195 protein-coding genes and 8 pseudogenes (2 of these 203 cut by a window edge) are annotated in these 230,686 nt (G+C 70.3%); 106 read left to right on the top strand and 97 right to left on the bottom strand.

The features are described 5' to 3' along the window. The 5 genes from AC5DRG_RS40885 to AC5DRG_RS40865 all read right to left on the bottom strand — a co-directional run. Positions 1–551, bottom strand: the 5' end (the start) of a protein-coding gene (locus AC5DRG_RS40885) for an alginate lyase family protein (RefSeq protein WP_491804903.1). 2,776 nt of this gene lie to the left of the window's left edge; the window shows 551 of its 3,327 coding nt (coding positions 1–551); it begins with the start codon at positions 549–551; its stop codon lies off the left edge, out of view. Continuing rightward, the gene (locus tag AC5DRG_RS40880; RefSeq protein WP_491804902.1) at positions 548–2,077 is read right to left on the bottom strand and encodes a glycosyl hydrolase family 28 protein; all 1,530 of its coding nucleotides are present in this window, start codon (positions 2,075–2,077) and stop codon (positions 548–550) included. The genes AC5DRG_RS40885 and AC5DRG_RS40880 overlap by 4 nt, the downstream gene beginning before the upstream one ends. 34 nt (positions 2,078–2,111) lie before the next feature. After that, positions 2,112–2,930, bottom strand: a complete 819-nt coding sequence (locus AC5DRG_RS40875) for a carbohydrate ABC transporter permease (protein WP_491813289.1) — start codon at positions 2,928–2,930, stop codon at positions 2,112–2,114. A gap of 86 nt (positions 2,931–3,016) precedes the next feature. Continuing rightward, positions 3,017–4,015, bottom strand: coding sequence for a carbohydrate ABC transporter permease (locus AC5DRG_RS40870; protein ID WP_491804901.1), 999 nt, complete (start codon positions 4,013–4,015; stop codon positions 3,017–3,019). After that, entirely contained in the window at positions 4,012–5,361 is a 1,350-nt protein-coding gene (locus tag AC5DRG_RS40865) for an extracellular solute-binding protein (protein WP_491804900.1), read from the bottom strand. The genes AC5DRG_RS40870 and AC5DRG_RS40865 overlap by 4 nt, the downstream gene beginning before the upstream one ends. 599 nt (positions 5,362–5,960) lie before the next feature. On the opposite strand from AC5DRG_RS40865, the gene AC5DRG_RS40860 reads away from it, so the two are divergent. From AC5DRG_RS40860 to AC5DRG_RS40830, 7 genes are all read left to right on the top strand, one after another. Further along, positions 5,961–6,974, top strand: a complete 1,014-nt coding sequence (locus AC5DRG_RS40860) for a hydroxyacid dehydrogenase (protein ID WP_491804899.1) — start codon at positions 5,961–5,963, stop codon at positions 6,972–6,974. 201 nt (positions 6,975–7,175) lie between these two features. Next, entirely contained in the window at positions 7,176–8,261 is a 1,086-nt protein-coding gene (locus tag AC5DRG_RS40855; protein WP_491804898.1) for a LacI family DNA-binding transcriptional regulator, read from the top strand. Between the two features lie 326 nt (positions 8,262–8,587). Further along, complete coding sequence (locus tag AC5DRG_RS40850) at positions 8,588–9,919, top strand: ABC transporter substrate-binding protein (RefSeq protein WP_491804897.1); 1,332 nt, start codon at positions 8,588–8,590, stop codon at positions 9,917–9,919. 10 nt (positions 9,920–9,929) lie between these two features. Continuing rightward, positions 9,930–10,814 carry a carbohydrate ABC transporter permease gene (locus AC5DRG_RS40845; protein WP_491804896.1) on the top strand — a complete coding sequence of 295 codons (885 nt, stop codon included), beginning with the start codon at positions 9,930–9,932 and terminating at the stop codon, positions 10,812–10,814. Then, the gene (locus AC5DRG_RS40840) at positions 10,814–11,728 is read left to right on the top strand and encodes a carbohydrate ABC transporter permease (RefSeq protein ID WP_491804895.1); all 915 of its coding nucleotides are present in this window, start codon (positions 10,814–10,816) and stop codon (positions 11,726–11,728) included. The genes AC5DRG_RS40845 and AC5DRG_RS40840 overlap by 1 nt, the downstream gene beginning before the upstream one ends. Beyond that, entirely contained in the window at positions 11,725–13,377 is a 1,653-nt protein-coding gene (locus AC5DRG_RS40835; protein WP_491804894.1) for a glycoside hydrolase family 43 protein, read from the top strand. Before AC5DRG_RS40840 ends, AC5DRG_RS40835 begins: the two co-directional genes overlap by 4 nt. Positions 13,378–13,564: 187 nt before the next feature. After that, positions 13,565–14,584, top strand: a complete 1,020-nt coding sequence (locus tag AC5DRG_RS40830; RefSeq protein ID WP_491813288.1) for a LacI family DNA-binding transcriptional regulator — start codon at positions 13,565–13,567, stop codon at positions 14,582–14,584. Positions 14,585–14,614: 30 nt separating this feature from the next. On the opposite strand, the gene AC5DRG_RS40825 is transcribed toward AC5DRG_RS40830, so the two are convergent. Further along, positions 14,615–15,265, bottom strand: a complete 651-nt coding sequence (locus tag AC5DRG_RS40825) for a ThuA domain-containing protein (protein WP_491804893.1) — start codon at positions 15,263–15,265, stop codon at positions 14,615–14,617. A 138-nt stretch (positions 15,266–15,403) separates the two neighbouring features. On the opposite strand from AC5DRG_RS40825, the gene AC5DRG_RS40820 reads away from it, so the two are divergent. Together AC5DRG_RS40820 and AC5DRG_RS40815 are read left to right on the top strand one after the other, a co-directional pair. Beyond that, positions 15,404–16,429 carry a DUF5954 family protein gene (locus tag AC5DRG_RS40820; protein WP_491804892.1) on the top strand — a complete coding sequence of 342 codons (1,026 nt, stop codon included), beginning with the start codon at positions 15,404–15,406 and terminating at the stop codon, positions 16,427–16,429. Positions 16,430–16,431: 2 nt separating this feature from the next. Further along, a pseudogene (locus tag AC5DRG_RS40815) lies at positions 16,432–16,575 on the top strand (VOC family protein); the annotation flags it as partial. A 95-nt stretch (positions 16,576–16,670) separates the two neighbouring features. Here the strand turns inward: AC5DRG_RS40815 and AC5DRG_RS40810 are convergent. Together AC5DRG_RS40810 and AC5DRG_RS40805 are read right to left on the bottom strand one after the other, a co-directional pair. After that, complete coding sequence (locus AC5DRG_RS40810) at positions 16,671–17,432, bottom strand: NUDIX hydrolase (protein ID WP_491804891.1); 762 nt, start codon at positions 17,430–17,432, stop codon at positions 16,671–16,673. Between the two features lie 31 nt (positions 17,433–17,463). After that, complete coding sequence (locus tag AC5DRG_RS40805) at positions 17,464–18,081, bottom strand: DUF4389 domain-containing protein (RefSeq protein WP_491813287.1); 618 nt, start codon at positions 18,079–18,081, stop codon at positions 17,464–17,466. Positions 18,082–18,247: 166 nt separating this feature from the next. On the opposite strand from AC5DRG_RS40805, the gene AC5DRG_RS40800 reads away from it, so the two are divergent. Then, the gene (locus tag AC5DRG_RS40800; RefSeq protein ID WP_491804890.1) at positions 18,248–18,649 is read left to right on the top strand and encodes a VOC family protein; all 402 of its coding nucleotides are present in this window, start codon (positions 18,248–18,250) and stop codon (positions 18,647–18,649) included. A gap of 67 nt (positions 18,650–18,716) precedes the next feature. Here AC5DRG_RS40800 and AC5DRG_RS40795 read toward each other — a convergent pair whose 3' ends face one another. Further along, positions 18,717–19,406, bottom strand: a complete 690-nt coding sequence (locus AC5DRG_RS40795) for a helix-turn-helix domain-containing protein (RefSeq protein ID WP_491813286.1) — start codon at positions 19,404–19,406, stop codon at positions 18,717–18,719. 106 nt (positions 19,407–19,512) lie between these two features. Further along, positions 19,513–20,487 carry an AraC family transcriptional regulator gene (locus AC5DRG_RS40790; protein WP_491804889.1) on the bottom strand — a complete coding sequence of 325 codons (975 nt, stop codon included), beginning with the start codon at positions 20,485–20,487 and terminating at the stop codon, positions 19,513–19,515. Between the two features lie 81 nt (positions 20,488–20,568). Between AC5DRG_RS40790 and AC5DRG_RS40785 the strand changes: the two genes are divergently transcribed. After that, positions 20,569–21,405 carry an NAD(P)H-binding protein gene (locus AC5DRG_RS40785; protein WP_491804888.1) on the top strand — a complete coding sequence of 279 codons (837 nt, stop codon included), beginning with the start codon at positions 20,569–20,571 and terminating at the stop codon, positions 21,403–21,405. 24 nt (positions 21,406–21,429) lie between these two features. Here the strand turns inward: AC5DRG_RS40785 and AC5DRG_RS40780 are convergent, their stop codons facing one another. Beyond that, positions 21,430–22,605 (bottom strand): YihY/virulence factor BrkB family protein, encoded by a 1,176-nt coding sequence (locus tag AC5DRG_RS40780; RefSeq protein ID WP_491804887.1) that lies wholly within the window; start codon positions 22,603–22,605, stop codon positions 21,430–21,432. A gap of 604 nt (positions 22,606–23,209) precedes the next feature. Here AC5DRG_RS40780 and AC5DRG_RS40775 point away from each other — a divergent pair. The 19 genes from AC5DRG_RS40775 to AC5DRG_RS40685 all read left to right on the top strand — a co-directional run bounded on the left by AC5DRG_RS40775 (position 23,210) and on the right by AC5DRG_RS40685 (position 46,345). Continuing rightward, positions 23,210–25,651 (top strand): Pls/PosA family non-ribosomal peptide synthetase, encoded by a 2,442-nt coding sequence (locus AC5DRG_RS40775; protein ID WP_491804886.1) that lies wholly within the window; start codon positions 23,210–23,212, stop codon positions 25,649–25,651. A 33-nt stretch (positions 25,652–25,684) separates the two neighbouring features. After that, complete coding sequence (locus AC5DRG_RS40770; protein WP_491804885.1) at positions 25,685–27,790, top strand: non-ribosomal peptide synthetase; 2,106 nt, start codon at positions 25,685–25,687, stop codon at positions 27,788–27,790. Between the two features lie 50 nt (positions 27,791–27,840). Further along, the gene (locus AC5DRG_RS40765; protein WP_491813285.1) at positions 27,841–28,845 is read left to right on the top strand and encodes a TauD/TfdA family dioxygenase; all 1,005 of its coding nucleotides are present in this window, start codon (positions 27,841–27,843) and stop codon (positions 28,843–28,845) included. Continuing rightward, positions 28,842–29,870, top strand: a complete 1,029-nt coding sequence (gene sbnB / locus AC5DRG_RS40760) for a 2,3-diaminopropionate biosynthesis protein SbnB (RefSeq protein WP_491804884.1) — start codon at positions 28,842–28,844, stop codon at positions 29,868–29,870. The genes AC5DRG_RS40765 and sbnB overlap by 4 nt, the downstream gene beginning before the upstream one ends. Positions 29,871–29,909: 39 nt before the next feature. Further along, positions 29,910–31,058 (top strand): 2,3-diaminopropionate biosynthesis protein SbnA, encoded by a 1,149-nt coding sequence (sbnA, locus tag AC5DRG_RS40755; RefSeq protein ID WP_491804883.1) that lies wholly within the window; start codon positions 29,910–29,912, stop codon positions 31,056–31,058. A 63-nt stretch (positions 31,059–31,121) separates the two neighbouring features. Further along, positions 31,122–32,756, top strand: coding sequence for an acyl-CoA dehydrogenase family protein (locus tag AC5DRG_RS40750; RefSeq protein ID WP_491804882.1), 1,635 nt, complete (start codon positions 31,122–31,124; stop codon positions 32,754–32,756). 373 nt (positions 32,757–33,129) lie between these two features. Next, a complete protein-coding gene (locus AC5DRG_RS40745) occupies positions 33,130–34,428 on the top strand; it encodes a GAF domain-containing protein (RefSeq protein ID WP_491804881.1) in 1,299 nt (432 codons plus the stop codon). Positions 34,429–34,616: 188 nt separating this feature from the next. After that, positions 34,617–35,927 (top strand): hypothetical protein, encoded by a 1,311-nt coding sequence (locus tag AC5DRG_RS40740; RefSeq protein WP_491804880.1) that lies wholly within the window; start codon positions 34,617–34,619, stop codon positions 35,925–35,927. A 68-nt stretch (positions 35,928–35,995) separates the two neighbouring features. Beyond that, positions 35,996–36,568, top strand: coding sequence for a GNAT family N-acetyltransferase (locus AC5DRG_RS40735; RefSeq protein WP_491804879.1), 573 nt, complete (start codon positions 35,996–35,998; stop codon positions 36,566–36,568). Between the two features lie 127 nt (positions 36,569–36,695). Continuing rightward, positions 36,696–36,779: a putative leader peptide gene (locus AC5DRG_RS40730; protein ID WP_309486338.1), complete on the top strand. Its 84-nt coding sequence runs from the start codon at positions 36,696–36,698 to the stop codon at positions 36,777–36,779. A 128-nt stretch (positions 36,780–36,907) separates the two neighbouring features. Then, positions 36,908–38,605, top strand: a complete 1,698-nt coding sequence (locus tag AC5DRG_RS40725) for a nitrite/sulfite reductase (RefSeq protein ID WP_491804878.1) — start codon at positions 36,908–36,910, stop codon at positions 38,603–38,605. 307 nt (positions 38,606–38,912) lie between these two features. After that, positions 38,913–39,623, top strand: a complete 711-nt coding sequence (locus AC5DRG_RS40720) for a phosphoadenylyl-sulfate reductase (RefSeq protein ID WP_491804877.1) — start codon at positions 38,913–38,915, stop codon at positions 39,621–39,623. Between the two features lie 2 nt (positions 39,624–39,625). After that, positions 39,626–40,213, top strand: coding sequence for an adenylyl-sulfate kinase (cysC, locus tag AC5DRG_RS40715; RefSeq protein WP_491804876.1), 588 nt, complete (start codon positions 39,626–39,628; stop codon positions 40,211–40,213). Then, on the top strand, positions 40,210–41,145 hold the full coding sequence (gene cysD, locus AC5DRG_RS40710; protein ID WP_491804875.1) for a sulfate adenylyltransferase subunit CysD: 936 nt from the start codon (positions 40,210–40,212) through the stop codon (positions 41,143–41,145). The genes cysC and cysD overlap by 4 nt, the downstream gene beginning before the upstream one ends. Before the next feature lie 2 nt (positions 41,146–41,147). Then, positions 41,148–42,503 (top strand): sulfate adenylyltransferase subunit 1, encoded by a 1,356-nt coding sequence (locus AC5DRG_RS40705; RefSeq protein ID WP_491804874.1) that lies wholly within the window; start codon positions 41,148–41,150, stop codon positions 42,501–42,503. Positions 42,504–42,735: 232 nt separating this feature from the next. Beyond that, positions 42,736–43,845: an aliphatic sulfonate ABC transporter substrate-binding protein gene (locus tag AC5DRG_RS40700; RefSeq protein ID WP_491804873.1), complete on the top strand. Its 1,110-nt coding sequence runs from the start codon at positions 42,736–42,738 to the stop codon at positions 43,843–43,845. A 63-nt stretch (positions 43,846–43,908) separates the two neighbouring features. Next, the gene (locus AC5DRG_RS40695; RefSeq protein WP_491813284.1) at positions 43,909–44,694 is read left to right on the top strand and encodes an ABC transporter ATP-binding protein; all 786 of its coding nucleotides are present in this window, start codon (positions 43,909–43,911) and stop codon (positions 44,692–44,694) included. Beyond that, the gene (locus tag AC5DRG_RS40690; RefSeq protein ID WP_491804872.1) at positions 44,681–45,601 is read left to right on the top strand and encodes an ABC transporter permease; all 921 of its coding nucleotides are present in this window, start codon (positions 44,681–44,683) and stop codon (positions 45,599–45,601) included. Before AC5DRG_RS40695 ends, AC5DRG_RS40690 begins: the two co-directional genes overlap by 14 nt. Positions 45,602–45,607: 6 nt before the next feature. Next, entirely contained in the window at positions 45,608–46,345 is a 738-nt protein-coding gene (locus AC5DRG_RS40685) for a sirohydrochlorin chelatase (RefSeq protein ID WP_491804871.1), read from the top strand. Positions 46,346–46,434: 89 nt separating this feature from the next. Here the strand turns inward: AC5DRG_RS40685 and AC5DRG_RS40680 are convergent, their stop codons facing one another. Further along, the gene (locus AC5DRG_RS40680) at positions 46,435–46,833 is read right to left on the bottom strand and encodes a hypothetical protein (protein WP_491804870.1); all 399 of its coding nucleotides are present in this window, start codon (positions 46,831–46,833) and stop codon (positions 46,435–46,437) included. A gap of 177 nt (positions 46,834–47,010) precedes the next feature. Here AC5DRG_RS40680 and AC5DRG_RS40675 point away from each other — a divergent pair, with 177 nt between their 5' ends. Continuing rightward, entirely contained in the window at positions 47,011–47,670 is a 660-nt protein-coding gene (locus tag AC5DRG_RS40675; protein ID WP_491804869.1) for a response regulator, read from the top strand. Next, the gene (locus tag AC5DRG_RS40670; protein ID WP_491804868.1) at positions 47,667–49,586 is read left to right on the top strand and encodes a sensor histidine kinase; all 1,920 of its coding nucleotides are present in this window, start codon (positions 47,667–47,669) and stop codon (positions 49,584–49,586) included. The genes AC5DRG_RS40675 and AC5DRG_RS40670 overlap by 4 nt, the downstream gene beginning before the upstream one ends. A 47-nt stretch (positions 49,587–49,633) precedes the next feature. On the opposite strand, the pseudogene AC5DRG_RS40665 reads toward AC5DRG_RS40670, so the two are convergent. Further along, positions 49,634–49,792, bottom strand: a pseudogene (locus tag AC5DRG_RS40665) (TIGR03086 family metal-binding protein); the annotation flags it as partial. 219 nt (positions 49,793–50,011) lie between these two features. Continuing rightward, on the bottom strand, positions 50,012–51,181 hold the full coding sequence (locus AC5DRG_RS40660) for an RNA-guided endonuclease InsQ/TnpB family protein (RefSeq protein ID WP_491804867.1): 1,170 nt from the start codon (positions 51,179–51,181) through the stop codon (positions 50,012–50,014). A gap of 198 nt (positions 51,182–51,379) precedes the next feature. Between AC5DRG_RS40660 and AC5DRG_RS40655 the strand changes: the two genes are divergently transcribed. Further along, entirely contained in the window at positions 51,380–51,649 is a 270-nt protein-coding gene (locus tag AC5DRG_RS40655; protein ID WP_491813283.1) for a transposase, read from the top strand. 13 nt (positions 51,650–51,662) lie between these two features. On the opposite strand, the gene AC5DRG_RS40650 is transcribed toward AC5DRG_RS40655, so the two are convergent. After that, positions 51,663–52,736, bottom strand: a complete 1,074-nt coding sequence (locus AC5DRG_RS40650) for a ketopantoate reductase family protein (protein WP_491804866.1) — start codon at positions 52,734–52,736, stop codon at positions 51,663–51,665. A gap of 69 nt (positions 52,737–52,805) precedes the next feature. Here AC5DRG_RS40650 and AC5DRG_RS40645 point away from each other — a divergent pair, with 69 nt between their 5' ends. Beyond that, positions 52,806–53,669 carry a transglutaminase-like domain-containing protein gene (locus tag AC5DRG_RS40645; protein WP_491804865.1) on the top strand — a complete coding sequence of 288 codons (864 nt, stop codon included), beginning with the start codon at positions 52,806–52,808 and terminating at the stop codon, positions 53,667–53,669. Here the strand turns inward: AC5DRG_RS40645 and AC5DRG_RS40640 are convergent. Continuing rightward, positions 53,650–54,024: a nuclear transport factor 2 family protein gene (locus tag AC5DRG_RS40640; protein ID WP_491804864.1), complete on the bottom strand. Its 375-nt coding sequence runs from the start codon at positions 54,022–54,024 to the stop codon at positions 53,650–53,652. The genes AC5DRG_RS40645 and AC5DRG_RS40640 overlap by 20 nt on opposite strands. Beyond that, positions 54,017–54,562 carry a DUF1697 domain-containing protein gene (locus AC5DRG_RS40635; protein ID WP_491804863.1) on the bottom strand — a complete coding sequence of 182 codons (546 nt, stop codon included), beginning with the start codon at positions 54,560–54,562 and terminating at the stop codon, positions 54,017–54,019. Before AC5DRG_RS40635 ends, AC5DRG_RS40640 begins: the two co-directional genes overlap by 8 nt. A gap of 240 nt (positions 54,563–54,802) precedes the next feature. Here AC5DRG_RS40635 and AC5DRG_RS40630 point away from each other — a divergent pair, with 240 nt between their 5' ends. After that, on the top strand, positions 54,803–57,055 hold the full coding sequence (locus AC5DRG_RS40630) for an MMPL family transporter (protein WP_491804862.1): 2,253 nt from the start codon (positions 54,803–54,805) through the stop codon (positions 57,053–57,055). An 82-nt stretch (positions 57,056–57,137) separates the two neighbouring features. On the opposite strand, the gene erm is transcribed toward AC5DRG_RS40630, so the two are convergent. After that, a complete protein-coding gene (gene erm, locus AC5DRG_RS40625) occupies positions 57,138–57,917 on the bottom strand; it encodes an ErmE/ErmH/ErmO/ErmR family 23S rRNA (adenine(2058)-N(6))-methyltransferase (protein WP_491804861.1) in 780 nt (259 codons plus the stop codon). A 664-nt stretch (positions 57,918–58,581) separates the two neighbouring features. On the opposite strand from erm, the gene AC5DRG_RS40620 reads away from it, so the two are divergent. Continuing rightward, entirely contained in the window at positions 58,582–59,454 is an 873-nt protein-coding gene (locus tag AC5DRG_RS40620; RefSeq protein ID WP_491804860.1) for a phosphotransferase enzyme family protein, read from the top strand. Positions 59,455–59,476: 22 nt separating this feature from the next. Here AC5DRG_RS40620 and AC5DRG_RS40615 read toward each other — a convergent pair whose 3' ends face one another. The 4 genes from AC5DRG_RS40615 to AC5DRG_RS40600 all read right to left on the bottom strand — a co-directional run bounded on the left by AC5DRG_RS40615 (position 59,477) and on the right by AC5DRG_RS40600 (position 63,868). Continuing rightward, positions 59,477–60,199, bottom strand: coding sequence for a 3'-5' exonuclease (locus tag AC5DRG_RS40615; protein ID WP_491804859.1), 723 nt, complete (start codon positions 60,197–60,199; stop codon positions 59,477–59,479). 118 nt (positions 60,200–60,317) lie between these two features. Then, on the bottom strand, positions 60,318–61,559 hold the full coding sequence (locus AC5DRG_RS40610; protein ID WP_491804858.1) for a DUF5919 domain-containing protein: 1,242 nt from the start codon (positions 61,557–61,559) through the stop codon (positions 60,318–60,320). Positions 61,560–61,662: 103 nt separating this feature from the next. Beyond that, positions 61,663–62,994 (bottom strand): copper amine oxidase, encoded by a 1,332-nt coding sequence (locus AC5DRG_RS40605; RefSeq protein WP_491804857.1) that lies wholly within the window; start codon positions 62,992–62,994, stop codon positions 61,663–61,665. 61 nt (positions 62,995–63,055) lie between these two features. Continuing rightward, positions 63,056–63,868: a Tat pathway signal sequence domain protein gene (locus AC5DRG_RS40600; protein WP_491804856.1), complete on the bottom strand. Its 813-nt coding sequence runs from the start codon at positions 63,866–63,868 to the stop codon at positions 63,056–63,058. Positions 63,869–64,050: 182 nt separating this feature from the next. Here AC5DRG_RS40600 and glgX point away from each other — a divergent pair, with 182 nt between their 5' ends. Further along, positions 64,051–66,177: a glycogen debranching protein GlgX gene (glgX, locus tag AC5DRG_RS40595; protein WP_491804855.1), complete on the top strand. Its 2,127-nt coding sequence runs from the start codon at positions 64,051–64,053 to the stop codon at positions 66,175–66,177. Here the strand turns inward: glgX and AC5DRG_RS40590 are convergent. Further along, entirely contained in the window at positions 66,174–67,403 is a 1,230-nt protein-coding gene (locus AC5DRG_RS40590; RefSeq protein ID WP_491804854.1) for an MFS transporter, read from the bottom strand. The genes glgX and AC5DRG_RS40590 overlap by 4 nt on opposite strands. An 81-nt stretch (positions 67,404–67,484) precedes the next feature. On the opposite strand from AC5DRG_RS40590, the gene treY reads away from it, so the two are divergent. Then, positions 67,485–69,845, top strand: a complete 2,361-nt coding sequence (gene treY / locus AC5DRG_RS40585; RefSeq protein ID WP_491804853.1) for a malto-oligosyltrehalose synthase — start codon at positions 67,485–67,487, stop codon at positions 69,843–69,845. 206 nt (positions 69,846–70,051) lie between these two features. Further along, a complete protein-coding gene (locus AC5DRG_RS40580) occupies positions 70,052–71,302 on the top strand; it encodes a M14 family zinc carboxypeptidase (protein ID WP_491804852.1) in 1,251 nt (416 codons plus the stop codon). Positions 71,303–71,333: 31 nt separating this feature from the next. Here AC5DRG_RS40580 and AC5DRG_RS40575 read toward each other — a convergent pair whose 3' ends face one another. From AC5DRG_RS40575 to AC5DRG_RS40565, 3 genes are all read right to left on the bottom strand, one after another. Next, on the bottom strand, positions 71,334–71,753 hold the full coding sequence (locus AC5DRG_RS40575; RefSeq protein WP_491804851.1) for an SSI family serine proteinase inhibitor: 420 nt from the start codon (positions 71,751–71,753) through the stop codon (positions 71,334–71,336). Beyond that, positions 71,750–73,072, bottom strand: coding sequence for a M14 family zinc carboxypeptidase (locus AC5DRG_RS40570; RefSeq protein ID WP_491804850.1), 1,323 nt, complete (start codon positions 73,070–73,072; stop codon positions 71,750–71,752). The genes AC5DRG_RS40575 and AC5DRG_RS40570 overlap by 4 nt, the downstream gene beginning before the upstream one ends. 203 nt (positions 73,073–73,275) lie before the next feature. Then, positions 73,276–73,827, bottom strand: a complete 552-nt coding sequence (locus AC5DRG_RS40565) for an FHA domain-containing protein (protein ID WP_491804849.1) — start codon at positions 73,825–73,827, stop codon at positions 73,276–73,278. Between the two features lie 194 nt (positions 73,828–74,021). On the opposite strand from AC5DRG_RS40565, the gene treZ reads away from it, so the two are divergent. After that, on the top strand, positions 74,022–75,767 hold the full coding sequence (gene treZ / locus AC5DRG_RS40560; RefSeq protein WP_491804848.1) for a malto-oligosyltrehalose trehalohydrolase: 1,746 nt from the start codon (positions 74,022–74,024) through the stop codon (positions 75,765–75,767). 36 nt (positions 75,768–75,803) lie between these two features. Here the strand turns inward: treZ and AC5DRG_RS40555 are convergent, their stop codons facing one another. From AC5DRG_RS40555 to AC5DRG_RS40535, 5 genes are all read right to left on the bottom strand, one after another. Continuing rightward, on the bottom strand, positions 75,804–76,775 hold the full coding sequence (locus tag AC5DRG_RS40555; RefSeq protein WP_491804847.1) for an aminoglycoside phosphotransferase family protein: 972 nt from the start codon (positions 76,773–76,775) through the stop codon (positions 75,804–75,806). A 72-nt stretch (positions 76,776–76,847) separates the two neighbouring features. Continuing rightward, positions 76,848–77,984, bottom strand: coding sequence for an aminopeptidase P family protein (locus AC5DRG_RS40550; protein WP_491804846.1), 1,137 nt, complete (start codon positions 77,982–77,984; stop codon positions 76,848–76,850). A gap of 108 nt (positions 77,985–78,092) precedes the next feature. Continuing rightward, positions 78,093–78,737 carry a LysE family translocator gene (locus tag AC5DRG_RS40545; protein ID WP_491804845.1) on the bottom strand — a complete coding sequence of 215 codons (645 nt, stop codon included), beginning with the start codon at positions 78,735–78,737 and terminating at the stop codon, positions 78,093–78,095. 63 nt (positions 78,738–78,800) lie between these two features. Next, entirely contained in the window at positions 78,801–79,385 is a 585-nt protein-coding gene (locus AC5DRG_RS40540) for a PDZ domain-containing protein (RefSeq protein ID WP_491804844.1), read from the bottom strand. 119 nt (positions 79,386–79,504) lie between these two features. Then, a complete protein-coding gene (locus tag AC5DRG_RS40535) occupies positions 79,505–80,371 on the bottom strand; it encodes a LysR family transcriptional regulator (protein WP_491804843.1) in 867 nt (288 codons plus the stop codon). Between the two features lie 95 nt (positions 80,372–80,466). On the opposite strand from AC5DRG_RS40535, the gene AC5DRG_RS40530 reads away from it, so the two are divergent. Continuing rightward, positions 80,467–81,243, top strand: coding sequence for a CTP synthase C-terminal region-related (seleno)protein (locus AC5DRG_RS40530; RefSeq protein ID WP_491804842.1), 777 nt, complete (start codon positions 80,467–80,469; stop codon positions 81,241–81,243). Here AC5DRG_RS40530 and cyc2 read toward each other — a convergent pair. Next, complete coding sequence (cyc2, locus tag AC5DRG_RS40525; protein WP_491804841.1) at positions 81,216–83,405, bottom strand: germacradienol/geosmin synthase Cyc2; 2,190 nt, start codon at positions 83,403–83,405, stop codon at positions 81,216–81,218. The two genes, AC5DRG_RS40530 and cyc2, sit on opposite strands and share 28 nt — an antisense overlap. A 166-nt stretch (positions 83,406–83,571) precedes the next feature. Between cyc2 and AC5DRG_RS40520 the strand changes: the two genes are divergently transcribed. After that, positions 83,572–84,810 carry an endonuclease/exonuclease/phosphatase family protein gene (locus AC5DRG_RS40520; protein WP_491804840.1) on the top strand — a complete coding sequence of 413 codons (1,239 nt, stop codon included), beginning with the start codon at positions 83,572–83,574 and terminating at the stop codon, positions 84,808–84,810. 4 nt (positions 84,811–84,814) lie between these two features. Here the strand turns inward: AC5DRG_RS40520 and AC5DRG_RS40515 are convergent, their stop codons facing one another. The 7 genes from AC5DRG_RS40515 to AC5DRG_RS40485 form a co-directional block, all read right to left on the bottom strand. Next, positions 84,815–85,573, bottom strand: a complete 759-nt coding sequence (locus AC5DRG_RS40515) for an ABC transporter ATP-binding protein (RefSeq protein WP_491804839.1) — start codon at positions 85,571–85,573, stop codon at positions 84,815–84,817. 56 nt (positions 85,574–85,629) lie between these two features. Then, a complete protein-coding gene (locus AC5DRG_RS40510) occupies positions 85,630–86,475 on the bottom strand; it encodes an ABC transporter permease (protein WP_491804838.1) in 846 nt (281 codons plus the stop codon). Then, positions 86,472–87,269: an ABC transporter permease gene (locus tag AC5DRG_RS40505; protein ID WP_491804837.1), complete on the bottom strand. Its 798-nt coding sequence runs from the start codon at positions 87,267–87,269 to the stop codon at positions 86,472–86,474. The genes AC5DRG_RS40510 and AC5DRG_RS40505 overlap by 4 nt, the downstream gene beginning before the upstream one ends. A 22-nt stretch (positions 87,270–87,291) precedes the next feature. Next, complete coding sequence (locus AC5DRG_RS40500; protein ID WP_491804836.1) at positions 87,292–88,263, bottom strand: ABC transporter substrate-binding protein; 972 nt, start codon at positions 88,261–88,263, stop codon at positions 87,292–87,294. Between the two features lie 133 nt (positions 88,264–88,396). Beyond that, positions 88,397–89,590 carry a damage-control phosphatase ARMT1 family protein gene (locus AC5DRG_RS40495; RefSeq protein ID WP_491804835.1) on the bottom strand — a complete coding sequence of 398 codons (1,194 nt, stop codon included), beginning with the start codon at positions 89,588–89,590 and terminating at the stop codon, positions 88,397–88,399. A 22-nt stretch (positions 89,591–89,612) separates the two neighbouring features. Beyond that, on the bottom strand, positions 89,613–90,260 hold the full coding sequence (locus AC5DRG_RS40490) for a ScbR family autoregulator-binding transcription factor (RefSeq protein WP_491804834.1): 648 nt from the start codon (positions 90,258–90,260) through the stop codon (positions 89,613–89,615). Between the two features lie 71 nt (positions 90,261–90,331). Beyond that, positions 90,332–91,246 carry a ScbA/BarX family gamma-butyrolactone biosynthesis protein gene (locus tag AC5DRG_RS40485; RefSeq protein WP_491804833.1) on the bottom strand — a complete coding sequence of 305 codons (915 nt, stop codon included), beginning with the start codon at positions 91,244–91,246 and terminating at the stop codon, positions 90,332–90,334. Between the two features lie 178 nt (positions 91,247–91,424). On the opposite strand from AC5DRG_RS40485, the gene AC5DRG_RS40480 reads away from it, so the two are divergent. Further along, positions 91,425–92,072: a ScbR family autoregulator-binding transcription factor gene (locus tag AC5DRG_RS40480; RefSeq protein WP_491804832.1), complete on the top strand. Its 648-nt coding sequence runs from the start codon at positions 91,425–91,427 to the stop codon at positions 92,070–92,072. A gap of 114 nt (positions 92,073–92,186) precedes the next feature. On the opposite strand, the gene AC5DRG_RS40475 is transcribed toward AC5DRG_RS40480, so the two are convergent. Beyond that, complete coding sequence (locus AC5DRG_RS40475) at positions 92,187–93,968, bottom strand: S8 family peptidase (RefSeq protein ID WP_491804831.1); 1,782 nt, start codon at positions 93,966–93,968, stop codon at positions 92,187–92,189. A 602-nt stretch (positions 93,969–94,570) separates the two neighbouring features. On the opposite strand from AC5DRG_RS40475, the gene AC5DRG_RS40470 reads away from it, so the two are divergent. Continuing rightward, positions 94,571–95,500, top strand: a complete 930-nt coding sequence (locus AC5DRG_RS40470) for a lytic polysaccharide monooxygenase auxiliary activity family 9 protein (protein ID WP_491804830.1) — start codon at positions 94,571–94,573, stop codon at positions 95,498–95,500. A gap of 18 nt (positions 95,501–95,518) precedes the next feature. Here AC5DRG_RS40470 and AC5DRG_RS40465 read toward each other — a convergent pair whose 3' ends face one another. After that, on the bottom strand, positions 95,519–96,175 hold the full coding sequence (locus AC5DRG_RS40465) for a Tat pathway signal sequence domain protein (protein WP_491804829.1): 657 nt from the start codon (positions 96,173–96,175) through the stop codon (positions 95,519–95,521). Between the two features lie 612 nt (positions 96,176–96,787). On the opposite strand from AC5DRG_RS40465, the gene AC5DRG_RS40460 reads away from it, so the two are divergent. The 9 genes and pseudogenes from AC5DRG_RS40460 to AC5DRG_RS40420 all read left to right on the top strand — a co-directional run bounded on the left by AC5DRG_RS40460 (position 96,788) and on the right by AC5DRG_RS40420 (position 104,760). Beyond that, a complete protein-coding gene (locus AC5DRG_RS40460; protein ID WP_491804828.1) occupies positions 96,788–97,453 on the top strand; it encodes a DUF6230 family protein in 666 nt (221 codons plus the stop codon). 23 nt (positions 97,454–97,476) lie between these two features. Then, positions 97,477–97,896, top strand: a complete 420-nt coding sequence (locus tag AC5DRG_RS40455; RefSeq protein ID WP_491804827.1) for a DUF6114 domain-containing protein — start codon at positions 97,477–97,479, stop codon at positions 97,894–97,896. Between the two features lie 179 nt (positions 97,897–98,075). Next, a pseudogene (locus tag AC5DRG_RS40450) lies at positions 98,076–98,563 on the top strand (tellurite resistance TerB family protein). Between the two features lie 119 nt (positions 98,564–98,682). After that, a complete protein-coding gene (locus AC5DRG_RS40445) occupies positions 98,683–99,528 on the top strand; it encodes an SAM-dependent methyltransferase (protein WP_491804826.1) in 846 nt (281 codons plus the stop codon). A 236-nt stretch (positions 99,529–99,764) separates the two neighbouring features. Beyond that, a complete protein-coding gene (locus AC5DRG_RS40440) occupies positions 99,765–100,778 on the top strand; it encodes a substrate-binding domain-containing protein (protein WP_491804825.1) in 1,014 nt (337 codons plus the stop codon). A gap of 57 nt (positions 100,779–100,835) precedes the next feature. Continuing rightward, positions 100,836–103,352, top strand: a complete 2,517-nt coding sequence (locus tag AC5DRG_RS40435) for a sensor histidine kinase (protein WP_491804824.1) — start codon at positions 100,836–100,838, stop codon at positions 103,350–103,352. 11 nt (positions 103,353–103,363) lie between these two features. Continuing rightward, the gene (locus tag AC5DRG_RS40430; RefSeq protein WP_491804823.1) at positions 103,364–103,795 is read left to right on the top strand and encodes a roadblock/LC7 domain-containing protein; all 432 of its coding nucleotides are present in this window, start codon (positions 103,364–103,366) and stop codon (positions 103,793–103,795) included. A gap of 1 nt (position 103,796) precedes the next feature. Beyond that, on the top strand, positions 103,797–104,156 hold the full coding sequence (locus tag AC5DRG_RS40425; protein WP_491804822.1) for a DUF742 domain-containing protein: 360 nt from the start codon (positions 103,797–103,799) through the stop codon (positions 104,154–104,156). Then, positions 104,143–104,760, top strand: coding sequence for a GTP-binding protein (locus AC5DRG_RS40420; RefSeq protein WP_491804821.1), 618 nt, complete (start codon positions 104,143–104,145; stop codon positions 104,758–104,760). The genes AC5DRG_RS40425 and AC5DRG_RS40420 overlap by 14 nt, the downstream gene beginning before the upstream one ends. Here AC5DRG_RS40420 and AC5DRG_RS40415 read toward each other — a convergent pair. Next, positions 104,741–106,249 (bottom strand): M81 family metallopeptidase, encoded by a 1,509-nt coding sequence (locus AC5DRG_RS40415; RefSeq protein ID WP_491804820.1) that lies wholly within the window; start codon positions 106,247–106,249, stop codon positions 104,741–104,743. The two genes, AC5DRG_RS40420 and AC5DRG_RS40415, sit on opposite strands and share 20 nt — an antisense overlap. Positions 106,250–106,274: 25 nt before the next feature. Beyond that, positions 106,275–107,471, bottom strand: a complete 1,197-nt coding sequence (locus AC5DRG_RS40410) for an ROK family transcriptional regulator (RefSeq protein WP_491804819.1) — start codon at positions 107,469–107,471, stop codon at positions 106,275–106,277. Positions 107,472–107,658: 187 nt separating this feature from the next. On the opposite strand from AC5DRG_RS40410, the gene AC5DRG_RS40405 reads away from it, so the two are divergent. The 6 genes from AC5DRG_RS40405 to AC5DRG_RS40380 all read left to right on the top strand — a co-directional run bounded on the left by AC5DRG_RS40405 (position 107,659) and on the right by AC5DRG_RS40380 (position 115,509). Continuing rightward, on the top strand, positions 107,659–109,413 hold the full coding sequence (locus AC5DRG_RS40405; RefSeq protein ID WP_491804818.1) for a peptide ABC transporter substrate-binding protein: 1,755 nt from the start codon (positions 107,659–107,661) through the stop codon (positions 109,411–109,413). Next, positions 109,414–110,373, top strand: a complete 960-nt coding sequence (locus tag AC5DRG_RS40400) for an ABC transporter permease (protein WP_491804817.1) — start codon at positions 109,414–109,416, stop codon at positions 110,371–110,373. Between the two features lie 26 nt (positions 110,374–110,399). Then, entirely contained in the window at positions 110,400–111,248 is an 849-nt protein-coding gene (locus tag AC5DRG_RS40395; protein WP_491813282.1) for an ABC transporter permease, read from the top strand. Then, the gene (locus AC5DRG_RS40390; protein ID WP_491804816.1) at positions 111,245–112,915 is read left to right on the top strand and encodes a dipeptide ABC transporter ATP-binding protein; all 1,671 of its coding nucleotides are present in this window, start codon (positions 111,245–111,247) and stop codon (positions 112,913–112,915) included. Before AC5DRG_RS40395 ends, AC5DRG_RS40390 begins: the two co-directional genes overlap by 4 nt. Continuing rightward, the gene (locus AC5DRG_RS40385; RefSeq protein WP_491804815.1) at positions 112,912–113,847 is read left to right on the top strand and encodes an ROK family protein; all 936 of its coding nucleotides are present in this window, start codon (positions 112,912–112,914) and stop codon (positions 113,845–113,847) included. The genes AC5DRG_RS40390 and AC5DRG_RS40385 overlap by 4 nt, the downstream gene beginning before the upstream one ends. 267 nt (positions 113,848–114,114) lie before the next feature. After that, positions 114,115–115,509 (top strand): glycoside hydrolase family 43 protein, encoded by a 1,395-nt coding sequence (locus tag AC5DRG_RS40380; protein WP_491804814.1) that lies wholly within the window; start codon positions 114,115–114,117, stop codon positions 115,507–115,509. A gap of 59 nt (positions 115,510–115,568) precedes the next feature. On the opposite strand, the gene AC5DRG_RS40375 is transcribed toward AC5DRG_RS40380, so the two are convergent. Continuing rightward, positions 115,569–116,528, bottom strand: coding sequence for an ABC transporter substrate-binding protein (locus AC5DRG_RS40375; RefSeq protein WP_491804813.1), 960 nt, complete (start codon positions 116,526–116,528; stop codon positions 115,569–115,571). Positions 116,529–116,832: 304 nt separating this feature from the next. On the opposite strand from AC5DRG_RS40375, the gene AC5DRG_RS40370 reads away from it, so the two are divergent. From AC5DRG_RS40370 to AC5DRG_RS40355, 4 genes are read left to right on the top strand one after another with little or no spacing between them, the layout of a single operon-like run. Then, the gene (locus tag AC5DRG_RS40370; RefSeq protein WP_491804812.1) at positions 116,833–119,259 is read left to right on the top strand and encodes a sensor histidine kinase; all 2,427 of its coding nucleotides are present in this window, start codon (positions 116,833–116,835) and stop codon (positions 119,257–119,259) included. Further along, on the top strand, positions 119,256–119,732 hold the full coding sequence (locus AC5DRG_RS40365) for a roadblock/LC7 domain-containing protein (RefSeq protein ID WP_491804811.1): 477 nt from the start codon (positions 119,256–119,258) through the stop codon (positions 119,730–119,732). Before AC5DRG_RS40370 ends, AC5DRG_RS40365 begins: the two co-directional genes overlap by 4 nt. 36 nt (positions 119,733–119,768) lie before the next feature. After that, positions 119,769–120,227 carry a DUF742 domain-containing protein gene (locus AC5DRG_RS40360; RefSeq protein WP_491804810.1) on the top strand — a complete coding sequence of 153 codons (459 nt, stop codon included), beginning with the start codon at positions 119,769–119,771 and terminating at the stop codon, positions 120,225–120,227. Continuing rightward, positions 120,214–120,813 (top strand): GTP-binding protein, encoded by a 600-nt coding sequence (locus AC5DRG_RS40355; RefSeq protein WP_491804809.1) that lies wholly within the window; start codon positions 120,214–120,216, stop codon positions 120,811–120,813. The genes AC5DRG_RS40360 and AC5DRG_RS40355 overlap by 14 nt, the downstream gene beginning before the upstream one ends. 107 nt (positions 120,814–120,920) lie before the next feature. Here AC5DRG_RS40355 and AC5DRG_RS40350 read toward each other — a convergent pair whose 3' ends face one another. Genes AC5DRG_RS40350 through AC5DRG_RS40340 form a run of 3 tightly spaced genes read right to left on the bottom strand, consistent with a single transcriptional unit; the run spans position 120,921 to position 123,405 of the window. After that, a complete protein-coding gene (locus tag AC5DRG_RS40350) occupies positions 120,921–121,595 on the bottom strand; it encodes an ABC transporter permease (protein ID WP_491804808.1) in 675 nt (224 codons plus the stop codon). After that, the gene (locus AC5DRG_RS40345) at positions 121,592–122,278 is read right to left on the bottom strand and encodes an ABC transporter permease (RefSeq protein WP_491804807.1); all 687 of its coding nucleotides are present in this window, start codon (positions 122,276–122,278) and stop codon (positions 121,592–121,594) included. Before AC5DRG_RS40345 ends, AC5DRG_RS40350 begins: the two co-directional genes overlap by 4 nt. After that, positions 122,275–123,405 carry an ABC transporter ATP-binding protein gene (locus tag AC5DRG_RS40340; RefSeq protein WP_491804806.1) on the bottom strand — a complete coding sequence of 377 codons (1,131 nt, stop codon included), beginning with the start codon at positions 123,403–123,405 and terminating at the stop codon, positions 122,275–122,277. Before AC5DRG_RS40340 ends, AC5DRG_RS40345 begins: the two co-directional genes overlap by 4 nt. A gap of 237 nt (positions 123,406–123,642) precedes the next feature. Here AC5DRG_RS40340 and AC5DRG_RS40335 point away from each other — a divergent pair, with 237 nt between their 5' ends. Both AC5DRG_RS40335 and AC5DRG_RS40330 read left to right on the top strand, forming a co-directional pair. Then, positions 123,643–124,524 (top strand): dolichyl-phosphate beta-glucosyltransferase, encoded by an 882-nt coding sequence (locus tag AC5DRG_RS40335; RefSeq protein ID WP_491804805.1) that lies wholly within the window; start codon positions 123,643–123,645, stop codon positions 124,522–124,524. Then, positions 124,521–126,632 carry an ArnT family glycosyltransferase gene (locus AC5DRG_RS40330; protein WP_491804804.1) on the top strand — a complete coding sequence of 704 codons (2,112 nt, stop codon included), beginning with the start codon at positions 124,521–124,523 and terminating at the stop codon, positions 126,630–126,632. The genes AC5DRG_RS40335 and AC5DRG_RS40330 overlap by 4 nt, the downstream gene beginning before the upstream one ends. Before the next feature lie 103 nt (positions 126,633–126,735). Here AC5DRG_RS40330 and AC5DRG_RS40325 read toward each other — a convergent pair whose 3' ends face one another. Genes AC5DRG_RS40325 through AC5DRG_RS40315 form a run of 3 tightly spaced genes read right to left on the bottom strand, consistent with a single transcriptional unit; the run spans position 126,736 to position 129,560 of the window. Beyond that, the gene (locus tag AC5DRG_RS40325; RefSeq protein WP_491804803.1) at positions 126,736–127,476 is read right to left on the bottom strand and encodes an FAD:protein FMN transferase; all 741 of its coding nucleotides are present in this window, start codon (positions 127,474–127,476) and stop codon (positions 126,736–126,738) included. 7 nt (positions 127,477–127,483) lie between these two features. Next, positions 127,484–128,212: an FMN-binding protein gene (locus AC5DRG_RS40320; protein ID WP_491804802.1), complete on the bottom strand. Its 729-nt coding sequence runs from the start codon at positions 128,210–128,212 to the stop codon at positions 127,484–127,486. Positions 128,213–128,222: 10 nt separating this feature from the next. After that, entirely contained in the window at positions 128,223–129,560 is a 1,338-nt protein-coding gene (locus AC5DRG_RS40315) for a ferredoxin reductase family protein (protein WP_491804801.1), read from the bottom strand. A gap of 152 nt (positions 129,561–129,712) precedes the next feature. Here AC5DRG_RS40315 and AC5DRG_RS40310 point away from each other — a divergent pair, with 152 nt between their 5' ends. From AC5DRG_RS40310 to AC5DRG_RS40300, 3 genes are all read left to right on the top strand, one after another. Then, on the top strand, positions 129,713–130,402 hold the full coding sequence (locus AC5DRG_RS40310) for a response regulator transcription factor (protein ID WP_491804800.1): 690 nt from the start codon (positions 129,713–129,715) through the stop codon (positions 130,400–130,402). Beyond that, entirely contained in the window at positions 130,399–131,835 is a 1,437-nt protein-coding gene (locus AC5DRG_RS40305) for a sensor histidine kinase (protein ID WP_491804799.1), read from the top strand. Before AC5DRG_RS40310 ends, AC5DRG_RS40305 begins: the two co-directional genes overlap by 4 nt. Before the next feature lie 81 nt (positions 131,836–131,916). Beyond that, on the top strand, positions 131,917–132,981 hold the full coding sequence (locus AC5DRG_RS40300; protein ID WP_491804798.1) for an NAD-dependent epimerase/dehydratase family protein: 1,065 nt from the start codon (positions 131,917–131,919) through the stop codon (positions 132,979–132,981). Between the two features lie 7 nt (positions 132,982–132,988). On the opposite strand, the gene AC5DRG_RS40295 is transcribed toward AC5DRG_RS40300, so the two are convergent. Continuing rightward, positions 132,989–134,101, bottom strand: a complete 1,113-nt coding sequence (locus AC5DRG_RS40295; RefSeq protein WP_491804797.1) for a sensor histidine kinase — start codon at positions 134,099–134,101, stop codon at positions 132,989–132,991. Positions 134,102–134,103: 2 nt separating this feature from the next. Then, complete coding sequence (locus AC5DRG_RS40290; RefSeq protein ID WP_491804796.1) at positions 134,104–134,856, bottom strand: response regulator transcription factor; 753 nt, start codon at positions 134,854–134,856, stop codon at positions 134,104–134,106. A 103-nt stretch (positions 134,857–134,959) separates the two neighbouring features. Between AC5DRG_RS40290 and AC5DRG_RS40285 the strand changes: the two genes are divergently transcribed. From AC5DRG_RS40285 to AC5DRG_RS40275, 3 genes are read left to right on the top strand one after another with little or no spacing between them, the layout of a single operon-like run. Beyond that, positions 134,960–135,673 carry a glycosyltransferase family 2 protein gene (locus AC5DRG_RS40285; RefSeq protein WP_491804795.1) on the top strand — a complete coding sequence of 238 codons (714 nt, stop codon included), beginning with the start codon at positions 134,960–134,962 and terminating at the stop codon, positions 135,671–135,673. Next, complete coding sequence (locus AC5DRG_RS40280; RefSeq protein ID WP_491804794.1) at positions 135,670–136,287, top strand: TIGR04282 family arsenosugar biosynthesis glycosyltransferase; 618 nt, start codon at positions 135,670–135,672, stop codon at positions 136,285–136,287. The genes AC5DRG_RS40285 and AC5DRG_RS40280 overlap by 4 nt, the downstream gene beginning before the upstream one ends. Continuing rightward, entirely contained in the window at positions 136,284–137,042 is a 759-nt protein-coding gene (locus AC5DRG_RS40275) for a class I SAM-dependent methyltransferase (RefSeq protein ID WP_491804793.1), read from the top strand. The genes AC5DRG_RS40280 and AC5DRG_RS40275 overlap by 4 nt, the downstream gene beginning before the upstream one ends. A gap of 319 nt (positions 137,043–137,361) precedes the next feature. Here AC5DRG_RS40275 and AC5DRG_RS40270 read toward each other — a convergent pair whose 3' ends face one another. Continuing rightward, on the bottom strand, positions 137,362–138,618 hold the full coding sequence (locus AC5DRG_RS40270) for a molybdopterin-dependent oxidoreductase (RefSeq protein ID WP_491804792.1): 1,257 nt from the start codon (positions 138,616–138,618) through the stop codon (positions 137,362–137,364). Between the two features lie 111 nt (positions 138,619–138,729). On the opposite strand from AC5DRG_RS40270, the gene AC5DRG_RS40265 reads away from it, so the two are divergent. Next, a complete protein-coding gene (locus AC5DRG_RS40265; RefSeq protein ID WP_491813281.1) occupies positions 138,730–140,067 on the top strand; it encodes a hypothetical protein in 1,338 nt (445 codons plus the stop codon). 166 nt (positions 140,068–140,233) lie between these two features. Beyond that, positions 140,234–141,262 carry a lysylphosphatidylglycerol synthase transmembrane domain-containing protein gene (locus tag AC5DRG_RS40260; RefSeq protein ID WP_491804791.1) on the top strand — a complete coding sequence of 343 codons (1,029 nt, stop codon included), beginning with the start codon at positions 140,234–140,236 and terminating at the stop codon, positions 141,260–141,262. A 16-nt stretch (positions 141,263–141,278) separates the two neighbouring features. Here the strand turns inward: AC5DRG_RS40260 and AC5DRG_RS40255 are convergent, their stop codons facing one another. From AC5DRG_RS40255 to AC5DRG_RS40225, 7 genes are all read right to left on the bottom strand, one after another. Continuing rightward, positions 141,279–142,619, bottom strand: a complete 1,341-nt coding sequence (locus tag AC5DRG_RS40255) for a hypothetical protein (protein WP_491804790.1) — start codon at positions 142,617–142,619, stop codon at positions 141,279–141,281. A gap of 119 nt (positions 142,620–142,738) precedes the next feature. Next, positions 142,739–143,830: a class I SAM-dependent methyltransferase gene (locus AC5DRG_RS40250; protein WP_491804789.1), complete on the bottom strand. Its 1,092-nt coding sequence runs from the start codon at positions 143,828–143,830 to the stop codon at positions 142,739–142,741. After that, positions 143,827–145,041 carry a glycosyltransferase gene (locus tag AC5DRG_RS40245; protein WP_491804788.1) on the bottom strand — a complete coding sequence of 405 codons (1,215 nt, stop codon included), beginning with the start codon at positions 145,039–145,041 and terminating at the stop codon, positions 143,827–143,829. Before AC5DRG_RS40245 ends, AC5DRG_RS40250 begins: the two co-directional genes overlap by 4 nt. Then, the gene (locus AC5DRG_RS40240) at positions 145,038–145,844 is read right to left on the bottom strand and encodes an alpha/beta fold hydrolase (RefSeq protein WP_491804787.1); all 807 of its coding nucleotides are present in this window, start codon (positions 145,842–145,844) and stop codon (positions 145,038–145,040) included. Before AC5DRG_RS40240 ends, AC5DRG_RS40245 begins: the two co-directional genes overlap by 4 nt. Before the next feature lie 2 nt (positions 145,845–145,846). Beyond that, positions 145,847–146,158 carry an acyl carrier protein gene (locus AC5DRG_RS40235; protein ID WP_491804786.1) on the bottom strand — a complete coding sequence of 104 codons (312 nt, stop codon included), beginning with the start codon at positions 146,156–146,158 and terminating at the stop codon, positions 145,847–145,849. Next, positions 146,155–151,086 carry a type I polyketide synthase gene (locus tag AC5DRG_RS40230; RefSeq protein WP_491804785.1) on the bottom strand — a complete coding sequence of 1,644 codons (4,932 nt, stop codon included), beginning with the start codon at positions 151,084–151,086 and terminating at the stop codon, positions 146,155–146,157. Before AC5DRG_RS40230 ends, AC5DRG_RS40235 begins: the two co-directional genes overlap by 4 nt. A gap of 1 nt (position 151,087) precedes the next feature. Beyond that, on the bottom strand, positions 151,088–158,227 hold the full coding sequence (locus AC5DRG_RS40225; RefSeq protein ID WP_491804784.1) for an SDR family NAD(P)-dependent oxidoreductase: 7,140 nt from the start codon (positions 158,225–158,227) through the stop codon (positions 151,088–151,090). Positions 158,228–158,686: 459 nt separating this feature from the next. On the opposite strand from AC5DRG_RS40225, the pseudogene AC5DRG_RS40220 reads away from it, so the two are divergent. Both AC5DRG_RS40220 and AC5DRG_RS40215 read left to right on the top strand, forming a co-directional pair. Continuing rightward, positions 158,687–158,824 (top strand): annotated as a pseudogene (locus tag AC5DRG_RS40220) (histidine kinase); the annotation flags it as partial. Between the two features lie 39 nt (positions 158,825–158,863). After that, a complete protein-coding gene (locus AC5DRG_RS40215) occupies positions 158,864–159,061 on the top strand; it encodes a response regulator transcription factor (RefSeq protein ID WP_491804783.1) in 198 nt (65 codons plus the stop codon). A 25-nt stretch (positions 159,062–159,086) separates the two neighbouring features. Here the strand turns inward: AC5DRG_RS40215 and AC5DRG_RS40210 are convergent, their stop codons facing one another. The 7 genes from AC5DRG_RS40210 to glnT form a co-directional block, all read right to left on the bottom strand. Continuing rightward, complete coding sequence (locus AC5DRG_RS40210; RefSeq protein WP_491804782.1) at positions 159,087–160,385, bottom strand: ammonium transporter; 1,299 nt, start codon at positions 160,383–160,385, stop codon at positions 159,087–159,089. 111 nt (positions 160,386–160,496) lie between these two features. Then, complete coding sequence (locus tag AC5DRG_RS40205; RefSeq protein ID WP_491804781.1) at positions 160,497–161,111, bottom strand: helix-turn-helix domain-containing protein; 615 nt, start codon at positions 161,109–161,111, stop codon at positions 160,497–160,499. A 9-nt stretch (positions 161,112–161,120) separates the two neighbouring features. Next, positions 161,121–162,212: an FAD-dependent oxidoreductase gene (locus AC5DRG_RS40200; RefSeq protein WP_491804780.1), complete on the bottom strand. Its 1,092-nt coding sequence runs from the start codon at positions 162,210–162,212 to the stop codon at positions 161,121–161,123. Continuing rightward, positions 162,209–163,528, bottom strand: a complete 1,320-nt coding sequence (locus AC5DRG_RS40195) for an FMN-binding glutamate synthase family protein (protein WP_491804779.1) — start codon at positions 163,526–163,528, stop codon at positions 162,209–162,211. Before AC5DRG_RS40195 ends, AC5DRG_RS40200 begins: the two co-directional genes overlap by 4 nt. Before the next feature lie 129 nt (positions 163,529–163,657). After that, a complete protein-coding gene (locus AC5DRG_RS40190) occupies positions 163,658–164,344 on the bottom strand; it encodes a glutamate synthase (RefSeq protein ID WP_491804778.1) in 687 nt (228 codons plus the stop codon). Next, positions 164,332–165,213, bottom strand: a complete 882-nt coding sequence (locus AC5DRG_RS40185) for a class II glutamine amidotransferase (protein ID WP_491804777.1) — start codon at positions 165,211–165,213, stop codon at positions 164,332–164,334. The genes AC5DRG_RS40190 and AC5DRG_RS40185 overlap by 13 nt, the downstream gene beginning before the upstream one ends. Positions 165,214–165,224: 11 nt before the next feature. After that, on the bottom strand, positions 165,225–166,592 hold the full coding sequence (gene glnT / locus AC5DRG_RS40180; RefSeq protein WP_491804776.1) for a type III glutamate--ammonia ligase: 1,368 nt from the start codon (positions 166,590–166,592) through the stop codon (positions 165,225–165,227). 399 nt (positions 166,593–166,991) lie between these two features. On the opposite strand from glnT, the gene AC5DRG_RS40175 reads away from it, so the two are divergent. From AC5DRG_RS40175 to AC5DRG_RS40165, 3 genes are all read left to right on the top strand, one after another. After that, positions 166,992–167,441, top strand: coding sequence for a hypothetical protein (locus tag AC5DRG_RS40175; protein WP_491804775.1), 450 nt, complete (start codon positions 166,992–166,994; stop codon positions 167,439–167,441). Between the two features lie 61 nt (positions 167,442–167,502). Continuing rightward, positions 167,503–167,910: a hypothetical protein gene (locus tag AC5DRG_RS40170; protein ID WP_491804774.1), complete on the top strand. Its 408-nt coding sequence runs from the start codon at positions 167,503–167,505 to the stop codon at positions 167,908–167,910. 133 nt (positions 167,911–168,043) lie between these two features. Further along, entirely contained in the window at positions 168,044–169,615 is a 1,572-nt protein-coding gene (locus AC5DRG_RS40165) for an oleate hydratase (RefSeq protein ID WP_491804773.1), read from the top strand. 14 nt (positions 169,616–169,629) lie between these two features. On the opposite strand, the pseudogene AC5DRG_RS40160 reads toward AC5DRG_RS40165, so the two are convergent. Then, positions 169,630–170,091 (bottom strand): annotated as a pseudogene (locus AC5DRG_RS40160) (phosphoketolase family protein); the annotation flags it as partial. Further along, entirely contained in the window at positions 170,022–170,246 is a 225-nt protein-coding gene (locus tag AC5DRG_RS40155; RefSeq protein ID WP_491813280.1) for a phosphoketolase family protein, read from the bottom strand. The pseudogene AC5DRG_RS40160 and the gene AC5DRG_RS40155, both read right to left, overlap by 70 nt. A 49-nt stretch (positions 170,247–170,295) precedes the next feature. Here AC5DRG_RS40155 and ppk2 point away from each other — a divergent pair, with 49 nt between their 5' ends. The 3 genes from ppk2 (at position 170,296) to AC5DRG_RS40140 (ending at position 172,830) form a co-directional block, all read left to right on the top strand. Beyond that, positions 170,296–171,099, top strand: a complete 804-nt coding sequence (gene ppk2 / locus AC5DRG_RS40150; protein ID WP_491804772.1) for a polyphosphate kinase 2 — start codon at positions 170,296–170,298, stop codon at positions 171,097–171,099. 263 nt (positions 171,100–171,362) lie between these two features. Next, complete coding sequence (locus tag AC5DRG_RS40145; protein ID WP_491804771.1) at positions 171,363–171,827, top strand: cyclic nucleotide-binding domain-containing protein; 465 nt, start codon at positions 171,363–171,365, stop codon at positions 171,825–171,827. A 22-nt stretch (positions 171,828–171,849) separates the two neighbouring features. Then, on the top strand, positions 171,850–172,830 hold the full coding sequence (locus tag AC5DRG_RS40140) for an Acg family FMN-binding oxidoreductase (RefSeq protein WP_491804770.1): 981 nt from the start codon (positions 171,850–171,852) through the stop codon (positions 172,828–172,830). A gap of 10 nt (positions 172,831–172,840) precedes the next feature. Here AC5DRG_RS40140 and AC5DRG_RS40135 read toward each other — a convergent pair whose 3' ends face one another. The 8 genes from AC5DRG_RS40135 to AC5DRG_RS40100 all read right to left on the bottom strand — a co-directional run bounded on the left by AC5DRG_RS40135 (position 172,841) and on the right by AC5DRG_RS40100 (position 182,221). Next, complete coding sequence (locus tag AC5DRG_RS40135) at positions 172,841–173,752, bottom strand: helix-turn-helix transcriptional regulator (RefSeq protein WP_491804769.1); 912 nt, start codon at positions 173,750–173,752, stop codon at positions 172,841–172,843. Positions 173,753–173,864: 112 nt separating this feature from the next. Next, the gene (locus tag AC5DRG_RS40130; protein ID WP_491804768.1) at positions 173,865–174,938 is read right to left on the bottom strand and encodes an NAD(+)/NADH kinase; all 1,074 of its coding nucleotides are present in this window, start codon (positions 174,936–174,938) and stop codon (positions 173,865–173,867) included. 87 nt (positions 174,939–175,025) lie between these two features. Continuing rightward, entirely contained in the window at positions 175,026–175,352 is a 327-nt protein-coding gene (locus tag AC5DRG_RS40125; RefSeq protein WP_491804767.1) for a LamG-like jellyroll fold domain-containing protein, read from the bottom strand. A gap of 138 nt (positions 175,353–175,490) precedes the next feature. Beyond that, complete coding sequence (locus tag AC5DRG_RS40120; protein ID WP_491804766.1) at positions 175,491–177,968, bottom strand: carbohydrate binding domain-containing protein; 2,478 nt, start codon at positions 177,966–177,968, stop codon at positions 175,491–175,493. A gap of 121 nt (positions 177,969–178,089) precedes the next feature. Further along, complete coding sequence (locus AC5DRG_RS40115) at positions 178,090–178,935, bottom strand: glycoside hydrolase family 43 protein (RefSeq protein ID WP_491804765.1); 846 nt, start codon at positions 178,933–178,935, stop codon at positions 178,090–178,092. A gap of 97 nt (positions 178,936–179,032) precedes the next feature. Further along, positions 179,033–179,959 carry a carbohydrate ABC transporter permease gene (locus AC5DRG_RS40110; RefSeq protein WP_491804764.1) on the bottom strand — a complete coding sequence of 309 codons (927 nt, stop codon included), beginning with the start codon at positions 179,957–179,959 and terminating at the stop codon, positions 179,033–179,035. A gap of 32 nt (positions 179,960–179,991) precedes the next feature. Continuing rightward, entirely contained in the window at positions 179,992–180,864 is an 873-nt protein-coding gene (locus AC5DRG_RS40105) for a carbohydrate ABC transporter permease (RefSeq protein WP_491804763.1), read from the bottom strand. A gap of 88 nt (positions 180,865–180,952) precedes the next feature. Continuing rightward, positions 180,953–182,221, bottom strand: a complete 1,269-nt coding sequence (locus AC5DRG_RS40100; protein WP_491804762.1) for an ABC transporter substrate-binding protein — start codon at positions 182,219–182,221, stop codon at positions 180,953–180,955. A gap of 417 nt (positions 182,222–182,638) precedes the next feature. Here AC5DRG_RS40100 and AC5DRG_RS40095 point away from each other — a divergent pair, with 417 nt between their 5' ends. After that, positions 182,639–183,661 (top strand): LacI family DNA-binding transcriptional regulator, encoded by a 1,023-nt coding sequence (locus tag AC5DRG_RS40095; protein WP_491804761.1) that lies wholly within the window; start codon positions 182,639–182,641, stop codon positions 183,659–183,661. A 46-nt stretch (positions 183,662–183,707) separates the two neighbouring features. Here the strand turns inward: AC5DRG_RS40095 and msrB are convergent, their stop codons facing one another. The 4 genes from msrB to AC5DRG_RS40075 form a co-directional block, all read right to left on the bottom strand. Next, the gene (gene msrB / locus AC5DRG_RS40090) at positions 183,708–184,115 is read right to left on the bottom strand and encodes a peptide-methionine (R)-S-oxide reductase MsrB (RefSeq protein WP_491804760.1); all 408 of its coding nucleotides are present in this window, start codon (positions 184,113–184,115) and stop codon (positions 183,708–183,710) included. Positions 184,116–184,127: 12 nt separating this feature from the next. Then, on the bottom strand, positions 184,128–185,513 hold the full coding sequence (gene murC, locus AC5DRG_RS40085) for a UDP-N-acetylmuramate--L-alanine ligase (RefSeq protein ID WP_491804759.1): 1,386 nt from the start codon (positions 185,511–185,513) through the stop codon (positions 184,128–184,130). Between the two features lie 183 nt (positions 185,514–185,696). Beyond that, positions 185,697–186,170, bottom strand: coding sequence for an indole-3-glycerol phosphate synthase (locus AC5DRG_RS40080; protein WP_491804758.1), 474 nt, complete (start codon positions 186,168–186,170; stop codon positions 185,697–185,699). Between the two features lie 131 nt (positions 186,171–186,301). After that, on the bottom strand, positions 186,302–187,141 hold the full coding sequence (locus tag AC5DRG_RS40075) for a pyrimidine reductase family protein (protein ID WP_491804757.1): 840 nt from the start codon (positions 187,139–187,141) through the stop codon (positions 186,302–186,304). 37 nt (positions 187,142–187,178) lie between these two features. On the opposite strand from AC5DRG_RS40075, the gene zapE reads away from it, so the two are divergent. The 7 genes and pseudogenes from zapE to AC5DRG_RS40040 all read left to right on the top strand — a co-directional run bounded on the left by zapE (position 187,179) and on the right by AC5DRG_RS40040 (position 193,033). Beyond that, positions 187,179–188,279: a cell division protein ZapE gene (gene zapE, locus AC5DRG_RS40070; protein WP_491804756.1), complete on the top strand. Its 1,101-nt coding sequence runs from the start codon at positions 187,179–187,181 to the stop codon at positions 188,277–188,279. A gap of 175 nt (positions 188,280–188,454) precedes the next feature. Beyond that, a complete protein-coding gene (locus AC5DRG_RS40065; protein WP_491804755.1) occupies positions 188,455–188,850 on the top strand; it encodes a hypothetical protein in 396 nt (131 codons plus the stop codon). Positions 188,851–188,956: 106 nt separating this feature from the next. After that, positions 188,957–189,535: a carbonic anhydrase gene (locus AC5DRG_RS40060; protein ID WP_491804754.1), complete on the top strand. Its 579-nt coding sequence runs from the start codon at positions 188,957–188,959 to the stop codon at positions 189,533–189,535. Positions 189,536–189,552: 17 nt separating this feature from the next. Beyond that, positions 189,553–191,062, top strand: a pseudogene (locus tag AC5DRG_RS40055) (SulP family inorganic anion transporter). A 102-nt stretch (positions 191,063–191,164) separates the two neighbouring features. Beyond that, positions 191,165–191,962 (top strand): slipin family protein, encoded by a 798-nt coding sequence (locus tag AC5DRG_RS40050; protein ID WP_491804753.1) that lies wholly within the window; start codon positions 191,165–191,167, stop codon positions 191,960–191,962. 63 nt (positions 191,963–192,025) lie between these two features. Then, positions 192,026–192,877 carry a polysaccharide deacetylase family protein gene (locus tag AC5DRG_RS40045; protein WP_491804752.1) on the top strand — a complete coding sequence of 284 codons (852 nt, stop codon included), beginning with the start codon at positions 192,026–192,028 and terminating at the stop codon, positions 192,875–192,877. Positions 192,878–192,895: 18 nt separating this feature from the next. Next, positions 192,896–193,033, top strand: coding sequence for a hypothetical protein (locus tag AC5DRG_RS40040; RefSeq protein WP_491804751.1), 138 nt, complete (start codon positions 192,896–192,898; stop codon positions 193,031–193,033). Here AC5DRG_RS40040 and AC5DRG_RS40035 read toward each other — a convergent pair. Continuing rightward, a pseudogene (locus tag AC5DRG_RS40035) lies at positions 193,025–193,474 on the bottom strand (ABC transporter); the annotation flags it as partial. The gene AC5DRG_RS40040 and the pseudogene AC5DRG_RS40035 sit on opposite strands and share 9 nt — an antisense overlap. A 286-nt stretch (positions 193,475–193,760) precedes the next feature. Further along, a pseudogene (locus tag AC5DRG_RS40030) lies at positions 193,761–193,915 on the bottom strand (ABC transporter ATP-binding protein); the annotation flags it as partial. A gap of 68 nt (positions 193,916–193,983) precedes the next feature. On the opposite strand from AC5DRG_RS40030, the gene AC5DRG_RS40025 reads away from it, so the two are divergent. The 6 genes from AC5DRG_RS40025 (at position 193,984) to AC5DRG_RS40000 (ending at position 200,801) form a co-directional block, all read left to right on the top strand. Further along, positions 193,984–194,703 carry a peptidyl-tRNA hydrolase gene (locus AC5DRG_RS40025; RefSeq protein WP_491804750.1) on the top strand — a complete coding sequence of 240 codons (720 nt, stop codon included), beginning with the start codon at positions 193,984–193,986 and terminating at the stop codon, positions 194,701–194,703. Between the two features lie 185 nt (positions 194,704–194,888). Then, positions 194,889–195,674: a DUF4142 domain-containing protein gene (locus AC5DRG_RS40020; RefSeq protein WP_491804749.1), complete on the top strand. Its 786-nt coding sequence runs from the start codon at positions 194,889–194,891 to the stop codon at positions 195,672–195,674. A gap of 126 nt (positions 195,675–195,800) precedes the next feature. Beyond that, entirely contained in the window at positions 195,801–197,120 is a 1,320-nt protein-coding gene (locus AC5DRG_RS40015; RefSeq protein ID WP_491804748.1) for an MbnB/TglH/ChrH family RiPP precursor modification enzyme, read from the top strand. Positions 197,121–197,413: 293 nt separating this feature from the next. Further along, positions 197,414–198,196, top strand: coding sequence for a DUF4142 domain-containing protein (locus AC5DRG_RS40010; protein WP_491804747.1), 783 nt, complete (start codon positions 197,414–197,416; stop codon positions 198,194–198,196). Between the two features lie 86 nt (positions 198,197–198,282). Further along, the gene (locus AC5DRG_RS40005) at positions 198,283–199,083 is read left to right on the top strand and encodes a TIGR04222 domain-containing membrane protein (RefSeq protein WP_491804746.1); all 801 of its coding nucleotides are present in this window, start codon (positions 198,283–198,285) and stop codon (positions 199,081–199,083) included. Positions 199,084–199,208: 125 nt separating this feature from the next. Further along, entirely contained in the window at positions 199,209–200,801 is a 1,593-nt protein-coding gene (locus AC5DRG_RS40000; RefSeq protein WP_491804745.1) for an alpha/beta hydrolase, read from the top strand. Between the two features lie 60 nt (positions 200,802–200,861). On the opposite strand, the gene hemQ is transcribed toward AC5DRG_RS40000, so the two are convergent. Next, complete coding sequence (gene hemQ / locus AC5DRG_RS39995; RefSeq protein WP_491804744.1) at positions 200,862–201,593, bottom strand: hydrogen peroxide-dependent heme synthase; 732 nt, start codon at positions 201,591–201,593, stop codon at positions 200,862–200,864. 4 nt (positions 201,594–201,597) lie between these two features. Then, positions 201,598–203,028: a protoporphyrinogen oxidase gene (gene hemG, locus AC5DRG_RS39990; protein ID WP_491804743.1), complete on the bottom strand. Its 1,431-nt coding sequence runs from the start codon at positions 203,026–203,028 to the stop codon at positions 201,598–201,600. A 161-nt stretch (positions 203,029–203,189) separates the two neighbouring features. Between hemG and AC5DRG_RS39985 the strand changes: the two genes are divergently transcribed. Together AC5DRG_RS39985 and AC5DRG_RS39980 are read left to right on the top strand one after the other, a co-directional pair. Continuing rightward, complete coding sequence (locus AC5DRG_RS39985) at positions 203,190–204,158, top strand: DUF4349 domain-containing protein (RefSeq protein ID WP_491804742.1); 969 nt, start codon at positions 203,190–203,192, stop codon at positions 204,156–204,158. 33 nt (positions 204,159–204,191) lie between these two features. Beyond that, positions 204,192–205,586 carry an FAD-dependent oxidoreductase gene (locus AC5DRG_RS39980; RefSeq protein WP_491804741.1) on the top strand — a complete coding sequence of 465 codons (1,395 nt, stop codon included), beginning with the start codon at positions 204,192–204,194 and terminating at the stop codon, positions 205,584–205,586. Positions 205,587–205,687: 101 nt separating this feature from the next. Here the strand turns inward: AC5DRG_RS39980 and AC5DRG_RS39975 are convergent, their stop codons facing one another. Next, on the bottom strand, positions 205,688–206,017 hold the full coding sequence (locus AC5DRG_RS39975) for a hypothetical protein (RefSeq protein ID WP_491804740.1): 330 nt from the start codon (positions 206,015–206,017) through the stop codon (positions 205,688–205,690). Between the two features lie 119 nt (positions 206,018–206,136). Here AC5DRG_RS39975 and AC5DRG_RS39970 point away from each other — a divergent pair, with 119 nt between their 5' ends. Then, the gene (locus AC5DRG_RS39970) at positions 206,137–206,961 is read left to right on the top strand and encodes a rhomboid family intramembrane serine protease (protein ID WP_491804739.1); all 825 of its coding nucleotides are present in this window, start codon (positions 206,137–206,139) and stop codon (positions 206,959–206,961) included. A gap of 7 nt (positions 206,962–206,968) precedes the next feature. Here the strand turns inward: AC5DRG_RS39970 and hemE are convergent, their stop codons facing one another. Next, complete coding sequence (gene hemE, locus AC5DRG_RS39965) at positions 206,969–208,036, bottom strand: uroporphyrinogen decarboxylase (RefSeq protein ID WP_491804738.1); 1,068 nt, start codon at positions 208,034–208,036, stop codon at positions 206,969–206,971. A 133-nt stretch (positions 208,037–208,169) separates the two neighbouring features. On the opposite strand from hemE, the gene AC5DRG_RS39960 reads away from it, so the two are divergent. Together AC5DRG_RS39960 and AC5DRG_RS39955 are read left to right on the top strand one after the other, a co-directional pair. After that, positions 208,170–208,838 carry a DUF3000 domain-containing protein gene (locus AC5DRG_RS39960; protein WP_491804737.1) on the top strand — a complete coding sequence of 223 codons (669 nt, stop codon included), beginning with the start codon at positions 208,170–208,172 and terminating at the stop codon, positions 208,836–208,838. Positions 208,839–209,068: 230 nt separating this feature from the next. Continuing rightward, on the top strand, positions 209,069–209,731 hold the full coding sequence (locus tag AC5DRG_RS39955; RefSeq protein ID WP_388395074.1) for a LuxR C-terminal-related transcriptional regulator: 663 nt from the start codon (positions 209,069–209,071) through the stop codon (positions 209,729–209,731). A 126-nt stretch (positions 209,732–209,857) separates the two neighbouring features. On the opposite strand, the gene AC5DRG_RS39950 is transcribed toward AC5DRG_RS39955, so the two are convergent. Beyond that, positions 209,858–211,027, bottom strand: a complete 1,170-nt coding sequence (locus tag AC5DRG_RS39950; RefSeq protein WP_491813279.1) for a sialidase family protein — start codon at positions 211,025–211,027, stop codon at positions 209,858–209,860. Between the two features lie 299 nt (positions 211,028–211,326). Here AC5DRG_RS39950 and AC5DRG_RS39945 point away from each other — a divergent pair, with 299 nt between their 5' ends. Next, positions 211,327–212,616, top strand: coding sequence for an HRDC domain-containing protein (locus AC5DRG_RS39945; RefSeq protein ID WP_491804736.1), 1,290 nt, complete (start codon positions 211,327–211,329; stop codon positions 212,614–212,616). A 69-nt stretch (positions 212,617–212,685) separates the two neighbouring features. On the opposite strand, the gene AC5DRG_RS39940 is transcribed toward AC5DRG_RS39945, so the two are convergent. The 3 genes from AC5DRG_RS39940 to AC5DRG_RS39930 are packed head-to-tail and all read right to left on the bottom strand — an operon-like array spanning position 212,686 to position 215,764. Further along, positions 212,686–213,516 carry a carbohydrate ABC transporter permease gene (locus tag AC5DRG_RS39940; RefSeq protein WP_491804735.1) on the bottom strand — a complete coding sequence of 277 codons (831 nt, stop codon included), beginning with the start codon at positions 213,514–213,516 and terminating at the stop codon, positions 212,686–212,688. After that, complete coding sequence (locus AC5DRG_RS39935) at positions 213,513–214,454, bottom strand: carbohydrate ABC transporter permease (RefSeq protein WP_491804734.1); 942 nt, start codon at positions 214,452–214,454, stop codon at positions 213,513–213,515. The genes AC5DRG_RS39940 and AC5DRG_RS39935 overlap by 4 nt, the downstream gene beginning before the upstream one ends. Beyond that, positions 214,454–215,764 (bottom strand): ABC transporter substrate-binding protein, encoded by a 1,311-nt coding sequence (locus tag AC5DRG_RS39930; protein ID WP_491804733.1) that lies wholly within the window; start codon positions 215,762–215,764, stop codon positions 214,454–214,456. The genes AC5DRG_RS39935 and AC5DRG_RS39930 overlap by 1 nt, the downstream gene beginning before the upstream one ends. A 152-nt stretch (positions 215,765–215,916) precedes the next feature. On the opposite strand from AC5DRG_RS39930, the gene AC5DRG_RS39925 reads away from it, so the two are divergent. The 5 genes from AC5DRG_RS39925 to AC5DRG_RS39905 all read left to right on the top strand — a co-directional run bounded on the left by AC5DRG_RS39925 (position 215,917) and on the right by AC5DRG_RS39905 (position 224,091). Continuing rightward, positions 215,917–218,274 (top strand): glycoside hydrolase family 2 protein, encoded by a 2,358-nt coding sequence (locus tag AC5DRG_RS39925; RefSeq protein ID WP_491804732.1) that lies wholly within the window; start codon positions 215,917–215,919, stop codon positions 218,272–218,274. Next, positions 218,271–219,308, top strand: a complete 1,038-nt coding sequence (locus AC5DRG_RS39920; RefSeq protein ID WP_491804731.1) for a LacI family DNA-binding transcriptional regulator — start codon at positions 218,271–218,273, stop codon at positions 219,306–219,308. Before AC5DRG_RS39925 ends, AC5DRG_RS39920 begins: the two co-directional genes overlap by 4 nt. Before the next feature lie 142 nt (positions 219,309–219,450). Further along, positions 219,451–220,677: a thiolase family protein gene (locus tag AC5DRG_RS39915; protein WP_491804730.1), complete on the top strand. Its 1,227-nt coding sequence runs from the start codon at positions 219,451–219,453 to the stop codon at positions 220,675–220,677. Further along, positions 220,674–222,800, top strand: coding sequence for a 3-hydroxyacyl-CoA dehydrogenase NAD-binding domain-containing protein (locus tag AC5DRG_RS39910; RefSeq protein WP_491804729.1), 2,127 nt, complete (start codon positions 220,674–220,676; stop codon positions 222,798–222,800). Before AC5DRG_RS39915 ends, AC5DRG_RS39910 begins: the two co-directional genes overlap by 4 nt. Before the next feature lie 169 nt (positions 222,801–222,969). After that, a complete protein-coding gene (locus tag AC5DRG_RS39905; protein ID WP_491804728.1) occupies positions 222,970–224,091 on the top strand; it encodes a PLL family lectin in 1,122 nt (373 codons plus the stop codon). Between the two features lie 30 nt (positions 224,092–224,121). On the opposite strand, the gene AC5DRG_RS39900 is transcribed toward AC5DRG_RS39905, so the two are convergent. The 6 genes from AC5DRG_RS39900 to AC5DRG_RS39875 all read right to left on the bottom strand — a co-directional run. Next, positions 224,122–225,147 carry a hypothetical protein gene (locus AC5DRG_RS39900; protein WP_491804727.1) on the bottom strand — a complete coding sequence of 342 codons (1,026 nt, stop codon included), beginning with the start codon at positions 225,145–225,147 and terminating at the stop codon, positions 224,122–224,124. Continuing rightward, entirely contained in the window at positions 225,144–226,058 is a 915-nt protein-coding gene (locus AC5DRG_RS39895) for an N-acetylneuraminate synthase family protein (protein WP_491804726.1), read from the bottom strand. The genes AC5DRG_RS39900 and AC5DRG_RS39895 overlap by 4 nt, the downstream gene beginning before the upstream one ends. Positions 226,059–226,062: 4 nt before the next feature. Next, entirely contained in the window at positions 226,063–227,265 is a 1,203-nt protein-coding gene (locus AC5DRG_RS39890) for a cytidylyltransferase domain-containing protein (RefSeq protein ID WP_491804725.1), read from the bottom strand. Between the two features lie 78 nt (positions 227,266–227,343). Then, the gene (locus tag AC5DRG_RS39885; RefSeq protein WP_491804724.1) at positions 227,344–228,627 is read right to left on the bottom strand and encodes a DUF6716 putative glycosyltransferase; all 1,284 of its coding nucleotides are present in this window, start codon (positions 228,625–228,627) and stop codon (positions 227,344–227,346) included. 159 nt (positions 228,628–228,786) lie between these two features. Continuing rightward, complete coding sequence (locus AC5DRG_RS39880) at positions 228,787–230,553, bottom strand: polysialyltransferase family glycosyltransferase (RefSeq protein ID WP_491804723.1); 1,767 nt, start codon at positions 230,551–230,553, stop codon at positions 228,787–228,789. Continuing rightward, positions 230,553–230,686, bottom strand: partial view of a glycosyltransferase family 2 protein gene (locus AC5DRG_RS39875; protein ID WP_491804722.1) — the final stretch only. It continues 949 nt past the right edge of the window; 134 of the gene's 1,083 nt are visible here — the last part of the coding sequence; its start codon lies beyond the right edge, outside the window; it ends in the stop codon at positions 230,553–230,555. The genes AC5DRG_RS39880 and AC5DRG_RS39875 overlap by 1 nt, the downstream gene beginning before the upstream one ends.

Raw genomic sequence — 230,686 nt, 5'->3', positions numbered from 1 at the left:
ATGTCCGCGTCCGACCAGCCCGCGTAACCGGTGTGGCGCAGCAGCTCGGCCGCGTTGACGAACTTGAAGCCCTGGAGGCCGGCGCCGAGTGGACCGTCGGCACCGGTGATCGTCGTGAGCGAGGCCGACCAGGCGTTGAGGATGTCGCGGGCCTTGTCCGCGTAAGCGGTGTCGCCGGTCACGCACCACATGAGGGCGTTCTGGTAGGCGGCGGCGGAGTCGGCGACGGCCTGGTTCGCGTAGTTGGTCGGGCCGCGGCCCCAGGAGGAGATCTGGCCGGTGTTCTGGACGGTGTACGTCGACTTGGAACGGGCGTGGGCCGCGAACGCGAGGTAACCGTCGTAGACCGGCGCTTCCTTGGCGGCGACCGCCGCCTTCATCCGGGCGAGGTCGGCGGCGCTGTGCAGCAACCCCGGGTGGGCGAAGGCCTGTTGGGTGCCTGTCGCCGCCCGCGCCGGGCCGGGCACGAGCAGTCCGCTCGCACCCGACGCAAGCAGCAGGGCCGCGGTGCCGCCGAGGAAACCCCGGCGACTCGGAGCTTGGGTCGTCATGACGCGGCGGCCGCCTCGGCTTCGGCGGTGGTGAGGAACTTGAGGTTCGTGACGTGCTCGTTGGCGTGCCACTGCACCACGTCGGTGGTCTTGTACCAGCGGGGCTTCTTCATCGAGTCGGCGATGACCGTGCCGTTGATGACGAGGTTCTCGAAGGTGACGTTCTTGATGCCGTGGTCGGCGTCGTAGCCGAGGAAGAGGCAGTTGTTGGAGTGGGTACCGGTGTAGGTGAGGTTCTTGATGTAGACGTCCTCGATACCCCGGCCGACCGAGGTGTTGTACGACGTGTTGTACGCGATCCGCATATGGATCAACTGGCCCCAGCGGAAGTCCTCGACGCGGATGTCCTCGGCGTGCACGTTCTTGATGAGGTTGGAGTCGCCGGGGTTGAGGGCGATGCAGCCCTGGTAGTTCATCTGCGGCTCGCGGTGGTCGCAGATGTCGATGTTCTTGAAGACCAGGTTCTCGATCACCTCGGGGCTGTCGGTGTTGCCGTGTGTGCCGACGTTGATCGGGTGCGCGACATCGGCCCAGAGGGTGGAGTTCTGGACGGTGACGTTTCTGCAGTCGCCGTAGTAGTTCCAGCGGTGGCCGTAGATGGCGATGCAGTCGTCGGAGTTGCGCATGAAGACGCCGTCGATGACGACGTCTTCGCTGCAGAAGACGTCGATGCCGTCGCCCCAGCCCTTGGAGCTGAACGAGCGCAGCCCCTTGATGTGCACGTTCTGGCTGTTGCCGAGTTGGGTCGCGTATCCGTTCGGGTTGAGCATGGTGACGTCGTTGATCCGGATGTTCTTGCTGTTCTCGACGAAACAGCCGCCGCCCTTCGAGGAGTTGATGAACCCGTGGCCGGTCAGGCGCGCGTTCTCCACCCCCTGGAAGAGCACCGTCGCGTTCAGGACCGCACCGCCGGCCAGATAAACGGTCTTGCCGCTCGGCACGGTCAGCGTGCCGTCCGCCGTGGTGTGCACACCGGGGCCGAAGTAGAGGACGTCGGGGTCGTCGGCGGAGCACGGGTTGTGGTCGACACGATTGGTGAACACGTGCAGGCAGTCGAAGACCTCGTCGTTGATCTGGACGACCAGGTCGCGCGGCTCGTCGAGCGTGAACACCAGGGTGTCACCGCCCAGTTCGGGCTTGATGCCGTACGAGTCCGGTCTCACCCGGGCCTTCGTGGTGCCGCCCTTGAGGTAGGTGACCTCGATCTCGACGGAGCCCTGGAAGTCGAAGTACACCAGCGAGGAGTTCAGGACCTTGCCGGACCCGGTGGTGGCGTTGATCTCCTCCAGCTGGGGCCGCCAGATGTCGAGGGTCTGCCAGTCGCCCTCGGGGACCCGGACCCGCACCTTGAAGCTGGTGTTGGTCGGCATGGCCGCCGGGCGGGGGTAAGTGACCAGCTGGGGCGCGGCGTTGACGTCCGCGTCCTCGGCCCGGGCCGCCGTGGCCGTCAGGTTGGTGAGGCCGGCTGCGAGCGCGGCGGCACCGGCCGCCTGGAGGACCGTACGGCGTGACAGGGGCGTGTTCATCTCAGAACTCCTTGCAACAGGTCAGTGGAATGGGCTACTTGAGTCCGGACGTCGACATCCCGGCCACGAAGCCACGCTGGGCGACCAGGAAGATCAGCAGGATCGGCACGACGTACATCACGGAGGCCGCGGCCTGGAGGTTGGCCAGCGGTGTTCCGGCGTCCGTGACGTAGTTGGACATGACGGCGACGGCGAGGGTGGAGCGCTCGTTGGACAGCAGGAGTTGCGGGGCGATGTAGTCGCCCCAGGTCCAGGTGAAGGCGATGACGAAACTCGCGGACAGGACGGGCCACGACTGCGGGAGGAAGATGCGCCAGAAGATCGTCGTGTAGCCGCAGCCGTCGACGATCGCGGCCTCCTCCAGCTCGCGGGGCAGGCCGGCGAAGAACTGCCGGAAGAGGAAGACCAGATAGGGCGCGGCGGCCAGGCCCCACAGGACCCACGGCCAGTAGGTGTCGACCATGCCGAGCTTGGCGAAGATCAGATAGGTCGGGAGGAGGGTGATCATCTGGGGCAGCATCATCGAGCCGATGAGGATGCCGAACAGCGTTTTCTTCCCGGGTGCGTCGAGGCGGGCGAAGCCGAAGCCGACCCAGGCCGAGCTGAGGGTGACGAGGGTGGCGTAGACGAAGGCGATGATCAGGGAGTTGCGGGCGTAGCCGAGGAAGTCGGTAAGCTGGTAGGCGTCGCTGAAGTTGCGCCACTGGACGTGCTCGGGCAGCCAGTGGACGGGCGAGGCGGCCAGTTCGGCCGGGGTCTTCAGCCCGGTGAGGACGAGCCAGCCGAAGGGGCCGACAAACAGCCCGGTAACGGCTACGAGAACGGTGTAGAGGATGAGGCGGTTGACGCGCACCCGCGTTCGGGGCGCGCCGCCGGCGGACCGGCTGGTCGCGGACGGAGTGGCCTCGGACGGGCCGGTCGCGGTCAGGCTGGTGGCGGTCACTTCTTCGCCTCCGGGTCGACGTTGTAGAACACCACGCCGGACGTGAACTTGAAGATGAGTCCGGTCGCGACGAGGATCAGGACGAAGAGCACCCACAGCAGTGCGGAGGCGTAGCCGTAGCGGCCGAGCGCGAAGTACTGCGCGAACACGTGCATCATGTAGAGGTAGTTGGACTGCGGCAGCGCGGTGACGCCGGCCGTGGTGCCGTCCGGGGACAGCAGCAGCGGCATGATGGTCTGCACCGAGGCGATCACTCCGGTCACCGTCTGGAAGAGCAGCACCGGTGAGAGCAGCGGCACCGTGATGCTGCGGAAGGTGCGCCAGGCGCTCGCTCCGTCGAGGCGGGCCGCCTCGTGGAGTTCGCGGGGTACGTCCTGGAGCCCGGCCAGCGAGATGATCATGATGTTTCCGGCGGCCCACAGCACGGTCATCAGCAGCACGTACCGCGCATAGGGGTCGGCGAGCCAGCCCAGGGCGTCGATGCCGAAGATGTTCAACACCCCGTTCGCGGCACCGGAGTTCTGGTCGAAGAGCGACTTGAAGGCGATACCGGCGCCCACCGGGGGCACCACGGCCGGCAGATAGAGCAGGGTGCGGAACAGCCCGCGTGCCCTGATCGGCCGGTTGATCAGGACCGCGAGTCCGAGCCCGGCGATGATCGACAGCGGCACCGAGGTCACCGCGAACAGGCCCGTGCGGCCCAGGGCGTTCCAGGTCGTCCCGTCGGCGAACAACTCCCGGTAGTTGCCGAGGCCGACGTAGTGCCAGTGGGGCGAGATGCCGTCGAACGTGGTGAAGCTCAGCCACAGCGCGTACGCCATCGGGACGACCGTCAGCAGCAGGAACCCGATGATCCAGGGCGAGACGAACAGGTAGAACGCCCGGTGCCTGCGCCCGGTCATGGAGACGCCCGGCCGATCGGCGCCCCGCGCCCGGTCGGCCTGCGTGGTCGAACCGGACCGGCCCGCGGCCGAGGTGATCTGATCGACCGTCATCCCACTTGCTCCTTACCGCGCTTGAGCTGGTCGTTCATGGCCGAGTTCAGCCGCCTGGCGAGGGTGTCGACGGACATCCCGCCGTTCATCGCGGCCGGGGCGATCTGGTTGAAGAGGGCGAAGAGCGAGTCCGCCGTCGCGTAGGGGGTGAAGGCGATCACCGAGAAGTGCTTCAGCTCGGCTTCCTGCACCTTCAACACCCGCTTCTGGTAGTCCTCCTGAGCGGGCATCAGTGAGCGCAGGGACTTGAGGGTGGGGATCCCCCAACCGCCGGAGGCGCGTTCCTTGGCGGGTCCCTCGCCGAAGAACCACTCGAAGACCCGCCAAGCGGCGTCCTTGTTCCGGGCCTTGCTCGGCATCCACAGGCCGGTGCCGGCCTGACAGGGGCTGACTCGCGCGCCGCCCTCGAAGACCGGGGCGGGGGCGAGGCGGGACAGTGGTGCGATCTTCTTGTCGGTGTTGATCATGCCGCCGAGCCAGTAGCCCGAGTTGGACATGGCCATCCGGTTCGCCAAGTAGGTGGGACCGTCCCAGGCGTTGGGGTCGGGCTGGATGATGCTGGGCCCGACCTTGGTCCGGGCGTAGTCGATGTACCAGCCCAGCGCCTTGCGGGCCGCGGGGGCGGTGAAGTCGACGCGGGAGAAGTCGTCGCTGAAGATACTCCCGCCCGCGGCCACCGCCAGGCTCGCCAGGAGGTTGGGGGTGAGCACGCCGTTGTAACTGCCGCCGAAGACCGTCGTCTGACCGTTCTTGCGCTGAGTGAGCCGCTTGGCGTCCTCCAGCCACTCCTCATAGGTGACCGGATCGGTCTCCGGCGGGTAGTCGACGCCCGCCTTGTCGAAGAGAGCGGTGTTGTACCAGAACATGGAGTCCTGGGAGAAGTCCTTCGCCATGCCGTAGCGCGGGCCCTTGCCCTGGGTTCGGCCGTCGTAGCGCCACAGGTCGTTGACGGGATCCAGGTCGTCGAGCTTGAGGACACCGCTCTTCGCGAAGTAGGGGTCCAGGTTCTCCATCACGTCCCGCGCCGCGAAGTACGGCGCGTCCACGGCACCGAGACCACGCACCAGATCGGGCGGGGCGCCATTGGTCATCATGCCGATCAGCTTGGTGATGTCGTACCTGACCGTGGCGATCTTGACGCCGATTTCCTTCTGGGCCTGCTTGATCTGATCGGCGGTGAGGTCGCCCGGCTTGACCATCACCGTGACGGTCTCACCGGCACCGCTGACCGCACTGGACACCTGGAGAGCGCAACCACTCAGCCCCACCGCACCGGCCGCCGCACCCCCTCCCGACAGGGCGAGAAATCGGCGGCGGCTCACGGGCGCACCGGCATGGGTGTGCATGAACGCACCACCTCCTGCTTGACGTTGAATCTTGGAAACCGGTTGCTACACGACGGGGCAGAGCTTCTTCCGCCACGGAAACGGCGTCAAGACTCATGACGAATTTTCGAAAGTCTGCGAGGGGCCGGCGGCTCGGGAGGGGGGCGTGACGAGCGGCCCGGACAAGGTGGCGGCGCGCGAGGAAGCGCTATGAAGCGCCAGGTCAGAGCCTTGTGTTGACGGGCCAAGAGCTTGGGCGGCGATGAGCCGGCAGGCCTGGCTGACCTGTCCCGGCCCTCGCGACCATCACCACGGGCAAGCTGGTGGGGACGGCTCGACAGGGGCCAAGGGGAGGCTTGATCGCGGTCTGGATGAGAGCTTGAGCGAGAAACCGGTTGCCGATAACCCCGGCGCCGGAGCGGTCACCGACGACCGCCCACGGCAGTAACCGGCTACCGGCCCCCCAGCCCCTCCCCCGACATGAGCTCTCGGCGAGCCCTCCCCTCCCCACCGATTGACCCACCCTTCAGGCCGGACCTACGGTAGAAGACGCTTTCTGAAACCGCTTTCTCAACCGTTTCATTTCTTCCCGTTTCATCTCTTCCCGCTTCAGGAGACACATGCCCAGCGCCCCCCTGCCCAGGGCCGTTTTCGCCATGGATCCGGTGCACCTCCCCCTGCTCTTCCCGCCCCCGCTCATGGCGCGGCTCCAGCAAGCGACCGACATCGACACCGGGCTCGTCGTACGGGACTTCGCCGACCCGGCGGCGGCCGACGCGCTGGCCGGGGCCGAGGTGTTGATCACCGGCTGGGGCTGCCCCCACCTCGACGCGGACGCCCTGGCCGCGGCACCCCGGCTGCGTACCGTCCTGCATGCCGCGGGCTCCGTCCGCTCGCTGGTCGGCGAGGCCCTGTGGGACCGGGGAATCACCGTGACCAGCGCCGTCACCGGCAATGCGCTGCCGGTCGCGGAGTACACGCTCGCCATGATCCTGCTCGCCGGAAAGGACACCTTCACGCACCGGGAGCGGTTCCGCGAGTCCCACGCCTACCCGACCACCGCCGAGACCCGCACCATCGGAAACCACCGCCGGCGGGTCGGCGTCATCGGCGCCTCGCGGGTGGGCCGCCGACTGCTCGACCTGCTGCGGCCCTTCGACTTCGAGGTCGCGCTCTACGACCCGTACGTCGACGCCGCCGAGGCAGCCCTCCTCGGCGCGGTGCCCCTCTCGCTGGAGGACCTGCTCCACCGCAGTGACATCGTCAGCCTGCACGCCCCCGACATCCCCGAGACCCACCGCATGCTCGACCGCGAGCGGCTGGCGCTCATCCGGGACGGCGGCGTACTGATCAACACCTCGCGCGGCGCGCTCGTCGACCCGGTGGCGCTGGCCGACGAGTTGCTGTCCGGGCGCCTGACCGCTGTCCTGGACGTGACGGAGCCGGAGCCGTTGCCCGCCGGATCCCCGCTGTACAGACTCCCGAACGTGTTCCTCACCCCACACATCGCCGGCTCCCTCGGCAACGAGCTGGAGCGCCTCGGCCGCATCGTGGTCGATGAACTGGAACGCCTGACCGCGGGCCTGCCCCTGGCCTTCGAGGTGCACCATGCGGACCTTGCCCACGTCGCCTGAGCCGGGCCCAAGGGCAGGCGCCCGCCTCGGCGAGGCAGTCGGTGAAGGAGTCTCAGTGACGGTCGGTGAAGCAGCCGTGGAGCCACCCGGCGAAACGCGGGGAGAAATCGCCCCGGAAACTTTGGGATACGGTTCCCGCACCGGCGCAGGGCGGGGCCCCGGATCGCCGGTCAGGGTCGCTACGGTGAAGGAGCCGAAACGGTGAGTCAGCGCAAGGCGTCGGGGGACTCCGGCCGGGCCACCATCCGGGATGTCGCGGAGCAGGCGGGCGTCTCGGTCGCCAGTGTGTCGCGCGTCCTGTCCGGCAACTACCCGGTGTCGGAGCCCTTGCGCCGCCGGGTGATGAAGGTGGTCCAGGACCTGGACTACGTCACCAACGCGCACGCCCGTTCCCTGGCCGGCGGCGGAACGCCGACCGTGGCCATCCTCCTCAACAACATCACCGGCGCCGCGTTCGCCCACGTGGCCAGGGGAGTCGAGGGCGCGGCCTCCCTGCGCGGCTGGCTCTCCCTCGTGGGCACCACCGGCGACGACCCGGAACGCGAGCTCGCGCTCGTCAACCTCATGCGTCAGCAGGGCGTCGCCGCCGTCGTCCTTCTCGGTGGAGCGTACGACTTCGACGAGTACCAGCTGCGCATGGCCCGCTTCGCCCGCTCCCTGGACGCCGCCGGCTCGCATCTGGTGCTCGTGGGCCGACCACCGCTGGAGGGCGATGTCCCGGCCACGACGGTCGACTACGACAACGAGGGCGGCGCCTATGCCATGGCCAGCCATCTCCTGTCGGCCGGCCATCGCCGCATCCTGGCTCTTCCCGGCCCCGCCGAACTCAGCACGGCCCAGGGCCGGTTGAGGGGAGTCGAGCGCGCTTTCCAAGCCTACGGCGTGCCCTTCGATCCGGGCCTGGTGCGGCACGGCAGCTACGACGACGAGCACGGCTACACCGCGGTCAAGCAGGCCCTGCACGACACCCCGGACTTCACCGCGGTGTTCGCCGGCACCGACGTGGTCGCCGCGGGCGCCATGCAGGCACTGCGCGCCGAGGGGCTCAGCGTCCCGGACGACGTGTCGATCGTCGGTTACGACGACATCCCGCTGGCCTCGCAACTCACCCCTCAACTGACCACCGTCCATGTGCCGTACGAGGAGATGGGCCGCGTCGCGCTGCGTGCCGTGGCCGACCGGCGTGACGTCGCGGCCGACCGCCGCAAGGGCGACGGCGAGCATCTGGTGCTGGGCACCCATGTCGTCGTACGCCGCTCGGTGCGGCCGCCTGTCAGGAGTTCCTGAGACACCTCCGAGCACCGCACGGAGAGATCGTTACGTAAGCGTTTACACGCGCTGCCCACAACTCCTCACCAGCCGCTTCCCACTGCGCAACGGTTGGCGCATCACGCCGTCGATATAGCCTTTGAGCTGCACATACGTGGCTCAGGGGCGTCACGCCCGGTGACCCGGGCCGCTAACGCGGCGGACAACCACCCGTAACAAATTTCCGCAGCCCTCTTGATAGTCGCGGCTCTCTGCACCTACCGTCCACGGCAACCGCTTTCTACTTCTTCCGCATGGCCGAGCCGGCAGAGCCGCCGCCATCCCTCTCGAAGGATCACGGTCAGATGAACATCACCAACCCCCGGAGAAGGTTCGCCCGCGCAGCCGTCGTGGGCCTCGCGCTGACGGGTCTGCTCTCCGCCTGCGGCGGATCCGACTCGAACGACTCCTCGTCCTCGGGTCCGGTCACCCTCCCCTTCTGGGGCTGGGCCAACGGCCAGGAGGCCGTCGTCAAGGCGTTCAACGCCGCTCACAAGGACATCCAGCTCAAGTACACCAAGGTCACCGACCAGCTGACGATGCAGAAGCAGCTGACCAACGCGGTCAAGGCCGGCAACGCGCCGTGTCTGGTGCAGAACACCGCCGAGTACGTGACCACCTGGGTCTCGCAGGGCGCGCTCGCCGACATCACCCAGTACGTCGGCTCCAGCGAGGACAAGTTCAACGCCGGCTCATGGGCGAGCGCCCAGGTGCAGGGCAAGGTGTACGGCGTCCCCACCAGCTCGGCGCCCGCCTTCACCATCTACCGCACCGACATATTCAAGAAGTACGGTCTCCAACCGCCCGCGACCTGGGACGACTTCATCGCCGCGGGCAAGGTGCTGAAGAAGCACGGCATCGAGATCACCAACTACGCCGGTGAGGACCCCAGCACCCTTGAGGTGCTCTCCATGCAGGCGGGCGCGCACTGGTACGCCATCGACGGCGACTCCTGGAAGGTCGACTTCCAGGACGAGGGCACGCTGAAGGCCGCGAAGGTGATCCAGGAGATCGTCGACAACGACCTCAACTCCAAGCTGTCGTTCGCCGATTACGCGGCCGTGCAGCGCAACTACGACACCGGCGGCACCGTGACCCGGCAGATCTCCACCTGGCAGATGGCCGGCATGGTGCAGAACTTCACCAAGTCCAACGGGGACTGGGCCCTGTCGCCGTGGCCGACGTTCGAGGGCGAGGCCGCCAAGACGCCCGCCGGGACGAACCAGAGCGGCGGTGTGACGCTGGTGACCAAACAGTGCGAGCACCCGGAGCAGGCCGCCGAGGCGGCGCTGTGGATGTCGACCGACACCGGCGCGGTCAAGACCATGGCGAGTCCCACCACCGGCAACGGCGTCATGCCCGCGCTGGCCGACAGCGACGCGTACGTCGGTGAGGCGATCTCCGACAAGCTGCTCGGGGAGAACTACGAGCCCGCGAAGAAGGTCGTGACCGACAGTCTGGGCACCGTCACCTCCGACTGGGTCTTCGGGCCCGACTGGACCGCGATGTTCACGGAGTTGCAGAGCGGTTGGGCGAAGGTGATCAACAAGGATCAGACGGTAACCGATCTGCTCGCGCACATGCAGGAGTGGACAGTCAACGACCTGAAGTCCCGCGGAATCAGCGTCAAGGGCTGAGGCACACCCGATGATTCGTTCTCTGCGCTGGAAGGGTGCCGCGTTCACGGTGCCCTTCCAGCTCGGTTTCGTGTTCCTGTATCTGCTCCCGATCGGCTACGCCGTCTACCAGTCGCTGTTCGTCGAGCAGCAGTCCGGCCTTGGACTCGGCGGCGCCACCGAGAGGTTCGCCGGCCTGGACAACTACCAACAGGGCCTGACGGACTCGGCGTTCACGAGCTCCGTCCTGCGGGTGGTGCTGTTCGCCTGTGTCCAGATCCCGGTGATGCTGCTCATCAGCCTGGTGCTCGCGCTGTTCCTGGACTCGCTCACCTCGAAGGTCGCCGGCCGGTTCCGGATCCTGCTGCTGGTGCCGTACATGATCCCCGGGGTGGTCGCGGCGATCGTGTGGATCAACCTCTACAGTCCGGCGGTCGGCCCGCTCACTCCGCTGGGCGAACTCCTCGGTTTCGACTGGAACTTCTTCGCCCCTTCGATGGTCTGGCCGTCCATCGGCAATCTGCTGACCTGGCACGGAGTCGGCTACAACATGGTGATCATCTACTCGGCGCTGCAGGGTGTGCCCCGCGAACTCTTCGAGGCGGCACGGCTCGACGGCGCCTCCGAGACCCGGGTCGCCCTCAGCATCAAAATCCCTTACGTACGGGGGGCGTTGGTGCTGACCGGCATGCTCTCGATCATCCAGATGCTCCAGATCTTCAACGAGCCCGCGCTGTTCAGGAACGTGACGCCGCAGACGGTCGACGACAGCTTCACGCCGATCATGGTCATCTACAACCAGGCGTTCAACGCGGGCAACTACCACTACGCCGCCGCCCTTTCGGTGCTGCTGGCCCTCATCCTCGGCATCGCCTCCTTCCTCTTCTACCGGCTCACTTCGAGGGAGGCCGACTGATGACGCTCACCGAAGACCGCGCCCAGCAGCCGCCGACGAACACCGTCCGGCGCGTCACCCACCCGGACCCCGCCTCGCGCACCCGCGGCGGTCAGCGTTTCCTGCTGATCGGGCTCGTCCTGGCCAGCGCCTACAGCGTGTTCCCGGTGTGGTGGCTGATCGTCGCCGCCACGAAGGACCGTACGGGGCTGTACCAGAGCAACGGCCTGTGGTTCTCCGGCATGCACCTGTGGGACAACCTGCATCAGCTCTTCACCTACGAGGACGGCATCTTCCTGCGCTGGACCGCCAACTCGTTCCTGTACGCCGGCGTCGGCTCCCTCGGCGGCACGCTGATCGCTCTCGCAACCGGTTACGGTCTGGCCCGCTTCGACTTCCCCGGCCGGGGCATCGTCTTCGCCTGTGTGGTGGGCTCGTTCCTCATCCCGATCGCGCTGCTCACCCTCCCGCTGTATCTGCTGTTCTCGGAGATCGGGCTTGTCGACACCCCCTGGGCGATGCTGATCCCCTGTCTGATCAACCCGTTCAGCGTCTATCTGGCCAAGGTGTACACCGAGGCCACGATCCCCTTCGAACTTCTGGAGGCGGCCCGTATCGACGGCGCCGGGGAGCTGCGGATCTTCTTCAGCATCGTGCTGCGGATGATGACGACGGGCGGCGCGACGGTGTTCCTGCTCGCCTTCGTGAACACCTGGAACGCCTTCTTCCTCCCGCTGACCGTGCTGCGCGGCGAGGAGAACTGGACCCTCAACATCGGCCTGTACAACTGGTCCGGCAAACGCCTGGAGTCCGGCGTCGACCTCACCAGCCTCGTCCTGACCGGCGCGCTGCTGTCCATCGTCCCGATGGCGATCATGATGGTCGCGATGCGCCGCTACTGGCGGACCGGCGTCACCCTGGGAGCCCTCAAGTGACCGAGCCCCAAACCGACACGCAGTCCAAGCCCCGATCCGCCCCTCGAACCGTGCTGCACAACCCGGTGATCCGCGGTTTCGCCCCAGACCCTTCCCTGGTCCGGGCCGGCGACTGGTACTACGTGGCCACCAGCTCCTTCGAATGGTTCCCGACGATCCCGATCCACCGCTCCCGGGACTTGGCGCACTGGGAGTACGCGGGCCACGTCCGGGGCGCGGTCCCCGGCGACTCCCTCGCTGGGGTCCCGGACTCGGGCGGCATCTGGGCCCCGTCGCTCAGCTGGGACGGCGAGCGATTCTGGATGGTCTACTCGATCGTCCGCTCGGTCGGCACGCCCTACTTCGACCTGGACACGTACGTCACCACGGCGACGGACGTGTCCGGCAAGTGGAGCGCCCCGCGCCGCGTCGCGAGCCACGGCTTCGACCCCGCGCTGTTCCACGAGGAGGGAAGGCTGTGGCTGCTGAACATGCAGAGCGACCACCGCCCCGGCGGAAAACGTTTCGCGGGCATCGTCCTCACCGAGCTCGACCGCGACAGTCTCGCCCCGACGGGCGCCACCCGTCTCCTCCTTCAGCACGAACGCCTCATCGAGGGGCCCAAGTTGCTGAAGCACGACGGCTGGTACGTCCTCGTCCTCGCGGAGGGCGGAACCGGTTTCGAGCACGGGGTGCGGGTGGCACGCAGCCGGGCCCTGACCGGTCCGTACGAGCTCGACAGCCGGCCCCTGCTGACGACGCGGGACGATCCGTCGGTGCCGTTGCAGAAGGCGGGACACGCGGAGTTCGTCGAGACGCCCGAAGGCGAGTGGCTGCTCAGTCATCTGACGGCCCGTCCGCTGCGAACGCCGGACGGCCCCCGCTGCACCCTCGGCCGCGAGACCGCGATCCAGGCCGTGACCTGGGACGCGGACGGCTGGCCCAGACTGAGACACGGGGGCTGGCACCCCGCGGTCGAGGTCGACGTACCGGCACACCCGCATCCCGAACGCGATCCCCAACCCGCCGATCCCGAAGACCCGTTGGGCTGGCCCTGGAGCACCCTGCGCGGTTACCCGGACCCGTCCTGGGCCGATGTGACCAGCCGACCGGGCTGGATCCGGCTGCGCGGCCGCCACGGGCCCGAGTCACGCTGGGCCAACAGCCTGCTGGCGCAACGCATCACCGAGCATCGCGCCGAGGCCGAAGTCACCCTCGACGCAAGGCCGTTGACGTTCACACAGGCCGCCGGTCTGATGCTCTGGTACGACACGGAGTGCTACCTCGGTCTCGACCTGACGTGGGCCGAACCCGAGGGCGAGGTGCAGCGCGGCCAGCAGTGGCAGGGCGGCGACGGCGGGCGCACCGTACTCCGTCTCGTGGAGCGCGACGAGGAGGGCACGAGGCAGGTGGCCGTCGTCGACGTCAAGGCGGGGGCGCCGATGACGCTGGGGGTGACGGTCGAGGGTGCCGACGCCCGTTTCTGGTATGTGCGGGAGGGGGTCCGTACACCGGTCGGGCCGGCGTTGGACTTCTCGCGCCTCTCCGACGACTACGGATCGCGGCTGCGCTTCACCGGCTCGATGGCCGGCATCCATGCCTCGGATCTCGTCGACGCGGCGTTCACGGCCGACTTCACCGGATTTCGGCTGACCTGCGCACCAGAATGACCTCCTCCCCTTGTTCGAGGTTTCGAAAGTTCCGACCTGGGCGATCCGGTGAATTCCCTTGTCTTCACGCCGTCCTGAGGCGCACCTAAAGTAGGAAGCGCTTACTATCCGCACTGGTCGAAACTTTCGCGGGCCCTCGGGCGGGCCGGAGAGGTGGTTCCCGATGGTCCGCACGGGAAATGCGAGTGTGACGGCCGGGCCGACCCTGGCGGTCGTGGCCCGGGAGGCGGGGGTGTCGGTGCCGACCGCCTCGAAGGTGGTCAACGGCCGTGAGGACGTGGCGCCGGAGACCCGGCGCCGGGTCACGGAGGCGCTGGACCGGCTCGGTTATGTGCGCAGACCCCGGTTCGACGTGGCGAAGGCGCCCGGCATGGTCGACCTCGTCGTGCACTCACTGGAGAGTTCCTGGTCGGGGGCGGTGCTGCACGGGGTGGAGGAGGCGGCGTACGGCGCGGGCCTGGAGGTGGTGGTCTCGGCGGGTCTGACCCGCACCCGGGGCGCCGGACCGGAGCAGGGCTGGCTGGACAAGCTGACGACGCGCGGCTCCTCCGGGGTGCTGTTCAACCTGGCCGAACTGTCCGTGGCCCAGTACTCCTGGCTCGACCAGCACCGCATCCCGTACGTGCTGATCGACCCGGTGGTCGAACCGCCGCCGGGCGTGGTGTCGGTCGGGGCGGCGAACTGGAACGGCGGGGTGACGGCGACCGAGCATCTGCTGTCGCTGGGCCATCAGCGCATCGCCGTCATCGCCGGCTACCGGCGCAAGATGTGCAGCAGCGCCCGGGTCGCCGGCTACCGCTCGGCGCTCACGTCGGCGGGGGTGCGCCAGCGCCCGGAGTACGTCCGCCACGGCGGCTTCGACGAGGCCGTCGCCCGCCACCGCATGCTGGAACTCCTCGACCTGCCCGAGCCGCCCACCGCCGTCTTCGTCTGCTCGGACCGTATGGCCCTCGGCGTCTACCAGGCCCTGGCGGAAAGGCAGTTGAGAGTCCCACACGACATCAGCGTGGTCGGCTTCGACGACCTCCCCGAGGCCCGCTGGGTCACCCCGGCCCTCACCACGGTCCGCCAGCCACTCTCGGAGATGGCGGCGACGGCCCTGCGCCTCCTGGTCCGCATGATGAACGGCGAACGCCCGGAGGGCACCCGGACGGAACTGTCGACGCGGCTGGTGGAGCGGTCGAGCACGGCTCCACCACGCACATGAGACACCCTCAACGCACAGCCCACCGGACGATCATGCGCCGAGCCGAGCCGCCCAGTTGATCCCGCCGAGCAGATGGGCTCGGAAGTCCGGATCGTCGAAGGCCTCCGAGGCATGCCCCAGTGCCGTGTAGAAGACCCGTCCGGCCCCCTGTTCCCGGCACCACACCAGCGGATGGTCGTCGCCCATCCGGCCGCCCTCGTACGAGGATTCGTCGGCGGAGGCGAGAACGCGCGCCGAACCGCGAGGGTTGGTGCGAAAGTCGTACCACTCGTCGGTGAACTCCCAGACGGGCGGCAGGTGTTGGGTGGCCGGATGGTCTCGGTCCTCGATCACGGCCTTGCCCGGCTGGTACGCGGGGTGTTGGTCGAACCACGCCCCCAACATCTCGCCGTAGTACGGCCATTCGTACTCCGTGCAGGCCGCCGCGTGGACCCCGACGAAACCGCCGCCCGACTCGATGTACGCGGCCAGCCGCTCCCGCCCGGGCGGGGTCAGCACCTCGCCGTTGGTGGAGAGGAACACCACGGCCGCGTACCGCTCCAGGGGTGCTTCGAAGACCTCCGGGTCCTCGGTCGCGTCCACCTCGAAACCGCCGAGTGTGCGTACGGCGGTGACGGCGGCCGGGATGGAGTCGTGGCGGTAGGCGGTGGTGCGGGTGTAGGCGAGGAGTCGAGGGGCCATGACGAAGAGTCTGCCGCACGCCTCCCCTGCCCGGCGCCTGCCCTGGCATCCGGACCGCCCTCCTGGGGCCGTCCAACAACTCGGGTTGTTGAGTTGATTCACCCCCGGCATGGGCACGTATCCCGCCACAATGCGTTCATGGCTGATGACTGGCAGCAACAGATCGACGCACTCCACCAGGAGTTGGTGCACCGCGACGACCCCGCCGCCTGGGTGCGGGAGGCCGACGCGGTGGAGGCGATGCGGCGGTATCCCCATATCGCGTTGCGTGGGCCCGTGTTCGGAGTGGCGGTGCAGGCTCCGGCGGTCGGGCCGCGGTGGCGGGTGCTGAAACCCGTGGTGGACGGGATGGCGCAGGTGGCCCGGGACGGACTGCAGTCGCACCTGTTCTTCACCGCGAAGGACGAGACCGACGACCCGGCCGTACGGCGGGAACTGCTCGCGGCCGTATCCGTGTTGGAGCGCGAGGCGGTGAACGAGGTCCAGGCGTGCGGGGTGCGCTACCGGGTGGTGCGCGGGGACGAGTTGGCGCGGGTGGGGGACGACGGTCTGGAGCGGCCCCGGCCCACCGATCCGGAGCCGGCGGAGCGGTCGTGGGACCGGCAGAAGCGTGACACGACGGCCCCGGACGTCGGTTTCGTCCTCGATCCGGAGCGCGTGGACGGCCCGTCCGCGGGGGCGATGAAACTGGGGCTGCGGGAGTTCACGTACACGGGCGCCCGTTTCCCCGCCGAAGTCCGCGCGGAGTCTGAGCGGGCGGTCACCACCCACCCGGAACTCGCGCTGCTGCCCACCGCCTTCCGTCTGATCGAGCGCGGCGAACGGGGCGGCTGGCAGCCGTGCGGTGCGCTCATGGCCGCCCCGCACTACGCCCGGCGGATGTTGTACGACGGCATGGCCGAACTGTGGGCCCTGCTGTACAAGTTCGACGATGCGACGAAGGCCAGGTACGCGAAGGCGGCCGAGGAGTACCGGGCCCTCGGCCGCGCCGACGAGTTCACGGTCGACGACGAGGTCTTCCGGATCTGCCGTGTCGAGCGTCTCGTACGCATGGGCCCCGAGGGTCCTGAGACCCCGCGTCCCTCGGACGTCGACGACTACGGGCCCATGAAGATGCACCCGACGATGAACCCCGAGGACGGCACCTTGACCTATGACTGCTGACCGCCGACTTCACTCGGCGTACCGGTGTGGCGCCGGCCGGTGGCGGTGTGCATGTCGGGCTCGGTACCCGGAACTACCTGGTCGCGTTGGGCGGAAACGGTTACCTGGAGATCATCGGTCCGGACCCGGGGCAGCCCGAGCCCGGGGTTACGACATCGACTGGTGTTCCTCTCCCCCACCGTCCGCCTCGGGCCTGTCGGCCACGCCGCTGCTTGAGCGTGGGACACGCCGCGCGGGCCGGTCACCTTCGGCTGAGGCCGAGGTCCTGGGCGTAACGGCTGAGGACCGGCTCCAGGTATTCCGCCTGGGTGCCGTCGAGGGCCTCCAGCTCGGCCCCGGAACCGATCAGGGCGATCCGGTCGAACTCCGGATCGCGGCCGAGAGCCGTTTCGGCGGAGACCAGGGCCGCGTAGCGTTCGGCCGGTTCCGACGCCGGTCTGGCGGGGGCCAGGTACAGGGCGCCGACATTCCCGTTCCCGCAGCGCACGACGCGCCACAGGGTCAGGTCGTCGGCCGGTGTGTCGATTCCCGTCTCCTCGGCCAGCTCCCGTGCGGCGTGCAGGCGCAGTGCGTCCGCGTCCAACTGCTCGTGATCCTCGGGTGGTTCGAGGGTGCCGCCCGGCAGCTGCCAGCGGCCGGGGGCGGAGGTCGACGCCGACATCCGGCCCACCAGCAGCCGTCCGTCGTCCGTCGGCTGCACGACGGAGACGAACAGCGACGGCAGCCATCCGGTGGCGCCCGGGATCCGGCGCAGGATGAACTGACGGTACGTCGTCCTCACCCAGGAGACGACCAGCCCGTACGGCCCCTCTCGCTCAAGCCCCGCGCACACCGCTGTCGGCCCGTCGAAGAGGCTCGGGTTGGCCCGGACCGCCTCGTCCCAGGCCTGGTCCATGGCCGCCCGGCAGGCGGGCGGCATCGCGGGTGCGGGCGCCTCCCGCAGCCGGATGCCGTGTACCTCCAGCAGTTCGGGCCCGGGCGGTCGCGTGAGTTGTTCGGTCATCCGATCATGCTGGCACATCGCTCACGGGGCGTCAGAGTTCGCTCTGTCCCTGGTCGAGGCGGTACGGCGGATAGACGTCGGTCATGAGCGCCATGTAGGCGATGACGCGGGCCACCCAGCGGTGCAGGCCGATGTTGAGGTCGTACATGCCGCGTGGATAGTGGCCGGTGAACAGCAGTGACACGCCCGCGTAGATCGCCAGCAGGCCCGCGAGGCCGCCCCGCATGCCGCCGGCGAGGATGCCCGCGACGAGGAGTTGCGGCAGCACCAGCAGCCACCACTTGACGAGGACGAGACCGCGGGAGAGCTCTTCGGGGCGGGCGATCTCCAGATGGGCGGGGTAGTCGGGCACGTCCTCCAGCGTGAAGGGCGGATAGCGGTCGGTACCGAGCGAGCCGTACGTGTAATACGCCACCCGCCAACTCCAGCGCAGCACACCGACGTTGAAGTCGAAGAGGGCGCGCGGGTAGCCGCCGGTGAACAGGATCGCGAAGAAGGCGATCACGGTGACGAGGAAGAAGGCGATCCAGAGGAGGGCGAGGACGAGGTAGTGCGGGATCGCCAGCACCCACTTGACCAGCCACAGCCAGCGGGACAGTCCTGGGTCGTACACGGATTCCAGGGTGACGGGGCTCTTGGGGTAGTCCATCAGCGCGGTGGTGACCTGGGCCATGACGATCGTCTCTCCCCCCGGGACACGGAACGGCCTCTCTCCCCGTGTACAGCCGGGGGCAGGGTCGTGCAAGGGGCCCCGGGACTTCACCGTGTCCGATTCCTTCAAGACCGGCGGCCCGGGCTCTGCCTACGGTGGCCCCATGACTCCACGATTCGATGCGATCGGCCTGGTCGTCTCCGACCTGGCCGCCTCAGTCGCCTTCTACCGCAGGCTCGGGTTCGCCTTCCCCGAGGGCGCCGCCGACGAGCCGCACGCCGAGGCCGAACTGCCGGGCGGGCTCCGCCTGATGCTGGACTCCGAGGACATGGTCCGCGGGATCCGTCCGGAGTGGCAGCGACCTTCTGGTGGCGGCCGGGCTTCGCTGGCTCTGCTCTGTGACGGACCTGGTGAAGTGGACTCGGTGTACGAGAAGTTGGTGGGTGCGGGGTGTCATGGCGAGTTGAAGCCATGGGATGCCGTGTGGGGGCAGCGGTATGCGGTTGTGCAGGACCCGGACGGCAACGGGGTTGACCTATTCGCTCCATTGGAAGCGCAGTCGTGAATCTGCGGGCCGGTGGGGGCTGGTCGCGCAGTTCCCCGCGCCCCTGCCTGAACTTCAGCGAGGCCGCTTAGCCGTCACCGGCGAGTAGCCGCCCTAGCGGCATCCCCGCCAACTCCCTCACATCCCTCGCCAGATGAGCCTGATCCGCAAACCCGGTCCGAGCCGCCGTCTCCGCGAACGGCACCCCGTCCCGGGCCAGCGTGAGGGCCCGCTGCAGTCGCAGCACCCGGGCCAGGGTCTTGGGGCCGTAGCCGAAGGCGGCCAGGGAACGGCGGTGCAACTGCCGGGCGCCGAGGCCGAGTTCGTCGGCAGCGGCACCGACCGGATGGCCCTGGTCGAGGGCGGCCACGAGGTGTCGTAGCAGCGGGTCGGGAGGGTTGGTGTCCGCGGCCAGCCGTAGGGCCAACTCCTCCAGCGCGCTTGCCGGTTCGGCGGATGCGTTCATGTGCGCGGTGAGCCGATCGACCCGCGAGGCCGGCCACAGTTCGGTGAGCGCGACGCGCCGGTCGCGCAGCTCGTGCGCGGGAACGCCGAGGAGGGCGGGGGCGGTCCCGGGGTAGAAGCGGACGCCCACCCATACGCCGGGCTCGCCCCCGGTGACGTACGCATGCGTGTCGGGCCCCGCGACCAGCAGCCGCCCCTCGTGCCACAGCAGATCCATGCACCCATCGGGCAGCACGCGTCCGACCCCGGCTTTGGACGGGGTGTTCGTCCACACGACCGCGCCCCTCAGCCGGGACGCCCGCTCCATGTACACATAGAACAGCTTAGACACGCCCCGCAGGGGCGCGGGGAACGGCGCGACCAGCCACCTACGACCCGCACCCCGCAGACATCCCCCACCCCAACGGCGAACCCCGCCCCTACGCCACCCGCATCCGATGCTCCTGCGGGCTGACCCCGTACACCCGCTTGAACGCGCTGGACAACGCGAACGAGCTCCCGTACCCAACCCGACGGGCGATCGACTCAAGCGTGTCCTCGCTGTCGCGGAGCCGATCCGCGGCGAGGGCAAGCCGCCAGCCGGTGAGGTACGACATCGGAGGCTCGCCCACCAGCTCCGTGAAGCGGCGCGCGAGGGCCGCACGGGAGACCCCCGCCTTGGCCGCCAGCGAGGCGACCGTCCACGGATGGGCCGGATCGTCCTGGACCAGGCGCAGAACCCGGCCCACAACCGGATCCGCGAGCGCCCGATACCAGGCCGGGGCCTCCCCCTCCGGACGGGAGAACCAGGCCCGCAGCGCGGCGATGACCAGCAGATCCAACAACCGGTCCAGGACGACCTCCTGCCCCGGTTCGTCCCGCACGATCTCCTCCATCAGGAGCGGGGTGAGCGGGCACTCCCACACGTCGGAGGTGAGGGTCAGCAGCGGGGGCAGCGCGTCCAGCAGGCGCCCGCTGATCTCGCCCTGCATCAGATACGTGCCGATCAGCATCACGGTGGAGCCGTCGAGCCGGTCGCCCCACGTGCGGACGCCCAGGTCCATGGAACCGTTGAGGGCGCGGCCGTCGGGATAGCGGCACTCGGCGCCCGGCAGGATCAGGGCCTGCGGGGGCGTGTCCGGGGCGTCGGCGCAGGTGTAGAAGTCCGGGCCGCGCGCGATGGCGAGGTCACCCGCCCGCAGCCGTACCCTCCCCCAGCCTTCGGCCGGGGGGACCCCCATCTCGCTTCGCTCGCCCGTGTCCGGCACGATCCAGGCGTGGCCGCGGACCATCAGCATCACTGTCAGCGGGGCACGGTCCTCGACGCGGATGCTCCACGGCGGTTCGAAGCACGCACGGATCATGAAGGCGCCACGCGCGCGTGGACCCTCCAGCAGGCCTGCGAGTGCGTCCATGGGGCCAGCGTAGACGCGCGCTTATGGGAATGAGCCGTTCAGCGATGGGCGCCTTGGGCGCGGGACAGTTCACTGGGTGACATGACACAGAGCGCACGGAACATGACGGTTTTGGTGACCGGTGCCACGGGTCGTACGGGGCGCCGGGTGGCGGAGGCCGCGCGGGCGGCGGGGCTGACGGTTCGGGCGGCTTCGCGGGCGCAGGGCTTCGACTGGGCGGACCGGTCGACGTGGGCCCCGGCGCTGCGGGGCGCGGACGCGGCGTATCTCGTCCATCCCTCGGACGTCGGGTCGCCGGAGGCCACCGAGGCGGTCGGGCTGCTCGCGGGCGAGGCGGTCGGGCTCGGGGTGCGGCGGCTGGTGCTGCTGTCGGCGCGGGGCGAGGAGCGGGCGCGGCCGACCGAGAAGGCGGTGCGGGAGTCGGGGGCGGACTGGACGGTCGTACAGGCGGCGTGGTTCGCGCAGAACTTCAGCGAGGGGCCGCTGGTGGAGGGGTTCCGGCTGAGCGGGGAGCTGGTGTTCCCGGGTGGTGAGGTGCGTGAGCCGTTCATCGACGCGCGGGACATCGGGGACGTGGTGGTGGCCGCGTTGACGGCGGGCGACCGGTATGTCGGGCAGGACCTCGAGATCACCGGGCCACGGCTGCTGACGTTCGGGGAGGGAGTCGCGGAGATCGCCGCGGCGACGGGCCGTGAGCTGACGTATCAGGCCGTGTCGCCGCGCGAGTACGGAGCGATCCTGGCCGGGTTCGGGGTGCCGACCGAGGAGGCCGAGTTCCTGGTCGAGGTGTTCGAGCAGCTGCTCGACGGCCGTAACGCGCACCTCACGGACGGCGTGCGGCAGGTGCTCGGCCGTGAGCCTCGGGACTTCACCGACTTCGCGCGGGAGGCGGCGGCAGCGGGCGCCTGGAAGCTGTGAGGCGAAACGGCCGGTAGCCCGGCGTCACTTGTCCGAGGGCGGAGGCGTGTCGCCGCCGCCCTTCGGTGATGTCTTCGCGTGCGTGCGCAGGCGTGAACTCACGTCCTCCGGGGGCAGGAAGCGGGACCAGCGCTCGGGGAACTCGGAGGGCATGTCGGGGTCGTCCGGGTCGTCGGACTCGGTGGTGTCCCGGTGGTCGTGGGCGTGCATCGCTGCCATGCGGGCGACGTACTCGGCAGCCTCGGACTCGTGTCGCCGCTCGTTGGCGGCGCGGGCCGCGGCGGTGGCGGCGGCCGGCCAGACACGGTCGATGGCGGCGTTGACGGCGGCGCCGACGAGGACGGCGAACGCGGACACGCCGATCCACAGCAGGACGGCGACGGCCGCGGCGAGCGAGCCGTAGATCGTGGCGCCCTCGATGGTGTTGGTCAGGTAGATGCGCAGCAGGAAGCTGCCGAGCACCCACATGGCGAGGGCGACGAGGGCGCCAGGCACGTCCTCGATCCACGGGGAGCGGACGGGGACGGACACGTGGTACAGCGTCGTCAGGAAGACGATGGACAGCACGATGACGACGGGCCAGTACAGGACCTGTACGACGGTCTCCGACCAGGGCACGACGTTCAGTACGGCGTCCGGTCCCGCGACCATCAGCGGCAGCGCGACCGAGCCGATCAGCAGGGCCACGACGAACAGCACGAAGGACACCAGCCGCGTCTTGACGATGCCGCGGACGCCGTCGAGGCCGTACATGACGGTGATGGTGTCGATGAAGACGTTCACCGCGCGGGAGCCCGACCACAGGGCGAACACGAAGCCGATGGAGATGACGTCGGGGCGGCCGCCCCCCATCACGTCGTCGAGGATCGGCTGGGCGATCTGCCGGACGCCCTTGTCCGACAGGACCGTGCGCGAGGCCTCCAGGAGGTTGGCCTCCAGGCTGCTGATGGTGTCGGTGCCGGTCCAGTCGTCGACGTAGCCGAGCAGTCCGATCAGGCTCAGCAGCAGCGGCGGTACGGACAGCAGCGTGAAGAACGCCGCCTCCGCCGCGAGCCCCAGGATCCGGTACTCGATGCACGAGTTCACCGTGTCCTTGAGCAGCAGCCAGGCGGTCCTGCGCTTGGAGACGTTCCGGTAGAGGGCACGCGCCCGGTGGAGACGGCCGGACGGCCTCTGCGGGGAGTTACTTGCTGGCTGCACGACCTAAAGGTATCCGGCGTGGGAGGTCTCACTCATCCCCCGTCCTGGCTTCCGGAGTGGTCGCACCGTGGTCACACCCGTGGACCGCAGGTTTCCCTCCGGTCGCGCAACGCGCCAGAAAACGAGAAGAAACTCACCAGAAACCGCTAGACAAAATCGAACCATTTTTCTGTCATGCCCGCGTTGGCCGAATTGTTCCGCCGGAAAAACCGGAACCCTTGACGACGTTTACACCGCCCCTTCGGTGAGTTCCCCGATGGGGCGGACACCCGCGATCACCGGGCGAAATCGTTGAGGAATACACGAACGCCGGTAAAGCGCCAATGACTGAAACGGCCTTGACCCGTTCACTAATGTCCCGAAACAATCCGAATTGCATTCGTTGCGCCCTCCGAGGACGGCTCAGGCGCACACGACACGGGGGACATAGCGGGCCACTGACCATGGCCCAATTCAGTCGCGTTACCCGTGATCCTCATGATTCCCGTGATTCCCATGGGAATCCTGCGGATCATACCGTGCTGCTCCGGAATTCCCGTCCCCATTCATCTGTATTCACCTGCATTCACATGTTCAACTGCTCGCCGCTCAAGGAGCGCACGTGGTGGGAAATCCCGACACCGTCACCGAAAATGTCCTGGCTCAGGTGCTGGCCGGTGTCGTACGCAAGGAGCACGTCCCCGTCGACAGCCACTTCTTCGACGATCTCGGCGCCAACTCGCTGGTCATGGCGCACTTCTGCGCCCGGGTCAGAAAACACGCGGACCTGCCCGCGGTGTCCATGCGGGACGTCTACGGGTATCCGACGATCCGCTCCCTGGCGGCGGCCCTCGCCGAGGCGCCGGAGACGGCGCCCGCCTCGGCCGAGCGCGAAACCCCCACGCCGCCGGGCAGCACCGCTCGCTACCTGCTCTGCGGCACCCTTCAGTTCCTCGTCTTCGCCGCCTACTGCCTGCTCGCCGGGCTCGTCACCACCCGCGGCTACGAGTGGGTGTGGGCCGGTGACGGCGTGGTCGACGTGTATCTGCGGTCGGCCGGCTTCGGCGGCGCGGTGTTCCTCGGGGTGTGCACGGTGCCGGTGGTGGCCAAGTGGCTGCTGGTCGGGCGCTGGAAGGAGACCGAGTTCCCGGTCTGGAGCCTCGCCTACGTCCGCTTCTGGACCGTTAAGTCGCTGCTGCACGCCAACCCGATGATCCTGTTCACCGGCAGCCCGCTGTACGTGCTCTACCTGCGGGCCCTGGGTGCGCGCATCGGCCCGGGCGTCACGATCCTGTCCCACTCCGTGCCGGTCTGCACCGACCTGCTGACCATCGGCGCCGGCACCGTCATCCGCAAGGACTCCTTCTTCCTCGGCTACCGGGCCCAGGCGGGCCGCATCCGCACCGGCCCGGTCACCCTCGGCCGCGAAGTCTTCGTGGGCGAGAAGACCGTCCTGGACATCGGCACGTCCATGGGCGACGGCGCCCAACTCGGCCACTCGTCCGCCCTGTACGGCACGGCGTCCGCGATCCCGGCCGGTCAGCGCTGGCACGGCTCCCCCGCGCAGCGCACGGACGTCGACTACATCCGGGTCCGCCCGACGGACTGCTCCACCCCGCGCCGCGCCGCGTACGGCCTGGCCGGTCTGCTCCAGATGCTCCTCATGTACGTCCCGCTCACGGTCGGGGGGACGTATCTGCTGCTGGCGGCCCTGCCCGCGCTGGACACACTCGTGAACCCGAGCTCCCAGGACCTGGCGTCCGCCCGCTTCTACGGCGAGGCGCTCGGCCTGTCCCTGGCCCTGTTCACGGGGTTCGTGGTCCTCGGCCTCGCCGCCGTCTGCCTGGTGCCGCGGCTGCTGCGCCCGCTGCTGGTGCCGGACCGGACCTATCCGCTGTACGGCTTCCACTACTCGGTACAGCGCGCGATCGCCCGCCTGACGAACATCAAGTTCTACAAGTGGCTGTGCGGAGACAGCTCATACATCGTCCCCTACCTGCGCGCCCTCGGCTACGACCTCTCGCACGTCGAGCAGACCGGCTCCAACTTCGGTACGGAGGTACAGCACGAGACCCCGTATCTGGCCACCGTGGGAAGCGGCACGATGGTCGCCGACGGGCTGTCGATCGTGAACGCCGAGTTCTCCGGTACGTCCTTCCGCGTCTCGCGCACCGCGATCGGGCCGCACAACTTCCTCGGCAACAACATCGCCTATCCCGCGGGCGGCCGCACCGGCGACAACTGTCTGCTCGCGACCAAGGTGATGGTCCCGCTCGACGGCGCGGTCCGCGAGGGGGTCGGTCTGCTCGGCTCGCCCAGTTTCGAGATCCCGCGGTCGGTGGAGCGCGACAGCCGCTTCGACCACCTCCGCGAGGGCGAGGAGTTCCACCGCAGGCTGGCCGCGAAGAACCGCTACAACCTCCGCTCGATGGGCCTGTTCCTGTTCGTGCGCTGGCTGCACTGGTTCGCCCTGACGGTCCTCGGCTTCGCCGCCTTCGACCTCTACGACGGCCACGGCCCCGTCGCCGGCCTGCTGATCGGTGCGTCCATGATCGTCGGCCTCGCGTTCACCGCCTGCTACTACGCGCTGGTCGAGCGGATCATCGGCCGGTTCCGTCCGCTGCGACCGCGGCTCTGCTCGATCTACGACCCGTATTTCTGGTGGCACGAGCGGCTGTGGAAGATACCGGACCACCATCTCCAGGTGTTCAACGGGACGCCGTTCAAGAACGTCATCTGGCGCATGCTCGGCGTCCGGATCGGCCGCCGGGTCTTCGACGACGGCGCCTACATCACCGAGCGCACGCTCACCGCGATCGGCGACGACTGCACGCTGGCCGCCCACTCCAAGGTGCAGGCCCACTCCCAGGAGGACGGCACCTTCAAGTCCGAACACATCACCATCGGCGCGGGCTGCACCGTCGGGGTCGCGGCGCTCGTCCACTACGGCGTGTCGATGGGCGACGGTGCCGTCCTCGCCACCGACTCCTTCCTGATGAAGGGCGAGGAAGTACCGCCGGGTGCGTACTGGGGCGGAAATCCGGCGGTCGCGCCGCGCCGCGCGTGAGCCAGAAAGCAAGAAAGCAGGGGGAGAACAATCATGGAGACGATTCCACGCTGGACGCTCGATCCGACACCGGGTGTCGCGCAGTACGAAGTGCCGCTGCCCGAGGGTGTGTCGGCCGACCCCGCCGCGCTGTCGGCGGCCCACACCCGGGTCCTCGCGGCGCTGTCGGGCGAGAGTGAAGTCACTCCCGGCGAGGATCTGCGCGTCGGCGTCACGGACCGCACGCTGCGTCTGCGGTACCGCACCGACGTCCTCGACGCCGAGGCCGCCGCCCGTATCGCCGGTTACCACCTCACCGCACTCGCCGACCCCGGGTGCCACAGCCTGCTGTCCGAGGACGAACTCCGCTTCCAGCTCCACGAGTTGGCGGGCCCGTACCGCGAACTCCCCGACCGGCGGGTGCATGAGCTGTTCGAGGAGCGGGTCGAGCAGCACCCGGACGCCGTGGCCGCGGTGCTGGGAGACACGGAGTGGACGTACCGGGAGCTCAACTCCCGTGCCAATCAGCTGGGTCGGGCACTGCTCGCCCGGGGTCTGGGCCGCGAGGGTGTCGTCGCCGTGGTGATGGAGCGGAACCTGGACTGGCTGGCCGCCGTCCTGGCCGTGTTCAAGGCGGGCGGGGTGTATCTGCCCGTCGAGCCGCACTTCCCCGCCGAGCGCATCGCGACCACGCTCGCGCGGGCGGACTGCGCCTTCGTACTCACCGAGCGCGGGAGCACCGCGACCCTCGACCGGGCCGCGCCGGACGCCGAGACGCTCTACGTCGACGCCGCCTACGCCGAGGGCCACGCCGCCGACGACCTCGGTATCCCCGTCTCCCCCGGTCAACTCGCCTACATCTACTTCACGTCCGGCTCCACCGGCGAGCCCAAGGGCGCGATGTGCGAGCACGCCGGCTTCGTCAACCACGTCCACGCCAAGCTCGACGACCTCGGGATCGGCGCCGGTCAGGTGGTCGCGCAGACCGCGCCCCAGTGCTTCGACATCTCCCTGTGGCAGCTGGTGTCCGCACTCCTGGTCGGCGGGCGGACCCTGCTCGTCGGACAGGACGTGATCCTGGACGTGCCGCGGTTCGTGGACACCGTCGTCCGGGGGCGGGTCAACGTGCTCCAGGTCGTGCCGTCGTATCTCGAAGCCGTGCTCGCCGAGTTGGAGCAGCGCCCGCGTGAACTGCCCGACCTGCGCTGTGTGTCGGTCACCGGGGAGGCGGTGAAGAAGGAGCTGGTGCAGCGCTGGTTCACTGCCATGCCCGGCATCCGGCTCGTCAACGCCTATGGACTGACCGAGACTTCGGACGACACCAACCACGAGGTGATGGACTGGGTCCCGGAGCAGGAGCGGGTGCCGCTCGGGCGGCCGGTCGCCAATGTGCGGGTGTACGTCGTCGACGAGCGGCTGACGCCGGTACCGCTGGGGGCTCCCGGCGAGATCGTCTTCTCCGGGGTGTGCGTCGGGCGCGGGTACGTCAACGATCCCGAGCGCACCGCTGCCGCCTTCGGGGAGGACCCGTACCGCCCCGGCGAGCGGCTGTACCGCAGCGGCGACCAGGGGCGCTGGCTGCCCGACGGCAGGCTGGAGTTCCTCGGCCGGCGGGACACCCAGGTCAAGCTGCGCGGCTTCCGGATCGAGATCGGCGAGATCGAGAACGCGCTGCTGCGGGCGCCCGGCGTCAGAGACGGCGCCGTGGTGGTCGTACGGGGCGCGCGGCTGGTGGCGTTCTGCACCGGCGCGCCGCCGGTCGACACCGACGCGGTGCGGGAGCGGCTGGCCGCGTCGCTGCCCGCGTACATGGTGCCGTCGGTCGTCCACTGGCGGGCGCGGCTGCCGTTGACCGGCAACGGCAAGACCGACCGCCGTACCCTCACCGCGCTCGCCGAGAAACTCGACGCGGCCGAGGACCACTCCGGGGCGCCCGGCACCCCGGACGAGCGGCGGATGGCCGCCGCCTGGGCCGAGGTGCTCGACATCCCGGCCGACCGGATCGGCCGCCTGGACCACTTCTTCGACCGCGGCGGCACCTCCCTGTCCGCCGTAAAGCTGGCGATCGCCCTGGACCGGGCGATCACCCTCAAGGACGTCATCCGCCAACCGGTCCTCGCGGACCTGGCCCTCCTGCTGTCACCACCCGTCTCCCCATGAGCGGCGCTCCCGCAGGACAGCTCAACCGCACCATCGAAAGGAACACCGAGATGTCGCCCTCATCTCCGACCCTGCTATCCGACCTCACCTCGACTTCCGGCAGCCCTCCTCTTCTCCATGCCGCGGCGGACGGCGACCCGGTGGGCTGGGCCGCCGCGCACCGTGACGCCCTGCGTACCGTCGTCGCCGGGCACGGCCGCGTGCTGGTCCGCGGTCTTGGCCTGGACGACCCCGCCGTGTGCGGCGCCGTCTTCGAGCGGCTGGCCACCGCCCTGATGCCGGACCGGGAGCCCTTCGCGCCCCGGCGGTCCTACGGGGACGGCCTGTACTCCTCCTCCAAGTGGCCGCCGAACCAGCAGATGTGCATGCACCACGAGTCGAGCTACGGGATGGAGTTCCCGGGCCTGCTGCTGTTCGCCTGTCTCGTGGCGCCCGCCGAGGGCGGCGCGACCGCGGTCGCCGACGCGCACGCCGTGCTGGAGGCGCTGCCCGCCCAGCTGACCGACCGCTTCGAGAGCGAGGGCTGGGTGCTGACACGGACGTACAACGACGAGATCGGGGCGTCGGTCGCCGAGGCGTTCGGCACCGAGGACCGGGTCGCCGTCGAGCGCTACTGCCGTACACACGCCATCGAGTTCGCCTGGCAGGACGACGGCTCGCTGCGCACCCGGCAGCACCGCAGCGCGGTGATCCGGCACCCGTTCACCGGCCGGCGCTGCTGGTTCAACCAGATCGCCTTCCTCAACGAGTGGACGATGGACCCCGAGGTCCGCGAGTACCTGGTGGACGTGTACGGACCCGACGCGCTGCCCTTCAACACCCTTTTCGGGAACGGCGATCCGATCGGCGAGGACACCGTGCGCACCATCAACGAGGTGTACGAGGCGCACACCCTGCGCGAGCCGTGGCGGTCCGGTGATCTGCTGCTCGTCGACAACGTCCGCACCGCGCACAGCAGGGAGCCCTTCGAGGGCCCGCGCGAGGTGCTGGCGGCGCTCGCCGACCCTGTACTGCTGGTGGACTGCGCGCCGACGGTCGAGGTGAGGGTCGCATGAGCGTCACCGTGCCCCCGTTCGCCGTCGTCTCCGGCGAGCAGGTCAAGGAGGTCCTGGACGGCCGCGAGCCGGAGATCGTCGACCTCGTCGAAACCGTTTACCGGCTGCAAGGGGCGGGCGACTCGGTCAACCCGCCCTCGTACTTCCTGCGTTTCCCGGACCGGCCGTCGTCCCGGATCATCGCGCTGCCGGCCTCGATCGGCGGGGCGCGGCGGGTGGACGGCCTGAAGTGGATCTCCAGTTTTCCGCAGAACACGGCGTCCGGGCTGCCGCGCGCCTCGGCCGTGCTGATCCTCAACGACCCCGAGACGGGCTATCCGTTCGCCTGTCTGGAGGGCTCCGTGATCAGCGCGACTCGCACGGCGGCCTCGGCGGCCCTGGCGGCCGACCGCCTCAGCCGAACCCGGAACCGGCCGGCCCGCGTCGGCTTCATCGGGACCGGCCTGATCGCCCGCTACATACACACCCATCTCACCGCCACCGGCTGGTCGTTCGAGGAGACGGGCGTGCACGACCTGTCCGCCGGGAGCGCGGCCGGCTTCCGCGGCTATCTGGAGCGCTCGGGCGCGAAGGGCCGGATCACGGTGCACGACAGCCCGGAGGATCTCGTCCGCTCAAGTGACCTGCTGGTCTTCGCGACCGTCGCGGCCTCGCCGCACATCCACGACCCGTCCTGGTTCGCGCACCACCCGGTGGTGCTGCATGTGTCGCTGCGGGATCTCGACCCCCGGATCCTGCTCGGCGCCGCCAACTTCGTCGACGACGTCGAGCACTGTCTGAAGGCCGAGACGTCACCGCACCTCGCCGAACGCCTCACCGGCGGCCGGGACTTCATCGACGGCACCCTCGACGACGTACTGACCGGGCGAGTGGCTGTCCCCGCCGACCGGACGGTGGTGTTCTCGCCCTTCGGTCTCGGCGTGCTGGACCTCGCGGTCGGCGGGTTCGTCCACGACGAGGTGGCCCGCAGGGGCGAGTTGCACATCGTCGACGGGTTCTTCCACGAACTGCGCCGGCACGGCTGACCCGCGGGCACCGCGCCGCATGAAGTAGGGGGGAACAAGATGCCCGTCATTTCCGATCCCACGGAGTTCAACGAGGAGGAGCTCTACGTCGACCTGCGGGCCGCGCTGGGGCTGCCGCTCTATCTGAAGTGCGAGGGGTTCAACTTCGCCGGTTCGATCAAGATGAAGGCCGCGGCCGAGATGGTGGCCGCCGCCGAGCGCGACGGCCGGCTCCGGCCCGGCTCGGTCCTGGTCGAGTCGTCGTCCGGGAACCTCGGAGTCGCGCTGAGCGTGATCGCCGCGAGCCGGGGCCACCGCGTCCTGTGCGTGACCGACGTGCGCTGCAACCTGCCCACGATCCATCTGATGGAGGCGCTGGGCAGCCGGGTCCACGTCATCGAGAAACCGGACGCGCACGGCGGTTTCCTGGGCGCCCGGATCGCCTACGTCCGTTCCCTGTGCGCCTCGGACGACCGGTACGTGTGGCTCAACCAGTACACCAACCAGGGCAACTGGAGGGCGCACTTCCATACGACCGCCCCGGCCATCGCCCGCCGCTTCCCGGACCTCGACGTGCTGTTCGTCGGGGTCGGCACCACCGGGACCCTGATGGGCTGTGCCCGCTGGTTCTGGCAGTGGCGGCGCCGGGTGCGGGTCGTCGCGGTGGACAGCGCCGGCTCGGTGACCTTCGGCGGACCGGCCGGGCCGCGGATGATCCCGGGGCTCGGCACCAGCGTGCCGCCGCCGCTGCTCGACGAGTCGTACGTGGACGACGTGGTGAAAGTCGAGGAGGCGGACACCGTGCTCGCCTGCCGCCGGCTGGCCGGGCGGGGCTTCCTGTTCGGCGGATCCACCGGCACCGTGGTCAGCGGGGCGGGGCAGTGGCTGGCCGCGTACGGCGGGCGTGATCTCACGTCGGTGGCGATCGCCCCGGACCTCGGCGAGCGCTACCTCGACACCGTCTACCGGGCAGGCTGGCCCGAGGACCTGGGGCCTGTGTCGGAAGTGGCGCCTGTCGGGCGACGCCTGGCACGCACTCTCGCCGCACCGGGCGAAAGCCCACGTACAACCAGTACGAGGACTTCCGCCCGGCACGCCGAGAGCACGCACCAGACGCCGCCCGACCCGCCCTCCGGGCGGACGACGCCACTTCCGACACAGGCCCCAGCGGATCCGCACGCTTTGCGGGCCGTTTCCGGGATCGCCTGAAGCGGGCGTCGGGCTGCCGTGTCACGGTGGCTCCCACCGCCGTACCGAGTTAGGTTCGCAGACATGGCAGCCAGCACCCACTCCGTGACCAATCAGGCTCCGCCGCTGGTCGGACACGACGTCTTCGCCACCGACCGGGCCCTGGACGAGGCCGTCGAGCGGCATCTCGCACCGGAGCTGCTGGGCGAGGCGCGGGAGGAGCTGACCCTGCTCGGCCGGGCCGCCGGCTCGGCGCAGGTGCAGGAGTGGGCCGTACAGGCCAACGAGAACCCGCCGAAGCTACGCACCCACGACCGCTACGGCCACCGCGTCGACGAGGTCGACTTCCACCCCTCCTGGCACCGGCTGCTCGGCAAGGGCGTCTCCTCCGGCCTCACCGCGGCCTGGAACCGCCCGGGCGGACATGTGCGGCGCGCGGCCGGCTTCCTGGTCTGGACCCAGGCCGAGGCGGGCAACGGCTGCCCCCTGTCGATGACCCACGCGGCGGTCCCCGCCCTGCGCACCGACCCCGACCTCGCCGCCGAGTGGGAGCCCCGGCTGACATCCATGGTCTACGACCGTGCCCTGCGGCCCGCCGAGCAGAAGGCCGGGGTGCTGTTCGGGATGGGCATGACGGAGAAGCAGGGCGGAAGCGACGTACGGGCCAACACGACGTCGGCGCGGCCGCTCGCCGAATCCGGGACGTACGAGCTGACCGGCCACAAGTGGTTCTGTTCGGCGCCGATGTCGGACGGTTTCCTGGTGCTGGCCCAGGCGCCCGACGGGCTCACCTGCTTCCTCGTCCCGCGTGTTCTGGCCGACGGCACCCGCAACGTGTTCCGCCTCCAACGGCTCAAGGACAAGCTGGGCAACCGGTCGAACGCGTCCGCCGAGGTCGAGTTCGACGGGACCTGGGCCCGCCGGGTCGGCGAGGAGGGGCGCGGGGTGCGCACCATCATCGGGATGGTCGCCGCGACCCGGCTCGACTGTGTGCTCGGCTCGGCCGGGCTGATGCGGCAGGCCGTCGCCCAGGCCGTCCACCACTGCACCTACCGCGAGGCGTTCGGCGGCAAGCTGATCGACAAGCCGCTGATGCGCAACGTACTGGCCGATCTGGCGCTGGAGTCGGAGGCGGCCACCACCCTCGCGCTGCGGCTCGGGGCCGCCTACGACGACGGGAGCGAACAGGAGCGGGCGTTCCTGCGCGTCGCGGTGCCGGCCGCCAAGTACTGGGTGACCAAGCGCTGTACGCCGGTGACCGTGGAGGCGGCCGAGTGCCTCGGCGGCAACGGGTACGTGGAGGAGTCCGGGATGCCCCGCCTGGTACGGGAGTCCCCGCTCAACTCGATCTGGGAGGGGGCCGGAAACGTCCAGGCGCTGGACGTCCTGCGGGCGCTGCGCCGAGAGCCACAGGCCCTCAACGCCTACCTCCAGGAGATCGGCCGGGCCCGCGGCGCCGACCACCGCCTGGACGGCGCGATCAAGAACCTCCTGACCGAACTCGCCGACCTGGAGGGCATCGAGGCACGGGCCAGACGTCTCGTCGAGCGGCTCGCGCTGGTGCTCCAGGGCGCCCTGCTGGTGCGCTTCGCGCCCCCGGAGGTGGCCGACGCGTTCTGCGCCTCCCGACTGGGCGGCGACTGGGGCTCGGCTTTCGGCACCCTGCCACACACCCTGAACCTGGCATCAATGGTGGAGAGAGCCCGCCCAACAAGCTAAGGACGCGCACACCCACCCCAGGGGCGCGGGGCTGTATCGATATGCGGCTCCGCCGCGTGGGCGCGACCAGCCACAACGAACCGCCGGACGGGAGTGGTGCTGCGCCGACACGGCACCACCCCCGCCTCACAGGCCCGTTCGGAGGCCGCGGACGCCGCTCGAAGCGGCGTGCCACAAGTTTCAATCAACATAGAGCCGTTCACCAGGGTTGCAGGGGGTTGCAACTTGTTGGCGTCTGTGAGCGGAGTGTGCCCATCCGTCACACAAGGACGGCACTATGAGACGCGCAGTCGGGACGAGACAAGAATTCGTCGGCCGAACCGCCCGACAACCGGTTGTCGAAACAGGCCCTTCCCGGAGCCAGGAGGACCCCGTGGCGCACACGCCGAAGTACGTGACGCAACTCGCCGCCGTCGACGCGACGCACGCGGCGCGGGTACTCAGCGCGATGCGCGACGCGGCCCTCGCCGGACAGCGCGCGCGGCTCGCGCCCCGTCCGGTGATCGAGCAGTCCTGGGGGCGCATGCTGCGCAGCGGCGTCGATCCCGACCACGACTTCAGGTCCGGGCTGCTCTCCCCCGACGAGGTGCGGCGGCGCCGGGAGGAGTCACCGTTGCGGCATGTGATGCCGGTGCTGCGCGAGGGGCTGCTGTCGGTCGCGGACGTCGCCCACCACATCATGGTGGTCGCCGACGCCGAGGCCCGGGTGCTGTGGCGCGAGGGGTCCTTGCCGGTGCTCCGCAAGGCGGACGGGCTCGGCTTTGAACTCGGCGCCGACTGGCGGGAGGACGTCGTCGGTACCAACGGTGTGGGCACCCCGGCGGTGGTGCGCCGCCCGGTGCAGGTCTTCGCCGCCGAGCACTTCGTCCGCACCCACGCCTCCTGGACCTGTACGGGCGCCCCGATCACCGACCCCCGGGACGGTCGGCTGATCGGCGTCGTGGACGTCAGCGGGCCGCTGGAGACGATGCATCCGGCCACGCTCGCCTGGGTCGACTCGGTGGCCAAGCTCGCCGAGGCCCGGCTGCGGGAACTGCACCTGACCTCGCTGGAGCGGCTGCGCGCGGTGGCGGCGCCGCTGCTGGCCCGGCTCACCGGGCGGGCCCTGGTGGTGGACCGGGACGGCTGGACGGCGGCGGTGACGGGAATGCCGTACACGAACCGGATCGGGCTGCCCAAGTCGCTGACGGCGGGCCGCCATCCGCTGCCGGCGCTCGGGCTGTGCTCGGTGGAGCCACTGGCCGGGGGCTGGCTGGTGCGGGTCGCCGACGAACCGCTGCCGGGCGGCGCCACCCAGCTGGTCCTCGACCTGTCCCAGCCGCGCCGCTGGTCGATGACGGTGTCGGGCGGCACCGGCTCCTGGACCCACGAACTGAGCCCTCGGCACGCCGAGTTGCTCTATCTGCTGGCCCTGCACCGCACCGGGCGGGGCGCGGCGGGCCTCGCCGAGGACGTGTTCGGCGACGCGGGCCGTACGGTGACGGTGCGCGCCGAGATGTCGCGTATGCGGCGGTATCTCGGGGGGCTTCTGGAGCACCGGCCGTACCGGTTCGGGGAGGACGTGGAGGTCGAGCTGGTCCTCCCGGACGACCCGAACGACCTGCTGCCGCACTCGACGGCGCCGGCGGTGCTGCGGGGCCGGACCCCGCCCGACCGGCCCCGAATGCCGTGAGTGATGCCCCAAGTGGCCGAAGACAGCTGCCTGAAGTGGCTCAAGAGTGGCATCTTCCGCATATTTGCAGGGTCTTCGTCACCGATCGTGGCCTACTGACGTAGCATCCCCCTACGGGCCGCCCCACCTGCTCCTTGGTCAACGCACGGACCATTGGCCGCAGTTGGCTCGCGTCAGGAGGATCTGTGATGAGTCGCGGTCGACACCGTCGTCGTAATCGGGGCCGGGCGCTACGCGCGGTCCTGGCAGGCACCGCCCTGGCGCTCACCGCGGCCGCCACGATGATCAGCGCCTCGCAGGCCACGGTCGGCGACGACCTCGGTGCCCTGCGGCCGCTCACCTCGTCCGGCGAGACCGGCAAGCTCCGGCTGACGGAACACCTGGAGCCGCAGCGGACGCTGGAGAGACTCTCCTCCTCGATGGGCAAGCCGATCGGTGTCGACGCCGTCCTCGACAGCACCGACCACACCCTGCGCGACGCATCCGGCTGCACGACCACCGAGAAGCAGGCGCTGCCCGTCGAACCGGCGGCCACGCGCGCGTACTGCTGGGACAGCGCCGACACCCACACCTGGCGGGCCGGTGCGGTCACCAGCTCCGGGGACGCGGACGACGACGGCTGGTGGGGCGCGAACCGCGTCCTCCTCTCCGGCTGGACCGGCGCCGACGGCACGGCGGAGCGGGGCCTGGCCAAGGTCGCCTTCGTCGACGCGAACGACCTCGACCACCTGACGTACACCTGGGTCCTGCTCACCGTGCCGGTCGACGGGGGCCGCGACTACCGGGGGCTCGTCTCCGGGATCTCCGGCATGGTCTGGTACCAGGGCCGGCTCCTGGTCGCCACGGGCAGCGCCCTGTACGTCTACGACATGGACCGCGTCCAGCGCACGAGCGTCAACAGCCCCGCGATCGGCCGGGTGCCCGGCGGCTGGTCGGCGCACGGCTACCGGTTCATGATGCCCGCCGTCGCCTCGTACACGATGGCCGCCGGGACGTGCGGATCCGCCAGCGGCGTCCCCCCTTGTCTGGACAGCCTCTCCCTGGACCGCAGCACGACGCCCGACAGCCTGGTCGCGAGCGAGTGGGTGCCCGCGGACAGCGACCGGGACACCCGGCTGTGGCGCTACTCCTTCAGCTCGGCCCCGGCCCGCGCCGGACTGCCGGCCGTCTCCGCCGCCGGGAACGCCGACCCGACCGAGGCCTACGAGACGAAGGCCACCGAGGTCCGGGGCGTCCTCTCCTACCGGCCCGCCGGGGCCGCACGGTCCCGGTGGTATCTGAGCCGGGCGGCCACCGCGCCGGACGGCCACGGGACGCTGTGGCGGCAGGACACCGGCGGCACCAGGGCCATGCAGTGCGGCTCGGGCGACACGGACCGCTGCTGGAGCCCGCGCACGGAGTCCCTCTCCTACTGGGAGGTGTCGGGCGAGCTCTGGTCACAGTCGGGGCGGACACTCTTCTCCCTGCCCCTGTCCTCGATCGACCGGTCCCTGGGCTGACCGGTTTCTTGGGCTGACCGGTTTCTTGGGCTGTGACAGAACTCCGTCCTGCATGATTCCCTGGCCGTATGACGAACATCCCCGTGACCACCTGGTCCCTGGAGCAGACCGCGCCGGCCGACGCCCTCCCTGCCGCCGCGCCGGACGGCGACGTCCGGATCGTCCGCTCCGAGGTCCCCTCACCCGAGTTCAGCCGCTTCCTGTACGCCTCCGTTGGCGGTGACATCCGCTGGATCGACCGGCTGGGCTGGAGCTACGCGCGGTGGCAGGAGCACCTGGACCGGCCGGGCGTGGAGACGTGGGTGGCCTACGACAAGGGGACGCCCGCGGGATACGTCGAACTGGGTCCGCAGGACGACGGGGCCGTGGAGATCGAGTACTTCGGCCTGATCCCCGCTTTCCGGGGCCGTCGCATCGGCGGACACCTGCTGTCGTACGGCGCCGCCCGCGCCTGGGATCTCGCGGACCGCTGGCCGGGGCTGGCGCATACGAAGCGGGTCTGGCTGCATACATGCAGCCTGGACGGCGAGCACGCCATGGACAACTATCTGCGCCGGGGCTTCAAGCTGTTCGACACCAAGGTCGAGGAGGCGAGGGAGGTGGCGGCACCTGGCCCCTGGCCTGGGGCTCACACCGTCTGACCTGCGCGGACGTGACGCCCCTCGGACGTTGTGACCGACGCCACCCTGGTCTCACTCTACGAGACAAGGGTGTCCACATGGCGGACGAAGCTGGACTGTGTCCAGATCTCCGTGACACGCTTCCGTCATGTCTGGAACTGGAATCGCCTTGGTGAGTCGGCGGCACGTCGATCTCGGCCGCATGTCCAGCGCCATCTGTCCGGCGAGCTGACGAGCCGCAGCACAGCCGGTTTTTCGTAATCTGCCTCATTCCTGCGCAAAGATGCGCACGTATGCCCCGATGCGCCCATACGCGCAGGTCAGAGCCGCTTCCCCGCCTGTCCCGAAGGACGTAGAACCATGGCCGCCAACCCGCAGAACCCTGCCGCCGCGACTCCCCGCCGCAAGGTGAGCCGTCACCGCGGTGAGGGTCAGTGGGCCGCCGGACACTTCACCCCGCTCAACGGCAACGAGCAGTTCAAGAAGGACGACGACGGTCTCAACGTGCGGACGCGCATTGAGACGATCTACTCCAAGCGCGGCTTCGACTCGATCGACCCCAACGACCTGCGCGGCCGTATGCGCTGGTGGGGCCTGTACACCCAGCGCAAGCCCGGGATCGACGGCGGCAAGACCGCGATCCTGGAGCCGGAGGAGCTGGACGACGAGTACTTCATGCTGCGCGTGCGGATCGACGGTGGCCGGCTGACCACCGCGCAGCTGCGCGTCATCGGCGAGATCTCGCAGGAGTTCGCGCGCGGCACGGCCGACCTCACCGACCGGCAGAACGTCCAGTACCACTGGATCCGGATCGAGGACGTGCCCGAGATCTGGAACCGCCTGGAGGCCGTCGGGCTGTCCACCACCGAGGCCTGCGGTGACACGCCCCGCGTCATCCTCGGCTCGCCCGTCGCCGGCATCGCCGAGGACGAGATCATCGACGGCACGCCGGCGATCGACGAGATCCACCGCCGGATCATCGGCAACAAGGACTTCTCGAACCTGCCCCGCAAGTTCAAGTCCGCGATCTCCGGCTCGCCGCTGCTGGATGTGGCGCACGAGATCAACGACATCGCGTTCGTCGGCGTCAACCACCCCGACCACGGCCCCGGCTTCGACGTCTGGGTCGGCGGCGGTCTGTCCACCAACCCCAAGATCGGCCAGCGCCTGGGCGCCTGGGTCCCGCTCGACGAGGTCCCGGACGTCTACGAGGGCGTCATCTCGATCTTCCGCGACCACGGCTACCGGCGCCTGCGCACCCGCGCCCGCCTGAAGTTCCTGGTCGCCGACTGGGGCGTGGAGAAGTTCCGCCAGGTCCTGGAGGACGACTACCTGGGGCGCAAGCTGACCGACGGCCCGGCGCCCGCGCAGCCCGTCGAGCGCTGGCGCGACCACGTCGGCGTGCACCGCCAGCAGGACGGCCGTTTCTACGTCGGTTTCGCCCCGCGCGTCGGCCGCGTGGACGGCACGACCCTCACCAAGATCGCCGAGCTGGCCGAGGCGCACGGCTCGGGCCGCCTGCGTACCACCGTCGAGCAGAAGATGATCGTGCTCGACGTCGACGAGGCGCGGATCGAGTCGCTGACCGAGGGCCTGGAGGCGCTCGGCCTCAGCACCAAGCCCTCCCCCTTCCGGCGCGGCACCATGGCCTGCACCGGCATCGAGTACTGCAAGCTCGCCATCGTCGAGACGAAGGCGCGCGGCATCTCCCTGATCGACGAACTCGAGCGCCGTATCCCCGAGTTCGACGAGCCCATCACCATCAACATCAACGGCTGTCCGAATGCCTGCGCCCGTATCCAGGTCGCGGACATCGGTCTCAAGGGCCAGCTCGTCCTCAACGACCAGGGCGAGCAGGTCGAGGGCTTCCAGGTGCACCTCGGTGGTGCGCTCGGCCTGGAGGCGGGCTTCGGACGCAAGGTCCGTGGCCTCAAGGTCACCTCCGAGGAGCTGCCCGACTACGTCGAGCGGGTCCTCAAGCGGTTCCAGGAGGAGCGCGAGGAAGGCGAGCGCTTCGCCACCTGGGCCACGCGTGCGTCCGAGGAGGCTCTCTCATGAGTGAGCGAGCCGCCCCTTTCTACTGTCCCTACTGCGGCGACGAGGACTTGCGTCCGAGTGAGCAGGGCCACGGCGCGTGGGAATGCGCGGCGTGCAACAGGGCTTTTCAGCTGAAGTTCCTCGGGCTGCTCGCCCAAGGCGTGAGCCGCAGGAGCGCGGCGGTGTCGAGCGGGCGAGCGCGCGGAGGCCCCGACGAAGGAGGGGCTGAGCACGGTCGGCCGCTCGACACCGGCTCTAGCGCTCCGGAGGCGAATGCCTCTCAAAAGAGGAGCCTGCAGCGTGCCGACAGTGGAGGGGACGACGAGATATGACCACGCTCCAGGAAGACCGCACGACCGAAGACCTCAAGGCCCTCGCCGAGCAGGCGGGCCGCGACCTGGAGGACGCCTCCGCGCTGGAGATCCTCCAGTGGGCCGCCAAGACCTTCGGCAAGAGCTTCTGCGTGACCTCGTCCATGGAGGACGCGGTCGTCGCCCATCTCGCCTCCCGCGCGATGCCCGGTGTATCCGTGGTGTTCCTCGACACCGGCTACCACTTTCCGGAGACGATCGGGACCCGGGACGCGGTGGAGGCGGTGATGGACGTCAACGTCATCACGCTCACCCCGCGCCGGACGGTCGCCGAGCAGGACGCGGAGTTCGGCCCCAAGCTGCACGACCGCGACCCCGACCTGTGCTGCAAGATGCGCAAGGTCCAGCCGCTGGAGGAGGGCCTCACGCGCTACGCGGCCTGGGCGACAGGCCTGCGCCGCGACGAGTCCGAGACCCGGGCGAACACCCCGGTCGTCGGCTGGGACGAGAAGCGGCAGAAGGTCAAGATCTCCCCGATCGCCCGCTGGACGCAGGACGACGTCGACGCGTATGTCGCGGAGCACGGCGTCCTGACCAACCCGCTGCTGATGGACGGCTACACCTCCGTCGGCTGCGCGCCCTGCACCCGCCGGGTGCTGGAGGGCGAGGACGCCCGCGCCGGCCGCTGGGCGGGCCGCGCCAAGACCGAGTGCGGGCTGCACGGCTGACGATGACCTCTGACTTCAACGACTCGACGTTTTCGACCACCCAGGAGATTCAAGTGACGACCGGAGCCACCGTTTGGCTCACGGGTCTGCCGAGTGCCGGCAAGACCACCATCGCGTACGAGCTGGCCGCCCGGCTGCGCGAGGACGGCCACCTCGTCGAGGTGCTCGACGGCGACGAGATCCGCGAGTTCATCTCGGCGGGCCTCGGCTTCAGCCGCGAGGACCGGCACACGAACGTGCAGCGCATCGGCTTCCTCGCCGAGCTGCTCGCCCGCAACGGCGTCAAGGCGCTCGTCCCGGTGATCGCGCCCTACGCCGACAGCCGCGAGGCCGTCCGCAAGCGCCACCAGGACAGCGGGGCCGCGTACCTCGAGGTGCACGTGGCGACCCCGGTCGAGGTCTGCTCCGTACGCGATGTGAAGGGTCTCTACGCCAAGCAGGCCGCCGGTGAGCTCTCCGGGCTGACCGGGGTCGACGACCCGTACGAGGCGCCCGAGGCGCCCGACCTGCGGATCGAGTCGCAGAACCAGACCGTGCGGGAGTCCGCGGCAGCGGTCCACGGCCTGCTCACCGAAAGGGGACTGGCATGACGACCGTCGCACAGGTCGAGGAGGGCACGGAGAACCCGTACGCCCTGAGCCACCTGGACGCGTTGGAGTCCGAAGCGGTGCACATCTTCCGCGAGGTGGCGGGTGAGTTCGAGCGGCCGGTGATCCTCTTCTCCGGCGGCAAGGACTCCATCGTCATGCTGCACCTGGCGCTGAAGGCGTTCGCCCCGGCGGCGATCCCCTTCTCCCTGCTGCACGTCGACACCGGGCACAACTTCCCCGAGGTCCTCGCCTACCGGGACCGTACGGTCGCACAGCATGGGCTGCGCCTCCATGTGGCCTCCGTACAGGACTACATCGACCGCGGTGTGCTGCGCGAACGCCCCGACGGCACCCGCAACCCGCTGCAGACCCTCCCCCTCACCGAGAAGATCCAGTCCGAGCGCTTCGACGCCGTCTTCGGCGGCGGACGCCGCGACGAGGAGAAGGCCCGCGCCAAGGAGCGCGTCTTCTCCCTGCGGGACGAGTTCTCCCAGTGGGACCCGCGCCGCCAGCGGCCCGAGCTGTGGAACCTCTACAACGGCCGGCACGCGCCCGGCGAGCACGTCCGCGTCTTCCCGCTGTCCAACTGGACCGAGCTGGACGTGTGGCAGTACATCGCCCGCGAGGGCATCGAGCTGCCCGACATCTACTTCGCCCACGAACGCGAGGTCTTCCAGCGCGCCGGCATGTGGCTGACCGCCGGCGAGTGGGGCGGCCCCAAGGCCGACGAGAGTGTCGAGAAGCGCCAGGTCCGCTACCGGACCGTCGGCGACATGTCCTGCACCGGCGCCGTCGACTCCGACGCCGAGACCCTGAATCAGGTCATCGCCGAGATCGCCGCGTCCCGGCTCACCGAGCGGGGCGCGACCCGCGCCGACGACAAGATGTCCGAGGCCGCGATGGAAGACCGTAAGCGCGAGGGGTACTTCTAAACATGTCCAGGACCATCGAACCTTTCGAGACGCTGTCGGTCGAGCAGTTGTCGGCGACGACCCTGCTGCGGTTCGCGACCGCCGGGTCCGTCGACGACGGCAAGTCCACCCTCGTCGGACGCCTCCTGCACGACTCCAAGTCGGTCCTCACCGACCAGCTGGAGGCCGTCGAGCGCGCCTCGGCCGACCGCGGCCAGGACGCCCCGGACCTCGCGCTGCTGACGGACGGTCTGCGCGCCGAGCGCGAGCAGGGCATCACCATCGACGTGGCCTACCGCTACTTCGCCACCGCCAAGCGCCGGTTCATCCTCGCCGACACGCCCGGCCACGTGCAGTACACCCGCAACATGGTGACGGGTGCCTCCACGGCCGAGCTGACGGTGATCCTGATCGACGCCCGCAACGGCGTCGTCGAGCAGACCCGGCGCCACGCCGCTCTGGCCGCCCTGCTCCGCGTCCCGCACGTGGTCCTCGCCGTCAACAAGATGGACCTCGTCGACTACCAGGAGTCCGTGTTCGCCGCGATCGCCGAGGAGTTCACGGCGTACGCGCTCGAACTGGGCGTCCCGGAGATCACCGCGATCCCGATCTCGGCGCTGGCCGGCGACAACGTCGTGGAGCCGTCCGCCAACATGGACTGGTACGGCGGGCCGACCTTCCTGGAGCACCTGGAGTCCGTCCCGGTCGCCCACGACCTGAGCCACTGCCACGCACGTCTGCCCGTGCAGTACGTGATCCGGCCGCAGACCGCCGAGCACCCCGACTACCGGGGCTACGCCGGCCAGATCGCCGCCGGGACGTTCTACGTCGGCGAGGAGGTCACCGTGCTGCCGTCGGGCCGCACCTCGAAGATCTCCGGCATCGACGTGCTGGGCAAGTCGGTAGACGCGGCCTGGACGACCCAGTCGGTGACCCTCCTGCTTGAGGACGACATCGACATCTCCCGCGGTGACCTGATCGTGCCGAGCAAGGACGCGCCGGCCACCACCCAGGACATCGAGGCGACCGTCTGCCATGTCGCCGACGCGCCCCTGACCGTCGGCCACCGGGTGCTGCTCAAGCACGGCACCCGCACGGTCAAGGCGATCGTCAAGGACATCCCGTCCCGTCTCACGCTCGCCGATCTGTCCCTGCACCCGCACCCGGGACAGCTCGTCGCCAACGACATCGGCCGGGTGAAGATCCGCGCGGCGGAGCCCCTGCCGGTGGACTCGTACGCCGACTCGCGGCGCACGGGCTCGTTCATCCTGATCGACCCGAACGACGGCACGACGCTCACCGCCGGCATGGTCGGCGAGTCGTTCGCCTCTCCGGAGCCGGTCAAGGACGAGGCCGAAGACGACGGTTGGGACTTCTGATCATGAACTCCTTCGACGTCTACTCCACGTTCGCGAAGGAGGGCGGCCGCGTCGGCAGCGGCGTCCTCGGCAGCGGGCAGGGCGGGGTCTCGCGATGTGCGGATTGACGTACGCGCACCGCTTGCGCGCCCCGGCCCCCCACCGGACGTCCCGACATCGACGAAGACCTGCCGACCTCCCGGCCACGACCTGAGAGACCGTGACCGCCGGGCCTCCGAGAGGAACACCTCCCGTGCCTGTCAACCGCTCGAACCTCCTCCGCCGCGGCATAGCCGTGGTCGCCGCTCTTCCCCTGCTCGCCCTCGCCGCCTGCGGTTACGGGTCCGAGTCCAAGGACGACGACACCTCCAAGGTCGCCGCCGGGGCCGAGAAGATCGACGGCCTGGACTCCGTGAGGATCGGCTACTTCGGCAACCTCACCCACGCCACCGCCCTCGTCGGCAACCAGAAGGGCTTCTTCCAGAAGGAGCTCGGCGCCACGACGGCCAAGTACCAGATCTTCAACGCCGGTCCCTCCGAGATCGAGGCGCTGAACTCGGACTCGATCGACATCGGCTGGATCGGCCCCTCCCCGGCGATCAACGGCTACACCGCGTCCAAGGGTTCCAACCTGCGCATCATCGGCGGTTCGGCGTCCGGCGGCGTGAAGCTCGTGGTCAACCCGGACAAGATCAAGTCCCTGAAGGACGTCAAGGGCAAGAAGATCGCGACGCCGCAGCTCGGCAACACGCAGGACGTCGCGTTCCTCAACTGGATCGCCGAGCAGGGCTGGAAGGTCGACGCGGAGAGCGGCAAGGGCGACGTCTCGGTCGTCCGCACCGACAACAAGGTGACCCCGGACGCCTACAAGGCCGGTTCCATCGACGGCGCCTGGGTGCCGGAGCCGACCGCGTCGAAGCTGGTCGCCGAGGGCGGCAAGGTGCTCCTGAACGAGGCCGACCTGTGGCCGGACAAGAAGTTCGTGATCACGAACATCATCGTGTCGCAGAAGTTCCTGAAGGCGCACCCCAAGGCCGTCGAGGCCGTGCTGAAGGCCTCCGTCGAGACCAACAAGTGGATCAACGCCAACCCGGACGAGGCGAAGGCCGCGGCGAACAAGCAGCTGGAGACCGACTCCGGCAAGGCCCTGCCCACCGATGTCCTCGACCCGGCCTGGGAGTCCATCCAGATCACCAACGACCCGCTGGCCTCCACCCTCAACACCGAGGCGGAGCACGCGGTCAAGGCCGGTCTGCTGGAGGACCCGCTGCTGGACGGCATCTACGACCTCACGCTCCTGAACAAGGTCCTCAAGGCCGCGGGCGAGAGCACGGTCGACGACGCCGGTCTCGGCGTCAAGTAACAGCGAACGCCGAGTAAGAGCGAAAGACACCGCATACCGATGAGTTCCCAGGAGGTGACGACCATGGCCACCACGCTCGCCAAGACCGAGACCGCCGAGGCGGTCGGGCACGCCGCCCGCATCGACCACGTCTCGAAGTCCTTCGCCGGGCCCGCCGGACAGCAGCTCGTCCTCGACGACATCACGCTGGATGTGGCGCCGGGCGAGTTCGTCACCCTCCTGGGGGCCTCGGGCTGCGGCAAGTCGACGCTGCTCAACCTGGTGGCGGGGCTGGATGCCCCGTCCTCGGGCAGCATCACGACGAACGGCCGCCCGGCCCTGATGTTCCAGGAGCACGCCCTCTTCCCGTGGCTGACCGCGGGCAAGAACATCGAACTCGCCCTGCGGCTGCGGGGAGTTCCGAAGAACGACCGGCGCGGCCGGGCCGAGGAACTGCTCGAACTGGTCCGGCTCAAGGGCTCGTACGGCAAGCGGGTGCACGAGCTGTCCGGCGGTATGCGCCAGCGCGTGGCCCTGGCCCGCGCGCTCGCGCAGGACAGTCAACTGCTGCTGATGGACGAGCCGTTCGCGGCGCTCGACGCGATCACGCGTGACGTGCTGCACGACGAGCTGACCCGCATCTGGGCGGAGACGAACGTCTCCGTCCTGTTCGTGACGCACAACGTGCGCGAGGCCGTCCGGCTCGCGCAGCGCGTGGTGCTGCTCTCCTCCCGGCCGGGGCGCGTGGCCCGGGAGTGGACGGTGGGCATTCCGCAGCCGCGCCGTATCGAGGACGCCCCCGTGGCGGAGCTGTCCCTTGAGATCACCGATGTACTGCGTGGGGAGATCCGCCGTCATGGCCAGCACTGAGACCACCGACACGACGGCGGACGCGCCCGTCGAAGACGTCAAGGACGGCAACGGCCTGGGCGGTCTTGAAGCGGGCCTCGACGCCCTGGAGACCTCGACGTCGAGCCGTACGCCCTTCCGGCAGACCTTCACCCAGAAGATCCTGCCGCCGATCATCGCCGCCGCCCTGGTCCTCGTGGTGTGGCAGGCACTGATCTCCTTCAAGATCGTCGACGATCCGACGAAGTTGCCGTCGCCCGGTGACGTGTGGAGCGAGGTCCAGGACGCGTGGCTGGAGGGCAAGCTCCTCGGCTACATCTGGACCAGCGTCTCGCGCGGTCTGCTCGGCTTCCTGCTGGCCCTCGCCATCGGTACGCCGCTGGGTCTCGTCGTGGCCCGGGTGAAGTTCATCCGTGCCGCCTTCGGTCCGATCCTGTCCGGCCTCCAGTCGCTGCCGTCGGTGGCGTGGGTGCCGCCGGCCGTGATCTGGCTGGGCCTGAACAACTCGATGATGTACGCGGTGATCCTGCTCGGCGCCGTCCCCTCCATCGCCAACGGTCTGGTGTCCGGCATCGACCAGGTGCCGCCGCTGTTCCTGCGGGCGGGCCGCACGATGGGCGCGACGGGCCTGAAGGGCGCCTGGCACATCGTGATGCCGGCCGCGCTGCCGGGCTATCTCGCCGGTCTGAAGCAGGGCTGGGCGTTCTCCTGGCGTTCGCTGATGGCGGCGGAGATCATCGCCTCCTCGCCCGACCTGGGCATCGGCCTGGGCGCGCTGCTGGAGAACGGCCGCAATGTCAGCTCCATGGCCATGGTGTTCGAGTCCATCTTCCTCATCCTGTTCGTCGGCATCGCCATCGACCTGCTGATCTTCAGCCCGCTGGAGCGGTGGGTCCTGCGCAGCCGCGGCCTGCTGGTCAAGAGCTGAAGTCCCGTGCGCCGTCCGGTCCTTCTCGTCATCGCCCACGGCAGCCGTGACCCACGGCACGCCGCGACCGTGCACGCCCTGGTGCGGCGCGTACGGTCGCTGCGGCCGGGGCTGCGCGTGGAGACCGGCTTCCTGGACTTCAACATCCCTTCGGTACAGGGCGTGTTGGAGTCCCTGGCGGCGGAGGGCGTCCGTGACGTCGTAGCCCTGCCGCTACTGCTGACCCGCGCCTTCCACGCGAAGGCGGACATCCCGGCGGTCCTGCGGGACGCGCCGCCGCAGCTGCGGATCCGCCAGGCGGAGGTACTGGGCCCCTCGCCGCTCCTGCTGCGGGCCCTCGAACGGCGTTTGTACGAGGCGGGGTTGACGCCCGCCGACAAGTCCTCGACCGGGGTCGTGCTGGCCTCGGCGGGGTCGACGGACCCGGAGGCGATCGCAGTGATCGCAGAAATCGCGCGGGAGTGGCGGCACACCGGTTGGTGCGCCGTGCGGCCTGCGTTCGCCTCCGCATCCCTTCCTCGCACCGAGGACGCGGTACGCCAACTCCGCGCCCTCGGCTGCGAACGGGTCGCCGTGGCGCCGTACGTCCTGGCCCCCGGCTTCCTGCCGGACCGCATAGCGCGGGGCGCCGCGGAGGCGGACGTACTGGCCGATGTACTGGGCCCGGCGCCGGAGGTGGCGCGGCTGCTGGTGGAGCGGTACGACGCGGCGCGGATGCCCGCGCTGGCGGCGGTCGGGGCCTGAACACACCGCGCTCTTCGTGCACGGCAGCCGCTTCCGGCACTCCCCTGTGGTGTCGGATGCGACTGCCGTGCGTCTTGGGGCCGGAGAGCTCACGGCGTGGCGAGTTCCGGGGCGGGCCTGGACAGTACGAGGGCGACGACCACGACCGTGATGATCACGAAGACCGAGACGAGCAACACGACTCCGGCTCCGACTCCGGTGACGAAGAACGCCGGGAGGGCCGTGATCACCGAGAGGATCCGGGAGCCCGCCACGAGCCGGGAGCCGGTCCGCCCGGCCGTGCGCCAGGTGTAGACGACCGCGACCACCGTGATCAGTCCGAGGACGGCGTCGGCGACGAGGACGCCGGTCGGCGGACCCGGGGAGTCCGATGTCTCCGCCGGGATCATGAAGACGTTGGTGAGGTCGAGCAGGCCGAGCGCTCCGGCGAGAGCGAGGCCGATCCGGTTCTTGCGGGTGAGCTGGACCACCGAATCCGACTGGCTCATGTCGGTCCCCCTGTCAGCGAGTTGGGCGCCGTCGTCGCGGCTGCCCGGTGAACCCAGCATCGGGGACAGGCCCGCTGGGACGCATCGGCCGACTGTCCCGAACCGCCGGGAGGATTTCCCGGGCTTTCCGGGAGGAAGGGCTCCCCGCCGGGAACCCGGGTCGTCCATCATCGGGGCATGACCTCCGCCACCCGCCCGATCCGGGTGCTCATCGCCGACGACCATCCCGTCGTACGGCGTGGGATGAGTGCCCTGCTCGCCTCGCTGGACGGCGTCGAGGTGGTCGCGGAGGCCGCCACCGGCGAAGAGGCGCTGCGTGAGGCGCAGTTGAGCAGGCCCGATGTCGTCGTGATGGACATCCAGATGCCCGCGATGGACGGGGTTGAGGCGACCCGGCGGCTGGCCGCGCTGCTGCCCGGTGTCGCGGTGCTCGTGGTCACGATGTTCGAGGACGACGAGACGGTGGTGTCCGCGATGCGCGCCGGCGCCCGCGGCTATCTCCTCAAGGGCGCCCAGCAGGAGGAGATCCTCACCACCATCCGCTCGGTCGCGGCCGGCCAGTTCGTCATCGCACCCGGCGTCGCGGCCCGACTGCTGGGGCATCTGGACCCACCGCCGCAACCGGCCCTGCCCTTCCCCAAGTTGACCGATCGCGAGCGCGCGGTCCTCGACCTCGTCGCCCGCGGACACAGCAACTCCCGGGTGGCGGCCGAACTTTCGCTGGCCGCCAAGACGGTCGCGAACCATCTGTCCGCCATTTTCACCAAGTTGGGGGTGAGCGGCCGCACGGAGGCCGTCATCGTGGCCCGTGAGCACGGGTTGGGCTCCGGCCCGTGACCGCGCGGCGCCGCCCCCTCCTGCCCTGGGCGGGTCTGACTCTGCTGGCCGGTACGTCGGCCGCCTCGCTGTGGTTCGCGCCGCCGCCCTCGTCCCGTCGGTGGGTGGTCTGGGCGTTGATGGCCGGCTGCTTCCTGACGGTGTCGTACGTCGTGGTCACCGCCCGGCGATCCGCTGCCGGCGGGGAACACCCGCACCCGGGTGCCTGCCCGACGCCCGTCGCGCCCCGGCTGCTCGGCGTGTCCGCGGCCGCCCTGCTGAGCGCCCCGCTCGCGCTCGCCGCGGGTGCCCCGGCCGTCGCCGTCGTCCTGTCCGTGCTCGCCGCGACGGTCACCGTGCCCCTGGCCGCGCTGCGGGTCGTCGAACCGCGTCCGGCCGTACGGCTGCTGCGCTGGGCGGACGTCCTGGTCGTCGCCACCGGCGTGAGCTGTGCGGCGGCCTCGGTGACGGGTGGTCAGGGTGTGCTGACGGCGGCGGCGATCGCTTCCGGCACCGCCATGTGCGCCGCCGCCTGGGTGCTCTTCGAGGTCACCTCCGGCGACGGCCGGCGCCGCGTCCTGTGGCTGGTGGTGGGCGCCGCCGCGACGTTGTTGGGCGGCATGCTGCTCTTCGCGGCCGGGAACTCGCTGCCCATGGGGCCGTTGGCCATCGTCGTCGTCCTGGGAGTCGTGTCGCTGCCGCTCCCGCTCGCGATCACCGTGGCGCTGATCGCGCCCCGGCGGGCCGATGTACGGGCCGTGACGCGCGGCGCGGCCGTCCTCATCGTCATGCTCGCGCTGAGCGCCGCGGTGTACGAAGGGATCGCGGCCGTATGGGAGTTGGCGGTGGGCACCCGGCCCGGCAAGGGGGTCCCGGCGCTGCTGGCAGCCGTGATCGCCGCCGGGTACCAGCCCGTACGGCTACGGGTCGAGGCGAGCATGGACGAGATGCTGTTCGGCAGGTCGGCCGACGCGGTCGAGACGCTCACCCGGCTCGGCACCGACCTGACAGCGGGCGCCCCGCCACCCCTGTGGCTGCACACCCTGCGGGCCACACTCGGCGTGCCCGGGATCGCCCTGCGCCAGGACGGCGCCACCATCGCGACGGCGGGCACGGTCGACGACGGCCACACCACGCTGACCGCGCTGCGGGCCGGCGGTGAGCGGGTGGGTGACCTCGTGGTCGGTCTCCCGCCGGGCCATCTGCGGCTGCCGCGCGCGGCGGGCGCGGTGCTCGAACTCGTCGCCGCGCCGCTCGCGCAGGCCCTGTACGCGGCCCGGCTGAGCGAGCAACTGCGGGTGTCCCGCGGCCGGTTGGTGACCGCGCTGGAGGAGGAGCGCCGCCGGATGCGCCGCGACCTGCACGACGGGCTGGGGCCGGCCCTGACCGGCATCGCCTACACCGCGGACGCGGCCGCCAACCTCGTCGCCACCGACCCCGAACGCGCGGTGGAGACACTGCGCGGGCTGCGCGCCGACGCGGGCGACGCGATCACCGAGATCCGCCGCATCGTCTACGGCCTGCGCCCCAGGGCCCTCGACGAACTGGGCCTGGTCGACGCCGTCCGCCAGCGCGTCGCCCCGCTGCGTGCCGCGGACGGCCGGCCCCTGACCGTCACGGTCCACGCTCCCCCACGGCTGCCCCCGCTGCCGGCGGCCGTGGAGGTCGCCGCGTACCGGGTGGCCGTGGAGGCGGTGACGAACATCGCCCGGCACGCCGGCGTCGCGTCGGCCACGCTCTCGCTGGAGCTGTCCGACACCGGGTCCCTGCACGTCACCGTGGCGGACAGCGGCCGCCGCACGGGGCCGTGGACCCACGGCGTGGGGATCCGGTCCATGCACGAACGGGTGGAGCAGATCGGCGGCACGCTCACGATCGACGTGACGCCGGAGGGCGCGACGGTCTCCGCCGAACTGCCGCTGTCCATCCCGGAGTAGCTGTTGAACCCGGGGTAACGGAGCAGAAGGTCTCTCTCAGCTCATCCTCAGCTCATCGCCGTCTGCCGCGGACTCCGTCCGCTCGACGCAAGGGCCCGGTCGAAAACGGGCGCGTCGTCCGGGACCGGCACCGGGTCGGCGAAGCCGTGGTACTGGCGATAGAGGTCGCCGTGCGTCTCGACCACCTCAAGGACGAGCTCGGCCGCCCGACCCAGTGGTTGACCAGTGCCCGGACGTCCCACGTGCGGGTGCAGGTCGTCCATCGTCAGGAACTGCTTCATGGACTCGATCACGGACTCATTCATGCACCCCACGCTAGGAAGGGCCCGCTCAGGACTCGTCAACTACTCGGGACTGAAGCTGAAGTCCCGGGCTTGCTGCTCGGGTCGTCGATGGCTTCGACGGATCCCGGCTGCGTCCAGCTCTCACGCGATGAGGGTGAGGGTAGGGGCCTGTGACTCGGCCCCGCGGACCCAGGCTGCCCAGCCGCGTTGGCTGATGACCTGGGACGAGTTCAGATCCGCGTGCTCAACGAAGCCGCAGGACCTGCACGCGAACCGGGCCTGTGCGGGCCGGTTGCGTCTATCGATGTGATGGCACTGGGAGCATTCCTGGCTGCTGTAGGCCGGGTTCACGTACACCAGCGGAACGCCGACGCGTTGCGCCTTGTATGCGATGAAGGTCCCGAGTTGGTGGAAGGCCCAAGAGTGCAGTGTGACGCGTTGGGGCTTGCGTAGCCGTGCCCGCTCGCGAATGCCGCCCAGGTCTTCCAGGGCGATTCCGCGTGCGGTGCGTTCAGCCTCCGCCACGATGCTCTTGCTGATCTTGTGGTTGATGTCCCGGGCCCGGCGGGCTTCCTTGCCCGCGTGCTTCCTGGCCCGCCGCTTGGCGGACTTGGTGTTCTTCTTCTGCAGCTTGGAGCGCAGCTTGCGGTCCGCCTCGCGGCGCCGGTTTAGTTGCCGCCCGCAGTGGCGCTTGCCGGTGGAGGTGGAGGCGATGTTCACGATCCCCAGGTCCACGCCGAGGAACCCCGCCGGGTGAGCGTTCAGCACGGCCTCGGGAATGTCGCAGGTCGCGATCAGATACCACTGGCCGCCTCGGCGCAGCAGGTCCGACTCGCCCTTGCGGTGCGCGGCCAGGACGGCGAGCTGGTCGTGTGGGCCGGTGAAGGCGAGGTTCTTCATGCGGCCGGCCGTGGTCCAGATCGATACCGTGCGCTCGGACGTCTGCCAGGACAGGCAGCGGTCGTCGTACGGCTGGGCCGCGTCCGTGCGGAAGGTGATTGGTTTGCCGGTGGCCTTGGCGTGCCGCTTCGAGCCGGGCTTGCCGAGGTTCCCGGCCTTCAGGTTCGCCTTCAGCGTGGTGTAGGCATCGGCGACCTTGCACAGCACGTGCAGGGCGGGCTGCGCGGACAGACCCCGCGCCTTCAACTCACCGTAGGCCAGGGCCTGCAACCGGGCCCGGGAGGTCACCTGGTGGTCGTACGCCTGGGCGGACAGCCAGTTGGCCGCCTCGTTACAGGCGAGCAGAGTCGCCTCAAGTGCCAACGCTTGCTCGGGCGTTGGCAACAGCTTGATCTGCACCACCAGCTTCACAATCACCAACGTACGCACACGTGCAACCGTCCGCCGCACGTTCGCCAGCGATCACCCGTCCGAGTGAGCCGACCGCCCTGTGGACACGAGCGGGCGGATCCGGCACCCGGCCGCTTCACGCCGCGCGAGCGACGAGATCCCGGCCGAGGTTTGCGGCCGGCTTCCGGGCGGAGCTGACCGAATTCAACGGCGAGACCCATCGCGTCCACCTCCTCGTGCACTATCCCGCAGGCCGTCCTGTCCCGGCTGGTCGGCTCCCTCAAGAGGGTTTCCGTCTCCGCACGTCTCCCGCGCAAGGAGTACCCCGACCACATCCGCCGCTACCTGTCGGGCGAGCGCTTCTGGTCCCCTTCCTACTTCGCCGCCCCCGTCGGAGAAGTCCCCTCGAAGTGGTCAAGGAGTACATCGAGAACCAGAAAGGCCCCAACTGATCTCATACATCCGGCACCGCCGGTCACGATGCCGTGACGCTCCGCGTGCCTCACTCAAGGATGCGATTCCTCTCGATGTCTGAAGCCGCGGGATTCTTCGCATGAATCAGTTGAACCAACGCGACAGCCTCGTCGGCCAGCCGAACCAACTCCCCGACCGGCATCGACCCGGCCGCCCTGCCCTCCCGCGCGAAGGAGTTGGCGAGCCGCTGCAGCAGTGCGTTCAGCGGGGTCGGTACGCCGTGCAGCCGCCCGAGCAGCACGATCTCGCCGTTGAGGTAGTCGGCCTCGATGGTGCCGGTGCCGCGAGTGAGGGACTGCCAGGAGGAGCCGCCGCCACGCGGGGCGCCGTCGAGTGGCACGAGGTCGACCTTGTGCCCCCGCGCCGCCTTCTGCTCCTCGTCGCTCGCGTACGCGATTCCGGCGGCGTCGAGCACGGCTCTGCCCTCGGCCCGCACCCGGTCGAACAGCGCGAAGGCCTCCTCGTCGGCGAGGAGACCGCTGACCGCCTCGATGGCGTTGGCAAGGTTGCCGAGCAGCTTGGCGTACTGCCAGCGCGCGAGATCCGGCACGACCGGTGCCTCGAACCTCGACTTCTCCAGGTCGGCGGCGATCAGCCGGGCGGTCTCGTCGGTGCCCTGCGGGTACCGCCCGAGGTGCAGCATGCCGGTGAGCGGGGCGGCCTGAGCGGCGACGACGCCCGGCTCGACGAAGGTGGACGGCAGCCACACGCAGGCGCCGTACACCCGGCGGAACCGACGCAGCGCGAGCCGCTGACCCTCGACACCGTTCTGCGCGCACAGCAGCGGCAGCCGCTCGGCCGCGGTGCCGCCACCGGCCACGGGCGCCGGCCCCCAGGCAGCCAGCGCCTCCTCGGTGTCCTGGGTCTTCACGGCGAGTACGAGGACGTCGTCGCCACGGAGCTCACCGAGCCCGCCCGACCCGTCGACGGTGAGCAGTTGGTACGTCGCCTCACCCTCCGGCGCGACGAACCGCAGCCCCCGCTCCCGCAGCACCTCGTAATGCGCGCCCCGCGCGACCAGGACCACCTCGTGCCCGGCCTCCGCCAGCCGAGCACCGACGGCGCCACCGACCGCCCCTGCACCGATGATGATGTAACGCATACCGGCTAGCCTCGCACACGGGCACCTCGGGTTGACCTTGCCCCAGGGGCAGGGGGGAGAGTCCCGGGCATGGACTTCTACCTGAAGCAGACGGTGTTCAGCGATCCGGGAGACCTGGAGATCGACGGACTGCCGCGCGATCCGCGCCAACTCGCCGGAGTCGTACGGAATCTGATCATGCATCGGGGCGAGGGGCAGCGGCTCGGATACGACATCCCCGTCGAGCGGCTGCACGACGACGCGGAGTCGCGCCACGTCACGGAGTCGCTGCGGATCCTTCGTGAACGCGGGAGCGCGCCGCTCACCCAACTACGGGCCCCCGAGGGGCGTTTCGTGGGCACGTGCCGGGACTTCGCGCTGCTGCACTGCTCGTTGCTGCGGGCCACGGGGACGCCGGCGCGGATCCGGTGCGGGTTCGCCACGTATTTCGACGACGGCTTCCACGGCGACCACTGGGTCACCGAGTACCGCTCCCCAGAGGGGAGTTGGCGGCTGGCCGACCCGCAGGTCCACCACGAATACCACGTCCCCTTCGATCCGATGGACGTTCCCCGCGACCAGTTCCTCGTGGCCCCAGACACCTGGCGGGCCTGCCGCGAGGGGCGGGCCGACCCCGGCTCCTTCGGTGTGACCGGCCTCGGTACGGAGAACCTGTCCTACACGGGTCTGTGGTTCGTCCGCGCCAACGTCCGTCGCGACCTGGCCTCCCTGAACGGCGTGGAACTGCTGCCCTGGGATGAATGGGGCCCGGAGATCGAGACCGACGCGCAGCTCACCGAGGACGACCTCGCGCCGATCGACGAGGTCGCCGCGGCCCGCACCGACGACGAACTCCGACGCCTGTACGAGGCCCCGCCGTTGACCGTCCCCAACGAGGTCACCTCGTACACCACCTACAACGGCGTCCGAAAGGTCACCCTGCGTCGGACGTGAACGGCGTCGCCTGGTGGAAGTAGAGCAACCAGCCCTCGCCCGTTCGCCGCCACAGTGAACTGCGGTGTGCGCGTTGGCCGTTGCTCACCGTGTCGAAGGTGAGGTGGACGAGGTCGGGGCCGAGTCGGACACCCCGTATGCGTGAGGTGATGCTGGGGCGGGCTCCCGGGTCGGTCGTCGTGGCCAGTGCGGCGATGATCGAGGCCCGGTCCCAGTGGCGGCCGGTGACGCCGAACTCGTGGAACTCGGGGTGCAGCAGCGCCCCGACGAGGTCGGGGGAGCGGCGGATGTCGGGGTCCAGGAGCCTCAGTTCGCCCTCGATGGCCGCCTCCACGGCGAGGTTGCGCTCAGGCACCGGTCAGCTCCACGAGTTTGACGACGGTGTTCCAGTTGCGGGTGGTGGCGATGAGCCCCTTGTTGATACGGGGCTTGGACAGGTGCTCGGCGAGCTTGGAGCGGCCGAGGCCGTCGGGGGCGTACAGGTACAGCGCGCGGTCTCCGAGGCGGAACTCCTCGGGGAGGTAGGCGGCCGGGTCGACCTCCGCGAAGCGCTCCGCGTCGACGGGGGTGGAGAAGTAGGTGACGTGGAGCTGTTTCGGTTCCAGGTCGGCGGCCGGGAACGGACAGGCCTCGGCGATCGTCCTCAGATACGCGTGGTCGCGCACGATCACGTCGACCCCGAAGCCGAACTGCTTCTCGATCGCCTGCACGAGCTCCGCCGCGAGGGACTCCTCGTCGCCGTGGCCGCTCGTGAACACGGCCTGTCCGCTCTGCAGATACGTGCGTACGTCGTCGTGCCCGAGACCCTGCATCAGCGTGCGCAGATCGGCCATCGGGACCTTCTTCTTGCCGCCCACGTTGATTCCGCGCAGCAGCGCCGCATACGTCGTCATCCGCACACCATAAAGGGATCGGCGTGCGGAGACGCCCATCCGACGGCCCATCTAGATGTAGGGGCCAGGGTCCTCACCGGTCCTCCCCAGTGCGGAGGGCTCGGGGTCCATGGGGAGGACTCCGGGGTCCGGCACCTCACCGGGCAGCACGACGATCCCTTCTTATCCCGCCCATACCTTCAAAAGGAAAGGTGGCGGCAGGGGCTGCCATCGCATCGCATACGAGGGGGCAGGCCCGTCATGGGGAACCGAGATACACGGGTGCGAGGCATAGCCGCGCGGGCCGGCGGCTGGAGCGCCCGGCACCGCTGGGCGGCCGTCGGCATCTGGGTGCTGTTCGTCGTCCTGGCCATGGGGATCGGTTCGATGGCGGGCCGGGTCGACGTCAAGGACAGCGACCAGCTGAAGGGCGAGACCCACACCGCCGCCAAGATCGTCGAGGACGCGGGGATCGACGAGCCGGCTGGCGAGACCGTACTGATCCAGTCGAAGGACGCCGGGGTCAAGGCGACGGATGCCGAGTTCCGGGCGGCGGTCGACGCGGTGATGACGGCCGTCGAGGGGACCGGCCGGGTCACGGACGTGTCGTCGCCGTACGACACGGACACGATCTCGAAGGACGGCCGCAGCGCGCTCGTGCAGTTCGACATGCGCGGCGACGCGGAGACCGCCGGTAAGCGGGTGGAGCCCGTCCTGGAGGCCGTCGAGGGGGTCCAGGAGGAGCACGGCGAGCTGCGGATCGAGGAGATCGGCGGCGCCAGCATGATGAAGACGTTCGACGACGCGTTCGGGGACGACTTCAAGAAGGCCGAGTACTCCGCGGTGCCGGTGGCCCTCGGAATCCTGCTGATCGCCTTCGGCGCGCTGGTGGCGGCGCTGCTGCCGGTGGCGCTGGCGGTCACCGCGATCATGGCGACGATGGGCCTGATGGGTGTCGTCAGCCATGTGATGCCGATGAGCGACACCGCCAACTCCGTGATGCTGCTGGTGGGTCTGGCCGTCGGCGTCGACTACTGCCTGTTCTATCTGCGCCGCGAGCGCGAGGAGCGCGAGGCCGGACGGGACGCGCAGACCGCGCTGCGGGTGGCCGCCGCCACCAGTGGCCGCGCGATCATCGTGTCCGGTGTCACCGTGTGCGTGGCGATGGCGGGCATGCTGTTCACCGGGCTCGCCGAGTTCGAGGCGATGGGCCTGGCCTCCCTGATGGTCGTGGCGGTCGCCATGGTCGGCTCCGTCACCGTCCTGCCGGCGCTCCTCTCCCTGCTGGGCGAGCGCGTGGAGAAGGGCCGTATCCCGTTCCTGCGCCGCCGCAAGAGCAACGGCAACGGCGAGAGCCGGTTCTGGACCGCCGTCCTGCGCGGTGTGCTCGCCAAGCCGGTGCTCGCCGTCGTCGTGGCGGCCGGCGCGCTGCTGGCGATCGCGGCGCCCGCGGTCGGCATGAAAACCCAGAACCTCACCCTTGACCAGGAGTTCGGCAACTCGCTGCCCATCGTCGGCACCTACAACCGCGTCAACGACGCCTTCCCCGGCGGCTCCGAGCCGGCCGAGGTGATCGTCAAGGCGAAGGACATCCAGGCCGCCGACGTCCAGAGCGCGCTGACGGACTTCAAGGAACTGGCGATCAGCTCGGGCGCCTCGCGCGGCCCGGTCGAGATCAAGCTGCACGAGGCGCAGAACATCGCCTTCGTGTACGTCCCGCTGGTCGGCGGCTCCGACCTCGACAAGGCGGGCGCGAGCCTGGAGAAGCTGCGCGACGAGGTACGGCCCGCCACTCTCGGCAAGGTCGACGGCGTCCAGGCGCCGATCTCCGGACAGGTCGCCGGCTCGCACGACTTCAACGACCAACTGGCCGGAGCCGTCGTCCCGGTCTTCGCGTTCGTCGTGGTCTTCGCCTTCCTGCTGATGCTGCTGTCGTTCCGCTCGCTGACGATCGCCATCACGTCGATCGCGCTCAACCTGCTGTCGGTGGGCGCGGCCTACGGCATCCTCGTCGCCGTCTTCCAGCACGGCTGGGGCGCGTCGCTGGTGGGCGCGGAGGGCGTCGGCGCCATCATCAGCTGGCTGCCGCTGTTCCTGTTCGTGATCCTGTTCGGCCTGTCCATGGACTACCACGTGTTCGTGGTCTCGCGGATCCGCGAGGCCCGGCTGCGCGGCCGTACGACGAAGGACGCGATCCAGCACGGCGTGGTCACCACGGCCGGCGTCGTCACCAGCGCCGCCGTCATCATGGTCGCCGTGTTCGGGATCTTCGGCACGCTGTCCATGCAGTCCATGAAGCAGATGGGTGTCGGCCTCGCGGCGGCGGTGCTCATCGACGCCACGATCATCCGGGGTGTACTCCTCCCCGCGGTGATGGCGCTGCTGGACGAACGCAACTGGTATCTGCCGAAGTGGCTGAACCGGCTGCCCGACCTCACGCACGACGAGACGGCAGACCTCATCACGCACGAGGTACCGGACGCCTCGGACGAGGGCGAGCGAGTCAGGGTGTGATCCGGTTCGCCTGAACTCCGCACAGCTGAGGGCCTGTTGGTATCCCGGGGGAACCAACAGGCCCTCCTCCACGCCGGTTCTCCTACGACGTCAGCGCCTCGTGCAGCCGGAGCCACCTTCCCGGCTCCACTTCGCCGACGAGGACGCGTGGGTCGAGGCCCGCGGCGCGGAACGCGGCGTCCACCCTGCGCCTCGGGTGGGCCCGGCGCAGCGAGGCGTGCAGGGAACCGCCGACGCCGGAGAAGCCCAGCTCGACCAGGTGCCGCCAACTCGGCTGGGCGGCGGGGTCGAGCAGCGGGGTGCGGCGGCGTTCGATACGGATGACGCCGGCGTGGACGCGCGGCACGGGGCTGAAGCGGCTCCGGTCGACCCGGCCGACCAGCCGCCACTCGTGCCGGGGCCAGCTGCGGACAGTGAGCAGGGTCCAGCTGCCGTAGTCGCCCGTGCGTTTGCGGGCGTATTCGAGCTGGGTGAGCAGGGTGGCGTCGGTGAGGGCGGGGGCGCGCAGACACCAGTCGACGATCTCCGCGGTGCGCGAGTAGGGCACGTTGCCGGCGACGGAGAAGGGCCGGCGGGGGGACTTCGCGGTCAGGAAATCCTGGCCGATGACACGGACCTGGGGTGTGTCGCGAAAGCGGGCGCACAGCCCGGGTACCAGGCGGGGGTCGATCTCGTAGGCGAGCAGCTCCTGGCAGCGGGGCGCGAGCATACGCGTCAACGCGCCCTTGCCCGCGCCGACTTCGAGCAGCAGGGGCACCTGCGCTCCGCTCGGGACGGCGAGTCGGGCGACGCGGTCTGCGGTGGCGCGGTCGGCGAGAAAGTTCTGCGAGAGCGCGCGGGAAACGTGCGTGGGGCGGGCCATGGCCTGCGGTCCTTGTCTTCCGTGTAGGGCATACGGGCAGACGAAGGCCCCGACCGGAGACAGAAGGAGGACGCGCGGAGCGGGCCCGCACACATCAGCGGTGTGCGTGCTCTCGGGCGTACGGGGGGGGGAGGAGCGACCCTGCGGCAGAGCCGTCAGCGGGTGCGGTTCCCCGGGCCGGTCAGGGCACCGGGGGCGCGACGCTTCCGGATGGAGTACGTGCAGCCCCGGCACAGACCGGAGTTGATGATCGCGTTGCTGGCCACGAGGTCACGCTAGGCGGCTTCCGGTGAGGCGAGCAAGAGGTTTTTCGCGCGCTCGGCGGGACCGGTGAAGTTCGCCGCAGCGGTCCGACGCTCAGTACGAGGATCGGGATCAGCGCGGGCAGGACCAGGAACCAGGCCCCGTGGTCGGTGCCGCGCCGCTGCCGGTCGGTGTCGGCCCGTCTCTCGTCGCCCTCCTCACTTCGGTCACCGTTGTCATGCAATCAGCCCCTTTGCACGGCCCGGTCGGGCCCCGTCTTGGTCGTGAACACGCCGTGCCGCGTCAAGGCACCTCGCATGCCTCCCCACCTGTGCGAATGCGAGACTGGCCGGCGGATGGCGGGAACCCGACGCCGTACCCACACGCACATGGATCACACGGATGGCAACGGAGGTCGACGATGGACGAGGCACGGGCGCGGGACGTACTGGCGACGGCGGGCGTGCTGCCCGGCCCGGTCCAGGACGCGCGGCTCCTCGCCCTGGGCGAGAACGCGGTGTTCGCCGCCGGTGACCTGGTCGTCAAGGTGGGGCGGGATGCCGAACTCCTGGACCGGGCGCGGCGCGAACTGGCGATCGCGGCGTGGCTCGCCGGGGCCGGTGTCCCCGCGGTGCGGGCGGCCGAGCCCGAGGCGCGGCTCGTCGAGGGACATCCGGTGACGGTGTGGCACCGGCTGCCCGATCCCGTACGCCCCGCCGAGCCGCGGGATTTGGCCGAACTGCTGCGGGTCGTCCACGCACTCCCCACTCCCCCCGCCGATTCCTTCGTACTGCCGCCCCGTGAGCTGCTGGGCGGTGTGGAGCGCTGGCTGCGGCTCGCCGGCGACGCGATCGACCCGGCGGACGCGGCGTATCTGCGCGAGCGCCGCGACGGCTTCGCGGGGGCCGCTGCCGCGCTCACCCCACGGCTGACGCCCGGCCCGATCCACGGCGACGCGCTGCCCCGCAATGTGCACGTCGGCCCGGACGGCCCGGTCCTGGTCGACCTGGAGACCTTCTCCGCCGACCTGCGCGAGCACGACCTGGTGGTGATGGCCCTCTCACGCGACCGCTACGGTTTGCCTGCGGCGGCTTATGACGTGTTCACCGAGGCGTACGGCTGGGATGTGCGCGAGTGGGAAGGCTGCTCGGTGCTGCGCGGCGCCCGCGAGACGGCCAGCTGTGCCTGGGTCGCCCAGCACGCGCCGAGCAACCCCGAGGCACTGGCCGAGTTCGAGCGCCGGGTGGCGTCGCTGCGGGACGGGGACGAGGCCGTGCGGTGGTATCCCTTCTGAACCCGGCCCGCTGGAGCGCGGGTCAGACCGTCTCGTCCGCCGGCTCCCGCAGCGGCCAGGTGCCGTCCACCACCGCGTCCGTCTCGCCCTTGCCGCGCAGGAAGCTCTGGAAGTCCGCCGCCCATGCGGCGTACCACTCGATCTGACGGCGGTGCAGCTCCGCCGGGCCGAGGGCCGCGACCTTGGGGTGGCGGTCGGCTATCGCGCGGGCCAGCCGGGCGGCGGCGAGGGCGTCGGCCGTGGCGTCGTGGGCGGAGTCGAGGGCGACGCCGTACTCCGTGCAGACCGCTTCGAGGTTGCGCTTGCCGCGGCGGTAGCGGTCGACGGAGCGGTCGATCGTGTACGGGTCGATGACCGGGGCGGGGTCGAGGCCGCCGAGCCGGTCGCGGAGGGACGGCAGTGCGTACCTGCGCAGTTCGGCGGAGAGCAGGGTCAGGTCGAAGGCGGCGTTGTAGGCGACGACCGGGACGCCCGTCTTCCAGTACGTCACGAGGACGTCGGCGATCGCGTCCGCGACCTGGTCGGCCGGCCGTCCCTCGCCGGCCGCCCGCTCATTGGTGATCCCGTGGACCGCGACCGCGTCCGCCGGGATCTCCACGCCCGGGTCCGCCAGCCACTCCCGGCGCCCTATCGGCTCCCCGCCCCTGACCTCGATCACGGCCCCCGTGACGATCCGCGCCTCCTGCGGATCCGTCCCGGTCGTCTCCAGGTCGAAGCCGATCAACAGCTCCTGGTGCCAGCCCATGCCTGGCCCCCCTTCTCGGTGGTGCTTTCCCCCAGTGGTCTCCACGATCCCATGAGCCACTGACAATCAGAGGACCGCGTTCCGGTTGGCACTCGAAGGCGTATCGCGTGAGGGCGTATCAGGACACCGGCCGCGAATCCGCCCAAGCCACCTCGAACTCCTCACGATATGTCGGAAAGAGTCCGCTCTCGTCGATTTCATCCGACTTGAGCGTCCGATTACCGTTGCGCAGCACCAGCACCGGCGCCTCCATTCCGCGCGAGCGGCGCAGATACGACTGGAGCACGGCTATGCCGTCCGAGCCGTCGCCGTCGACGAGGTACGCCGTGAAGCGGGGCGTCTCGTCGAAGACCTGGATCTCGAAGGCGCCCGGGTCGCGCAGCCTGGAGCGCACCCGGCGCATGTGCAGGATGTTCATCTCGACGGCCCGGCTCAACTCGCCGCGTTTTATACCGAGTTCGCGCTCGCGCCGCTTGACCGCGCTGGAGGCGGGGTTCAGGAACAGCAGCCGCACCCGGCAGCCCGACTCGGCCAGCCGCACCAGCCGCCGGCCCGAGAAGTTCTGGACGAGCAGGTTGAGGCCGATGCCGATGGCGTCGAGCCGGCGGGCGCCGCCGAAGATGTCCTCGGCCGGGAACTGGCGCAGCAGCCTCACCCGGTCGGAGTGCACGGCTACCACGTCCGCGTACCGGTCGCCGACCATCTCCTCGACCGCGTCGACGGGCAGCCGGCGGGCGGACGGTACGTCGCTGCCCGCGCCGAGTATCTCCAGGAGCTTCTCGGAGGCCCGCTCCGCCTGGTTCAGGACGGCCTCCGACAGGGCCCGGTTGCGCGAGACGACGTTGCGGGTGACCTCCAGCTCGTCCAGGGCGAGTTCGACGTCCCGGCGCTCGTCGAAGTAGGGCTCGAAGCAGGGCCAGTGCTGCACCATCAGCTCGCGCAGCTGCGGCAGGGTGAGGAAGCTGAGGACGTTGTCGTCGGCCGGGTCGAGCAAGTAGCCCTTGCGGCGGCTGACTTCCCGTACGGCGACCGCGCGCTGCACCCACTCCTGGCCTGCGGGTCCGGCCGCGGCGACCACCCAGTCGTCGCCGCCGTGGACGGGTTCGTAGATGGGGCGCAGGACGGCGGCCACTACTGCGCGCAGCCGCTGTTCGACGAGATTAAGCCAGATGTAGGCCCGGCCGGCTCGCTGAGCGCGCGTACGCACCTCACGCCAGGCGTCGGCGTCCCAGTCCAGTTCCGGTCCAATGGAACCCGTCTCCATCGGCCGTGCCAGGGACACCGTGCCGGGCGGGACGTCTGCGGAGTTCCCCTCGTGACCCTCGTCACCAGGGGGCAACTCCAGCCCTCCCGAGCCCACCCGCGCACCGCCTTCCGCTCCCCCGAGCTCTCCCCGTCCCAACGATCAAGGAAGGGTACTCCGGGACCGGTCGGCGGTGCAGCCGGATGGACACTACCGTTTCTCAACTACCGTTTTGGACTTGCCCGTTCTGATCGGCCAGCTCGGCGGGAGTGAGCGGATTCATAGCGGTGACGTCACGCGGGGCGATGGAGAAGCCCTGCCAGTGGACCGGCATGGGCTGCTGGTCCTCGTCCCGGGCTATGTGGTGGAAGCCCACGTTGACCCAGACGACGGGGTGGGTGAGGGTCTGGCCGCTGACGAACTTGTCGACGGACTTGCCGTGTCCGGCACCGCAGTTGAGCGGGTTGTTGCTGGCGAACTGTTCGCACTTGTTGTACTGGGTGAAGTAGACGTCGTGCCTGGTGAAGCTACGTCCCGGGTACTTGTTGGTCGGGCCCTGGACGATCTCGTAGGAGCGCGAGTGCCCGTCCTTGTTCTTGCCGGTGTTGCTGACCACGCGCCACCAGCGCATGTTCTTGGAGTCGCCGGCGAGTTCCTTGGTGATCTTGGTGCGGGTGGTCTTGTTGGTCGGTGCCTCCTGGCCCGCGACGGGCGCGGTGACCTTGGAGTCGTACTGCTCGATCTTCGCCTTGGAGGAGCCGTCGAGGCCGAAGTCGAGCCGCCAGAAGACGTTGTGGGCGTGGCTGGTCGCCTTCGACCTCGCGCCCTTGCCGATGGGCCAGCCGCGGCCGTCGCCGGCGTCGTAGTCGCTCGGCGAGAGGCTGCCGGTCGCGCCGACGTTCATGTTGATCGTGCCGTCGTCCTGGAAGCGCCACTCCGTCATGTACTCGTACCAGCCGACCTGGTTGACGGTGTAGACCAGCAGGTCCTTGCCCTGCGTCTGGAAGACCTTGTTGGCCGAGTTGCCCTGCATGCGGTACGCGTGGCCGCGCGAACGGGTCGTGGTGCACAGGCCGTTGACGTCCGGGTGCGCGGGGTCCCAGGCGTCCGGGACCCGGACCGTCTTGATGGTGCCGCCGGGGCACTCGCCGGGCGCCAGCTTCATCAGGCCCTGGGCGAATCCGAAGCCCGTCAGGTCGTCGTACTCGACGCTTCCGTCGTCGTAGGGGACGTCTATCTGGCCGAGTTTGGCGCTGCTGAGCACCTTGATCGGGGCGGCCTCGCCCTTGGGCTGGTAGGAGATGTTCTCCAGGACCAGTCCGGCCTTGCTGTCGTAGTGCCAGCACATCCGCCAGGTGGTGCCGGTGGAGAGCTTCTGCTCGATCCGGTACGCCGCGCTGCACTCGGCGGTCGCCGCGGCGGCAGTAGCGGGGCCTTCCTTCGGCTGGGCCGCGGCCGGTCCCGCACCGGTCGTGGCACCGGCGGCCAGCGCGGCCACGGAGAGGCCCACGGCCGCCCGCCTGCGGGCAGGACTGTTTCTGTTCACGCGCATGGAAAAGTGACTCCCTTACAGGAGAGGCAAGTTGGAAAAGTGGACTGAAGGCGGTGCGGGCTCAGTCGAGCTTGCCGACCTTGCGGGCGCTCAGGTCGACGATCAGTGAACGGGCGTCTATCCACGCGCCGTTCTTGACCTTCGGGAAGAGCCGCACGCAGCGGTGCTCGCCGCACTGGTCGAGCAGGGCGGGCTGGGCACCCGCGGTGGCCCGGTACACCGCCGCGGACAGCAGCAGCTGGTCCGGGGAGGTGAGCTCCTTGCCCGTGGCGTCCTTGTAGTCCGCCTTGACACCCGCGCCCAGCGGGTCGGCGATGAGGAGCTGCGCGGCCTCGATGATCTCCGCGCGGCTCAGCGGCGGCTGGACGCCGTGCTGGGTGCCGGTCTGCTCCACCTTGCCGGTGTCGAGGTTGACGGTCCTGGTGACGAGGGTGTCGTCCTTGTAGTCGTAAAACGTCACGTCCGCGCGCCGGGGCGCGTTCGGGTCGTCCACCTCGTCGGCCTCGGGTTCGGCCAGGTCGACGCTGAGGCGCTCGGGACCGCGCTCGCCGTCGGCGTTCTCGCTGGAGTTGAACAGTTGCCGGCTGACGGCGATCTGCTCGACCCTCTTCATCTCGTCGTCGGTCAGCGGATCGCGGCCCTGGCCTGTCTCGCCCTCGGCCGGCGCCGCTTCGACGACGCCCGGCTGCACGGCGCCCTGTCCCTGGCCCTGGTCCGTCTGCTGGGCAGACTGGGAACCGCTCTTGCTGCCTCCCGTTTCATCGGCCCCTGCCGTGCCCGGCAGAGTGATTCCGACCATCACGGCGGTCCCGGCCACCGCGATGGCCGCACCTGCCACCACCTTGCCCAGATGGCGGTGCACTGTCTTGCGCACGTTGATCCCCCTACTCCCCCTGTATCCCTGGGAGTAACTGTTTTCCCCACTGGTTCGGCATACGGTGTATGCACTGGTCGATCGGTAAGAGGGACGTAAGTCATAGGAGGTTCCCTCACTTTCGTGGAGACTCGGGGCCAAGGCGCCCCCGGCGGCGCGGCCCACCTGAAAGAGTCGTATCCATGCAGGTCTGGCCTGGAGAGGCGTATCCACTCGGTGCCACGTACGACGGCGCCGGCACCAACTTCGCGGTCTTCACGGAGAACGCGGACCGAGTAGAGCTGTGTCTGCTGCACGACGACGGCTCGGAGACGGCGGTGGAACTGCGGGAGAGCGACGCGTTCGTACGGCACGCGTACGTGCCCGGAATCATGCCCGGACAGCGGTACGGGTTCCGCGCGCACGGCCCGTACGAACCCGCGCGCGGGCTGCGCTGCAACTCGGCGAAGCTGCTGCTCGACCCGTATGCGAAGGCCGTCAGCGGCTCGGTCCACTGGGGCGAGGAGGTGTACGGCTACCACTTCGACGCGCCCGACCGGCGCAACGACCTGGACTCGGCGCCGCACACCATGACGTCCGTCGTGGTCAACCCGTACTTCGACTGGGGCGACGACCGGCGGCCGCGCACCGAGTACCACCACACGGTGATCTACGAGGCCCATGTGAAGGGTCTCACCATGCGCCACCCGGGGCTGCCCGAGGAGCTGCGCGGCACCTACGCGGCGCTCGCGCACCCGGCGGTCATCGAGCACCTGGTGGGGCTCGGCGTCACGGCCCTGGAGCTGATGCCGGTGCACCAGTTCGTGAACGACCACCGGCTGGTCGACATGGGCCTCAACAACTACTGGGGCTACAACACGATCGGCTTCTTCGCCCCGCACAACGCGTACGCCTCCTGGGGCGACCGCGGCCAGCAGGTCCTGGAGTTCAAATCGGCGGTGCGGGCGCTGCACGAGGCCGGTATCGAGGTCATACTGGACGTGGTCTACAACCACACCGCCGAGGGCAACCATCTGGGCCCGACGCTGTCCTTCCGGGGCCTGGACAACCCGCAGTACTACCGCCTCGCCGACGATCCCCGCTACTACACGGACACCACGGGCACGGGCAACTCCCTGCTCATGCGGTCCCCGCACGTCCTCCAGCTGATCATGGACTCGCTGCGCTACTGGGTCACCGAGATGCACGTCGACGGCTTCCGCTTCGACCTCGCGGCCACCCTGGCGAGGCAGTTCCACGAGGTGGACCGGCTGTCGTCGTTCTTCGACCTGGTGCAGCAGGACCCGGTGGTCTCACAGGTGAAGCTGATCGCCGAGCCGTGGGACGTCGGCGAGGGCGGCTACCAGGTGGGCAACTTCCCGCCGCTGTGGACCGAGTGGAACGGCAAGTACCGCGACACCGTGCGGGACATGTGGCGCGGCGAGCAGCGCACGCTCGCGGAGTTCGCGTCCCGGCTGACCGGCTCGTCCGACCTCTACCAGGACGACGGCCGCCGCCCCTTGGCGTCCATCAACTTCGTGACCTGCCACGACGGGTTCACGCTGCACGACATGGTCGCCTACAACGACAAGCACAACCAGGCCAACGGCGAGGACAACCGGGACGGCGAGAGCCACAACCGGTCCTGGAACTGCGGGGTCGAGGGCGAGACCGACGACCCGGCGGTGCTGGACCTGCGGCAGCGCCAGATGCGCAACTTCATCGCCACTCTGATGCTGTCCCAGGGCGTGCCGATGATCAGCCACGGCGACGAGTTCGCGCGCACACAGCGCGGCAACAACAACGCCTATTGCCAGGACAGCGAGTTGGCATGGGTGAACTGGCCACAGGCCGAGGAGGAGGGGGACGGTGGCACCGAACTCCTGGACTTCACCCGCGCGATGGTGTGGCTGCGCAAGGACCATCCGGTCTTCCGCAGGCGGCGCTTCTTCCACGGCCGGCCCGTGGAGGGCACCCACGACGAGCTGTCGGACATCGCCTGGTTCACTCCGGAGGGCGAGGAGATGACCCAGCGGGACTGGGACTCGGCACGGGCGTCGGCACTGTCGGTGTTCCTCAACGGCAACGCGATCTCCGAACCCGGTTCACGCGGGGAGCGCATCGCCGACGACTCCTTCCTGCTGTTGTTCAACGCCTCACCGAAACCACTGGAGTTCGTCGTCCCGGTCAACCACGGCCGGCAGTGGCAGGTGATCGTCGAGACGGCACGCCCGGAGGGAGTACCACCGGGCACGGGCGCGAAGGTGCAGGCCGGAGACCGGCTCACCCTGCTGGACCGGAGCATGACGGTGTTGCAACGGCCCGCCTAGAAGGGCATGTACGACGCCGGGTGCGCCGTCAGTGCGATCGCGCAGGCGAGTGCGGCAGCCAGGCTCGCCGCGGCGAAGGCCGATGCGGGGCCGTAGGACTCGGCGAGGCGGCCGGTGACGGCGACGGCGAGCGCCTGGCCGCCGACGATCGCGCTCGTCGCGAAGGCCATGGACTCGGCGAGCCGGGCCGGCGGCACCGCGCGTTCGGTGAGCCCGAACACGGTGATGAGGTGCGGGGCGTAGGCGACGCCGAGGACGGTGACGACGACGTACAGGCCGCCGAGGCTGTCGGTCCACAGCAGGGGCAGGGAGAGCGCGAAGGCGGCCGCGGTGGCCACCCTCCAGCGCGCGCCCAGCCCGATGCGGGCGGGCACGGCGGCCATGGACAGCCCCGCGACGGCGCTCATCACCCCCATCGCGGCGTACACGAGCCCGGCCTGGTCCGGCTGCCCCAGCCGCTCGGTGAGCGCGGCGATCCCCGCCTGGCAGGCGCCGAACATCGCCCCCTGGAGGGCGAGCGCGGCGCGCAGGGCGTGGACGGAGCGGGGGATGTCAGGGCCGGTACGCGTGCGTGCGGTGACCGGGGCGAGGGGTGTCGGCCGTGTCGCCGTCGCCGTCGGGTGGAGGGCGAAGCCGCTGCCGCACACGGCCACCAGGAGTGCCGCGCCGCCCAGGGCGTACGCCGGATGGGCCAGTACGGCCGCCAGGCCGACCAGGGCCGGGCCCAGGACGAAGGAGATCTCGTCCAGGGTGCTCTCGAAGGAGAGGGCGGTGCCCACCGTCGTGTCGGGGGCCCCGGCCCGGCGGGCGAGGGCGACGAGGCGTGCGCGTGCCAGCGGGCCGATCAGCGGCACGCTCGCGCCCGCGGTGGCCCCCAGGAGCGCCAGGAGCGGCGTGGGCAGCCGTGCGAGCGCGCCGGCCACGAGCGCGGTGACGGCGAGGGCGTTGGCCAGGGAGAAGGCGAGCACGACCGTCCGCTGGCCGTGCCGGTCCGCGAGTCGGCCCACCAGGGGGCCGCAGGCCACCTGCCCGATCGCGAGCGCGCCGCCGGTCAGCCCCGCGGCGGCCAGCGAGCCGCTCGTCCGGGCGACCAGGAGGACGCTGCCGAACTGGATCGTGGCCGTCGGCAGGCGCCCCAAGAACGACACCGCGGGCAGCAGCGGCCCGGTCAGGCCGATCACCTCGCGATACGTCTCCAGCGTGGTACGCCGCCCCCTGGTCCCCATCACCCGAAACTAACCACACGCGCGTGCGGATATGCAGAGGCCGATGACACGAAAGGGGGCGGGGCGGGTACGTAGGTTTGCATGACACCTGAGCGACCTGACCCCGTGGTGCCCACGGCCACCTACCGGCTGCAACTGCAGCCCGAGTTCCCGTTCGGGGCCGCGGCGGCGGCCGTGCCGTATCTGGCCTCGCTCGGCGTCTCGCACCTGCACCTGTCCCCCGTCCTGGAGGCCGTCCCCGGTTCGCTGCACGGCTACGACGTCGTGGACCACGCGCGTGTGCGCGGCGAGCTGGGAGGTGAGGAGGGGCTGCGCGCGCTGGCGCGGGCCGCGCGGGAGCACGGTCTCGGGCTGGTGGTGGACATCGTGCCGAACCACATGGCCATGGCCCCGCGCCACAACCGGGCCCTGTGGGAGGTGCTGCGGGAGGGCCCCAAGTCGCCGTACGCGCGCTGGTTCGACATCGACTGGGAGGCGAACGGCGGTCAGGTGCTGCTGCCGGTGCTCGGGCACCCTCTCGGCGAGGAGATCGGCCGGCTGGAGGTCGACGGCGATGTACTGCGCTACTACGACCAGGAGTTCCCGCTGCGCGAGGGCACGGAGGAGTTGCCGCTGCCGCAGCTCCTGGACGCGCAGTGGTATCGGCCCGTGTGGTGGCGGCTGGCCCGCACGGAGCTCAACTACCGGCGTTTCTTCAGCATCTCGGAGCTGATCGGGGTGCGGGTGGAGGACCCGGAGGTGTTCGAGGCCACGCACGCGAAGACGCTGGAGCTGTTGCGCGAGGGGGTGATCGACGGGCTGCGTATCGATCATCCCGACGGTCTCGCCGACCCGGACGCCTATCTCCAGCGGCTGCACGAGGCGACGGGCGGGCGCTGGACGGTCGTAGAGAAGATCCTGGCGGACGGGGAACAGCTGCCGGCCTCCTGGCCGGTCGCGGGCACCACCGGGTACGACGCTCTGCGGCACATCGACGGCCTGTTCACGGACCCTGCGGGCGCCGGTGAACTCCTCGGCCAGTACCGGCGGTTCGCGGCCCCGCAGACGGACCGGGGCGGTCAGTGGGAGGCGACGGTGCGACGGGCGGCGTACAAGGTGTTGACGCACGAGCTCGCCGCCGAGGTGGAGCGGCTGACGCGGGTGGCGAGCCGGTTGTGCGACTCCTCGCCGGATCCGGCCCTGCGCGACCGGGCGCCCTGGGCGCTGCGTACGGCCTTGCAGGAGCTGCTCGTCCGGATGGAGGTCTACCGGCCGTACACCTCCGGTGACACCGTCTCCGTGGTCACCGAGGAGGCCGCCGCCGAAGCCCGGCAGGCGTTCGTCGTCCCCGAGGAGGCCGGCGCGGTCGACGTCGTACGGGCTCTGGTGCTCGGGCGTGACGGCGGCGGGCCCGAACACGCGGAGTTCCGGGCGCGGTTCGCGCAGACCTCGTCCGCGCTGCGGGCCAAGTCCGTGGAGGACACGGCCTTCTACCGCTATGTGCCGCTGGTGTCGGCGACCGAGGTGGGCGGGAACCCGGGAAGTCCCGCCGTGTCCGTGGAGGACTTCCACGGGTACTGCGCGCGCGTGCAGCGCGACTGGCCCGTCACCGGGACGGTGGTCTCGACGCACGACACCAAGCGCAGCGCCGATGTGCGGGCGGCGCTTGCCGTGCTCACCGAGTGCCCTGAGCGCTGGGCCGACGTCCTGGCCGAGGTGACCCGCACCGGCGAGGGCGTGCCGGACGCACAGCTGGCGTGGGCAGCCTGGCAGACGGTGTTCGGGCTCGGCCCCGCGGCCCCGGAACGTGTCCAGCAGGCGCTGCTGAAGCACGTACGCGAGGCCGGTCTTTACACGAGCTGGACGGAGCAGGAGCCGCCGTACGAGGAGGCGGTGGCGGCGTTCGTCGCGGCGGGCCCGTGCGGGCCGCCCGGCGAGCACGTGGCCGCCTTCCGGAGCGCGCTGGAGCCCCACATCCGGGCCAACGTGCTGGGCGAGGCCCTGGTCCACCTGACGATGCCGGGCGTACCGGACCTCTACCAGGGCACGGAGAGCGAGTACCTGGCACTGGTGGACCCCGACAACCGGCGGCCCGCCCACTTCCCTCCGGAGGACCCCGGTGACAAGAACGCGGTGACCGAGGCCGCGCTCCGACTGCGCGGGCGGCGGCCCGGCGTCTTCGGGGACTCGGCGACGTACGCGCCCGTGCCCGCCGAGGGCCCGGCGGCGGCACACTGTGTGGCGTACGTGCGCTCCGGCGAGGTGCTCACGGCCGTGACACGGCTGTCGCTGCGGCTGGCCGAGGCGGGTGGCTGGCGTGACACGGGGCTGGCTCTGCCGCCGGGCAGGTGGGCCGATGTGCTCGATCCGGAACGGGAGTTCAGGGGGCACGCGCGCGTGGAGGAACTTTTCGAGCGGCTGCCGGTGGCGCTGCTGGAGCGGGTCGACGACAGCGCCCCGTAAAGGGGCGCGCGGCCCGCATCGGCGGTGAGCGCCGGTGCCCGCGAGAGGGGACGCGCGGGCGCCTGACCCCCGCCGGCACCAAATGCCCTACCCGCTAACCGGAAATGCATCTGGGCGCCCCCTGGAGCCTCCCCCATGGTCGCCTTGACATGCCTCGGAGACCGTGGGGTACTGCGGTTGGCGACGCCGGGTGGACATAGACGGGGGTGAGTCTCCTGCCGGAGCTGCGTTACCCCAATGTGACCGAACTGCTCTCGTCCGTCCGGGCGTTGGTGGCTCATCGTCCGGGCCTGTGTTCCCTGCGGCAGGTGGGTGTCTCCCGCGGGGGCCGGCCCCTTCATCTGCTGTCGGTTGGGCACGCCAGACGCGCCGTCCTCGTCGTCGCCGGCGCCCACGCGAACGAGCCCACCGGGGGCTCCACCCTCCTCGCGCTCACCGAACGGCTGCTGCACGAGCGGGAACTGCGGACCGACACCTCCTGGCACTTCCTGCTCTGCGCGGACCCGGACGGGGCCAGCCTCCATGTGACGCCCGCGCCGCGCAGCCTGCACGACTACCACCTCGGTTTCTTCCGGCCGGCCGCCGAGGAGCAGCCGGAGTGGTCGCCGTCGGTGCTGCCGGCCCATCTGCTGCCGCCCGAGACACGGGCGCTGACCCGGGTGATCGACGAGCTGCGCCCCTACCTCCAGGTGACACTGCACGGGACCGATCTGGGCGGCAGCTGGGTCCAGTTGACCAAGGACGTGCCGGGTCTCGCCGAGGCGTTCGCGAAGTCCGCGGCGCAGCTGCACATCCCGGTGGAGACGGGCGCCTCGGACGCCGCGGGATGGTCGGCGTCGGGGCCCGGGGTCCATGTGATGCCCTCGCCGGGTGCGGGCGCCGCGTACCCGAGCATGCCGGACGACGCGCGACACAGCACCTGGTACGACACCCATCGCTACGGCGGGATGACCGCGGTGGTCGAGGTGCCGATGTGGGCGAGCGACCTGGTCGACGACCCGGCTCCGCATCCCGCGCCGGCCGCGGCGATACGGCGGCTGGCACGGCGCCTGCAGCGGGACGGCCTTGAGGTGGAGCGGGTGCTGGCCGAGGCGCTGCCTCGCCTGGACGGCGTCGACGGGCCGCTGCTGCGGGCCGCCAAGTGGGCGCTGGACCTGGTGCCGGGCCTGGCCGCGGACTGGATGCACACGCCGCCTGCCGACAACACGATGGCGTACGTGGGCAGCGTGGACGCGTTCGGGCGCCGGCTGCCGCTGCGGGCCGCGGCGATGTTCCTGCGGGTCCTCCAGGAGACCGACGACCGCGCGGCGCCGCGTCTCGAACAGCTCGTGGCGACCTGGAGCGACGCCTTCGCCGAGCGGTTCCGGGCCCGCTGGGTGCCGTTGGAGCACCAGGTGGAGCATCAGTCCCGGACGGTCGTCGCGGCGGCGCTGTACGCGCGCGAGCGGGCGGCGTGAGACCCGCCGCCCGCCCGCGCACGAGGACGTGTCAGGTGTCCAGCGCGAAGACCGACCCCGTCCGGGCCCCCAGCGCGCAGTCGTTGGAGAGGGTCTCCCGGTACTCGACCGGCCGTCCGTTCCACTCCCCGCGCGCGTGAGCGGTCACCGGCGCGTAGATCATCGGGCAGTAGACGTCCTTCGGCGGGATGGCGCCGATGTCGCCGCCCGCCGCCTCCAGTTCCGCGCAGGCCTCGGCCGCGTGCGTGTGCCCCTGGGGTGGGGCGCACAGCAGCAGGGTGCCGCGCGTGTCGCTGGACTGGGTGTCGCCATGGGTGACCGAGACGAAGAGCCAGTCGCCGCTGACGGCCTCCTGGGGCGTCGCGTGGGCCGGGGCCGGGCCCGCGAGGACGAGGGCGGCCGCCGCCAGCAGAGCGCGCCGTACCGAGTTCGCTGTGGTGGTGTGGGTCATTCCCGGTGCATCGGCACGGCGGCCTCGGTACCCCACCCCGGCTCACCCGAACGGGAGACGGCCGGCGCGTGCCGTCCCGCCAGCTCGAACGCGGCGAGCACGACCCGTGACTGGTACTCCACCTGACGTGCGACGGGGATCCAGCGCGCCCCGCAGCCGTCGCGGTAGTCGACGCACCACTCGTCGATGAGCCGGTCCAGGTCCGGCAGCACACCGGCCGGGTCGCGCCCCGCACCCGACACGAGCCGGTGCAGCAGTCCGGCCGTCCGCAGGGCCAGCCGCCGGCCGGCGATGCGCAGGGCGGCCAGGTGGGCGGTGTTGAGCGGCGGCAGGCGGTGCGCGCCGACGGCGACGTCCGGGTCCCAGGCGTCGGCGAGCCCTGGGCAGACCAGCAGATAGTCGTCGACGGGCGCGAGCAGGCGGGCCGCCTCCGGCACAGCGCCCAGATGGGGGCCGATCCGCGCGAGGATCTCCTCCAGGACGCGCGAGTCGTGGCGCAGGGTGCGGCTGACGGTGCGCAGCACCGCGTCCCGGTCCCCGGGCGGGGAGGCGTCCTCCACGGCGGCCACGCCCCACATGGGCGCCTCGACGACCGCGGTGACGGTGCCGTGCCGGTGCGGATGGAACCATGTCGACTCGACGGCGGCCTCGGTGATGGCCGCGGTCAGGTCGCCCGGGCAGGGCGGCGGGATCCGGTAGACGGCGGGGCCGAGACTCGGCCAGTACAGGGTGTCGTAGGGCCCGAGTTCGCGAGGGATGCCGAGGCGGGCCGCGGTGTGCGCGACGCGCTGGGCGAGGCCGGGGAGGTCACGGGTCAGCTCGACGAAGCCGCCGCCGACGTCGACGCCGTGCAGGGAGCACTGCAGGAAGGGTCTCAGTTCGTCCTGGAGGTCGAGCAGGGTGCGGGTCTCGGGCAGCGTGGCGCTGGCCGCGCCGTCGGGCAGCCACTCGGGCTGCTCCATGAAGCCGGGTCTGAAGAAGTTACGGAAGTAGCGGCCGAGGGTGTACGGGCCTTGCAGCCAGCCCTCGTTGCGGCGCAGCCCGTCGGGGTCGAGGCAGAGAAGCAGGTTCCAGGTGGCGTCGGCCTCTTCGCACAACCGGGGGTCGGCCAGGGCCCGTTCGGCGAGCCGGAGGACGGTGGCGCCGCCCACGGGTTCGTTGGCGTGCGGTCCGGCGACGATCAGGGAGTGTCTGCTGCCGTGTCCGACGGACAGCAGCCACATGGGCGTGCCCGCGCGTGAGGTGCCCACCCGTTGCAGCCGGGCGTCGCCTGGGTGGCGGGCGACGAGCGCGGCCGCCCGGGCGCACAGCTCGTCCACGGTGAGGTAGCGGAGGAGTGGCGACAGGGCACACCTCCACAATGTGGTGCCGTCGGTTCACCTGATGTACATGGTGTACGCACAGTCAGTCACGGCTTGCGGGGTACGTCAACACCGCCGAAGGCAAGGGAATTGGGTCATCGCGCGGAGCGGAGCGCGAAGCAGAGCATGGAGTAAACCCCAGGCCAAGGCTAAGGTTCGGCTCAGTTCCCGGCCAGCCGGAACGAGATCCGTCCGAAGCCGATCTGGTCGCCCTCGCGGACCACGGCGGCGCCGATCACACGCCGGCCGTTCACGGTCGTCCCGTTGGTCGAGCCGAGGTCCCGCAGGACCCACATGCCGCCCTGGCGGCTGAGTTCGGCGTGCACCCGGGACACCGTCTCGTGGGTCAGCCTGAGGCCGTTGTCGGGGTCGCGGCCGATGCGCAGGGGGTGGCCGCTGCCGGGGTGGGGCAGCAGCAGCTTGGGGAGCTTCTCGGCCTGCCAGGCCCTGCGCAGCCGTACGGTGAAGCCGGAGACCGCCTCGACGGTGCCGAACACCAGACGCGACATGCGGCTCTCGGTGGGCAGGTCGGCGGTGAGCGCGGCGAGTTCCTCGGAGCGGCGGGCGGTCAGGGCCAGCTCCATCCGCCGGATGAACGTGTCGTGCGAGAGACGGCCCATCGCGACGCCGTCACGGAGCACCTTCAGCGCCTTGTCGCGCTCCACGTCGGACAGCCGCGCGGGGTACGTGTTGAACTCGAAGGACGACGTCACGTTCGTGATTGTCGGTCAGCGGGCCCGGGGGTGTCCAGAAAAAGGCGAGGCCGTCACGCGCGCGTGACGCAGGCACACACGGGGCACAGGTTCGGCGACATCTGCCGCGAACGGGCGGATTCGAAAGCGGATCGATCTCGTTTGAAGCACGATGGACGGGCTACATCCCGGTGAGCAGACGAAGGGGACCGTCCGTGCAGTTCGAGGTGTGGGCACCGCAGGCAGGCCGTACGACGCTCCATTGCGACGGCGCCACGCGCGCGTTGGAGCGCGATCCGGAGCGGCCGGGATGGTGGATCGGTGAGGCGGAGGCCGACGACGGCACGCGCTACGGGTTCGCGGTGGACGACGGGCCCGTGCTGCCCGATCCGCGCTCCAGGCGCCAGCCGGACGGCCCCGACGGGCTGAGCGCGGTCGTGGACCACGAGCGGTACGCGTGGCGCGCCGCGTGGGCCGGACGCGCGCTGCCGGGCGCGGTCCTGTACGAGCTGCACGTCGGGACCTACACCCGCGAGGGCACCCTGGACGCGGCCGCCGACCGGCTGGGGCATCTCGCCGAACTGGGCGTCACCCACATCGAGTTGATGCCGCTGTGCCCGTTTCCCGGGCGGCACGGCTGGGGGTACGAGGGGGTCTCGCTGTGGGCCGTGCACGAGCCGTACGGCGGCCCCGAGGCACTGAAACGGTTCGTCGACCGGGCCCATGAACTCGGCCTGGGCGTGGTCCTCGACGTCGTGCACAACCACCTGGGCCCCTCCGGCAACTACCTGCCCGCGTTCGGCCCGTACTTCACGGACACGCACCACACTCCCTGGGGCTCCGCCGTCAATCTCGACGCACCCGGCTCGGACGAGGTGCGCGCCTATCTGCTGGGCAGCGCGCTGGCGTGGCTGCGCGACTACCGGCTGGACGGGCTGCGCCTGGACGCGGTGCACGCGCTGATCGACACGCGCGCGTGCCACTTCCTGGAGGAGCTGTCGACGGCCGTGGACACACTCGCCGCCGACCTCGGCCGGCCGCTGTTCCTGATCGCCGAGTCCGATCTGAACGACCCACGGCTGATCACGCCCCGCGCGGAGGGCGGTCTGGGCCTGCACGCGCAGTGGAACGACGACTTCCACCACGCCCTGCACACCGCGCTGACCGGTGAGTCCCAGGGCTACTACGCCGACTTCGCGCGTGCCCCCCTCGCGGCCGTCGCCAGGACACTCACGCACGGCTACTTCCACGACGGCACGTACTCCAGCTTCCGCGGTCGGCACCACGGGCGCCCGTTGGACAGCACGCGCGTGGCCGCGCACCGCCTCCTGGGTTACAGCCAGACCCACGACCAGATCGGCAACCGCGCCCAGGGCGACCGCCTCTCCGCCTCCCTCTCCCCCGGCCTGCTGGCCTGCGCGGCCACCCTCGTGCTGACCGGCCCCTTCACGCCGATGCTGTTCATGGGCGAGGAGTGGGCGGCGGGCACGCCGTGGCAGTTCTTCACCGACCACACCGATCCGGAGCTCGCCGAGGCGGTACGGCGGGGCAGGCGGCGCGAGTTCGCCGCGCACGGCTGGGCCGAGGAGGACGTCCCCGACCCGCAGGACCCGGCGACCCGCGACCGCTCCTGCCTCGACTGGTCCGAGCCGGAGAGCGAGCCCCACGCGCGCGTGCTGGCCTGGTACCGGCAGCTCATCACCCTGCGGCACGAGCAGGCGGACCTCACCGATCCGGACCTGGCCGACATCAAGGTGGCCTACGACGAGGAGGCGCGCTGGCTCGCCTTCCGGCGCGGTGACGTACGCGTGGCCGTGAACCTCGCCAAGGGGGTGGCCGCGATCCCGCTGGGCAGCCGGCAGGCCCATGTGCTGGCCGCGTGGGAGCCGGTCGAGGCGCCGGGGGCGGACGGGCTGCTTCAGGTGCCCGGGGAGTCGTGCGTGGTGCTGCTGCAGGAGTGAACTCCAGCGGGAGCGGGGTGCCGGCGGGAGCGGGTGCTAGAGCTCCTCGTCGGAGTCGTCGGAGTAGTCGTCCCGCAGCTCCGTGACCCGTTCCAGCAGGATCGCCTCCCAGGCGCGCCTCAGCTGGGTCCGCAGGAGCGGCAGCGGGCCGGTGTCGGTGTCCTGGAGGCGGTCGGCGAGGCGGATGACGGTGTCGCAGCGGGCGAGCCAGAGGCCGCGCAGGCAGGGGCGGGCGCTGTAGCCGGCGAGGGTGGCGGCGCGGACGGCGGCGGGGGATCCGACGGCGAGGGCCAGTCCGGCGATGTCCTCGGCGGGGTCGCCCACGACCGCCTCGGTCCAGTCGAGGATGCCGCGCACCCTGCCGTCGGCGCTCACCACGAGGTGCTCGCCCCTCAGGGCGTGGTGCACGAGGACCGCGACGCCGGGCTGGGCGGCGAGCTGGACCGCGGCGGGCAGGGTGAGCTGGTGGAGGCGTGCCGGGTCGAACTCGTCGGCCGCGGCGAGCCGTTCGACGGCCCGCTCGGCGGCCCGGCGCAGCCCTTCCAGGGAGCGCGGGGCGGTGCGGGACACGCCGAGGCTCTCGGCCTGGCGGACCGGGACCTCGCGCAGCCCGGTGAGCAGTCCGGCCAGGTCGGCCTCGCCGACGGCGGACACGTCGTGGTCCTCGGCCGAACCGCCGGGCACCTTGCTGTCGAGGGTGTAGGCCAGTCCGGGCGCCCACTCGCCGTGCGCCACGCTCGTCGGCACGGCGACCGGGATGTGCGGGCGTACGACATCGCGCAGCCGCAGTTCGCGGCGCAGCCGGATCGTGGTCTCACGGTCGGGGGCGAGGCGCAGCACATGGCGGGTGCCGACCCACCACGTGGAGTGCTCGCCGCCCTCGGTGACCGGCCGGACCTCGGGCCCGGCGGCGCCGCTCGCACCGCCCGCGCCGGCCGCGCCGTCCTTGAGCAGGGAACGGACCAGTCGGCGGACGGTGTCCGCGGTGGGTGTCGGTGCCTGGGTCATGGGCGCGCCGTTGTCGTTCGGAGGGTGTTTCGGGGGGTGCTTCGGAGGGTGTGCGGAGCTCCTGACGCTCGTTCAGTCCACTATGGCCATGTCGCGGGCGGTGTTGTTGAGGCGACGGCCGCCGTCCTCGGTGACCGTGACGATGTCCTCGATGCGCACGCCGAAGCGGCCGGGCAGATAGATGCCGGGTTCCACGGAGAAGCACATGCCGGGCACCAGGGGCTGTTCCTCGCCCTCGATCATGTACGGCGGCTCGTGCGTGGTGACTCCGATGCCGTGCCCGGTGCGGTGGATGAAGTACTCGCCGTATCCGGCGTCGTCGATGACGGCGCGGGCCGCCCGGTCGACCTCCTGGCAGGGGACGCCGGGCCGCACCGCCCGGAAGCCCGCCTCCTGGGCCTGACGCACGATGTCGTGGACGCGGCGCTCCTCGTCACTGGGTTCGCCCACGTGGACCGTGCGGGAGGTGTCGGAGCCGTAGCCCTGCCTGAGGCCGCCGAAGTCGAGGACGACCATGTCGCCGTGTCCGATGACGCGGTCGCCGACCTCGTGGTGCGGGTTGGCGCCGTTCGGGCCCGAGGCGACGATCGTGAAGTCGACCTGGGAGTGCCCGAACCGTCGCAGCAGATCCGTGAGGTCGCCGGCGACGTCGGACTCCCGGCGCCCGGCGAAGGGAACCTTCCGGATCTCCTCGTACGTTGCGTCAGCGGCCGCTCCCGCGGCCGCCAGGAGCTCCAGTTCCGCCGCGTCCTTCACGGCCCGCAGCATCGGCAGGGCTTCGGTGAGAGAGGCGTAGGAGGTGCCGGGCAGCGCCTTCTGGAGTGCCAGCAGGTGCATCGCCCAGGCGTTGTCGGAGATACCGAGGCGGCCGGTGGCGGGGAGCAGGTCGGCGGTGGCGGCGTACGGGTCCTTGCCGTCGGTCCAGTCGCGCAGCGTCATGGCGGGGCCGCCCGGCGCCTTCGCGGCGTCCGGTGCCTCCAGGGTGGGCACGACGAGGACGGGGTCCTGTCCGGGGGCGAGGACCAGCGTGGTGAGCCGTTCGGTGACCGGGGGCGCGTAGCCGGTGAGCCACACCAGGTCCGGTCCCGGTGCCACCAGCAGCCCGGCGAGACCGGCGTCGGCGGCCGCCCGCGCGGCTCGCTCCATCCGGGCCCGGTAGTCGTCGGCGGTGAAGGGGGCGGTCGTACCAGCGGCCGTACTACCGGTCATCCGGGCCTCCCGGTGCGGGGTGAGTGACTACGGTCAGCATCCTGCCCGGACCGAGGGGGCCGCGCGAGCCGGTCGGCGGCTCTTTCGGGCGGTTCGCCCGCCATGACGTCAGCTCTCCAGGGCCATACGGACGCCCAGGAGGAGCAGCACACCACCCGAGACCTGTTCCAGGCGCCGGCGTACTCCCGCGCGGGACAGTACGGCCTTCATCCGGCCGACGAACCAGACGTACAGGCCGTAGTAACCGACCTCGTAGACGGCCCAGACCGCCGCGAGTCCGACCATGGCCGGGAGGTGCGGGGCGCCCTGGGGCACGAACTGCGGCAGGAAGGACATCGCGAAGACGGCCGCCTTGGGGTTGGCGAGGTTCAGCAGAAGCCCGCCGCGGTAGGAGGCCCAGCCGCTCTTCGCGACGACGTTCCAGTCGCCACCGTTCCCTTTGTCGCCTGTCTCCCGGGGCTCCTTCTTCATACGGCGGGCGTGGCGCAGCGCCTGCACGCCGAAGCCGGTCAGGACGATCGCGCCCACGACGCGCATCACGTCGTACGCCACCTCGGAGGCGGCCAGCAGAGCGGTCAGGCCGCACGCGGCGACGACGCCCCAGACGAAGACGCCGGTCTCGTTGCCGAGCACGGTCAGGAAGCCCGCGCGTCTGCTGCGCATGGACTCCTTGATGATCAGCACGGTGCTCGGGCCGGGCGAGGCGGCGATGAGAGTGCAGGCCCCGAGGAAGGCGAGGAGGGTGCTCGGCATGGGCCCATCGTGGCCCGGGGCGGGGAGATGCGACCAGTGGTTTTCGCCGTCACGGTTGCCTGGTCACGTCACGACGCCCGGCCTCGCCGTCAACTGCTGGTAGCCGCCGCTGATGTGACGGACCGTGAGGACGATCTCCGTCCCCGGGTCGGCTTCCGTCACCGCGCGGGCGAGATCCGCCGCCGAGTCGATGCGGGTGCCGTCGAAGGTGAGGAGTACGTCGCCGCGGACCAGGCCCGCGGTGTAGCCCGGGCCGGGGACGTGGACGCCGACGACCAGGGCTCCCGACTTCTCGGCGTCCACGGCCTCCACACCGAGGGTGGCGTCGGCCGGGGTCGTGTTCGTGGGCGGTGGGGAGGGGCTGGGCCGCGCCGACGCCGACGGGCTCCCCTGTGCGCCCTGCCCCGGCTGCCCCGCGTGCCGCTGCAGCTCGGCGAGCCTGCTCATGCCGATCACCGTCGCGCCGACCGTGCCGAGTCCGACGCCCGACAGGACCAGCACCGTCCCGACGAACAGGCCGAACAGCAGGGTCGTGAGCCGTCGGCCGCGCCGCCGTGCGGCGTGCGGGCGCCGGGCTGGGCCGGGTTTGGTGCCGCCGCCCGGTTCCTGACCGGGCATCGGCTTGGGACGCAACGCAGTCTGTTCCATCGGATCGCCTCCGGCAGGTGACTACCCGGCGCACCGGCGCACGACGAGCCACGAACGAGTGAGACTGACCCGCGGTCAAGAACGGGAAGACAACCCGGGAGCCCCTGACAGGCCTCGGGTCACGGCCGCCCGACCAATCGGTCCAGCAGCGTCGCCGCCGCACCTCTGGGCGAGCCCCCGTGGACCAGTTCCGTCCGGTGCACGAGGCGTGGGTCGGTGACCGGGACGGCGAACGTGCCGGTCACTCCGGTGGCCGCCGAGCGGGGCAGCAGGGTCAGCCCTCGACCCGCGGCGGCCAGGGCTGTGAGGACGCGGACGTCGGTGCCTTCGTAGCGCAGGGCGGGACGGAAGCCGTGGCCGCCGTTCGCGGCCCTGAGCTGGGTCAGGGGCAGGCCCGCGTCGGGGGCGTCGAGCCAGCGGGCGTCGGCTAGGTCGCCCAGGCGCAGGCCGGGGCGCCGGGCGAGGGGATGAGTGGCGGGCAGCAGGACGCACACGGGTTCCTCGGCGAGGCCGTGCGTCGTCAGGGGCGCTACGTCGGGCAGCCGGAGCGGGTCGCTGGGCGCGGCCAGCCCGTCGACCAGGCCCAGATCCGCGGTGCCGGTGGCGACCGCCGCGGGGACCTCGTCGCGGGCGAGCACTCGCAGGGTCACTCCCGCGGCCGGGAGCGCCGCGACGACCCGCGGTCCGAGCGCGGTCGGTGTCGCGGCGAGCGTCAGCCCGTGCTCGGGCGCGGCCGCCATCCGTACGACGTCCGCGCGGGCCGCGTCCAGGCGCAGCAGCAGCGGGCCCGCGTGTTCGAGAAGCCGCTCGCCGGCCGGAGTGGGTGCGACCGGGCGGCGGGTCAACAGCGGGGCGCCGAGGTCCTGTTCGAGGGCGGCGATGTGCTGCGACACCGCGGACTGGGTGTAGCCCAGCTCCCGCGCGGCCTCGGAGAAGGAGGCGAGGCGGGCCACGGCGACGTACGTGCGCAGGAGGTGCGGGTCCATGCCCGACAGCATTCCGCATGGCATCAGCTCTGCTTATCGAGGGTGCAGGAATCATCGTTGGACGTGAACCACCGGCCGCGCCCAGGATGAACTGCATGACGAACACCGCAGCTCACACCGTGGGATCCACGGGGGCCACAAGGTCAGCGCGGATCGCCCTGGTCGGCGACCGCTCCCCCAACGTCGTCTCGCACACCCGAATCCCCCTCCTGCTGGACGCCCTCGCCGAACGCGACCGGCTCGTCCTCGACGCCTACTGGATCCCCTCCGAGGAGGCCGGGGACGCGGACGTCGTGGCCGGGTTCGACGCGATCTGGGTGGTGCCCGGCAGCCCGTACCGCAGCGAGGCCGGTGTCCTCGCCGCGATCCGCACCGCACGCGTGGCGGGCATCCCCTTCCTCGGTACGTGCGGCGGATTCCAGCACGCGCTGCTCGAATACGCCCGTGACGTCTGCGGACTCACGCGCGTGGCGCACGCCGAGAACGACCCCGACGCAGACGACCTGCTCATCGAGCCGCTGACCTGTTCGCTCGTGGGCCACGAGGCCGTGGTGACGATCGAGCCGGGCTCGCTCGCCCAGTCGGTGATCGGTTCGGCGCGGACGGCCGAGCGCTACTTCTGCGCCTACGGCCCCACCCGCCACCTCGACACGCTGCGCGCGCACGGCCTGCGCTTCTCCGGGCACGACGAGGACGGCCATGTCCGGATCGCCGAACTCCCCGGCCACCCCTTCTTCCTGGCCACCCTCTTCCAGCCGGAGCTGTCCGGGGACGGCTCACGCCCGCACCCGGTGGTCCGGGCGCTGGCGCGAGCCGCGGTCGAGCACGCGGAGCGGTCGACGGTTCAGCCCGAAAAACTCCCGGCATCCTGACGAAGTTCCCGGAATGTCGGAGGTGTCGGGATGCGGTCCGGTACGAAGCCATGGGAGCGGCGTGCCAGGTAGTCGGACTTGTAGCGGTCGACCTGCCGGTGCCAGTTGAGGATGCCGGCCATCCAGTGCTGGAGGTCGGTCACATAGCCGCGCATGATCTCGCGGGCCTCTTCCGTGAGGCCGAAGTCGTCATAGACGACGGGCAGTTCGTGTGCGGCGACATGCTCGAACTGGCGCATGCGCTGGGTCATCAGGTCGTGTACGACACCCAGCGCGGTCGGGTAGTCGATGCCGAAGAAGTTCTGGACGACGAGGATGGCGTTGTGGATCTCGCCCTCGTACTCGATCTCCTTCTGGTACGAGAAGACGTCGTTCAGCAGACACGCGTAGTCGATCGCCGCGTTCTCCAGGGCGCGCACGGGGCCGCTGCGGTAGACCTCGGGCGGGATGGCCGGGCCGTGGCCCATCCGGCACAGGCTGAGGGTGAGGTCGGAGCCGAAGGTGGCGCGGCGCATCTCCAGGTAGTCGACCGGGTCGGGGATGCGGTGCTGGATCTGGTTGGCCAGCTCCCACACCCAGCTCTCGGTCATCCTGTTGATCGCGTCCTTCAGGGTGCGTCGCCCGTCGGGGGGCATCTCCGCGGTCGTGAGCGCCCAGAGGTCGACGAGTCCGCGTTCCATGCCGTTGAGGGCGACGGGCACCTCCTCGCCATCGACGGGCATGCAGTCCGAGAGGCGCGCGGTGGTGATGCGGGCGGCGGCCAGGTCACGGCGGTTGCCGAAGACGAGCGGGTAGTAGTCGTCGCCGTACGTCCCCCAGGCGAGCCAGCGCGAGCTGAGGTCGAGGGCCTCGACGGTCGCGTCGGGGTCGATGCCCGCCGAGCAGAGCGGGAGGTCGGCGGCGGCCAGCTTGTCCTCGTCCCAGACGCCCTCCGCCAGCATGCCCATGGCGTGCATCCAGTCGACCAGGCGGTGCCGGGCGCCTTCCAGGTGCGGGCTGATCTCGACCTGGAACGGCATGTAGAAGTCGGGGAGTTGAGACGGTCCCACCTTTTGGAACGGAGTGTGGGTGTAGGCGCGCAGGCGTTCGGCGCCTGCCGCCGCGAGCAGGGCGCCGACGTCGGCGGCGGACGTGCCGGGACCGGTCAGGCCCTGCAACGGCGAGGTGGCGAGCGCGCCTTCGTTCATGTAGCGGCTTGAGCGCAGATGCCACTCGTGGCCGCCGGACTGCCAGTCCTGGAGCCCCTGCGCGTACGCGGCGACGGCGGCGACCTCGACCGGGGTGAGGCCCTTGTCCAGGGCCACAGCGGGGACTTCGGTGAAGGCGGTGTGCTCGAACTGGTGGAGGCGGGAGGTGAGGACGTCGTTGACGGTGTCGGCGGCCTCCTGGGTGGTGCAGCCGAAGAAGGTCTCCAGGACGAGCACGCCGTTGCTGAGCTCGCCCTCGTCCTCGACCTCGCGCTGGTAGGAGAACAGGTCGTTGCGCAGGTGGACGGCGTCGGAGAAGGTCTCCATGAGCACCCTGAGCGGCCTCGACTCCGCGACGCCCGCGGGGACTTCGGCGGTCGCGTACTCCACGAGGCCGGCCGACCAGGGAGCGCCGCCCACCTTGCGGCGCATCTCGATGTACTCGACGGGGTTGGCGATCCGCCCCTCGTTGATGTTGGACAGCTCCCACAGGGACTCGTTGAGCAGATGCTCGGTGGAGACGGCGAAGCGGCGGCGCCAGTCGACGGACATCGAGGGCACGGTGCGCGCCCACAGGTCGGCGAGGCCCGCCTCGACCGGGTTCCGCGGCTCCGGTACGGGAGTTGACAGGTCCAGCGGCATGAACAGGGGCAGCCGGTCCAGATAGGCCTTGCCGCCGGCGCGGTCCTGGGTGCGTTTGAACATCTCCAGGAAGTGGTCGTCGAAGAAGAACACCCAGACGTACCAGTCGGTGATGAGGGAGAGGGCGGGTCCGTCGCAGTCGGGGTGCGTGTAGGCGCAGAGCAGACCGTAGTCGTGCGCCTCCAGGTCGGATTGCTCCCAGACCCCGGAGCCCTCCAGCATGCCCATCTCGCGTGCCCACGCGGTCGAGTGGGCGCGGGCCTCCTCCAGGTGCGGGTTCAATCGCGCGGTGTACGGCATGTAGAAGGGCGGGAGTTCGAACGGCTGCGTCATGGCCGGGCCCTACCCGTGTCCCCGAACTGCCATCCGCCCGGCGGGACATGATCACACCATCGCGTGAATCGCGGATGAACCCGTGAATTCCGGCGAACACTTGTGGCGTTCACTTCTACGCGCAGAGACTACGGAGGTTCACGTGTCCCTCCTCCCGGGAGTCCCGATGAACCATCCCAGATCTCTCTCGCGCCGCTCCGCTCTCGTCTCCCTCGCCGGGACGGCGCTGGCCGGCGCCACCGCACTCCAGGCGTCGGCGGCCGAACGCCCCACGCGCGCGGTGCGGTTCGCCACCTTCAACGCCTCCCTCAACCGCGCCACCGAGGGCGCCCTCGTCACCGACCTGTCCACGCCCGGCAACACGCAGGCGCAGAACGTCGCGGAGACCATCCAGCGGGTCGACCCCGACATCCTGCTGATCAACGAGTTCGACTACGTCGCGGGCGGCACCGCGGTCCGCCTCTTCCTCGACAACTACCTGGCCGTCGGCCACAACGGCTCGAAGCCGATCCGCTTCCCGTACCACTTCACGGCCCCGGTCAACACGGGCGTGGCCTCCGGGGTGGACTTCGACGGCAGGAACGGCGCCGTCACGACGCCCGGTTCGGACGCCTACGGGCAGGACGCGTTCGGCTACGGCTGGTTCCCCGGGCAGTACGGCATGGTCGTACTCTCCAAGTTCCCGATCGACACGCGCGCGGTACGCACCTTCCAGCGCTTCCTGTGGAAGGACATGCCCGGCCACGTCATGCCGCCGGGCTACTACAGCGACGCGGCGACGGCGATCTTCCGGCTCTCCTCCAAGAGCCACTGGGATGTGCCGGTTCGCGTCGGCCACGACACCGTGCACTTCCTGGTCTCGCACCCGACGCCGCCCACCTTCGACGGCACCGAGGACCGCAACGGCCGTCGCAACCACGACGAGATCCGGCTGTGGGCCGACTACATCGGCGGGCGGCGGCGTGGCGCCTATCTGTACGACGACAATGGCGTACGGGGTGGACTGCGGCCCGGCGCGCGGTTCGTGCTCGCGGGTGACCTCAACGCCGATCCGTACGACGGCGACAGCTACGACCACGCCGTACGGCTGCTCGTGGACCACCCGGCCGTGCGGCTGCCCGGCACTCCCCCGGCGAGTGCCGGCGGGGTCGAGGCGGCGCGGCTGCAGGGCGGCGCCAACGCGGCGCAGACCGGCGATCCGGCGTATGACACCAGCGACTTCAACGACACCGCGCCGGGCAACCTGCGGGTCGATCACGTCATCCCGTCCAGAGGGCTGCTCCCTGGCGCGAACGGCGTCTTCTGGCCGACGTCGGACGATCCGCTGTACCGGCTGGTGGGCAACGGAACGGTGGTTCCGACGTCGGATCACCGGATGGTCTGGCAGGACGTGAGCGTGGTCTGAGCGGCTAATGGGAGGTACCCGAGCGCACCGCTCGGCCTACCTCCGCCCGCAGCGCCACGAATTCCGGCAGGCCCCTGGTCGCTATCTGGTCGCGTTTGCCCGGCAGTTCGACCGGGAGGTCCAGGACGACATGAGAGCCCGGGCCCGGTGACAGGACCACGACGCGGTCGCCGACGTAGACGCTCTCGTCGATGTCGTGGGTGACGAACACGATCGTCGCGCCGTCGGTGCGGTGGACCTCCAGGAGGAGGTCCTCCAGGTCCTCGCGGGTCTGGGCGTCGAGCGAGCCGAAGGGTTCGTCCATGAGGAGCAGTGAGGGGCGGCAGACCAGGGCGCGGGCGATGGCGACGCGCTGCTGCATGCCGCCGGACAGCTGCCAGGGGTGGCGGCGGGCGGCTCCGTCGAGGCCGACGCGTTCCAGGATGCGCTCGGCCTCGGCGCGGCGTTCGGCCCGGCCGAGGCCGCGGCGGCGCAGTGGGAGGGCGACGTTCTCGCGGACCGTGAGCCAGGGGAAGAGCGAGCGTCCGTAGTCCTGGAAGACGACCGCCAGTTGGTCGGGTACTCCGGTGACGGGCGTTCCGTCGATGGTGACCTTGCCTTCGCGCGCGGGGAGCAGACCGGCCACGGTGCGCAGGAGGGTGGACTTGCCGCAGCCCGACGGGCCTACGACGCACAGGAGTTGCCCGTCGGGCACGGTGAGGGTGATGTCGTGCAGGACGCGGTGGTCGCCGTAGCGCTGGCCGAGGGAGTCGAGGCGGAGCATGCGGGTCGGTCACCTGTTCCCGGGGTCGTGGTGGAGTGCGTCCCGGATGTTCCGGTTCACGCGGTCGACCTCCCCTGGCCGATCAGCCGCTTCTCGACCGCCAGCAGGCCGGTGTTGAGGAGGTAGCCGAGCGCCCCGAGCAGGACCAGCGCCGCCCACACGGTGAGCAGGTCGGAACGCGACTGGGCGTCGGTGAGCGTGAAGCCGATGCCGTTCGCGGTGCCCGGCAGCAGTTCCGAGAACACCATGAGGATGAGGGAGAGCGAAAGGCTGAGGCGCAGGCCCGCGAAGATGCGGGGCAGCGCGGTGGGCAGGACGAGGAAGCGGAGCCGTTCGACCGCGTTGAGGCGCAGCACGGCGGCGACTTCGAGGCGCAGCGGGTCGATGTTGCGGGCTCCCTCCGCCGTGTTGATCAGCACCGGCCAGACGGCGCTGAAGACGATCGACGCGAGTTGCATCGGCGTACCGAAGTCGAAGACCACGACGAAGACCGGGACGAGGGCCGGGGGCGGTACGGCGCGGGCGAACTGCAGCACCGGGTTGCACAGGGCGTACGTCCCGCGCGAGCGGCCGACCGCGACGCCGAGGGCGATTCCGGCGAGGGCGGCGAGCGCGAATCCGGTGGCCATGCGGCCGAGGCTGGGCAGGATGTTGTCGACGGCGGCGTTGGTGAGGAACGCGTGCGCGACCGGGCCCGCGAACCACAACTCATAGGCGTGGCGGATGATTTGGCCGGGCGGAGGGAAGTAAACGCTGTCGTGGGTGCGGGTGGCGACCTCCCAGACGGCGACGGCGAGCGCGAGCACCAGCCAGCGCAGCAGCGCCCCGCGCGCGGCGGTCGCCCGTCGGCTCGGTGCGCGGGTGCCGCCGACGGCTCGCACCGCGACCTCGGCCCGGCTCACGTCAACCCCCTTCTGTACGCCGCCCGTTCCCGCTGTTCCGGTGTCCATGGGAACAACCGGCGTTCGCCCCACACCAGTACGCCGTTGATGACCAGCCCGAGCACGCCGGCCCACACCACCCCCGCCAGGACGTCCTTCGTGCCGTCCGTCGCCAGGCCGGCCTGGGCGATGAAGATGCCGAGGCCCTCGCCGAAGCCGGCGAGGATCTCGGTGGCGACGGCCAGGATGAGGGCGACCGCGGCCGAGATGCGGATGCCGGCCGCGATGAACGGGGCGGTGCCGGGCAGTTCGACGCGCAGCAGCACCGCGAGGCGCCCGAAGCCGAAGGCGCGCAGAGTCTCCTTGGCGAGGGGGTCGGTCTCGCCGAGGCCGTAGACGGTGTTGAAGAGGATCGGCCAGACCGAGGCGTACGTGATGAGCGCGACCTTGGTCTCGGTGCCCGCGCCGAGGAGCAGCGAGACCAGGGGGATCAGGGCGACGGACGGCAGCGGGCGCAGGAACTCGACGATGGCGCGTACGGCGGCGTCCACGACCGGCACGCTGCCGAGCAGCAGCCCCAGCGGGATCGCGATCGCACAGGCGAGACCGAGTCCCAGGAACCACGCGCGCAGGGTGGCGCCGACGCCGTCCAGGAATGCGCTGTCGCCCGCCAACTCGAAGGCCCGGGCCAGGACTTCGGAGGCCGGCGGCAGATAGGTGCGGCGGACGATCCCGGCCCGGCTCACCGCCTCGCACACGCCGAAGGCGAGGAGTACGCCGAGCGCGCCGAGCAGTGCTTCCTGACGTGTCCTCACACCCCGTACCGCCACCGCTGCTTCACTTCACCAGCAGCGTCGCCGGATCGATCGCCTTCTTCAACAGCCCCTGTTTCTCCATGAGTTCGGTGAGCCGGGCGATCTGCTCGGGATCCACGGTGGGCGGAAACGTGGGCAGCCCGACCGTCTTGGCCTGTTCCTCGGTGAGCTTCGTGTACGTCGGCACCACGGCACGTACGGCCGACGGTTCCTCGGCGGCGATCTTCGCGGCGGCCTTGATGGCCCGTTGGAAGGCGGCCAGGGTCTTCGGGTTCTCGGTGGCGTACTGGCGTGTGGTGATGTATCCGCTGAGCGGGATGTCCTCGACCGGCGCGGCTGCTCCGTCGAGGACGACCCTGGCCTGCAACTCGTCCTGGATGACGCTGTCGAAGGGCTCGACCGCGTGCACGGCGTCGACCTGTCCCTTGTCCATGGCGGCGCCCATCTGCGGGAAGGCGACCTGGCGGTAGACGGGTTGGCCGATGCCCTGCTTCGCCAGGATCTCGTTGAGGGTCAGCGACTGGACGTTGTTGAGGACGTTGACGGCGACCTTCTTGCCCGCGAGGTCCGCGGCGGTCTTGATGTCCGAGTCCTTCGGCACCAGGACGTCCATCATGTGCGGGGCGGCCCTGATCGACTCGGCGACGATACGGATGTCGAGGGTGCCCTTCTCATGGGCCTGGAAGTAGGTGACGTAGTTCGAACTCGCGACCACGTCGACCTGCCCCTTGGCCAGCGCGGGCAGCGCCTGGAGGCTCTGTTGGATCTGCTGGATGCGGACGTCCAGGCCCTCCTTCTCGAACAGGCCGCGGTCCCGCGCGATGTAGAGCGCGGCGCAGTCGATGAGCGGCAGGGCGGCCACGGTGATCCGGTCGTCCCCGCCGGCGGAGGAGGACGAGTCCCCGTCGCCGCCACAGGCCGTGACGACCAGCGCGAGCGCGGCCAGACCTGCCGCGAACTTTCCTGTTCCCGAGCGCAATTGACGTAACGGCATGCGGGCATGCCTATCAAGGTTTTGGCATGATCACCACATACCGGTCAGCCGTTCAATCACTCTTTGGCGAAAGTACGCGTGGTCCAGTCCCGCGACCCCTTGCCCTCGACTGACCCGCCCCGACCCGCCCCGATTACCCCCGCACCTGAATCAGCGCATACGTCCCACCAGTCCGCCACCGCTCCCCCTCCGCGGCATTGAGCGCGGCCTCCGTGTCCGCGGCAAGCCCGGTGATGACGTCGGACTTGAGGGTGCGCAGGGCGGCGACCGGGCCGGGGAAGTAGGCGGTGACGTCGGTGAACGGTGTGGTCGGGGGCCGGAGTTGGTCGCCCACCAGGCGTCGGTAGTTGAGGTCGCCCTTGACGATCGTCAGCGTCGCCGCGGCGCACTCTTCGCGGAGGTCGTCCGGCATCTCCGTGAACGGCAGCGGGGCGGCGGCGAAGGGGTGGGCCCGCACCGTGAGGCGGCCGTCGGCAAGGGCGGACCACAGACGGTGCCCGTATGCCGACGCCGCCCCCTTCGCGGCCCTCAGCCTGCGCAGCGCGTCGACCACGTCGGCGGTCGTGGCGTCGGAGACGTAGTACGGGTAGGGCTTGATGTGCAGGGTCGCCTGCCGGATCCGGCCGTCGGCCAGGAGGTGGGCGATAAGGAGCAGGTCGGGGATGAGTTCGCGGCCGGCGTTGTCGGCGATGAGGCAGAGCGTGCCCGGGGATGCGGAGGCTCCGAGGATGGACCACAGGGCCTCGCCGTCGTCGGCGACCAGCCCGGGCACCGCATCCCCGCCCCCGGCCCCCGCGACCGCCGACAGCCGGAAACCGAGGTCCGCGCGATTGCCCCACAGGGAGCCGTGCAGCAACGCCTGCGCCTGCTCCGCCGCTGGCCTGCCCTCCAGCTCGTCGAGCGCCGCCAACTCCTCGTCCGTCTCGGGGGCGTCGAGTTCCGCGAGCTTGAACGGGCGGAAAGGGTCGACGCCCTGCCAGGCACCGGGGCCGAAGTAGCCGACCGCGTCGAGGAGTTGGCGGTAGAAGTAGCTCTCGGACCAGAGCCAGGGCACGTCGAACCAGGACTGGCCGGCGTACTCGCCCAGCCCCCACGCCCGCCACAGCTCCCGGTCGTGAGCGTCGCCGGGAAGCGGTTCGATCACACCCTCGGCGCAGCTCTTCAGGAGCGCGTCGAGAGCACGGTGCTGCTCGGGGCCGTAGGGGAAGGCATCCCGCACCTGCTGGATGATCGCCGGATGGCGCTCGGCCAGCACGCTGTACGGGAAGGAACCGGGCTCGTTGCCGAGAATCACGGGCGGCACGGGTGGGGGTGGGGTGTCGGGCATGCGGCTCACGGTAGCGCCCACCTCACGGGGGTCTGATCTCCCGCTCCAACCGCGTCGCGAGGCTCAGATAGCGGGCCCGGCGGGGTACCGGTACCAGGCCGCGGATCGTCATGTGCCACATCTCGGCCAGTCGGCGGGGCTGGCGGGTGACGGGTTCGAGGGAGCGGCTCACGACGCGGGTGCCGACGAAGAAGCAGACCAGGGAGTGGGCTACGGCGTCGACGTCGATGTCCGGGTGTACGTCGGACTCCTTGACGGCGCCGAGGAGTTTGCGCGAGACGATGTCCAGCCACTCCGTGAAGGGGTGCTTGAGGGGGGCCCGCACCTCCACGCCACCGGTGGCCAGGCGCAGGCCCGCTCGGGGGATCGGGCCCTCGACCGACAGCCGCGCTATGGCGAAGGTGATGCGGATCAGCGCTTCGAGCGAGGTGTAGCCCCGACCGTCCATCTCGATCGCCACCTGGCGCGAGGCCCGGGACTGGAGCTCCAGAATGGCGTGCGCCAGGTCCTCCTTGGCAGCGAAGTGGAAGTACAGGGCGCCCTTGGTGACTTGGGCGTGCTCCACGATGTCGCTCAGGCTCGTCGACTCGTAGCCCTGGCGGTCGAACAGGTCGGCGGCCGCCGTGATGATCGTCGCGCGGGTCTGCTCGGCGCGTAACTGCCTCGCCATACGGCTGAACACTCCTGGGTCGGAAAAGAACGGGTCATGCCGTTTGTTTCTTACCCCCTGTACACGATAGCTCACCGTGCGACGGTACCGACCACGCATTCGAAGATCGTCGACTCTCCCTGTGTCCCCACCACTTGTACGTCGTCGCCCCCTGATTCCCTCACTTCTATCCAGGTGGGCACATCGAGTTCGGCGTAGTTGCTGAAGGTGGTGTGGAACGACACCGGCAGCCGGTCTCCGGCGGCCCGTGCCCGTACCGCCTGGCGGGCGGCTTCCAGTAACAGCATGCCCGGTATGTGATCGAGAGGATGGTCGAAGAAAACCGGATGCGCGGTATCCACCCGCAGCCGCCAGCGGTCCGGGCCGTCGGCGGGGGCCAGGACGACGTCCGCGGCCAGGGCGCGGTCCACGGCGGCGGCCGGCAGGCCGGCCGGAACCGGCAGCGCGGTCACGCCTGCCGCGGTACGGCCACCTCGCAGCCGGCGGTAGACGGACTCGCTCATCCACGCGAAGCCGAGCCGCGCGCTCGCGACCCGCTCACCCGCCAGCCTTACGTCCGTGTCGCAGCGGATCGCGGCCGGGCGCCCGCCGCGCAGCCGGACGTCGGAGACGGTGATGTCCAGGACGGGCTCGGCGGGTACGGCACCCACGGCCAGGTGGTCGGGGTACGTCGTGATCCGCAGCTCCTGGAGCACGAACTGGTGGGTCAGCGGAACGTCGTACTCGGTGTGCGCGAGCAGTGCCCCGCACTGGCGGACGGTCTCCACGACGAGCAGCGGTTCGTACGCCGACCGGTCCGGCGACACGTGTAACTGGTGCGCCCGTGGCCATTGGGCGGATACGGTGAATCGGTCCTCGCCGGTAGTGGTCCACCCGGTGAGAAACGTTTCCGCGAGCGCCGCGCGGTGCACGAGCTGGCGTGGCACGGTGGCCGTCATGGTCTCGGCCGTCGCCGGGGTGTCGGCGAGCTGACGCAGGTGCGACATGTCCCTCCTTCGTCCCCCGAAGGCAGTGGCAGACGGCGAAGTGCCCGCGCCGGTGAGCGTTTAGAGTACGAGGCGACCGGTTTGTTTTCAATGAGACCCAGGTGAACCGCAGTTGTGAGCGCCCGGCCCGGCGCGCCGCTCGGGGCACCGGCCAACTCGGCTGTGGAGAAGGGCTCTTATGGCACAGCAGGAGCGCGCCATCAGAACGCGCAGGGCGATCCTGGAAGCCGCGGGGGCGGTGTTCGACGAGCACGGCTACGCCTCCAGCACCATCGCGATGGTGCTGGAGAGGGCCGAAGTGACCAAGGGGGCCCTGTACTTCCACTTCTCGTCGAAGGAGTCCCTGGCGCAGGCGGTGCTCGACGAGCAGCTGTCCCTTGGCGCGGTTCCGGCGCGGGCGTGCAAGCTCCAGGAGATCGTCGACATCACGTTCGTCTTCGGGGAGCGGCTGCTCAGCAACACCCTGCTCAAGGGAAGCGTAAGGCTGACGGTGGACCCGTGCGCGCCTCCCGGGGTCGATCACTCCGGCCCGTATCGGCTGTGGACGGACCAACTCGTCGGTTTGCTGGAACAGGCCCGCGCGCAGGGCGAGTTGCTGCCGACGGTGGAGCCGAGGGACACGGCGGAGCTGGTGGTCGGCGGGTTCGCCGGTATCCAGTTGATGTCCCAGGCGCTGACCGACCGGAGCGACCTCGCGCACCGGATCTCCGTGCTGTGGAGCCACATCCTGCCGGGCATCGCGGTGCCGGGTGTGCTCCTCGCCCTGGACAGCAAGTCCGACCGGGGATCCCGGGTCATGACCTCCGAGGGCCTGGCGGCGAGCTGATCCGCGGCCGCGCGAGTAGGCGCGTGTGTATGGCAGAGCCGGCCGGTGCCCATCCGCACCGGCCGGCTCGCCCGCTTCTGGCCGCTCAGCGGCCGGTTCTCTGCTCCCGTTGGCTCAGAAGGTGAGCTTCCAGCTGTTCAGGGTGCCGGTGTCCACCGAGGCCACGTCCTGGACGCGCAGCTTCCAGGTGCCGTTCGCGGTCTCGCTGGAGGCGTTGACGCTGTAGGTGGTCTTGACGTTGTCGGCCGAGTCCGAGGTGCTGGACGCCTTCAGGCGGTACGTCGAACCGTCCGGCGCGACCAGGTCGATGACCAGGTCACCGCGGTAGGTGTGGGTGATGTCGACGGCGACCGGGAGGGCCGACGGCGCGCTGCCGCTGATGCCGCTGACCGCGATGGAGGACTCGATCGCCGAGCCGTTGTCCGGGATGGAGACGGCCGAGCCGCTGGTGAAGGTGGTGCCCCCCGTGGACCCGCCGGAGCCACTCACCGCCTGCACCGTCTTGGCCGCGTCCGCCAGACCGGCACCGCAGCCGCCCGAGCAACTGCCGGGCAGGGCACGGGCGTTGGTCTTGATGGCCGACTCGATCTGGGCCGGAGTCAGCGCGGAGTTCGCCGACTTCATCAGCGCGACCAGGCCCGCGATGTGCGGGGTGGCCATGCTGGTGCCCTGGTAGTACTCGTAAGACTCCGTGGACGGCGTGCTCGCGCCGGAGTTCAGCGTGGACAGGATGCCGTTCGCGGTGCCGGTGCTGGTCTGGCCGCCGGGCGCCGAGATGTCCACGAGGGAGCCGTAGTTGGAGTACGAGGCCTTGGCGCCGGTGCGGTTGGTCGCGGCGACCGAGATCACGTTGTTGCAGTTGCCGGGCGAGTGGTTCGCCACGTTGTCGCTCTCGTTGCCGGCGGCCACGACGACGGTCGTACCGCGGTTCACGGCGGCGGTGATGGCGCTCTGGGTGGCCGAGGTGCAGGCGCCGTCGCCGCCCAGGCTCATGTTGATGACCTTGGCGACGTTGCCGTTGGCGGGGACACCGGAGACGGTGCCGCCGGACGCCCAGGTAATGGCGTCGATGATGTCGGAGTCGTAGCCGCCGCACTTGCCGAGCACGCGCACCGGGGAGATCTTCGCGCCGTACGCGATGCCCGCGACACCCTTGCTGTTGTTGGTGACCGCGGCGATGGTGCCGGCCACGTGCGTGCCATGCCAGGAGGAGTCGCTGGCCGGTACGCCGGAGCCGCAGTCGTTCGCCGCGTAGTAGTCGCCCGGGTCGGCCGGGTTGCTGTCGCGCCCGTTGCCGTCGACGGAGACCGCCGTGTCGGCGATGAAGTCGTAGCCGGCGACGATGTTCGCGGCCAGGTCGGAGTGGGTGACGTAGCCGGTGTCGATGACGGCGACGGTGACGCCGGTGCCGGTGGCGGTGGTCCAGGCACCCGGGACCCTCATGCCGGCGGTGGCCTCGAAGAGGTCCCACTGCTTGGCGTACTCGGTGTCGTTCGGGTCGGCCTTCGCCGTGTTCAGACGGTCCGGTACGACGTAGGCGACCTGCGGGTCGGCCTGGTACTCGGCGACGACGTCGGCGACATCCGCCCCGGTGAGGTCCTCGCCCAGGTCGACGAGCGCGGCGCCGGTGCCCAGGCGGCGCTGGAAGTCGAGGCTCTCGCCGGACTCCTTGCCCTTGGCCTCGGCGTCGGCGGAGGCGGCCGTGTTCGACTTCGCCTCGGCGGCGCCGGACTTGTAGCCGACGATGAGGCGCTCGGCGAGGGTGCCGGGGGCCGCCTCGGTGAGGGCGGCCGGGGTGGTGGCTGCCGGGGTTTCCTGGGCGACGGCGACCGAGGCGGTGGCCGCCGTCAGCAGGGCCGCGGAGACCGCGGCGACGGATATCAGCTTCCGTCTCATGGCGGGTGAGGTGCGCAAGTGCTTGCCTTTCGTGGCCGTGCTCCGGGCAGCACAGAGCGGCGGCGGAGCGGCGGTCGATTCGCTTCGTCCTCGAAGCGGAGGGGGGTTCAGGGGGTGCCTGGTGGATCTCGCCGGGGTCGCGGGGTCTGGCACGCACATCTGCGGCGTTGTCGTCGGTCGCCGACGCTCCGCGTCGACTCCCTCCTCCGCCTTGCAGTTGCACGCACCAGACCCCGCTCAGCCATGCTGATCAGGCGCGGCATCTTGGAACCGGCCAGATCCACCAGACACCCCCTCGAAAAGCGAGGCGCGATGGCCGGCCAGGCGCGAGCGTCGGCCCGTCCGGGGTTACCTGTGGGCCAGCTGTGCTCGAACGATAGGCAAAGACGTGGTCATCCGGATATGGGGGAAACCCTCGATCCGGCTTGAAATACACCCTCGACATCGGACAGTTGACCGGTAATGGCTCCCTTCGCGCCGACTACGGACCGGTTGTCGCGGAGTGAACGCGCCGGGCCGTTTCTCCGTACTCACAAAGCAGCAGTCACAGAGCAGCAATCACACCGCAGACCGTTCCCGTGCCGGCCGAGGAGACGTTCCGGATGTCCCGGATGACCGCATACCGCACCGCCCTGGCGGTCACCGCCGTGACCCCGCTCCTGCTGTGGACCGGGGGAACGGCCTACGCGCACGGCGCGCCGACGAATCCGGTCAGCCGGGTGTTCGCCTGCTCTCCCGAGGGGAGTGGCCAGGCCCGTTCGTCCGCCGCCTGCAAAGCCGCCGTCGCCGCGAACGGCCAGCCCTTCACCCTGTGGGACAACCTGCGGGTCGCCAACGTGAACGGCCAGGACCGGCAGACGATCCCCGACGGGCAGCTGTGCAGCGGCGGGCTGTCCCCTTACAAGGGGCTCGACCTGGCCCGCTCCGACTGGCCGTCGACGCGGATGACTCCCGGCGCGACGATGTCGATGACGTACGTCTCGACGATCCCGCACACGGGCACGTTCAAGCTGTATCTGACGAAGGAGGGGTACGACCCCTCGAAGCCGCTGACCTGGTCCGACCTGCCGGAGCAGCCGTTCGCCCAGGTCAAGGATCCGGCGCTGACGAACGGCGCGTACCGCTTCTCGGCGAAGCTGCCGTCGGACCGGACGGGGCGTCAGGTGCTGTACACGATCTGGCAGAACAGCAGCACGGCGGACACGTACTACTCCTGCTCGGACGTGGTGTTCCCGGCGGCGGCCGGGAGCGGCGCCGCCGCTTCGGCCACCGCGGGGAGCGGCAAGAAGCAGGCGAGCGGCAGCCCTTCACCCACGGCCAAGCGGACGGCGAAGCCCAGCACGTCGGCCAGCCCCTCGCCCACCGTGCCGGTTTCGGCCACTCCCCAGGAGGTCGGCACCGCCCCCGACAGCACGCCGGTGGCTTCCACGGCCGACTCCGACTCGGGCCCGTCCATGATCGCGGGCGGCGCCGCCGCGGTGCTGGTGCTCACCGGGGGCGCCGCCCTGGCGCTTCGTCTGCGCCGACGCTGAACTACCGCTCAGCGGTGACTAGTTGACGTAGACCGCCTCGCCGGCGCTGGTGCTGACCGGGGCGTACTTGGAGGTCCAGTAGCCGGCGCTGAAGCACAACGAGGAGCCGGACGACTTGGTGAACGCCTGGTTGCTGAAGGCGATGCTGTTGTCGGTGTTGCTGGCCGTGCCGGTCAGGCTGGCCGCCTGGTAGACGCAGTTGATGCTGCCCAGCAGGGTGCTGAGCACGATCGTGGTCTGGATGGTGGAGCCGGACGCCGGGGTCACGGTGACGGTGCCGTCGGAGTTCACGGTGGTGGTGTACGGCAGGTTGTTGACCGTGATGCTGGTGACGCCGGTGACGCCGAGCACGTTCGAGGTGCAGCTGCTGAAGGTGTGCGCGGTGAGCGACTCGGTCGCGGCGCCCGGGGCGACCGGGTTGCCGCCGTCGGCGACGGTGGCCGAGAACGTGGATGCCGCGCAGGAGATGCCGCTGGTGCCGGTCGAGCTGGAGTAGAGGGTGGCGGCGGTGCCGCTTGCCAGGGATGCGGTGAGGGCGGTGCCGTCGGCGATCGTGGTCCCGCCGACACCGCCGGTGGTGAGGACCGCGACATCGGCGGCCGAGGCGGGGGCGGCGACGGCCAGCGCGAGGGCGGCGGCAGCGGCGGTGAGGGGGAACAGAGAGCGTATACGCATGCGGGTTTGCCTCTTTCCTGAGGTACGAGGGTGGGGGTGACAGCGCGGGACGCGTGTCGGCGCGCGCCGTTGCCGGCCCGTGACGCCTTCTCCGTACGTGACGGACCGGCAACGGCAACCGGCCGGTGATCGACCGAAGACCCGTGGGATGAACCTCCGGCCGGACCGGGCGGGAGGGGCCACCGGCACGGACCAGGGGGGAAGAGGCCGTGCCGGCGCCTGGAGAGTCGGACTCGGGGGGCTGTTTCGCGAGGCGAAACGCCCATGCGGACAGGGAAGTCCGGGAAGGGCGGATCCGGCGCCACGGATCTGGAGAAGCCAGGGAGAGTTCTAGACCTGAGTGTCCGTCAACGTCAAGGCGTAGAAAGGAAGTTGATGTTTGGAGTCACCCCTTGATCCACAGGTGACGCACAATCAACACTCTTTTCTCACAAGTTGCTTGACCCTCGGTTGTAACCACCGGTAACTTCCTCGGCGGCTACTGGTGCGTAACGAGAAAGCCCTTGCATCCTCCGGGAGTTGTGACGGGGTGTGCGTCCCAGCCGCTGTCCGCGCCAGGACAACGATGCCGCTGAAGCCCAACCCGCATTGACTATGCCCATGGGAGCAGACATGGCCTCGTCCACGGACGCCACTTCGTCCGCCGACAACAACCCCGAGAACCCTGAAAGCGGTTCCGACACCGAGAGACGCGGACGGGTCCGGCTGCGCCGGGCCGCCGTGATGGCGGTGCCGGCCACCGCCGTCGCCGCGACGCTCCTGGTCCTCACCGCCGAGGGAGCGCTGGGGGTCCAGTTCGCGATCTCCGGTATGCCCTTCACGGTCACCGCGACCGAGCTCAACGGCACCGGATTCGAGCAGTTCGGCGGCCTCGACAACATGGCCGAGGGCAGCCCGAACGCGGGCGACACCGGCGGCCAGGTCCTGGTCATCACCTCCGCCATCAAGAACGCCACGCTCACCAAGCTGTGCCAGAGCGTCGACCTCGGCGGCACCAACCTGCTGATCAAGGCGGGCAGCGGCGCCGACAAGGTGGAAGCGTCCGACCTGACCACCGACTCGACCGAGCTGTCCGGCGACGCGTCGTTCAACAACATCGAGATCGGCAACGACGCCAGCACGCTCACCAAGGCCGGCGTGAAGGGCCCGCTCGGTGTCTTCAGCCAGCAGGCCGACACCGTGCGCATCGCCAACCTCCGGCAGACCAACTACGCGACCACCGCTGGGGTGTTCAAGCTTCCGGGCCTGAAACTCAGCTTCAGCAGCACGGGTTGCTGATGCCGGACGAGCAACGAGTGGGGATGCGGCCCGCCTTCCGACGCTGGCGGGCCCATCGTCCGTTCTGGGGCGGGCTGCTGCTCGCCCTGGGCGGGGCGGAGGTCCTGCTCACCGAGAAGGCGTCGATGAAGGTCGTACTGCACATCGGTATGCAGGGCCTGGCGGGCTATCTCCTGCCGGCGCTGATGGTGCTGTGCGGCCTGCTGACTCTCTTCAGCCCGGCCCAGCGCCTCTTCTACTCGATCACCGGCGTCATGCTCTCCCTGGGCACCTGGGTCACCTCCAACATGGGCGGCTTCTTCATCGGCCTCCTCCTCGGGGTCGTCGGCAGCTGCCTCACCTTCGGGTGGCTGCCGGACCAGGAACCGCGAAAGAGCCGTCGGCAGCGGCGGAAAGAGACACGCGCGGCCAACGCTGTCCCGCAGACCCCCGCGGAAGCGTGACGCTCACACCGAGGGCAACAGGCGCGGCTCGACGCGTTCCTCCACCGGAGCCGCGCCTGAACCCGGTCCCGGCATGACTAGGAACTTATCCGTCGGCTCGTGAGTTTCCACGGTGCTGTCGACATGACCGGGGGCGGCCCGACGCTCCCGGCGCCCGACGACGAACACATGGAGTTCTCATGGCCCTCTGGGACCGCATCCGGGAATCCGCGACGACTATGCAGACCCAGCTCGTGGCGAAGAAGAACGACCTCAAGAGCGGCGCCTTCCGGGACGCGAGCATGGCGATGTGCGCGCTGGTCGCGGCCGCTGGGGGTACCTCCCACGCCCTTTAGGCAGTGGGGGAGGGACCATCGACCCCTCCGAGCGGCAGCGCGTCGCCCAGCTGATCGCCACCAACGAGGTGCTGCAGAACTTCGACGCCATGGATCTGCAGCGGCGCTTCGACGAGAACCTGAACAAGCTGACCACCGACTTCGCGTTCGGCAAGGTGAGCGTGTTGCAGGAGGTCGCCAAGGCGAAGAAGAAGCCCGCCGAGGCACGGGCCGTCATCCAGATCGGCATCGTCATCGGCGGCGCCGACGGCGACTTCGACAAGACCGAGCAGGCCGTGGTCCGCGAGGCCTGCTTCACCCTCGACCTGCCGCCGCACGAGTTCGACCTCTGAGGTTCGATCTCCGAGCTTCGATCTCGGAGCGCGGAAAATCCCGCATCACCGGTCAACTGCGGTCAAGAACTGGGAAGTTGAAGACCCACACTTGCCCACTCCGCGACAGGAGAGCCGCATTGCCCGCCAGCGAACGCCCGAGTGACATCACCGGCATCGACACCGAGACCGCCCACTCCGCCCGGATCTACGACTACATCCTGGGCGGCAACGACTACTACCCCGCGGACAAGGAGGCGGGCGACGCCATGTCCCGGGAGTGGCCCGCCCTGCCGATCCACATGCGGGCCAACCGCGACTGGATGAACCGCGCGGTGCGCTGGCTGGCCCAGGAGGCCGGGATACGCCAGTTCCTCGACATCGGCAGCGGCATGCCCACCTCGCCGAACATCCACGAGATCGCCCAGGCGGCGGCCCCCGACGCGCGGGTCGTCTACGTCGACAACGACCCGCTCGTCCTTGCCCTCTCCCGGGATCTGCTGACCAGCACGCCCGAGGGCCGCACGGCGTACGTCGAGGCGGACATGCTCGACCCGGCGGGCATCCTCGCCTCACCCGAGTTCCGGGCGACCCTCGACCTCACCCGGCCGGTCGCCCTCACCGTGATCGCGATCGTGCACTTCGTCCTGGACGAGGCCGACGCGGTGGGTATCGTCCGCCGCCTCCTTGAGCCGCTCCCCTCGGGCAGTTACCTCGCGATGTCCATCGGCACCGCCGAGTTCGCCCCGCAGGAGGTCGGCCGCGTCGCCCGCGAGTACGCGGCCCGTGACATGCCGATGCGGCTGCGGACGTATGAGGAGGCGGAGGAGTTCTTCACCGGCCTCGAACTCGTCGAGCCCGGAATCGTCCAGGTCCACAAGTGGCATCCCGACAGCCCGGACACCGCGTCCGCCGGCGGGTCCGTCACCGGGCCGATCCGGGACGAGGACATCGCGATGTACGGGGCGGTGGCGCGCAGGCCGTAGGACGTGCGCGAACGGAAGAGAGCGCCCGCCAACCGGAAGGGAAAAGCCACGCAAACGGGCACGGCACATCACGATGCGGCACCGAGAACTCACCACACGTGGTTGTTCACTTGACTACCGGCGGTCACACGCGATTGGCTCCCGCCAGCGGAGTCAACCGGACGGCGCACGACGTGCGGCTCCGGATCGCTCTCCCCGTCCCCCGGCTCGGCCGCACAGCGAGGTGCCGCACCCTCATGATCACCCTTCCCCCACCTCACATGTCCCCAAGATCGCTCCGTCGTACGGTCCTTGGTGTCGCCGTCTGTCTGCTGCTGGCCGGATGTTCCGGTTCCGGCGGCTCGGAGGACGGCTCCGCCGCGGACGCGGCGGGCAAGGCGAGCGGCGTCCGCCTCAAGGTCGCGATGGTCACCCACGGCGGCGAGGGCGACGCCTTCTGGGAGTTGGTGCGGAAGGGCGCCGAGGCCGCCGCCGCCAAGGACGACATCGACCTGACGTACGCAAGTGACGCCGACGCGGCCGGACAGGCGGAGCTGGTCCGGGACGCGGTCCGCGACGGCGTCGACGGCATCGCGGTCACCCTGGCCAAGCCCCAGGCGATGCAGGGCCCGATCGCCGAGGCGAAGGCCGCGGACATCCCGGTGGTCGGCCTCAACTCCGGTATCGACGCCTGGCAGTCGGCCGGGGTGATGGAGTTCTTCGGCCAGGACGAGAGCGTCGCGGGCCGCGCCGTCGGCGACAAGCTGAACGATCTCAAGGCCAAGCACGCGTTGTGCGTCATCCACGAACAGGGCAACATCGCTCTGGAGGCGCGCTGCGCGGGCGTGAAGAAGACATTCGGCGGTCAGACCGAGATCCTCTACGTCGACGGCACCGACATGGACACCTTCACGGGCGCCATCGCGGCCAAGCTCCAGCAGGACCCGAGCATCGACGAAATCGTCACGCTGGGCGCCCAGTACGCGCTGGCGGCCGTGCAGTCGGTGGACAAGGCGGGCGGCAAGACCCATGTCGCCACCTTCGACCTGAACCAGGACCTGGTGAAGGCCGTGCAGAACGGGAACGTACAGTTCGCGGTGGACCAACAGCCTTACCTGCAGGGCTATCTCGCCGTGGACTCGCTCTGGCTCTACAAGACCAACGGCAACCTCAGCGGCGGCGGCTCGGCTCCCGTGCTCACCGGCCCGGCGTTCGTCACCAAGACGAACGTCGCCGCGGTCGCGAAGTTCGCCGCTAACGGAACACGTTGACCCCGTCGATCCAGTTGACCCACGACCGTCACCCCCGCTGATCGCCCTAGGACCACGATGTCTCCACGGACAGGTGCCCGGCGCCGTCTCGGCTCCATTCGTCTCTCCCTGATCCTCCTCGCGCTGGTTCCCAGCGTCACGCTCGCCGCCATGTGGGGCGTGACGACCGTGCAGATGTTCTCGGAGGGGCTACGGCTGCGGACGCAGACCGAGTTGAGCCGGTCGACCGGTGCCATGGGCACCGACGCGACGCTCGCGCTCCAGCAGGAGCGCAGTCTGTCGGCGGTGTGGCTGGCCACACCCAACGGCTCCCGGGCCGCACTGGACACCGCACGGAAGAAGACGGACGCGGCGGTCGCCAAGCTGGTCGGCAACTCCGACGCCATCCAGCATGCGCCCTCCCGCATCAAGGACCGGCTGTACTCGATCGTCGCCTCGGTGGGCAGCCTGGAGTACTACCGCGGGCAGGTCGACGACCCCACCGACATCACTCCCGGGCAGGCGCTGGACCAGTACACGTCGATCATCGACGACCAGGTCCACGCCTTCCAGGAGATCTCCCAGGTCGACGACGGCGACCTCACCTCGCAGGCCGGTCCGCTGGTCGCCATCGAGCACGGGGCCGAGCTGGTCTCCGAGGAGGACACGCTGCTCACCCTGGCGGGTCCGTCCGGGGCCATGGACGAGCAGACCTGGGCCGAGTTCGCCCAGTTGGTGAACACCCGCCGCTGGCTGGTGGAGGACCAGATCGTCCCCTCGCTCACGGGGAGCGCGAAGACGCAGACCGAGCGGATCCTGCAGAGCTCCCAGTGGCAGACCCTGGAGACGGTCGAGGACCAGGTGCTCGCGGCACGGGCGGCGGCGGACAACGGCAACGGCAACGGCAACGGCAACGGCCGGAAGATCGCGCTGCCGAACGTGCAGAAGCAGTGGCGCGCGGCGCTCATCAACGTATCCGAGGACTACTCGGCCCTGATCCAGGTGCAGACGTCCGCGCTCCTTGACCGCAGCGCCGAGCGGGCCGACCAGCTGCTGCTGAAGGCCGCCTCCCTGAGCGCCGGCGGACTGGTCGCCCTGCTGCTGTGCGTCGGCATGTCCTGGCGGATCACCCGTTCGCTGTCCCGGCGGCTGCGCGGCCTGAGGATCGCCACGCTGAGCCTGGCCCAGGAGCGGCTGCCCGACGTGGTCGAACGGCTGGACCGGGGCGAGAAGATCGACGTCGACGAGGCGACCCCGCCGCTGGACTACGGCAGCGACGAACTCGGCCAGGTGGCCAAGGCGTTCAACATCGCGCAGTACACCGCCGTACACACCGCGGTCGAACTCGCCGACACCCGGCGCGGTTTCCAGAAGGTGATCCTGGGCATCGCCCGGCAGAGCCAGAACCTGGTCAACCTCCAGCTCAGCAAGCTCGACTCGCTGGAGCGCCGGCACACCGACCCCGAGGTGCTGAGGGGCCTGTACGAACTGGACTCGACGGCAAGCCAGTTGCGCCGCTACGAGGAGAACCTCGTCATCATCAGCGGCGAGCAGCCCCGGCGCAGCTGGACCGAGCCGGTCGCGCTGATCGACATCCTGCGCAGCGCCGTCGGTGAGGTCGCCGAGTACCAGCGGGTCGAGGTGCACACCGAGGAGGAGGTCTGTCTGGCCCCGCCCGCGGTCGCCGACGTGATCCATCTGCTGGCCGAGCTCATCGACAACGCGACCGTGTACTCGCCGGCGCCCAGCCCGGTCGGGGTGCGGGCCGGGATGGTGGCCAAGGGCCTGGTCGTGGAGGTCGAGGACCGGGGCATCGGCATGTCGGAGGACGACTACGCCTCGATGAACGCCCAGTTGGCCCAGGCGCCGCAGTTCGACGTGGTGGCGCTGGCCGACGACCTCCGGCTCGGCATGTTCGTGATCGCCCGGCTCGCCACCCGGCACGGCATCGCGGTCACCCTGCGCCCGTCGCCGTACGGCGGGACCACGGCGATCGTGCTGATCCCGCACGACATCGTGGTGCCGGACGGCTCAGGCGGCGAGGACGCGAAGGACGCCGAGGGCGGCACGGAGGCCGGGCACGCGGACGAGGCCGGGGCCGTGACCCCGCCGGGCAAGCGGTCCGGCGTCGCGGCTGTGGCCGAACTCGGGAAAGAGGCGCTCGGGAAAGAGGACGACACCACGACGGAGGTCGAGGACGAGGCCGTACAGCCGGCCCGGGAGCCCCGCCCCGTCACCGCGGCCCCCGCCACCCCCGCCCCCGCTCTCCCCTCCCGTCGGAACGGAGCCGTCCCGCTGCCGCGCCGCGTGCCGCAGACCAGCCTGCCCGCCGAGCTGCGCGAGGAGGCAGCGTCCGCCGCCGAGGACGACGAGGAACTCCGCGACTTCACGGCGGAGATCGCCGCGTCCTCCCTAGCCGGATTCCAGCGCGGCACGCTCCAGGCGCGTGACGAAGAGGCTCAGGCGCAGTACGAACAGGAGGAGGCGACCGCACCTCAGGCCACAGCCCCGGCCACAGCCCAGACCGGAGATCGGACCGCACCCGAGGCCTCACCTCCCGCCCCAGCCCCGACCTCGCCCGCCGACCGCTCGTGAAGGACACCGCCATGACACGCCCCATACCCGCCACGCACACCCAGCTGGACCAACTGCTGACCGGACTCGTGGAGCGGGTCGCCGACGTGAACCAGGCCGTCGTACTCTCCGAGGACGGCCTGGTGGTCAGCAAGTCCACCGGATTCCTGCGCGACGACGCCGAACGGCTGGCGGCCACCGCGTCCGGTCTGATGAGCCTGAGCAAGGGCGTCAGCATGGACTTCCGCGGCGGCCCGGTGCGCCAGGCGCTGATCGAGATGGCCAACAGCTACCTGGTCCTCACTTCGGCGGGACCGGGCGCCCACCTGGTCGTCCTGACGGGACCCGGCGCGGACGTGGGTGTGGTGGCGTACCAGATGAACATGCTGGTGAAGAAGATCGGCGAGCATCTCAGCGCGGCGCCGCGGGCCAACGTCGGCGGCGTGGCCGACAACGGCGCGTGAGGTGAGCGGAGGCGACGCGGCGGGCCGTCTCGTACGGCCGTTCACGCTGACCGGGGGACGGACCCGGCCCAGCCGCGCCGACTTCACGCTCATCACGACGGTGACCGCGGTGGACCCGCCGCCCGAGTGGGGGGCCCGTCCGCAGCCCGAGCACACCCGGATCCTGCGGCTGTGCGCCGAGCCGGTCGCCGTCGCGGAGGTCGCCGCCCATCTCGATCTGCCGGTGAGCGTGGTGGTCATCATGCTCTGCGACCTGTTGGAGGCGGGGCGGATCACGGCTCGTCCGCCGCATCCCGTCTCCCCTACGTCCCCGGACCTGGACCTGCTGCAGAAAGTGAGGGACGGCCTTGGCCGGCTCTGACAGCACCGCTCACGCGGTCACGGCACCCGACACCGTCAAGATCCTCGTCGCCGGTGGCTTCGGCGTCGGCAAGACCACTCTGGTCGGCTCGGTCAGTGAGATCGCCCCGCTGCGTACCGAGGAACCGCTGACCGCCGCCGGTCTCGGCATCGACGACCTGGCCGGCATCGAGGAGAAGACGGCCACGACCGTGGCCCTGGACTTCGGCCGGATCACGATCAGCCCGAAACTCGTGCTGTATCTCTTCGGCACGCCCGGTCAGCAGCGGTTCTGGTTCATGTGGAACGACCTGTCGATCGGCGCCCTGGGAGCCGTGGTCCTGGTCGACGTCCGCAGGCCGGAGTCGAGTTTCGGCGCCATCGACTTCTTCGAGCGCCGGGGCATCCCGTTCGTCGTCGGCGTCAACGGCTTCCACGGGGACCATCCGTACCCGCCCGAGGAGATACGGGAGGCACTGGCGCTTCCCGACGACGTGCCGGTGCTGCTGTGCGACGCGCGTGAGCGTGCCTCGTCCAAGAAGGTGCTGATCACCCTGATCGACCGGTTGATCGCCGACGCCGTACGGGCCGACGGCAGCGGCCGTCTCACTCGTCAGGTCCGGTGAGCGCAGCGTCCGAGGGCGCGATCACCCGGGCGCGGAGGTCCGGTTCGGGCATCTCCGTGTCGAAGGGGAACAGCGGGCGCCGGACGCGGTGGTGGCCGAGCCTGGTCAGGTCCTGGTCGACGCCGCCCGGGGTCAGCGCCATCTTCCAGCCGGCGGCCATGGCGAACAGCTCCGGCTCCAGATAGCCGATCTTCACGAGGACGAGGTCGGCCTCGCGGGGGGCCAACTCCAGGTCGGTGAAGTCGTGTTCGTGGTGGTACGGCTTGCGCAGCCGCGTGAGGATCACGTGCACGCTCCCCACCCGCAGCACCACCTCCACCTCCGCGTCCCGGTCGCCGTGGCGGATCGCGTGGACGACGCCGGTCATGGTGAGCGGGCCGGAGTGCCGGTCGTCCACCTCGGCGCCCGCGGTGACGGTGACCGTCGCCCCGACGCCGGCTTTCTCGGCGGCCTCGACGGCGGCCGGCCCGGGCACGGAGGCGTAGATCACCGTCGGTCCGTCGGGGTCCTTGAACTCCGGGCGGTCCAGGACCTGTTGGAGCCCCCAGGTGACATCGCCGGCACCCCCGGCCGTCGGATTGTCGCCGGTGTCGCTGACGAAGTACGGGCGGGCGGATGATGCGAGCGCCTCGTCGAGGCACTCCTCCAGCGTGCCCGTCGGCGCGACGAACTCGAACTCCCGTCGCGCCGCCCAGAATCCGCGCGCCAGCCGCTCCGCGCCCGCGGTGACGGCCGCCTCCGAATCACCGGTGACGACGACCGCGGCCCGGTTGCGCGGCTCGTCCGCCCACGCGTACCCGACCCAGATCGCCGCGTCGGTCACCCCGTCCACCGCCTCGACCTCCTCGACGGCCGCGTACACGCTCTTCGCGGGTTCGATACGGGTCGAGGTCTGCTCCCCGGCCAGCAGCACCGGCACCGGAACCCAGGCCTTCACCGGGCGGGGCGCGCCGCTGGCCAGGAGGTCGACGAGGTTGCGGGCGGCCCGCTCCTTGGTCTCCATGGCGTCCTCGTGCGGGGCCATGCGGTAGCAGGTGATCAGGTCGGTGAGATGGACGAGTTCGCGGGAGACGTTGCCGTGCAGGTCCATGGAGGTCGACACGATCACGTCCGGGCCGACGGTCTCGCGGATCCTGGCCAGCAGAAGTGCCTCGGCGTCGTCGACACCCTCGACCGTCATCGCGCCGTGGATGTCGTACCAGAATCCGTCGATACGGCCCAACCGCCGCAGCCGGTCGATGAGTTCGCCGGAGAGGTCGGCGAACGCGGTCGCCGTCACCGTGCCGCCGGGCAGGGCCTTGCCGACGAGTGCGCCACGCCAGTCGGCGGCCTCCCGCAGCGGCGCTCCGGGGGCGAGGAACGGGTAGCGGGTCAGGACGTCGGCCCCGCGCCGGGGGTGGAAGGCGGGGGCCTCGGTGCGGGCCGGGGAGAAGGTCGAGGACTCGATGCCGAGTCCGGCGATCGCGATGACGGGGCGGGGCTGCGACAAGGCTCCTCCTCAGGAAGCGGTGACGTCAGTGGTGGTGGTTGCCGGTGACCGTGTGCAGCGCGTGCGACAGGGCCCGCTGGAGCGCGAACTGGCCCGCGCCGACCAGCCCCGCGTCGGCGCCGAGGCTGGCCCGCTCGATCGCCAGGTGCCGGGTGACGAGCGGGTGGCAGCCCTCGTACAACTGGCTGCGCACGGCGGCGACGAACGGTTCGAGCGTCGAGAGGATGCCGCCGAGGTACACGGCGTCGGGGTTGAAGAAGTTGACGTTCGCGGCCAGCACCTGGCCGAGATAGCGGCCGGCCTGGCGGACCGCGCGGGTCGCCTCGGGATCGGCGTCGGTGGCGAGGCGTACGACGTCCTCGGTGGACGTCACGTCCAGGCCCCGTTCCCGCAGGATCCGCACCAGCGCCGCGCCCGAGGCGACGGTCTCCAGGCAGCCGGTGTTGCCGCAGGAGCAGGGGGTGTCGTGGGCTGCCTCGACCCGGACGTGAGTGATCTCGCCCGCGGCGCCGGTGCCGCCCCGGTACAGCCGCCCGTCGGCGATGACGCCGGCGCCGATCGCGGTGCCCGTCTTCACCATGATCGACTGGCGTCGCTCGGCGGGCTGGACGGTGTGTTCGCCGACGGCCATGCAGTTGGCGTCGTTCTCGATGGCCGCCGGGACGCCGAAGCGGTCCTCCAGCCAGGCCCGGACGGGGAAGCGGTTCCAACCGGGCATCCGGGACGGGAGCGTGACGACGCCGGAGTCGACGTCCACCGGGCCCGGCAGACACAGGCCCACGCCCCGCAGCAGCGCCCGGCCGTGCTTCTCGGCGAGCGCCTCCAGCGTCCCGGCCAGCCCCGGCAGCGCGGCCTGAGGCCCGTCCGCCGTGGCGAACGGCACGGTCGATACGTCGGTGAGCCCGCCGCCGGGCAGGACGACACCCACGTGGGCGTGCCGGCCGCCCAGCTCGGCCGCGACCGCGAACCCGTCGCTGCCGCCCAGCCGCAGCACCTTGCGCGGGCGCCCGCCCGCCGAGGAGCGCGTCCCGTGCTCGGCGACCAGCCCCAGGCCGACCAGCTGACCGACCGTCAGCGAGATCGTCGAGGGTGCGGCGCCGAGCAGCTCGGCGAGCTCGGTGCGGGTGCTGGCCTGTCCGGAGGCGAGGAGTTCGAGGACGCTCTCGGCGAGCGAGGAGACGCCGGTGGCTCCCCTCCGGTGCGGCGGACTTTTTTCAACCATGGGCAAAGTAACTTCCGACACAGGGGTTCGAGGCGATGAGCGTACGCCCGGACGGACCTCCTGGACTTTCTTCAGAACAGCAGAAACAGGCTTTTTACAGCGGCCCGTCTGTTTCTTCGAACACGCGGGTCCTCTACTGGCTTCATCAGCCCCTGCGCCCCCGTGTCCCCCTGAGGAGAGCCCAGCCATGTCCCCTGCTCGCACGAGGCTCCTTGCCGGTGCCACCCTCCTGGCGGGCACGCTGCTGCTCGCGGGCTGCTCCGGGACGAGCGATACCTCGTCCGCGTCGCACGACTCGATCAACTACGCGCTGCCCGCCAACTTCACCCCGAACTGGCTCCTGCCGATCGGCACCGCGGCGCATCTCAACACCAACAACCACTCGATCGCGAACACGCTGTGGGAGCCGCTCATCGCGTACGACGGCTCGACCGGCAAGATCGCCTGGAACAAGGCCGGTTCGATCGCGACGGCCGCCGACTTCGCCGCCGACAACAAGAGCGTGACGATCACCCTGGGCGACCGGCACTGGAGCGACGGCAAGGCGATCACCTCCGCCGACGTGAAGTTCTGGTTCGACCTCATCAAGGCGAACAAGGCCGAGTGGGCGGGCTACAACCCCGGTAAGGCGCCGGACAACTGGACCTCCTTCAAGACGGTCGACGACACCCACTTCACGATCACGTTCGACAAGGCCTACAACCCGCAGTGGATGCTGGCCAACGAACTGAGCAGCATCAACCCGCTGCCGCAACACGTCTGGGACCAGGGCGGTGACGCCAAGAAGACGTGGACCTACCTCAACGACGCCGCGAAGAACATCTCCGGCTACGCGAGCAACGCGCTCTGGAAGACCATCAGCGGCCCCTACTCGGTCAAGTCCTTCTCCACCGCCGGCAAGGTCGTCCTGGCCGCCAACAAGAAGTACGACGGCGGTGAGAAGGCGAACATCCCCACGGTGAACCTCCTCCCCTTCACCACCGCCGACGCCGAGAAGAACGCCCTGCGTTCCGGCAGCGTCGACTACGGCTACATCGAGGCGACCGACCTCGACCAGAAGGACCAGTTCACGGCCCAGGGGTACAAGGTCGAGCCGTGGTCCGGATGGGCGATCACCTACATGCCGTACAACTTCAACAACCCCACGATGGGCGCGGTGTTCAAGCAGCTGTACGCCCGTCAGGCGGTACAGCGGTCGATCGACCAGACGAGTCTGTCGAAGGTCATCTTCAACGGCACGGCGGTCCCCGGCTACGGCCCGATCCCGCAGGCGCAGAAGTCCGACTTCGTCTCCTCGACGCAGGAGAACAACCCGTATCCGTTCTCGACGTCGGCCGCCAAGTCGCTGCTGACCGGCCATGGTTGGACCGAACAGGACGGCGTCATGGTCTGCACGGACGCGGGCTCCGGGGCCTCGCAGTGCGGTGAAGGCGTCGCCACGGGCACGAAGTTCGAGATGCAGGTGCTGTCGCAGTCCGGCTCGACCGTGACCGACAACATGATGAGCGCGATCCAGTCCTCGCTCGCGAAGACCGGCATCAAGTTCTCCATCAAGACGGCGCCCGTCAACTCGGTGCTGTCGCAAACCCCGCAGTGCACCTCGGGCCAGTCCATCTGCAAGTGGCAGCTGTCCTTCTTCGGCACGGCAGGCAGCTGGTACTTCAACGCCTTCCCGACCGGTGACTCGCTCTTCCAGTCCAAGGGCGGCTCGAACTTCGGCAATTACTCCAACACCGAGGTCGACAAGCTCATCTCCGAGTCCACGACGTCAAGTTCGACCGAGGCGATCCAGGGCTACAGCACGGCCCTCGCCAAGGACCTGCCGGTGATCTGGCTGCCTGAGCCCGTCTACCAGATCTCGGTCGTCAAGAACGGCCTCGGCGGCTTCTCCCAGGACTCGCTCGCCAACTTCCACCCGGCACAGTGGAAGTGGACCAGCTGAGTGGAGACCCTCCTCTACCTCACCCGGCGGGTCCTCCAGGCCCTGGCCGTGATCCTGATCGTCACGGTCGTGGTGTTCTGCCTGCTGCACGCGCTGCCCGGGGGTCCCGCACGCGGGATCCTCGGCCCGCAGGCGACGGCCGGGCAGATCGCCGCCTTCAACCACGAACAGGGCCTGGACCGCCCCCTGCCCGTCCAGTACGTCTACTATCTGGGCACCCTGCTCCACGGCGACCTCGGGACGTCCTACACGCTCAACGAGGCCGTTTCCCGGCTCATCGAGCAACGCCTCCCGAAAACCCTGGTGTTGACGGTCCTGTCCGCGCTCGTCGGGCTGCTGCTCGCGATCCCGCTCGGCATGTGGCAGGCCGTGCGGCGCAACAAGCCGGCCGACTACGTCATCACCACGCTGAGCTTCGTCGCGTACTCGACGCCGGTGTACTTCCTCGGGCTGATCCTGGTCCTGGTCTTCACCCAGACCCTGCACTGGTTCCCCTCGCAGGCACCCCAAGGGGACACGTTGGCCCAGGTGTTCGCGGACCCGGCCGCGCTTGTCCTGCCGGTCGTCACGGGGGCCGCGTCGATGATCGCGGTGTTCAGCCGGTACATGCGGGCCTCGACGCTGGAGAACCTCTCCGAGGACTACGTCCGTACGGCGCGCGCCGCCGGTTCGCGGCCCGCCGCGATTCTGTGGCGCCATGTGTTCCGGAACTCCCTTACGCCGGTGATCGCGATGCTCGGGTATTACGTGCCGGTGCTGTTCGGAGGGGCGTTGGTGGTCGAGCAGCTCTTCAACTACCCCGGGATGGGGCTGCTGTTCTGGAGTGCCGCGCAGTCTTCCGACTATCCGGTGTTGCTCGGGTGCGTGCTTGTCATCTCCGTGGCGACTGTGGTGGGGACGTTGCTCGCTGATGTCGTTCAGCGGGTTGTCGATCCTCGGGTGAAGGGGGGTCGGGTGTGAGTGTTCAAAGTGCGGGTCGGAGGGGGCTGGTCGCGCAGTTCCCCGCGCCCCTGAAAGCGCGCTTCGCGCGCAACAAGCTCGCCGTGGCCGGAGCCCTGGTGATCACCCTCTTCCTGCTGTTCTGTTTCCTCGGGCCGCTCCTCTACTCCACCGATCAGACCCATACCGATCTCACCCAGGTCAATCTGGCGCCCAGCGGGGCCCATTGGCTCGGTACCGATGCCGTTGGGCATGATCAGCTCGGGCGGCTCATGTACGGCGGGAAGGTGTCGTTGCTCGTCGGGCTGGCGGCCGGGCTGCTCGCGACCGTGATCGGGACGCTGTGGGGTGCGGTCGCGGGGTATGCGGGCGGGTGGGTGGACGCCGTGATGATGCGGGTCGTCGACGCCGGGATCGCGATTCCCGCGCTGTTCATCCTGCTCGTCGTCTCCGCGATCACCACGCCCGGCTCGCTCGGGCTGATCGTCATCCTCGGGCTGGTGTCCTGGCTGGTGCCGTCGCGGCTGGTGCGGGCGGAGACGCTCACGCTGAAGAGCCGGGACTACGTGCTGACCCTGCGCGCGATCGGCGGCACCCACGGCCGGGCGATCACCCGGCACATCCTGCCCAACTCGGTGTCGACCATCGTGGTCGCGGCGACGTTCCAGGTCGCCGACGCGATCCTGCTCGTCGCGTACGTGTCGTATCTCGGCCTGGGCGTCCAGCCGCCGTCGACGGACTGGGGCGGCATGCTGTCGGCCGGGTTGACGGCGGCGTACTCCGGGCGCTGGTGGCTGATCGTTCCGCCGGGCCTCGCGATCATCCTCGTCGTCTGCGCGTTCAACGCGATCGGCGACGGGCTGCGCGACGCCTTCGACGTGAGGGGGCGCGGATGAACATTCTGGAGATGGAGAACCTCGGGGTGACCTTCTCGACCGAGACCGGCGACGTACCCGCCGTGCGTGGCGTGTCGCTGCACGTCCGCCCGGGCGAAACGCTCGCGCTCGTCGGCGAGTCCGGTTCCGGGAAGTCGACGGTGGCACTGGCGGCGATGGGGCTGCTGCCGGTCAACGCCCGTGCGTCCGGGCGTAGTTCGGTGGACGGCAAGGAAGTGATCGGCACCCCCGAGTCCGAACTCGTCCGTCTGCGCGGCCGTACCGTGTCGATGGTCTTCCAGGAGCCCGCGACCGCCCTCGACCCGCTGACCCGGATCGGGAGGCAGATCGCGGAAGTCGTACGGAATCACCGGGCCGTCTCCGCAAAGGAGGCTGCCGCCGAAGCGGTCGAACTCCTGCGCCGCGTCGGCATTCCGGAGCCGGAGCGGCGGGCGTCCGCGTTCCCGTTCCAGTTGTCCGGCGGGCAGCGGCAGCGGGTCGTCATCGCCATGGCGATCGCCAACTCACCGAGTCTGCTCATCGCGGACGAGCCGACCACGGCCCTCGACGTGACCGTGCAGGCCGAAATCCTCGACCTGCTACGGGCGTTGGCGGCCGACTTCGATACCGGAGTACTGCTGGTCACGCACAACATGGGTGTCGTGGCGGACTTCGCGGACCGGGTCGCCGTGATGCTGCGCGGGGAGGTCGTGGAGACGGGGACGGTGGAGGAGGTGCTGCTGCGGCCGACGCACGAGTACACCAAGCAGTTGCTGGCGGCGGTGCCTCGCCTGGCCGTCACGGAACCCGAACCGGTCGTCGCCGACGCCGCTCCCCCGGTGGCCGAGGAGCGGGCCCCTGTCGTCCAACTCCGGGACGTTTCCGTCGACTTCGGCCGGGGGCGTCGTACCGTACGAGCCCTTCAGGACGTGTCCCTCACGGTCGCGGCCGGGGAGACCGTGGGCCTGGTCGGTGAGTCCGGGTCCGGGAAGTCGACCGCTGCCCGGGTCGCCCTCGGGCTGGTGGCGCCGTCCGCCGGTTCGGTGGCGTTGTTCGGCGCGGACCTGGGCCGGACGCGAGGGCGGGCGCGGCGGGCGCTGCTGTCCGGGGTGGGTGTGGTGCTCCAGGATCCGGTGGCCTCGCTTGACGCCCGGATGAGTGTCGCGGAGTGCGTGGCGGAGCCGTTGCGGGTGCACCGGCGGGGAATGACGGCCGCCGAGCGGCGCGGGCGGGTGGAGGAGGTGCTTGAACTGGTGCGGCTGCCAAGGGAGTTGGCACGGCGGGGGCCTCGTGAGCTGTCCGGCGGGCAGCGGCAGCGGGTGAGTCTGGCCCGGGCCCTCGTCCTGGAACCGCGGCTGCTGGTCGCGGACGAGCCGACGAGCGCGCTGGACGTGAGCGTGCAGCAGACCGTGCTTGAGGTCATCGCCGAGTTGCAGGCCGAGCTCGGGTTCGCGTGTCTCTTCGTCTCGCACGATCTGGCCGTGGTCCAGCAGTTCGCGGGGCGGGTCGTCGTGATGCGGGCGGGGCGGGTGGAGGAGCAGGGGCCGACCATTGCGACCCTCATGCGTCCGCAGACGGAGTACACGCGACGGCTCATCGCGGCCGTGCCGGTGCCGGATCCGGTGGTGCAGCGGCAACGGCGCCTGGAGCGCTCGGTGTTGACCGGCGGAGCGGGGGCGACCGCGTGACGCGCTCCCCCGAGGTGGTCGCCGGCGTCGACATCGGCGGGACGACCACCCAGGCCGTGCTGTGCGCGGACGGGCTCGAAGTCCTCGACCGCCTGGAGGTGCCCACCCCCGCGGCCGAGGGCGGGGCGGCCATGGTCGACGCCGCGCTGGACGCCGTACGACTGCTGCTCGACCGTACGCCCGCGCGGCTGCTCGGCGTCGGGATCGGCGCGGCCGGTCTCGTGGACGCGCGGGCCGGGCGGATTCTCATGGCGAGCGACTCGTTCCGCGACTGGGCGGGCTTCGCGGTGACGGCGACGGTCGAGGAGGCGCTCGGCGTACCGGCGTTCCTGGACAACGACGTCAACGCGTTCCTGCGCGGTGAGGTCGCGAAGGGGGCGGCGGCCGGCGAGCACCATGTCCTGGGGATGACCCTGGGGACGGGAGTCGGCGGTGCACTGTGGCTGAAAGGTGCCCTCTACGACGGCCCGCACGGGGCGGCCGGCGAGATCGGGCACGTCCCCGGCTTCGGCGACCTGCCGTGCACGTGCGGTGGCCGCGGCCACCTGGAGACCCTCGCGTCGGGCCGCTCGATCGCCGCCCGCTACCGGGAGCGCACCGGGCGGGAGTCGACCGCCCGCGCCATCGCCGAGGCGGCGACCCTGGGTGACCCGGACGCCCTCGCCGTGTACGAGACGGCGGGCGCGGCAGTAGCCCGCGCGATCCTGGTCACGGCGGGCCTGCTGGACGTCACGACGTTCGTGATCGGCGGGGGCGTCAGCCGGGCATGGGCGCTGCTGGAGCCGTCGATCGACGCGACCCTCGCCGCCGAACCCCCGGTCAGCGGACACCCGTTGCGCATCCTGCCGGCCGGTCTGGGCGACGACGCGGTGACGCTGGGGGCGGCGGCCCGGGTGTGGACGGAACTCCGGGTGGCAGCAGGGGTGTCGTGAGCGGGTGAACTTGTCCATCCCGGTGAGGTGCAGCGCCCCGCAAGGGGCGCGGGGCTGTGTCGATTTGCGGCTCCGCCGCGGGGCGTGACCAGCCCCCACCGGCCCGCGGCGAACGACGAGATCCAGCCAAGACCGACACCGTGATTGACGCGTACGCGGCACACTCCTAACTTCTGATCGGCTTGCCGAACCTCGTTCGAAACCCCGAACGAACGAGGCCTCCCCACACTCCCCGCACGTACGTCACCCGCCCCCTGGAGCCCGCACATGAGCGCAAGATCCCTCCCCGGCCCCTCCCGCCGCCTGTTCCTCGGCATGGCCGCAACCGTCCCCCTGGCCGCGACCGGCGCGCTCACACTCGGCGCCGGTACCGCGCACGCCGCCGACTCGGCGTATGTGATGTGCTACTTCACCGAGTCGACCAGCCTCGGCGACGGCACCGACTACGGCCTCCACCTCGCCGTCAGCACGGACTCGCTCAACTGGACGCCGCTGAACCAGAACAACCCCGTCGTCACGCCCACCGCCGGTGCCCTCGGTCTGCGCGACCCGTTCCTGATGCGGAAGCAGGACGGCACGTTCGTCGTGATCGCCACCGACCTCAAGGGCACCGACTGGAGTTACAACAGCCAGTACATCCACGTCTGGGACTCCACCGACCTGCGCACCTTCACCGGCTACCGCAGGCTGAAGCTGCACGACATGACCACCCACAGCTGGGCCCCCGAGGCGTTCTGGGACGCGGGCCGGGGCCAGTACGCGGTCATCTACTCCTCGGTCAACTCCAGTGGCCACAACGTGATCATGGTGAACTACACCAGCGACTTCGTCACCGCATCGGACCCGCAGGTCTTCTTCGACCCCGGCTACGACGTCATCGACGGCGACATGGCCGTCGGCGTCAACGGCTACAACTACCTCTACTTCAAGAAGGACCAGACGCTGGTGGGCGCGCGCTCCACCACCCTCGACCCGGGCAGCTTCACCGTGTTCAACACCGGTGTCGCCCAGGGCGGCACAGAGGCGCCGACCCTCGTGAAGTCACTGACGTCGAACACGTGGTACCTGTGGGGCGACACGTACACCCCCAACGGTGTCTTCTACGCCTGGCAGTCCACCGATCTCGCCGCCGGCACGTGGACCGCGCTGGACCAGAAGACCTACACCCAGCCGGTCAACTCCAAGCACTGCGGCATCGAGACGATCACCACGGCCGAGTACAACAACCTGCTCACCAAGTGGGGCACACCGACCTGGAACCGGCTCAAGTCCTACAACTATCCGGGGCGTTACGTCCGCCACAGCAACTATGTGGGCCGTATCGACGCGTATCCGATCGACCCGTACCTGGACACGCTGTGGAAGCTGGTGCCGGGGCTCGCCGACAGTTCCGGGGTGTCCTTCCAGTCGGTGAACTACCCCACGCGGTACCTGCGGCACTACAACTACGCGCTGCAACTCGACGTCAATGACGGCACGTCGACGTTCGCCGGTGACGCGACGTTCTATCGATCGGCGGGGCTCGCGGACTCGTCGTGGTCGTCGTTCCGGTCGTACAACAACCCGACGCGGTACATCCGGCACTCGAACTATGTGCTGCGGATTGATCCGATCTCCACCAGCACCGAGCAGCAGGACGCCACCTTCCGGGTCGGCTACTGAGCGTTGAACACAACGCGGGTGCCCCCACCGGGAGCACCCGCGTCGGTCTGCCGGTTCGGTCAGCCCAGGCCCACCGACTTCAGCCAGGCCTTGGCCACGTCCAGCGGGTCCTTGTTGTCGAGGCCGACCTGGGCGTCCATGTCCAGCAGGGCCGCCGTGGTCAGCTTGGCGGAGACCGCGTTGAGGGCGTCTACACCCTCCTGGGAGAGGCCCGACTTGTAGGCCAGCGGGGTCACGTTCTCCAGGGCGAAGAGGTTCTTCGGGTCCTTGAGGACGACGTAACCCTCCTTGGTGATGGTCGGGTCCGTGGTGAAGATGTCCGCGGCCTGCACGGTGTTCTTGTTCAGCGCCGCCTGGGTCAGCGTGCCGCCCGCGTCGAGGGCCTTGAACTCCTTGAACTCCACGTCGTACACCGACTTCAGGCCGACCAGGCCCTGCTGTCGGGTCTGGAACTCCGGCGAGCCGCCGATGACCATCTCGCCGGCGATGTCCTTGAGGTCGGCGATGCTGTTCTCGGCGGTGAGGTCGTACTTCTTGGCGGTCTCCGCGTTGAGGGTGATGGAGTCCTTGTCCTCCGCGGCCGCCGGCTCCAGGAGCGTCAGCTCGGCGTCGAGCTTGGCGTTGATCGCGGCCGTGGTGGCGGCCAGCGTCGTCGGGGTCGCCTTCGGGTCCAGGTAGGCCAGCAGTGCGCCGTTGTACTCGGGCAGCACGGTGATGGAGCCGTTCTTGAGCAGACCGTAGGTCGTCTCACGGCTGCCGATGTTCGGCTTGTAAGTGACCTTGATCCCCTTCGCCTTCAGTGCTTCACCGTAGACGTCGGCGATCAGAATGCTCTCGGGGAAGTTGTTCGACCCGACGACGACAGTACCGCCACTGGCCTTGTCTCCCGCGAGCGGGTCGTCGGACGCGTCGTCGGAGGAGCCACACCCCGCGACCAGCGCCGCCACAGCGGCGAGCGCGACGACCGCCGCACCAGGGTTCTTCGTGCCTGACCAGCTGTTTCTCGCTGTAGAAGTCACAATTCCCGTTCCGGGCTGAGATGTTGAAGGAGGTACTCCACTGATCCAATCCAGCCGCTTCTCGGTCGGTCAAGAGCGGTCCGATCACCGATTGGCTTCAATACACGACCGGTTGTGAAGAAATCACGGACGACCTGCTTCCGAAACGCAGGCGCTTTGTAATGGATTCTTGACTTGGGGTGACATGATCAGCGCCGGAAAGAAGCGATAGTCTCGCCGGAGTTGGCGTCGGTCACAGTGGCGTGCGCGAGCCACGCGGGTGTTTTCGCACACCAGACTGAGACAGCCCATGTAAGGAGGACCGGTGTCCCCGTTCGGAGTGCGCCTACGACGCTTCGCCGACCGCTGGCCCTTCAGGCGCAAGTTGAACGTCCTCGTGGGCGTACCGCTCGCCGTGGTCGCCGTCCTGCTCACCTACCTCATCGCCGACCAGGTGGACCAGTCGAGCGAGGCCGAGGACGCGGCCCGCCTGGTGCGGGACAGCGTGCAGGTCGCCCAGCTCGTCGACGCGCTGGAGCTGGAGCACCAGCAGGCCGTCCTGCTGTCGGTGCGGTTCGAGTCGGCGACCTTCGGCAACCGCCCCTCGATCACGCCGTACCGCGAGGCGCAGGCCGCCGTGACCGCGCAGGTCGACAAGGTTGTCGACACCTTCGGCGACCGGCTGCCGGACACGGAGGCGCAGGCCCTCCGCGAGGTCAACGGCCTGAGCAGCCTGCGCGACTCGGTCGAGACGAGCTATATGCCGGCCGACAACATCGACCCGGCCTACACCAGCGCCGCCAAGGGTCTGATCGACGGCCTCGACCTCGACCGCAACGTGGCCTTCGCGGCCACCTTCACCGGCAACCTGCTGGACTCCCTGCTGCGCGCCGACGCCGCCCACGCCTCCTTCGAGACGGGTGTCTTCTCGGCGACGACCGGTGACACCAACGCGCTCATCGAGTTCGTCGGCGCGGTCGGCTCCCACGAGCTGTACAACCAACAGGCCGACCGCTTCGCCCGGTTCGCGACCGAGGACCAGGCGAACGAGCTCGGCGGCTTCGAGCACGGCTCCGCGCAGGCCACCATCCTCCAGCAGTACGCGGAACTCCAGATCGACCCCGCCGCGCTCCAGGCCAAGTCGCCGAGCGAGCTGCGCAAGGCGTTCACCGCGGCCCTCGACTCCTACCCGCAGTACCGCGCGCAGTCCCAGGTCCGGCTGAAGATCACCTCCTCCCTGATCGACCAGATCGCCGACCGCGCCGACGCCGCCTCCAGCGACGCCGCGTGGCGCGCCGGTCTGCTGCTGAACCTCACCCTGGTCGGCCTGGCCCTCTGGGTCCTGTTCTCCGTGGCCGTCCGCCGCTCGGTGGTCCGCCCGGTGCAGGCGCTCACCGGCGCCGCGCAGGAGGTCTTCGACATCACCAGCCGTGAGCTGGCGCGCGTCGCCGACGACGACGCCGAGGACGCCTCCCCGCCGCGGCTGCGCGAGGTGCCTGTTCTCGTCCGTGACGAGATCGGTGAACTCGCCGACGCCTTCAACCGGGTGCAGTCCACCGCGGCCGCCATCCTGGCCCGCCAGGTGCTCAGCCGTCGCAACGTCGCCGAGATGTTCGGCAACGTCGGCCGCCGGGTCAGCAACCTCACCGCCCGCCAACTGGCGCTGATCGACGCGGTGGAGCGCGGCGAGACCGACCCGGCACTCCTCGAACGCCTCTACTCCATCGACCACATCGCGGTCCGCCTGCGCCGCAACGCGGACAGCCTGATGCTGCTCGCCGGCATCCGCGAGACGGTCCTGGACTCCGGCCCGACCGCCCTCACCAACGTGGTACGTGCCGCACTCGGCCAGATCGAGGGCTTCCAGCGGGTCCAGCTGTACGCCGAGACCGAGGTCATGGTCGAGCCCGACATCATCGGCGACCTCACACTGATGGTCGCCGAACTCCTGGAGAACGCGGTGGCGTTCTCGCCGGAGGGCAGTCCGGTCGAGGTGACGGTACGGAGATCGCGCGGCGAAGGAGGGGCTGGTGCGCTGATCGAGGTCGCCGACCACGGCCTGGGCATGAGCGCCGAGCGCATCGACGAGGAGAACGCCCGTCTGATCCGCCGTGAGCGGCTCGACCTCGTGCCGACGAAGGTCCTCGGCCTTTTCGTGGTCGGCGCGCTCGCCCGGCGCTGGGAGGTCGGCGTCGAGCTGTCCCGTACGCAGGGCGGCGGTGTGACGGCCCGGGTGACCGTCCCGTCCTCGCTGCTGCTGACGATGAGCCCGGTGAGCGCACCGGCGGTGGTCGAGGAAACCAAGCCGGCCGCCGTCTCCGGGCCGCTGCCGCCGTCCGCCGTCCAGGTGGACGCCGTACCGGCGAAGGACGCCGAGGCCGGCCCGCTGCCCCGCAGGGTTCCGCGCCGGGAGGCCACCACGTCCGACGAGAAGGCCCCGCTCATCCCCAAGGCCCGCACCGAGACACCGCTGCCCGACGAGCCGGCCGGCGAGGCACGCCCGCTGCGCCGCCGGGTGCGGGGCGCGACCCTCCGTACGACCGCCGAGGCGGCCCCGTCCGTACGGCAACCGGCCGCCCCCGCCGACGCCGACGCCGTACGCAGCGCGCTGGAGGAGTTCGAGGCCGCGGTGGAGCGGGCGCACCGCGACAGCGACACCGGCAGTACGCCCATCCCGAAAAACCTGCACGACCCGCACAACGAGCACCACGCGCAGGACCAGAACCACCTCCCGGAAGGAGCGGAGCAGTGAGCACGTCGACAGGGGACACCCCGGCCACGGGAACCTCGCCGGCCGAACTGCAGGCCGCCGCAGCTGACTTCACCTGGCTGTTGAACCGTTTCGCGACCGAGACCGCCGGTGTCGTCGACGCCATCGCCGTGTCCTCGGACGGACTGCTCATCGCCGTCTCGGAACTGCGTGAGCCCGCCGACTCCGAACGCCTCGCCGCGATCGTCTCCGGCATCACGAGCCTGGCCGCCGGAGCCTCCGGCAACTACGGTCTCGGCGGCCTCAACAAGGTCATCATCGACCTGGAGGGCGGCCATGTCCTGGTCTCCGCGATCGGCAGCGGCGCCGTACTCGGCGTGGTCACCGACAAGGAGGCCAAGCTCGGCAACATCGCCTACGAGATGACGCTGTTCGCCAACCGCGCGGGTGCCGCGCTCAATCCCCAGCTCGTGCTCCAGCTGAAGAACAGCGTCGGCGCCGCGTCGAAGGGGTGACCGGCCCCGGCCGGTCCAGAGAGGAAGACGACACCCATGGCGGACGGCAGCACTCCCCGTGGTGCCGGCGAGGACGGTGTCACGCTCCCGGGCCGCGACCCGGTCGTAGGGCCGGCCTCCGCCGTACGGCCGTTCCTGGTCACCGCCGGCCGGGTGGCGGGCGCGAACGCGGCCGCGGCCGGCCGGCCGATGCCCGTCGAGACCCAGGTGGTGGCCACCGCCGCCGGGCTCGCCGCGCTGGACCGGCTCTCTTTCGAACAGCACGACATCGTCGCCGCCTGCCGACAGCCGCAGTCCATCGCGGAGCTCGCGGCCCGGCTGCGGCTGCATCTCAACGTGGTCCGGGTCCTCGCCGAGGACCTGCGCTCCGCCGGGCACCTGACGGTGCACGTGCCGAACACCGACGTCACGCACGACGCTTCCGTCCTGCGCAGGGTCATCGATGGTCTCCGCGCCATCCCGAACTCCCAGGGGGTACTCCGTGACTCCGACTGAACCGGCTACCGGCGGCGCGGCCGCGCAGACCGCCGTACGTCCGCCGCTGCCGGTGAAGATGGTCATCGCGGGCGGATTCGGCGTGGGCAAGACCACCGCCGTGGGTTCGATCTCCGAGATCGAGCCGCTGACCACCGAGGCGGCCATCACCGAGGTCGCGGCGGGCGTGGACGATCTCTCACACACCCCGCGCAAGACGACGACCACGGTCGCGATGGACTTCGGGTGCATCACCATCGACCCGACGCTGAAGCTGTATCTGTTCGGGACGCCCGGACAGGACCGGTTCGGGTTCATGTGGGACGACATCGTGGAGGGCGCGGTCGGCGGGCTCGTCATCGTCGACACCCGCCGCCTGGACGACTGCTACGCGGCCGTCGACTACTTCGAGCACAAGCAGATCCCGTTCGCCGTGGCCCTCAACGCCTTCGACGGCAAGGTGGAGCACACCCTGGACGAGGTCCGCTGGGCGCTCGACGTGGCCGACCGGGTCCCCGTCATCGTGTTCGACGCGCGGGAGCGGGGATCGGTGCGGGACGCGCTGCTGGTCGTACTGGAACTGGCGCTGGCCCGCACCGAGGGGTGACGGCGCAGAAGCGAGCGGGGCCGGTGAAGTCGGGCGCGCAACCGCGCCCTTAAGGGGCGCGGGGAACTGCGCGACCAGCCCCCACCGGCCCGCAGCCAACGAACCGCCTATCCAGCGGAGCGCCTGCGCACCCCGGGGGACACGGAGATCCGGGTCACCGCCCAGAACACGGCGAGCGTGGCCAGGGCCATGACGGCGACCAGGGTGGCGCCGCCCACGACCTTCTCGTAGTCGTGTTGGTAGAGGCCGTCGACGATGTAGCGGCCGAGGCCGCCGAGGCTGACGTACGCGGCGATGGTGGCCGTCGAGACGATCTGGATGGCCGCCGAGCGCAGACCGCTGAGGATGAGCGGCAGCGCCACCGGCATCTCGACCTGGAAGAGGATCTTCGCCTCGTGCATGCCCATGCCCCGGGCGGCGTCCACCGGGGACGGGTCGACGGAGCGCACCGCCTCGTAGGTGGTCACCAGGATGGGCGGGATGGCGAGCACCACCAGGGGGATCATCACGGGCAGCAGGCCGAGCCCGAGCAGCACGAACATCAGCACCAGCAGGCCGAAGCTGGGCAGGGCCCGGGCGGCGGTGGCGGTGAACGCGAGCGCGTTGCCGCCGCGGCCGGTGTGGCCGGTGATCAGACCCACGGGCAGTCCGATCGCGGCGGCGATGACGAGCGCGATCAGGGAGTACTGGATGTGCTCGAACAGGCGGGTGGGGATGCCGTCGTAGCCGTGCCAGTGGGCGCTGTCGCTGAAGAAGGCGTCGATGAAGTTCAGTACGTTCACTGAGCGGTTTCCTTCACGGCGATCGTGCCCGGGTTCTTGCGGGTGCCTCGCGGCATCCAGGGCGTCACCAGCACACGGAGGGCGATCAGCGCGGCGTCGACCAGAATGGCGAGGACGGCCGTTCCCACCACGGAGAGCCACACCAGACGCGGCTGGTGGTACATCTGACCGCTGTTCAGCAGGTTTCCGAGGGCTCCCTCGTTGCCGATCAGCATGCCGATGCTGACGAGGGAGATGCTCGACACCGACGCCACCCGCAGACCGGCGATGATCGCGGGCGCCGCGATCGGCAACTGCACCTGGACGTAGCGTCGTAGGGGCCCGAAGCCCATGGCCGCGGCGGCGTCGAGAGTCTCCCTCGGCACCGAGCGGACGCCGTCCACGATCGCCGGGACGAACACCACGAGGCTGTAGACGGCCAGCGGGATCATCACCGTGAGCTCGCTCAGGCCGGTGTAGTCGATGAGGATGACGAAGAAGGCGAGCGACGGGATGGCGTACAGCACGGTCGTCACCCACAGCACGGGCGGGTACAGCCAGCGGAACCGCACACACAACTGGGCCAGCGGCAGCGCGAGGATCAGACCGGCGAGGACCGGCAGCAGGGCTTCCCTCAAGTGCAGGCCGACGAGCCCCCAGTAGCTGTGCTGGAGGTCGCTGGGCATGTCGAAGAGGCCGTTCATCCGGCGACCTTGGCGTCGTTACGTCCCTCTGCGTGGGCGGCGCGGATGGCCTCGGCGATCGTCGCCTGGGAGACGACGCCGATGACGCGTCCGGTGCCGTCGACGGCGACCGCCCAGCCGGTGGGCGAGAGCACGGCGCAGTCGAGGGCGGCCCGCAGGGAGTCCTTGCCGGGCTCGAACGGCCGCCCGTGCGACAGCAGTTGTACGGGGTCGATCTCGCCGGCGGTCAGGTCCCGCGGCGCGCTCCAGCCGAGCGGCTTGCCGTCCAGGTCGGTGACGAGGAGGTAGGGCACCTCGGCGGTGTCGCGGGCGGCGAGTTGGTCGGCGGTGGAGTCGACGGCGACGACGGGTGTGGTCAGCAGGTCGAGTCCGGCGGAGGGGAAGAAGGAGAGCCGCCGGATGCCACGGTCGGCGCCGAGGAAGTCCTCGACGAACGCGTCCGCGGGGGTGGTCAGGAGCTCGGCGGGCGGCGCGAACTGGGCGAGCCTGCCGCCGGTGCGCAGCACGGCGACCATCGTGCCCAGCTTGATGGCCTCGTCGATGTCATGGGTGACGAAGACGATGGTCTTGCCCAACTCCTCCTGGATCCTGAGGAGTTCGTCCTGGAGCCCCTTGCGGACGACGGGGTCGACGGCCGAGAAGGGTTCGTCCATCAGCAGCACCGGCGGATCGGCGGCGAGCGCCCGGGCCACGCCGACGCGCTGCTGCTGTCCGCCGGACAGCTGGTAGGGGTACCGCTTGGCGAGCGTGGCGTCGAGCCCCACCCGCTCCATCAACTCCCGTGCCCTGCCCCGCGCCTTGTCCTTGCTCCAGCCGAGCATGCGGGGCACGGTGGCGATGTTGTCGACGATCGTGCGGTGCTGGAAGAGTCCGGCGTTCTGAATGACGTAACCCATGGACCGGCGCAGGGTGTTGACCGGCTGCCTCATGATGTCCGCACCGTCGAGCGTGATCGTGCCCTCGCTCGGCTCGACCATCCGGTTGATCATCCGCAGGGTCGTCGTCTTGCCGCAGCCCGACGGTCCGACGAGGACGGTGATCGAGCGGTCCGGTATCTCCAGCGACAGCCGGTCGACCGCCACCGTGCCGTCCGGATACCGCTTGGTGACTGAATCTATCCGTATCAAAACGCCGAATACCCTTCGGGTTTGGCAGAAGCTGTCCGCTTTTCGGCCAGGCTTGCTCGGGCCGTCGCGGGGAGAGTCTAGACGGGGTGCGTTGCGTGCCACTCAACGGCCGTTGCGCGGCGGATTCTTGGGGTCCACCCCCATTTCGCTGTGCGCAACCTGTGGGTTCCCTGATTCTCATCCGCCCCTAAGTGAAGCCTCAGCGTCGCCCCAGAAGCCGCCCCGATCGTCGCTGCCATGAACGAAACGAACGCGGGAGGCGTCCGACAGCGGTCGGTCGAGGTCGTGGTGCCGGTCTACAACGAGGCGCACGTTCTCGCCGACAGCATCGGTCGTCTCCACGCCCACCTCGAAACGTCCTTCCCGTTCCCGTTCCGGATCACGATCGCCGACAACGCGAGCACGGACGCCACCTGGCGGACCGCGCTCGACGTGGCCGACCGGCTCCCCCACGTCCATGTCGTCCATCTGGACGCCAAGGGCCGGGGCCGTGCGCTGAAGCACGTGTGGAGCGCGTCGACGGCGGACGTGGTCGCGTACATGGATGTCGATCTGTCCACCGGGCTCGACGGCTTCCTGCCGCTCGTCGCGCCCCTTCTCTCCGGTCACAGCGACGTGGCCATCGGCAGCCGGCTGCACCGCCAGTCGGCGGTGGTGCGCGGCCCGAAGCGGGAGTTCATCTCCCGCGCCTACAACCTGCTGCTCAAGCTGGGACTCGCCGCCCGCTTCTCGGACGCCCAGTGCGGCTTCAAGGCCGTACGCACCGATGTGTTCCGGGCCCTCGCCCCGCACATCGAGGACAACGCCTGGTTCTTCGACACCGAACTGCTGGTGCTGGCCCAGCGCAACGGCCTGCGCACCTACGAGGTCCCGGTCACCTGGGTCGACGACCCCGACAGCCGGGTCGACATCGTCCGTACGGCACTCGACGACCTCAAGGGCATGGGCCGCATGCTGCGGGCCACCCTCTCCGGCCGCGCCCGGATCGCCGGCGTCCCCCGCCGCAGCCGCACCCCTCAGGTGCCGGCCACTCGTAAGACCGCCGAGGTCACGCCCGCAGGGGCAGCGGCCGACGCGAACACCTCTTCCCGCTCGGAGCACTTGGAGTACGCGTCATGACGACCCTCGCCCCGCCGCCCGCGCCCGTCCAGGACACCGGGCCCCGGCACCGCTCGGCCCCGCCGGCCGGAGGCGGCCTCGCCGCTCGCGCCCGGCGGCTGTTCACCGGCGCCCCCGAGGACCCGCGCTGGACCCGCCCCGCCCTGTGGGCGATCCTCCTGCTGGCGACGGTCCTGTACGCCTGGAACCTCTCCTCCATCACCGGCAACACCTTCTACAACGCGGCCGTCTACAGCGGCACCAAGAGCTGGAAGGCGTTCTTCTTCGGCGCGCTGGACTCCGGCAGCTTCATCACCGTCGACAAGCCGCCGTTCGCCCTGTGGGTGATGGGCCTGTCCGCCCGGGTCTTCGGCTACGGCACCTGGCAGTTGATGCTGCCGATGGTCGCCCTGGGCGTCGGCTCCGTGGCGCTGCTGTTCCGCATGATCAAGCGGGACTTCGGGCCGGTCGCGGGCACCATCGCCGCGCTCGTGCTGACCCTCACACCGATCACCGTCGCCATCACCCGCGACACCAACCCGGACCCGGTCCTGGTCTTCCTGATGCTGCTCGGCGCGGCGGCCCTCCTGAAGGCCGTCCGCACCGGCCGCCTCATGCCACTGGTGTGGTCGGCGGTCGCGATCGGCTTCGCGTTCAACACCAAGATGATGCAGGCATACGTCGTCCTGCCGGCCTTCTTCCTCGTCTACCTCTGGGCCGCCCCCGGGGGCCTGGGCCGGCGCATCCGCAACCTCGCCGTCGGCACGGTCGCCCTCGTCGCCAGCAGCGCCTGGTGGATGGTGATCGTCGACCTGATCCCCGCCTCCTCCCGGCCCTACATCGGCGGCTCGACGGACAACACGGTGTGGGATCTGGTCATCGGCTACAACGGCTTCGGCCGGATCTTCGGGGCGAGTTCGTCGGTGGGCTCGCAGGGCAACGGGGCCAGCTTCGGCGGTGACTCGGGCCTCTACCGGATGTTCAACGAGATCATGGGCGGCCAGATCTCCTGGCTGATCCCCTTCGCCCTCATCGCGCTGATCGGCGGGCTCGTACTGCGCGGACGGGCTCCGCGTACGGACGCCAAGCGGGCGGCGCTGATGCTGTGGGGCGGCTGGTTCGTGCTGCACTACCTGACGTTCGCCCTCGCGGAGGGCACCTTCCACCCGTACTACGTCACCGCCATGGCCCCCGGTATCGCGGCCCTGGCCGGTGCGGGCGGGGTCATGCTCTACCGGGCGTTCGTCGAGGGCTCCCTGGCCAAGTGGGGCTGGGTTCTTCCAGTGGCCGTCGCGGCCAGCGCGGCCTGGGCCGTCGTCCTGCTCCAGCGGGTGTCCGGCTCCGGAACCCTGTACACCGTCGCCGAGATCGTGGTCGGTGTCGGCGGTGCGGTCGCGGTGATCGGGCTGCTGGTCGGGCGGTTCACCAAGCGGCACCGGCTGATGGGGATCGCGGCGCTGGCAGCGGTCGTGGCCCTGCTCGCCGGACCCGCCGCGTACTCGGTGTCGGCGGCGACCTCCTCCACCAACGGCACCAACCCGACGGCCGGTCCGAGCACCGGTGGCGGCATGGGCGGCGGCGGTGGCATGGGCGGCGGTCAGCGGCCCAGCGGGACGAGCGGCGGCCCCGGTACGTCCAGCAGCAGCGGCAGCCAGAGCGGCACCGGTGACGGCCAGGAGATGGGGACGCCCCCGTCGGGCAACACGTCCTCGTCCGGCAGCAGTTCCTCGTCGGACAGCGCCTCCTCGACCGACAGCAGCACTCAGGCCGGCGGTGGCGGCATGGGCGGCGGCTCCTCGGTCTCGTCCGAGGAGATCGCGTACCTGAAGAAGAACCAGGACGGCGCGACCTGGCTGGTGGCCGTGGCCAACGACCAGACCGCGTCCACGATCATCCTGGAGTCCGGCCAGCCGGTGATCTCCATGGGCGGCTGGTCCGGCAGCGACAACGCCATGACCCTCGCCAAGCTCAAGAGCCTGGTGAAGTCCGGCAAGCTGCACTACATCGTGATCAGCGACAGCGGCCAGGGCAGCTCCAACTCGGAGATCTCCACCTGGGTCAAGAAGAACGGCACGGCCGTGAGCGACTACAGCGGCCTGTACCGCCTGGACGCGTCCGACGTCAGCTGACGCCGGCCCCTCCAGCCCGACGCCCCCGCATCATCCGATGCGGGGGCGTCAGTCGTATCTCTCGTCAGGCGTATCTCTCGTCAGCCGGTGGAACCGGCCGTAGTCACGCCGCCCGCGCCTCCGCGGGCGCCGCGGGAAAGCCCTTCGTACGGAGCACCTGCCGCTCCGCGTCCACGGCGAACACCTCGCAGCCCTCCCGGGCGGCGGCCCACTCGACGCCCTCCGCGCCCATGGCGAAGGCCGCGGTGGCCGTCGTATCGGCGATCGTCAGGGAGGACGCCACGACGGACAGGGAGAGCAGGCCGGTGGCCGGGCGGCCGGTGCGGGCGTCGATGATGTGGTCGCCGCGCTCGTAGCGGGCGGACGTGGCGACCGCCCCGTCCGTCAACTCCAGGACCGTGCACAGCTTGTCGGCGTGTTCGGGGTGCCGTATGCCCACGCGCCAGGGGCCGCCGGCGGTGATGACGTCACCGCCGGCGTTGAGGACGAAGCGCGTCGCACCGGCCACCGTCAGCAGTTCGGCGGCCCGCTGGACCGACCAGCCCTTGACCACCGCGCAGGGGTCGAGGCCCCGGCCCGGCAGCCGTACGTCGAACGCGCCGCCGGTGGCGACCCGGTACTCCTCGCACAGGCCGAGCACCTCCCGCAGGTCGTCGCTGACGTCCTGGGCCGACAGCTCGCCCCGGTCCAGGCGGCACACCTCGCTGTCGGGCTTGAACGGGCTGAACCGGGCGTCGACGTCGTTCAGCCACGCGAAGACCGCGTCCGCGGTCTCCTGGCCGATGTGCTCGTCGTCGACCCGCAGCGAGACCGGGAACCCCATGACGTGTTCGACTCGGTGCATCGGAGGATCAGCCCTTCGCGTCGATCGCGGCCTGGAGGGACTCCTTGTAGCCGTCACTCGTGATCGTCGCACCGGACACCGTGTCGATGTCCGCGCTCTGCGCCTCCAGCGTCTCCGAGATCAGCACCGGCACAGCGGCCGTCGTCTGCGGGTGGTTGGGCTGCTGGAGCATCGTGACGGCGGAGATCTTGTCGCCCTCGAAGGTCACCTGGACCTGGACGACGCCCTTCTCGGTGTTCACCGCCGAGCCGTCGACCGTCTGCTTCTCGGAGGCGGCGGACGCAGAGGCCGAAGCCGAAGCAGAGGCCGAGGGGGAGGCGGAGGTCGACGACGCCGACTCCGCGTTCGAGTCGATCGCGGCCTGGAGGGACTCCTTGTAGCCGTCGCTGGTGATCGTCGCGCCGGAGACGGTGTCGATGTCCGCGCTCTGCGCCTCCAGCGTCTCCGAGATCAGCACCGGCACGGCGGCCTCGGTCTGCGGATGGTCCGGCTGCTTCAGCATCCGGACCGAGCTGATCTTCTGGCCCGCGAACGTCACCTCGACCTGGACGTCACCCTTCTCGGTGGTCACGGTGGAACCCGCGACGACCGTGCCCGAGGAGTCGGACGACGAGGAGGACGACGCAGACGGTGTCGAGGCGGGCGCCGCTGTCGACGTGCCCAGGGACGGCTCGTACATCCAGACGGGGACCAGGCCCGCGATGCTCAGGACCAGTACAGGTATGGCTCGCTTCACGACGTCCCTCTCATCCAGCCAGGCTGAAGCGTTCGAAATGGGTCTGCGACTTGGGCACACCCAGTTCGCGCAGGCTGCGGAGGACCGCGTTCATCATCGGGGGCGGTCCGCACAGGAAGACGTCGCGGTCGGCGATGTCCGGGACCAGTTTGACGAGCTCGCCGGGGGCCAGCTTGTCGGGGGCGACCGGGCCGGTCACCAGGTGGAGTTCGGCGCCCTTGACGTGGGCGAGTTCGCGCAGCTCGTCGTAGAGGACGGCGTCGCGGTCGGTGGCCACGCGGTAGATGACGACGGCGTGGCCGTGCAGCTCCTCAAGGAGCGCGCGGATCGGGGTGACGCCCACGCCGCCGGCGATCAGGACGGCCTCCGGCCGGGTGCGGTGCAGCGCGGTGAAGGCGCCGTAGGGGCCCTCGGCGAAGACGCGGGTGCCGACCGGGAGGTGCCGCAGGGCGGCGGTGCCGTCGCCGGCGACCTTCGCGGTGAGACGCAGCCGGTTGCCGTCGGGGGCCGCCGACAGGGAGAACGGGTTGGCCTGCCACCAGCGGTCCTTGGTGAGGAACCGCCACAGGAAGAACTGGCCGGCCCGGGCGGGCAGCTTGTCCAGGTCGCGGCCGGTGATGTAGATCGAGACGACGTTGTCGGACTCGGGGACGACGGCCTCCACGCGCAGTTGGTGGCGCAGGTTCCGCCACAGCGGCAGGACCAGCCGGCCCACGGCCACCGCGCCGAGCGCGACGCCCCACAGGACGTACCAGTACGTCGTGGCGGCGGACGAGGCGGTGAAGGTCGTACCGACCGCGACCTGGTGGGTGAACGCCAGGACCACCGCGACGTAGGTGTACAGGTGGATGAAGTGCCAGGTCTCGTACGCCAGCCGGCGGCGGGCGAAGCGGGCGGAGGCGGCGCCGATGACCATGATCAGGGCCAGCGCGACGATCGCGCGCAGCACGCCCTCGGTGGTCTCGGCCAGCTCCACGACCTCGTCGACGGGGCCCATGTCGGTGCCCTCGGCGTAGCCGAAGGTGATGAAGACGGCGTGCCCGAGCAGCGTCCAGAGCAGGCCGAAGCCGGTCCAGCGGTGCCAGGAGGTCAGGCGGTCCATGCCGATGCGGCGGTCGAGCCACGGCAGGCGGGCGACCAGCAGCAGTTGGAAGGCCATGATGAGCGCGGCGTAGAGGCCGAGGAGGCGGCCGGTCACGATGAGGGCGTTCGAGGCGAAGCCGGCCTGCACGAAGAAGACGGTCACGACGGCCACGTTCGCGGCCAGCACGGCGTACAGGCCGGTGCGGGCCACGGCTTTCGGACGTATCGCCGTGGGGGGCGCAGGAGGCGATTGGACGGTCGTCACGGGACGGCAACTCCTAGATCGGGTCCTGGGACTCCGAGCTTCGCTGGCCGGAGCTGTCGTTTTCCTGTCGTACATCTTTCAAGTGGTTATCGATTCGGTCGCCCGGGGCACACGACTCTGGCTTTCCGAACCCTGTGAAGCAGTATGAGCGGGTGGAAAAAGTACGCCTGCTGGTCGTGGACGACGACCCGCCCATCGCCGACCTGGTGGCCACGGTCGCCCGTTACGAGGGCTGGGACGCGGTCACCGCGAACTCGGGCGAGGAGGCGCTGCGCCGGGCCGCCGAGTTCCATCCGGACATCGTGGTGCTCGACCTTATGCTCCCTGACCTGGACGGTTTCGGTGTCCTTGACCGGCTGCGGGCCTCGGGGACGATGGTCCCGGTGGTCTTCCTCACGGCCCGGGACGGCGTCGCCGACCGGGTCGCGGGCCTGACCCGGGGCGGCGACGACTACCTGGTCAAGCCGTTCGCGGTGGAGGAGCTGATGGCCCGGCTGCGGACGGTGCTGCGGCGCAGCGCGGGTCCCGGTTTCCAGCGGTCGGTGCTGCGGGTCGCTGACCTGACGATGGACGAGGACACCCGCGAGGTGCGCCGCGCCGACCGCCTGCTCACCCTCACCCCCACCGAGTACGAGGTGCTGCGCTACCTCATGCGCAAGTCACCGACCGTCCTCACCAAGGCGCAGATCCTCGACCACGTGTGGGAGTACGGCTTCGGCGGCCGCTCGAACGTCGTGGAACTGGTGGTCAGCCGCCTGCGCCGCAAGCTGGACGACAGTGGCGAGCCGCTGATCCACACCGTCCGGGGCTTCGGCTACGTCGTCCGGCAGGCCGCCGAGTGATCCGCCGGGCCGTGCGGACGTACCGCCGACTGCGCCTGGGCACCCGGCTGGCCCTCGGGGTGGGCGTGCTGTCGCTGGTGGTGTTCGCGGTCGTCGGCACGGCGCTGACGACGTACATGCGGGACTACCTGGAGCGCCAGCTCGGCGACCAGATGAAGCTCGTCCAGGTCGTGCAGTCCAAGGACGCCGAGGTGCACGGCACGGTCGAGCGCCAGCCGTACTACGGCTGGTACACGGCGGTCTACGACGTGTCGGACGGCTCGGCCGAGCTGCGCAGGCCGGCCGACGTGCCGGCGGACACCGCCGCGCTGACCGCCCTCGCCAGGACGATGGCGCACTCGGACACCGAAGTGATGCGCACCGTGCACATCGACGGTGAGGGCACCTACCGGCTGCGGGCCTGCGAGGTCGAACCCGGTGTGGTGCTGGTCAGTGCGGCGCCGACCGAGGACATCGACGACACGATGCGGCAGCTGATCACCGTGCAGGTGGTGGCGTTCGCCCTGGCGCTGATCGCGCTGGTGGTGTTCGGGCGCAAACTCCTGCGGCGCGGTCTCAAGCCGCTCAGCGACATGGCACACACGGCGCACGGCATCTCCTCGCACAACCTGAGCGAGTCGGCGGCCCGGCTGCCGCTGCGCGCCGACGGCCGCAGCGGCGGTCCGGAGATCGAGGAACTGCGCACCGCCTTCAACGCCATGCTGGAGCACATCGACGACTCCCTCGCCGTCCGCACCGAGGCCGAGCAGCGCCTGCGCCGCTTCGTCGCGGACGCCTCGCACGAGCTGCGCACGCCTTTGATGTCGGTACGGGGCTATGCGGACCTCTTCCAGTACGCGGCCGCGAACGCCCCCGAGGAACGCGACAAGCACCTGGCGCGGCTGCGCGCGGAGGCGGCCCGCATGGGCGTCCTCCTGGACGACCTCCTCCTGCTGGCCCGCCTGGACGCGGCGGAGGTCGAGACCCCGCTGCGCCCGGAGGACACGGACCTGGTCGACCTGGTCCACCAGGCGGCCGACGCCTTCCGCGCGGGCCACCCGGACCACCCCCTGACGGTGACGGCCGGCCCGGCCCCGGTACGGCTGCGCCTGGACCCCCTCCGCATCCGCCAGGTCCTGGACAACCTGCTGACCAACGCGGCCATGCACACCCCGGCCGGAACGACGGTCTCCGTGACCCTCTCGGTCTCCACCGACGCAGTGACGGTTCGCATCGCCGACACGGGCCCCGGCATACCGCCCGCCGACCAGGCCAAGGTCTTCGACCGCTTCTACCGAGTCGACAAGGCCCGCACCCGCGACCGCGGCGGCAGCGGCCTGGGCCTGGCCGTAGCCCGCTCCCTGATCCGGGCCCACGGCGGCACGATCGGCCTGACGAGCGAGCCGGGGGCGACGGTGGTCACCCTCGCGATCCCGGTGGCCGCCAGGGGCTGATGCCGGGCGGATCTTACGGACCGGTGACGTGAGGGGCGCGGCACTGCCCTGCGGGAGGGCCTCGGACCTAGCGTTTCGGGTATGCGGGTACTGGTCACCGGCGGAGCCGGGTTCATCGGGTCACAGGTCGTCGAGGCGCTGGGCGCGCGAGGACACGAGGCGGTCGTGTTCGATCTCCGGGACGGGCGGGACGTACGCGATCCCGAGGCTGTGGCGGGGGCGCTATCCGGGGTGGACGCCGTGTGTCATCAGGCCGCGATGGTGGGGCTGGGGACCGGGTTCGGCGACGCCGTCGAGTACGTCTCGCGCAACGACCTCGGTACGGCCGTGCTGTTGACCGCGATGGCCGACGCGGGGGTGCGGCGGCTGGTGCTCGCCGGTTCGATGGTGGTGTACGGCGAGGGGGCCTACGCGTGCGAGTGGCACGGGTCCGTGCGGCCCGGGCCGCGGGCGGTCGGCGATCTCGACGCCGGTCGGTTCGAGCCGCAATGCCCGCGATGCGGGGAGGAGTTGGCACCGGGACTGGTCGGCGAGGACGCCCCCGTCGATCCCCGGAACGTGTACGCGACGACCAAGCTCGCCCAGGAGCACCTCGCGGCGGCGTGGACCCGCTCGACCGGCTCTACGGCCGTGTCCCTGCGCTACCACAACGTGTACGGACCAGGCATGCCCCGCGACACCCCATACGCCGGCGTCGCCTCCTTCTTCCGCTCCGCACTCGCCCGGGGCGAGGCCCCGCGAGTCTTCGAAGACGGCGGACAGCGGCGGGACTTCGTACACGTACGGGATGTGGCGGCGGCCAATGTGGCGGCGCTGGAGGCGAGTTGTGAGACGGGTTGCGAGACGGGAGCGCTGACCGTGTACAACACCGGCAGCGGCGACCCGCACACGGTGGGCGAGATGGCGCGCGCACTGGCCGCCGCGCACGGCGGATCCGAGCCGGTGGTGACCGGGGAATACCGCCTGGGCGACGTACGCCACATCACGGCGGACTCGTCCCGACTGAGGGCGGAGCTGGGCTGGAAGGCGGAGGTGGGCTTCGCGGAAGGGATGAGGGAGTTCGCGGCGGCAAGACTACGCGGCGAGCAGCAACCCCCTAAGGGGCGCGGGGAACTACGCGACAAGCCCCCACCGGCCCGCAGGTAACCACGACCTACGCCGCAGGCAACGGCAACGTCACCTCGAAGCAGCACCCGCCGGGGACGTTACGCACGGCCGCCCGCCCCTCGTGGGCCTCGACAATGCCCCGGACGATGGCGAGGCCAAGCCCCGCCCCGCCGGGCGGCGTACGCGCATGGGTACCACGCCACCCGGTGTCGAAGACACGCGGCAAATCCTCATCAGGGATGCCACCACAACCGTCCGTGACGGAGACGACCACACCGTCCGCGGAGCGCTCCGCGGCGACGGCGACCATGCCGTCAGCAGGCGTACGACGGATGGCGTTGATGAGCAGGTTGCCCAGAACCCGGCTCATCTCCTTCCCGTCCACCTCGACAGGTACAGACTCGACCCGGTCCCCGACCAACCGAACCCCGCACTCTCGCGCAAGCGGATCCGCGCCGGCAAGGGCATCACCGACGAGGTCATACAGGGAGATCCGGCTAAGGCTCAGCGCCAGCGTCCCCGCATGGATGCGGGACAGTTCGAACAGGTCGCTGACCATGTCGTTGAGGCGTTCGGCCTCGGTGCGGATCTGGCGGAGGTAGCGGTCGGGGTCGGCGGCGACGCCGTCCTCCAGGGCCTCCGACATGGCGCGCAGGCCGGCGAGGGGGGTGCGCAGGTCGTGGGAGATCCAGGCGACGAGTTCGCGTCGGGAGGCCTCCAGGGCGCGTTCGCGGTCGCGGGACTCGGCGAGCTTCGCGCTGGTGGCCTCCAACTCCCGGCTCAGGGCGGACAGTTCGGCGGTGGCGGGACCGTCGGGTGCCGCGAAGTCGCCGCCGTCGCCGAAGGAGCGGGCGGCGAGGGTGAGGGCGCGACTGCGGGCGACGACCCAGCGGCCGAGCAGGAGCGCGGTGGCCAGGGAGACGACGGCCGCCATCGCGACGACCGTCGTCACGACGCTCAGGTCGTGCGCCGAAAGGAACATCGCCTCCGCCACGGCGAGGGTGCCCGCGAGCATCGCGGTGACCGCCACCACGGCGACGACGGCGAGGGACGCGGTCAGCGAGCGGCGCCGGATCAGCCAGAGGGCGCCCGCACCGAGCAGGCCGACGGCGGCGGCGCCGAGGAAGGCGAAAAGGGCGATGAGCAGCATGTCCCGCAAGGTCAGTCCACCGCCCCTTCGTGATCTTCCTGATCCTTGTGTTCTTCTCGGGGCTCGGCGTCGAAGCGGTACCCGACGCCCCACACCGTCTGGATCAGCCGGGGCCGGGCCGGATCGTCCTCGACCTTGCCGCGCAGGCGGCGGACGTGGACCGTGACCGTCGACAGGTCGCCGAAGTCCCAGCCCCACACCTCGCGCATCAGGTCCTCGCGGCTGTACGCCTTCCCGGGGTTGCGGAGGAAGAAGGCGAGGAGGTCGAACTCGCGGATGGTGAGGGCGAGTTCGGTGCCCTTCTTGGTGGCGCGGCGGGCCGCGGGGTCGATGGTGAGACCGGCCGCGGAGAGGGGGCGGGTGGCGGTGGCGGGGCGGGCGCGGCGCAGGACCGAGCCGACCCGGAGCACCAGTTCGCGGGGGCTGAAGGGCTTGGTGACGTAGTCGTCGGCGCCGACCTCCAGGCCGAGGATCCGGTCGTCCTCGTCGCCGCGCGCGGTGAGCATGATGACCGGCACGGATCCCCGGCCGCGCAGCCGTCGGCACACCTCCAGGCCGTCCATCCCCGGCAGCATCAGGTCCAGGACCACCAGGTCGGGCCAGTGCGCGTCCGCGCGGGCGAGCGCGGCGGGGCCGTCCTCGGCGCGGTCGACGACGTATCCGGCGCGGTCGAGGTAGCCGGTGACGACCTCGGCGACGGTGGGGTCGTCGTCGACGACGAGGACACGGCTTGTTCCACCTGGGGATTCGTGCGGCTGAGGCATGCCTCCAGCCTCCCACCCGGCCGCCCGCGATGCGGCTTCCCGGCGCCGACGTCCGTGTTTCGTAAGGACCTGAAGTCCGATATCTCCCTTTCGTGTTCGTAGGGTGAAAACCGTGACGACCTCCCCCTCTCCGGGCCACGAAGTCGATGTGGTCCTCCCCTGTCTGAACGAGGCCGAGGCCCTCCCCTGGGTCCTCGCCCGTATCCCGTCCGGCTGGCGCGCGCTGGTCGTGGACAACGGCTCCACCGACGGCTCGGCCGACCTCGCCCGCGCCCTCGGCGCGAGGGTGGTGCGCGAGGAGCGCCGCGGGTTCGGCGCCGCGTGCCACGCCGGGCTGACGGCCGCCACAGCGGACTTCGTCTGCTTCTGCGACTGCGACGCCTCGCTCGACCCGTCCCTGCTCGTCCCCTTCGTACGTGAAGTGCGCGAGGGCGGCGCCGACCTGGTGCTCGGGCGGCGACGCCCGCAAAGGGGTGCCTGGCCCGTACACGCCCGCGCGGGCAATGCCGTACTGGCGCGGATGCTGCGGCACCGCACCGGGCTGCGCCTGCACGACCTGGGCCCCCTACGCGCCGCCCGGCGCGAGCCGCTGCTCGCCCTCGGCCTCACCGACCGCCGCAGCGGCTACCCGCTCCAGATGGTCGTCCGGGCCGCCGACGCCGGCTGGCGGATCGCCGAGCACGACGTGCCGTATCTGCCGCGCACCGGCGCCTCCAAGGTCACCGGCACCTGGCGCGGCACCTGGCAGGCGGTACGGGACATGCGCCGCGTCCTCGCCGAACCGCCGGCCGCCTCCACGGCGGGGGTCGGCCGGTGACCACGCTGCTCGTCATCGCCAAGGAACCCCGGCCGGGACGGGTGAAGACCCGGCTCACGCCACCGTTCTCACCCCGGGAGGCGGCGCTGCTCGCCGAGGCCGCCCTGGTCGACACCCTGCGGACGGTGGCGGCGACACCCGCACGCCGGCGGGTGCTGGTGCTGGACGGGGCCTCGGGCCCCTGGCTGCCGCCCGGCTTCGACGTCGTACCGCAGTGTGCGGGCGATCTCGACGAACGGCTGGCCGCGGCCTTTGCCGGCTGCGCCGGGCCCGCCCTCCTCATCGGCATGGACACACCTCAGGTGACTCCCGAGCTGCTCACCGTGGACTTCGCCGACTGCGACGCGTACTTCGGCCCGGCGGAGGACGGCGGCTTCTGGGCGCTGGGACTCGCCGAGCCCGACCCGGTGCTGCTGCGGGGTGTGCCGATGTCGACGCCCACGACGGGCGCGGTGCAGCGGGCCCGGCTGGTCGCGGCGGGACTGCGGGTGCGGGATCTGCCGCGCCTGCGGGACGTGGACACGGCACGGGACGCGGAGCTGGTCGCCGGGGTGGCGCCGGGGAGCCGGTTCGCGGCGGAGTTGTCGCGGGTGAGGGTGGTGGGAGGGCGGTGAGTGCGCCGCCCGTCCCGTGGTCCGCCACCCCCTACGACGCCGCCCTCCACGCCGGTCGTGGCCCCCTCTTCCTCCGCCGGCCCGACGGCTGGTTGCTGCCCCTTGAGGTGGAGCGCTGGTGTGCGGGACCGGACGCCGTGGACAGGGACGTACTCGCGCGCTGCGAGGGCGCTGTCCTCGACGTGGGCTGCGGCCCCGGGCGGCTGGTCGCCGAACTCGCCGCCCGGGGGCGGCCCGCGCTCGGGATCGACGTCAGTGAGGCGGCCGTGGCTCACACCGTGCGGCTCGGTGGGCAGGCCCTGCGGCGGTCCGTCTTCGAGCCGCTCCCGGGGGAAGGCCGCTGGAACACCGCCCTGCTCGTCGACGGCAACGTCGGCATCGGCGGCGACCCGGCCGCATTGCTCCGCCGGATGGCCCAACTCCTCGCCCCCGGCGGACTGTTGATCGTCGAGACGGTTCCGGGCGTGGACGTCGACGAGCGCGTGAGCGTGCACATCGTCCGCGACGCCGCCGGCGGCACCGGCCCGGCCTTCCCCTGGGCCCGGCTCGGCACGCCCGCCCTGCTGCGGCACGCGATGCGCGCCGACTGGCGTCCGGAGCGCCCAAACGGTCAGTGGACGGCCGGCGGCCGTTCCTTCGTGGCCCTGCGCAACCGCAGCGCCAGCAGCAGCGCCGAACCGCCGAACAGCACGGCCGTGATCAGCAGCCAGCGGGTCAGGAAACCGTCGGGGGACAGGCCGGTGCCAGACCGGTAGCGATCCGCCACCCGCCCGCCGATCAGCGGGAACCACACCAACAGCAACAGCCCTGAAAGCGCCGCCGGGACACGGACGTACATCGTCCACTCCCGGCGGCCCACCGCGCCCAGCACCCGCGCGAGGGCCCGGTCCGCCACCCCGTACAGCGGCAGCAGCATCAGGTCGTGCACCACTGCCGCGCCCACGAACCACAGGGCCACCCCGAACCAGTCCCGGTCCAGGAGCCGCACCCCGGCGTATCCGGCGAGCGCGAACGAGCAGGCCAGGAGGAGGAGTTGGAAGGGACTGCCGACAAGTTCCCGATAACGGCCGCGCATCACAGGTCTCCGAACGTCATCCGGGCCACCCACTTGGTGTTGAGCACGCCGGGCGCCGCCGGAACGATGACGCGGGCCGGGTGGCCGTGATCGGGGGTCAGGGGCTCGCCGTTGACGAACAGGGCGAGCAGGGAACGCGGATCGCGTACCTGGTTGTCGCGCAGGGCGGCCTGCCGGAACGCCCCGTGTCGCTGGAGCGACTCCACGAACACGTCCGGCGCCCGCCCGGGATCGTCGTAGCCGACGAGCCGTGCCAGGTCCCGCAGCCGCACGCCCCGCCACCACTGGTCCGAAGTCGACCAGCCCTCCACGCAGGCGATCGGCAACGCGGCGCTGTGCAGGGGGAGTTCGAGCAGTTCGGCACGGCTCAGCCGGACGGTCCGCCCGTTGCCCTCGACGACCAGCCGCCATGCCTCCTCGCTGGTCTCCGCCGGGCTGATCCCGCGTGACGCGGCGGTCTTGTTGATCTGGAAGCCGGCGGGGCCTGACCCCGGTTCGGACCAGCCGTGCGGTGCGAGCAGCGCCGTCCGCCGCAGCGGCCCGTCGAAGCTCTGGCCGGCCGTGGTGACGAACAGCAGCAGCGAACCGCCGCCGACGAACCCGAGGGCGCCGCGCCGCGAGACGGTTGGTTCGGAGGGGGCCGGGGACACCAACTCCCCCTGCTCGTCGGGAAGTCCGCGCAGCCGACGCAGATTCCGCACAGCCGCCGGTACCCGCAGCACCGCGTGCGCGACGAACGCGGCGAAGAACACCCACGCCCCGTAGAAGTGCAGTGTGTAGAAGGAGCCGGGGAAGACGTAGTCGAGTTGGACGTTGAGGACGCCGGTCGTGAACTCGAAGAGCGCGCCCCCGACGAGCAGGAGCAGCGAGATCCGCTCCAGCGCGTGCGCCACGGACCGGGCGGGCGGCAGGGTGAACAGCTTCGGCACGACCGACCACAGCTTCGCCAGCAGTACGGGGATCAGCGTGACGCCGAGCGTGACGTGGACGCCCTGGTTGAGGCGGTAGAGCCAGTGCGGGTCGGTCGGCCAGGAGAAGAGGTAGAAGCCGAGGAGGCCCTTGTCCGGGGTCTTGTCGTTCACCGGCGACAGGTTCGGGTTGTAGGCGGCGTACGACACGAGCCCGGTCACGAACAGCACCGTGATCCCGCCGAGCAGCACCACCCCGAGCACGGAGGTGAACCAGGGGCCGCGCAAGGGGCTGCGCCAGAACGCGGGAGACGAGGGCGAGATGGGGAGGGAGGGAGACCGTGGCATGCCCTGACCGTAGGCCGGGGGCACCCCCCGAAAGGGCTCTCAAACCATGACGAAACTCTGACATCCACCCCGGCGGCGGCCGAACCGGGCGGTCGGCGGCCTAGCGTGCCGATCGTGAACCGCGATCAACGACGCGAGCTACGACGCGATCTCTCCGCCGTCCTGGCCGCCGCCCTCCTCGTCGTGACGGCCGCCCTGGTCGGCACGGCGATCCAGCACCGCGACGGCACCCTCCGCGTCAGCTGGCCCCCGCTGCTCGCCCAGTGGAATCCGCACGTCGGCCCCGGCACCCCGGCCGCGCTCACGGTGGCCGCCGCGGTCATCGCGTGCGGCCCTGTCCTCGCCGCCCGGCTGCCCTGGCGGGCCCTGTTGCCGGCGGCGTGGGGCACGGGCATGGCGTGGACCTTCTCCCTCGCGCTGATCGACGGATGGCATCGGGGTATCGCCGGACAACTGACGACGGCGAGCGAGTACCTCCAGGTCATCGACCGCTTCCACGACATCCCGGCCTCCCTGCGGCACTTCACCGGGCACATCCTCATCGACTCCCCCGACAACTGGCCCGCGCACGTCGCCGGACATCCCCCGGCCGCCACCCTCACCTTCGTCCTCCTCGACCGGATCGGTCTCAGCGGCGGAGGCTGGGCGGGCGTCTGGTGCATCACCGTCGGCGCGACGGCGGCGGTCGCGGTCCTCGTCGCCGTACGCGTGCTGTGCGGTGAGCCCCTGGCCCGCCGTGCCGCGCCCTTCCTCGTCCTCGCCCCGGCCGCCGTGTGGGTCGGGACGTCGGCGGACGGCTACTTCGCGGCGGTCGCCGCCTGGGCCGTCGCCCTCCTCGCCCTCGCGGTCACCGGGCACCGACCGCGCGCGTCCGGCCTCGCCTCCGGGCTCCTGTTCGGCCTCACCGCGTATCTCTCGTACGGGCTGACGCTGATGGCGTTGATCGCGGGCGCGGTGCTGCTGCTGGGCTCCCGTCCCCACAGACTGCGCCTCCTCCCCTACTTGCTGGCCGGATTCGCGGTCGTCCCGCTCGCGTTCACCCTGGTCGGCTTCGACTGGTGGGAGGCGTACCGGCTGCTCCACGAGCGCTACTACCAAGGGGCGGGCGGCGTCCGGCCGTACGGCTACTGGGTGTGGGCGAATTTCGCCTGCACGGCGCTGATCGTGGGCCCGGCGACGGTGGCGGGGCTGCGACGGGCGGGCGCGGGCATCCGCAGGCATCACCAGGCCCAGCAAGCCCGTCTCGCGCTCCTCCTGCTCGCCGCCCTGCTCGCACTTCTTGTCGCCGACCTCTCCGGTATGAGCAAAGCGGAGACGGAGCGGATCTGGCTGCCGTTCGCGATGTGGGTGCTGCCGGCGGGCGCGCTGCTGACGGGCCCCCGGGCCTGGCTCGCCGCCCAGGCGGTCCTCGCGCTGGTGCTCAATCACCTCCTGCTGACGGGTTGGTGAACGGACACAACCAGCGAAGACGCCGTCCGTCCGCCGACATCACTTCCGTTTCCGGACACCGTGTGGTCATCCGGAATGGGCACGTTCACGCCGTCCCCTCTTTGCTCGCCCTGTATCCGTCCGACCCGCGATCGCGCGGGCGCGACGCGGAAGGACGACGTGCGCCGTGTCCCCGCTCCGACTCGACGCGCTGCCCACGCAGCCGCTCACCGTGTCCCCCTCCTCCCCTTCCCTCTCCTCCTCCCCTTCCCTCTCCCCCGCCCTGACCCGCCATGTCCGTCTGGCGCTGACGCTCCTCCCTCTGCTGCTGATCGGCGTCTGGGCCGTGCTCGACTGGCGCGCGGTGCGCGACGGTACGACACGGCTGGTGTCCGCCGATCCCTGGTGGCTGCTGGTCGGGCTGGCGTTCACCGGCCTGGGCTGGGTGGCCGCCGCGCTGGTCCGCCAGGGCGCGATACCGGAACGGCTCCCTCCGGGGCAGTTGCTGGCGTCGCAGTTCGCCGCCGGTTTCGCCAACCACGTCCTGCCGGCCAGCCTCGGCGCCCACGCCGTCACGCTGCGCTTCCTCCAGGGCCAGGGCATACCCCTCGCCCGGGCCACCGCTTCCCTGGCCCTTTACTCCCTGGTCAAGCCGATCGCGAAGACAGCGGTTCTGGTCGCCTTCCTGGTGGCCTTCCCCGAACTGCTGCACATCGGCGGGCTCGCCCCTGACGGCTGGGCGCTGCTCCTGGCCGCCGGAGGCGTCCTGACAGGCGTCACGGCGGCCGCGGTGCTCCCCTTGGTCGTACGACCCCTGCGCCGTCCGGCGCTGAATTTCCTCCGCACCGCGCTCACCGACGTACGAGCGCTCCACACCCGCCCGAGCCGCGTCCTGGCCCTCTGGGGCGGAGCCGCCGCCACCCCGGTGCTGCAGGCGAGCGTGATCGCGGCGGTCGGCTTCTCCCTCGGTCTGCAGCTCTCCTGGATCCAGGTCGTCTTCGCGTTCCTCCTCGCCAGCACCGCGGTCGGGGCCGTCCCCGCACCGGGCGGGATCGGCCCCGTCGACGCGGCGATGGTCTTCACGATGGCCGCGTTCGGCGCCCCCATGGGCCTCTCCACGGCAACCGTGATCGGCTACCGCGTCCTGACGGTGTGGGTGCCGTTGCTGCCGGGGGCGGTGGTGCTGTCGTCATTGGTGCGCAACAAGGTGCTGTGACTGAACGAGGCCGCCCCTACGGTTCGGGAATCCCGGCTTCGGCGATGGCACCGGCCCAGCCGAGCATGGCGCGGTCTTCCAAACCCTCGTCGTCCCCTTCCAGGGCATGCTCGCAGGTGTGTCCGACGTGCTGAATCGATGCCCGGATCTGGGGAAACGGCGGCCACCACTTGTCGGCGTACCTGTCGTCGCCCGCGATGGCCCAGGTGGTCACCAGTTCCCGATCGCTCTCCGTCAACCAGTCCAGGACACCAGGATGGACAATCGCCTGCCGATCCCGGACCACCGTGATGCCGTCGCAGGGAATCGGCTTGAACGACTCGTCGGGTTGGCTTTGCACGGACTCGACCCGGTCGGCCCGTGCGACGGCGACATCGGTGGTGATCCGCAACAGATTGGCGTCGCCTTGTGTGGCGTGGGCCAGCAGCGTCACCCGGTTCTTCTCGTCCGGGCCCAGCCATGCGTGGTCCCAGGCGATAGAACCCACCTGGATCTGCTGCGGCTGAGCGTAGGTCGAGTAGGTGTTGTAGCGAGCGATCGGCCCGTAGTTCTTGCTCCGGATCCCCTCCTCCATCTTGAGGTCGCCGGGACGGGGTGAGTCATTAACGTCCACATGGGTTCCGGTGATCTCGTACTTGGAGATGAGAATGCTCAGCGGAGTGTCCCCGCTGTTCTCCACGGTGATGGCCACCGTGATCTCCAACTTCCCCTTGTCGTTGCGCACTTGCGTGATCTCGTTGTCGACCGAGAGCGCGGGTGCGACGGACGACGGCTGATAGCGGGCGGAGTACCAGAACTGCGGGAGAGCGAGACTGGCGGCCAGTAGCGTGGCCGTTGCGCCGAGTACGGCTCCTCTCGTCTGCGAGTGCCGGTCTGTCGTCGGGTCGTCCGCCCCGGGAGGCGGGGCCACGGGATGGCGCGCCCGTCCGAAGTCCACGAACGCCAAGGTCCCGGCGACGACGGTGGCCACGGAGACGATCGCCAGAACGGTCGTCAGGCGTGCCTGCGGGACGAAGTTCGACTGGATCCGGGAGAGCAGCGACAGACTCGCCAGTAGCGCCGCCCCGTCTGCGGCGAGGACGAGGAGGACGAAAGGGCGCCTGGCTCCGCGCACCGAGCGCGCGACGGCACAGCCGGCCACGACGATGAGGGCGGCGCACCCCAGCCCGGCCCCGTCCATACGGACGCCCAGGTCGTCCCCCATGAACAGGTCCAGGGTGGCCACGGACCCCAGGGCACAGCCGTAGAGGAGCAGAAACCAGCGCAAGCCGGACTCCAGCCGCGCCGTCCAACCGCCACCGGGTGCAGGGGTGGTCGAACCATCGTCGTCCGACGTCGAACCTCCGTTGTCCGCCATGCATCGCCCCCCGTCCGCTCTGCCGCGAGTGCCGATGCTAGGAGCAATCCCAGGGGCGCGGCAGGGCGAACGAAGTACTCCGGTAAGGGAATTCGGCCTCGCGGCGAACGCGGCAGCGATCAGTCCCGGCGGGCCACCAGCCGGTACGCGTTCGAGACGCCCAGCCTGTGCGACAGGGGCCGGATCGCGAAGCGGTCGAGGAGGGTGCCTGCGAGGAGGAATGGGATGCCCGCGATCAACAGGAGGCCGCGCAGGGTGCGTTGGAGGGCGTTCGGGCGGGTCGGGAGCCAGGGGAGGTCGTCGCGGGGGGCTGCCGTGTCCAGGGCCAGCCAGGTGCCGGCCAGGAGGTCGACCGGGTCGTGGGGCTCGGCGTGCTGTTCGGTCAGGACTGTGAAGCCCAGGTCCGCGAGGCGGTTGCGGAGGTTGGTGACCGGGACGAAGTGGAGGTGCTGGGGCTGGAGCCAGGGGAGCCACCAGCGGCCGAGGAGGCGGGTGTAGCGGCTGTCGGGGTCGGGGACCTCGATCAGGAGGTGGCCGCCGGGGCGCAACGACCGGTGTGCGGCCTCCAGTTCGGCCGCCGGGTCGGTGCTGTGCTCCAGGTAGTGGAACATGCTCACCACGTCGTAGCGGCCCGTGAAGTCGGCGGCCAGATCCGGGAAGCTGCCCCGGTAGCCCCGCTCCACCCGCCCCTCGCGCTCCGCGATCTCGGCGCCGTCGGTGAAGTCCAGGCCGTCGAAGGTGGTCCCGGGGTGGACGGTGCGGGCGGCCTCGCAGAAGTGGCCGTGGCCGGTGCCGACGTCGAGCCAGTTCTTGGGTGCGTCGGCGTGGGGCAGCACGGACTCGGCACGCTGCACATACATCTTGGTGCGGCCCGCGAAGGTGTTGCCCAACTGCTTCTCGCCCAGGCCGTCGTAGAAGTCCCGGTAGTAGAACTCCAGCCCCTCGGGGCTCAGTCGGGGGTTCTGGAAGGTGTGCCGGCAGCCCTGGCACTGGTCCAGGACGAAGCGGCCCGGCTTGTGCTGGAGCAGGTCGGTGGTGCGCAGGCGGGTGGTCAGGTCCGCCGAGCCGCACCAGGGGCAGCTCGTGCGCCGGGGCTCGAAGAAGCGGTCCAGGCCTGCCGCCAGGTCGGCCTGGTAGGCGGGGCGCAGGGCCGCGACCTGCTCGGCGCGGCTCGGCTGCCGCTCTTGCTTCTTCTCTTCGGCGGTGCTCATGGGGCCTCCTTGGAGGGCGCGCCGATGGCCAGTTGTTCGAGGTGGGAGGCGGCCGCAGGGGCACCTCCGGCGGCACGGAACGCCGTACGGACGCGATCGGCCGCGGCACGGTAGCCCGGTTCGTGGAGTACGGCGTCGATCGCCTCGCCCAGCTTCGCCGCGCTGACCCGGCCGAACCGCACCCGGATACCCGCGCCCGCGTCGGCCACCTGCCCGGCCACCACGGGCTGGTCGTCACGGATGGGCGCCACGACGAGGGGCACGCCATGCCAGAGCGCCTCGCACACGGTGTTGTGCCCGGCGTGGCAGACGACCGCGTCGACCCGTTCGAGGAGCGGGAGTTGGGGGACGGACGGCACGATCAGTACGTCCTTGTCCTCGGCCGGTACATCCTTGTCCTCGGCACCGGTTAGGACTCCACCCGGGTCGACGATCACTGCCTGCATACGGTCCGCGCGGGATCGTACGGCCTCATGGCAGTGACCGAGAAACCGCGCTCCCACATCGGTGTTGGCCGTGCCGAGGGTGACCAGGACCGTCGCGCGGCTCGGGTCGAGCCAGTCCCAGGGGAAGTCGGGGGCGGCGGGGCGGGCCGCGATCGACGGGCCGACGTAGCGGATCTGATCGCCCGTTCTGGCCTCAGGCCCGACCAACTCCCTTGTACTGAAGGCGAGTACGAGGTGGGGGGAGAACCGTGGGTCAGCGGTTCCGGCGGGGTCGCCGATCCGGTCCCGGAGGCCGCCCAGGACTCCGTCCAGCCACTCGGCGACCTTGGGCATGCCCGCGAGTACGTCGGTGAACTCGGCGGAGGTGGTGGCCGAGGTCGCCCACGGCAGACCGAGCCGCTCGGCCACGAGCCCGCCCGCGAGGGCCTGTTGGTCGGCGACGACCACGTCCGGCCCGAACTCCCCTACCGCCGCACGCACTCCGGGCGCCATCTCGTCGGCGAGCGGCACCAGGAAACGCTCCCACAGGAACTTCAGCGCCTCCGGCCCCCGGATCTCGGGCGGCCGCGCGCCCTCGTCCGTCCCCGGTACGGGACCGTCGCACGGGAACACCTCGGCCGACCCGCCCGCGAGCCGCCGTACGAGATCCGGAGCGGCGCACGCCCACGCCACCCGGTGTCCACGCGCGGCCAGTTCGGCGGCGACGCCGACCGCCGGGTTGATGTGGCCGACCAGCGGCGGCACGACGAACAGGAACCGGCTCACCGCACCTCCGCCAACGGTGCCTGTCGGATCAGTTCGAGAATGTGACCGCCGACCACTCCCGCCGCCTCGACCAGTACCGAGTGCTCGTGGCCCGGGACGATCACCGTCCGGCAGTCGGGGAGCAGGGTCTCCAACCACGGTGCCAGTTCGGCGAGGTCGGAGTCACCGCCGTAGAGGCCGAGTACGGGGCAGGAGACGGCCCGGATTGCGTCCTCGGTGAGCACGTGGCTGGCGGGGATGTCGTGCGGGAGGCTGGTGGTGCGGGCCAGGCGGGCCGCGCCCTTGGCGAGGCGGGCGGTGTTGTGGCTGCGGTTGGCGGTGATCCAGGCGATGGCGTCGTCCTCGTTGAGGGCGAGTTGGGTGAGGACGCGGTGCAGGATGCCGCCGAGCTTCGCCGACCAGGCCTCGGTCGCCGGTTCCGACTCGATGAGGGTGAGGCTCGCCGCACGCTCCGGGTGGCGGGCCGCGAAGCCGAACGCGACGGTGCCGCCGTAGGAGTTGCCGACGAGGTGGACCGGGCCGGTCAACTCCAGCCGGTCCAGGAGGGCTTCGAGGTCGTCGATGTTGTCGTCCAGGTGGTAGCCGGTGTCGGGTCGGGCGCTGCGGCCGTGGCCGCGCAGGTCGTACATGACGACGTCGATGCCGGCCGCCGCGAAGACGGGCGCCACGGTGAAGTAGTAGCTGGCGAGGCTGTCGGTGAGCAGTCCGTGCACCAACACGGCGGTCGCTACGGCGGGTTGGCCGTCGCGTGGGCCCATGCGCTGTACGTGCAGCCGGATGTCGCCGGTGTCGACGAACGCCATGTTCAGCCCGCCTCCGCCGCTTTGAGGCTCTGCACGACGTGCTCGACGAGGCGGCCGACGGTGAGTTCGATGATCTCGTCGAACTCCATGCCGGCCAGGAACTCGGCGAAGTTGACCCGGTTGCCGTAGCGCTCCTCCAGGAGGCCAGCGAGGGTCACCAGGTCGATGCTCTCCAGCTCCAGGTCGCGGTTGAACGTGGTCTGCATATCGATCTCGACGTCGTCGAGGCCGTACTCGTCGAGGAGTGTCGCGAGCATGCCGGTGAGGTCGGCGAGCACGGACTCCTCGTCGGCGGGCGGCGGGGTGGGGGTCATCGTTCGCTCTCCTCGTGTGATGACGGTGACGGTTGGGGGGACGTCGTCGGTCCCGTCGTCCAAGCCACTACGTACTCTCTGCTCGGCAACGCGGGCGGATTGATGGTCCGTTCGCAGCGCACGGTGTACGCGCGTTCCAACCGCCCGGAGACCAGGAGCCGTTGGGGGTCGGCCGCCTCGACGACGGCGAAGTCGCGCGGGCGTCCGCCGAATCCGGTGCCCTCCGCCTTCGCGACCGCCTCCTTGGCGGCCCAGAAGCGGGTGAACCACAGCGCCCGGGACTCCCCGGTGGCGGCGCATCGGGCGTCCAGCAGGGCAAGTTCGGCCTCGCCGAGGGCGGTGGCGAGGGTCGCCGGGTCGCGCTCGACGACCTCTTCGATGTCGATGCCGGGGCCCGGACCGGGCGTGTGCGGCCGTACGATCGCGACCCCGGCCTCCGCCCGATGGGCCAGCGAGAGGTCCAGCGGGGGGAGGTTGCGGCCGTGGAGTCCGGTGACGTACGGGCGGCCCGACTCGTCGTTCCGGACGCGGATTTCGGCCGGGTAGACGGGACCTTCCCCGTGGTCCCACAGCCACTGACGCACCGCGTCCTTGGCGGCGATCCTGCCGAGCAGCCACTGCCTGCGGCCGCGCGGCGCGTGCCGCTCGTACTCCGAACGCTCCGCGCTGCTCAGGGAGTTGCGCATGATCAGGTCCCGGGAGGCCAGGTCCGGCCAGCGCTCGTGGAGCAGCGCCCAGCCGTCCGGGCGGGCCTGCGAGAGGGTGTTGCGGTCGGGGAAGCGTTCGACGGGCCTGGTCTGCGGGTCGTTGTCGAAGCGGCGATCCTGCCAGCCGGTGAGTTCGGCCCACACCCGGCCGTCGACGGTGAGTTGTACGTCGGCTTCGAGCACGGTGTCGGTGAGGGACGTGATCCGCACCAGGCATGCGACATCCGTCCCCGGGTGCGGGTGGGGGCCGTAGAAGCGCATGTGCCGCATCTGGACGGGGAAGACGACCGTGCGTTCGGTGCGGGTGGCCATGATCCAGTAGCCGAGGATCTGGCCGACGTTGTCGAGGAGGGCGCCGGGGGCGGGCGGGGTGGTGATGACGCCGCGCAGGTGGTGCTCGCCGATCGCGGTGAGTTCGGTCACGCCCTGGAACGCCGGGCCGTGGAACATCCAGCGTTCGTTGTAGAGCTGGGCGGCGGTGTGGTCGGGGGTGCGTTCGGTGGCGGGGTCGGTGGGCCAGGGGGTGGGCGGGGATGCCGGGTAGCGGTCGGCCAGTTCGACGGTCGCGCGGGCTCGCGGGCCGAAGGAGACGGCGAGTCGGGATGGAGTGCCGGGGAGGGGGGTGACGGTGACCTCGACGTCGACGGGCGGGGTGGCGGTCAGCCACTGGTCGAAACGGGCGCCGTGCACGGCCACCGCGCGCATGCCGGGGGCGGCTTGCTGGGCCGTCTCCATGATGTGGTGGACGATCGTCGTCGCCGGGACGACCGGCCAACGGTCGGCGACATCGGGCCAGCCCTCGCGCTGCGGGAAGAAGCAGTGGTCCAGGAGGTACGGCATGGTGTCCGGGGATACGTGGACGGTGCTGCGGCGGGCCGACTGGTCACCGGAGTCCGGGTGGCCGTTTCCCCTGGGGCTGGGGGGAGTTGGGGGTGGCGGTCCGGCGGGGAGGCCGACGGTCGCCGGGGGGCGGGGCGGCAGCGGAGTCGACGGGGCCGCGAATGTTGTCGTGGCCGTGGTCGGCCGACGGTTGCCCGCGGCGATGAGTTCGGCGGCGACGTCCGCGGTGTCGCGCAGGAGCGCGCCCAGTTCGGCGGCGGTGGCGGGGAAGTGCCCGGCGAGCGCGTCGAGCGGTGACGATTCGACCGAGGCTCGGACGTGTCCGGCGAGCACGTCCGACGGCGCCGGTTCTGCTGCGGTCCGGGCGTGCCCGACGGCCGCGTTCGGCCGCACGGACGGGGCTCCCGGCGCGTGGCTCGGGACGCGGGCGGCAGCGCTTCCCGGGAACGTCACGCCTCCCGGCACCACGGCATCGCCAGGTACCCGGGCCGCGACCGGCGGCACCCCTACGCCCGCCCCACGATCCGCCCTTGACCCGAGCCGCAGCTCGGATCGCAGCTCCACCAGGGCGCCTTCGTCGAGGGAGACGAGTGCGCCTCCCAGGTTCAGTCGGACCGGTGGCCGGTCCCCCCTTGCGGGAGCCGTCGGGTCGGCGGCTCCCGCGGAGCGGGCGGGGGGACCGGCGGGGTGGGTGGACCGGGGCAGGGCCGGGGGCACGGCGGCGCCCGTCGTCCACAGGGCGGTCGCCACCCGGTGGAGCTGGGCGAGACCGGTGCGGTGGGGGGAGTTGGCGGCCACTACGAGGTGGTCGCGGCCGGAGAGGGTGTCTCCGATCAGTGAGCCGAGCTGTCCGGGGCCGACCTGGACGAAGGTGCGGTGGCCTGCCGCGTACAGGGCCTCGACGAGTTGCCGGAAGCGGACCGGCTCCAGCAGGTGCCGGACGAACAGCTCGCGCACGGCCGCCTCGCCCGTGGGGAAGGGCGACGCGGTGGTCCCGGACCACACGGGCACGGTCGGCGGGTGCAGCCGGAAGCGGCCCGCGGCCTCCTTGATGGGGCCGAGGTAGGGCTCCAACATCGGTGTGTGGAAGCCGGATTGGAACGGCAGCACCTGGCTGAGCACGCCCTGGGTGCGGAAGGCTCGCACGAACTCGTCGACGGCCGCCTCCGGGCCACACACCATGGACTGGCCGGGCGCATTGTCGTGGGACAACACGATCCCCGCGTCCGCCCAGCCGTCGGCGTCCAGCGCGGTCAGTACGCGGGCGGCGGGCGCGCCGATCGCACCGAAGGCCAGGCCGGGGACGGTCAGCGCGTCGGGGTCGAACTGCCCCATGAAGCCGTCCACTTCGTCCCCGGAGTACAGGCCGGCCGCCGCCATCGCCGTCCACTCGCCGAGGCTGTGCCCGGCGACCGCGTCCGGCACGACACCCATCCGGCGCAGCGCCCCGTCGAGGAGCCGGCCGACGGCCACGACACCGAGCCCGTGTCGGCCGATGTCCCCGACCTCGGCGGATCCGGCTCCGGGCATGGGTCCGGCGAGGCCGAAGTGGGCGGCCACATCCGCGACTTGGGGGTCGAAGTCGCCTTCGAGGCCGGGGAAGACGAAGGCCAGCCGACCGCCCAGCGGGGCGGGTGAGAACCAGACGTCGTTACGGCCGTGCCAGGCACGCCCCTTGGCGACCGCCCGGCGGGCCAGGGTGAGCCGTTTGGCGGTCGGGTCGACGATGCCGAGCCGGGTCCGGCCCGCGTCGGCGTGCGTGCGGCCGGGGGTGGGGTCCAGACCGGCGGCGAGTACGTCCGAGTCGTCGGCGTCCAGCAGCGCGGCGAGGCGCTCGGGGGTGTCGGCGGCGAGGAGGAGCACCCGCTCGGGTTCGGTGACGGAAACGGCAGAGGCAACCGCTCGTGCCTCGGAACCACTCACCGCCCCGGCCCGCGCGACCCTCACCGCGCCCGGCGCCTGCTCCAACACCACATGCGCGTTGATCCCGCCGAACCCGAACGCGTTGACGGCCGCCCGGCGCACCGGCTGCCCCTCCGTCGTCTCCCACGGCTCCGCCTTCGCCAGCGGGCGGAAACGGGTGGCGGCGAGTGCGGGGTTCGGGTCGTCGCAGTGCAGGGTCGGCAGCAGCACACCGTGGTGGACGGCGAGGGCGGCCTTGACCAGGCCGGCCACTCCGGCGGCGGGCATCGTGTGGCCGATCATCGACTTCACCGAGCCGATCACCGCACGGTCGTCGCCGCTGTCGCTTGAGGGCCCGAACACCTCGGCCAGGGTGGCGAGTTCGGCCGAGTCGCCCGCCGGGGTGGCGGTCCCGTGGGCCTCCAGGAGGCCGATTGACCCGGTGACCGTCGGATCGAGCCCCGCCGCCTGCCAGGCCTGCCGTACGGCGTGGGTCTGGCCGGCCGAGTCGGGGTTGACGAGGCTCGCGGTGCGGCCGTCGCTCGCCACGCCGGTGCCCCGGATGACGGCGTAGATCCGGTCGCCGTCACGTTCGGCGTCGGCGAGGCGCTTGAGTACGACCACACCCGTGCCCTCACCGATCAGGATGCCGTCGGCGTCCCGGTGGAAGGGGCGGATGCGCTGGCTCGGGGAGAGCGCGCGCAGCTGGGAGAAGACGCTCCACAGGGTGATGTCATGGCAGTGGTGCACTCCCCCGGCGAGCATCAAGTCGCAGCGCCCGTTGGCCAGTTCGCCCACCGCCTGGTCCACGGCGACCAGTGAGGACGCGCAGGCGGCGTCGACGGTGTAGGCGGGGCCGCGCAGGTCGAGGCGGTTGGCGACGCGGGAGGCGGCGAGGTTGGGTACGAGGCCGATGGCCGACTCGGGGCTGTCGGGGCCGAGGCGGTCGGTGAACGCGTCCTGGATCCGGTCGAGTTGGCCGGGATCGAGGTCGGGCAGCAACTCGCCGAGCGTGCGTACGAGTTGGCCCGCCGTACGGACACGCTGGTCGAGGCGGACCAGGCCGGGGGTGAGATAGCCGCCCCGGCCGAGTACGACCCCGATCCGGTGGCGGTCCGGCAGCCGGTCCGCACCGCCCGCGTCGGCGAGGGCGGCGGCGGCCACGTTCAGCGCGATGAGCTGGTCGGGTTCGGTGCCGGCCACGGAGTTCGGCATGATCCCGAACCGGGTGACCTCCACGTCCGCGAGCGAGTCCACGAACCCGCCGCGCCGGCAGTACACCTGGTCGGCGACGGCACGGCCGGTGGCGGAGCCGGGACGGTAGTAGTGGTCGGTGTCCCAGCGCCCTTCCGGTACGTCGGTGATGGCATCCGTGCCGGCCAACAGGTTGCGCCAGTAGGTGTCGAGGTCGGCGGCGCCGGGCAGCAGCACCGCCATCCCCACGATGGCGACGGGCGTGGATGGTTGACGGTCCGTCATGTCACCAGCCCGAGGAGGTGTAGACGACCGCGTCGGCCGACTCGTCGCCCCAGGCGAGTTCGCGCAGCAGTGCCGCGGTGCCCTCCTCGGGGTCGATCAGCTTGATCCCGCGCCGGGCGTACTCCCGGCCGAGTTCGGGACTGACCATGCCGGTGTGACCGCCGGTGGGCGCCCACGGCCCCCAGTGCACGGTCAGGGCCCGGCGGCCGGTGCGGGCGGCCCAGGCGGAACCGAGGCTTTCGAGGGCGTCGTTGGCGGCGGCGTAGTCCACCTGGCCGCGGTTGCCGAGAACGGCGGAGATACTGCCGAACAGCACGGCGAACGCGGGCCCGTTGGGCAGTTCCTCCAGCGCCGTCAGCAGTGTCTCGGCGCCGAGCGTCTTCGTGCCGTAGACCCGCTCGAAGGACTCGGCGGTCTTCTCGGCGATCGTCTTGTCCTCGATCACCCCGGCCGCGTAGACGACTCCGTCGAGCCGGCCGTGTTCGGCGTAGATCTCCTTCACCGCCTGGAGTGCGCCGTCCGGTTCGCGGAAGTCCACCGAGTGATAGCGGGCCTCGCTGCCGAGGGCGGCGAGTTCGTCGAGGGTGGCGGTGATCTCCCGCTGGGCCAGCAGGAGTTCGGCCTCGCGGTTCATCTCGGCGGGTGTCAGGCCGCCGCGGGCCGCGAGGGCCTTGATCAGCGCGGCCCGGTCGGGGGCGGCGGCGATCGCCGGGTCCTCGTCGGCGCCAGCCGGTGCGGGGGTCCTGCCGAGCAGTTCGATACGGCACCGGGAGGCCGAGGCGAGCGCGACGGCGAACTTCGCGGTGATGCCGCGGGCCCCGCCGACGAGCAGCACGACCGAGTCGCGGTCGATGCCGAGCGCGGCGGCCTCGGCGGCCCCGTCACCGGCCGGCCCGGCACCGGTCGTACCGAGGGCGCCCAGCGGCGTCTCGACCATCTCCAGTCCGTGCCGGCCGGCTTCCGTGCGCAGCACCACGGGGGATTCGGGTTCCGGCGCCCGCAGTTCGGCGAGCAGCGCGTCGGCGACGGCGGCGGGCGTGGTGTCGTGGACTTCGACGATCCGCGCGAGGGTCTCCGGGTACTCGCGGGCGACGGTACGGAAGAATCCGTGCAGCCCGGCCGACCGCAGGTGCCCGCCGCCGCCCGGCCGTACGGCGAGCAGTCGGCGCGGGGCCCGGCCCAGCGCGGCCTTGAGGACGGGGAACGCGTCGGGCAGGACGGGGGGTGCGGTGGACGCGAGGCCGTCGAGGTACAGCACACCGTGCACGTCCCCGTCCGCCTCGGTGAGCAGGTGCTCCCGGCCGAGGTGGACGGTCTCGGCTCCGAGGGCACTGAGCCTGGCCGCGACCTCCCGGGCCGCCGCGCCGGTGTCGTCGTCACCGAGGAGCACGAAGCGCTGTCCGGCGAGGTCGGGCGCGCTCTGTCCGTCTCCGGGTTCCAGGAGCACCGGGCGCAGTACGAACCGCTTGGGCGCCTCGCCGCCGACCTCAGGCAGGTCCTGCTCCTCGGACTGGGCCGACTGCTCAGCCGCCGGCGCCATCCGCTGAGAGAGCCACTCGGTGACCGACGCCGCTGTACGGGCTTTCGCCAGGTCCTCCAGCTCCGCGTCGTCCAGCGTCGTCACATCACCCCCGATGCCCAGCCGCTTGGCCAGCTCACCAGCGATCTCGGCCCGCTTGATCGAGTCGATACTGAGATCGGCCTCCAGATCGAGATCCGGCTCGATCATGTCGACGGGGTAGCCGGTGCGCTCACTGATGATGTCGAGCACCACCGACATGACGTCCACCTCCGTGACAGCGACGGGGACGATCGCGGCAACCGGAGCGGCCAGGCGCCCCGCCAGCCACGCGGTGACCGAGGCCGCCGTACGAGCCTTCGCCAGGTCCTCCAATTCCGCGTCGTCCAGTGCCGTCACATCACCCCCGATGCCCAGCCGCTTCGCCAACTCACCGGCAATCTCGGCCCGCTTGATGGAGTCGATGCTCAGATCGGCCTCCAGATCAAGATCCGGCTCGATCATGTCAACCGGATAACCCGTGCGCTCACTGATGATCTCCAGCACCACCGACATGACGTCCGCCTCCGTCACGGCGGCGGCAGCAGCGGCAACAGGTTCAGGGGCCGTCACCGGAACGAGCTCCAACACCGGCTGCTCCACCGCCACTTGAACCGGCTGCGCCGGTACGGCCCCGCCGAAGTAGGTGAGCAGGACGTCACGCTGGGCGGCGACCATCTCCCGGCTGGTGCGCAGGAATTCGGAGATCAGGGAGTCGCGGTCGGAGTAATGGGCCGGAGTGCTGCCGTTCGCGGGGTTCGTCGTCACAGTCGTCTCCACGACTCGTCGGGCCGGGGCGAGGGCGCCGGGGAGGAGTTCTCCGGCGGCGGTGCGGACCAGGTGGCCGTCGACCGTCCATCCGGGGCGCTTCGTCGCGGGGGTGCGGACGGCGTCGACGGCGTCGCGGCCACGGAAGAGCCAGGCGGTGCGTACCGGCAGTCCGGCGACGGCCAGTTGAGCGAGGGCGTCGAGCCAGCCGCGCAGCCCGCTGCCCGCGCGGGGCTCGCAGGCGACGGTGGTGTGCGGGCGGTCGCCGAGGATCTGGGCGACGAGCCGGGTGAGGACCGATCCCGGCCCGGCTTCGACGAAGACCCTCGCCCCCGCGTCGTACATCGACTCGATCTCGTCGACGAAGCCGACCGGTGCGCCGATCTGGGCGGCGAGTTCGGCCCGTACGGCGTCTCCGTCGTCGCCGTACGGGCCGCCGGTGCGGTTGGACCACACCGGGAACTCGGGCGAGCGGACGGTGCTGCTCGCGAGGGCCTGCGCGAACCGTTCGCCGGCGTCGGCCACCAGGGGGCTGTGGAAGGCGCAGGCCACGGGGATGCGCTTGGCGCCGAACCCGGCCGCGCGCAGCAGGCGTACCGCCTCCTCGACTCCTTCCGTCGGGCCTGAAATGACCGTCTGGCGGGGCGAGTTGTGGTTGGCGACGACGACCGAGTCGGGGGCGTGCGCCTCGCGGAGGGCGCGTTCGACGTCGTCGGGGCCGGCGGCGACGGCGGCCATCGTGCCGGGGTCCTCGCCGGTCGCGCCGAGGATCGCGGCGGCCCGTTCGGCGCTGAGGGTCAGCAGGGTCTCGGGGTCGAGTGCTCCGGCGGCGCTGAGGGCGACCAGTTCGCCGTAGCTGTGTCCGGCGGCCATGTCCGGGTGTATCCCGGCCCTGGTGAGGAGTTCGTGCGCGGCGAGTCCGGCGATGCCGAGCGCGGGCTGGGCGACGCGGGTGTCGGTGATCGCGGCCTGGTGGCGGTCGCGCGCGGCCTCGTCGAAGCCGGCGGCCGGGTAGAGGGCGTCGGCGTAGTCGCGGCCCAGTTCCAGGTAGTGCTGGAGCTCGGGGAACGCGATGAAGACGTCGCCGAGCATGCCGGGCCGCTGGCTGCCCTGGCCGGGGAAGAGGAAGGCGACCTTGCCGTCGGAGCTCTGGCTCTCGGGACCGTGTCCCGCGAGATGCACCCCGGCGGCCGGGTCGTGCTCCCCGGCCAGCGCGCGGCGCAACTGCCCGTCCAGCTCGTCCACATCCGTCGCCACGACCGCGACCTGCACCGGATCGTGCCCGGCGTCCGACCGCCGCGACGCGCTCAGCGCGAGGTCGCGCAGTCGCCAGGGGCGCCCGTCGGTCTCGGCGGCCTTCAGTACGTCCTCGATGGCGCGCCGCGCCCCCGCCAGGTCCTTGCCCCGGAACGTGAACAGTTCGGCGGGCCAGGCGTCCAGCCCTTGCGCGGGCGGTTCGGCGTCGTCGTAAGCGCCCAGCACCACATGGAAGTTGGTGCCGCCGAAGCCGAAGGCGCTGAGTCCGGCGACGCGTTCGTCGGCCGGGGCGGCCCAGGGGCGGGCCTGGTCGTGGAAGACGAACGGGCTGCTGTCCTCCTGCCAGCCGGAGTTGGGCCGCTCGACGTGGAGGGTCGGCGGCTTGACCCCGTGATGCAGTGCGAGGGTCGTCTTGATCAGGCCGGCGAGTCCGGCGGCGCACTTGGTGTGCCCGATCTGCGACTTGACCGAGCCGAGCACGCAACTGCCCGGATCGGCACCGGCCTCGGTGAACACCTCGCTGAGGATGGTGAGTTCGGTGCGGTCGCCGACCACGGTCCCGGTGCCGTGGGCCTCGACGAGGCCGACGTCGGCCGGTGAGATCCCGGCATTGCGGTAGGCCCGCTGGAGTGCGGCGCGCTGGCCCTCCGGCCGGGGTGCGGTGAGGCCCAGCGAGCGACCGTCACTCGAACTCCCGACTCCCTTGATGACGCCGTAGATCCGGTCGCCGTCGCGCTCGGCGTCCGCGAGCCGCTTGAGGACGACGCAGGCGACGCCCTCGCCCAGGGCGATGCCGTCGGCGGAGCTGTCGAAGGCGCGGGAGCGGCCGGTCGGGGAGAGCGCGTGGACGGAGGAGAAGAGGACGTAGTCGTTGATGCCGTTGTGCAGGTCGGCGCCGCCGCACAGGACGATGTCGCTGGTGCCTCCGACGAGTTCCTTGCAGGCGACGTCGACGGCGGCCAGCGAGGACGCGCAGGCCGCGTCGACGGTGTAGTTGGCGCCGCCGAGGTCGAGCCGGTTGGCGATGCGGCCGGAGATGACGTTGGCGAGCATCCCGGGGAAGGAGTCCTCGGTGAGCGTGGGCAGTTGCTGCTCGACGCCGTCCGGGATCTTCCCGTAGTAGGAGGGCAGTACGGCCCTCAGCGTGGTGGCGTTGGAGAGGTCGCTGCCCGCCTCCGCGCCGAAGACGACGGAGGTGCGCGAGCGGTCGAACGTCCGTCCCCGCTCGCCGAGTCCGGCGTCCGCCAGGGCGCGCCGGGCGGCTTCGAGTGCCAGCAGCTGGACGGGCTCGATGCTGCCGAGGGAGGTCGGCGGGATGCCGTAGCTCAGCGGGTCGAAGGGGATGCGGGGCAGGAAGCCGCCCCACTTGGACGGGGTGGCGCCGTCGCCCTCCGCGTCGTAGTGGACGGCGGGGTCCCAGCGGTCGGGCGGGACCTCGGTGACGGCGTCGTGGCCGGCGAGGATGTTCGCCCAGAAGGAGGCGACGTCCGGGGCGTCGGGGAACATGCAGGCCATGCCGACGACGGCGATGTCGAGGGGCGCGGGCGCCGGGGGTTCCTCGGCCGTCGTCACGCCCAGGTGGGCGCGGAGTGCTGCCGCGCGTTCGTCGAGGAATTCCGCCGCGCCGTCGGCGACCGAGTGGTGGAGTGCGCCGATCGTGGTGGTGGCGGAGCGCAGGACGGCCACTTCGCCGGCCATGAACATGCCTTCGGTGAGCTGGCGTTGCTCGTCCACAGCCGTCAACTCGCCGTCGGAGCCCCGGTCTCGGCCCTTGCTGGCGATCCGCAGCCGGCCGACGTTGAGCCGCTCCAGCTCCTCCCAGATCCGCCGGTCGGGCACGCCCTCGGCGCGCAACTCGGCTTCGCGTTCACGGTAGTTGTCGCTGAAGGGGCTCGGCACACAGCGGGTGGCGTGGCCGGGGGCGGTCTCAAGGAGCGCGGTGCGGGTCGCGGCGACGACCTGCTGCTGGAAGAGCGGCTGGATCGCCCCGCGGGTCACCGCTTCCTCGGTGAACAGATAGGCGGTTCCCATGAGGACGCCGACGGCGGCGCCGCGCGCGGTCAGCGGGGCGGCGAGAGCGGCGACCATCGCCGCCGAGCGTTCGTCGTGGACGCCGCCCGCGAAGAACACCTCGACGCGCTCGGCGGTGCCGTCCGCAGCACCGGCCAAGTAGTCCTCGATGACTGCGAGTTGGGCCTCCCAGAGCGGGAAGCTGGCGCGCGGTCCGACATGGCCGCCGCACTCGGAGCCCTCGAATATGAACCGGCGTGCCCCCGCCTCCAGGAACTGCCGCAGCAGTCCCGGTGAGGGCACGTGCAGGAAGGTGGCGATGCCGGCCCGCTCCAGCGCCTCGGCCTGGGAGGGGCGTCCGCCCGCGATGATCGCGTGCGTCGGCCGCAACTCCCGCACGACCTCCAGCTGGGCGTTCCTGGTCTCCTCGGGGGCGAAGCCGAGCACCCCGACGCCCCAGGGCCGGCCGGCCACGGCGTCCCGGGTCTCCTCCAGCATCGTCCGCGTCTGCGCGCCGTTCGCGAGGGCCAGCGCGATGAACGGCAGGGCACCGTCCCCGGCCACGGCCGCCGCGAACCCCGCCTGATCGCTGACCCGGGTCATCGGCCCCTGGGCGAGGGGCAGCCGGGTGCCGAGGGCACGGCTCATCGGGGAGTCGGTGCGCAGCGCCCGGACGGCCACGTCATCGCGTACGACATCCAGTACGGCGGTGGTGAGGGCCCGTACGACCTGTCCCACATCCCCCCACCGCTCGGCGAACCGGGCGGCGAGGAAACCGTCCTGGCCGACCGGCAGCAGCTGGGTCCGCGGATCCTGCGCGCCGAGCAACTCCGCCACGGACGCGGGGTCTTCAGGCAGGGTCAGGGCATCCGGGCCACGGCGGTGCAGCACCCGATGACCGGCCACGACGACGGTCTCGGAACCGTCCATGGACCGCAGTGCCGCTGCTGCCGCCTCCGGCAGTTCAGACTCGGCCAGCAGGGCCAGTTGACTGTCGAGTACGACCCCTGCGGCGCCGCCCGCCAGCGCGGCGGACGCGGTGTGGGGACCGATCCCTCCGCAGGCCCAGACGGGCAGGTCGAGGGCGGGTGCGGCGAGCAGTTGCTGGAGCAGCACGAAGGTGCTCAACTCCCCGGTCCGGCCGCCGCTCTCACTGCCCCGGGCGATCAGCCCGTGCGCGCCGGCCCGGACGGCGTCCACCGCCTGCTCCAGGCCGGTGACCTCGGCCAACACCCGGAATCCCGAGGGGACTTCACTGGCCCGCCAGACGGAGTCGACACCGAGGATCACGGTGTCCGGGCCGCCGTCGCTCGCGGCCGGAAGCTCCCGGGGGGTGATCCGGCAGCGTGCTCCGGCCCGCACCCCGTAGGGGCCGGGTCGTCGGCGCCTCATCCGTGACAGCGCTTCTCTTGCTCTTCTGTCGCCGACTCCCAGGTCGAGAACCCCGAGCCCGCCGGCTCGGCTCACGGCCGCGGCCAGGGCGGCGTCGGGTTCGCCGAACGGAGTGACTCCGATGATCATGTCTTCGGCGCGCACAGCAGACGTCATGATGCTCCGAAATAATCGGTGAGACAGCACGGTGGGGGGTGTGGGCAGTTTTTGCCCGGAATGCCGCTGGAAAGTCTCGCGCAAAACCAAGCGGAAACTAACGCCGCTATTACCCGCCAGTCAACGTGCCCTCGGCATGGCCGACATCACTCGTCGTCACATTCGGCCAGTAGAGCCCAGCCACCGCAAGAGCCGAAAATCCGGCCAATTCCTTCAGCAACCTGTCAGAATGCTGACGCAATTCACCACTACCTCACGCCTTCGAAACACGTTCACCGACGTGAGGGTGCTGTGTAAACATTGCATGTCTCCACCAAACCGACCCAATCCGGCCCGCGAGACCGAGAATTCACCTCACGGTAACCGCAAACTCGAATTCGCACCATGGGCTGGAATTGCCCTCTACAGAACTCACTTGGCACGCACACCGGATGAACGCGGGCATCCGCGACGCTCGCGATCTGGGAGCTCGCGGCGGAACGGGACCGGGCCCTCGACGCCACCCGCGCCGAGCGTGACCGCTTCCGCCGGGACCTCCACGACGGACTCGGCCCCGCCCTCACCGGCATCGCCCTGGCCCTTCAGGTCGCCGGCGACTCCCTCGACACCGGGGGCGGCGGCGCCTACGGAGGGGCCGTGGCGCGGCGGATCGCCGAGTTCTTCACCTCGCGCGGCGCGACCGACCGCACGGCACAGGCGTTCCCCCTGCTCACCGACCGCGAACGCGAAGTCCTCGACCTGCTGGCGGCGGGCTGCGGCAACCGTGAGATCGCCCGCCGCCTCGGCCTCTCGGAGAAGACCATCCGCGAGGCCGGACTGGGCCGCGACCAGTAGTGGCCGCGGCCCTGAACCTCCGGGATCAGCCTGCCGAAGCTGCGGCCGGCGCCGGTTCGGTGGCCGGCGGGTGGGCGAGGTCGTAGGCGCTCTCGGCGTGCAAGTGGACGTCGACGCCCTCCTGTTCGACCTCGGGGCGGACCCGCAGGCCCATCGTCTTGTCCAGCGCCTTGGCGATGAGCCAGGTGACGGCGAAGGAGTACGCGAGGACGGCGAAGGCGCCGACGGCCTGCTTGCCGAGGAGCCCGAGACCGCCGCCGTAGAGGAGACCGTCGACGCCGTTGGGGGCGTCGGCCGTGGCGAGGATGCCGACCAGGAGCGTGCCGGTGAGGCCGCCGACGAGGTGGATGCCGACGACGTCCAGGGAGTCGTCGTAGCCGAACTTGTACTTCAGGCCGACGGCGAGTGCGCAGACCGCGCCGCCGATCGCGCCGAGCAGGAGCGCGCCGACCGGCGAGACCGCGCCGCAGGACGGGGTGATCGCCACCAGGCCCGCGATGGCGCCGGAGGCGGCGCCCAGGGTCGTGGGGTGGCCGTCGCGGACCTTCTCGACGAGGAGCCAGCCGAGCATGGCGGAGCAGGTCGCGGTGAAGGTGTTGAGTACGACCACGGAGGCGGCGTTGCTCGACGTCAGCGCGGAGCCGCCGTTGAAGCCGAACCAGCCGAACCACAGCAGGCCCGCGCCGAGCATCACCAGGGGCAGGTTGTGGGGCTTTTCGGCGCCCTTGGTCTCCTTCTGCCAGCCGATGCGCTTGCCGAGGACCAGGATCATCGCGAGGGCCGCCGCACCGGAGTTGATGTGGACGGCCGTACCGCCGGCGAAGTCGATGGCGCCGAGCTTGTTGACGATCCAGCCGCCGACCACGTCGTCGCCGTCGAAGGCGAACACCCAGTGGGCGACCGGGAGATAGACCAGCGTGACCCAGATGCCGGTGAAGACCATCCAGGCGCCGAACTTGATGCGGTCCGAGATGGCGCCGCAGATCAGGGCGGCGGTGAGGGCCGCGAACAGCGCCTGGAAGGCGGCGAAGACCGAGAGCGGGATGACCGCCTTCGGGTCGTCCGCGATGACCCCCTTCATGCCGAAGTACTCGGTGACGTCACCGAGGATTCCGGCGCCGCCGATCGAGTCGCCGAAGGAGGCCGAGTAGCCGTAGACGACCCATATGCAGCCGACCAGGGCGACAGCCCCGAACGTCATCATGATCATGTTCAGGACGCTCTTGGCGGCGACCATGCCGCCGTAAAAAAGCGCGAGACCCGGCACCATCAGACAGACGAGTGCCGTGCTCGCGAGCATCCAGGCGGTACTTCCGGTGTCCATACGCACGCTCCGCGGAATCGACCGAGTGGTCCAGTGGAAGGAAACGAAGTTTCCCCGCAGTAGACCGGTGGTGCGTTACGGGACAGCTCCACGGCGAATTAAAGCCAAGTTTCAGTGTTGCGGGCTGTCGCCGAACGCCGTCACCGTCAGGAATCGGATCGGCAACTCGACGAGTGTCTCGGGGCCGTGCGGGGCCTCGCCGTCGAACTGGAGGGCATCGCCGGGGTGCAGGGTGTAGCTGGACTTGCCGTGGCCGTAGACCATCACGCCCTCCAGCATGTACAGGAGTTCGGTGCCGCCGTGCTGGAAGAGCGGGAAGACCTCGCTGGACTCGGTGAGGGTGACCAGCAGGGCGTCCATCCGCTTGTGGCTGCCGCGCAGGGAACCGAGCTGGGCGTACTCGTGACCGACGCGCGTGCCGCGCCGCACGATCCGGGCGCCGTGTCCGGCCGGCACGAAGACCGCCTCGCGTTCGTCGTCCATGCCCCGGAACAGGGCGGTGACGGGCACGTCGAGGCCGCGTGCGAGGCGCGAGAGGGTGGTGAGGCTGCACGCGGTCTGCGCGTTCTCGATCTTCGACAGCATGGCCTTGGAGATACCGACCCGCTGCGCCATCTCGCCGACCGAGAGCCCGGCCGCCTGCCGGTACTCACGGGCTCGGACCGCGATGACGCGCTCCAGCGCCTTGTCGTCGGCATCCTCGTCATAGTCGTCGTGCTCGCTCACCGGCGCATCCTAGCTGGCACGATCCAGCCGGAACCGGGGCTGGGGCTCGGCCCGCCCGGTCGCCAGATCCGCCGCCATCGCACCGATCAGCGGGGCGAACTTGGCGCCGTGCCCCGAGCACGGGGACGCGATGACAAGGGGCCCACGGCGGTCCAGGACGAAGTCGTCGTCATCGGTGGTCGTGTACAGACAGGTGGTCTCCACGGCGGGCTCGGGTTCGAGCCCGGGGAGCCACTCCCGCACGAACTCGCTCACCCTCGCACGCGACGACGCGTCGACGACCCCGCTGCGGGCCCGGGCGGTGGTGACGGTCCCCCGGTCGTGCTCGGCGACCTTGACGGCGGGCACCGGCCCGCCGTCACCACCGGACGGCAGCCCGTAGACCTGCATCGCCGCGTCCTTGGACACCAGGATCGGCCACCGCACGCTCGGGTCACGCTGCCGGAAGTGGAAGACCTGCTGCTGGGTGACGCGCAACGGCGGTAGTTCAAAAGGCAGTTGGAGCTCGGGAAGCCAGGCACCGGCGGCGATCACCACCCGCTCGGCGGCGAGCTCATGCCGGTGGTCCGTGTGCACCACCGCCTTCCCCTCCCCACGAACCTCGACACCCGTCACCCGCACGCCCACCATTACCTCGGCGCCGTGCTCGATCGCCCTGCGCACACACGCCGCGACCGTCTCGTCGGCGTCGACGACACCCGCGCCGGGGTGGAACAGCACCGGCCCGCCGAACCGGATGTGCGGCCAGCGCTCGGCTGCGGCGTCCGCGCCGAGGAGTTCGTACGACACCCCCGCCGACGCCAGCACACCGGCGAGCCCCTCCGGATCCCGCCCCTCACCCAGGTCGAGGCCACCCGTGATCCGCAGCAAGGGAGTCGAGGAGTCGTCCTCCAGCTCCCGCCACTCCTGGTAGGCCCGCCCGGTCAGCCGCACGTAGAAGGGGTCGGCGTAGGCCCGCCGGAAGATGCGTGAACTGCCGTGCGAGCTACCGCGCTTGTGCCCGATGTCGTACGCCTCGATGAGCGTGACCTCGTGCCCCCTGCGGGCGAGCTGCCAGGCGGTGGCCGCGCCCATGAGTCCGGCACCGACGACGACGATCACAGGCCCGCCCCCGGAATCCAGTCGGTACCCGCGAGCGGGACCCGGGCCATCGCGGCGGACTCGATGGTGAGGGCGACCAGGTCCTCCGGCTCCAGATGGAGCAGATGGGCCTTGCCGCAGGCGCGGGCGAGGGTCTGGGCCTCCATGGTCATCACGCGGAGGAAGTTGGCGAGTCGGCGTCCGCCTTCCACCGGGTCGAGACGGGCGGCCAGTTCCTCGTCCTGGGTGGAGATGCCGGCCGGGTCACGACCGTCCTGGTAGTCGTCGAAGTACCCGGCGGCCGACCCGAGTTCGCGGTACTCGGCGTCGTACTTCGGATGGTTGTCGCCCAGCGCGATGAGCGCGGCGGTACCGATGGCGACCGCGTCCGCGCCCAGGGCGAGCGCCTTGGCCATGTCGGCACCGTTGCGAATCCCGCCGGAGACGACGAGCTGCACCTCCCGGTGAACCCCCAACTCCTGGAGTGCCCGCACCGCTTGGGGCAGCGCGGCCAGCGTGGGGATACCGACATGCTCGATGAACACGTCCTGCGTGGCCGCCGTACCGCCCTGCATACCGTCGACGACCACGACATCGGCGCCCGCGTGGACGGCGAGCTTCACGTCGTAGTACGTCCGGGTCGCACCGACCTTCACATAGACCGGCTTCTCCCAGTCGGTGATCTCGCGCAGCTCCAGGATCTTGATGGCGAGGTCGTCGGGCCCGGTCCAGTCGGGATGCCGGCAGGCACTGCGCTGGTCGATGCCTACGGGCAACGTCCGCATGCCGGCGACGCGTTCAGTGATCTTCTGCCCGAGCAGCATGCCTCCGCCGCCGGGCTTGGCGCCCTGCCCGAGGACGACCTCGATGGCATCGGCGGCCCGCAGGTCGTCGGGGTTCATGCCGTAGCGGGAAGGGAGGTACTGGTAGACGAGGTGCTTGGAGTGCCCGCGTTCCTCGGGGGTCATGCCGCCATCGCCGGTGGTGGTGGACGTACCGGCTTCACTGGCGCCACGACCGAGGGCCTCCTTGGCCTGCGCGGAGAGGGCCCCGAAGCTCATACCGGCGATGGTGACGGGGGTGGCGAGCCGCAGGGGTCGCTTCGCGTGCCGGGTCCCGAGGACGACGTCGGTGTCACACCGCTCGCGGTAACCCTCCAACGGATAACGGGACATGGAGGCGCCGAGCAGCAGCAGGTCATCGAAGTGCGGGAGCCGACGCTTGGCACCCCAGCCACGAATGTCGTAGATACCGGTGTCGGCGGCACGCTGGATGGCGTGAATGGTGGCGCGATCGAAGGTGGCGGACTCACGCAGGCCGAGGGATGCGGGTTCCAAGGTTCACTCCTCATTCGGGTCAGGGGCGACGCCCTCAGGGGCGCGGGGCTGTATCGAATTTGCGGCTCCGCCGCGTGGGCGCGACCAGCCACAACGGACCCACAGCCAAAAACGGTCCTCCTGCCGGCGCTAATACACCGCCGAGTTGTCAACCCGGAAGTGATAAAGCGCCCTAGCAGACCCATACCGCCGGAATTCCGCAGGATCCTCGTCCCGCTCAGCGGCCTTGAGCAACTCGGCAAGCTCAGCGAGGTGTTCGGCCCGCATCTCCTTCTCGACACAGTCCGCACCGAGCGACTTGACCGTGCCCCGGACGTAGATGCGAGCTTCGTAGAGGGAGTCCCCCAGGGCATCGCCCGCGTCGCCGCACACGACCAACCGCCCGGCCTGCCCCATGAACGCACTCATGTGGCCGACGCTGCCGCCCACGACAATGTCCACACCCTTCATGGAGATCCCGCAGCGGGCGGACGCATCCCCATCGATCACGAGCAGTCCACCGTGGGCGGTGGCCCCGGCCGACTGCGACGCACTGCCGCGCACGCGCACCGTGCCGGACATCATGTTCTCGGCAACCCCGGTACCCGCGTTGCCATGCACGGTGACCGTGGCGTGCTGGTTCATCCCGGCGCAGTAGTAACCGACATGCCCCTCGACATCGACGGTCAGGTTCTCCCGGATCCCGCAGGCGACGGCATGCGCACCCCGCGGGTTGAGAACCCTCCACGCATCGACGTCCGGAAAGTGGAGCACCTCGTTGAGCTCACGCACCGACGTCTCGGCGAGGTCGACTTCCTGAACGGTCAGCGCCGCCATACGTACACCTCTTCCGGCTCGGGTTCGAAGATGCGGGCGTTCTCGATGCCCGGCAGGACGTCCAGGGCCCGGTACTCGGAGGCCATGGCGACCCAGTCGTCGGTCTCCGCCACGAGCGCGGGTTTGCAGGCGATGGCGTCACGGACGACGGCGAAGGAGTCACCGGTGGACACCAGCAACGTGTAGAAGCCGTCGAACCGCTCGCACAGCAGCCGCAGCGCCTTCTCCAGGTTGGCACCCTGTTCCAGCTGGTGCGCGATGAAGCGGGCCCCGACCTCGGAGTCGTTCTCGCTGTCGAACTCCACGCCCTTGGCCCGCAGTTCACGGCGGATGGTGGCGTGGTTGGCGAAGGAGCCGTTGTGGACGAGGCATTGGCCGGGGCCGACGGAGAAGGGATGGGCCCCCTCGGGCGTGACGGCCGACTCGGTGGCCATACGGGTATGCCCGATCCCCTGCCAGCCGGTCACTTCGGCGAGCCCGAAGGACTTGGCCAACTCCACCGGATTTCCCGTGCCTTTGAGTACGGCGAATCCCTCACCGGATCCGATGACGGTGGCGCCGGGCAGCGCGGCCGCCACCGCGGCGAGCAACTCCGCGACCGGCACCGGCGCGTGGACCACTGTGGTCGCGTCGGCGGCGATGGCCACGGCATCCGGCAGCCGCAGCGCGGCCTCGGCCTCCGCTTTCGACACCCCGAGCAGCGATACGACGGCCCGGCCCGCCGGCGACAGCAGCGGATCGCCATAGACAGCGACACCCGCCGAGTCCGGCCCGCGTTCGACGACCTGCCCCAGCATCGCGGCGAGCAGCTCACCGAGCCGCGGTTCGAGTGCGGGCGCACGCAGATGCAGCCCGACGATTCCGCACATCCCAACTCCCTTCAGAACGCGGTCAGATAGCGGTCCAGCTCCCACGCCCCGACCGTGCCGTGCCAGTCGAAGAACTCCTCGCGCTTGAGGTCGCCGAAGTACCGGCTCACGCCGGCCCCGGCCGCGTCGAGCGCGCCGCTGATCACCTCGTCGGCCTGGAGCGCCTCGACGGCGTGCAGCAGGGTGGGCGGCAGCTCGGGCCCCTTCCCGGCGGCGCCGGGCTCCCCCGGGTCGAGGCCGCGCTCGATGCCGTCGAGCCCGGCGGCGAGGGCGGCGGCGGCTGCCAAGTACGGGTTCGCGGCCCCGTCGGCGCCCCGCAGCTCGATCCGGTTCCCGTCGGGCACGCGGACGAAGTGCGTGCGGTCGTTGCCGCCGTAACTCGCCACGCGCGGCGACCAGGTGGCCCCCGACCGGGTGGAGACGGCCCCGGTCCGCTTGTAGGAGTTCACCGTCGGCGCGATGACCGCCTGGAGCGCTCGCGCGTGCTCGACGATCCCGGCGACGAAGGAGTACGCGAGCGGCGACAGCCCGAGCCCGCGCGCGTCGGACGCGTCCGGGAACGCGGGTTCGCTGCCCCGCCACAGCGACATGTGCAGATGCATGCCGGTGCCGGTGCGGTCGGTGAACGGCTTCGGCATGAACGTGGCCGTCATGCCCCGCTGTTCGGCCAGTACGGAGATGAGGTACCGCAGGGTGATGACCCGGTCGGCGGTGGTGAGGGCGTCGGCGTGCTTGAAGTTCTGCTCGAACTGGCCGTTGCCGTCCTCGTGGTCGTTGGCGTAGTTGCCCCAGCCGAGGCTGTTCATGGCCCCGGAGACCGCCGTGAGGTGGTCGTACATCCGGGTCAACCCCCGGGCGTCGTAACAGGGTTGGGCGGCGGTGTCCTTGGTGTCGGCGACGGAGAGCATGCCGTGCTCGTCACGGTTGACGAGGAAGTACTCGACCTCGGCGCCGACGACGAGGGAGAGTCCCTGTGCCGCGGCCCGCTCCACCAGTCCCCGCAGGATGACCCGTGGGGCGTAGGGCCAGGGCTTGCCCTCGACATACGGGTCGCAGTGCACGAGGGCGAGCCCCGGCTTCACGAAGGGGATCGGTGTGTACGAGGAGGCGTCGGGGCGGGCGATGACATCGGGGTCGCTCGGCTGCTGTCCCAGGGCGCCGACCGCGTAACCGGCGAACCCGACGCCCTCGTCACGGAGTTCCTCGACGGCCTGTGCGGGGACGAGCTTCGCACAGGGCTTGCCGGCCAGGTCGACGAAGACCGCGAGGACGAAGTCGATGCCGTCCCTCCGGACCAGTTCGGCCAGATCAGGACCGGGACCGGGATCGGGATTGGCCGCCGTCTCCGCCGTTTCCGCCGTTTCCGCGTTGATCGTCATGACGCTCTCCACGTGTCTACTGACATGAATCAGTGTTGCCTGTCAGTAGACTCCAGCCGTGTTGCGCGGGGATTTCCGACGGGAAAGGTCGCGGTAAGACCGGTGGCCGTCGACCGTCGTGGTCCTGGTGTCGCCGGTCTCGGCCAGGTGGGACCACTCTGCCAGGCGACCGAGGGCGCCGGGGGCTGAAGCCCCAGTAGTGGGCGTCGTCACCGGCGCTGTGTTCACAAGGCCGAGGGCGTCGGCCGGCAGGCCCATGGTGTAGCGGGCTACACCACGGTTTGGGGACGCCGGTCCCTCGTGGCGGCGAGCGGGCGACGGGATCGTGGTCGTAGGGAGAACGCCACCGATCCCCGGCCCCCTCCCACTCCCCCGGCCCCTCTCCCGAAGGAAGATCCCGTGAAGTCTCTGCTCGCCGCTGTGAGGGCCTTCGTCGCCAACCTGCTGCTCTGGTCGTTCTTCGTGGGCGGCCTCGCCGCGGGCTCCGCGTCCGGCGCGGTCCTCGACGGCACGGCGAAGGACGTGGCCACCTACTCGGGCATCGCCGTGTCCCTCGTGGCGGGCTCGCGGATCGCCAAGAAGCCGAGGATCAAGGCGTTCCTGTCGAAGTCGTCCACGCTCTGGTTCCTGTTCCTGTTCAACGGGGGCGTGGCGGCGTTCTGCTACCTGTCCATGGACGGCGTGAAGGGGATCGCGACCGCCGCCGGCATGGGGCTGGTCTCGCTGGGTGCGGCGGGCGGCCTGGTCGCGAACCTCCGCAAGCGGACCGAGACCGTGGGCCGGCCCGCCCACGCCCAGGCCATGGACCACCGTGCCCATGCCCAGGCCGTGGACCAGCCCTGGGCCTGACCGAATCCCCCCTCCCCCACCAGCCCACGCACGACACCCACCCCAGGAAGGGACCTCTCCCATGGCCGCGAACCGCCGACGTGGTGGACGCCGTACTGCCGCCATAGCCACCGCCGTGGCAGCCGTCGTACTGACCGCCGGACTCGCCACCGGCTGCGAAGGCGTCGACGACTCACTGGACTGCCTGCAGAACTACGACACGATCGCCGACAGCCTCAAGGCGATCCACGAGGCCGGCCTGGACGCCGTGCAGGACCCGACACGGACCGACGAATCAATCGACACGATCGACAAGAACCTGGACAAGATCGATGACAACTCCGACAACGACGAGGTCAACAAGGCTGTCGACGACCTCGACAAGGCGATCTCGGACTACAACAAGGCAATCCTCAACGGCGACACGAACCCGGACTCCAGCAAGATCGACGCCGCGGCCGACGAACTGAAGAACGTCTGCACGTCCTGACGGGCCGAGGCGCGAACGAGGCGCGAGCGAATCGGCACCCGGCGAGCGGGTGATCTTATGTGCCTATATGGTGCAAATGGCGCGTCCTGGACAGGGCGCGCCATGGTCCCGTTACGGAGCAGGGAGTTCACTCGTGGCAAAGGCGTACCTGGTGGGAAGCGGTATCGCGGCACTGTCGGCGGCGGCGTTCCTGATCCGTGACGGCGGGTTCGCGGGGTCCGACATCGTGCTGCTGGAGGAGCAGGAGCGTAAGGGCGGCAGTCTGGACGCGGCGGGGTCGCCGGAGTCCGGCTACACCATGCGGGGCGGGCGCATGTTCGAGGTGCGCTTCGACTGCACCTACGACCTGCTGGGCTCGATCCCGTCCCTGGACGATCCGTCGAAGTCGGTCACCGAGGACACCGTCGCCTTCCACGAGGACTTCGCCTGGGACGACCACGCCCGCCTCGTCGACGCCACGGGCAAGGTCCTCGACGCGCACTCGATGGGTTTCGCCGAGCGCGACCGGCTTGAGCTGATCAAGTGCGTGGCGACCCCGGAGCGGCAGTTGGACGGCAAGCGGATCACCGACTGCTTCAGCGAGGGCTTCTTCCACACCAACTTCTGGTGGATGTGGTGCACGACCTTCGCCTTCGAGCCCTGGCACAGCGCGATCGAGTTCCGCCGCTATCTGAACCGGTTCGTGCACCTCTTCAAGACCTTCGACACCATGTCGGGGATCTACCGGACCCGCTTCAACCAGTACGACTCCATCGTGCGCCCGCTGCTGAAGTGGCTCACCGACCAGGGCGTGACCATCGAACTCGGCACCCGGGTAACGGACTTGACGTTCACCGAAGGCGGGGACGCACTCACCGTCACGGGCGTCTCCGTGAGCCGGGCGGACCGCGGCGAGGAGATCGCCGTAGGCCCCGACGACCTGGTCATGGTGACCAACGGGTCGATGACCGCCGACTCCACCCTGGGCTCGACCGACACCGCCCCCGTCCTCGACACGACCGCCTCCAGCGGCTCCTGGCGGCTGTGGGAGACCCTCGCGGCCAAGCGGCCCGGCCTCCTGGGCGACCCCAAGGTGTTCGACTCCTCCGTCGCGGACTCCTGCTGGGGCTCCTTCACGGTCACCACCAAGGACCCTGCCTTCTTCAAGCTGATGGAGGAGTTCAGCGGCAGCGAGGCCGGCAAGGGCGGACTGATCACCTTCAAGGACTCCAGCTGGCTGCTGACCATCGTCCTCAACCACCAGCCGCACTTCCGCGGGCAGCCCGACGACACCTTCGTCTGGTGGGGCTACGGCCTCTTCCCGGACAAGGAGGGCGACTTCGTCAAGAAGCCGATGCGGGAGTGCTCCGGCCGGGAGATCCTCGACGAGGTGCTCCAGCACCTGCGCTTCGAGCAGGGCCCGCAGATCCTCGACACCTCGATCGTCATCCCTGCTCTGATGCCCTACATCACCAGCCAGTTCCTGGTCCGCGCCCACGGCGACCGGCCGCAGGTCATCCCCAAGGGCTCCACCAACCTCGCCTTCATCGGCCAGTACGCCGAAGTCCCCGACGATGTCGTCTTCACCGTCGAGTACTCCGTGCGTACCGCGTGGACCGCGGTGGCCGGCCTGCTCCACCTCGACAAGCAGCCACCGCCCATCTACAAGGGCCAGCACAGTCCCAGGGTCCTCGTCGAGGCACTGGAGACACTCCACCGGCGCTGACCTGGCCGACTCGTTCAGGCGTTCCAGGTCCAGTCGGCGACCTCGGGCAGGTCGGTGCCGTGCTCGCGGATCCAGGCGCGGTGGCGGGTACGGGCGTCGGCCATCCGCTGACGTACGGCAGCGGCGCGCACGGCGAGTCCGGGGACGCGGTCGATGACGTCCATGACCAGGCGGAAGCGGTCGAGGTCGTTGCGGGCGACCATGTCGAAGGGCGTGGTCGTGGTGCCGGACTCCTTGTAGCCGCGTACGTGCAGGTTGGCGTGTCCGGTGCGGCGGTGGGCGAGCCGGTGGATCAGCCACGGGTAGCCGTGGTAGGCGAAGATGACCGGCTTGTCCCGTGTGAACAGGCCGTCGTACTCGAAGTCGCCCATCCCGTGCGGGTGTTCGTCGCGCGGCAGCAGCCGGGTCATGTCCACGACGTTGACGACGCGGACGGCGAGCTGTGGCAGGTGCCGGCGCAACAACTGTGCGGCGAGGACTTCTCCGGCCGCAGGGGCTCGGTCAGCAGCGGGTTGGCCAGCAGGTAGATCTGGCCCGCGGCCAGATAGTTGGCGGCCCGCCAGTGGGCGTCCAGAGTGCGCAGTTCGTCGTCGGAAAGTACGGTGGCGTCCAGGTGTTCGACCTTGGGCATCAATTACTCCGGAAGTCATCGACGTGGGTCAACGGGCGGTGGAGGCGGCATGGCCGGCAAGGATGCGGCGAGGCTGCCGCGCAACACGTACGAGAAGGAACTGCTGCGCCTGCAGACGGAGTTGGTGAAGCTGCAGGAGTGGGTGCGCACGGAGGGCATCCGGCTGGTCGTGGTGTTCGAGGGGCGGGACGCGGCGGGCAAGGGCGGCACCATCAAGCGGGTCTCCGAGCACCTCAATCCCCGCGTCGCCCGCATCGCGGCGCTGCCGAAGCCGACCGAGCGCGAGCGCACCCAGTGGTACTTCCAGCGGTACGTCGAGCAGCTGCCGGCCGCCGGGGAGATCGTGCTGTTCGACCGGTCCTGGTACAACCGGGCCGGTGTCGAGCACGTGATGGGCTTCTGCACGAAGGAGGAGTACCAACTCTTCCTCCGCCAATGCCCGATCTTCGAGCGGATGCTGATCGAGGCCGGGATCGTGCTGCGCAAGTACTGGTTCTCGGTGAGCGACACCGAGCAGCAGGAGCGCTTCCGCAGGCGCCTTGAGGACCCGCTGCGGCGCTGGAAGCTCTCGCCGATGGACCTGGAGTCGATCACCCGCTGGGAGGCGTACTCCCGGGCCAAGGACGAGATGCTGGTCCACACGGACATCTCGGAGGCCCCGTGGTACGTCGTGGAGAGCGACGACAAGCGCCGGGCCAGGCTGAACATGATCGCCCACCTGCTGGACTCGGTGCCCTACCGCGAGGTGCCGCCGCCGGTACTGAAACTGCCGCGGCGGCCGGCGTCGACCGGCTACCAGCGCCCGCCGCGCGACCTGCAGACCTACGTCCCCGACCACGCGGCGAGCCTCTGAGCGGCGGGCCATGGAGGTGATCCCTTCAGGAACGTTCTCGGGCACGATACGGATGATCCGGACTACACGGACGGTCCGGTCGGTGTCCGGGGCTCCACACTCTTGCCGTGCCGGACGCCGGGCGCAGGATGCCGAAGGTCCACGGCCTGGGGACTGAACGGCCCTGTCCTCAGGACACCTTGGGGCCGGGTGGCCCATGGACCGGCGCCGACGGCGGGCGCACGCTGGACACGGCAGTTCCTGCACCTGCCGGGAGGCACGCCATGAACACCACCCCTACACCGAGCATGCTGCGCGCGCTGCCCGCCGAACACCGGCACCGGCTCATGCGCCTCCCCCGCGAGGTCGCCTTCGCACAAGGAACGCGCCTGTTCGAGGAGGGCGGCAAGGCCGACCGGTTCTGGGTCGTCCGCACGGGCACGGTCGAGCTCGACATGCATGTGCCCGGCCGTCGCGCCGCCGTCATCGAGACCCTCCGGCACGACGAACTCGTCGGCTGGTCCTGGCTGTTCGCCCCGCACGTCTGGCACCTGGGCGCCGAGGCGACGACCCCGGTGCGGGCGTGGGAGTTCGACGCCGCCGCCGTCCGCCTGATGTGCCAGGACGACCCGGCCCTCGGCAACGCCGTCACCCAGTGGGTCGGCGACGTCCTCGCCCACCGCCTGCGCTCCGCCCGGACCCGCCTGCTGGACCTGTACGCCCCTTACGGCGCCGGCAGCCACCACTGACATCTCCGGCGCGGAGGTTCCGATGCGTACCGCAGTCCTCGACGTGACGACCCTGGAGACGCTGGTCTCCGCGGCCGTGGCCGCCCCGTCGATCCACAACACCCAGCCCTGGCGCTTCCGCCTGGACCCGGACGCGCTCACGCTGGAGATCCGCGCGGCCACGCGACGCGGCCTGCGCCACATCGACCCGACCGGGCGGGCCCTGCACCTGTCCGTGGGCTGCGCCCTGCTGAACCTGCGGATCGCGGTCGAGCACTTCGGCTGGGAACCGGTGCCCCGGCTGCTCCCCCGCCCCACGGAACCGGACCTGCTCGCCGCCGTGCGTCTCGGCGGCACCGCCATGCCCTCCTCGCGCCCTTCCCTCTACGACGCCGTGTGGCGCCGGCACAGCAGCCGATTCCCCTTCTCGGAGCGGCCGTTGCCCACCCCCGTGCTCATCGAACTCGTGGAGGCGGCCCACGCGGAGGGTGCCACCCTGCACCACCTCTCCCCTCGCCGCACCGACGCGGTGCTGCGGCACACCAGGGAGGCGGAGCACCGCAACGCCGCCGATCCCGACCGGGCCCTGGAGAGCCGCCGCTGGGTGGGCGACCCGCACGGCACCGGCCTGGGCATGCCGCCCGAGGTGCTCGGTCCCCAGGACTTCCGCGAGCACCTTCCGATGCGGGACTTCGGCGCCCACCGCCACCCGGCCCGGCTCACCGCCCGCCCCTTCGAGAAACGCCCCTCGATCGCCGTACTGTCCACCGCGCACGACCGCCGGACCGACTGGCTCCGCGCGGGCCAGGCCCTCGAACGGATCCTGCTCACCGCCACCGCCCACGGCGTCCGGGCGTCGCTCCTGCACCAGGCACTGGAATGGCCCGACCTCCGCGCCCAGCTCACCCCGTCGACGGACGCCGGTCTCCCCCACGCCCAGATGGTGATCCGCCTCGGCTACGGCCCCGAAGGCCCGACCTCACCTCGTCGCCGCGAAGCCCTGCTCCATCGGGAAGGCGCCTGACGCACCCGTGTCAGGACGGTGTGTGGGAGGTCTGCCGTGCGGTGGGCCGGGGTGCGGTCAGGTCGAGGAGGAGCAGCGCGTCGTGGTCGGGGGTGCCGGGTTCGGCGGTGTAGACGCCGAGGCGCCGGCCCGGGGTGCCATCCAGGTGCATGGACTGGGGGGTGAGGGTGATCGTGCCGACGTGGGGGTGGTGGAAGGTCTTGTGCGCCGGTTTGCGGCCGGTCACGTCGTAACGTTCCCAGAGTTTCGCGAAGTCCGGGCTCTTGAGGAGGAGTTCGCCGACGAGGGTGGTCAGGTCGGGGGCGTCCGGTGCGGTGCCGGCGAGGGCGCGCAGGCGGGAGACGCAGGCGCGGACCTGGTTGTCCCAGTCGGGGAAGAGGTCGCGGGCGGCGGGGTGGAGGAAGAGGTAGCGGGCGAGGTTGCGCTGCTTGGCGGGCCAGTCGTCCAGGCCGGCGTACAGGGCCAGGCCGCCGGGGTTCCAGGCGAGGACGTCCATGCTGCGGCTGACGATGTAGGCCGGATTGGGGCGCATCGTCTCCAGGAGCAGCCTGAGGTGCGGGCGCACGGTGCGGCTCGGCGCGGGCGGCGGCTCGGGGGCGTACCGCGCGGCGCGGGCGGCCAGCTCACGCAGGTGCTGGTGTTCCGCGTCGTCGAGCTGGAGGGCGCGGGCGAGGGCGTCGAGGACGGACGGGCTGGGGCGGGTCTCCTTGCCGCGCTCCAGCCGTACGTAGTAGTCGATGCTGATGCCCGACAGGGTGGCCAGCTCCTCCCGGCGCAGCCCCGGTGTGCGGCGCAGACCGGTACCCACGGTGAGGCCGACCTGCTCCGGGGTGGTCTGCGTGCGGCGGGCGCGCAGGAACCGGCCCAGCTCGGAGCCGCTGTCCCCGGCGCTGTGCTCGGATGCCGTGCTTCTCGGTGTCACGCTCCCCAGTGTCCACGCGGTCCGACCTGCGTGGGAGTCGGGTGGGGGGCCGTGTCACTACCCCCTGTCGTCACTCCCTGGAACGGCTCGGCCTGCGGCATCCCGCGAGGCTTCACAGGAGAGGCGAGGAGCCATCCGGGACCGTCAGCAGGGCCAGGTGGGCGAGGTCTCCGGGGGGTTGGGTCGTCACCGACCAGAGGGGGGCGGGGGCTCCGTCGGCGACGGCGGCGGGGGCGTCGGTCAGGTTCATGCGGTCGCGCAGACGGCCGTAGAAGTCCATCGGTCCAAGGCGGACCGCCCGTAGGCGGCGCGGGGCGGCGTACACGCCGATCCAGTCGCCCGGGTCGAGGACTCCTCGCAGCTGGCCGTCGATGCTCACGGCGGCGGGCCCGGACCGCTCGAGGACGCGCAGGGCGACGGGCTCGTCGGGGGCGGTGACGACCGAGCGGTCGAAGGCCATGTGCGGGGCGACCGGGGTGAAGACGAGGGCTTCCGCGCGCGGCGACACCACGGGCCCGCCGGCGGCGAAGCTGTAGGCGGTCGAGCCGGTCGGGGTGGCCACCAGGAGCGCGTCGGCGGAGTAGGCCGCCAGGAGCCGTCCGCAGATGTACACGCCGACCGACACCTGGCGGTCCCTGGCCAGCTTCTCCAGGACGACGTCGTTGAGGGCGGTGACGTTCAGGGGGATGCCCCAGTCGTCGTCGGTCTCGCAGTCGGGGCGTACCTGCGGAGGCGGCAGGAGCGGCCCGCGGCCGTACTGCATCCAGGCCTCCATGTCCGCCGGCACCTCCAGGCGGCGAGAGGCGCGCAGGGCGAGCAGCATGCGGCTGTCGATCCGGAGCCGGTCCTCGCGCACCGCGTCGAGGGCCGAGCGCACCCCGGCGGCCGGGACCTCCGTCAGAAAGCCCACGCGTCCCAGATCGACGCCCAGGACCAGGGCGTCGTTCTCCGCCGCCAGCCGGGCGCCGCGCAGGAAGGTGCCGTCCCCGCCCAGGGTGACGATGAGATCGGGATCGCCCGCCGCGTCCAGCTCCTCGCGGGCCGTACGCCGCCCGCCGTCGTGCCACACGTCGATGTCCGTGCACCGCACACCGCGCTCCTCGCACCACGCACGGACCACGCGGGCCGCCTCCACGGCCTCCACGCGCCCGCCGTGCACCACCAGACCGAGCCGACTCACTGTCACGGTTGCCTCCCAGACCACTTTGCACGCCGGGGCCCGGGGATGCCCACCGAACGGCGGTGGGATCACCGGATGTCGTCCGACCGCGCCTCAGTCGAAGGGCGTGAGGAACTCCCGTACGGACAGCGCCCGGTTCATGACGCGGGTGTCGCCGATCCAGCCGTAGAAGCCCTGACCGAAGCGTTCGTCGAACTGCGTGGCGCCGAGGACGAAGGGCTTGTCGAGAGTGGCGATGCCGGTCGACGGCTGTGTGGGATTGCGGGCGATCTTCGAGCCGTCCACGTACATCACCGTGCGCCGCCCGTCGTTGACGACGGCGATGTGCGTCCAGCGGCCCACGGGCACCGCGTGACTCCACGATGTGGGGTCGGCGTCCTGCCGCTGCGGATAGACCAGCGGTACGGTCCTTACCCGCAACAGCCGTGTGGTGGCGGTGAGTTGAACGTCCGCTGCCGACGATCCGACGTTTCACGGAGCCGACGGGTACGTTCGGCTGGGCGGGCCGGGGTGTCCGGCCCGCCCGTTGTAGTGGTTCTCCCGACGGATCGGGTGTCGTCAGGAGAGCTTGATCAGCGTGTAGTCGTCGCAGTATCCGGCCGAGGAACCGGAGTTCTTGTAGCAGTAGAGGCCGGCCGAGGTGGCGGAGGCGCCCGTGGTGAAGAAGATGGGCTGCTGGGCGTAGGACGTCGTCGAGCCCCGCAGATACGTCTCCGTACCGCCGAAGCTCTTCACACCGACCGCCACCTCCTCACCGGCGGTGGCGACCTTGGCCCAGGCGGCCAGCAGGTAGGTGCCGCTGGAGGTGAGGCCGCTCACCGTCTGGATGGCGCCACTGGCGCCGGCGGCGGTCTGCAGGGAGTACGTGCCGCTGCGGGCGTTGGACGCGACCACACTGGAGGCCGTACCCGTGCTCTGGGTCCAGGGAGTCAACGCGGCTGTCTCGAAGCCCGGGTTGGTGACCGCGTTGGTGGCGGACGACAGGGCCTCCACCGCGATGTCGTCGCAGTAACCGGCGCCGCTGCCACCGGAGTTCTTCCAGCAGTAGACCGTGGCCGTGGTGTTGGAGGAGCCGGTGGTGAACAGGACCGCCGCCTGGGTGTACGAGGTCGTCGCCACGTTGGTGAACGTCTCGGTGCCGCCGTAGCTCTTGACGCCTATGGCGAGGGTCTCGCCGGCGGTGGCCACCTTGGCCCAACCGGTCAGCAGGTACGTGGTGTTGGGGCTGAGGCCGGTCAGGGCCCGGTTGGCGCCGCTGCCGCTGGCCTGGGTGGTCAGCGCGTAGCTTCCGGTGCGGGCGCCCGACGCGGTGACGGACGGGACCGCACCGCTGCTCGTCCAGGGGCTCAACGCGCCCGACTCGAAGCCGGCGTTGGAGACGAGGTTGCCGCCGGTGCCGTTGTAGGCGCCGATGTTGGGCGTGGCCGTCGCGGAGACCGTGTTGCCGAAGGCGTCCAGGCCGCCGTTGTCACTGATGACCGCGCCGGCCCGGATCACCGCGGAGGAGGGGTAGACCTGGTAGGCGTTCTCGCCCGTGTACGTGGAGGAGGTGTCCGCGCCGCCGGGGTTGCGGAACTGCGGGTCGGTCACGACCTTCGCCGAGTCCGCAGGCTCGGAGGAGGGGTGGGCGCCGTAGAAGAGGTTGTTGGAGTACACGGAGCCCGAGCTGGTGGTGAAGTAGCCGCCGGTGCCGTAGTTGAAGACCGCGTTGTTGCGGAAGGAGAGGGTGCCGGTGACGCTCGATCCCCTGCGTGAGTACAGGATCGGGGTGTTCAGGCCGCTCCGGTTGACGTAGATGCTGTTGTTGTAGATGAGCGGGACGGCGGCCGAACTGCCGCTCTGGTTGGGGATGTTGCCGACGAAGTGGAAGACGCCCGTGCCGTGGGTCGCGGTGCCGGAGGCGGGGCAGCCGGAGTTGGTGCCGTCGTTCTCGCTGATGTTGTAGCGGATCACCGTGCCGTCACTGGGGACGGTCGAGGTCGGCTCGTTGGCGATGGTGAACGGCGGCATCAGCAGCATGAAGCCGCCGAGGTTCTGGTGGCTGTAGTTGTACTGGAACGTGGTGTTGTGGTTGCCCCAGTCGACGTCGTAGCCGGTGCCGTCGGCGCCGTCGACATGGCAGTAGACCTCGTTGTTCTGAACGACGGTGTCGTTGCTGCCGGACATCCAGATGCCGGCCGAGGCTCCGTTGCAGTACTGGCCCGACGGCGGGCAGGTGTCCTTCGCGCCGCCGTAGCCGGCCTTGTTGCCGTCGATGAGGGCGCCGTCGTTCTTGACCACGAGGATGTCGTCGGCACCGTCGTAGGTCATGGTGTTGCCGCGGATGACCGTGCCCGTGGTCTGGCCGGTGCCCTGGCCGTCCCCGTCCGGGGTGACGGCGACGGCGATCCGGTCCACGTGGTCGAAGGTGTTGTTCTCGACCACCACGTCGTCCCAGGTGGAGACCGGGGTGGTGTGGTCGGTCTGGACGCCGACGCCCGCGTTGGTGGAGTACCAGCCGCCCGACCAGCCGCTGATGTGGTGGATGTTCATGTCGTGCACCCGGATGTGGTGCAGGACGCCGCCGGAGCTGTTCTCGGCGAGGACACCGGAGCGGTAGGCGGGCGAGGACGCCGCGTTGGTCAGCTCCAGGCCGCCGATCTCCCAGTACTGCTGGTTGAGCAGGTGGATGACGGGGCCGGTGGCACCGCCCGCGTCGATGATCGGCTTGGCGCCGGTGCCGTAGGAGCCCATGGTGACGGGGCTGCCGGAGGCGCCCGAGCCGCCGGGGGTGAGCTGGCCGGCGCAGGTGGTGCCGGCGGCGAAGAGGATGCTGTCGCCCGCGGTGAAGGTGGTGCTGTTGACGCCGCTGACCGAGTTCCAGGGGCTGGCCTGGGTGCCGCTGCCGTTGCTGGTGGCCGAGCAGTTGACGTAGTAGGCGGTGCCCGCGGCAACAGCGGTGTGGGCCGGGAGGAGGAGGGCGCCCGCCAGCGTGGCGAGCAGGGTGAGGACGCGGGACGCACGCACGCCCGGGCGGTCCGATCTGCGACGCTTCATTGCGACGCTCCTTGCTGGGTGAAGGTGTCCGCCGCGCCGCGGGATGCGACGCGGGGCTTCCTGCACCGGGCGGGCCGGCCGAAGCCGAAGCGGACCCGCCCGGGGTCTGTGACGGGCCGCCTCAGCGCAGCCGCAGGGACGTTTCGAGGACGGAGGCGTGCCGCATGCCCGTCGGCAGAGTCAGGGAGACGGGCTCCCAGTCCACGCCGTCCTTGCTGCCTGCCGCTCCGTACCTTCCTTCGAGGAAGTGGTCGAAGATCATGACCAGTTCGTCTCCGCGGCGGAAGATCGACGGTCCTTCCACCACGGAAGGGGTGACCGGACCGACGGCGGAGGTGTGCGGACCGCCGGGGGTGTCGAAGGTGATCAGGTGGATGTCCTTGTGCGCGGTGGCGAGGTCGTTGGTGCCGCGTTCGTCCTTGTAGGCCATGAGGAATCCGCCGCCGTCCAGCTCCCGCACGGTGGCGTCGATGACCGAGTGGCCGGGGTCGAAGAAAACGGCGGGGGCCGAGAAGGTCCTGAAGTCCTCGGTGGTGCAGTACCAGATGCGGTGGTTCTGGCTGATGTGCTCGTAGTCGTGGCCCTCGGCCGTGCCCCCGACCTCGACGACCGACGACCAGATGAGGTGGTACAGCCCTCTCTCGCGGTCCAGGAAGAATTCCGGGGCCCAGGCGTTCTGGGCGCCCTCCACATCGACCATGACCGGGAGGAGTTCCTGGTCCGACCAGTTGAGAAGGTCGGCGGAGGTGGCGTGGACGATGTAGGGGCTCGTCCAGCCGTCGGTGGCCAGCAGATGGAACAGGCCGTCGGGGCCCACCCCGATGAACGGATCCCGCAGCCTGCCGGTGCCGACCGTTCCCCGCAGGACGGGCCGGCCGTCGTTCACGGGCACGAACGCGTGGCCGTCGTCGCTGTGGGCGAGGTGCAGTGCCTCGTCGGCGTTGGTGAAGTAGGAGACCACGTACATCGTGGGAGGGTCCTTCCGGGACGTCGGGGCAGGGGGCAGTCCCCGACGGTGAGGGCGTCGAGTGTCTGGAGGCCGCGGATCGACCGCCGGGAGTGGGTCAGGACTTGACCGCGCCGGCGGACATGCCGGCCACCACCTGGCGCTGGAAGAAGACGAAGATGACCAGCAGCGGCAGGACGCCGAGCAGGGCGGCCGGGAACAGGGTGGTCGGCTGCACGGTGTGCGGGTCGATGAAGGAGTACGCGTTCACCATGACCGTCCGCTTGTCGGGGTCCTGGAGGAAGACCAGCGGGACCAGCAGGTCGTTCCAGATCTGCAGGGCGACGAAGGTCAGCAGCGTGCTGGTGACCGGGCGCAGCAGCGGCAGGATGATCGTGAAGAACGTACGGAAGGCGCCGCAGCCGTCGAGTGCCGCCGCCTCCTCCAGGTCGCCCGGGATGGAGCGGATGAAGCTGGTGTAGAAGAACACGGCGACCGGGAGGTTCAGGGCCGTGTAGATGAGGATGATTCCCGCGTAGGTGTCCAGCAGGTTCAGGTCGCGCATCAGCAGGTACAGCGGCGCCACCACGACGAACACGGGCACGGAGGTGCCCAGGATGAACAGCCGGTACACGGCGGTCGACCAGTGCTGGGTGATCCGGGCGAGCGGATAGGCGGCGAGCGAGCCGACCACGGTGACGGCCACGCACGAAAGGCCCGTGATGAGCAGGGTGTTGAGGGTGCTGCGCCCGTAGTGGATCTGGCTGAAGGCGTCGGCGAAGTTCTTCAGGGTCAGCGAGTGCGGGATGCCCAGCGGGGAGCGGGCCACGTCCGCCGCGGTGCGCAGTGAGGTGACGACCGTGAAGAGGAAGGGCAGGACGAACAGCAGCGTGCCGAGGCACAGCAGCGCGGTGCCCAGGCCGCCGGTCAGACGGCGGAGCCGGACGCCGGGCGCCTTGGATGTCGTACGACTGCCGGGGAGGCGGTCGGTGGGCCGGGGACCGGAGACCGACGGGACGTCCGGCGCGGTGGTGTCTGAAGTCATGGTGGCGATCCGTCAGATTCCGTGAGAGGGCGTCAGATACGTCGCTCGCGCAGCCGGAGCAGGGAGGAGGTGGCGCTGGACAGGACGACCACGGTCACCAGGAGGACGACCGACAGCGCGACGCCGTAGGCGAACTTCCCGCCGCCGAAGACGTTCCGGTACACCAGCAGGGTCAGGGTGTCCGTGGCCCCGGCCGGGCCGCCGTTGGTCAGCACGAGGGGGAACTCGAAGACCTTCAGCGAACCGATGAGGCTCAGCGTCACGTTGACGGTGAGCGCGGGGGCGAGCAGCGGCCATTCGATGCTGACGAAGCGCCGCCAGCCGGTCGCGCCGTCCAGCGCGGCCGCCTCAAGGAGTTCGGTCGGCATGCTCATGTAGCTGGCGAGGAAGATCGCGCAGGAGTAGCCGGTGAACATCCAGATGTTGACCGCCGCCACCGAGTACAGCGCGGTGGAGGTGTCGCCGAGCCAGACATGGTTGAGGCCGTGCAGGCCGACCAGGTCGAGCAGGCCGTTGATGCCGCCGGTCGGGGCGAACAGATACGACCAGATGAAGGCCGCCATCACCGGTGAGATGAGCGTCGGTGTCAGCAGGACGACGCTGAGCGCCTTGCGGACGCCGGGGCGGCGGAACAGCATGCTCGCGAAGAGCAGCCCCAGGCCGTTCTGCATGACCACGACGACCACCGCGTACAGCACGGTGTGCCACAGGGCCGCGGAGACGGCCGGGTCGTCGGCCATGTCACGGTACTGCTGGGTGCCGACGAAGTTGGCGATCGGGCCGCCGAGGCTGTCGGTCATGCTCAGGTACACGCCGCGGGCCAGCGGATACAGCATGAAGGCGCCGTACAGGACGATCGCCGGAAGCAGGAAGGCCGCCATGGTGGCGCGCCGTCGGTGGAACACGAGGGTCCTCCTCTTCCCGGATGGCCGTGGTGGGGGCGGCCAGGAGCCGTCCTTGCGCCCCCACCACGGCGGACCAGGGGTGGCCGGGTTACTTCGCGGACGCCGCGGTCTGGATGTCCTTCAGCGTCTGCGCGGCGGACGCCGTGCCCAGCAGATAGGCCTGGATCTTGGAGCCGGTCGTGGTCTCGGCGGTGGCGCCGTACCAGGAGTTGGACGGGAGGATCCGGTAACGGCCGTCCTTGAAGGCCGTGGTGAAGGCCGTCGTCTCGGTGCTCTCCGGCGTGGTGCCGCCGGTGAAGGGCGACTCCGCGTGCTCGGCGTCCAGGTACTTGGCGAGGTTCTCGCTCTGCGACCAGAACTTGACGTACTCGCGGGCCGCATCACCTTGCTGGGACTGGGAGTTGACGCCCCACATGGTGCCGGAGAAGAGCATCCCGTTGGGCTCGGTGCCCGCGGCGCCGCCCGGCCAGGGAGCGAAGGAGACCGGGAAACCGGCCTTCTTGACGTTGGAGACCTGCCAGGCGCCCTGGTACCAGAAGGCGCTCTTGCCGGCGCTGAAGTCCTGCGGTCCCTGCGACCACTCGTCGGTACCGAGCTCGTTCTTCCAGTTGACGTATCCCTTGTCCTCAAGGGTCTTCAACTGCTCAAGCGAGCTCTTCCAGTCGGGGTCGAACGAGGCCTTGCCGGCCAGGAAGTCGGCGTCCCACTGCTTGTTCTTCTGGTAGACGACGGTCGAGCCGGCGGCCTGGAGGACCGAACTGCCGGTCCAGGCGCTCTTGTCGGGCAGCGAGATGGGGGTGATGCCGGCCTTCTTGACCTTGGCGAGGTCCGCGAGGAACGTCGGCCAGTCGGCGGGGACTTCGGTGATGCCCGCCTTCTTCAGCAGGTCCATGTTGGCGTACAGGCCGATGCCGATCAGCTCCATCGGCATGGCGAGGGTCTTGCCGTCGGACTGCGCGAACGGCTTGGCGTCCGGGGCTATTTGACTCGCCCACGACTCGTCGGACAGGTCGGCGAGGTAGCCGGAGGCACCCCATTTCTTCATCTTGTCCGTGTCGACCATGATGACGTCACCGGCCTTGCCGCCGAGCAGCTCCGGCTGGAGCTTCTGCAGGTAGGTGTCGTTCGCGGTGATGTACTCGAAGTCGACCTTGATCTTGGGGTGCGCCTTCTCGAACGCCTTGTTGATCTCCGCGACGTTGGCGGGCTCCGCGCCGCCGCCCTTCCATCCCTGCACGTGGATGGTCACCGTGCCGTCGCCGGAGGCACCGGACGACCCGCCGCCGCACGCGGCCAACGACACCGCCATGGCGGCGATCGTGGTGGCGACCGCGAGACGTCTCCCAGAGCGCTTCATTACACACCTCACCCGTCGGTACGCACCGACTTGTCATGTCTGAAGGGGTTTTTGAGTCGATCAGCCTGGTGCCGTGTGGGTGCAGCGCTGATACGTGTGGAAAAGGGCCGGTCGACCCGAGTTGCGGCGAACCTGCCTGCCGATGGCCGGGACTGTAACGCAAAACTTAGCTGACATCTATACGTAACTTTCCGTGGTCGGCCAGCCGGGCTGAAGCGGCCACACCTACCGGACTTCCCACGCAACCCCGTCACGTCCACCCTGTTCGCAGGGCCGAACCGCACGCCTGCCGCAGCTTCCATTGACCCACATGCAACTTATCGTTAAAGTTTCCTTGAATATATGGCTGGTGCGAGGAAGAGCAGGCTCTAAAGTCTTCGCGTGCCGGGTGACCGAGGTCGGGCAGAAGGAGTTCGGGTGGCAGGGCGGGTGACCATCGCGCAGGTGGCCGAGGAGGCCGGAGTCTCCGCGATGACCGTGTCCAACGTCATCAACGGCAAGCCAGGGGCCTCCGAGGAGACCCGACGCCGCGTCATGGAGGTGGCCGGGAAACTCGGCTACCGGCCGAACGTCTCGGCCCGCAACCTCAAGGCCGGCCGCAGCGGGCTCATCGGCCTCATCGCACTGGATCTGACCAGCCAGTACGGACTGGAGATCCTCCGGGGAGTCGCCGACGAACTCGCCGACGCCGAACAGGAACTACTGGTCAACGCCTCGTACCACGACGCGGTGCGGGAGAAGGACCGAATCGAGTTCCTGGCCCGCGGTCTCGTCGACGGCGTGCTCCTGATCGCCCCCGTCCTGGAGGACGACACGGTCAAACTGCTGCGCCGGCAGAAGCTGCCCTGCGTCGTCATCGACCCCCGGCGCCTGGACGTACCGCTGCCCCGTCTGAGCGTCGACAACTACCACGGCATGCGCGTCGGCACACAGCACCTGATCGAACTGGGGCACACCCGGATCGGCTACCTCCGCGGCGAGGAGGACCTCGAAAGCACGTCCGTCCGCTTCCAGGGCTTCGAGGACGCGATGCGGCTGGCCGGACTCCAGGTCGACCCGCGGCTGGTCGCCCCCTGCGACTTCTCCTACGCCTGCGGTTTCCGCACCGCGACCCGCCTCATCACCGACCACCGCCCTACGGCGATCGTCGCCGGCGCCGACCTGATGGCACTCGGCGCGATCGACGCCGCACGGGCGCTCGGCCTGAACGTGCCGGCCGACTTCTCCGTCGTGGGCTTCGACGACCTCCCGCAGGCGGCCCAGAGCTTCCCCGGTCTCACCACCGTCCGCCAGCCCCTCCACGACATGGGCCAGAAGGCGGCCCGCGCGCTGCTGTCCCTCATCGAAGGACAGCGGCTGCTCATGGAGCACATGGAGGTCGGCACCGAACTCGTGCTGCGCAACTCCACCGCGCCGCCGCCCGCCGGCGGGGCGGCGTGACCGCCGCCGCAGGCCCGCGCCCAGGGCTCGAACCTGCGGCCCCGCGTCAGTCCTCGTCCGCCGTCAGCCGCAGCGAAATGCTGTTGATGCAGTACCGCTGATCCGTGGGCGTCGCGTACCCCTCGCCCTCGAAGACGTGCCCCAAGTGGGACCCACACCGAGCACACCGCACCTCGGTCCGCACCATCCCGTGCGACCGGTCCGCGATCAGCTCCACCGCGTCGGTGTCCTTCGGGTCGAAGAAGGACGGCCAGCCGCAGTGGGACTCGAACTTCGTGTCCGAGGTGAAGAGTTCGGCGCCGCACGCGCGGCAGGAGTAGACGCCCTTGGTCTTGGTGTCGGTGTACTCACCCACAAAGGCGGGCTCGGTGCCGGCCTGACGCAGGACCGTGTACTCGGCCGGGGTCAGCTCGGCCCGCCACTGCTCGTCCGGCTTTTCGACGTCGTACGACATGAATGCCACCCCTTACTTCGCGAGACGGTCCAGGATCTGCGGGCCCAGGTCCGTCACGTCACCGGCGCCCATGGTGAGAACGAGATCACCCGGCTTAGCCATTCCCGCGATCGCCGACGGCACCTCCGCCTTGTCGTGCACGGCCGTCACGTCCGCGCCCGCGGCCCGGGCCGCCTCGATGATCAGGTCGCTCGTGACGCCGGGGATCGGGTCCTCACGGGCCGGATAGATGTCGAGGACGACCGACGCGTCCGCCAGGGAGAGGGACTGGCCCATCTCCTTGCCGAGTTCCTGGGTGCGGGAGAAGAGGTGCGGCTGGAACACGACGAGGATCCGGGCGTCACCCGCGGCGGCGCGCATCGCCTCCAGGTCCGCCGTCATCTCGGTCGGGTGGTGGGCGTAGGAGTCGATCACCTGCACCCCCGCCGCCTCGCCCTTGAGCTGGAGACGCCGCTTGACACCGGTGTAGGCGGCCAGCGCGGGCGCCAGCTCCGCGGCCGGAACGCCGAGCGCCACACCGGCCGCCAGCGCCGCGACCGCGTTGTGCGCGTAGTGCCGGCCGGGGACCGAGACCATGAAGGTGTACTCGGTGCCGTCCAGCACGACGGTCACCTCGCTCTTCAGCCCCTGCGCGACCACGGACAGAATCCGCACATCCGCGTCCTGCGACTCGCCGTACGTGACCACCCGGACGCCCTCGACACGGCGGGTCAGCTCCCGCGCGCCCTCGTGGTCCGCCGTGATCACCAGCGTGCCGCCGGGCACGATCTTGCCCGCGAACGTCTCGAAGGACTCGTAGATCTCCTCCATCGACGCGTAGTTGGCGTGATGGTCCAGCTCCACGTTGAGGACGATCGCGACCTCGGGCGCGTACTTGTGGAAGCTGCGGTCCGATTCATCCGCCTCGGCGACGAAGATCTCGCCCTCGCCGTGCAGGGCGTTGGAGCCGGGGGCGTCCAGGTCTCCGCCGATCGCGTACGACGGGTTCAGCCCCAGCTCGGTCAGTGACACCGCGAGCATCGACGTCGTGGTCGTCTTACCGTGCGTACCGGCGACCGCGATCGGCCGCAGCCCGTCCATCAGCCGGGCGAGCGCGTCCGACCGGTGAACCACGGCAATGCCCAGCTCGGCCGCACGGGCCAGCTCCGGATTGTCCGCACGGATCGCCGACGACACGACCACGCAGGTGGCGTCGTCGGCAAGGTGCTCGGCCGCGTGCCCGATATGCACGGTGGCACCCAGCGCGCGCAGAGCCTCGGCGGTAGCGGACTCCTTCGCATCACTCCCCGCCACCTTGGCCCCACGCTGCGCAAGGATCTTCGCGATCCCCGACATCCCGGCGCCGCCGATGCCGATGAAGTGCGGTCGGTCCATGGCGGTAGGAAGGCCGGGTGCCATGTGTTGTCTCCCTGTGCGTGGTGCGTAAGGCGGACGTTCGAGGGACCAGCCTATTGCTTGTCGAATGACGGTGACTGCACCCACCCAGGGGCGCGGGGCTGTATCAATGTGCGGCTACCGCCGCGTGGGCGCGACCAGCCACAGAGCACCCGCAGCCACAAACGCACCCCACCCCCACGGCACCTAGGCCTTACTGTGCGAGAACAATTTCAGCACCGGCACCCCCACCTTGTGCCGAGCCCGAGACGCCCAGTCCCGATGGAAGAACTCCTCCACGTAATGGGGATCGGTCAGCACGATCACCTCATCCGCCTCGATCTCATCGACCAGCGCCTTCAGCGCGTCCAGCGGATGGTCCTCGATAAGCCGCCCGTCCGCCTCGCTGCCCGCGCCCCGCAGAGCTGTGAGGGACACCGCCAGAGCCTGCTCACCGATGGCCTCCGCGTCCTTGCCCTCCGGCGTCTCCCGCTCACGCGCGGCCTCGTCGAGCTCGCCGAGGGCGATGTCGTCGATGGCCCGCAGCAGGCGATCCGCCTGGTCGCCGCGCGGCTGAAGGAGCACATGGAAGGCGACCGGCTCGTCCCCGTGCAAGGTCGTGACGAACTCCACGTCGGCGGACGTCAGGGCCTTCTCGATCATCAATACGCTTGTGAACACGACAGGCGCCCTTCTCCTCCGTGGGCCGTTGGCGGGCCCCTGCGGAAACCATCCTGCCCCGTGATCGCACGGGGGCTGCGAGATTTAGTGTGCCCGGCGGAAGCTAAACGGAACGGCAGATTCCGCCGAATTCAGGACCGACGGTAACGACCGAACAGGAAACCGGCCTCCTCCAGCAGGGAAACGAGTTCGAAGCGTCGCGGCACCTCGACCGAGGGCCCGCCCGCGATGCGCTGCGCGTCCCCGGCCGTGAGCATCGGGGAGAGGGTCAGACACAGCTCGTCGAGTGCCTCGGCGGCCACCAGCTGGCCGAGCAGCCGCGGACCGCCCTCGGTCAGCAGCCGGGTGTGCCCGAGGCCGGCGAGGGCGCTGACCACACGCGCGGGATCCACGCCCGCACCGTCACCGGCGACCACCACCCGGGCCCCCGCCTTCTCGGCGGCCGCGACCCGGTCGACCGGAGCCGCCGCGCCCGTCAGGACCAAGGTGGGCACCAGGGGCGAGGTGAAAAGCGGAAGTGAGAAGTCCAGGTCCAGACTCGCGGTGACCACCGCGATCACCGGCGCCGGCCCCTGTCCCGCCGCCTCCCGCAGCGCCGCGAACTCCGCACGCGCGCGTGCGGGACGGTACCCCTCCTGGCGTACCGTTTCCGCGCCGACGACCACCACATCGGCCAGCGCCCGCAGAGTGCCGAAGATCCGCATGTCGGTGGGGCCGGAGATGGGCTGCGAGCGACCGTCGTGCTGACCGGCCCCGTCGAGGGTGGACACCATGTTGGCGCGCAGCCAGGCCCCCTGCCCGCCGGGCCCGGACCCACTACCGGCCCCCGGCTCGGGGTAGGCATAGGCGGCGGCCAGCTCGTCGAACGTCCACTCCCGATCGACAAGACCCGCACCCGCCCCACCACTCCCGGGACTCTCGCCCGAGGCCTGGGCTGCTGTTTCGTACGTCACAGGGAACAGGCGTCGCATGTCGAGCAGTGTGGCACGGCGCCTAGACTGCTGAACCGTGTCGTCCTCCACCGCCGCCTCAGGCCTCAGCCCCATAGCCGACGCGGCCCCGCAGTCCCTGTGCGCCCGTGAACCGCGTGTCCCCGCGGACCGGCTGGTCGCCGAGATGGTGCCGCCGCCGCGTTTCGACTCGGTTCGCTTCAGCACGTACATCCCGGACCCGAACCAGCCCAGCCAGATCGAGGCCGTTCGCGTCCTCGACGGCTTCGCGGGCGGACTGGGCGGGGCGCACGCGGTGGGCGGCGGCAAACGCAGGCTGTTCGGTTTCGGCAAGGCCCCGAAGGCTCCGGCCGGGCCCCGCGGCGTGTATCTGGACGGCGGCTACGGCGTCGGCAAGACCCACCTGCTCGCCTCCCTCTGGCACGCGACCCCGGCCGAGCCCGCGCTCAAGGCGTTCGGCACGTTCGTGGAGCTGACGAACCTGGTCGGCGCGCTCGGCTTCCAGAAGACGGTCCAGACGCTCTCCGGCCACCGCCTCCTGTGCATCGACGAGTTCGAGCTCGACGACCCCGGCGACACCGTCCTCGTATCGACGCTGCTCGGCAAGCTCGTCGACGCGGGCGTCGCGCTCGCCGCCACCTCGAACACCCTGCCGGGCAAGCTCGGTGAGGGCCGGTTCGCGGCGGCCGACTTCCTGCGCGAGATCCAGGGCCTGTCCGCGCACTTCCGCCCGCTGCGCATCGACGGCGAGGACTACCGCCACCGCGGTCTGCCCGAGGCACCGGCGCCCTTCTCCGAGGAACTGGTGACGAAGGCGGCGTACGCCACCGAGGGCGCCTCGCTCGACGACTTCCCGCACCTCCTCGACCACCTCGCCAAGGTCCACCCCAGCCGCTACGGCGCCCTCACCGACAACCTCAGCGCCGTGTGCCTCACCGACGTCCAGCCGATACCCGACCAGTCGACGGCCCTGCGACTCGTCGTGCTCGCGGACCGGCTCTACGACCGTGAGGTGCCCGTCCTGGCCTCGGGGATGCCCTTCGACAAGCTGTTCAGCGAGGAGATGCTGAACGGCGGTTACCGCAAGAAGTACTTCCGGGCGATCTCCCGGCTGACCGCGCTGGCACGCGACGCGAAGTCGCTCGTAGAGCCTCGGTAGTCGCCGGCCGTCAAGGGCCGGTTCGCGCCATCCCAACCGCAGTTTTCACGCTCTCTTCGACCCGAAACGTGAAGTTAACCCTGCAAACAACTTTGCCGGGCTAACGTGTTCCTTGACCAACCATTGACCGTGTGTTGGTGCACAGAAAAGGTGCGGACGGGCTGAAGGGGGGCGCATGTTCCGAGGTACAACGGCTCGGGCCGTGCTCTCGCTCCTCGCCTCCACGCTGCTCACCCTGTCGTTCTTCGCTTTCACGGGGCCCTTCGCATCCGCGCATACTCCCCGTCAGGCCGAGGCCAAAGCCCGGCCCGGAATCGAGCTCGCCGGCAAGGCGCTGCAGGACGAGTCCGTCAGCTTCTGCGACCACGATCCCATCGGGGGCCCGACCGGTCCCCTGCGCTCCCGCGACCGGCAGCGCGTCGCCGATCTGGCATCCGAGGCGATGGATCTTCCGTTGCCTCCCCGGAGCTCCACCGTCGCGCCCGTGCCTGCCGTACCGGCAGCGCGCCACCGCACATCGAGACCTTCGACGGACCGCACCCCGGCCGCACTTCAGGTCTTCCGCTGCTGAGAACAGAGCAGTCCCCACCACCTCTGTCCTGAAAGCCCGACGCGCCCTCAGTGGCGCGCCAGCCCCGACGTGCCCGCATGGGCGCGCCAGGAGGAGTCACCACATCATGCAGCCCCTCTTCGACAACGCCCGCATGTTCGGACAGCGCCCTGAGGAGTTCGCCAAGCTCGCCGAAGGCCAGTCCCCACAGGTCCTGTTCATCACCTGCTCCGATTCCCGGGTCGTCCCGGCCCTGATCACGGGCGCCCGGCCCGGCGAGCTCTTCGAGCTGCGCACCGCGGGCAACATCGTCCCGCCGTACGCCTCCGAGCACCCCACCAGCGAGGCGGCCACCATCGAGTACGCGGTGGAGGTCCTCGGCGTCAAGGACGTGATCGTCTGCGGACACTCCCACTGCGGTGCCGTCGGCGCGCTGGTGCGCGGCGACGACCTGACCGCCGTACCCGCCGTGCGCGACTGGCTCGCGCACGCCACTCCGCGCCCGGAGGGGGCGGCCGAGGATCCGGCTGTCGCCACGGGGGTCCAGAGCCATGTACTGACCCAGCTGCTGCGGCTGCGCTCGTACCCGTACATCGCCGACAAGCTGACACAGGGTCAACTCAGGCTGCACGCCTGGTACTACGAGGTGCACACCGGCTCCGTGCTGGCGCACCGTCCGCACGCCGACGCCTTCACGGCCCTGTGAGCGCCGCGATGAACTCCGTGAACTCCATAGCCGCCAAGGGCAGGTCCCGCCTCCCCCAGTTCCGCTTTCCCCAGTCCCGCTTTCCCCATCTGCGGCAGGACTTCGCCGCCTCTCTCGTCGTGTTCCTCGTCGCGCTCCCGCTGTGCGTGGGCGTGGCCGTCGCCTCGGGTGTCCCGGCCGAACTCGGCCTGGTCACCGGCATCGTGGGCGGCATCGTCACCGGGCTGATGCGTGGCAGCAGCCTTCAGGTGTCGGGGCCGGCCGCCGGACTGACCGTGCTGGTCTTCGAGGCCGTGCGGGAGTTCGGGCTGCCCGTCCTCGGCGTGGTCGTCCTCGCCACGGGTGTGCTCCAACTCCTCATGGGCGCCCTGAAGTTGGGGCGCTACTTCCGGGCCATCTCGGTCTCGGTGGTCGAGGGCATGCTGGCCGGTATCGGACTCGTGCTGATCGCCGGGCAGTTGTACGCCATGGCCGACGCCAAGGCCCCGGCCTCCGGGCTCGGGAAGATCGCGGGACTGCCCGAGGCACTCGCCGAGGCCGCCCGCAGCACCGGGACTCTGGCCTCGCTCGCGCTCGGGACGGGCACCATCGCCGTACTCGTGCTGTGGAAGTACGTGCCGCGGAAGGTGCGTACGATCCCGGGCCCGCTCGCCGCGGTCGGTCTCGCCACGCTCGCCGCACTGGCGTTCAGCCTGCCGGTGGCGACCGTCGAAGGTGCGGGGCCTGCTGGACTCCGTACAGCCGCCTTCCCTGGACGCCTTCGGCGAGCTCGGGAACGTCGGTCTGCTCGGTACGGTCGTCGCGTTCACACTGATCGCGTCCGCCGAGTCGCTGTTCAGCGCGGCGGCCGTGGACCGGCTGCACGACGGGCCGCGCACCGAGTACGACAAGGAGCTGATGGCGCAGGGCGCGGGCAACGCGGTGTGCGGCGTGCTGGGCGCGCTGCCGATGACCGCGGTGATCGTGCGCAGCGCGGCGAACGTCCAGGCGGGCGCGCGGACCAAGGCGTCCCGGGTGCTGCACGGCGTCTGGCTGCTGCTGTTCGCGGCGCTGCTGCCGTCCGTGCTCGCGTACATCCCGATCCCGGCGCTGGCGGGCATCCTGGTGTACTCCGGCGCCAAGCTGATCCCCGTACGGGAGATCGTGTCGCTGTGGCGCGAGCACCGCGGTGAGGCGGTGATCCTGGTCGTCACGGCGGTGTCGATCGTCGCGGTCAGCATGTTCGAGGGCGTGCTCATCGGCCTCGCGCTCGCCGTCGCCAAGACGGCGTGGGAGGCCTCGCACCTCCGGCTTGAGGTCATAGACAAGGGCGCCGGGCCAGTCCAGGCGTACCTCTCAGGCAACGCGACCTTCCTGCGGCTGCCGAAGATCCTCGACAGCCTGGAGGCGCTCCCCCAGGACCGACCCGTCGAGCTGGACCTGTCCGGCCTGCACCACCTCGACCACGCCTGCCGTACGGCGCTGGAGAACTGGGCCGAGCGGCACAGCGCGGCCGGCACGGAACCCGTGCGGGTCACGGCACACTGAGCGCTCGGTTGCCTGGTCCGGGGCCGGTCGTGGCCCCGGACCAGGTGCCGGGCATATCGTTGCAGGAGCAGACATAGCGGACCTCTCGACGAGGAGGCCGGGATGCTCCAGGAGCTGCTGATCGCCGCCGCGGCGGCCGCGTCCGCGGGCGTGGTGTATGTCGCGGCGGCGGCACGGATCGTCAAGCAGTACGAGCGCGGGGTGGTCCTCCGCTTCGGGCGGCTCGCGGGCGCGGTCCGGCCTCCCGGGTTCACGCTGGTGATCCCGGCCGTGGACCATCTGCACAAGGTCAACATGCAGATCGTGACGATGCCGGTGCCCGCCCAGGAGGGCATCACCCGCGACAACGTGACCGTGCGCGTGGACGCCGTCGTGTACTTCAAGGTGGTCGACGCGGCGAGCGCGCTGATCCAGGTCGAGGACTACAAGTTCGCGGTCTCCCAGATGGCACAGACCTCGCTGCGCTCGATCATCGGCAAGAGCGACCTGGACGACCTGCTGTCCAACCGCGAGAAACTCAACCAGGGCCTGGAGCTGATGATCGACAGCCCGGCCATGGGCTGGGGTGTGCAGATCGACCGCGTCGAGATCAAGGACGTATCGCTGCCGGACACGATGAAACGCTCCATGGCCCGACAGGCCGAGGCCGACCGCGAGCGGCGGGCCCGCATCATCAACGCGGACGCCGAACTCCAGGCGTCGAAGAAGCTGGCCGAGGCGGCCCAGCAGATGGAGGACACCCCCTCCGCACTCCAACTCCGGCTGCTCCAGACGGTGATGGCGGTCGCGGCGGAGAAGAACTCCACCCTTGTCCTGCCCATCCCCGTGGAGCTGCTGCGCTTCCTGGAGAAGGGAGCATCGCCACCACAGCCGCCGCCTCCCAATGCTTCTTCCGAGTGACGTCGACAGGGTGCGCTGGACACGCCCAGCGGAATGCCGGATTTATCCTCATATCTTCATACGGTGATCACTCTCGTACGACGCGTCACCGCCGCCTGCGCCCTGAGCGCCGCCCTCGCCTCCCTCGCCGCCTGTGGCACCGCCCAGGCGCCGCACGCCGGACGTCCGGTCCCTTCGAAGTCCGCCACCGCACCCTCAAGGCCGCCCACACTCGCCCCCGGCCCCGCCGGTCTGACCCCCGTCTTCGAGAACGGCCCCCGGACCGCGGGCAGGACCGTCGCGCTCACCTTCGACGCCGACATGACCGCCGATCAGAGCGCACGGGCCGCCGGGGGCGAGCGCTTCGACAATCCGGGGCTCATCGCCGCCCTGCGCGCGCTGAAGGTACCGGCCACCGTGTTCATGACCGGGCGGTGGGCCGAGGAGTACCCGGTCCAGGCCCGGTCCATCGGGCGGGACCCGCAGTTCGAGGTGGCGAACCACTCCTACAGCCACTACGCCTTCACGGACGACTGCTACGGCCTGCCGACGGTCTCCGAGGACCGGATGCGGGCGGATGTGGAGCGGGCGTACGCCGCCTTCCGCAAGGCGGGGGTGCCGGACGCGATGCCGTACTTCCGCTTCCCCGGCGGGTGTTACGACCGCCGGGCCCTCAAGGCCCTCACCCGGGCCGGCGTCACCGCCGTGCAGTGGGACGTGGTGAGCGGGGACGCCTTCGCGACGGACGCGGACGCCGTGGCCCGGCAGGTGCTGGAGGGCGTGAAGCCCGGTTCCGTGGTCGTCATGCACTGCACGCGCAGTGCGGCCCCGACGACCGAACGGGCGGTGCGCACGATCGTGCCCGAGCTGCGCAAGCAGGGGTTCCGGTTCGTGAAGGTGTCCGAGCTGATCGGGGCGACGGGCGGGCGCCGCTGAGCCTCGTACGCTGGAGGGATGAGCGACGACGAACCGTCCTACGCGGAGTGCGTGCTGTGCCGGGAGCCGACCGAGTACCCGGACTCGCACAAGGGGATCACTCTCTGCCCCGTCTGCGAGTGGCAGGAGGCCCAGCGGACCGCCTGCTCAGGCTGACCGGCGGGACGTGAGCGCGCAGGCCGCCGCCGTGGCCGCGGATGTGAGCAGCGCTGCCGCCAGGAGGGGCGGCAACGGCACCGGGACCCTGCCGGACTGCGAGCCGCCGACCAGGCCGCTGACCGCGGCCTGCGCCGGGGAGCCCGACACCACCAGCGCCAGCAGGGCCGCCAGGAGGAGCGTGGGGACGGCGCGGCCGGGCGAGTGGAGGACCGGCCAGTTCGTGAGGGCACCGACGGCCGTGCCGAGCAGGGCGCACGCCAGGGCGGCCAGCAGGCCCGCCACGCCGGCGGCCACCAGGGACACCCGGGTGCGGTGGTCCGCGCTCGCCGGGTCGCTGATCAACGTCACGAGGAGGGTCGCGGCCGTGCCGAGTGCCGCAGCGGCGCCCAGCGCGACCAGGACGCAGGCCAGGTGTGCCCGTGCAGGTCCGGCCGCGGCCGTCCAGCCGAGCGGCCGCCATCTCCAACTCCGCCCGGGCGCCGGTGTCCAGGCTGTCCAGGCCTCGTCATGGGCGTGCGGGCGTAGGCGGCGGCACCGAAACGCTCCAGCGGCTTGTCGGCGGCGCGGGCGGCCCTCGGTCGGGGCGTCGAGGCCGACTAGGCAGGGCGGGCGAAATCCACTGCGGTTCGGCAGCGCCCTGAAGGGGCGCGGGGAACTGCGCGACCAGCCACGATGGTGCCGCAGACGATCGACGGCACATACCGGCATTCCAGCGGAGCACCTGGCACGCGGAGCAGGGTGGACTTGCCGGTGCCGTTGGCGCCCTCGACGCGGATCAGCGTGCCGGGCGGGACGGCGAGGTCGACGCCCTCGCAGGACCCAGGGGCCGCGCAGGCCGTAGCGGCGGCCCACGCCCTCCAGCCGTAGCTCAGGTTGCATGCGGACCATCCTCTCCCCCGGAACCACCACCCGGAGCAACCGATCTTCCGCCTGGCAGACTGGAGGACGTGACCAGTGACCCGGCCGTTCCCGGCGACAGCCCTTTCCGTTCCGAGCCCTCGGCGCGTGACGAGGCGCCGCAGTTCGTGCTGCCGCTCGTCGTGCGGATCGAGCGCGACGCTCCTCCGGCGCGCACGGACGCCCTGGAGACGGCCGCGCGCGCCGTACTGACGATCCTCAGCGACGAGCGGTCGCTCGGTGAGGGCGAGTGGGCGCAGACGATGCGGGACTGGCAGGACGCCCGGATCCGCAAGGTCGTGCGGCGGGCGCGCGGTGCCGAGTGGCGGCGGGCCGAGACGCTGCCCGGCATCACGGTCACCGGGAAGTCCGCGGAGGTACGGGTCTTCCCGCCCGTCCCCCTGGACGGCTGGCCCAAGGACCTGGCCAGGCTCCAGGTCTCCGGCACCGATCTCGACGACCCGGAACCGCCGGCCGCCGCCGACCCCGGCCTGCCGGTGCTCTGGATGAACCCGGACCTGGACATGTCGGCCGGCAAGTCGATGGCCCAGGCGGGACACGGCGCCCAACTGGCCTGGTGGGAACTGTCGGACGAGGAGCGCAAGGCCTGGCGAGACGCGGACTTCGCCCTCGCCGTCCGCACCGCGGACCCCGCCCGCTGGCCCGAACTCACCACAGCCGGACTCCCGTTGGTCCGCGACGCGGGCTTCACGGAGATCGCCCCGGGCTCGTGCACCGTGGTCGCCGACCACCCGGCGCTGCGGCCATAACTGGTGCCGGGCACCGGAGCTGTGGCGGAGCCCGCGTACGTGACGAATACCGGTCACTCCACGGTTGCCAGGAACCGCGGTTCTTTACCTACCCTTTGAACATCATCGCCGCCCCACACGTACCTCCTGACGCTGGCCAAGCGACAACTGCACCAACGACCAGTTGGATTCCCCGGGAGGCACCCTTGCGGCTCAACGGTACGGCTCTTCTCATCGCGGCCCTCGTCGCCACGGTAGGCGCGCTCGCGTTCCCCGTGTGGTCGTACGCCGACCGCGCCGGAACCGGGCAGGCGAACGTGGCGGCGTCGACGGTGAGCACCCGCTGGGGCCCGCTGACCGCCGCCGACCGCGACCTGATCGTCCGTGTGCGGCTCGCCGGACTGTGGGAGCTGCCCGCGGGTCAGCAGGCGATCGAGCGCGCCCCCAGCGAGGCGATCAAGGACTGCGCCGACCACCTGATCGTCGGCCACACCGACCTCGACAAGCGGGTCCGGATCATCGCGGCCCAGCTCAACGTCGAACTGCCGAACCAGCCGAACGAGCAGCAGCAGGGCTGGCTGGCGGAGCTGACCGCGGCACAGGGCGAGGAGTACGAGTACAAGTTCGCGAACCTGCTGCGGGCCGCGCACGGCAAGATCTTCCCGGCGATCGGCACCGTCCGGAACACCACCCGGAACACGCTGGTGCGCCAGCTGGCCTCGGACGCCAACCAGACCGTGCTCGACCACATCACGATGCTGGAGAAGACCGGCAAGGTCGACTTCGACGCCATCGCCAACGAGGTGGCCAACGCCACCACCGCCAGCCCGACCGGCCCCGCGGCACCCGTGCCGGGCCAGGTGGTCCCCTCGGCGCCGGTCGCCGAGGCAACCGGTGACGTCAAGACCACGTCGGAGCCGTCCCCGGGCGAGCCGGGCACGGTCAACACCAAGCGACCGGATCCGGTCGACTCGGAGGGCGTGCTCCAGTAGCGGGCACCCGCCTGGGCCGGGCCCGAACCTCAAATGTTGCTCTGAAGGTGCGGGGCGGGAGGTTCGGACCCGGGCGCCGGGGCCATACCTCCGTCACTGCGCGAAGGAGAAGGAGGGGGACGGACGATGAAACGACTGGGGACCGGTATCGGCTGGCGGCCGGAGATCGCGGACGCCGTGGAGAACATGCCGGGCATCGACTGGGTCGAGGCCGTGGCCGAGAACGTCTGCCCCGGACACCTCCCCGACTCCCTGCTGCGCCTGCGCGAGCGCGGGGTGACGGTCGTCCCGCACGGCGTCTCACTCGGCCTCGGCGACGCCGACCGCCCCGACCGGGCCCGGCTGACGGCCCTCGCCGAGCTGGCCGCGGCGCTGGGCTCGCCCCTCGTCACCGAGCACATCGCGTTCGTCCGGGCGGGCGGCCCCCTGACCGCGTCCCCGCGCCTTGAGGCCGGCCACCTGCTGCCCGTCCCGCGCACCCGCGACGCCCTCGACGTGCTGTGCGAGAACGTGCGCATCGCACAGGAGGCACTGCCCGTCCCGCTCGCCGTCGAGAACATCGCCGCGCTGATCGCCTGGCCGGGCGAGGAGATGACCGAGGGGCAGTTCCTCTACGAACTCGCCGACCGGACCGGCGTACGACTTCTCATCGACGTCGCCAACCTGCACACCAACCACGTCAACCGCGGCGAGGACCCGGCCAAGGCCCTCGCCGAACTCCCCCTCGAAGCCATCGCCTACGTCCATGTCGCGGGCGGCTTCGAACGCGACGGCGTCTGGCACGACAGCCACGCCCACCCGGTCCCCGAGCCGGTCCTCGCCATCCTGACCGACCTCGCGTCCCGCGTCTCACCGCCCGGCGTCCTGCTGGAACGGGACGAGAACTTCCCCGAAGCGGGCGAGCTGGAGCGGGAGTTGGCGTCGATTCGGGGGGCTCTCAGGAAGGGCCGGGCACAGGCCGAGTCCCTCGTCGGCCCCACCCCGGACGACCGGCCCTCCCCGGCGCCGCAGCCACACGCCTCCTCAACCTCCCCCGCCCGCCAGCGCCTCGCCCTCGCGCAGACCGCGCTGCTGTCCTCGCTCGTCGCCGGGACGCCCGTGCCCGAGGGGTTCGACCGGGTGCGGCTCGGGGTGCAGGCGCGGGCGCTCGCCGCCAAGCGGGCGGATGTCGTGGCGAAGGTCGCGCCGGAGCTGCCGCGGATCCTCGGGGACGGGTACCGGCCCGCCTTCCTGGCGTATGCGCACGGGCACCCGATGACCGGCGGCTACCGGCAGGACGCGCTGGACTTCGCCGGGCAGCAGCTGCTCGCCGGGCGGCCCGAAGAGGCCGGGGTGCGACGGGAGTTGCGCGAGTGGTGGCTGGAGCGCTCGGGCCCGGCCCCGCGCTCCCAGCGCCCGGCGGTACGCCTCGCGCGCGCCACCCGCCGGGTCCTGCTCCGCCGTTGAGGCATACGACGCAGCCCCCGTACGTCCGCGCCGCTCAGCCGCTAGGCGAGCCGCGCCACCTCGTTCACCACAGAGTGTGCCGGGATTAACACGGCGGCCGTGTCGCCGAGTTCGGGCATCCGGTTTGGCGCGCTTTGCCGTCGTATGCCCACGGCGTGCGCTCCCTCATCCTGCGTCCGGTGGGCACGATGCAACCTTTCCTCCCCATACGGCAGTTGGCGTAGACCCCGCAGTAATATGCCAAGGCCGCACCGGAAGCGCACTAGCGTGCGGTGCCGCAAGCAGGAGGCACCATGCGATCGCGATACCCCATCAACGGCAGGGGCATATTCAGTGGTACCGGGCTCATCATCACGGGCCTGACAGCGACCCTTCTGGCGCTGATCTTCCCGGTCTGGTCGTACGCCGACCGGTCCGGGACGGGAGTGGACGTGCTCAACGCCACGACCGTGTCGACGAAGTTCGGCCCGTTGTCGGCCCTCGACCGGGAGTTCGTCACCAAGGTCAGACTGGCCGGCCTGTGGGAGCTGCCCGCCGGGCAGCAGGCCGAGCAGAAGGGCACCACCGAGGCCGTACGGACGGCGGGAGCGCACCTCATCGAGGGGCACACCTTCCTCGACGAGCGGGTCCGCACCGTCGCGTCCCGGCTCGGGCTCGAACTGCCCAACGAGCCCAATGACCAGCAGCAGGGCTGGCTCAGTGAGCTGACGGCGGCTCAGGGGACCGACTACGACCGCAAGTTCGCCAACATCCTGCGCCTGGCGCACGGCAAGGTGTTCTCGGTCGTCGCCCAGGTCCGCGCGAGCACCCGCAACTCGCTGGTCCGCGACCTCGCCGACGACGCGAACGCGACCGTCCTCGACCACATCAAGGTCCTGGAGGCCACCGGGTACGTCGACTTCGACGCCCTGGCCCAGGACATGGCGGCCACGAGCACGCCCCCGATCACCAACTCCCCGGCCCCGCCCGGCCTGGTCGCCGACCCCGGCCCGGCCGTGCCGGTGACCCCGGCGGCGCCGACTCCGTCCCCGAGTTACACCCTCCCGCCGGCCGCCGCCAGCCCGCCGCCGCAGTGAAGCGGAACGTCACGGACAGGCAACGCTCGGTCCGGATTGTGAACAAGGCATGGCGTTTCCCCGAGCCCTTGGCATAGAAACACGGCATGTTCTGGGTGCTTCTTCTGCTGCTGGCCTGGGCCGCCGCGGGCACGACGTGTACACGGTTGTGCCTGGCCGCCGTCACTGCGGCGGCCGACGACGCGGATGACGACGGGGTCAGGAGACACGATCTGACGCTGTACGAGGCGGCGTTCCTGTCCGGCGGCCCCGCGCGGGTAGCAGACCTGACCATGGTCTCCATGGCACGTCAGCGCCGCCTGCTGCTCGCCCACACCGGCTGGGCGACGGTGGTCGACCCGCGGGGCCGCGACGACATCGAGCGCTCGGTCATCGGGGCCATAGGGCCCGAGGGGCAGTCCCCCATCGCCCCGGTGCGGGCGACGGCGGCCGACGCCGACGCCGTGCACAGCCTCGGCGACCGGCTGGTCAGCGCGGGCCTCGCGGTGCCCGACGGCACGCGTACGACGGTCGCGGCGGGCGTCCGTCAGGTGCAGGCTGCCGCCGTGGCCGTCGTCGGTCTCGGCGCGACAGCGCTGCTGACGCCGGCTCCGTCCGAGATGCCGCGGGGCCTGGTCGCCCTCTGGTTCGCGCTGCCCCTAGCTCTCACCCTGAGCTGCCTGGCGATCGCGCGGATCGAGGTCCACCCGTACTCACGCTGGGCCTCCCCGGCCGGACAGCGCCTGCTCGGCGCCCTGGCCCGGCACGCCTCGGGCCCCGGTGACGACCGTACGTACCTCACCACCGTCGCCGTACGCGGCATCCGCGCGATCGGCGAACCGGACCTGCGCGCGGCCTTCGCACACCGGGAGCAGCATCACGTGTTCCCCCGCGAGCCGCGCGGCTGACGAAAACGCGTCCCCGGGGGGCGCATAGGGGGCATTGGGGCGACACCGGCCGGATGGTGCTTGCCTTCGCCAACAAGCGTGCGAAACATCCCTTTTGTTGCTGCCGCGCACCGAAGGGACACGCGATGAGAGCTACCGCCCTCTACTCGGCCGCCGGATCCATGGTCCTGACCGCTCTCGGTGGTGTCGCCGCGCCCCCGGCGGGCAGCGTCCCGGCCGTTCCCGGCGCCGCCGAGCTGCGCGGCACCGCCGTCGCCGCCGCGCGTGCCGGGGCGGCCGGCATCGAGTTCGGGAAGTGCTCCGACGCCCAGGACATGCCGGGCACCATGCAGTGCGGCACGGTGTCCGTCCCGCTCGACTACGCCCGTCCCGACGGCAAGCACATCAAGCTGACCGTCAGCCGGGTGCCGGCCACCCACCGGGACCCGCACAACAGCAAGCGCAGAGTGCCGCGCCAGGGCTCCCTGGTCTACAACCCGGGCGGCCCCGGCGCCTCCGGCATGTACTTCCCGCTGATCGGCCTGCTCCCCGAGTGGAAGCGCATCGGGGCCGCCTACGACCTCGTCGGCTACGCCCCGCGCGGGGTCGGCCCCTCCGCGCCCCTGTCCTGCCAGGACCCCAAGCACTTCTTCAAGGGGCCCTCGCAGGCACCGACGTATCCCTCGGAGTCGTACAAGAAGGAGCGCATCGCGCAGGCCAAGGCGTACGCGCGCGGCTGCGCGAAGCGGTCCGGCAGCGGGCTTCGGCACTACAACTCCGTCAACAACGCCCGCGACCTGGACGTCCTGCGGGCCGCGCTGGGCGAGCCGAAGCTGACGTTCATGGGGGCGTCGTACGGCACCTACTTCGGGGCGCTGTACGCGACGCTGTTCCCCTCGCATGTGCGGCGGATGGTGTTCGACTCGGCGGTGAACCCGGATCCGGAGCAGATCTGGTACCGCAACAACCTCGACCAGTCGGCCGCGTTCGAGAGCCGCTGGGCGGACTTCCGCGAGTGGATCGCCAAGTACGACGGGGTGTACGGGCTGGGCGACACGGCGGAGAAGGTGCAGCGCAGCTACGAGAAGGCGGCGGCACAGCTCGCCGCGGAACCCGCCGGGGGGAAGGTGGGGCCCGGGCAGTTGCAGGGCTCGTTCCTGTCGGCCGGGTACTACGACGACTACTGGCCGCATCGTGCGCAGGCGCTGTCGGCGTATCTGAAGGGCGATCCGAAGCCGCTGATCGAGCAGGCGGGGCCGGTGACGGAGGCGGCGGCCGAGGCGGAGAACAGCAGTGCCGTGTACACGGCCGTGGAGTGCAACGACGCGTCCTGGCCGACGGACTGGAAGGTCTGGGATCGCGACAACACGCGGCTCGCTCGTGTGGCGCCCTTCGAGACGTGGGACAACGTGTGGACGAATCTGCCCTGCGCGTATTGGCCCGCGCCGCGTCAGCAGGTCCTTGATGTGCGGACAGGGGTTGGTGAGTTGCCGGCGACGTTGATTCTTGCCGCCGAGCGGGATGCGGCTGCGCCCTATCAGGGGGCTCTCGAACTGCATCGGCGACTGGCGGGGTCGGTGCTGGTGACGGAGCGGGATGCGGGTACCCATGGCATCGCTGGAGGGCCCAACCGGTGCGTCAATGGGCACCTTGATGCGTATCTGTTGGAGGGGCGGCTTCCGGTGCGGCGCGCTGCTTGTGCGCCGCATCCGGAGCCGCAACCGACGGCTGTGCGGTGATGCCGTCTGCGGGTGCGTTGTGGCTGGTCGCGCAGTTCCCCGCGCCCCTGGAGGGGCGCTTTACGCGAGGCCTGCTACCAGGTCAGCCAGCGACTTTCTGCGGCCCGTGTAGAACGGGACCTCCTCGCGGACGTGCATGCGGGCCTCCGAGGCGCGCAGGTGGCGCATGAGGTCGACGATTCGGTAGAGCTCGTCGGCCTCGAAGGCCAGGAGCCATTCGTAGTCGCCGAGGGAGAACGAGGCGACCGTGTTGGCTCGGACGTCCGGGAAGCCGCGGGCCATCTTGCCGTGGTCGGCGAGCATGCGGCGGCGGTCCTCGTCGGGGAGGAGGTACCAGTCGTAGGAGCGGACGAACGGGTACACGCTGATGTAGTTGCGCGGCGTCTCGTCGGCGAGGAACGCCGGGATGTGCGAGCGGTTGAACTCGGCGGGGCGGTGCAGCGCCATGTTCGACCAGACCGGCTCCAGGGCGCGGCCCAGCTTGGTGCGCCGGAAGAGGTTGTACGCCTCCTGGAGCTGGTCGGCGGTCTCGGCGTGCCACCAGATCATGAGGTCGGCGTCGGCGCGCAGGCCCGACACGTCGTAGGTGCCGCGGACCGTCACGTCCTTGGCGGCGAGCTGGTCGAACAGCTCCTGGACCTCGTCGGCGTAACCCGCGCGGTCCTCGGGCAGTACGTCCTTCAGCTTGAAGACGGACCACAGGGTGTAGCGGATGACCTCGTTGAGGTCCTTGGCCAGCTTGCCCTTGTTCGGGATCCTGCCGGACTCGGTGGTGGGTGCGTCGTCACTCATGGGGCTATTCTCCCGCTCCGTCGCGTGGACTTTGCACCGGGTTGGCACTGAGCTGCTCCACGGCGGCGTACGCGCTCGCGATGCACGCGGGGATGCCCACGCCGTCGTACTGCGCGCCGCACACCGCGAGGCCCGGGAGCTTGCCGACGTGCTCGCGGACGCGGGCCACGCGCGCGTGGTGGCCGACGGGGTACTGGGGCAGGCCGTCGGTCCAGCGGGTGACGCGGGTTTCGAGGGGCGTGGCGGCGAGGCCTGTCGCCGCCTTGAGGTCGTGCCGTGAGACGTCGACCAGGTCGGCGTCGGCGCGCTCCAGGATCTGCGTCTCGCCGTACCGCCCGACGGAGGTGCGCAGGACGAGGAGGTCGGGATCCTCGTCGGCGATCCAGCCCCACTTCTGCGAGGCGAACGTCGACGCCTTGATGGTGCGCCCGTCGACCGGCGGCACGAGGAAGCCGCTGCCCTGGGGGAGGGTGACGTCCGCGCGTCGGTAGGCGAGGGTGACCAGGGCCATGGAGGCGTACTCGATGCCGGAGAGCTCGGCCGCGGCGGCCGGCGCCTCGGCGCGCAGGAGGCCCGCTGCGACGGGGGCGGGGACGGCGACGACGACACCGTCGGCGTGCAGGACTCGGTCGCCGGCGACGACACGCCACGTCCCGGACGACTCGCGGCGCAGCTCCGTCACCGCCGTGCCCGTGACGATCTCGCCGCCCCCCGCGCGCACCGACTCCGCGACCGCGAGCGGCAGTTGGCCCACCCCGCCCTCGATGCCCATGAAGACCGGCCCGGTCTGCTGGGCGGCGGCCGCCTTCGCCTGGATCTCGCGGACGGCCTCCGTGAGCGAGTCGTGCGTCCGGGCGGCCTGGAACAGCTGCGGCACCGCCGAGCGCATCGAGATGCGGTACGCGTCGCCCGCGTAGACCCCGCCCAGCAGCGGCTCCACGAGTCGGTCGACGACCTCGCGGCCGAGCCGAGCCGCCACGTACTCCCCGACCGCCACGTCCTCGCCGACCTCCGTGCGCGGCAGCTCGGCGTCGCGCTCGATGCGGTGCAGGCCCTCGTCGGAGAGAACGCCGGTCAGGGCGGACGCGGTGCCGGGCACGCCCATGACGTGGCCCTTGGGCATGGGGCGCAGGGTGCCGCGGGTCCAGATCGAGGCCGTGGCGGTGGCCGGCGGCTGAAGGCGCTCGGTCAGCCCCACCTCACGCGCGAGCGCCACCGCCTCCGGGCGCCGCGCCAGCATCGACTCGGCACCGAAGTCGACACGCGCGCCCGCGATCTCCCCGGGCAGCAGCTTGCCGCCGAGGCGGTCCGAGGCCTCGAGGACGATCACGCGCGCGCCACGCTCCAACAGCCGGTGGGCAGCGGCCAGCCCGGCGATGCCGCCTCCGATGACGACGACATGTCCCGGGCCCGTACGAGTCTCCACTTCGCGCATGCGTCCAGCCTCTCAGACCCCACTGACAGTCCGACCCCGGGCCGGTGTCCTTCACGAGTCCCGACCGTGACCGCATCGGGACCGATTCCGGCCAACGTCCCGCCGGGCTCCGGCGTCGAAGAAGCATCAGTCGTTCACCGACACTCGGGGGGTACTGCCAGATGCACGCACGACGATCCGTACGACCCGTCCAGGCCCTGGCCGGCATCCTGCTGGCCGCCGCAATCGCGCTCACGGGGTGCAGCGGAGCGGACGACGCCAGCTCCTCCAGCGACTCAGCGGCAAAGGGCGGTGTCGAGGCGGGCGCGCAGGAGGGTGCCGCGGGCAGCGCCGCGAGCGGCACCCAGGCGTCCGCACCACCGAAGCTCACCGCGAGCATCATCCGCACCGCCTCGCTGACCGTGCAGGTCAAGGACGTACCGAAGGCTCTCGACGAGGCCCGCACCAGTACCGAGAACGCGGGCGGCTATGTCGGCAACGAGACGACGACCCGGGGTGACGACGGCCGGGAACGCACGCGTGTCGTGTTGCGCGTGCCGGTCGACGCGTACGCGGAGGTCCTCGCCGAACTGGAGGGTGCGGGCAAGCTCCTGGAGCGCACCGCGAAGGCGCAGGACGTCACCGACCAGGTCGTCGACGTGGAGAGCCGCATCACCTCGCAGCGCGCGAGTGTGGCCCGCATCCGCGAGCTGATGGACCGGGCGACCAAGCTCAGCGACGTGGTCACACTGGAGGGCGAACTGAGCACCCGCCAGGCGGACCTGGAGTCGCTGCTGGCCCGGCAGGCGTCCCTGAAGGACCGTACGAGCCTGGCCACCATCACCCTCTCCCTGTCCGAGACGCCGGTGAAGAAGGTCGCGAAGGACGACGACCCCGGGTTCGTGGACGCGCTGACGGGCGGCTGGGACGCGTTCGTGACGATGCTGCGCTGGATCGCGATGGCGTTCGGCGCGGTGCTGCCCTTCGCCGCGGCGGCGGTGCTGATCGTGGTGGTGTGGCTGCGGATCGTACGGCCCCGGCTGCCGCGCCGGCCGGCCCCCGCGGCCGCGTCGACCGCGCTGGGACCGCTGCCGACCGCCCGTCAGGCGCCGCAGCCCGGACGCGCGGAGGAAGAAGGCCGGCAGGACTGAAATGCGGTGCCCCCGTAGCGTGTTCGCATGACCATGAGCACGAACAATACGCGGGGCCCGAAAGAGCGACTGGTCGTGATCGGCGGCGACGCCGCGGGAATGTCCGCGGCGTCGCAGGCACGCCGCCTCAAGGGCCCGGACGAGCTGGAGATCGTGGCGTTCGAGCGCGGCCACTTCACGTCGTACTCGGCGTGCGGCATCCCGTACTGGGTGGGCGGCGACGTCCCCGAGCGGGACCAGCTGATCGCACGCACCCCGGAGGAGCACCGGGCCCGCGCGATCGACCTGCGCATGCGTACGGAGGTCACGGAGATCGACGTGGCGGGCGGCCGGGTACGCGCGCGTGACGTCGAATCGGGCGCCGAGTCCTGGACGTCGTACGACAAACTCGTGATCGCGACCGGTGCCCGCCCCATCCGCCCCGACATGCCGGGCGCCGACGCCCCCGGCGTCCACGGGGTGCAGACGCTCGACGACGGTCAGGCGCTCCTGGACACGCTGGCACGCACGCGTGGCCGGCGTGCGGTGGTCGTCGGCGCGGGCTATATCGGCGTGGAGATGGCCGAGGCGCTCATCAACCGCGGCTACGAGGTGACGGTCGTCAACCGTGGCAGCGAGCCCATGTCCACGCTCGATGCCGACATGGGACGCCTGGTGCACCGGGCCATGGAGGGCCTGGGCATCACCATGGTCAACGACGCCGCGGTCACCAAGCTGCTCACGGGTGAGGACGGCCGGGTACGGGCGGTGGTCACGGACGACGCCGAGTACCCGGCGGACGTGGTCGTCCTGGGCATCGGCGTCCGCCCCGAGACGACGCTCGCGAAGGCGGCGGGCCTCCCCGTGGGCCACCATGACGGCCTGCTCACCGACCTGGCGATGCGGGTGCGCGGCCACGAGAACATCTGGTCCGGCGGCGACTGCGTCGAGGTCCTCGACCTCGTCTCCGGCCAGGAACGCCACATCGCCCTCGGCACCCACGCCAACAAACACGGCCAGATCATCGGCACCAACATCGGCGGCGGCTACGCCACGTTCCCCGGCGTAGTAGGCACCGCGGTGAGCAAGGTCTGCGACCTGGAAATCGCCCGCACCGGCCTACGCGAGAAGGACGCCCACCGAGCGGGCCTCCAGTACGAAACGGTCACCATCGAATCCACCAGCCGCGCGGGCTACTACCCCAGCGCTTCCCCGATGACGGTCAAGATGCTCGCCGAACGCCGCACGGGCCGCCTACTGGGCGTCCAGATCGTAGGCAGGGAGGGCGCGGGAAAGCGCGTGGACATCGCAGCGGTAGCCCTGACGGCCAGAATGACGGTGGAACAGATGACATCCCTGGACCTGGGCTACGCTCCCCCGTTCTCCCCGGTATGGGACCCGGTCCTGGTAGCCGCAAGAAAGGCAACGGCAAGAATCAACGCAGGCTAGGGCCGACGCCGGTCAGGGGCGCGGGGAACTGCGCGACCAGCCACAACCAACCGGCACCCCGCAGACCACCCGCACCCCCAAGACGATCCCGGCAAAACAACCTACGCCGTCCCATTGATCCGATCGATAGCCTGCCGAGCCTGCTCGGCCGGCGGCCGCGCAGGCAACGACGACACCGACGCACTGGCGCTCACAGGCACAGGGGCAGGCTGAGCCCCAGCCGGTTTCGCGTGGGCGCCCACCGCACTGGACCGCAACCGCGCACTCACCGCCTCATCCAGTGTCACCGGCCGCTGCATCTGCGAAGCCATCCGCCCCGCCTCCTGGCCCAGCCGGGCCACGTCCTCCCAGGGCAGCTTCACCACAAGGGAGATCTCCGCCTCGCCGTCGGGCAGAGCTGTCATCGTCGGAGGAGTGATTCGGTCGTTCATCGCCTGTTCCTCACGTCGTCCCCGCGACGCGCCGTGTCGCGGGCGGTTGAGGACACATACGCACAGGCGGACGCCCGCGTTCACAGATTCGTGGCCCGCATCGGGGGCACACATTCCTTGTGGTCATTCCCGTTCATGACGTGAACCCGGTGAGCCGCACTCCGATCGTGACGTACGCGCTGATCGCCGCCAACGTCCTCGTGTTCCTGTCCACGCCCGGCATAGCCGGCTCGGTGGCGGGCGCCAGCGATCTCGCACAGCTGTGCCATCTCCAGGCGTTCCTGGACCACTACGCCGCGGTACCAAGGGAGTTGATCCACCATCAACTGCCCCGCACGGTACCCACGGGCGAGGTCGGGATCGGCACGCAGGGAGCGGGCTGCGTCGTGGGCCCGCCGGACTACGACAAGTCCCCGGCCCTGTCCGTCTTCACGGCCATGTTCCTGCACGGCAGTTGGCTGCACCTGCTGGGCAACATGCTGTTCCTGCTGATCTTCGGCAACAACGTCGAGGACCGTATGGGCCACGTGAGGTACACGCTCTTCTACGTCGTCTGCGGCTACGCGGCGTCCTACGGCTTCGCGCTGCTCAACGACGACTCGGGCGACCCGCTGATCGGCGCGTCCGGGGCGATCGCCGGGGTGCTGGGCGCCTATCTGGTGCTGTATCCGAAGGCCAGGGTGTGGGTCCTCGTCCCGTTCCTGATCTTCCTGCCGCTCAGACTGCCGGCCTGGATGGTGCTGGGCTTCTGGTTCGTGCTGCAGGCGTTCTACTCGTCCGGCGAGGGCGTCTCCGACGCCGGGACCGTGGCGTACGCGGCGCACATCGTCGGCTTCCTCGCGGGCATGCTGCTCGCCTGGCCCCTGCGCAAGAACACTCCCCCACCACCGGAACCGCGCGGCCTGCTGTTCGGCAGGAAGGCACGGCCCCGGCACACGTGGTGAGCGCTCTTTATCGAACCGTCTGCGTGTGGACGTACTCGACGAGCCGGGTCAGCGCGTCCGGGTCGGTGGACGGCATGACGCCGTGGCCGAGGTTGAAGACGTGACCCTCCAGGCCCTCCGCCGATTCCAGGACCTCGCGGGTCTTGGCCTCGACCGCCTCCGTGGAGGCGAACAGGACGGTCGGGTCCAGGTTGCCCTGGAGCGCCTTGCCGGGGCCGACCCGGCGGGCGGCCTCGTCGAGCGGGACGCGCCAGTCGACACCGACGACATCCGCGCCGGCCTCGCCCATGAGGCCGAGCAGTTCGCCGGTGCCGACGCCGAAGTGGATGCGGGGGACGCCGTAGCCCTCGACGGCCTTGAAGACCTTGGCGGAGGCGGGCAGCACCGAGCGGCGGTAGTCGACCGGGGCGAGGGCGCCGGCCCACGAGTCGAAGAGCTGGACGGCGCTCGCGCCCGCCTCGATCTGGACCTTCAGGAAGGCGGCGGTGATGTCCGCGAGACGATCCAGCAGGTCGGCCCAGAGCTGCGGGTCGCCGTACATGATCGCCTTGGCGTTCTCGTATGTGCGGGACGGGCCGCCCTCTACGAGGTAGCTCGCGAGGGTGAACGGGGCGCCCGCGAAACCGATGAGCGGGGTGGAGCCGAGCTCGGCGGTGAGCAGGCCGATCGCCTCGGTGACGTACGAGACGTCCTCGGGGGTGAGGTCACGGAGCTGAGCGAGGTCCGCGCGCGTGCGGATCGGCTTCTCGACGACCGGGCCGACGCCGGGCTTGATGTCGAGGTCGATGCCGATGGCCTTGAGCGGGACGACGATGTCGCTGAAGTAGATCGCCGCGTCGACGCCGTGCCGGCGCACAGGCTGCAGCGTGATCTCGGTGACCAACTCGGGCCGCATGCAGGACTCGAGCATCGGGATGCCCTCGCGCACCTTGCGGTACTCGGGCAGTGAGCGCCCGGCCTGCCGCATGAACCACACGGGCGTGTGCGGCACGGGCTCGCACCGGCACGCCTTCATGAAGGCGGAATCGTACGTCGCTGTCGGCTGCTTGCCCGAGGGGCTCTCGTTGGCGCTCACGCCAAAAAGTCTCCCACGGGAGCAAGAGTCGGCATTACACGGGAGCCCCAGCCGGCATTACCCAGCGAGGCCCACTGCATCAGGCGGGGTGTCTAGCCTGCGCTCGGCGCCCATTCCGCTTAATCTGCACCGCATGGCTGCGGCTCAAGGACGACTGTCGGACGGCGCTGACGGAATGGACGACACCAAGGAGGGGGACCAGGACGGTAACGGGGGGGATCCGCCGGCTTTCCAGGCCGCGGTCCAGGCTCTGCGGAGCAGTCGGCTGCGGCCGCAGATCGAGATCGAATCGGTGCGCCCGCCGCAGCGGCTCGCGCCGTTCGCCTACGCGCTGGAGGCCGCGGTCGTCGACGGCGACCAGGACCTGGCCGACGGCCGGCTCGTCCTGCTGCACGACCCGTCCGGGCACGACGCCTGGCGCGGCACCTTCCGGCTGGTGACGCTGGTGCGCGCGGAGCTGGAGCCGGAGATGGCCGCCGACCCGCTGCTGCCCGACGTGTGCTGGTCGTGGCTGACGGGTGCGCTGCAGGCCCGCGGGCTGACGTACGGCGAGCCGAGCGGCACCGTCACGCGCGCGAGCTCGCACTATTTCGGCGGGCTGTCCGAGCGCCCCGCCGCCTCGCAGATCGAGATCCGTGCGTCGTGGACCCCCCGAGAGGGCCTCGGCGGGGTCCCGGACACGGCGTCCCATCTGGCCTCCTGGTGCGATCTGCTGGCCCAGGTCGCGGGTCTGCCGCCGGCCGGTCCGGGGGACGCGTCGGTGGTGTCGCTGCCGCAGCGCCGCGATCCACAGTCGCGCTGAGGTTCTCTGCCACGCCTGCTTGGTGGCCTCTTGGCAATCACTTTGTCGATACGGCCACTTTCAGTCACGAACAGAACCTCGAACGAAGCGATTCGCTCGACGAATGATCGACCGCGTGTCCGAATTGCGCGAATTTTTACTCACTAGATCGTGATCATTCTCTAAAGGCCCCCGGGGTTGATGCCGAAGACGACTGTGACCTTGAAAGCCGTCCCCACCCAGGAGGCCTGGTGTCCGTTCTCCTCGAGCAGCCCGCAAGCCTGGTCGCCTACCGCCCGAACAAGCCGACCGCCATGGTGGTCGTGGCCGACCCGCGCGTCCGCTCCACCGTCACCCGCCATCTGTGGGCGCTCGGTGTGCGCGACGTCATCGAGGCCTCGTCCGTCGCGGAGGCTCGTCCCCGCATCGGCAACCCCCGCGACATCTGCGTCGCCGACGTCCACCTGCCCGACGGTTCCGGTCTCACCCTGCTGTCCGAGACCCGCGCCGCGGGCTGGCCCAACGGTCTGGCCCTGTCCGCCGCCGACGACATCGGCGCCGTGCGCAACGCCCTCGCGGGCGGCGTCAAGGGCTACGTCGTCACCGGCACCCGTACGAACATCGGGCTCCCCACCCGGCCGGGCGCCGCGCCCATCGGTTCCGCCGCCGCCCGTATGCACCGCCGCCCCCCGGGTTCCCCGAGCCACCCGGGTGGCTACCGCGAACTGTCCGGCCGTGAGGTCGAGGTGCTGCGACTGGTCGCGGAAGGCCAGTCGAACAAGGCGATCGGCGTCTCGATGGGCCTGTCCGCACTGACCGTCAAGAGCCACCTCGCCCGCATCGCCCGCAAGCTCGGCACGGGTGACCGCGCCGGCATGGTCGCGGTGGCCCTGCGGACCGGCATCATCCACTGACGCTCCCACCCCCCGCTCGCCGTTCCCCCCCTACCCCCCGTCCCCCATTTACAGGCGCCCGCCGACGGAACGTTCCGTCGGCGGGCGCTGTCCATTGAGCCCCTCAGGCTCCGCGAGGTGCCGGCCCTACTCGCCGCCCGCCGACAGCGCCCTCAACGGGACGCGCCGGAATTCGATCGCTTCGTACGCGGTCTTGGTCCCTGTCTCGTAGAGGATGCCCACCGTGTCGGCATCGGGCTGCACCAAGTCGGAGTAGGCGGCCTTCTTCGAGGACAAGGTCAGTGCCTTGTCGAAGGAGTGCCCTCCGTCCGAGCTGCTCCACAGTGCCATCGCCGCGCGGTCGGTCGGGACGGAGGGTGCCGAGAGCAGCAACTTCCCCCGATCCCCGGCCAGTTGCAGCGCAGCGCTCTCCACCAGGGGCACGTCGTTCAGTGAACTCTGGTCCGCATAAGCCCGGTCCAAGCTGCTTGCACCGTCGCTGGAATAGGCGTCCAGTCGATTCCCCGCGCTCGTCCCCTTCTGATTGCGAGCGCTGAAGTACAGCCGCCCGTCCGGGAGTTGCGCGGCGGTCGACTCGTTCGCGTTGTGCACGCCCTCGTAGGCGTCGTCGACGAACCCCAACTGCCAGGACCGGCCCCCGTCGTCGCTGTAGATCGCGTGCGCCCCGAAATACTTCGGTTCCTGACCCGTGTCCCCGGACCCGGAAGGCGGCGTGGCGGAGTGGTTGGCGGGTACGACCAACCGGCCCGCGTGCTCACCCCGCGTCAGAGCGATCGCGTGTCCCGGCCCCGTCCCGTACCAGCGCCACCCAGGCTGCTTCACCGTCGACGTGATCTCCCGCGGCGACGAGAACGACCGCCCGTCGTCGCCGCTCGTCTGCACGAACACCCGACGGCCCTGCTCGTCCGAGACCTCGCCGCGGAGGATCTGCGCCTCGGTGACATCACCGCTGTTGTACGAGGTGACGAGCACGACGTGTCCCGTACGAGGATCCACGACCGGCGCCGGATTGCCCCGCGTGTCACCCTGGCCCGCCGCGACGACCCGCATCGGGCCCCACGTGCAGCCACCGTCGCGCGACCGCCTGAGCACGACGTCGATGTCGCCCGCGTCCTCCTTGCCGTCCCTCCGCCCTTCGGCGAACGACAGCAAGGTCCCGGCGCGGGTCTGGACGACGGCGGGTATTCGGTAGCTGGCGTAGCCGCCCTCGCCCGAGGTGTACGGCACCGACGACACGCATTTTCCCTCATCCGCCCAGGGCCGCGCGGCTACCACCAGTGCGGCGACGAAGACTATGCCGGCAGCCAGAACGGCCGCACGGCGGCCAAGGAACCCGCGGATCAATGCTCCCCCAGGGACGGAAAATCGTCAGAGATCGACAGAAGGCGACTCGCGTGAACCTAGAGGGATCGCTGTGACGCGGCAATGTCGGGACCCCAAGCGCGATCTGGCGGCCGTCGAGAATCGCGGCGGAAGCGGGATCCTCCGAGGGTTTCCGCAGGTCAGCAGAGTTTTGGCCGAAAAACGCAGGTCAGGCGCCCGCCGACGGAACGTTCCGTCGGCGGGCGGCGTCCATACACGGATACCCTTGACATGTGACCGACGCCCAAAAGACCGCAGCAGACAGCTCACTGCGAACCACCGGAGGCGCCCCTCCGGACGATGGCGGATCTTCTGACTCCGGGGCGCCGATCCCATTGCTCGAACCCCGCGAGGGGATTCCACCCGTGATCGCGGACGAGGCAGCCCTCGCCGAGGTGATCGACGCCTTCGCCGCGGGCTCCGGCCCGGTCGCCGTCGACGCCGAGCGCGCGTCCGGCTACCGCTACGGGCAGCGCGCCTACCTGGTGCAGCTGCGGCGCGAGGGCGCGGGGTCCGCGCTGATCGACCCCGTGGCCTGCCCCGATCTCTCCGGCCTCGGTGCGGCGATCGCCGACGCCGAGTGGGTGCTGCACGCCGCCACGCAGGATCTGCCCTGTCTCCGCGAGATAGGCATGGTGCCGACGCGACTGTTCGACACCGAGCTCGCCGGACGGCTCGCCGGGTTCCCACGGGTCGGCCTCGGCGCGATGGTCGAGGGCGTCCTGGGCTACGTACTGGAGAAGGGGCATTCCGCCGTCGACTGGTCGACGCGGCCGCTGCCCGAGCCGTGGCTGCGGTACGCGGCCCTGGACGTCGAGCTCCTCGTCGACCTGCGTGACGCGCTGGAGAAGGAGCTGGACCGGCAGGGCAAGCTGGAGTGGGCCCGGCAGGAGTTCGAGGCGATCGCGACCGCGCCGCCCGCTGAGCCGCGTAAGGATCCCTGGCGGCGTACGTCCGGGATGCACAAGGTGCGGCGGCGTCGGCAGCTCGCGGTGGTGCGTGAGCTGTGGGAGACGCGGGACCGGATCGCGCAGAGGCGGGACGTTTCGCCGGGCAAGGTGCTGTCCGACACGGCCATTGTCGAGGCCGCGCTTGGCCTGCCGGCCAATGTGCATGCCCTCACGGTGCTGAACGGTTTTGGGCATCGGATGGGGCGGCGTCAGCTGGAGCAGTGGCAGGCGGCCGTCGATCGGGCCAAGGCCCTGCCCGACGCCGCGCTGCCGCAGCCTGGGCAGCCTGTTGCCGGGCCTCCGCCGCCGCGTGCCTGGGCCGACAAGGATCCCGTTGCCGCGGCTCGGCTGTCCGCGGCGCGCGCTGCGGTTTCCGCGCTGGCCGAGCAGCTCAACATGCCTCAGGAGAATTTGATTACGCCGGACACGGTGAGGCGGGTTTGTTGGGAGCCGCCCAAGCCTGTGGATGCGGAGGCTGTGGCTTCTGCGCTTGCCGGGTACGGGGCTCGGGCCTGGCAGGTTGAGCAGGTCACGCCGGTGTTGGTGGAGGCCTTGTCCGCCCAGACGCCATAGGAGTTCTGTTGTAGGGCGGCTACAGGTCGTTCGTGGCTGGTCGCGCAGTTCCCCGCGCCCCTTGGTGGGTCATCTCGTCGCGCCTCGCATGAAGCCGTTGTAGATGAAGCGCTGTAGGGACAGGAAGACCACCAGCGTTGGCAGGATCACCAGGACCGCTCCCGCCGAGATCACCTCCCAGTGGGCCGCGTACAGGCCTCGGAAGCGGAACAACGACGTCGAGATCACGCCAAGATCTTCCGAGGGCATGTAGAGGAACGGGATGTAGAAGTCGTTGTAGACGGTGATCCCCTTCACTATCACCACCGTCGCGATCGCCGGTTTGAGGAGCGGGAAGATGATCTTTCGGTAGATCGTGAAGGCGTTGGCGCCGTCCAGGCGGGCGGATTCGTCCAGGGAGATCGGGATGGATCGTACGAACTGCAGGAAGATGTAGATCGAGACGATGTCCGTGCCCATGTAGAGCGCGATCGGTGCCCACAGGCTGTCGAACATGCCGAAGTTGTTGACTATCTGGAAGGTCGCCACCTGGGTCGTGACGCCCGGGACGAGTGCCGCCACCAGGAAGAGCGCGACCACCAGCTTCTTGAAGCGGAAGGTGAAGCGGTCGATGGCGTAGGCCGTCATCGAGCCGATGAGGACCGTGCCGGCGATCGAGACCAGCAGGATGATCGCCGTGTTGGTGAACGCGGAGAGCATCTCGCCGTCCTGGAACGCCGACACGTAGTTGTGGAAGTTCAGCAGGTCGCCGGGGAGTTCGAGGGCGCCGCTCGTGTTCGCCATCTCCTTCTCCGACTTGAGGGAGGTCAGGAGGACGACGACGAGTGGGAGCAGGACCACCACGGTCGCGGCGATCAGCGACAGGTACACGAGTGTGCGGGCCACCGTGCGGCGTGTCATACGAGGTCCACCTTGTCGTCGGGGACCAGGCGCCGCTGCACCCAGGTCACCAGCAGGATGATCAGGAGGAGGACAATGGCGGCCGCCGAGGCCAGGCCCGTCTTGTTGAAGCGGAAGGCCAGGTTCACCGTCTGGATCACGAAGGTCTCGGTGCCGGTCGCGCCGCCGGTCATGATGTAAGGGATCTCGAAGGCCGACAGCGAGCCGGAGATGGACAGGATCACCGTCAGAGTCAGCACCGGTTTGATGCCCGGCGCGATGATGTAGCGGAACTGGTGCCAGCGGCCCGCCCCGTCCAGCTCGGCCGCCTCGTACAACTCCCCCGGGATCGACTGGATCGCACCCAGGAACAGGACGAAGTTCAGGCCCAGATAGCGCCAGACCGAGACGCCGGCGAGTGACGTGTTGGCGGACGTCGGAGTGCCCAGCCAGGCGTGGTCCGTGTGGTAGCCGAACAGGCTCAGGACCGAGTCGAGCGTGCCGCCGTCCTGGAAGAAGTAGAGGAACACGAAGCCGATCGCGACTCCGTTGATCAGGTACGGGAAGAAGAGCACGCCCTTGAAGAAGTTCCGGAAGCGGACGTTGAAGCTCAGGATCGTCGCGAAGTAGAGCGCGGCGACGATCTGGAACGCGGAGGCGGCGAGGTAGTAGCCGCTGACCCAGAAGACCTCGAAGAGTTCCGGGCGGGTGAAGAGCTCCGTGTAGTTCTCGGCGCCCGTGTAGTGCAGTTCGGGGCTGACGCCGTCCCAGTCGGTGAAGCTGTACGCGACCATGTTGGCGATCGGCGCGTAGGTGAAGACGATCAGCAGGGCGAGCGGGGCGAGGAGGAACAGCCAGGGGGTGACGCCCCGCCAGATGCGAGTCCTGCGCGAGGCAGGAGCCGGGACGGGGGCGGCCGGGATCACCTCCACGGCCGCCTTCTGAGTCGTGTCCGTCATCAGGACCCCAGGTTCTTCTGGGCGTCCGTCCAGCGCTTGCTGAGGTCGGCGAAGAAGTCGTCGAGGCTGCCGTCGCGTGCGCCGCGGGCCAGGTCGACGAGGTTCTGGCGGTACTCGGGGGCGTAGATGCCGGTCTCCGACTGATTGTCGATGCTCTTGACCTGGGCGCCCTTGCTGTCGTCCAGCTCGATGAACTTCACGCCCGCGTCCTCGTACGGCTTCAGTACGTCCGGCAGGGCCGCGTCCTTGAGCGGGGAGATGGCCAGGTTGTCCTTGTCGTAGCCGGACTTGTCGGTGAACCAGTCGATCCAGGCGCGGGCCGCCTCCTTGTGCTTCGAGTGGACGTTGACGGCCTGGTTGTAGTCGGGGCCGATGACCGCGCAGAACTTGCCGTCCACCTGGGCCGGGAAGGGCATGAAGCCGATGTCGTCGGGGTTCACCCCGGCCTTCTTCGCGGCGTCCTGGAACTGGACGATCGCCCAGGTGCCGAGCCACTGGGTGGCGATCTCGCCCTTGGCCGTACGGGGCTTGGACTGCTCCCAGTTGCTGGTCGTCGGGTCCTTCTCGATCAGCCCCGACCTGACGGTGTCGTAGAGCAGCGTGTCGCCTACGCGCAGGTCGGCGCCCTCCGCCCACGGGTCGCCCTCGGCCAGCTTGCCGGTGGCCTGCGGGTCGCAGTTGACCGAGCCGTCGACGTACGTCCACGAGGTCAGCGTCCAGCCGGCCGCGAAGTTGGTGTAGTACGGGATGGCGTCGGTCTTGGCCTTGATGGCCTTGAGGTCCGTGAGGAACTCGGCCGGGGTGGTGGGCCATTCGGTGACGCCGGCCTCCTTCCAGACCCGCTTGTTGTAGACGAAGCCCGGGCTCACGCCGACCGGGCTCTGGCCGTAGACCTTGCCGTCGACGGTGGTGAAGTCGGTGAAGCGGTACTTCTTGCCGCGCTCCTCCTGAGTGCCCAACGAGGCGAAGAACTTGGGGTAGTCGCTCTTCTTGATGACCGCGGGGATCAGCAGGACGTCGCCGTAGTTCTCCGTGTTCATACGGATCTTGACTTCGGCCTCGTAGTCGGTGAGCGCCTCGAACTCGACCTTCACCTTGGGATAGGTCTTGTTGAACGCGTCGGCGTACTTCTTCATCGTGCCGTCCTGCACGAGGTCCGTCCGCACGGTGAGGACCTTGATGGTGCCGGTGACTTTTGACGGGTCGTCAGGCGCCTTCGCGTCGGCGCCTTCCGTGGAGCCTCCGGTGCCGGTGCAGGCCGAGAGCAGCAGGGCTGTGGCGGTCAGGGCGAGGACTGTACGGCGGTTCATGTGCATCAGCTCCGTTCCAGGGACGGACGAGCACGTGCGGGTTGGCTGATTCGGCACTCTGACAGCGCTTTCCTCAACCGGTAAAGTCCCAATCCCGCCAACGATGCCCGAACATCGCCCCATCCTGGGATAGACCGGTTTAGGGAGTGCGCATGCTGGAGGCCACACCGCTCGACGAAGGCTGGGTCCTGCGGTACGAGGGCGACGCGCTGCCGGCCGTGGTGCCGGGCTGCGTGCACACCGACCTGCTGGCGGCGGGCGTGATCCCGGACCCCTTTCTCGGGCGGAACGAGACCGGGGTGGCGTGGGTCGGGCGGCGCGACTGGACGTACGAGACGGAGCTGTCGGCCACGTCGGCGCATGAGCAGACCGACCTCGTCTTCGACGGTCTCGACACGGTCGCCGAGATCCTGCTGGACGGCCGGCTCCTGGGCCGGACAAGGAACATGCACCGCTCCCACCGCTTCGACGTGACCGGCCTGAGCGGGCGGCTCTCGGTGCGGTTCACCTCCGCCTACGCCGAGGCCGAGGCGGTGCGCGGGCGGCTGGGCGAGCGGCCCGCCGCCTACGCCGAGCCGTACCAGTACGTCCGCAAGATGGCCTGCTCCTTCGGCTGGGACTGGGGGCCGACCCTGGTGACGGCCGGAATCTGGCGTCCGGCCCGCCTGGAGCACTGGTCGACGGCCCGGATCGCCCGTGTACGCCCGCTCGTGACCGTCGAAGGGAGCGTGGGGCGCGTCGAGTTGGCCGTCGACATCGAGCGGACCCGGGTCGAGGCGCCGCTCACCGTCGAGGCCACGGTAGCCGGGGTGCGGGCGCGCGCCGAGATCGACGGGACGCGGGGGGTCGTACGGCTGGAGGTGCCGGACGCCGGGCTGTGGTGGCCGCGCGGGTACGGCGAACAGCCGCTGTACGACGTCGAGTTGACGCTTCTGCACGGCGAGGCCGCCCTGGACGGGTGGCGCCGCCGCATCGGCTTCCGGACCGTCGGTCTGGACCGCCGGCCCGACGCGCACGGCACCGGCTTCACCCTCGTCGTCAACGGCGAGCGGCTCTTCGCGCGGGGCGTGAACTGGATCCCGGACGACGTGTTCCCGTCCCGGATCAGCCGCGAGCGGTACCGGGAGCGGCTGCGGCAGGCCGCCGACGCGGGCGTGGACCTGGTCCGCGTGTGGGGCGGCGGGATCTACGAGAGCGAGGACTTCTACGACGCCTGCGACGAACTGGGGCTGCTGGTCTGGCAGGACTTCCCCTTCGCCTGCGCCGCCTACCCCGAGGAGCAGCCGCTGCGCGGCGAGGTGGAGGCGGAGGCCCGCGAGAACGTCGTACGGCTGATGCCGCATCCGTCCTTGGTGCTGTGGAACGGGAACAACGAGAACCTGTGGGGGTTCCGGGACTGGGGGTGGGAGCAGCGGCTCGGCGGGGACTCGTGGGGTGAGGGGTACTACCTGGGCGTACTGCCGCGTGTGGTGGCCGAGTTGGACCCGAACCGGCCGTACACGGCGGGCAGTCCCTGGTCCGGGTCCTGGGAGCGGCACCCGAACGACCCGGCGCACGGCACCCATCACTCGTGGGAGGTGTGGAACCGGGAGGACTACGCGGAGTACCGCGCGAACGTGCCGCGTTTCGTGGCCGAGTTCGGCTGGCAGGCACCGCCCGCCCACGCCACGTTGGCGCGTGCGCTGCCTGGAGAGGAGCTCGCGGTGGACTCCCCCGGGATGCTGCATCACCAGAAGGCCGAGGACGGCAACGGGAAGTTGGAGCGGGGGCTCGCTCGTCATTTCACCGTGCCTGAAGGGGACTTCGACCGCTGGCACTACCTCATGCAGGTCAACCAGGCGCGGGCGGTGGCAGCCGGGGTCGAACACTGGCGGTCGCACTGGCCGGTGTGTGCGGGGACGGTCGTATGGCAGCTCAATGACTGCTGGCCGGTGACGAGTTGGGCGGCGGTGGACGGGGACGGGCGGGAGAAGCCGCTGTATCACGAGTTGCGGCGGCTGTATGCGGACCGGCTGCTGACGCTTCGGGGGCGGGTACTGGCAGCTGTTAATCAGGCGGCTCGTGAGTGGGCAGGGGCGGTGCGCTTGCGGCGGATGTCCGTCGAGGGGACGATGATCGGCGAAACGAGTGTGGAGTTCGCCGCCGGGGCGCGGGCGGTGGCGCTCGTCGACGTACCGAAGGAGCTGGAGCCTGTCGGGGTGAAGGAGTTTCTCGTCGCGGACGCGGACGGGCTGCGGGCCCTGCGTTTTCCGGCGCCGGACCTTGAAATCCCGTACCCCCGCCCCGAGTTCGACGTCTCGGTCGAGCCGGGCTCGGTGACCGTGACGGCCCACACCCTCGTACGGGATCTGCTGCTTCAGGCCGATCGGCTGGGCCCTGCGGCGCGGGCCGATCGGGGGCTCGTCACGCTGCTTCCCGGGGAGCGGGTGACCATCGGGGTGTGCGGCTGGGAGACTCCCTCGGCGGAGGCTGCCCGTGCCGCCCTGTACTGCGTGGAGCCCGCTCGATGACAGCACTGCCGAGTCCTCGCGTCACCATCAAGGACGTCGCCGCGCGTGCCGGTGTGTCCAAGGGCGCCGTGTCGCTCGCCTTCAACCACAAGCCGGGGCTGTCCGAGGCGACGCGGGACCGGATCTTCGAGGCGGCCCGGGAGCTGGGCTGGGCGCCGAACCTCACGGCGCGGACGCTGGCCGGGTCGCGCGTGGACGTGGTGGGGCTCGCGATCTGCCGACCCGCCCGGCTGCTCGGGCTCGAACCCTTCTACATGGAGTTCGTCTCGGGGGTGGAGAGCGTCCTGACCGAGCACTCCTGTTCGCTGCTGCTCAGGCTCGTACGGAATCTGGAGGAGGAGGTCGGGATCCAGGAGTCGTGGTGGCGGGGGCGGCAGATCGGGGGGTCGATCCTGGTCGACTTCCGGGCGGACGACCCCCGGGTGGCGGCGGCCGAGCGGCTCGGGATGCCGGTGGTGGCCGTCGGGCACCCTTCGCTGACCGGCGGGCTCACCTCCGTGTGGACCGACGACTCCACCGCCGTGACGGAGGCCGTGCGGTATCTCGCCGCGCTCGGGCACCGGCGGATCGCCCGGGTGGGCGGGGCGGCGGCGCTCGGGCACACCGCGATGCGTACGGCCGCGTTCGATGAGACGGCGCGGGCGTTGGAGCTGGCCGGGGCCTGGCAGGTCACCACCGACTACTCGGGCGAGGCGGGGGCGCGGGCCACGCGGTCGCTGCTTGCGGCCGCGCCGGCTGATCGGCCGACGGCGATCGTGTACGACAACGACATCATGGCGGTGGCCGGGCTGTCCGTGGCGGCCGAGATGGGGCTGAGCGTCCCGGGTGACGTGTCCCTGCTGGCCTGGGACGATTCCCAGCTGTGCCGGCTGACCCATCCGACGCTCTCCGCGATGAGCCATGACGTGCACGGATTCGGGGCGGACGCGGCCCGGACGCTGTTCGGCGTGATCACGGGGGACGGGCCGGGTTCGCATCCGGTGCCCACGCCGGTGCTGACGCCGCGGGGGTCGACGGCGCCTCCGAGGGCATGATCCTCACCCGTCCGGGGGTGTGACGTTCGCCGCTCCCCCGTGCAGGGGTGTGCAGCTACGTTACCCACAAGTAGCATGGGTCCTGAGCGCGCGCTCAGCGCATCGCAGCAGTGCAGATCCCGCACCCTGGAGGAGAGCCATCGTGCCTCGTACCGTCAGGGACGTCGTCTTCGTCGACGGCGTCCGCACCCCGTTCGGCAAGGCGGGCCCGAAGGGCATCTACCACGAGACCCGGGCCGACGACCTCGTCGTGAAGGCGATCCGGGAGCTGCTGCGCCGTAACCCCGGTCTCGACCCGAAGAAGATCGACGAGGTCGCCATCGCCGCGACCACGCAGATCGGCGACCAGGGTCTGACGCTGGGCCGCACAGCGGGCATTCTCGCCGGGCTGCCGCAGTCGGTCCCGGGATACTCCATCGACCGCATGTGCGCGGGCGCGCTGACCGCCGTGACGACCGCGGCCGGTTCCGTCGCCTTCGGTGCCTACGACGCCGTCATCGCCGGTGGCGTGGAGCACATGGGCCGTCACCCCATGGGTGAGGGCGTGGACCCGAACCCGCGGTTCGTGAGTGAGAAGCTCGTCGACGAGTCGGCCCTGTTCATGGGCATGACCGCCGAGAACCTGCACGACCGCTACCCGCACATCACCAAGCTGCGCGCCGACGAGTACGCGGTGCGTTCGCAGGAGAAGGCCGCCAAGGCGTACGCCAACGGCAAGATCCAGCAGGACCTGGTGCCGATCTCGGTGCGCCGCACCAACCCGGAGGCCGGTGAGACGGGCTGGGGCCTGGTCACCGCCGACGAGCCGATGCGTCCGGGCACCACCCTGGAGAACCTCTCCGGTCTCAAGACCCCGTTCCGTGTGCACGGCCGGGTCACCGCCGGTAACGCGGCCGGTCTGAACGACGGTGCCACCGCGTCGATCATCGCGAGCGAGGACTTCGCCCGCGAGAGCGGCCTGCCGGTCAAGATGCGCCTGGTCTCGTACGCCTTCGCGGGCGTCGAGCCGGAGGTCATGGGCTACGGCCCGATCCCGGCGACCGAGAAGGCGCTTGCCAAGGCGGGTCTGTCGATCGAGGACATCAACCTCTTCGAGATCAACGAGGCCTTCGCCATCCAGGTCCTCGCGTTCCTCGACCACTACGGCATCGCGGACGACGACGCGCGCGTCAACCAGTACGGCGGCGCCATCGCGTACGGCCACCCGCTGGCCTCCTCCGGCGTCCGTCTGATGACGCAGCTGGCCCGCCAGTTCGAGGAGCAGCCGGAGGTCCGTTACGGCCTCACCACCATGTGCGTCGGCTTCGGCATGGGCGCCACGGTGATCTGGGAGAACCCGCACCACAAGGACGCCGGAGGCGACAAGTGAGCACCGCTGAACTCCTGAAGGGCGCGGCCGAGCTCTTCCCCGACGAGGTCGTGACGTCCGCGCACGTACGCCACCTCGACCTGCCGTTCGGTGCCGGGCGCTTCGCGCTCATCACGCTGGACAACGGCCTCGACCACACCAAGCCGACCACCTTCGGCCCGGCGTCGCTGGCGAACGTCAACGCCGCCATCGACCAGGTCGAGAAGGAGGCCGCGGCCGGCGAGATCGTCGGTATCGGCGTGACCGGCAAGCCGTTCATCTTCGCGGTCGGCGCGGACCTCAAGGGCGTAGAGCTCCTGAAGAACCACGACGACGCGCTCGCCATCGGCAAGGGCGGCCACGAGGTCTTCAAGCGGCTGTCCGGGCTCGGGGTTCCGACCTTCGCCTACTACAACGGTGCCGCCATGGGCGGTGGCGTCGAGGTCGGTCTGCACTGCAAGTACCGGACCGTGTCGAAGGCCATCGCGGCCTTCTCGCTGCCCGAGGTGTTCCTCGGTCTGGTCCCGGGCTGGGGCGGCTGCACGATCCTGCCGAACCTGATCGGTGCCGACAAGGCCGTCTCGGTGATCATCGAGAACAGCCTCAACCAGAACAAGCAGCTCAAGGGCGAGCAGGTCTTCGACCTCGGTATCGCCGACGCTCTCTTCGAGGGCGCGGACTTCCTGGAGCAGTCGCTGATCTGGACGGCCCAGGTGCTGAAGGGCGACGTCGAGGTCGAGCGTCCGGTGATCGACCGTGGTGAGGCCTGGGACCAGGCCGTCGCGCGCGGTCGGTTCGTCGCCGACTCCAAGGTGCACGGTGCGGCCCCGGCCGCCTACCGCGCCCTCGACATCATCGCCGCCGCCAAGAACGGTGATCTGCAGCAGGGTTACGACGCCGAGGATGTCGCCCTCGCCGACCTGATCATGGGTGGCGAACTGCGCTCCGGCATCTACGCGTTCAACCTGGTGCAGAAGCGCGGCAAGCGTCCGGCCGGCGCCCCGGACAAGAACCTGGCTCGCCCGGTCACCAAGGTCGGCGTCGTGGGCGCGGGCCTCATGGCCTCGCAGCTCGCGCTGCTGTTCCTGCGCCGCCTGGAGGTCCCGGTCGTCCTCACGGACATCGACCAGGAGCGCGTCGACAAGGGTGTGGGCTACGTCCACGCCGAGATCGACAAGCTGCTGCTGAAGTCCCGGATCAACCAGGACAAGGCCAACCGTCTCAAGGCCCTGGTCACCGGTGTGCTGGACAAGGCCGAGGGCTTCTCCGACGCGGACTTCATCATCGAGGCCGTCTTCGAGGAGATCGGCGTCAAGCAGCAGGTGTTCGCGGAGGTCGAGGCGGTCGCTCCGGCGCACGCGATCCTCGCCACCAACACCTCCTCCCTGTCGGTGACGGAGATGGCGTCGAAGCTCAAGAACCCCGAGCGGGTCGTGGGCTTCCACTTCTTCAACCCGGTCGCGATCCTCCCTCTCCTGGAGATCGTGCGCGGCGAGCAGACGGACGACGCCTCGCTGGCCACGGCGTTCGGCGTCGCCAAGAAGCTGAAGAAGACGGCCGTTCTGGTGAAGGACGCCCCGGCGTTCGTCGTCAACCGCATCCTCACCCGCTTCATGGGCGAGATCCAGAACGTCATCGACGAGGGCACGTCGGTCGAGGTCGCCGAGAAGGCGGTGGAGCCCCTGGGCCTGCCGATGTCTCCTCTCGTCCTCCTGGAGCTGGTCGGTCCGGCGATCGGCCTGCACGTCTCCGAGACCCTCAACCGGGCCTTCCCCGACCGCTTCACGGTCTCCCCGAACCTCGCGGCCGTCGTCAAGGCGGGCAAGCGCGGCTTCTACGTCTACGACAGTGGGAAGCCGGAGCTGGACCCGGAGGTCGCCGCGCTGTTGAAGCAGGGCGATGTCGTACTGACGGAGGAGCAGGTCCGCGAGCGCGTCCTGGACGCCGTGGCCCAGGAGATCGGGCTCATGCTCGACGAGGGCGTGGTCGCGGAGGCCCAGGACATCGACCTGTGCCTGATCACGGGGGCGGGGTGGCCCTTCCATCTGGGGGGGATCACGCCTTACCTGGACCGTGAGGGAGTCTCCGAGCGGGTGAACGGGAAGCGGTTCCTGGAGCTTGGGGTGGCTTCGGTTCCGGCGTAGTCGTCATTTCCGAAGGGGGCCTGCGCGGAGGCGCAGGCCCCCTTTTGCATTGATCACAAAACGGCGACAAGGTGAAGGTACCAACGATTCTTCGGCCTATAATGTGTCAATCTTGGTCACCGTGTGGGGAGGCCGTTCCTAGGGCCGACGGAAGGATGGACGGCACATCATGCGGGGAAGAGCGCGGAGTCCACGCCGCACCTCCGACAGCGAGGCCCGTGAACAGGCTCCCTCCGCGCACAGAACCGAGAATCCTGTCGGCGGCAAGTGGCTCACCCGTGGCACGGACGGCCGTCTCACCGTGTTCACCCTCGCTACCGAGGGCCTGCTGCGCTGGACCGAGACCCGGCCCGGCGGTCCCGAGTGGGAGGGTCCCGAACCCTTTCCCGTACCGGCGGGGTTGACCCACATATCCATCGCCCAGGGCGTCAACGGCTATCTGCATTTCCTCGCCCGCCGCACCCGGAAGCACGCCGACGGCCACATCCTGGTCGATCTGATGTACACCATGCAGTACCAGTCGGGCCGGCCGCTCAACGAATGGCGTGCGATAGCCAACCCGTACAAGGACACGGACGACCGCCACCCCCGCTTCGGATATCCCACGGGGGCGGTGGACAGCGTCGGAAGCCTCCACATCTTCGCCCGCAACGCGGGCCGCGGACTGCATCTGCGCCACGAGGACAAGGACGGGAAGTGGGGCGCCTGGACCGACCTTCGCGGCAGCGCGCTGCACGAGGGAGTGGTCGTCGGCGTGACCGGCAAGGGTCGGATCGGAGTGCTCGCCCCGTCGGACAAGCCTCTCCACAGCTGGCAGAAGTCCGCCAAGGGCGGCCAGTTCGAGCGCTTGGAAGATGTCCACGTGACGATGGTCCCGGGCACTGGAGTGGCCCTGGAGACCTCCGAGGACCAGCTCACCTTCTACGTGAGTGACGCGTACTCACCGAGTCTGCTGGCCATCAGGCCCAACGGCTCGGTGGTCCCGATCGGCGGTGCCCCCGGCGGGGGCACACCCTCCGCCTTGCGTACCCCGATCGACGGCCAGGACTGCACGGTGCTGGTGCACCGCGGGGTCGGCGGCACCCCCATCTTCGGGGCGTTCGTCACCAACGCCGAGGAGTGGGGAGTGCAGTGGGCCGAGGTCGGCCAGCCCTGCCTCGGCGATCCCACCGTCGTGTTGGACGCCCGCGGCCGCATCGTCCTCGCCCTGCTCGGCACCGACGGTGTTCCCCGCCTCACCCGTCAGTCGTCGGAATCAGGGCTCGCGATGGAGCAGTGGCGTCAGATCTGAGCGCCCCGCACTGGATCCGGAAACCCGGCTTCAGGCCCGCAGTACGGGACGTATGCTCGGCAGCCCGTGCCGCTGCTTCGCGGACTCCGTCATGTCCCGCAGGAAGTGCGCCGCGTGAGCGGTCGTCCCTTCCGTGAACCACATCTCGTCGATCTCGCAGAGTTCGACGCGGACTCCTCGTCCTCGCAAGACGATCGGCAGAGTGTGCGCCACGGTGGAGGGGAACGTCATCACGCTGTGGCCCATGGGCCACTGGGCCGCCACGAGTTCCAGCGGACGGTCGGGGCGGAGCACGCTCACTCCTGTGGCCTCGGCAACACGCCGGAGTTTGTCCCGGCTCTCCCTGCGGTGGGCCAGATAGCGCTCGACTCCTCGCGCGCGCACAATCGCCCGTACGGCTTCCAGATACCGGTCCTGGCCCAGAATGCCGGTCTCAACCAAAGAGGTACCCAACAGGTCAGCGCCCTCGCGGACCCCTGGTCGAGGGAAGAGCGAACGCGTCCAGGCATACGTGTTGGACACGATCCGGAGTCCGGGCGGCGGGGTGACCTCCATGCACGTGAACAGGGAGCGGCCCAGCGACGGGTCGGAAAGCCACTCCATCACCTTGTCGCCGCGCCGGCTGCCATTGGCCTGCTGGTGCCAGCGGGTCAGGCGCCCGCCCTCGGCGAGGATACGGACGAACTCCGTGGTGGCCGTCCCGTCATCGACGATGACCAGCTCACGGGCGCCCGCCGCGGGCAGCAGGGTCTGCACCATGCCGGAGAAGAGATCTCCAACGACCAGCCGGTCGGCCTCCGCGACCAGCTTGCGTACAGCGGTGAACTGCCGCAGCCGGCTGACCGTTCCGGACCTGATCTCGAAGCGGGCAATATCCAGTCCGGAGCCGGCCGCCAGCTCAGCCACACGGGCGAGCTGCACCCGGGACCACGGGTCCAACGGGAGCAGCACAGCCACCTGGAGAGCGAAACCCCCGCCCTGGAGGGCGGTATGAGCCCACTCCGCCACGTTCAGCAGCTGGGCGGGGCTCTCCACCAGGGCGAGGGTTCTCATCATTCGCCCGAGGCCGCGGATTCCGCGACGACGCCGGTGACGCGGCGCAGCTTCTTCATCGGGCCGAGCTCGGACTCGTAGACCTTCTTCACGCCGTCACCGAGGGAAGCCTCGATGGTACGGATGTCGCGGACGAGGCGGACGAGGCCCTGCGGCTCGACCGACGCGGCCTGGTCCGAACCCCACATGGCACGGTCGAGGGTGATGTGACGCTCGACCACGCAGGCGCCGATGGCGACCGCAGCGACAGTGGTCTGCAGACCGATCTCGTGGCCGGAGTAGCCGATCGGGACGTTCGGGAACTCGGCCTGGAGGGTGTTGATGACGCGCAGGTTGAGCTCCTCCGCCTTCGCCGGGTACGTCGACGTGGCGTGCAGCAGCACGATGTTGTCGCTGCCCAGCACCTCGACCGCGTGGCGGATCTGGGCCGGGGTCGACATGCCGGTGGACAGGATGATCGTCTTGCCGGTGGCGCGCAGGGCCTTCAGCAGTTCGTCGTCGGTCAGGGACGCGGAGGCGACCTTGTGAGTGGGTACGTCGAACTTCTCCAGGAAGTCGACCGCCTCGGTGTCCCACGGAGACGCGAACCAGTCGATGCCCTTCTTCTTGCAGTACTCGTCAATGGCTCTGTACTCGTCCTCGCCGAACTCCACACGGTGGCGGTAGTCGATGTACGTCATCCGGCCCCAGGGGGTGTCGCGCTCGATGTCCCACTGATCGCGCGGGGTGCAGATCTCCGGCGTCCGCTTCTGGAACTTGACCGCGTCGCAGCCCGCCTCGACGGCGGCGTCGATCAGCGCGAGGGCGTTCTCCAGCTCGCCGTTGTGGTTGATACCGATCTCGGCGATGACATACGCAGGCGCGCCGGGGCCGACCACACGGGAACCGATGTGCCGGGTACGGGGGTTGTGCATGGGTTCAGAGAGCCTTTCCAAGAAGGTGTGCTGCTATTTCGCGGACAACGCCGTGGCCCCCGCGTGACGTGGTCACGGCGCGGGCGCGTTCACGGACGATGTCGTGGGCGTCGGCCACGGCCACCGGCCAGCCGACGAGTTCGAAGCAGGGCAAGTCGTTGACGTCGTTGCCCACGTAGAGGATCCGCTCGGGGGCGATGCCCTCGACCTCGTACCACTTGCGGAGTTCGGCGTCCTTGCTCAACGTCCCCTGGATCACTGGGACTTCGAGCTTGCGCGCCCTGGCCGAGACCACGGGGTTGGTCTCGCTGGAGAGGATAAGGACGGGGATTCCGGCCGCCCTGAGGCGGGCGACGCCCATCCCGTCGCCCCGGTGTACGACGACCGTCTCGTGCCCGTCCGCGTCGATCCACACGCGGTCGTCGGTCTGGGTGCCGTCGAAGTCGAGGACCACCGCATCGACTTCGGTACGGGTCGGGAACCGGGGCGGGTCGATCAGTCCGGCGAGGGCGCGGGCCCGCTCCAGGTCGGCCGGGTCGTCGATCTCCAGGGTGCGTGCCGGGTCGACGGGGACGGCCGCCACGTTCCCGAAGAAGCGGTGGTTCTTCTCGCGGAAGCCCTGAGCGCGCATCGCGTAGGCGGCTCCCGTCTCCAGGAACTCCTCGGGGCGGTCCTGGCGGCGCAGCCGCTCGGCGCTGTCGTGGTTGACGCCCTCGGCGGCGGCGATCTCGGTACGACCCGCCGCTCGCTCGCCACGCCACACGAACCCATGGAAGGGGGAGGCGGTGAACGCGGAGTCGGCGCCCCCGTCCAGCACGGCCGAAACTACGCCGTCGATGTCGTCGGCGGTCAGGAACGGGCTGGTGGCCTGGACGAAGAGCAGGACATCGGTCGATTCGCCGTGCCGTTCCTCGACGGTGTCCAGGGCGTGCAGCAGGGCGGATTCGCTGGTTGCCGTGTCGGAGGCGAGCACGGCCGGGCGCAGCACCACCTCCGCGCCATGGCGGCGCGCTTCGGCCGCGATGCTCTCCGCGTCCGTGCTCACAACGACCCGGGTGACCCGCTCCGACCCACGGCAGGCGTGCACCGCCCGGCCGATCAGTGACACCCCGGCCACCTGGGCGACGTTCTTGCCGGGAATGCCCTTGGAGCCACCGCGTGCCGGGATAACGGCGACGACGACCGAAGAAGGAACAGAAAGGGACATGTGAGACCTCGGAAGGGCAGGCTGGGTGGGAACGTGATCAGTAAGTGGGGGAAGATGAGGAGGGTCGCGACCGGGCTCTCAGAGACCGCCCCAGCGCTGGATCTTCGGCGCCACGGTCTGGACACCGAACCGGTAGGCCCGACGCAGCACCTTCCGCGAGGCCCGGCCCATCAGACCGGGCCGATTGGCAGTGGGGCCCGCCGAGTGGGGCAGCGGGGTCCCGTCCGGTGCCAAGCCACGGCGCGCCAGGAGCCGAGGCAGATAACCCGCGGCGTTCTGCATTGTGTAGTACGGCCGGATCGGCGGCAGGGCGGCACGTGCCAACGCGGTGACACGCTGGCGCAGTTGTGCGTAGGGATCGCTGGCCAGGATGCCCTGCTCCTCCAGCCAGCCCGGGTGGGCGTAGGGCTGGAGTCCCTCGTCGATCTCGTTCCAGGAGGCCACGCAGCCGGAGCCGGTGAAGTAGTGATTGCCGTGCGGTTCCCGGACCCCAAGGTCACTGAGGATCACCGTGGGGATGCCGCGGTGCATCGACTCCAGGGCCGCGGTGGAGCTGACAGTGACCATGAGGTCGGTGCGGTCCAGGACCTCGGCCATGTTGCCGTAGACGAACTGGAGGTTGGGCGGCAACGGTTCGCCCAACTGCTCGGCGAGGGTCTCGTAGTGGTACGGCTCGATGTGCGTGGTCTGCTCGCCGGGTTTGGAGCGGAGCTTGATGAGCACATCGCGGCCGGCCCGCAGGCGGGCGTGCTGGATGGCGCGTCGCAGGATGTAGACACGTCCGTCACGGTCCTCGGGCACGGAGGGCTGGACGGCGAACGTCACCGTGAAGGGGTGTGTGGCGCCGGTGCGCAGGGGGTCGTACTGCTGGTCGGCGAGGAAGGGCAGCGCGGTCTGCACGACACAGCGGTCGTCGATCCCGAGTCCCCGGTATATCTCGCGGAACCGGCGCGCGTCGAAAGGGCTGTTGGCCAGCACGACATCCGAGCCGGCGCGCAGCAGCAGACCGTCCGTCAGATTCTCGTAGACGACGCCCACATAGCCGGTGACCACGACCGGACGGCGAGGGACGTCCTCGAAGGCGCGGGTGAGGCCGTGCAGGACCGCCTGCGTGGTGCCACCGACGGAGCCGACGATCAGCACATCGGCCTCGACGACTTCGGGGTTGGTGACGAACTCCGCGACCGAGGACTGGGTGACGGTGGCCGGCTCGATGCCCACCTCCGCCATCTGGCGCTCGGTGGGTGTGGCCCGGCCGTTGAGCATGTGAGCGTGCACATGGGGGTGAGGGTGGAGCCGCTGCGCCAACTCGCCACCCCACTTCCATCGGGTGTCGGAGTCGGCGAGTACGTGGATGCGCATCGCCTTCGTCGTTTCTTCTCACCTCGACGGTGACGTTTCGTCAGCGAATGGCCGACCAGTCGAGCTTGAACGTTTCTTTACTTATTTGTCGCTTATTGAACACTCAATCGACCGAGCAAGTCCACCTATTCTTCACTCCCGTGACAGATCTCTCAGGTGTCACTCCCTGGACATTGCCTTGGCCACCTTGCGCGCGCCCCTGGCCTTGACCAGGCGGGCCGCCGCGCCGGACTCGGGATTGATCCGCAGCGCCTCCTGCGCCGCGAACATCCGCAGCGACTTGCCTTCCCGGCCCATCAGGGCGGCCATCTCGGCGATCTTGATCCACGTCATCGCGCGATCGTCCCCGGCCATCGCTGCGAGCGAGAGCATCCGCTTCGCCTGCTCCAGGTCGTCGTCCCTGATGAAGATCTGCGCCATGCCGATGAGTACGTCCATCGGCTTGCGCTCCTTGAGGATCTGCTCGCCGATACGCCTGGCCACGTCGAAGTCACCCGTCGCCAAACGCTCCTTGAAGGAATCGACCGTCAACTCCTCCTGGCCCGTCGGCTTCGTCCTCGTCCCGACCTCGCCCTTCTTCGCCCTGTTCTCCTCCTCGATAGCCCGCATCTCGGCTTCCGAGGGCGCCCCCGGGAGGGACAGTTTGTAGAGGAGATCGGGCTTGAAGTGCATCTGCAGCGCGGGTCTCACCTCCATCTGGGGGAGGGCACGCGTCACATAGGCGACGGCGCGCTCCCTCAGATGCGGGTTGCGGTCCGGCTGCATGCAGTACCCGACCGTCGCCACGTACTCGGCGAGTTCCTGACGAACCCAGCCAGGGTTGTTCAACAGGTCAGGGGCGCTGAAACCGTTGCCTTCGAGGTCCGGCAGAGCAACCTCGCAGATGGTCACCGGGATGCGGTTGCTGTTCGGGTAGGGCCGCATCTTCCGCAGGACCTCACGAGCACCGACCGCGGCCGCCGGGATCCCATAAACCGCACGAGCTGTGAAGAGCGCAGTCGAGAAACACCCGATCACGACGACAGGCCGCAGTTGTCCGTACACGGCCTCGGCGAGCAGCGGCGTCTCCAGCACCAGGAGTTGGATGCTCAGCTCCTCGGCCCGCTGCGCCAGCGAGTCGGTGAAGCTCTGCGGGGCGCTCGGGTGTGGTTTGAAGAGAACCGAGGTGAAGCCGAGGTTCACCGCCGCGTCGAACATCCGCAGGTGCAGTGCCTCCTCTTCCTCCTCGGTGAGCAGTCCGATGCTCGACAGGTACTGCCCGAGCAGCATGGCCGCGCCGGAGCGGCCCGAGGGGAAGTCCGACGGGACCAGCTGCGCCAGCGCCGGTGCGCACGACTGCCCGAACTCGGAGAAGACTCTCTGCACCGCGGTCGACTCGACCGGTTCGGCCGGAACGCCGTACTCGCTCAGCAACAGCGGCCGCAGTCCCGGGATCAGATCCAGGTAGAGGGTGCGGCGAATGCGCGAGTGGACATCGCGGGCCAGCGCGTTACGCGTGGGACCGTAGGTCATCAGACCATCGGCGTACACCGTGATCCTCGCCTCGCGGAAGATCTTGCAGAACGTCAGCGCCGGCTTCACCTGAATCGACTCGACGACGAGCTCCATCGGGCCGGGGGGAATCTTCCAGCGCAGCCCGAGCAGCTCCCGCCACATGGGCACGTCCTCCGTGCGCGGATCCCACAAGCTCGGGTGATAGGGAAAGATCACCGAGTTCCAGGAGATCACCGCGTCGAAGCGGGGTCGCAGCGTCTCGAACCCCTCCATGGCGTCGAGCGGCGTGGTGACTTCCGGGATCTCCGTGTTCGTGCACACCACGAGGATGCGCCGGGTGCCCTCGGCCGCACCGAACTGCCCCGAGTCGACAGCTGCCGACAGAGTCAGCGCCCCGTACAACGTGGACGCGACGAATATCTGTGTCGCCATCAGGCGGTGACCCCGATGCTGCGCGGGTTCTGCCGCTGGTTGGGGGTGCCGGGTCGAGCCCCCCATGCCGCGCGGCGCCCGTTGTTCGGCAGGATGCGGACGTCCGCATCCTCCGATCGCGGTTCGGGTGCGC

It is taken from the genome of Streptomyces sp. JLBG701, from assembly GCF_058544905.1.
The sequence above is the reverse complement of the archived record's forward strand: the minus strand, read 5'-3'. Positions and strand labels throughout refer to the sequence as shown.

Excerpts from the sequence above, each read along its gene's own strand:
- AC5DRG_RS40880 (WP_491804902.1), bottom strand. The coding sequence starts at position 2,077 with ATGAACACGCCCCTGTCACGCCGTACGGTCCTCCAGGCGGCCGGTGCC.
- AC5DRG_RS40870 (WP_491804901.1), bottom strand. The coding sequence starts at position 4,015 with ATGACGGTCGATCAGATCACCTCGGCCGCGGGCCGGTCCGGTTCGACC.
- AC5DRG_RS40865 (WP_491804900.1), bottom strand. The coding sequence starts at position 5,361 with ATGCACACCCATGCCGGTGCGCCCGTGAGCCGCCGCCGATTTCTCGCC.
- AC5DRG_RS40860 (WP_491804899.1), top strand. The coding sequence starts at position 5,961 with ATGCCCAGCGCCCCCCTGCCCAGGGCCGTTTTCGCCATGGATCCGGTG.
- AC5DRG_RS40850 (WP_491804897.1), top strand. The coding sequence starts at position 8,588 with ATGAACATCACCAACCCCCGGAGAAGGTTCGCCCGCGCAGCCGTCGTG.
- AC5DRG_RS40845 (WP_491804896.1), top strand. The coding sequence starts at position 9,930 with ATGATTCGTTCTCTGCGCTGGAAGGGTGCCGCGTTCACGGTGCCCTTC.
- AC5DRG_RS40840 (WP_491804895.1), top strand. The coding sequence starts at position 10,814 with ATGACGCTCACCGAAGACCGCGCCCAGCAGCCGCCGACGAACACCGTC.
- AC5DRG_RS40825 (WP_491804893.1), bottom strand. The coding sequence starts at position 15,265 with ATGGCCCCTCGACTCCTCGCCTACACCCGCACCACCGCCTACCGCCAC.
- AC5DRG_RS40820 (WP_491804892.1), top strand. The coding sequence starts at position 15,404 with ATGGCTGATGACTGGCAGCAACAGATCGACGCACTCCACCAGGAGTTG.
- AC5DRG_RS40810 (WP_491804891.1), bottom strand. The coding sequence starts at position 17,432 with ATGACCGAACAACTCACGCGACCGCCCGGGCCCGAACTGCTGGAGGTA.
- AC5DRG_RS40805 (WP_491813287.1), bottom strand. The coding sequence starts at position 18,081 with ATGGACTACCCCAAGAGCCCCGTCACCCTGGAATCCGTGTACGACCCA.
- AC5DRG_RS40800 (WP_491804890.1), top strand. The coding sequence starts at position 18,248 with ATGACTCCACGATTCGATGCGATCGGCCTGGTCGTCTCCGACCTGGCC.
- AC5DRG_RS40790 (WP_491804889.1), bottom strand. The coding sequence starts at position 20,487 with ATGGACGCACTCGCAGGCCTGCTGGAGGGTCCACGCGCGCGTGGCGCC.
- AC5DRG_RS40785 (WP_491804888.1), top strand. The coding sequence starts at position 20,569 with ATGACACAGAGCGCACGGAACATGACGGTTTTGGTGACCGGTGCCACG.
- AC5DRG_RS40770 (WP_491804885.1), top strand. The coding sequence starts at position 25,685 with ATGGAGACGATTCCACGCTGGACGCTCGATCCGACACCGGGTGTCGCG.
- AC5DRG_RS40765 (WP_491813285.1), top strand. The coding sequence starts at position 27,841 with ATGTCGCCCTCATCTCCGACCCTGCTATCCGACCTCACCTCGACTTCC.
- sbnB (WP_491804884.1), top strand. The coding sequence starts at position 28,842 with ATGAGCGTCACCGTGCCCCCGTTCGCCGTCGTCTCCGGCGAGCAGGTC.
- sbnA (WP_491804883.1), top strand. The coding sequence starts at position 29,910 with ATGCCCGTCATTTCCGATCCCACGGAGTTCAACGAGGAGGAGCTCTAC.
- AC5DRG_RS40750 (WP_491804882.1), top strand. The coding sequence starts at position 31,122 with ATGGCAGCCAGCACCCACTCCGTGACCAATCAGGCTCCGCCGCTGGTC.
- AC5DRG_RS40740 (WP_491804880.1), top strand. The coding sequence starts at position 34,617 with ATGAGTCGCGGTCGACACCGTCGTCGTAATCGGGGCCGGGCGCTACGC.
- AC5DRG_RS40735 (WP_491804879.1), top strand. The coding sequence starts at position 35,996 with ATGACGAACATCCCCGTGACCACCTGGTCCCTGGAGCAGACCGCGCCG.
- AC5DRG_RS40730 (WP_309486338.1), top strand. The coding sequence starts at position 36,696 with ATGTCTGGAACTGGAATCGCCTTGGTGAGTCGGCGGCACGTCGATCTC.
- AC5DRG_RS40725 (WP_491804878.1), top strand. The coding sequence starts at position 36,908 with ATGGCCGCCAACCCGCAGAACCCTGCCGCCGCGACTCCCCGCCGCAAG.
- AC5DRG_RS40720 (WP_491804877.1), top strand. The coding sequence starts at position 38,913 with ATGACCACGCTCCAGGAAGACCGCACGACCGAAGACCTCAAGGCCCTC.
- cysC (WP_491804876.1), top strand. The coding sequence starts at position 39,626 with ATGACCTCTGACTTCAACGACTCGACGTTTTCGACCACCCAGGAGATT.
- cysD (WP_491804875.1), top strand. The coding sequence starts at position 40,210 with ATGACGACCGTCGCACAGGTCGAGGAGGGCACGGAGAACCCGTACGCC.
- AC5DRG_RS40705 (WP_491804874.1), top strand. The coding sequence starts at position 41,148 with ATGTCCAGGACCATCGAACCTTTCGAGACGCTGTCGGTCGAGCAGTTG.
- AC5DRG_RS40695 (WP_491813284.1), top strand. The coding sequence starts at position 43,909 with ATGGCCACCACGCTCGCCAAGACCGAGACCGCCGAGGCGGTCGGGCAC.
- AC5DRG_RS40690 (WP_491804872.1), top strand. The coding sequence starts at position 44,681 with ATGGCCAGCACTGAGACCACCGACACGACGGCGGACGCGCCCGTCGAA.
- AC5DRG_RS40680 (WP_491804870.1), bottom strand. The coding sequence starts at position 46,833 with ATGAGCCAGTCGGATTCGGTGGTCCAGCTCACCCGCAAGAACCGGATC.
- AC5DRG_RS40675 (WP_491804869.1), top strand. The coding sequence starts at position 47,011 with ATGACCTCCGCCACCCGCCCGATCCGGGTGCTCATCGCCGACGACCAT.
- AC5DRG_RS40650 (WP_491804866.1), bottom strand. The coding sequence starts at position 52,736 with ATGCGTTACATCATCATCGGTGCAGGGGCGGTCGGTGGCGCCGTCGGT.
- AC5DRG_RS40645 (WP_491804865.1), top strand. The coding sequence starts at position 52,806 with ATGGACTTCTACCTGAAGCAGACGGTGTTCAGCGATCCGGGAGACCTG.
- AC5DRG_RS40635 (WP_491804863.1), bottom strand. The coding sequence starts at position 54,562 with ATGACGACGTATGCGGCGCTGCTGCGCGGAATCAACGTGGGCGGCAAG.
- AC5DRG_RS40630 (WP_491804862.1), top strand. The coding sequence starts at position 54,803 with ATGGGGAACCGAGATACACGGGTGCGAGGCATAGCCGCGCGGGCCGGC.
- erm (WP_491804861.1), bottom strand. The coding sequence starts at position 57,917 with ATGGCCCGCCCCACGCACGTTTCCCGCGCGCTCTCGCAGAACTTTCTC.
- AC5DRG_RS40620 (WP_491804860.1), top strand. The coding sequence starts at position 58,582 with ATGGACGAGGCACGGGCGCGGGACGTACTGGCGACGGCGGGCGTGCTG.
- AC5DRG_RS40615 (WP_491804859.1), bottom strand. The coding sequence starts at position 60,199 with ATGGGCTGGCACCAGGAGCTGTTGATCGGCTTCGACCTGGAGACGACC.
- AC5DRG_RS40605 (WP_491804857.1), bottom strand. The coding sequence starts at position 62,994 with ATGCGCGTGAACAGAAACAGTCCTGCCCGCAGGCGGGCGGCCGTGGGC.
- glgX (WP_491804855.1), top strand. The coding sequence starts at position 64,051 with ATGCAGGTCTGGCCTGGAGAGGCGTATCCACTCGGTGCCACGTACGAC.
- AC5DRG_RS40590 (WP_491804854.1), bottom strand. The coding sequence starts at position 67,403 with ATGGGGACCAGGGGGCGGCGTACCACGCTGGAGACGTATCGCGAGGTG.
- treY (WP_491804853.1), top strand. The coding sequence starts at position 67,485 with ATGACACCTGAGCGACCTGACCCCGTGGTGCCCACGGCCACCTACCGG.
- AC5DRG_RS40575 (WP_491804851.1), bottom strand. The coding sequence starts at position 71,753 with ATGACCCACACCACCACAGCGAACTCGGTACGGCGCGCTCTGCTGGCG.
- AC5DRG_RS40555 (WP_491804847.1), bottom strand. The coding sequence starts at position 76,775 with ATGACCCAGGCACCGACACCCACCGCGGACACCGTCCGCCGACTGGTC.
- AC5DRG_RS40550 (WP_491804846.1), bottom strand. The coding sequence starts at position 77,984 with ATGACCGGTAGTACGGCCGCTGGTACGACCGCCCCCTTCACCGCCGAC.
- AC5DRG_RS40545 (WP_491804845.1), bottom strand. The coding sequence starts at position 78,737 with ATGCCGAGCACCCTCCTCGCCTTCCTCGGGGCCTGCACTCTCATCGCC.
- AC5DRG_RS40540 (WP_491804844.1), bottom strand. The coding sequence starts at position 79,385 with ATGGAACAGACTGCGTTGCGTCCCAAGCCGATGCCCGGTCAGGAACCG.
- AC5DRG_RS40535 (WP_491804843.1), bottom strand. The coding sequence starts at position 80,371 with ATGGACCCGCACCTCCTGCGCACGTACGTCGCCGTGGCCCGCCTCGCC.
- AC5DRG_RS40530 (WP_491804842.1), top strand. The coding sequence starts at position 80,467 with ATGACGAACACCGCAGCTCACACCGTGGGATCCACGGGGGCCACAAGG.
- cyc2 (WP_491804841.1), bottom strand. The coding sequence starts at position 83,405 with ATGACGCAGCCGTTCGAACTCCCGCCCTTCTACATGCCGTACACCGCG.
- AC5DRG_RS40520 (WP_491804840.1), top strand. The coding sequence starts at position 83,572 with ATGAACCATCCCAGATCTCTCTCGCGCCGCTCCGCTCTCGTCTCCCTC.
- AC5DRG_RS40515 (WP_491804839.1), bottom strand. The coding sequence starts at position 85,573 with ATGCTCCGCCTCGACTCCCTCGGCCAGCGCTACGGCGACCACCGCGTC.
- AC5DRG_RS40500 (WP_491804836.1), bottom strand. The coding sequence starts at position 88,263 with ATGCCGTTACGTCAATTGCGCTCGGGAACAGGAAAGTTCGCGGCAGGT.
- AC5DRG_RS40495 (WP_491804835.1), bottom strand. The coding sequence starts at position 89,590 with ATGCCCGACACCCCACCCCCACCCGTGCCGCCCGTGATTCTCGGCAAC.
- AC5DRG_RS40490 (WP_491804834.1), bottom strand. The coding sequence starts at position 90,260 with ATGGCGAGGCAGTTACGCGCCGAGCAGACCCGCGCGACGATCATCACG.
- AC5DRG_RS40485 (WP_491804833.1), bottom strand. The coding sequence starts at position 91,246 with ATGTCGCACCTGCGTCAGCTCGCCGACACCCCGGCGACGGCCGAGACC.
- AC5DRG_RS40480 (WP_491804832.1), top strand. The coding sequence starts at position 91,425 with ATGGCACAGCAGGAGCGCGCCATCAGAACGCGCAGGGCGATCCTGGAA.
- AC5DRG_RS40475 (WP_491804831.1), bottom strand. The coding sequence starts at position 93,968 with ATGAGACGGAAGCTGATATCCGTCGCCGCGGTCTCCGCGGCCCTGCTG.
- AC5DRG_RS40470 (WP_491804830.1), top strand. The coding sequence starts at position 94,571 with ATGTCCCGGATGACCGCATACCGCACCGCCCTGGCGGTCACCGCCGTG.
- AC5DRG_RS40465 (WP_491804829.1), bottom strand. The coding sequence starts at position 96,175 with ATGCGTATACGCTCTCTGTTCCCCCTCACCGCCGCTGCCGCCGCCCTC.
- AC5DRG_RS40460 (WP_491804828.1), top strand. The coding sequence starts at position 96,788 with ATGGCCTCGTCCACGGACGCCACTTCGTCCGCCGACAACAACCCCGAG.
- AC5DRG_RS40455 (WP_491804827.1), top strand. The coding sequence starts at position 97,477 with ATGCGGCCCGCCTTCCGACGCTGGCGGGCCCATCGTCCGTTCTGGGGC.
- AC5DRG_RS40440 (WP_491804825.1), top strand. The coding sequence starts at position 99,765 with ATGATCACCCTTCCCCCACCTCACATGTCCCCAAGATCGCTCCGTCGT.
- AC5DRG_RS40435 (WP_491804824.1), top strand. The coding sequence starts at position 100,836 with ATGTCTCCACGGACAGGTGCCCGGCGCCGTCTCGGCTCCATTCGTCTC.
- AC5DRG_RS40430 (WP_491804823.1), top strand. The coding sequence starts at position 103,364 with ATGACACGCCCCATACCCGCCACGCACACCCAGCTGGACCAACTGCTG.
- AC5DRG_RS40410 (WP_491804819.1), bottom strand. The coding sequence starts at position 107,471 with ATGGTTGAAAAAAGTCCGCCGCACCGGAGGGGAGCCACCGGCGTCTCC.
- AC5DRG_RS40405 (WP_491804818.1), top strand. The coding sequence starts at position 107,659 with ATGTCCCCTGCTCGCACGAGGCTCCTTGCCGGTGCCACCCTCCTGGCG.
- AC5DRG_RS40390 (WP_491804816.1), top strand. The coding sequence starts at position 111,245 with ATGAACATTCTGGAGATGGAGAACCTCGGGGTGACCTTCTCGACCGAG.
- AC5DRG_RS40380 (WP_491804814.1), top strand. The coding sequence starts at position 114,115 with ATGAGCGCAAGATCCCTCCCCGGCCCCTCCCGCCGCCTGTTCCTCGGC.
- AC5DRG_RS40360 (WP_491804810.1), top strand. The coding sequence starts at position 119,769 with ATGGCGGACGGCAGCACTCCCCGTGGTGCCGGCGAGGACGGTGTCACG.
- AC5DRG_RS40345 (WP_491804807.1), bottom strand. The coding sequence starts at position 122,278 with ATGAACGGCCTCTTCGACATGCCCAGCGACCTCCAGCACAGCTACTGG.
- AC5DRG_RS40335 (WP_491804805.1), top strand. The coding sequence starts at position 123,643 with ATGAACGAAACGAACGCGGGAGGCGTCCGACAGCGGTCGGTCGAGGTC.
- AC5DRG_RS40330 (WP_491804804.1), top strand. The coding sequence starts at position 124,521 with ATGACGACCCTCGCCCCGCCGCCCGCGCCCGTCCAGGACACCGGGCCC.
- AC5DRG_RS40325 (WP_491804803.1), bottom strand. The coding sequence starts at position 127,476 with ATGCACCGAGTCGAACACGTCATGGGGTTCCCGGTCTCGCTGCGGGTC.
- AC5DRG_RS40300 (WP_491804798.1), top strand. The coding sequence starts at position 131,917 with ATGCGGGTACTGGTCACCGGCGGAGCCGGGTTCATCGGGTCACAGGTC.
- AC5DRG_RS40290 (WP_491804796.1), bottom strand. The coding sequence starts at position 134,856 with ATGCCTCAGCCGCACGAATCCCCAGGTGGAACAAGCCGTGTCCTCGTC.
- AC5DRG_RS40270 (WP_491804792.1), bottom strand. The coding sequence starts at position 138,618 with ATGCCACGGTCTCCCTCCCTCCCCATCTCGCCCTCGTCTCCCGCGTTC.
- AC5DRG_RS40255 (WP_491804790.1), bottom strand. The coding sequence starts at position 142,619 with ATGGCGGACAACGGAGGTTCGACGTCGGACGACGATGGTTCGACCACC.
- AC5DRG_RS40250 (WP_491804789.1), bottom strand. The coding sequence starts at position 143,830 with ATGAGCACCGCCGAAGAGAAGAAGCAAGAGCGGCAGCCGAGCCGCGCC.
- AC5DRG_RS40240 (WP_491804787.1), bottom strand. The coding sequence starts at position 145,844 with ATGGCGTTCGTCGACACCGGCGACATCCGGCTGCACGTACAGCGCATG.
- AC5DRG_RS40235 (WP_491804786.1), bottom strand. The coding sequence starts at position 146,158 with ATGACCCCCACCCCGCCGCCCGCCGACGAGGAGTCCGTGCTCGCCGAC.
- AC5DRG_RS40230 (WP_491804785.1), bottom strand. The coding sequence starts at position 151,086 with ATGACGGACCGTCAACCATCCACGCCCGTCGCCATCGTGGGGATGGCG.
- AC5DRG_RS40225 (WP_491804784.1), bottom strand. The coding sequence starts at position 158,227 with ATGACGTCTGCTGTGCGCGCCGAAGACATGATCATCGGAGTCACTCCG.
- AC5DRG_RS40210 (WP_491804782.1), bottom strand. The coding sequence starts at position 160,385 with ATGGACACCGGAAGTACCGCCTGGATGCTCGCGAGCACGGCACTCGTC.
- AC5DRG_RS40190 (WP_491804778.1), bottom strand. The coding sequence starts at position 164,344 with ATGGCGGCGCTGACCGTTCAGGAAGTCGACCTCGCCGAGACGTCGGTG.
- AC5DRG_RS40185 (WP_491804777.1), bottom strand. The coding sequence starts at position 165,213 with ATGTGCGGAATCGTCGGGCTGCATCTGCGTGCGCCCGCACTCGAACCG.
- glnT (WP_491804776.1), bottom strand. The coding sequence starts at position 166,592 with ATGACGATCAACGCGGAAACGGCGGAAACGGCGGAGACGGCGGCCAAT.
- AC5DRG_RS40170 (WP_491804774.1), top strand. The coding sequence starts at position 167,503 with ATGGCCGCGAACCGCCGACGTGGTGGACGCCGTACTGCCGCCATAGCC.
- AC5DRG_RS40155 (WP_491813280.1), bottom strand. The coding sequence starts at position 170,246 with ATGCCCAAGGTCGAACACCTGGACGCCACCGTACTTTCCGACGACGAA.
- ppk2 (WP_491804772.1), top strand. The coding sequence starts at position 170,296 with ATGGCCGGCAAGGATGCGGCGAGGCTGCCGCGCAACACGTACGAGAAG.
- AC5DRG_RS40145 (WP_491804771.1), top strand. The coding sequence starts at position 171,363 with ATGAACACCACCCCTACACCGAGCATGCTGCGCGCGCTGCCCGCCGAA.
- AC5DRG_RS40140 (WP_491804770.1), top strand. The coding sequence starts at position 171,850 with ATGCGTACCGCAGTCCTCGACGTGACGACCCTGGAGACGCTGGTCTCC.
- AC5DRG_RS40120 (WP_491804766.1), bottom strand. The coding sequence starts at position 177,968 with ATGAAGCGTCGCAGATCGGACCGCCCGGGCGTGCGTGCGTCCCGCGTC.
- AC5DRG_RS40115 (WP_491804765.1), bottom strand. The coding sequence starts at position 178,935 with ATGTACGTGGTCTCCTACTTCACCAACGCCGACGAGGCACTGCACCTC.
- AC5DRG_RS40110 (WP_491804764.1), bottom strand. The coding sequence starts at position 179,959 with ATGACTTCAGACACCACCGCGCCGGACGTCCCGTCGGTCTCCGGTCCC.
- AC5DRG_RS40100 (WP_491804762.1), bottom strand. The coding sequence starts at position 182,221 with ATGAAGCGCTCTGGGAGACGTCTCGCGGTCGCCACCACGATCGCCGCC.
- msrB (WP_491804760.1), bottom strand. The coding sequence starts at position 184,115 with ATGTCGTACGACGTCGAAAAGCCGGACGAGCAGTGGCGGGCCGAGCTG.
- murC (WP_491804759.1), bottom strand. The coding sequence starts at position 185,513 with ATGGCACCCGGCCTTCCTACCGCCATGGACCGACCGCACTTCATCGGC.
- AC5DRG_RS40075 (WP_491804757.1), bottom strand. The coding sequence starts at position 187,141 with ATGCGACGCCTGTTCCCTGTGACGTACGAAACAGCAGCCCAGGCCTCG.
- AC5DRG_RS40065 (WP_491804755.1), top strand. The coding sequence starts at position 188,455 with ATGTTCCGAGGTACAACGGCTCGGGCCGTGCTCTCGCTCCTCGCCTCC.
- AC5DRG_RS40060 (WP_491804754.1), top strand. The coding sequence starts at position 188,957 with ATGCAGCCCCTCTTCGACAACGCCCGCATGTTCGGACAGCGCCCTGAG.
- AC5DRG_RS40050 (WP_491804753.1), top strand. The coding sequence starts at position 191,165 with ATGCTCCAGGAGCTGCTGATCGCCGCCGCGGCGGCCGCGTCCGCGGGC.
- AC5DRG_RS40040 (WP_491804751.1), top strand. The coding sequence starts at position 192,896 with ATGAGCGACGACGAACCGTCCTACGCGGAGTGCGTGCTGTGCCGGGAG.
- AC5DRG_RS40015 (WP_491804748.1), top strand. The coding sequence starts at position 195,801 with ATGAAACGACTGGGGACCGGTATCGGCTGGCGGCCGGAGATCGCGGAC.
- AC5DRG_RS40010 (WP_491804747.1), top strand. The coding sequence starts at position 197,414 with ATGCGATCGCGATACCCCATCAACGGCAGGGGCATATTCAGTGGTACC.
- AC5DRG_RS40005 (WP_491804746.1), top strand. The coding sequence starts at position 198,283 with ATGTTCTGGGTGCTTCTTCTGCTGCTGGCCTGGGCCGCCGCGGGCACG.
- AC5DRG_RS40000 (WP_491804745.1), top strand. The coding sequence starts at position 199,209 with ATGAGAGCTACCGCCCTCTACTCGGCCGCCGGATCCATGGTCCTGACC.
- hemQ (WP_491804744.1), bottom strand. The coding sequence starts at position 201,593 with ATGAGTGACGACGCACCCACCACCGAGTCCGGCAGGATCCCGAACAAG.
- hemG (WP_491804743.1), bottom strand. The coding sequence starts at position 203,028 with ATGCGCGAAGTGGAGACTCGTACGGGCCCGGGACATGTCGTCGTCATC.
- AC5DRG_RS39985 (WP_491804742.1), top strand. The coding sequence starts at position 203,190 with ATGCACGCACGACGATCCGTACGACCCGTCCAGGCCCTGGCCGGCATC.
- AC5DRG_RS39980 (WP_491804741.1), top strand. The coding sequence starts at position 204,192 with ATGAGCACGAACAATACGCGGGGCCCGAAAGAGCGACTGGTCGTGATC.
- AC5DRG_RS39975 (WP_491804740.1), bottom strand. The coding sequence starts at position 206,017 with ATGAACGACCGAATCACTCCTCCGACGATGACAGCTCTGCCCGACGGC.
- AC5DRG_RS39960 (WP_491804737.1), top strand. The coding sequence starts at position 208,170 with ATGGCTGCGGCTCAAGGACGACTGTCGGACGGCGCTGACGGAATGGAC.
- AC5DRG_RS39940 (WP_491804735.1), bottom strand. The coding sequence starts at position 213,516 with ATGACACGCCGCACGGTGGCCCGCACACTCGTGTACCTGTCGCTGATC.
- AC5DRG_RS39935 (WP_491804734.1), bottom strand. The coding sequence starts at position 214,454 with ATGACGGACACGACTCAGAAGGCGGCCGTGGAGGTGATCCCGGCCGCC.
- AC5DRG_RS39930 (WP_491804733.1), bottom strand. The coding sequence starts at position 215,764 with ATGAACCGCCGTACAGTCCTCGCCCTGACCGCCACAGCCCTGCTGCTC.
- AC5DRG_RS39925 (WP_491804732.1), top strand. The coding sequence starts at position 215,917 with ATGCTGGAGGCCACACCGCTCGACGAAGGCTGGGTCCTGCGGTACGAG.
- AC5DRG_RS39920 (WP_491804731.1), top strand. The coding sequence starts at position 218,271 with ATGACAGCACTGCCGAGTCCTCGCGTCACCATCAAGGACGTCGCCGCG.
- AC5DRG_RS39905 (WP_491804728.1), top strand. The coding sequence starts at position 222,970 with ATGCGGGGAAGAGCGCGGAGTCCACGCCGCACCTCCGACAGCGAGGCC.
- AC5DRG_RS39900 (WP_491804727.1), bottom strand. The coding sequence starts at position 225,147 with ATGATGAGAACCCTCGCCCTGGTGGAGAGCCCCGCCCAGCTGCTGAAC.
- AC5DRG_RS39895 (WP_491804726.1), bottom strand. The coding sequence starts at position 226,058 with ATGCACAACCCCCGTACCCGGCACATCGGTTCCCGTGTGGTCGGCCCC.
- AC5DRG_RS39890 (WP_491804725.1), bottom strand. The coding sequence starts at position 227,265 with ATGTCCCTTTCTGTTCCTTCTTCGGTCGTCGTCGCCGTTATCCCGGCA.
- AC5DRG_RS39885 (WP_491804724.1), bottom strand. The coding sequence starts at position 228,627 with ATGCGCATCCACGTACTCGCCGACTCCGACACCCGATGGAAGTGGGGT.
- AC5DRG_RS39880 (WP_491804723.1), bottom strand. The coding sequence starts at position 230,553 with ATGGCGACACAGATATTCGTCGCGTCCACGTTGTACGGGGCGCTGACT.